The sequence below is a fragment of the Coriobacteriia bacterium genome, from assembly GCA_003149935.1.
GTDB lineage: Bacteria > Actinomycetota > Coriobacteriia > Coriobacteriales > QAMH01 > QAMH01.
On the sequence record QAMH01000008.1, the window covers coordinates 1 to 230686 of the forward strand.

At 58.8% G+C, this 230686-nt stretch carries 165 protein-coding genes, 11 tRNA genes, 1 other RNA gene and 6 pseudogenes (1 of these 183 cut by a window edge); 55 read left to right on the forward strand and 128 right to left on the reverse strand.

The features are described 5' to 3' along the window. The 8 genes from tuf to DBY20_07030 form a co-directional block, all read right to left on the reverse strand. A partial coding sequence (gene tuf, locus DBY20_06995) for an elongation factor Tu (protein PWL78303.1) occupies positions 1-392 on the reverse strand: 392 nt, incomplete at its 3' end. A 110-nt stretch (positions 393-502) separates the two neighbouring features. Further along, positions 503-579: transfer RNA gene (locus DBY20_07000), tRNA-Met, on the reverse strand. Positions 580-844: 265 nt separating this feature from the next. Beyond that, positions 845-919 (reverse strand) — tRNA-Thr (locus DBY20_07005). A gap of 6 nt (positions 920-925) precedes the next feature. Next, positions 926-1010 (reverse strand) — tRNA-Tyr (locus tag DBY20_07010). A 164-nt stretch (positions 1011-1174) separates the two neighbouring features. Continuing rightward, positions 1175-1249: transfer RNA gene (locus DBY20_07015), tRNA-Thr, on the reverse strand. Between the two features lie 113 nt (positions 1250-1362). Continuing rightward, positions 1363-1914, reverse strand: coding sequence for an RNA-binding protein (locus tag DBY20_07020; protein PWL78078.1), 552 nt, complete (start codon positions 1912-1914; stop codon positions 1363-1365). Then, entirely contained in the window at positions 1881-2699 is an 819-nt protein-coding gene (locus tag DBY20_07025) for a 23S rRNA (guanosine(2251)-2'-O)-methyltransferase RlmB (GenBank protein PWL78079.1), read from the reverse strand. Before DBY20_07025 ends, DBY20_07020 begins: the two co-directional genes overlap by 34 nt. Then, positions 2617-4089, reverse strand: a complete 1473-nt coding sequence (locus DBY20_07030) for a cysteine--tRNA ligase (protein PWL78080.1) — start codon at positions 4087-4089, stop codon at positions 2617-2619. Before DBY20_07030 ends, DBY20_07025 begins: the two co-directional genes overlap by 83 nt. A gap of 130 nt (positions 4090-4219) precedes the next feature. Here DBY20_07030 and DBY20_07035 point away from each other — a divergent pair, with 130 nt between their 5' ends. Beyond that, the gene (locus DBY20_07035) at positions 4220-5410 is read left to right on the forward strand and encodes an IS30 family transposase (protein ID PWL78081.1); all 1191 of its coding nucleotides are present in this window, start codon (positions 4220-4222) and stop codon (positions 5408-5410) included. Positions 5411-5465: 55 nt separating this feature from the next. Here the strand turns inward: DBY20_07035 and DBY20_07040 are convergent, their stop codons facing one another. The 7 genes from DBY20_07040 to DBY20_07070 all read right to left on the reverse strand — a co-directional run bounded on the left by DBY20_07040 (position 5466) and on the right by DBY20_07070 (position 14827). After that, positions 5466-5942, reverse strand: a complete 477-nt coding sequence (locus DBY20_07040; protein ID PWL78082.1) for a 2-C-methyl-D-erythritol 2,4-cyclodiphosphate synthase — start codon at positions 5940-5942, stop codon at positions 5466-5468. A gap of 58 nt (positions 5943-6000) precedes the next feature. Continuing rightward, positions 6001-6864, reverse strand: a complete 864-nt coding sequence (gene ispD, locus DBY20_07045; protein PWL78083.1) for a 2-C-methyl-D-erythritol 4-phosphate cytidylyltransferase — start codon at positions 6862-6864, stop codon at positions 6001-6003. Between the two features lie 19 nt (positions 6865-6883). Beyond that, complete coding sequence (locus DBY20_07050; GenBank protein PWL78084.1) at positions 6884-7429, reverse strand: hypothetical protein; 546 nt, start codon at positions 7427-7429, stop codon at positions 6884-6886. 321 nt (positions 7430-7750) lie between these two features. Beyond that, complete coding sequence (locus DBY20_07055; GenBank protein PWL78085.1) at positions 7751-10294, reverse strand: NDP-hexose 4-ketoreductase; 2544 nt, start codon at positions 10292-10294, stop codon at positions 7751-7753. A 510-nt stretch (positions 10295-10804) separates the two neighbouring features. Beyond that, complete coding sequence (locus DBY20_07060) at positions 10805-11140, reverse strand: oxidoreductase (GenBank protein PWL78086.1); 336 nt, start codon at positions 11138-11140, stop codon at positions 10805-10807. Between the two features lie 12 nt (positions 11141-11152). After that, positions 11153-13600, reverse strand: a complete 2448-nt coding sequence (locus DBY20_07065; GenBank protein PWL78087.1) for a dehydrogenase — start codon at positions 13598-13600, stop codon at positions 11153-11155. Between the two features lie 216 nt (positions 13601-13816). Continuing rightward, on the reverse strand, positions 13817-14827 hold the full coding sequence (locus DBY20_07070; GenBank protein ID PWL78088.1) for a hypothetical protein: 1011 nt from the start codon (positions 14825-14827) through the stop codon (positions 13817-13819). A gap of 268 nt (positions 14828-15095) precedes the next feature. Here DBY20_07070 and DBY20_07075 point away from each other — a divergent pair, with 268 nt between their 5' ends. Then, on the forward strand, positions 15096-15983 hold the full coding sequence (locus DBY20_07075; protein ID PWL78089.1) for a hypothetical protein: 888 nt from the start codon (positions 15096-15098) through the stop codon (positions 15981-15983). Positions 15984-16062: 79 nt separating this feature from the next. Here the strand turns inward: DBY20_07075 and DBY20_07080 are convergent, their stop codons facing one another. The 12 genes and pseudogenes from DBY20_07080 to DBY20_07135 form a co-directional block, all read right to left on the reverse strand. Further along, entirely contained in the window at positions 16063-16968 is a 906-nt protein-coding gene (locus DBY20_07080) for a hypothetical protein (GenBank protein PWL78090.1), read from the reverse strand. Between the two features lie 56 nt (positions 16969-17024). After that, on the reverse strand, positions 17025-18212 hold the full coding sequence (locus DBY20_07085; GenBank protein PWL78091.1) for a hypothetical protein: 1188 nt from the start codon (positions 18210-18212) through the stop codon (positions 17025-17027). Between the two features lie 468 nt (positions 18213-18680). After that, on the reverse strand, positions 18681-18920 hold the full coding sequence (locus tag DBY20_07090; protein PWL78092.1) for a glutaredoxin: 240 nt from the start codon (positions 18918-18920) through the stop codon (positions 18681-18683). A 109-nt stretch (positions 18921-19029) separates the two neighbouring features. After that, entirely contained in the window at positions 19030-20520 is a 1491-nt protein-coding gene (gene lysS, locus DBY20_07095) for a lysine--tRNA ligase (GenBank protein ID PWL78093.1), read from the reverse strand. Between the two features lie 2 nt (positions 20521-20522). After that, on the reverse strand, positions 20523-21002 hold the full coding sequence (locus tag DBY20_07100) for a transcription elongation factor GreA (protein PWL78094.1): 480 nt from the start codon (positions 21000-21002) through the stop codon (positions 20523-20525). A 68-nt stretch (positions 21003-21070) separates the two neighbouring features. After that, complete coding sequence (locus tag DBY20_07105) at positions 21071-21376, reverse strand: hypothetical protein (protein PWL78095.1); 306 nt, start codon at positions 21374-21376, stop codon at positions 21071-21073. 120 nt (positions 21377-21496) lie between these two features. Beyond that, a tRNA-Pro gene (locus DBY20_07110) sits at positions 21497-21573 on the reverse strand. A 162-nt stretch (positions 21574-21735) separates the two neighbouring features. Further along, entirely contained in the window at positions 21736-22353 is a 618-nt protein-coding gene (locus tag DBY20_07115; protein ID PWL78096.1) for a hypothetical protein, read from the reverse strand. Between the two features lie 196 nt (positions 22354-22549). Further along, on the reverse strand, positions 22550-22945 hold the full coding sequence (locus DBY20_07120) for a hypothetical protein (protein PWL78304.1): 396 nt from the start codon (positions 22943-22945) through the stop codon (positions 22550-22552). A 975-nt stretch (positions 22946-23920) separates the two neighbouring features. Continuing rightward, a pseudogene (locus tag DBY20_07125) lies at positions 23921-24493 on the reverse strand (hypothetical protein). A 228-nt stretch (positions 24494-24721) separates the two neighbouring features. Further along, positions 24722-25702, reverse strand: a pseudogene (locus DBY20_07130) (hypothetical protein). Between the two features lie 540 nt (positions 25703-26242). Next, on the reverse strand, positions 26243-26692 hold the full coding sequence (locus DBY20_07135; protein ID PWL78097.1) for a hypothetical protein: 450 nt from the start codon (positions 26690-26692) through the stop codon (positions 26243-26245). 34 nt (positions 26693-26726) lie between these two features. Between DBY20_07135 and DBY20_07140 the strand changes: the two genes are divergently transcribed. Then, complete coding sequence (locus DBY20_07140) at positions 26727-26945, forward strand: XRE family transcriptional regulator (protein ID PWL78098.1); 219 nt, start codon at positions 26727-26729, stop codon at positions 26943-26945. Positions 26946-27138: 193 nt separating this feature from the next. Here DBY20_07140 and DBY20_07145 read toward each other — a convergent pair whose 3' ends face one another. The 5 genes from DBY20_07145 to DBY20_07165 form a co-directional block, all read right to left on the reverse strand. Then, entirely contained in the window at positions 27139-27684 is a 546-nt protein-coding gene (locus DBY20_07145) for a hypothetical protein (GenBank protein PWL78099.1), read from the reverse strand. A gap of 164 nt (positions 27685-27848) precedes the next feature. After that, positions 27849-29006 (reverse strand): hydrolase Nlp/P60, encoded by a 1158-nt coding sequence (locus DBY20_07150; GenBank protein PWL78100.1) that lies wholly within the window; start codon positions 29004-29006, stop codon positions 27849-27851. A gap of 154 nt (positions 29007-29160) precedes the next feature. After that, positions 29161-30216 (reverse strand): hydrolase Nlp/P60, encoded by a 1056-nt coding sequence (locus DBY20_07155; GenBank protein PWL78101.1) that lies wholly within the window; start codon positions 30214-30216, stop codon positions 29161-29163. Between the two features lie 369 nt (positions 30217-30585). Continuing rightward, the gene (locus DBY20_07160; GenBank protein ID PWL78102.1) at positions 30586-31488 is read right to left on the reverse strand and encodes a peptidoglycan-binding protein; all 903 of its coding nucleotides are present in this window, start codon (positions 31486-31488) and stop codon (positions 30586-30588) included. A 7-nt stretch (positions 31489-31495) separates the two neighbouring features. After that, positions 31496-32527, reverse strand: coding sequence for a polyprenyl synthetase (locus DBY20_07165; protein PWL78103.1), 1032 nt, complete (start codon positions 32525-32527; stop codon positions 31496-31498). 141 nt (positions 32528-32668) lie between these two features. Here DBY20_07165 and DBY20_07170 point away from each other — a divergent pair. Next, positions 32669-32698 (forward strand): annotated as a pseudogene (locus DBY20_07170) (hypothetical protein). A 330-nt stretch (positions 32699-33028) separates the two neighbouring features. Here the strand turns inward: DBY20_07170 and DBY20_07175 are convergent. The 10 genes from DBY20_07175 to DBY20_07220 form a co-directional block, all read right to left on the reverse strand. Beyond that, positions 33029-33114 (reverse strand) — tRNA-Leu (locus DBY20_07175). 34 nt (positions 33115-33148) lie between these two features. Then, positions 33149-33595: a hypothetical protein gene (locus tag DBY20_07180; protein ID PWL78104.1), complete on the reverse strand. Its 447-nt coding sequence runs from the start codon at positions 33593-33595 to the stop codon at positions 33149-33151. Continuing rightward, positions 33596-34519, reverse strand: coding sequence for an ABC transporter permease (locus DBY20_07185; GenBank protein PWL78105.1), 924 nt, complete (start codon positions 34517-34519; stop codon positions 33596-33598). After that, positions 34512-35285, reverse strand: a complete 774-nt coding sequence (ftsE, locus tag DBY20_07190) for a cell division ATP-binding protein FtsE (GenBank protein ID PWL78305.1) — start codon at positions 35283-35285, stop codon at positions 34512-34514. Before ftsE ends, DBY20_07185 begins: the two co-directional genes overlap by 8 nt. A 536-nt stretch (positions 35286-35821) precedes the next feature. Further along, the gene (locus DBY20_07195; GenBank protein PWL78106.1) at positions 35822-36760 is read right to left on the reverse strand and encodes a transketolase; all 939 of its coding nucleotides are present in this window, start codon (positions 36758-36760) and stop codon (positions 35822-35824) included. Between the two features lie 2 nt (positions 36761-36762). Next, positions 36763-37593, reverse strand: coding sequence for a transketolase (locus DBY20_07200; GenBank protein PWL78107.1), 831 nt, complete (start codon positions 37591-37593; stop codon positions 36763-36765). Between the two features lie 156 nt (positions 37594-37749). Continuing rightward, the gene (locus DBY20_07205; protein PWL78108.1) at positions 37750-38853 is read right to left on the reverse strand and encodes a peptide chain release factor 2; all 1104 of its coding nucleotides are present in this window, start codon (positions 38851-38853) and stop codon (positions 37750-37752) included. Positions 38854-38864: 11 nt separating this feature from the next. After that, positions 38865-41621, reverse strand: coding sequence for a preprotein translocase subunit SecA (locus DBY20_07210; GenBank protein PWL78109.1), 2757 nt, complete (start codon positions 41619-41621; stop codon positions 38865-38867). 145 nt (positions 41622-41766) lie between these two features. Then, positions 41767-44634 (reverse strand): hypothetical protein, encoded by a 2868-nt coding sequence (locus DBY20_07215; GenBank protein PWL78110.1) that lies wholly within the window; start codon positions 44632-44634, stop codon positions 41767-41769. Positions 44635-44830: 196 nt separating this feature from the next. Further along, positions 44831-45460, reverse strand: coding sequence for a hypothetical protein (locus DBY20_07220; protein PWL78111.1), 630 nt, complete (start codon positions 45458-45460; stop codon positions 44831-44833). A gap of 108 nt (positions 45461-45568) precedes the next feature. Between DBY20_07220 and DBY20_07225 the strand changes: the two genes are divergently transcribed. Beyond that, entirely contained in the window at positions 45569-46039 is a 471-nt protein-coding gene (locus DBY20_07225; protein ID PWL78112.1) for a hypothetical protein, read from the forward strand. Between the two features lie 11 nt (positions 46040-46050). On the opposite strand, the gene DBY20_07230 is transcribed toward DBY20_07225, so the two are convergent. The 10 genes from DBY20_07230 to DBY20_07275 all read right to left on the reverse strand — a co-directional run bounded on the left by DBY20_07230 (position 46051) and on the right by DBY20_07275 (position 58445). Next, positions 46051-46689: a hypothetical protein gene (locus tag DBY20_07230; protein PWL78113.1), complete on the reverse strand. Its 639-nt coding sequence runs from the start codon at positions 46687-46689 to the stop codon at positions 46051-46053. Positions 46690-46725: 36 nt separating this feature from the next. Continuing rightward, on the reverse strand, positions 46726-48141 hold the full coding sequence (locus DBY20_07235) for a citrate synthase (protein ID PWL78114.1): 1416 nt from the start codon (positions 48139-48141) through the stop codon (positions 46726-46728). Positions 48142-48259: 118 nt separating this feature from the next. Next, positions 48260-48856: a recombination protein RecR gene (locus DBY20_07240; GenBank protein ID PWL78115.1), complete on the reverse strand. Its 597-nt coding sequence runs from the start codon at positions 48854-48856 to the stop codon at positions 48260-48262. Between the two features lie 6 nt (positions 48857-48862). Beyond that, complete coding sequence (locus DBY20_07245; GenBank protein ID PWL78116.1) at positions 48863-49183, reverse strand: YbaB/EbfC family nucleoid-associated protein; 321 nt, start codon at positions 49181-49183, stop codon at positions 48863-48865. Positions 49184-49192: 9 nt separating this feature from the next. Continuing rightward, the gene (locus tag DBY20_07250; GenBank protein PWL78117.1) at positions 49193-51082 is read right to left on the reverse strand and encodes a DNA polymerase III subunit gamma/tau; all 1890 of its coding nucleotides are present in this window, start codon (positions 51080-51082) and stop codon (positions 49193-49195) included. 123 nt (positions 51083-51205) lie between these two features. Next, positions 51206-52480, reverse strand: coding sequence for a radical SAM protein (locus DBY20_07255; GenBank protein PWL78118.1), 1275 nt, complete (start codon positions 52478-52480; stop codon positions 51206-51208). Positions 52481-52784: 304 nt separating this feature from the next. Next, positions 52785-54188 carry an amidase gene (locus DBY20_07260; protein PWL78306.1) on the reverse strand — a complete coding sequence of 468 codons (1404 nt, stop codon included), beginning with the start codon at positions 54186-54188 and terminating at the stop codon, positions 52785-52787. 132 nt (positions 54189-54320) lie between these two features. Beyond that, entirely contained in the window at positions 54321-55730 is a 1410-nt protein-coding gene (locus tag DBY20_07265) for a hypothetical protein (protein PWL78119.1), read from the reverse strand. A gap of 141 nt (positions 55731-55871) precedes the next feature. Beyond that, on the reverse strand, positions 55872-56201 hold the full coding sequence (locus DBY20_07270; protein ID PWL78120.1) for an oxidoreductase: 330 nt from the start codon (positions 56199-56201) through the stop codon (positions 55872-55874). 3 nt (positions 56202-56204) lie between these two features. After that, positions 56205-58445: a dehydrogenase gene (locus DBY20_07275; GenBank protein ID PWL78121.1), complete on the reverse strand. Its 2241-nt coding sequence runs from the start codon at positions 58443-58445 to the stop codon at positions 56205-56207. A gap of 201 nt (positions 58446-58646) precedes the next feature. Here DBY20_07275 and DBY20_07280 point away from each other — a divergent pair, with 201 nt between their 5' ends. After that, on the forward strand, positions 58647-60134 hold the full coding sequence (locus DBY20_07280; GenBank protein PWL78122.1) for a hypothetical protein: 1488 nt from the start codon (positions 58647-58649) through the stop codon (positions 60132-60134). Between the two features lie 275 nt (positions 60135-60409). Here the strand turns inward: DBY20_07280 and DBY20_07285 are convergent, their stop codons facing one another. The 4 genes from DBY20_07285 to DBY20_07300 all read right to left on the reverse strand — a co-directional run bounded on the left by DBY20_07285 (position 60410) and on the right by DBY20_07300 (position 61937). Continuing rightward, a complete protein-coding gene (locus DBY20_07285) occupies positions 60410-61078 on the reverse strand; it encodes a hypothetical protein (GenBank protein PWL78123.1) in 669 nt (222 codons plus the stop codon). Positions 61079-61103: 25 nt separating this feature from the next. Next, positions 61104-61199: signal recognition particle sRNA small type (ffs, locus tag DBY20_07290), an RNA gene on the reverse strand. Positions 61200-61274: 75 nt separating this feature from the next. After that, positions 61275-61682 carry a hypothetical protein gene (locus tag DBY20_07295; protein ID PWL78124.1) on the reverse strand — a complete coding sequence of 136 codons (408 nt, stop codon included), beginning with the start codon at positions 61680-61682 and terminating at the stop codon, positions 61275-61277. Between the two features lie 57 nt (positions 61683-61739). Next, positions 61740-61937, reverse strand: coding sequence for a hypothetical protein (locus DBY20_07300; protein PWL78125.1), 198 nt, complete (start codon positions 61935-61937; stop codon positions 61740-61742). Between the two features lie 115 nt (positions 61938-62052). Here DBY20_07300 and DBY20_07305 point away from each other — a divergent pair, with 115 nt between their 5' ends. The 16 genes from DBY20_07305 (at position 62053) to DBY20_07380 (ending at position 73489) form a co-directional block, all read left to right on the forward strand. Continuing rightward, entirely contained in the window at positions 62053-63324 is a 1272-nt protein-coding gene (locus DBY20_07305) for a serine--tRNA ligase (GenBank protein PWL78126.1), read from the forward strand. Positions 63325-63342: 18 nt separating this feature from the next. After that, positions 63343-63987, forward strand: a complete 645-nt coding sequence (locus DBY20_07310) for a TrkA family potassium uptake protein (GenBank protein PWL78127.1) — start codon at positions 63343-63345, stop codon at positions 63985-63987. Positions 63988-63991: 4 nt separating this feature from the next. After that, positions 63992-64657: a TrkA family potassium uptake protein gene (locus tag DBY20_07315; protein ID PWL78128.1), complete on the forward strand. Its 666-nt coding sequence runs from the start codon at positions 63992-63994 to the stop codon at positions 64655-64657. Between the two features lie 199 nt (positions 64658-64856). Further along, positions 64857-65516: a Flp pilus assembly protein CpaB gene (gene cpaB, locus DBY20_07320; protein ID PWL78129.1), complete on the forward strand. Its 660-nt coding sequence runs from the start codon at positions 64857-64859 to the stop codon at positions 65514-65516. A 1-nt stretch (position 65517) separates the two neighbouring features. Beyond that, a complete protein-coding gene (locus tag DBY20_07325; protein ID PWL78130.1) occupies positions 65518-66309 on the forward strand; it encodes a hypothetical protein in 792 nt (263 codons plus the stop codon). Then, positions 66306-67637: a CpaF family protein gene (locus DBY20_07330; GenBank protein ID PWL78131.1), complete on the forward strand. Its 1332-nt coding sequence runs from the start codon at positions 66306-66308 to the stop codon at positions 67635-67637. Before DBY20_07325 ends, DBY20_07330 begins: the two co-directional genes overlap by 4 nt. Then, a complete protein-coding gene (locus DBY20_07335) occupies positions 67556-68383 on the forward strand; it encodes a hypothetical protein (protein PWL78307.1) in 828 nt (275 codons plus the stop codon). The genes DBY20_07330 and DBY20_07335 overlap by 82 nt, the downstream gene beginning before the upstream one ends. Continuing rightward, entirely contained in the window at positions 68384-69127 is a 744-nt protein-coding gene (locus DBY20_07340) for a hypothetical protein (GenBank protein ID PWL78132.1), read from the forward strand. It abuts the gene before it with no gap. Positions 69128-69147: 20 nt separating this feature from the next. Continuing rightward, positions 69148-69354, forward strand: a complete 207-nt coding sequence (locus tag DBY20_07345) for a hypothetical protein (protein ID PWL78133.1) — start codon at positions 69148-69150, stop codon at positions 69352-69354. Then, positions 69354-69551: a hypothetical protein gene (locus DBY20_07350; protein ID PWL78134.1), complete on the forward strand. Its 198-nt coding sequence runs from the start codon at positions 69354-69356 to the stop codon at positions 69549-69551. Before DBY20_07345 ends, DBY20_07350 begins: the two co-directional genes overlap by 1 nt. Further along, entirely contained in the window at positions 69535-70008 is a 474-nt protein-coding gene (locus tag DBY20_07355; protein PWL78135.1) for a pilus assembly protein TadE, read from the forward strand. The genes DBY20_07350 and DBY20_07355 overlap by 17 nt, the downstream gene beginning before the upstream one ends. Continuing rightward, a complete protein-coding gene (locus DBY20_07360; protein ID PWL78136.1) occupies positions 70005-72101 on the forward strand; it encodes a hypothetical protein in 2097 nt (698 codons plus the stop codon). The genes DBY20_07355 and DBY20_07360 overlap by 4 nt, the downstream gene beginning before the upstream one ends. After that, positions 72082-72540 carry a hypothetical protein gene (locus DBY20_07365; GenBank protein PWL78137.1) on the forward strand — a complete coding sequence of 153 codons (459 nt, stop codon included), beginning with the start codon at positions 72082-72084 and terminating at the stop codon, positions 72538-72540. The genes DBY20_07360 and DBY20_07365 overlap by 20 nt, the downstream gene beginning before the upstream one ends. Then, positions 72537-72896: a DUF192 domain-containing protein gene (locus tag DBY20_07370; GenBank protein PWL78138.1), complete on the forward strand. Its 360-nt coding sequence runs from the start codon at positions 72537-72539 to the stop codon at positions 72894-72896. The genes DBY20_07365 and DBY20_07370 overlap by 4 nt, the downstream gene beginning before the upstream one ends. A gap of 55 nt (positions 72897-72951) precedes the next feature. Continuing rightward, on the forward strand, positions 72952-73224 hold the full coding sequence (locus DBY20_07375; protein PWL78139.1) for a type II toxin-antitoxin system antitoxin, RelB/DinJ family: 273 nt from the start codon (positions 72952-72954) through the stop codon (positions 73222-73224). Then, positions 73217-73489 (forward strand): Txe/YoeB family addiction module toxin, encoded by a 273-nt coding sequence (locus DBY20_07380; GenBank protein PWL78140.1) that lies wholly within the window; start codon positions 73217-73219, stop codon positions 73487-73489. The genes DBY20_07375 and DBY20_07380 overlap by 8 nt, the downstream gene beginning before the upstream one ends. A 33-nt stretch (positions 73490-73522) precedes the next feature. On the opposite strand, the gene DBY20_07385 is transcribed toward DBY20_07380, so the two are convergent. The 10 genes from DBY20_07385 to DBY20_07430 all read right to left on the reverse strand — a co-directional run bounded on the left by DBY20_07385 (position 73523) and on the right by DBY20_07430 (position 83065). Then, positions 73523-73708, reverse strand: a complete 186-nt coding sequence (locus DBY20_07385; GenBank protein PWL78141.1) for a hypothetical protein — start codon at positions 73706-73708, stop codon at positions 73523-73525. A gap of 7 nt (positions 73709-73715) precedes the next feature. Further along, on the reverse strand, positions 73716-75158 hold the full coding sequence (locus DBY20_07390) for an amidohydrolase (protein PWL78142.1): 1443 nt from the start codon (positions 75156-75158) through the stop codon (positions 73716-73718). Positions 75159-75170: 12 nt separating this feature from the next. Beyond that, a complete protein-coding gene (locus DBY20_07395) occupies positions 75171-75827 on the reverse strand; it encodes a hypothetical protein (GenBank protein ID PWL78143.1) in 657 nt (218 codons plus the stop codon). A gap of 78 nt (positions 75828-75905) precedes the next feature. Continuing rightward, a complete protein-coding gene (locus tag DBY20_07400) occupies positions 75906-76787 on the reverse strand; it encodes a phosphoribosylaminoimidazolesuccinocarboxamide synthase (protein PWL78144.1) in 882 nt (293 codons plus the stop codon). Then, complete coding sequence (locus DBY20_07405) at positions 76780-78141, reverse strand: sensor histidine kinase (GenBank protein ID PWL78145.1); 1362 nt, start codon at positions 78139-78141, stop codon at positions 76780-76782. The genes DBY20_07400 and DBY20_07405 overlap by 8 nt, the downstream gene beginning before the upstream one ends. 6 nt (positions 78142-78147) lie before the next feature. After that, the gene (locus DBY20_07410; GenBank protein ID PWL78146.1) at positions 78148-78993 is read right to left on the reverse strand and encodes a DNA-binding response regulator; all 846 of its coding nucleotides are present in this window, start codon (positions 78991-78993) and stop codon (positions 78148-78150) included. Between the two features lie 99 nt (positions 78994-79092). After that, on the reverse strand, positions 79093-80424 hold the full coding sequence (locus DBY20_07415) for a hypothetical protein (protein PWL78147.1): 1332 nt from the start codon (positions 80422-80424) through the stop codon (positions 79093-79095). Continuing rightward, the gene (locus tag DBY20_07420) at positions 80425-80706 is read right to left on the reverse strand and encodes a TIGR03905 family protein (GenBank protein PWL78148.1); all 282 of its coding nucleotides are present in this window, start codon (positions 80704-80706) and stop codon (positions 80425-80427) included. 7 nt (positions 80707-80713) lie between these two features. After that, positions 80714-82057, reverse strand: coding sequence for an adenylosuccinate lyase (locus tag DBY20_07425; protein ID PWL78149.1), 1344 nt, complete (start codon positions 82055-82057; stop codon positions 80714-80716). Positions 82058-82549: 492 nt separating this feature from the next. After that, positions 82550-83065, reverse strand: a complete 516-nt coding sequence (locus DBY20_07430; protein PWL78150.1) for a hypothetical protein — start codon at positions 83063-83065, stop codon at positions 82550-82552. A gap of 204 nt (positions 83066-83269) precedes the next feature. On the opposite strand from DBY20_07430, the gene DBY20_07435 reads away from it, so the two are divergent. Further along, positions 83270-84259 carry a radical SAM protein gene (locus DBY20_07435; GenBank protein PWL78151.1) on the forward strand — a complete coding sequence of 330 codons (990 nt, stop codon included), beginning with the start codon at positions 83270-83272 and terminating at the stop codon, positions 84257-84259. Positions 84260-84284: 25 nt separating this feature from the next. Here the strand turns inward: DBY20_07435 and DBY20_07440 are convergent, their stop codons facing one another. The 8 genes from DBY20_07440 to DBY20_07475 all read right to left on the reverse strand — a co-directional run bounded on the left by DBY20_07440 (position 84285) and on the right by DBY20_07475 (position 92686). Beyond that, positions 84285-85400, reverse strand: coding sequence for a radical SAM protein (locus tag DBY20_07440; protein ID PWL78152.1), 1116 nt, complete (start codon positions 85398-85400; stop codon positions 84285-84287). 254 nt (positions 85401-85654) lie between these two features. Then, positions 85655-86581, reverse strand: a complete 927-nt coding sequence (locus DBY20_07445; protein ID PWL78153.1) for a hypothetical protein — start codon at positions 86579-86581, stop codon at positions 85655-85657. Next, positions 86582-87490, reverse strand: coding sequence for an ABC transporter ATP-binding protein (locus DBY20_07450; protein PWL78154.1), 909 nt, complete (start codon positions 87488-87490; stop codon positions 86582-86584). It abuts the gene before it with no gap. Positions 87491-87567: 77 nt separating this feature from the next. Continuing rightward, positions 87568-88674 carry a hypothetical protein gene (locus DBY20_07455; protein PWL78155.1) on the reverse strand — a complete coding sequence of 369 codons (1107 nt, stop codon included), beginning with the start codon at positions 88672-88674 and terminating at the stop codon, positions 87568-87570. 250 nt (positions 88675-88924) lie between these two features. After that, complete coding sequence (locus tag DBY20_07460; GenBank protein ID PWL78156.1) at positions 88925-90109, reverse strand: citrate transporter; 1185 nt, start codon at positions 90107-90109, stop codon at positions 88925-88927. A gap of 165 nt (positions 90110-90274) precedes the next feature. After that, the gene (gene cysK / locus DBY20_07465) at positions 90275-91210 is read right to left on the reverse strand and encodes a cysteine synthase A (protein ID PWL78157.1); all 936 of its coding nucleotides are present in this window, start codon (positions 91208-91210) and stop codon (positions 90275-90277) included. A gap of 57 nt (positions 91211-91267) precedes the next feature. Next, positions 91268-91774 carry an MOSC domain-containing protein gene (locus tag DBY20_07470; protein PWL78158.1) on the reverse strand — a complete coding sequence of 169 codons (507 nt, stop codon included), beginning with the start codon at positions 91772-91774 and terminating at the stop codon, positions 91268-91270. Between the two features lie 225 nt (positions 91775-91999). Continuing rightward, entirely contained in the window at positions 92000-92686 is a 687-nt protein-coding gene (locus DBY20_07475; GenBank protein PWL78159.1) for an ABC transporter, read from the reverse strand. 255 nt (positions 92687-92941) lie between these two features. Here DBY20_07475 and DBY20_07480 point away from each other — a divergent pair. Further along, a pseudogene (locus DBY20_07480) lies at positions 92942-93316 on the forward strand (hypothetical protein). Positions 93317-93539: 223 nt separating this feature from the next. Here DBY20_07480 and DBY20_07485 read toward each other — a convergent pair. The 13 genes from DBY20_07485 to DBY20_07545 form a co-directional block, all read right to left on the reverse strand. Further along, positions 93540-95495: a hypothetical protein gene (locus tag DBY20_07485; protein ID PWL78160.1), complete on the reverse strand. Its 1956-nt coding sequence runs from the start codon at positions 95493-95495 to the stop codon at positions 93540-93542. A 143-nt stretch (positions 95496-95638) separates the two neighbouring features. Beyond that, complete coding sequence (locus DBY20_07490; GenBank protein PWL78161.1) at positions 95639-96457, reverse strand: hypothetical protein; 819 nt, start codon at positions 96455-96457, stop codon at positions 95639-95641. Between the two features lie 182 nt (positions 96458-96639). Continuing rightward, positions 96640-98595 carry a hypothetical protein gene (locus tag DBY20_07495; GenBank protein ID PWL78162.1) on the reverse strand — a complete coding sequence of 652 codons (1956 nt, stop codon included), beginning with the start codon at positions 98593-98595 and terminating at the stop codon, positions 96640-96642. Positions 98596-98859: 264 nt separating this feature from the next. Beyond that, positions 98860-99207 carry an oxidoreductase gene (locus DBY20_07500; protein ID PWL78163.1) on the reverse strand — a complete coding sequence of 116 codons (348 nt, stop codon included), beginning with the start codon at positions 99205-99207 and terminating at the stop codon, positions 98860-98862. A gap of 11 nt (positions 99208-99218) precedes the next feature. Next, positions 99219-101543, reverse strand: a complete 2325-nt coding sequence (locus DBY20_07505) for a dehydrogenase (GenBank protein ID PWL78164.1) — start codon at positions 101541-101543, stop codon at positions 99219-99221. A 132-nt stretch (positions 101544-101675) separates the two neighbouring features. Beyond that, positions 101676-104009, reverse strand: a complete 2334-nt coding sequence (locus DBY20_07510; GenBank protein PWL78165.1) for a dehydrogenase — start codon at positions 104007-104009, stop codon at positions 101676-101678. Between the two features lie 301 nt (positions 104010-104310). Next, complete coding sequence (locus tag DBY20_07515; protein PWL78166.1) at positions 104311-104739, reverse strand: peptidylprolyl isomerase; 429 nt, start codon at positions 104737-104739, stop codon at positions 104311-104313. A 273-nt stretch (positions 104740-105012) separates the two neighbouring features. Next, positions 105013-105504, reverse strand: coding sequence for an oxidoreductase (locus DBY20_07520; protein ID PWL78167.1), 492 nt, complete (start codon positions 105502-105504; stop codon positions 105013-105015). 2 nt (positions 105505-105506) lie between these two features. Next, on the reverse strand, positions 105507-107873 hold the full coding sequence (locus tag DBY20_07525) for a dehydrogenase (GenBank protein ID PWL78168.1): 2367 nt from the start codon (positions 107871-107873) through the stop codon (positions 105507-105509). A gap of 113 nt (positions 107874-107986) precedes the next feature. Further along, positions 107987-108307, reverse strand: coding sequence for a hypothetical protein (locus DBY20_07530; GenBank protein ID PWL78169.1), 321 nt, complete (start codon positions 108305-108307; stop codon positions 107987-107989). Further along, positions 108304-109161: a hypothetical protein gene (locus DBY20_07535; protein PWL78170.1), complete on the reverse strand. Its 858-nt coding sequence runs from the start codon at positions 109159-109161 to the stop codon at positions 108304-108306. Before DBY20_07535 ends, DBY20_07530 begins: the two co-directional genes overlap by 4 nt. Before the next feature lie 18 nt (positions 109162-109179). Further along, entirely contained in the window at positions 109180-109527 is a 348-nt protein-coding gene (locus DBY20_07540; GenBank protein PWL78171.1) for an oxidoreductase, read from the reverse strand. Further along, positions 109528-111867, reverse strand: a complete 2340-nt coding sequence (locus DBY20_07545; GenBank protein ID PWL78172.1) for a dehydrogenase — start codon at positions 111865-111867, stop codon at positions 109528-109530. 118 nt (positions 111868-111985) lie between these two features. Here DBY20_07545 and DBY20_07550 point away from each other — a divergent pair. Then, positions 111986-112327, forward strand: a pseudogene (locus DBY20_07550) (hypothetical protein). 218 nt (positions 112328-112545) lie between these two features. Here the strand turns inward: DBY20_07550 and DBY20_07555 are convergent. From DBY20_07555 to DBY20_07565, 3 genes are all read right to left on the reverse strand, one after another. Then, on the reverse strand, positions 112546-113787 hold the full coding sequence (locus tag DBY20_07555) for a hypothetical protein (GenBank protein PWL78173.1): 1242 nt from the start codon (positions 113785-113787) through the stop codon (positions 112546-112548). 423 nt (positions 113788-114210) lie between these two features. After that, positions 114211-115824 (reverse strand): hypothetical protein, encoded by a 1614-nt coding sequence (locus tag DBY20_07560; GenBank protein PWL78174.1) that lies wholly within the window; start codon positions 115822-115824, stop codon positions 114211-114213. Positions 115825-116106: 282 nt separating this feature from the next. Continuing rightward, complete coding sequence (locus tag DBY20_07565; GenBank protein ID PWL78175.1) at positions 116107-117393, reverse strand: hypothetical protein; 1287 nt, start codon at positions 117391-117393, stop codon at positions 116107-116109. Between the two features lie 556 nt (positions 117394-117949). Here DBY20_07565 and DBY20_07570 point away from each other — a divergent pair. Next, positions 117950-118378: a peptidylprolyl isomerase gene (locus tag DBY20_07570; GenBank protein PWL78176.1), complete on the forward strand. Its 429-nt coding sequence runs from the start codon at positions 117950-117952 to the stop codon at positions 118376-118378. 288 nt (positions 118379-118666) lie between these two features. Here the strand turns inward: DBY20_07570 and DBY20_07575 are convergent, their stop codons facing one another. The 9 genes and pseudogenes from DBY20_07575 to DBY20_07615 form a co-directional block, all read right to left on the reverse strand. Next, on the reverse strand, positions 118667-119971 hold the full coding sequence (locus DBY20_07575; protein PWL78177.1) for a trigger factor: 1305 nt from the start codon (positions 119969-119971) through the stop codon (positions 118667-118669). Positions 119972-120238: 267 nt separating this feature from the next. Further along, complete coding sequence (locus tag DBY20_07580; protein ID PWL78308.1) at positions 120239-120472, reverse strand: hypothetical protein; 234 nt, start codon at positions 120470-120472, stop codon at positions 120239-120241. 93 nt (positions 120473-120565) lie between these two features. Further along, a pseudogene (locus DBY20_07585) lies at positions 120566-120673 on the reverse strand (scramblase). A 183-nt stretch (positions 120674-120856) separates the two neighbouring features. Further along, on the reverse strand, positions 120857-121672 hold the full coding sequence (gene larE / locus DBY20_07590; protein PWL78178.1) for an ATP-dependent sacrificial sulfur transferase LarE: 816 nt from the start codon (positions 121670-121672) through the stop codon (positions 120857-120859). Positions 121673-121874: 202 nt separating this feature from the next. Beyond that, a complete protein-coding gene (locus tag DBY20_07595; GenBank protein PWL78179.1) occupies positions 121875-123140 on the reverse strand; it encodes a molybdopterin molybdenumtransferase MoeA in 1266 nt (421 codons plus the stop codon). 93 nt (positions 123141-123233) lie between these two features. Next, on the reverse strand, positions 123234-124031 hold the full coding sequence (locus tag DBY20_07600) for a hypothetical protein (GenBank protein PWL78180.1): 798 nt from the start codon (positions 124029-124031) through the stop codon (positions 123234-123236). A 354-nt stretch (positions 124032-124385) separates the two neighbouring features. Then, a complete protein-coding gene (locus DBY20_07605) occupies positions 124386-125024 on the reverse strand; it encodes a hypothetical protein (protein ID PWL78181.1) in 639 nt (212 codons plus the stop codon). Between the two features lie 203 nt (positions 125025-125227). Beyond that, complete coding sequence (locus DBY20_07610; protein ID PWL78182.1) at positions 125228-170209, reverse strand: hypothetical protein; 44982 nt, start codon at positions 170207-170209, stop codon at positions 125228-125230. A 913-nt stretch (positions 170210-171122) separates the two neighbouring features. Further along, positions 171123-171380, reverse strand: a complete 258-nt coding sequence (locus tag DBY20_07615) for a hypothetical protein (GenBank protein PWL78183.1) — start codon at positions 171378-171380, stop codon at positions 171123-171125. Between the two features lie 464 nt (positions 171381-171844). Here DBY20_07615 and DBY20_07620 point away from each other — a divergent pair, with 464 nt between their 5' ends. Then, positions 171845-172885, forward strand: coding sequence for a hypothetical protein (locus DBY20_07620; GenBank protein PWL78184.1), 1041 nt, complete (start codon positions 171845-171847; stop codon positions 172883-172885). Further along, positions 172875-173792, forward strand: a complete 918-nt coding sequence (locus DBY20_07625) for a hypothetical protein (GenBank protein PWL78185.1) — start codon at positions 172875-172877, stop codon at positions 173790-173792. Before DBY20_07620 ends, DBY20_07625 begins: the two co-directional genes overlap by 11 nt. Before the next feature lie 4 nt (positions 173793-173796). Here DBY20_07625 and DBY20_07630 read toward each other — a convergent pair whose 3' ends face one another. Both DBY20_07630 and DBY20_07635 read right to left on the reverse strand, forming a co-directional pair. Continuing rightward, the gene (locus tag DBY20_07630) at positions 173797-175116 is read right to left on the reverse strand and encodes a coproporphyrinogen III oxidase family protein (GenBank protein ID PWL78186.1); all 1320 of its coding nucleotides are present in this window, start codon (positions 175114-175116) and stop codon (positions 173797-173799) included. A gap of 12 nt (positions 175117-175128) precedes the next feature. Next, positions 175129-175773: a hypothetical protein gene (locus tag DBY20_07635; protein PWL78187.1), complete on the reverse strand. Its 645-nt coding sequence runs from the start codon at positions 175771-175773 to the stop codon at positions 175129-175131. A gap of 79 nt (positions 175774-175852) precedes the next feature. Here DBY20_07635 and DBY20_07640 point away from each other — a divergent pair, with 79 nt between their 5' ends. Next, positions 175853-178762 (forward strand): DNA polymerase III subunit epsilon, encoded by a 2910-nt coding sequence (locus tag DBY20_07640; GenBank protein ID PWL78188.1) that lies wholly within the window; start codon positions 175853-175855, stop codon positions 178760-178762. A 15-nt stretch (positions 178763-178777) separates the two neighbouring features. On the opposite strand, the gene DBY20_07645 is transcribed toward DBY20_07640, so the two are convergent. The 6 genes from DBY20_07645 to DBY20_07670 all read right to left on the reverse strand — a co-directional run bounded on the left by DBY20_07645 (position 178778) and on the right by DBY20_07670 (position 183004). Continuing rightward, positions 178778-179323 (reverse strand): bifunctional nuclease family protein, encoded by a 546-nt coding sequence (locus DBY20_07645; GenBank protein ID PWL78189.1) that lies wholly within the window; start codon positions 179321-179323, stop codon positions 178778-178780. Positions 179324-179557: 234 nt separating this feature from the next. Beyond that, positions 179558-180406 (reverse strand): purine-nucleoside phosphorylase, encoded by an 849-nt coding sequence (locus DBY20_07650; protein PWL78190.1) that lies wholly within the window; start codon positions 180404-180406, stop codon positions 179558-179560. Between the two features lie 66 nt (positions 180407-180472). Next, positions 180473-180548, reverse strand: a tRNA-Glu gene (locus DBY20_07655). Between the two features lie 96 nt (positions 180549-180644). Next, positions 180645-181463 (reverse strand): hypothetical protein, encoded by an 819-nt coding sequence (locus DBY20_07660; GenBank protein ID PWL78191.1) that lies wholly within the window; start codon positions 181461-181463, stop codon positions 180645-180647. Next, positions 181460-182446: a hypothetical protein gene (locus DBY20_07665; protein PWL78192.1), complete on the reverse strand. Its 987-nt coding sequence runs from the start codon at positions 182444-182446 to the stop codon at positions 181460-181462. Before DBY20_07665 ends, DBY20_07660 begins: the two co-directional genes overlap by 4 nt. A gap of 27 nt (positions 182447-182473) precedes the next feature. Next, complete coding sequence (locus DBY20_07670) at positions 182474-183004, reverse strand: hypothetical protein (protein PWL78193.1); 531 nt, start codon at positions 183002-183004, stop codon at positions 182474-182476. A gap of 157 nt (positions 183005-183161) precedes the next feature. Here DBY20_07670 and DBY20_07675 point away from each other — a divergent pair. The 4 genes from DBY20_07675 (at position 183162) to DBY20_07690 (ending at position 186903) form a co-directional block, all read left to right on the forward strand. Next, positions 183162-183254: transfer RNA gene (locus DBY20_07675), tRNA-Ser, on the forward strand. 25 nt (positions 183255-183279) lie between these two features. Next, positions 183280-184530, forward strand: coding sequence for a hypothetical protein (locus tag DBY20_07680; protein PWL78194.1), 1251 nt, complete (start codon positions 183280-183282; stop codon positions 184528-184530). Positions 184531-184607: 77 nt separating this feature from the next. Further along, positions 184608-185996, forward strand: coding sequence for an extradiol ring-cleavage dioxygenase (locus DBY20_07685; protein ID PWL78195.1), 1389 nt, complete (start codon positions 184608-184610; stop codon positions 185994-185996). 187 nt (positions 185997-186183) lie between these two features. After that, positions 186184-186903 carry a radical SAM protein gene (locus tag DBY20_07690; protein PWL78196.1) on the forward strand — a complete coding sequence of 240 codons (720 nt, stop codon included), beginning with the start codon at positions 186184-186186 and terminating at the stop codon, positions 186901-186903. Positions 186904-187272: 369 nt separating this feature from the next. Here DBY20_07690 and DBY20_07695 read toward each other — a convergent pair. Then, positions 187273-187365: transfer RNA gene (locus DBY20_07695), tRNA-Ser, on the reverse strand. A gap of 50 nt (positions 187366-187415) precedes the next feature. Next, entirely contained in the window at positions 187416-188378 is a 963-nt protein-coding gene (locus DBY20_07700) for a D-alanine--D-alanine ligase (GenBank protein ID PWL78197.1), read from the reverse strand. A gap of 84 nt (positions 188379-188462) precedes the next feature. Between DBY20_07700 and rlmN the strand changes: the two genes are divergently transcribed. Continuing rightward, a complete protein-coding gene (rlmN, locus tag DBY20_07705) occupies positions 188463-189509 on the forward strand; it encodes a 23S rRNA (adenine(2503)-C(2))-methyltransferase RlmN (protein ID PWL78198.1) in 1047 nt (348 codons plus the stop codon). A 14-nt stretch (positions 189510-189523) separates the two neighbouring features. Here rlmN and DBY20_07710 read toward each other — a convergent pair whose 3' ends face one another. From DBY20_07710 to DBY20_07745, 8 genes are all read right to left on the reverse strand, one after another. After that, entirely contained in the window at positions 189524-190378 is an 855-nt protein-coding gene (locus tag DBY20_07710; protein ID PWL78199.1) for a chromosome partitioning protein ParB, read from the reverse strand. Positions 190379-190392: 14 nt separating this feature from the next. Beyond that, positions 190393-191208, reverse strand: a complete 816-nt coding sequence (locus tag DBY20_07715) for a chromosome partitioning protein ParA (GenBank protein PWL78200.1) — start codon at positions 191206-191208, stop codon at positions 190393-190395. A gap of 146 nt (positions 191209-191354) precedes the next feature. Then, entirely contained in the window at positions 191355-192026 is a 672-nt protein-coding gene (gene rsmG, locus DBY20_07720) for a 16S rRNA (guanine(527)-N(7))-methyltransferase RsmG (protein ID PWL78201.1), read from the reverse strand. Next, complete coding sequence (locus tag DBY20_07725; protein PWL78202.1) at positions 192023-192598, reverse strand: single-stranded DNA-binding protein; 576 nt, start codon at positions 192596-192598, stop codon at positions 192023-192025. The genes rsmG and DBY20_07725 overlap by 4 nt, the downstream gene beginning before the upstream one ends. Positions 192599-192613: 15 nt before the next feature. Next, positions 192614-193384 carry a hypothetical protein gene (locus DBY20_07730; protein PWL78203.1) on the reverse strand — a complete coding sequence of 257 codons (771 nt, stop codon included), beginning with the start codon at positions 193382-193384 and terminating at the stop codon, positions 192614-192616. A 34-nt stretch (positions 193385-193418) separates the two neighbouring features. Continuing rightward, positions 193419-193667, reverse strand: a complete 249-nt coding sequence (locus tag DBY20_07735) for a membrane protein insertion efficiency factor YidD (protein ID PWL78204.1) — start codon at positions 193665-193667, stop codon at positions 193419-193421. Further along, positions 193654-193992: a ribonuclease P protein component gene (gene rnpA, locus DBY20_07740; protein ID PWL78205.1), complete on the reverse strand. Its 339-nt coding sequence runs from the start codon at positions 193990-193992 to the stop codon at positions 193654-193656. The genes DBY20_07735 and rnpA overlap by 14 nt, the downstream gene beginning before the upstream one ends. Positions 193993-194031: 39 nt before the next feature. Next, positions 194032-194166, reverse strand: coding sequence for a 50S ribosomal protein L34 (locus DBY20_07745; protein PWL78206.1), 135 nt, complete (start codon positions 194164-194166; stop codon positions 194032-194034). Positions 194167-194769: 603 nt separating this feature from the next. Between DBY20_07745 and DBY20_07750 the strand changes: the two genes are divergently transcribed. The 9 genes from DBY20_07750 to DBY20_07790 all read left to right on the forward strand — a co-directional run bounded on the left by DBY20_07750 (position 194770) and on the right by DBY20_07790 (position 205760). Further along, on the forward strand, positions 194770-195549 hold the full coding sequence (locus tag DBY20_07750; GenBank protein ID PWL78207.1) for a histidine kinase: 780 nt from the start codon (positions 194770-194772) through the stop codon (positions 195547-195549). A 10-nt stretch (positions 195550-195559) separates the two neighbouring features. Further along, a complete protein-coding gene (locus DBY20_07755) occupies positions 195560-197053 on the forward strand; it encodes a chromosomal replication initiator protein DnaA (protein PWL78208.1) in 1494 nt (497 codons plus the stop codon). Positions 197054-197246: 193 nt separating this feature from the next. Continuing rightward, positions 197247-198380 carry a DNA polymerase III subunit beta gene (gene dnaN / locus DBY20_07760; protein PWL78209.1) on the forward strand — a complete coding sequence of 378 codons (1134 nt, stop codon included), beginning with the start codon at positions 197247-197249 and terminating at the stop codon, positions 198378-198380. 21 nt (positions 198381-198401) lie between these two features. Beyond that, positions 198402-199568 carry a DNA replication and repair protein RecF gene (locus tag DBY20_07765; protein ID PWL78210.1) on the forward strand — a complete coding sequence of 389 codons (1167 nt, stop codon included), beginning with the start codon at positions 198402-198404 and terminating at the stop codon, positions 199566-199568. 159 nt (positions 199569-199727) lie between these two features. Further along, positions 199728-200324, forward strand: a complete 597-nt coding sequence (locus tag DBY20_07770; GenBank protein PWL78211.1) for a hypothetical protein — start codon at positions 199728-199730, stop codon at positions 200322-200324. 321 nt (positions 200325-200645) lie between these two features. After that, on the forward strand, positions 200646-202583 hold the full coding sequence (gene gyrB / locus DBY20_07775) for a DNA topoisomerase (ATP-hydrolyzing) subunit B (protein PWL78212.1): 1938 nt from the start codon (positions 200646-200648) through the stop codon (positions 202581-202583). Positions 202584-202599: 16 nt separating this feature from the next. Next, positions 202600-205320, forward strand: a complete 2721-nt coding sequence (locus DBY20_07780; GenBank protein PWL78213.1) for a DNA gyrase subunit A — start codon at positions 202600-202602, stop codon at positions 205318-205320. A 166-nt stretch (positions 205321-205486) separates the two neighbouring features. Next, positions 205487-205563, forward strand: a tRNA-Ile gene (locus tag DBY20_07785). A 121-nt stretch (positions 205564-205684) separates the two neighbouring features. After that, positions 205685-205760 (forward strand) — tRNA-Ala (locus DBY20_07790). Positions 205761-205852: 92 nt separating this feature from the next. Here DBY20_07790 and DBY20_07795 read toward each other — a convergent pair. Then, positions 205853-207370, reverse strand: coding sequence for a DUF853 domain-containing protein (locus DBY20_07795; protein ID PWL78214.1), 1518 nt, complete (start codon positions 207368-207370; stop codon positions 205853-205855). 192 nt (positions 207371-207562) lie between these two features. Between DBY20_07795 and DBY20_07800 the strand changes: the two genes are divergently transcribed. Further along, complete coding sequence (locus DBY20_07800) at positions 207563-208081, forward strand: hypothetical protein (GenBank protein ID PWL78215.1); 519 nt, start codon at positions 207563-207565, stop codon at positions 208079-208081. Here the strand turns inward: DBY20_07800 and DBY20_07805 are convergent. After that, positions 208078-208839: a hypothetical protein gene (locus tag DBY20_07805; GenBank protein ID PWL78216.1), complete on the reverse strand. Its 762-nt coding sequence runs from the start codon at positions 208837-208839 to the stop codon at positions 208078-208080. The genes DBY20_07800 and DBY20_07805 overlap by 4 nt on opposite strands. A gap of 214 nt (positions 208840-209053) precedes the next feature. Here DBY20_07805 and DBY20_07810 point away from each other — a divergent pair, with 214 nt between their 5' ends. The 6 genes from DBY20_07810 (at position 209054) to DBY20_07835 (ending at position 216709) form a co-directional block, all read left to right on the forward strand. After that, positions 209054-211255, forward strand: a complete 2202-nt coding sequence (locus DBY20_07810) for a hypothetical protein (protein PWL78217.1) — start codon at positions 209054-209056, stop codon at positions 211253-211255. Continuing rightward, positions 211203-211802 carry a hypothetical protein gene (locus DBY20_07815; GenBank protein ID PWL78218.1) on the forward strand — a complete coding sequence of 200 codons (600 nt, stop codon included), beginning with the start codon at positions 211203-211205 and terminating at the stop codon, positions 211800-211802. Before DBY20_07810 ends, DBY20_07815 begins: the two co-directional genes overlap by 53 nt. Positions 211803-212010: 208 nt before the next feature. Then, a complete protein-coding gene (locus DBY20_07820; GenBank protein ID PWL78219.1) occupies positions 212011-213567 on the forward strand; it encodes a sodium:proton antiporter in 1557 nt (518 codons plus the stop codon). 50 nt (positions 213568-213617) lie between these two features. Further along, positions 213618-215120: a D-alanine--poly(phosphoribitol) ligase gene (locus DBY20_07825; protein PWL78220.1), complete on the forward strand. Its 1503-nt coding sequence runs from the start codon at positions 213618-213620 to the stop codon at positions 215118-215120. Between the two features lie 95 nt (positions 215121-215215). Further along, positions 215216-216400: a diaminopimelate decarboxylase gene (locus DBY20_07830; protein PWL78221.1), complete on the forward strand. Its 1185-nt coding sequence runs from the start codon at positions 215216-215218 to the stop codon at positions 216398-216400. Positions 216401-216463: 63 nt separating this feature from the next. Next, positions 216464-216709 carry an acyl carrier protein gene (locus tag DBY20_07835; GenBank protein PWL78222.1) on the forward strand — a complete coding sequence of 82 codons (246 nt, stop codon included), beginning with the start codon at positions 216464-216466 and terminating at the stop codon, positions 216707-216709. Positions 216710-216733: 24 nt separating this feature from the next. Here the strand turns inward: DBY20_07835 and higA are convergent, their stop codons facing one another. From higA to DBY20_07855, 4 genes are all read right to left on the reverse strand, one after another. Beyond that, on the reverse strand, positions 216734-217063 hold the full coding sequence (gene higA / locus DBY20_07840) for an addiction module antidote protein, HigA family (protein ID PWL78223.1): 330 nt from the start codon (positions 217061-217063) through the stop codon (positions 216734-216736). A 9-nt stretch (positions 217064-217072) separates the two neighbouring features. Beyond that, positions 217073-217354 (reverse strand): plasmid maintenance system killer, encoded by a 282-nt coding sequence (locus tag DBY20_07845; GenBank protein PWL78224.1) that lies wholly within the window; start codon positions 217352-217354, stop codon positions 217073-217075. A gap of 458 nt (positions 217355-217812) precedes the next feature. Beyond that, positions 217813-218322 carry a hypothetical protein gene (locus DBY20_07850; protein ID PWL78225.1) on the reverse strand — a complete coding sequence of 170 codons (510 nt, stop codon included), beginning with the start codon at positions 218320-218322 and terminating at the stop codon, positions 217813-217815. After that, positions 218298-218654 carry a translation repressor RelB gene (locus DBY20_07855; GenBank protein ID PWL78226.1) on the reverse strand — a complete coding sequence of 119 codons (357 nt, stop codon included), beginning with the start codon at positions 218652-218654 and terminating at the stop codon, positions 218298-218300. The genes DBY20_07850 and DBY20_07855 overlap by 25 nt, the downstream gene beginning before the upstream one ends. Positions 218655-219001: 347 nt before the next feature. On the opposite strand from DBY20_07855, the gene DBY20_07860 reads away from it, so the two are divergent. The 5 genes from DBY20_07860 to DBY20_07880 all read left to right on the forward strand — a co-directional run bounded on the left by DBY20_07860 (position 219002) and on the right by DBY20_07880 (position 225254). Continuing rightward, complete coding sequence (locus DBY20_07860; protein PWL78309.1) at positions 219002-219862, forward strand: DNA damage-inducible protein D; 861 nt, start codon at positions 219002-219004, stop codon at positions 219860-219862. A gap of 230 nt (positions 219863-220092) precedes the next feature. Continuing rightward, positions 220093-220692 carry a hypothetical protein gene (locus DBY20_07865; GenBank protein ID PWL78227.1) on the forward strand — a complete coding sequence of 200 codons (600 nt, stop codon included), beginning with the start codon at positions 220093-220095 and terminating at the stop codon, positions 220690-220692. Between the two features lie 116 nt (positions 220693-220808). Further along, positions 220809-224459 carry a hypothetical protein gene (locus tag DBY20_07870; GenBank protein PWL78228.1) on the forward strand — a complete coding sequence of 1217 codons (3651 nt, stop codon included), beginning with the start codon at positions 220809-220811 and terminating at the stop codon, positions 224457-224459. 132 nt (positions 224460-224591) lie between these two features. Continuing rightward, positions 224592-224834, forward strand: a complete 243-nt coding sequence (locus tag DBY20_07875; GenBank protein ID PWL78229.1) for an antitoxin — start codon at positions 224592-224594, stop codon at positions 224832-224834. Between the two features lie 9 nt (positions 224835-224843). Then, on the forward strand, positions 224844-225254 hold the full coding sequence (locus tag DBY20_07880) for a VapC toxin family PIN domain ribonuclease (GenBank protein ID PWL78230.1): 411 nt from the start codon (positions 224844-224846) through the stop codon (positions 225252-225254). Positions 225255-225257: 3 nt separating this feature from the next. On the opposite strand, the gene DBY20_07885 is transcribed toward DBY20_07880, so the two are convergent. The 5 genes from DBY20_07885 to DBY20_07905 all read right to left on the reverse strand — a co-directional run. Continuing rightward, complete coding sequence (locus tag DBY20_07885) at positions 225258-226220, reverse strand: hypothetical protein (GenBank protein ID PWL78231.1); 963 nt, start codon at positions 226218-226220, stop codon at positions 225258-225260. A 15-nt stretch (positions 226221-226235) separates the two neighbouring features. Continuing rightward, a complete protein-coding gene (locus DBY20_07890) occupies positions 226236-227597 on the reverse strand; it encodes a hypothetical protein (GenBank protein PWL78232.1) in 1362 nt (453 codons plus the stop codon). Positions 227598-227756: 159 nt separating this feature from the next. Further along, positions 227757-229037 (reverse strand): hypothetical protein, encoded by a 1281-nt coding sequence (locus DBY20_07895; protein ID PWL78233.1) that lies wholly within the window; start codon positions 229035-229037, stop codon positions 227757-227759. Then, on the reverse strand, positions 228764-230488 hold the full coding sequence (locus DBY20_07900) for a hypothetical protein (protein ID PWL78234.1): 1725 nt from the start codon (positions 230486-230488) through the stop codon (positions 228764-228766). The genes DBY20_07895 and DBY20_07900 overlap by 274 nt, the downstream gene beginning before the upstream one ends. Positions 230489-230521: 33 nt before the next feature. Continuing rightward, positions 230522-230686 carry the 3' end of a hypothetical protein gene (locus tag DBY20_07905; protein PWL78235.1) on the reverse strand. 783 nt of this gene lie beyond the right edge of the window, so 165 of the gene's 948 nt are visible here — the last part of the coding sequence; its start codon lies off the right edge, out of view; it ends in the stop codon at positions 230522-230524.

The window sequence follows — 230686 nt, forward strand, 5'->3', positions numbered from 1 at the left end:
CGGGCGAGCAGGATGTGCTCGCGGGTCTGGGCCATCGGGCCGTCGGTGGCGGCGATAACGAGAATCGCGCCGTCCATCTGAGCAGCGCCGGTGATCATGTTCTTGACGTAGTCAGCATGGCCCGGGCAGTCAACGTGAGCGTAGTGACGCTTGTCGGTCTCGTACTCGATGTGAGCGATGGAAATCGTGATGCCGCGCTCGCGCTCTTCAGGAGCCTTATCGATGTCCTCGAATGCGGTGAAGTCGGCGGTAGCGGTGCCGTGCGAACCATCATTGTCGGAAAGCGTCTTGGAAATAGCCGCGGTCAGCGTGGTCTTGCCATGGTCGACGTGACCAATGGTGCCGATGTTTACATGCGGCTTGGAACGGTCAAACTTTTCCTTTTCAGCCATCATATCCTCCTGTTTGCTGAATTGCATGCGCGCATCCGTTCCTTGGAGTGCGCGTCATTACCAAAACTATCATTTTATACGTGCAAAGCCTCATTGTGAGGCGAAAAACCTGGTAGCGGCGATTGGATTCGAACCAATGGCAACACGGGTATGAACCGTGCGCTCTGACCAACTGAGCTACGCCGCCGTTTTAACTTCGCATAGCACGTCGTCTGCGGCGTCAGTGCTGTCGTCGCTTCCTCAGTCACGGCACCAAGGCCGCTCCTTCGGAATCGCTCCGCACTTCCTTGCATCCAACGCACTCTGCTCGTTCAAACCTTTCAAGCGCAGTATGCGCACCTAAAAGGCTCAAAACACAATGCATCGTTATCGACGCACTCTGCCCGTTCAAACCTTTCAAGCGCAGTATGCGCACCTAAAAGGCCCAAACGTTGCTCTAAGCGTTAAGTAAATGGAGCCTGTGATCGGATTTGAACCGATGGCCTCTTCCTTACCAAGGAAGTGCTCTACCCCTGAGCTACACAGGCAAAAGGTGGTGGGCGCGCATGGATTCGAACCATGGTAGGCAAAGCCAACGGGTTTACAGCCCGTCCCGATTAACCGCTCCGGCACACGCCCATCTTTGTGACTCACTAATCTGTATACGCTTTTCAAGCTGCGTGCGATGCGGGTCTAGCCGCATAGCGCACGAGATGATACCGCGCACACCAGATGTTGTCAACGAAAAAGCCGCTATACCACGCGTCCGGGTGTAGCTATGCCTTTCGCTGCATAAATGCGGCTGGTGCCAGCGGCAGGAATCGAACCCGCAACCCTCGGTTTACAAAACCGCTGCGCTACCGTTGCGCCACGCTGGCAAAACCGCGTCCGGCAGTGTATCACACTTGCTGGGCGACAGGGGGGACGGGGGTTATGTCACGCGAACCCAGCGTGACATAACCCCCGTCCCCCCTGTCGCCCAGCAAGTGTCTCATTCCCCCGCTCCACGCACGATTGCCTCGAGCTTGGCGCGCGTCTTGGCATCGAGCCTATCGGCTATAGTGCGTTTTTCGTTTGCCGCCAGGCGGGCAAGGGCGCGTCGCTCGTCCTCGACATCGACGCTGTCTGCGGTAAATGCAAGGGACGAAAGGCTCGCTACACCGCCTCCGAAAACGGTCGCCTGAATCGTGAAATCCGACGAAACAACCACAACTTCGAAACCGTTTTCGCGAGCATCGTGCGCGAGTCGCTCGATAACGCTATCGGCACTCACGCCCGCAGGCGAGAAAACGACGTCGATACCCGCCTTTCGCGTAGGGATGCCCGTCGAGTCGGGATTACCTGCCGCATCGAAAACGACCGTGCAGCGCTCATAGTGCTCCTGAGCAAGTTGAGCTGCATCGTTAATGAGACGCTCGCGAGCCTTGTTCCAGCCCTCCCCGCTTTCGTAATCGATGCCGAGATGTGCATAGCGTTCGTTGTTGCGAATGACGTTATAGCCGTCGACGATCAGAACTTGGCGGCGTTGCATTGCCTCATCCATTCGTATGCGAGGGCCGTGGTAGCCTGCGCGACGTTGAGCGACTCGACATGGCCCGCCTGCGGCAGGCAAACGAGCATGTCGCAGGTCTCGCGCGTGAGGCGAGCCAGCCCCGCATCCTCGGAGCCCATGACAAGCACGATGCGCCCCGAAAGCGGCGCATCCCAAAGCAAAGTCTTGGCATGCTCGCTTGCTCCGATAACCCAGAAGCCCTCCTCCTTGAGGCGCTCAAGGCTCTTGACCAGATTTGCCTCCTGCGCAATGGGCACATGCGCGACCGCACCAGCCGAGGTCTTGTACGTCGCCGTGGTCACACGTGCGCAGCGGCGGTTGGGAATGAGCACGCCCGCCGCGCCAACCACGTCGGCCGTGCGCACGATGGCGCCGAAATTGCCGGCATCCGTTATGTGGTCACAGGCAATGATGAGCGCGTCAGCGGCATCCCCCGCCAACTCGACGAGCTGCCTGAGGCTCGCATACTCGTATGGCTTGACCTGAGCGACGATGCCCTGATGAGCGCCATGCGATGAATAGGCGTCGAGCTCCTTACTCGTCGCGCGTTCGATGCGAATGCCATCCGCCTGCGCACGGGCGAGCAACTTGGAAGCGCGCTTGTCGCGAAAGGCCGCGTCGTTCGCGTAGATAACCTGCACGGGAACATGCGCGTCAAGGGCCTCCGCGAGTGCATGACGTCCCTCGAGATGCTCATTCTCCATAGCTGACTCGCGCTCCGTTGGCGGTGTCCTCGATGGTGAAGCCAAGCGCGGCAAGGCCGTCACGTACGGCATCGGCGAGCGCCCAGTTCTTCTCGGCGCGTGCCTGCGCACGAGCCTCGAGCAGCATATCGGCTGCCGCATGCGGGTCAGTTCCCGCGTAACCGCAGGTCTCGGCCGCCAGTTCGCAGACCTCCGCCGGCCACTCGTCGGCCTCGTCGCTCGGCATCGCGATGCCAAGGACGCCCATGAGGTCTTCGATGGCATCTGCGCTCAGAAGCGCCGCCTCGCGAGCGGTCGCATCCATATGGTCGTGCTGCTCGAGGAAGCGATTGCACTCGTTGGCAAACGTGAAGACCGCGGCCAGACCACCGGCAGTGTTGAAGTCATCGTCCATGGCCTCGACGAAATCGGCCTTCATGGCCTCGCGCGCCTCATCGAAACTCGCGCAGTCAACTTGATCGCCCTCGGCGGCGTTCTCGGCCGCCCAGCGCAGATTGCGCACCGTCGTGCACAGATGGCTGTACGACGTGTCCGCCTCGGCAAGGCGTGCATCGGAAAAATCGAGCGGCGAACGATAATGCGTCTGGAGCATGAGCAGGCGCAGCGCATTGGGATTGCAGGTGTCGAGCACGTCCTTGAGCAGCAGGAAGTTTCCCAGGCTCTTCGACATCTTCTCGGAGTTGATGCGCAACATGCCCGAATGCATCCAGTAGCGCACGAAGTTCTCGTCGTATGCCGCCTCGGTCTGTGCTTTCTCGTTCTCGTGATGCGGAAAGACGAGGTCGGAGCCGCCACCGTGGATATCAAGCGGCACGCCGAGATACTTCTGCGACATGGCCGAGCATTCCAGATGCCAGCCCGGGCGCCCCTCGCCCCAGGGAGAGGTCCAGTGCGGCTCCCCCGGCTTGGCGGCCTTCCAGAGCGCGAAGTCGAGCGGATCACGCTTGCGCTCGTCCACGTCAACGCGGGCGCCGCTCTGCAAGTCGTCGATGTTGCGACCGGAAAGCTCACCGTATTTGGAGAACGAGCGCACCGAGAAGTACACATCGCCATCGACCTCGTAGGCATGGCCACGGTCGATGAGACGCTGGACGAGCTCGATCATCTCGGGAATCTCCTGCGTGGCGCGCGGGCGCACATCCGGATCATCGATGCCAAAGGTGTGCATGTTATCGATGAACGCATCGGTATAGAACGCGGCGATTTCCTCGGGCGTCTTGCCCTCCTCCTGCGCACGCTTGATGATCTTGTCGTCGACATCGGTGATGTTCTGGACGAAGGCGACCTCGTAGCCGCGATACTTCAGGTACTTGCGCACCACGTCGAAGATGAGGAAGGTACGCGCATTGCCGATATGGATGTAGTTGTAGACCGTGGGGCCACACGCGTACATCGCCACCTTGCCCGGCTCGTGCGTCACGAGCTCCTCTTTGCGGCGAGTTGCGGTGTTGTAGATTTGCATGGTCACTCCTCGGTGCGGTCTTGCGTACGTCCGAATATCTTAACAGGAATGCTCATGCGGTGGCGGGGAGGTGACAGGGGGACGGGGCGGATTCTAGCGGTCATTGCACGCATGGAAAGGATGTGGTGCAATGGCTAAATACTCTATCGATGATTGGACGGCGGTCAAAGAGAGGCTTCGCGCGGGTGATTCGATCAGGGAGTGCGCAAGGCGGACCGGAATCGGACGTGGTGCCGTTTTCAAGTGGAGCCGAATGGACCGCCCTCCGGATCGGATGGTGCTTACAATGGACGCCGCGAGCTGCCCGACCCCGAGCGCAAGAACATCGCCCAAGCAGCGCCTGACATACGAGGACCGCTGCTTTATCGCGGCCCTTCTCGATGTCGGGCGCACCAACCAAGAGATTGCCGATAAAATGAACATCAGCAGGACGACCGTCGCTCGCGAGCTTTCCCGGGTGCAAGGACCCTACGATCCGAGGCACGCCCAGCTTGATGCGAGGAAGAAGGCGAAAAGGCCAAAACCCCGCAAGCTCGATGCCCGAGGCCCCCTCAGGGCCTATGTGCTGCAGATGCTTGCCAGCAGATGGTCGCCCGAGCAGGTCTCCAAGCGGATCGAAGAAGACTTCCCGGATGACGAGGAGATGCGCATAAGCCACGAGACGATATACCAGTCCCTTTATGTGCAAGGCTACGGGACGCTGCGCCATGAGCTCGGCGTCGAGTACGCCTTGCGCACCAAGCGCCGCGGTCGCAAACCGGCATCCAAGCTCCCCGCAAAGAACAGGCCCTGGCTTAAGGATGCGCATATATCCAAGAGGCCCCCGGAGGCGGGTGACCGCTCCATCCCCGGGCATTGGGAAGGGGACCTGATCATTGGAAGCGACCTGTCGAGCTGCCTCATAACCCTCGTGGAGAGAAGGTCGCGCTTCCTTTTGATGTCGAGGCTGACCTGCCATGACGCGGACACGGTCGCAGAGCGCATGGCGCAGATGGCCGAGGGGATCCCCGAGGAGCTCAGGCGCACGCTCACCTGGGATCAGGGGTCGGAGATGGCATGCGTGGACAGGTTCAAGCTCTCCTCTGGCTTCGAGGTGTATTTCTGCGATCCGCACTCTCCTTGGCAGCGGCCCACCAATGAGAATGTGAACGGGCTGATCAGGGAGTTCTTCCCCAAAGAGACTGACTTCACGGAGGTGTCGGACGAAGAGGTGGGCAAGGTGCGGTGGCTGCTCAACAACCGTCCGAGGAAGGTCCTGGGCTGGAAGTTCCCTTCCGAGGCTATGCAGGAAGTGTTGGCGGAAGGTGCAATGATCGCCTGAACCCGCCCCGTCCCCCTGTCACCTCCAAGACAAAAATGCCCCGGCGAGTTTTGTCTCATTCGCGTGAGAGGAGGCAGACTGCCTGCGCAGATGCGCCCTCACCGCGGCCCTCGTAACCCAGATGCTCGGTCGTGGTGGCCTTCACGCCCACGCTCTCGACGGGGATGTGCAGGGCAGCTGCGATGTTCGCACGCATCTGCTCGCGATACGGAGACATCTTGGGCTCCTGGAGCATGACGACCGAATCGATGTCCTCGATTGCATAGCCCTGTTCCCGTGCAAGCACACCCACATGTTCGAGCAGCTTGATGGAATCGGCATCCTTGTAGGCAGGGTCGGTGTCGGGAAAGAGCTTGCCGATATCGCCCGCGCGCATCGCCCCGACGATCGCATCCATGATGGCGTGTACGAGCACATCGGCATCCGAATGGCCGTCAAGTCCCTTATCGTATGGGATCTCGACGCCACCCAAAATGAGCTTGCGCCCATCGGCAAAGGCGTGCACGTCATAGCCTAGCCCGATTCGGTTCATGCGACGTCCCTTCCGGCAAGAGTCAAGATTGCGTGCCTATCATACACGGCAGCGTGCCTCATTCCTCACGCTGCGCGACGCGAGCGGAAAGGGCAGCAACGACCGGGCCGACATCCTCGGGAACCGTGAGCTTGATATTGTCACGCGGGCCATTGAACATGGCGACACGGCCGCCGATACGCTCGACGAGCGATGAGTCGTCCGTACCCAAAAAGCCGTCGAACATGGCTGTCTGGTAGGCGCGCCTGAAAATATCCGCACGGAAAAGCTGGGGAGTTTGCGCCACCCAGAACATGCTGCGGTCGGGTGTGGCGGAAATCAGACGGTCATTTACGATCTTGAGCGTGTCAACAGACGGATGACCCACCACGATACCATCAATATCAAGGTTGCCCTTGAGATGATTGATGGCGTGCGAGATGATTTCCGGCGTGATAAGCGGACGAGCGCCATCGTGCACGGCGATAATCTCATAGTCCTTCGTAAGCGACTCGAAGCCGTTCATCGCCGACTCCTGACGCTCCTCGCCGGAAGACGCGAATTCGATGGGCGTCACAAATGGATATGGGTCAATGGCCTTGCGGCAGTACTCCGCCTGACGCTCTTCAGGGCACACGATGACGATGACGCCGACATCGGGAACGGCATCGAAGGCCTCGGCCGACCAGGTAAGCACTGGCTTACCGAGCACTTCGAACAGCTGCTTGCCACCGGGATTGCGAAAGCGCTCGCCCTCACCACCAGCAACGATGATGGCTGCTGTCGAGGGATTCTTGGAGACATGGCCTGCAAGCAAGCTGCTCGCGTTTTCGAGCGTGTTGATCTGATGTACGTACAGGTCTACCTCGGCTGGCGTGAGGGCCGCCGAGACGGAAATCGGATCGATACCCACCTCGACCAGGTCTTTCGTGTCGTCAGCCATGACCCCTCCTCGCACGATATTATGCGTCTGGTGACTCGGCACCCTGAAGCGCGATGAGTCGGTTTATCTCGTGATCGATAGATTCGCGGGCGTTTTGCAGGGCCAGTATCATGCTCTCGAGCTGCGAGAACGACTTGAGCGGTCTGCCCAGCGTCTTGCTCTCACCGCCGAAGTAGAGGTCGATGACGTTTCGGCGTTGCGAGACGGTAATGGCGACAGTGTCGGTCTGAGCGCACATGCGCATGGCCGTGCGATGCCGCATGCCCGTTTCTTTGGTTTCATACTCCATCGTGGGAGACAGGTGCACGTTGGCGCGAACGATGCGACGCGCGTGGGCGTCGAGCAGAATCGCGCCGTCCATCTTCGAGAGCTCGAAGAGGCGATTGGGGGTGAAAGCGACGTCGATTTCGAAGCCACCATCGCTCAACGCGAGAACGGCGGCAAGATCGCCGATGCAGATGAGGGCGCCATTATCGGCGGAGAGAATCATATCGAGCGCGATGCGCAGGTCAGTACCAGGGGCGACCATCTCCATGACGTCGTCCATGCTCTGAATGACACCCATGAAGCTCCCTCCCCCTACTGCTGATGGTAGTTCAATCATAACACGCTATAAAAGAGACCCCCGGTATCAATTCGAATGGGGGGATGTGCCAAGGGGTCAGACCCCTTGGCACACGTTCAACCAAAGACGAGACAGCGCCCCTCGTGTCATTTCGACTGGAGCGGCTGCAAGCCGCGGAATGGAGAGATCTCGGAGAGATTTCTCGACTTCGCTGCCTTCGGCAGCTTCGCTCGAAATGACAGAAGGCGGCACCTCGTTCGCTTCGCTCGAAATGACAGAAGGGATGGCTGGATGCCACCCCTTCCTGACAATTGGCCATGCTTAATCGGCTGCTTCTGCGCTGCCCTGTGCCGGTGGAAGCGAACTTCCCGGCCCCGCACTTTCGAGCGCAAGCGTCTTGCGCTGCTTGAGCTTGGGTATCTCGCCCTCGCCCGGTGCGAAGACGAGCTCGTCTCCCACGTAATCGACAAGGATGATCGAGCCCTCACCCCACTTGCCCTCGAGCACCTCCTCGGAGAGCGGGTCCTCGATAAGGCGCTGGATGGCACGACGCAGCGGACGCGCACCAAAGGCGGTATCGGTGCCTTTCTCGGCGATGTACTTCTTGGCAGCCTCGGTGAGCTCGATGCTCATGCCCTGGACAATCAGGCGCTGGCGTAGGTCGTCAACCATGAGGTCAATGATTTGCTCGATGTCCTCGCTCGTGAGCGACTGGAACACGATCGTCTCGTCGATACGGTTGAGGAACTCGGGACGGAAGAGCTTCTTGAGCTCTGCCATGACCGAATCGTGAATCTCCTTATCGGACAGGCCGCCCGAGTTCGTGGTCGAGAAACCAAGCGGGTTCTCACGCGTAATCTCACGGGCACCAACGTTGCTCGTCATGATGATGATCGTATTGCGGAAGTCGACCTTGCGGCCCTGCCCGTCGGTGAGATGGCCCTCCTCGAGAATCTGGAGCAGCACGTTGAAGACGTCCGGGTGCGCTTTCTCGATCTCATCGAAAAGCACGACCGAATACGGCTTCTGACGCACGGCCTTGGTGAGCTGACCACCCTCGTCGTAACCCACGTAACCCGGGGGCGATCCGATCAGGCGACTGACCGTGTGCTTCTCCATGTACTCCGACATGTCGAAGTTGAGCAGCGCGTCCTCGGTGCCAAAGAGGAACTCGGCAAGCGCCTTGGAAAGCTCGGTCTTGCCCACGCCCGAAGGGCCGAGGAAGATGAAGGAACCCATGGGACGACGCGGGTCCTTGAGACCGGCGCGGCTACGGCGAATCGACTTCGAGAGCGCCGTGACCGCCTCGTTCTGTCCGATGACGCGCTCGTGCAGCGCATCTTCCATGCGGAGCAGGCGTGCGGTCTCGGCCTCGGTGAGACTCGAGACGGGAACGCCCGTCGCGAGCGAGACGACATCGGCAATCTGATCGGTATCGACGGTGGCGACGTTAAGCGCCGCCTCCTCGCGCCACTTCTCCTCGAGCTCGGCGCGTTCGCGGATGAGTCCCTTCTCCTTGTCGCGCAGGTGGGCGGCAGCTTCGAAGTTCTGGTGCCTGACCTCCTCTTCCTTTTGCGCGCGAAGCTTCTTGAGCTTGTCGGAAACCTTGGCGACGTCCTCGGGAATCGACATGTTGGAGATGCGCATGCGCGCACCCGCCTCGTCGATGAGGTCAATCGCCTTGTCCGGCAGGAAGCGATCCTGCACGTAGCGATTCGAGAGCGTTACGGCCGCTTCGATGGCGGCATCCGTGAAGTGGACGCGATGATGCGCTTCGTAGTGATCCTTGAGGCCGTTGAGGATGTCGATGGATTGCTCGATCGTGGGCTCCTCGACTGTGACCGTCTGAAAACGGCGGGCCAGCGCGGAGTCCTTCTCGACATGCTTACGGTACTCATCGGTCGTCGTCGCACCGATGACCTGGATCTCGCCGCGTGACAGCGGCGGCTTGAGGATGGCGGCGGCATCGATGGAGCCCTCGGCGCTACCAGCGCCGATGAGCGTGTGCATCTCGTCGATGAACAGGATGATGTTACCATCGTCCTTCACTTCCTTGACGACGCTCTTGAGGCGATCCTCGAACTCGCCGCGGTACTTGGAGCCGGCGACGAGTGCCGAGACGTCGAGCGTCACGAGACGCTTGTTGCGCAGCACGTCGGGCGCCTGTCCATCTGCGATGAGCTGGGCCAGGCCCTCGGCGACGGCCGTCTTGCCGACGCCAGGCTCGCCGATGAGCAGCGGGTTGTTCTTCGTACGACGCGAGAGGATCTGCTCGACGCGATCGATCTCGCGCTCACGGCCGATGACCGGGTCGAGCCCATCTTGCGAGGCGAGCTTGGTGAGGTCGGTGCCGAATTCCTCAAGCGCGGAGCCCTGGTTCGAGCGCCCGGGCTGCTGCGCGCCCATCGGTGCATACGGCACAGGAGTGGGTGCGCTGTTGATGAGCTCGGAAACCGCCTCGCGGACTTGATTGCCCTCGATGCCGATATTCGCAAGGACCTGCATGGCGACGCCATTGCCCTCGCGGATGATGCCAAGCAGCAGGTGCTCGGTCGAGATGTAGTTCTGGCCGAGCTGCAAAGTCTCGCGCAGCGCGCCCTCGAGCACGCGCTTGGCCCGCGGCGTGAACGGGATATGACCCGCTGCCGCAGGAGAATCCTGCTCGGTGATCTCCTTGATCTGGCTGATGACCTCGTCGTACGTGACGTTAAGTTGATGCAGGGCACGGGCTGCGATGCCCTCGCCTTCGCGAATCAGACCGAGAAGCAAATGCTCGGTGCCCACATAGGACTGCTCCAGCTCGCGTGCTTCCTCCTGTGCGAGGACAAGAACGCGGCGGGCCTTATCAGTGAATTTCTCAAACATACGCGGAAAGCCTCCTCGAAAAGAGAGCGGTGGTCTTCCCAGTATAGACATGTGGTCAAGAATAGCGATGACAAGACGATGACGGCTTCACTACGCCCCCGCGACGCCGATAGACGTTCGGCCCGCCGCTTCTAGCGGCTGCGGCAGAGATCCTTCGCTGGGATCGCTTCGCGATCCGCGCTCAGGATGACGTGGGAGGGGGCGCTTTACGGCGAGCGCTCGTCGATGACGTGGGTTAAATGTGCTCTTACACAACGTCAACAACAAAATCCTTGTCGTCCGACCCAGAGAATTCCTCTCGTGTTTTCTTAATGCCAACACCCTTGTCGGCAACTCCCGGAGGTGCCACCCCTTTCGGCTTCATGCCACACATTTCCTCGGCAATCCTTCGCCCACACCGCCCGCAAAACGAGCAGAACGCTCCACAGCTGGCCACCGTGAAAAGCCTCCTTAAAAAAGCTCGGGCCGGAGAGACCCGACCCGAGCAACGATGCCCCAGACATATGAACATCAGGGAATGAAGATAGTCGCCTGATGCCCCTTCTCAACCAGCTTCTTCGCACATTCCTCAACAGTGCCATACTCCAAGACTTTGGCTTGGCATGTCTGGACGCAAGAGGGAAGAAGGCCTCTCTCGGTGCGTTGTTCGCAAAGATTGCAAAGCTCTGTCGGATAGGCTATGTAATTCCAGTTCCATTTGCCGTCGGGGTTTTTGCGCGGGCGATCCTCAAGCACTTTGATTCCAAATCCGTCTACCGGCAATCCAAGCTCATTCCGACAGGCCAACTCACAGCTGTGGCAACCTGTGCAGTACTCGAAATCTAAGTACAGTGCATGCTGAGTCATTTCCCAACCTCCTTAGTGCTCTACGAGCTCTTTCTCATAGTCAATGGGGTCCTGCACGGGTCCGTCAACCGGCCTCCATGTCTCCTGAACTTCGAACTCAGCCTCACGGCTTCTCTCAAGAACGACGCGCTCCGGCTCGTTCGGGCCACCAAGCTCATGAACCTTCTTTATGTTGCAGATCATAGATTTGAAGGTATTGCCAAACCCTGTTTTTGCATTAACGCTATTCGGCATAAGCATGTTGATATTAGACTTCCAGTTGCCATAGAGATTCGGCTCGGAGCCTTCTTCTTCGGGATACCAAAAGCCATGCATACAGTGCACTACGCCTGGCTTGATCGTAGCAAGCACGCGGGCTTTCTGGCGAACAGCACCATATGGAGAACTGATTTCAACCCAGTCGCCTTCTTCGATGCCAAGCCTCTTGGCATCTTCTTCGTTCACATCGACCTCAGGCCAAGGAGTGATCTGACGCAGGGAAGGCACCTGTTTATGCTCCGAATGGAAGTAATTCTGCACCCGGGCGCCGGTAGTGAGCACAAAAGGATAATCGTTCTTCATAGTCTCGGGCATAGTGGTCGGTCCATAGGCTGCAGGCTCGTAATACGGGAGCGGATCCTCGCCAAACTTCTCATACATATAAGAATAGAGCTCCACACGTCCGGTCTGAGTAGGGAAGCCGACTTGTCCATCAGGGCGCAGTTTGCCCTCTTTATACTTGTAATATGGCTCGTTTGACATCGTTACCACGTTGTCACGGAGCTGATCCCAAGGAAGCCAGCTACGGAACACATGGAAGTTGTTGTAGGCCTCGTCGTCCTCGAAACGATTCCAGAACTCCGGGTAGGTCTTCTTGCCGACTTCGATCATAATCTCGACATCGGATTTGCACTCGCCTACTTGGACGCATTTGTTCTGCGCTCCATAGAAGGAAGCATTCAGACCGTAGTGGGTGACTACCATGCCATCATGCTCGATCGTCGATGCCACGGGGAGAATGACGTCGCAACATGCCATGATGGTGGGATTCATGAACAGGTCGACGGCGAAGTTGAAATCGAGCTTCTTCAGGGACTTCCACCAACGTTGCGGTTCGGCACCAATGGCCGTGCCTATAGGATTGGAGGAAACAAATCCTGCCATATGCATTTTATACGGGTTGTCTGTCTCAAGGCATTTCAAGAACTCATCAGGCTGCACCGTCCAGAGAACCTGTCCAACGCATGGGTACTTGTCGACGCCAATACGCTTTGTAAACCAAGTTTCAGGCGTCATTATGCCATGCTTGAGAGCCAGCTCAAGTGTGGAGTCCGTGGCATCATCAACCTTGTCGTCAGCAGAAATAGAACCTCCTTCACGCACCACGTTGCCTTGGTCATCGCCCATGCCGAGCGTAGTTCCACCCGGAGCATCCAGGAAACCGGTTATCGCCATGAGCGCCACGAGGCACATGCCGAGCTGCGCACCATTAGTGGATTCATCGGTTGCCAAGCCCCAAGCGACACTGGACGGCTTCGCGTTGCCGTACATGCGGGCAGCTCGCCAAATCTGCTCCTCTGGAACGCCGCAAATCTCGGCGGCACGGGATGGCGGCATCTCCTGCACGCGCTCGACCAGTTCGTCGTAGCCATAAGTCCACTTCTCGATGAAATCGTGATCCACAAGGTCGTCATGGGCAAGGACATAAATGAAGGCCATGGCGAGCGCAGTGTCGGTACCCGGGAGGACCTGGAGGATTTCCTCAGCGCGCGTGCCAAGCCAAGTAACGCGGGGATCGACGCAGATGATCTTCGTGCCAAACATGCGCATCATCTCGATTATCGCGTGCCCGTACAAGCCATCGGGGTTGGAGCGCAGCGGCTCCTTGCCCCAAAGGAGAATGACCTCTGGCGGCACGAATCGAGGATCGTCATAGCGATCTGGGAATTTAGCAGCGTAATCGATCTCGGGATAACCGCCGCCCATCATGAATGCTGTATTGGTCATACGGGGCCCATAACAGGACCATCCGGCCTGAGCATATACGGAGTTGGGCGTTCCGAATACGAGGTTTGCCCATTGCGGGTACCAATTATTGGCCTCACGTCCCGTACCGCCGAAAACGGCGATCGTCTCGGCGCCATACTTGGCTGTGATCTCCTTTGCCGCATTCGCGACCAGGTCGGTGGCCTCGTCCCAAGAGCATCGCTCCCATTTGTCTTGGCCGCGGTCCTCCTTGGCGCGCCTCATCGGATAAATGATGCGATCGGGGTGATAAATATACTCAGTCAACGCCAAGCAGCGCGGGCATAAAGACCCCTTGGTAATGGGATGGTCGGGGTCGCCCTCGATCTTCGTCACCCTGCCGTCCTTCACATGGACCTGCAGACCGCATCCGGTCGGATGGCATCCCGGAGGCGACCAAGCGCATGTTCTGAAAATCGTCTCTTCGTTTTCCTGTCGTTTCCATGGTTCTGTCATGTTCCTCTCCTCTCAATCGGCAAGAAGTTCCTGACCGCACGGGAGGCCGCCATAGCAGTGCAGGGCATGGGCCAGCTATCCGTACGATTAGAATTCTGTTGCCTAAGAGGCCCTTCAGGAAGATGTGCCATTTCTCAAAGTGACAAATACAATTTGCCGCCTTGAACGCAAGTCAATCACATAGAGGAATACCATGGAGAAACGGAAGTCGACACGCTAGGCGTCAGCATCATCAACTGCCGTGCGCATTGCCGAAACATAGTTGCTGTCGCTCTCAAAAGTGGATCGAACACCTTTGACAAACTTGGAGATAGCAGCGAATTTTCTAACATCCATCCGGAACAAAGCATAGAAATGCCAGTCAAGGCGCGGGTCTTCGACCGGGATTGCACAAATGTCTTTTGGTGGATCTATGGCGAACTTCTTCGAAACAAGGCCCATCACATCATAGCGTCGCACCATGTGCACCATAGACGAAGTAGAAGTGATGACATTCACTTCGCCCTTCTCGAATCCCAGATCCTTCATCTGGGAGAAAAGCGGCTTATATTGGAAGGGTGGTTTCGACATCAAGAGGAGTTCTTGCCCTTTGAAATCTACCATGGATAACTGATCCCTTTGCGCAAGTGGCGAGCAGGTATTCACCACCGCATACGAGCGTGAGCTTGCTATCTCGCGCACATCGCATTCAGGGAATTCACGCTTCATGCACATGACGATAGCAAGATCGACGCGCTCGGCAAGCACAAGTTCATAGCATTTCTCGCAATCGCACTCGCGGATGCGCAGCTTGTCAGAATACGAATGAATGAATTCATCTGTAGACGAGGGAATGCCAGCGAACAAATTAGCGCTCACAGCCAAAGTCAACATATCGTCCGGCATCACGCTTTGCGCAAACATCACGTCGAAATTTTCGACTTGTTCAACAATTTCACGCGCAGCGCTAGCGGCCTCCTCGCCGTCTGGCGTAAGAACCATCTCATTTCCTCTGCGCTCGAACAAAACGGTGCCGAGCTTATTCTCTAGAACCTTTATGGAATGCGCAATGTTTTGCCGACTGGTGAAACATTTTTTTGCGGCTTTTGCAAAGCTGGCGCTCTCAGAGGCGGCCACAAGATGTTTCAGATGTTGTATCTCCACAGCAGAAGACCCTCCCACATCCACAGTCGTCCAAAGCCTGCACGGGCTGGGCAACAAGCCCGCGTAATCGACCCGCATCTTCATTGTAAACACTGTCACAACATGAAAGGATGATTATGGTTGCGCAAGGGCAAATACAATTTGTCACATAAGGATTTTATCGTCTCGTATTTTATGTAGGGCTGTCCATATCTATCAAATACACTGGCGAGCAGCATGTGAAAAGCATGGATATCATCTGCACGCTCCATCCTCGATGGACCACACGATAAGTACGTGCCGCATGAAAGGAACAAAGAGTACGGTAGTCTTATAACCGAACCCATATTGAATAGGGGGGGGTGGCAAATCCATGGAGACCCAACAATTAGAGTTTGTCCTTGCCGCGATGAAGGCTGACAGTTTCGCACAGGCCGCGCGTAAGTGCTATACAAGCCGACAGAACATTTCCCATGCGGTAAAGGCCACAGAACGAGAATTCGGAGTGGTGCTTTTCAAGCGTGAGAACAAGAAACTGGTGCTCACGGAGGATGGAAAAATATTCTCGGCCAAGGCACAGCGAGTGCTCGACACAGTCAGGGAAATGCATCAGATTGCTGCCCACAACGGCTCGCAGACATTCGAGGCGCTCAATGTGGCAGTTTCGACGACCCTGTTCAGTGCGCTTCCTTCGGGCACTGCTGAGATGCTGCTCAATTGGCCGGGCGGTGTGCGGTTCGAAGAAATGGATTACGAGGACTGCATCGGCTGCGCGAGCGACGAATCAGTCGATGGGGCCCTGGTAATAAGCATGAACCGCGACTATCCCGGATGCGATTCGTTTCACATCGCGACGATGCCGGTATATGCATGGATAGGAAAAAAATCTCCGCTTGCGCAACGGCAGACGATAGCGTTGGAGGAGCTGGAAGGTCGGCGGCTGCTACTCGTGTCCAAGGGGGATTCCCAATATCGGCAGATGTTCCTCGTACTCCGCAACAGAGGGATACATGACGTGAGCTACAACGTGATTACAGGCATCGAGCTCGCCCACGAACTCGTGAAACACACGGACAGCATCGGCGTCGTATCAGAGGTATTCGCAATGAACGCCCCAAGCGACACCGTCGTCATCCCGTTCGACGGCTCGTTTCCAGCATGGCAGATCCAATTGCTGTATCAAGCGTCCGCAAAGACATCACGACGGGTCCTGGCGCTTGCCCATTTCGCCAAGGAGCGGCTGGACGACAAAATACAATGAAATGCAACGAAGGCCAGCCGCCGTGCTATTGTATGGCAGGCGGCTGGCAATCCGGTCAACGACGGCTTCAGCTGATGGCCTAGTCCGCCTGATGCGGGTCAACGTTATAGTAGGGAGCAAACGTGCTAGGAGCAACAAGGTCGCCGTACAAGTTGGGCCTTCGATCCCTAAGCAGGTCCACGGTGCCCATCGACGCTGTTCTGGCTGCGGCTATCTCCTGCTGTGCGTCGAGCTCTGCAACTATCATCTCCTCGTCGTATCCGGCGCATGCTATAACACTTCCCGCCGTTGCGCCCAAGATCATGCTGTGACCCTCTAGGTACTGTCCGCAAAGCGTGGCACAGACGACGGGAACCATGTTCTCAGCCGCGCGCGCCTTCTGAAACGTCATATACTCGATATGACCGCTTGCGTCGTCGGTGCCGGTGATGTTCGGCCACCCGGTCATCGAGACCAACAGCTCAGCGCCTTTACTTGCCAGGATCCTTGCCACCTCCGGGAAACACATGTCGTAGCAGATATAGAGTCCGATCTTCCCTAGCTTGGTATCGAACACGGGGAACTCCGTTCCTGGGAAGTGGTAGAAGTTCTCGGTCAAGACGAGGTGTGTCTTGCGGTACTTACCCACATAGCCCTCCGGGCCCACAAGCACAGAGGCGTTGTGACAGACGCAATCGCGCTCGGGGTCGCGCTCCGCCATGCCCCAGCAGATGTACATGTCATGTTTACGTGCCAAATCCACGAACATCTGGGTCGACTCGCCCTCGGGCACGAGTTCCGAATTGTCGCATATCGTCTGTTTGTCTTCCGCACTGGCAACCGCGAACCCCCTTTCCCCGATGCCCGTAAGGCTCTCCTCGGGAAAAACGATCAGGTCACAGCCCTGCTCGGCTGCCTGCGTGATGAAGTCAATCATCTTCTCCTGGTTAGCTGGCTTGTCACCGGACGTCTCGAAGTTGACTACCGCGATCTTTGCCTTGCTCATTTCATACCCCTTTCGGTTTTCTTCATGCAGATGCTGCCTTAAGAATCACTGTTGCATCAATTTTTGGACTTCTTGGAGATGGCGATGTAAGCGAGGATGAACACGAGTCCGATGGTCATAACCGCCGCCAAGACATAGCCACCAGTCTCCCAGAGCCCGGTTCCAGCTATGGCGTAGAGCACGATCGGGCATCCGATAAAGATGCCGATACTGTAGAAAAGCGTCATGAGCGCGATGCCATAACTGATCTGCATTGGGTTGTCGACGTCGCGTGGAACCAGATAGTTGCAGGCGGTGTACATCAGACCCGGGAAAGCTGCGATAACAAGGGTATGGACTATGAATAGGGACGGTGTCAGCCTCGTCATGAACGCGCACGCCACGATCACGCAGACGGCCGATACGGCCAAAAGGATCGGTGTCCCCTTGGGCCCAAGACGGTCCACTATGAAGCCGCCCAGTATGCAGAACGGGATGCTGAAAAGGTTGTTAAGGCTACTGTAGAAAGTCGCTCCCGCCGCGTCGACATCATAGACAGTCATAAAAAGCGAAGGATAGTTGTTCAAGAAGAAGTACAGTACGAAGCCCAAGGTGAGGGCCAAGAAGCATATCATCATCACACGCTTGTTCTTCAGGATGGGTACAAGCGAAGGCTTGGAAATCTCTCCGCTTCCGGCATCCGACACGGGAGCTTCCCCAACCACAAAGAGGAAGACAGCGGTCATTACCGCAGAGACAATAGCCGTCACCCACCAGGCGCTTGCCAGGCCATACGCCGTGGTAAGGGGAATCATGCAGTTCAAGGCCACGATGGACCCGATCGATATAAACGTCATGAATATTCCCACGAACAGCCCGGTGTTCTTGTTGGGGAACCATATGTTCACGAACACGACGCCCGCGATTGCGACGAAGGCGAAGGCGCAGCCCTCCAATACCCTGCTCGCGAGCAGGACAACATAGCTGTCGATGCCGAGAGCTCCGATCACGTTGCCGCAAATCATTATCACCATGACGATGGTCCAGATCTTCTTGGGGCCGTACTTCGCGATCAATCCTCCGGCTGGTATGGCGAGAACGATGCCGGCGACGGTGAATACGGACATGAGCCAAGATACCTGCTCGTAGGCAATTCCCAAATGCACCGTTATAGGTCCGAGAATCGGAACGATCTTGAATTGGCTCAGCGCCAATGTGGCCGCGCAGAAATACATGACGAAGAACATCAGATAGCGGTTTTTCATACCTGGTTCTCCTTTCTCGAAATATATCGTTTTGAGAGGAGTGGGCTCCGCGCGGTTCCGGAACGCGCTAATGGTTTACGTTTAGCTCCTTTTGCTTCTCTTCACATGAAGGCAAATGCTCGACGCGATACCCTCCCCCGTATCAACATCGAGTATATGGAAGATGAACCCAAGCGAAGTCCCTGATGATTTGCGCACGGCGCAAACACTTTCTGCTGCTGGATTCCCAACCGGAGTATCTATGTTGTCGATTGATTCAAGGATGTGCAGCCCAGCACCCCTCGTGGGCTACGGCGAGATCCTTCGCTGGGATCGCTTCGAGATCCGCGCTCAGGATGACGTGGGGAGGGGACGCTTTACGGCGAGCGCTCGGAATGACGTGAAACGGGATCAAAAAGCCTGCTGCATGTCATACTGAGCGCTTGGTCGCTAAAAGCGACCAAGCGAAGTATCCCGCCACAAAGCGAGCTATGAGATCATGTCTTCCAGATACTGGACGATGTCATCGGACTCGAGCATCGGCTTGTCGTCGACCACGAGGCAGGGCACCTGCGTCGTGCCATTCATGTCGAGAAGCGCCTGGCTGTTCTCCGGCTCGGTCGAATCGAGGATTTTCATCTCGATGCCGTTTTCTTCCATGAAAAGCATGACCTTGCTGCAGAACGGGCATCCGGGCTTGATGTATAGAACCATATTGTCGAATCTCATACTAGACTCCTTGGAAATGAATGAAGTATCTCAAACCAATATGTTACTTCAGAGCGCGGCCTTTAGATAGAACTTCTGCAAACGCCTGATCCGTTCAAGCAACCGCCTCTCACGCCTCATCCCTCATGTGCGGGAACAGCAGCACGTCGCGAATGGTGGGCGCATCGGTGAGCAGCATGGTGAGCCTATCGATGCCGATGCCGATGCCACCGGCAGGAGGCATGCCGTACTCGAGCGCGCGAATGTAATCCGCGTCAAAGCCCATGGCCTCGTCGTCGCCCATATCCTTTGCCTTGACCTGCTCCATGAAGCGCTCGGCCTGGTCGACCGGATCGTTGAGCTCGGTGAAGGCATTGGCGTACTCATGCCCTAAGATGAACAGCTCGAAGCGCTGGGTGAGTTCAGGATTGTCCGGATGCTTCTTCGCGAGCGGGGAGATCTCGAGCGGATGATCGATGACGAAGGTGGGCTGGATGATCTTCTCCTCGGCAACTGCCTCGAAGATCTCGGCGATGAGCTTGCCCTTGCCCCAGGCAGCCTCGGCATGGCCACCGTTCTTCTCCAAGATGGCCACGAGCTCTTCGCGCGTGCGGCCGAAGGAGACATCCTCGCCCGCATACTCGCTGGCAAGCTCCATCATGGTCGCCCGGCGCCAATCACCAGACAAGTCGATGGGCGTGCCCTGATACTCGATGTGCAGCGTGCCGCAGGCAGCCTCGGCTGCGGCCTTGAAGCAGCCCTCGGCCAAATCCATCATGGACTCGAGATCGCCGAAGGCCTCATAGGCCTCCATCGTGGTGAACTCGGGATTATGGTAAGGATCCATGCCCTCGTTGCGGAAGATGCGTCCCAGCTCGAACACCTTGGGAAAACCGCCGACAAGCAGACGCTTCAAGGGAAGCTCCGTGGCGATGCGCAGATAGTAGTCGCGATCAAGCGCGTTGAAGTGCGTGATGAAGGGCTTTGCGTTCGCGCCGCCGATAATCGGACTCAAAAACGGCGTCTCGACCTCGTAGTACCCTTCGTCTTCCATGAAGCGGCGGATGGCGGAGATGATGCGCGAGCGCTTCTTGAACGTCTCGCGGACCTCAGGATTCACGACCAAATCGACGTAGCGCTGGCGATAGCGCGTCTCCTTGTCCTGCAGACCGTGGAACTTCTCGGGAAGCGGGCGCAGACTCTTGGACATGAGCTCGAACGAGGAGACGGCCACGGAGAGCTGACCACGACGCGTGCGCATCATGGTGCCGTGCACGGCAATCCAATCGCCCACGTCCAGGTCTTTCAGCTCCTCGAAGGCATCTTCGCCCAAGGTGTTGATGCGGCAAAAGAGCTGGATGGTGCCCGTGTGGTCCATGAGCTCGAGAAAGGCGACCTTGCCCTGCGCGCGTTTGGCCATGACGCGGCCAGCGATGGCGACCTCGTCTTCAGTGTCTTGGCCGTCTTCGAGATGAGCATACTGCTCGTCAAGCTGCTCGACCGTATGCGAGCTTGCAAAGGCGTGGCCATACGGATCACGGCCCGCATCGATGAGCGCCTGGCGCTTGTTACGACGAACCTCTACCGGATCGTCGATGATCTCCTCTGATGCGTCGGACATGATTAGTGGCCGACCTTCGTGAGCGTGAACTTCATCTTGCGGCCGGTCGGGCCCTCGTACTCGATGACATCGCCCTTCTTGTGGCCGAGCACGGCAGCACCCACGGGGGACTCGTTCGAAATCTTGCCCTGGGCACTATCGGCTTCGGCGCCACCGACGATGGTGAAGACGCGCTCCTTGCCGTTATCGTCGGTCAGCGTGACCGTCGAGCCAATGACGACACGGTTGCCCTTTTTGGGCGCGTCTACGACCTGTGCGTTTGCGAGAACGTCATTGATCTCGGCGATGCGCTGCTCAAGAATGGCCTGCTCGTTCTTGGCATCATCGTACTCGGAGTTCTCGGAGATATCGCCGAACTCACGCGCAATGCGAATACGCTCGCCGACCTCGTCGCGCTTCTCGGTTTCGAGGTAGTGAAGCTCTTCCTCGAGCTTTGCCTTGCCGTCCGCAGTCAGGACTACATCATTTGCGTTGTTCGCCATGGGATGGTATCTCCGTTCGTCTCTATCTCGTGTCCGCGCAAATGCGCGGATTGGTGGTTAGGTGGGTGTTACTCAGCCTTGCTTGCAGGAGCTTTCTCCGGCTCAGTCGCCTCTTCTACGACAGCATCCTCGACAGTCTCGACCTGAGGCGTCTCCTTGGCAGGGGCGTCTTCGACGACCTCGGCCGTATCCTGTACGTCAGCAGCGGTATCATCCTTCTTCTTGCCGTCCATACCGTCGCGCAGACTCTTGAACGTCTTGCCAATGGCATTTCCCAACTTGGGCAGATTCTTGGGACCAAAGATAAGCAGGACCACAATCAGAATGATGATCAGCTCAGGAACGCCAATGCCTCCCAGAAAGGGAATCCTCATCATATCCTCCAAAGCTTGCGTGTATGCATCGCTCGAATAGCGAGTGCAAGACTATCACGTATCGCACTATAATAAAACAAAGGGGCTTCTGGCGAATGCAGAAACCCCCTTCTGGCAATCTGGTCGGGATGACTGGATTTGAACCAGCGACCTCTCACTCCCGAAGCGAGCGCTCTACCAAGCTGAGCCACATCCCGAATGCGCGGTGATTGATTCTAGCAGATTATGAGGGGCGTGCGATGATTTTTTGCGAGGGAGCAAAACTGGTCACAGACCGGACACTTAACCGGCACTCACGCCGTGCCAGCCGACACCCTCGTCACGCAATCTGCCGCGCTGGGAGCGGAAAGCGATGGCGCTTATGCCGTCAACGCATCGATGGGAATGACCTTGACGCCGTCCTCACGCGTGTGAGCCACGGCTCCCACCCCCACAACCACGGCCTTGACCGAAGGCCCACGCTCACCACGCTTGACCATCTTCGCTTCAAGCCTATTGAGATTCGCCGCTGCTGCGTCTTCTTGATCAGCGCCAAGCTTGACCTCAAAAGCGCCCCATCTTCCGTCTCGGGCTTGTACGATGAGGTCGACTTCAAGATTCGTGTCATCGTTGTAATGCATTACTTTCGCATCCATCGCCCGCGCATACACGATGAGTTCATGCGCTACAAGCGATTCAAAAAGAAAGCCCATTGTCTTCAGGTCACCCATCAGGGATTCAGGCGTTGCACCCAATGCGGCTACCGCCAGAGACGGGTCTGCGAGATGATGCTTGCTGGCAGAGCGGATTCTCACCGGCGAGCGCAAGACCGGGCTCCACGCTGGTATATCGCACACGAAGAACATCCGACGCAAGACGGAGACATATTCGCCCAAGGTCCTCTCCGAAAGCGGTACCCCATCGTTAAGCTCGGCCGTATCGGCAAGAAGCGTGCGCTTAGATGCCAGAGTGGACTCGTTGCGAGCAAGTGACGCGATGAGGAGCCTGACTTTGTGCGGGTCATGCCTAACTTCGTTTACCCAAACGTATCAAGGTGAAGTCGCAGAGACTGATCGCTCACTCTCTCGATATAATGGAATGCCTTGTCCATGACTATGCCTCCACCTCGACATACTTTGTTTTTCGAATATTTCATCAGTGTTTTTTCGAATATTACGTCATGGTTTTTTCGAATTACCTCACGCCGTGCCAGCCGATGCCCTCGTCGCGCCAACCGAGGCCCAACAGGGTGACGAACTCGCCCCAGTCGGTGGTGTAGTGGTGGTTGTTGGCGAAGGCGTTAGGGTTGTAGGCGCGGTAGAGCGGCACGGACTTATCGGGATCGGAGAACCAGCCGCCCTCCTCGAGCGTCCATCCGGCGGCCACAAGTGCATCGCGCTCGACTTCGGAAGACGTGTAATGATGCTCGCCGGCGAAGGAGTTGTAGAGGCGGTAGACCTTGACGCCCTCGGTCGGTGCCGTCCAGCCGATTCCCTCGTCGTTCCAGCCGGCCGCTATGACCGCGTCGCGTTCGACCGTGCTTGCCGTGTAGAAGTGCTCGCCGGAGTTGGGGTTGTACAGGTGGTACATCTCCTGGGTGACCACAGGCTCGGGCTCGGCAGCGCCGGGGTCATCGGGTTTGGGATCGGTGCCCGGGTCGTCGGGCTTGGGGTCCGCTGGGATAGGTTCATCAGGCTTGGGATCGACCGGCGTAGGGTCAACTGATTCGGCAGACGTGCTCTGGTACGTGACGGTCTTGGTGCCCGAATACACGCCCAGACCCGTCACGTCTATCGTGATGAGGCCGCTTTTCGGATCATATCGGGAAGCCATCGAATAGTGCCTTCCCTCGGACAAGATGACGCCACCGTAGGAAACGGAGACGACCGGTTTCTGCGATTCACTTACCCCCGTCACCTGGATATTAGCGCTCGAAATGGGAATGTTGAGCGCTTGGGGGTTATCAACGTTGTCCGTAAACGCTTTGATGCGCGCGGTGCTGCCCGGTTCGTCCCCGGCTTGCTGAGCGCTTCCCGACAGGTCATACCAGGCAGCGGCCTGCGGAAACAGCGAGAAGCTCTGTCCTTTCGAGCATTCGTTCTTGAAACTTGCGAAGCCAACATTGGCGCTCGTATCGACCGCGTAGTTTACGGTCGAGCCGTCCGCATGGGAAAGGGTGGCGACTACCGAATACCTCGTTCCCTGGGTGAGCGGAACGCTGCTCGGCAGCTCGATGGTGTGGACCCCCTCATAGGTGAGCCGCCCCTGCGCTGGCGTTGCAAGAGCCGGCGAACCGCTCGTGGGGTCGGTTGGGTCGGTCGAGTTCACGTATATTTGAATGGAGTAATCGACATTGACATCGTAGAAGGAAAGCGAGACCGCCTTGAGCACCTCGCCGCCCTGCGCATTGGCCTTCGCCGTGAACATGTTTGCGATACTGCCCCCAGAGGGCAAATGGTTGTAGAACGGTGCTGACGACCCATCGTATTGGTAGTTGTTGTCGTAATTGTCGGCCTTTGCCATGTCGTAGACATACACTCTTGATCCGGGCCTGTTGATGCAGGTGTCCTCGTAGGAGACCCAGAAGTAGCCATCCTCGCCAAAGTCCGTCCCCCAGCTGTTCTTGCACAGCCAGGCACCGTTTGATGAGGGTCTTGTCGTGGCGCAGTCAAACCCGGGGAGGAGGGGGTCCGCGCTCACGGTGTCATCGACCTCGAAAAGGTCCATGGACAGGAAGGCCACCCTGTTCGCAGCACCGCTGCAACGCAGGTAATACGTCTGGCCCGCCTTGAGGGACACGGTGTTACCCGCAGCGACCCACGTCCGCTGCAGTAGCCCATTGCCATCGATGGTCGGGCAATACAGCGTCACCTCGAAAGACTCGTCCCACGGATCGGGACCTAGCGTATAGGAGCCGCTCTTTGTCGGTGTGAACGAAAGCCACTTGTAACCGCTTGCATCGGGAGCGGGCATGGCAACCTTTTGGCCGTTTGGAATTTGCGTCACGGAATCGGGCAAAGAGGCATCGGCAGACGCGGGAGAGATGCGCACCGTACAATCCGTCGTGCTACCGTATTCTCTCGCGAGCCTGACGTAATATGTCGTGCCCTTTTCGAGAAAGCAAGTCGGGCTGCTCATCCCGCTGGCCGCTTTGTTCACCCAAATCGGATTTCCACTTTGGCCATCCAGCTTGTACACGGTTTCAGTGAAGCCCCCTGGACCATCCTCCGATGCGGTGCAGAAAATAGTGTGGAACCCGGATACGGCAGGCTCGAACTTCGCCCAGGCGGCACCCTGGGAATCGAATACCACGTCCTTAGACTCATCGGCCGAAATCAAAGGCGCCGAAGTGGCCACCGTGCCATCCCACCCGTCATCGAGCCCGAAGTTATCGACGCTGTAATCGTCATTCCAGCCAACGATGGCAATGTCATGGTTGGTGTCCTGGGACTTGTAATTGTAAAGGGCGCTATGCTTGGAGTTGAAGCACTGCGAGTATTGGTCCAAGTTGACCAGGGTTGCCGCCGCACCATACTTCATGATTGCCCGCTTGACATCGTTTCTGTCCTCCATGGCAATCATGTAACCGTTTTCCAGATGATAGGAGTCCGTGTAGGCAAGGGAGCTATCGAGTGCCGTGTCGGCGAGGAACTTCTCCACGGCAGCCTTTCGCTGCGCCGGAGACAATGTCCAGTCATTCAGATCGGCCGATTCATAACGATCGAGCAGGTCATTGATAGACGCAGCGCTTTCATCAGCCGCGCCAATCCATGAGGAAAGGGTGTAAAGGGCGGTCTCGTCGTTTCCGCCCGAGGCCAGATATGGATCGCTCGAATTCTCGAACACTTCCGAGTACGCGGCGTTTGCTGCCGTGACCGAATCTCCCTTGGTACCTCCGAGAGGGTCAGATTGCCGATGGTAGGTGAAGTACGCAAGATGGCGCTCGGAAAGGTCGACCGAACTCGCGAGCCCCTCGCTTAGAATCGAGGACTCGACAGCCGCAGTTGTCGAATACGCCCAGCAAATACCAAGCTCACCTTGGTTGCCAATGGGGGTGACCCTCCCCTTTTCGACCGAACTATACCTGCGCGAAACGTCTTCCTGGGCGATGAGGCCATCGTAGTTCGCGTCATAGATACTGTAGATGGGGGTCTGCTCGGACACCGCGCCCGTGCCGGCAGAGGTGCCGCTTGCGCTGATGACTTCCGGCATCTTGAACAGCCGCATGATTGGATTCGCGCCCTGGGCAGCAGGCTCGCTCTTGGCAAACGCCATTGCAGGACACAGGGCCATGACCAGCGCAGCGCAAAGTAGGCAATGGGCCGATTTCTTCAGAAGCGCACGCATCGTTCCTCCTGCACATTAGGCGGTTGCATGACTCCACATAACGGGAGAGTGGGCCATCTGTCAAGAAACAGACCACGAAGTGCCGACAGGAGAAGGTAGCATAGACCCATTCGGCTTGCGCCGTTGCCGAATTGATGCTGCATAGACCCACGTAATGGGTCTATGCGGATGGATTTCGCCAAGATATGCCCAAAGGGGACGGTGCAGACCCATTTTCGGGTCTGCACTGTAGATTCCGGACAATCGAGTCTCTACCTCACACCATACCAGCCGAAGTCCTCGCACTGCCAGCCGATGGAGACAAAGTGGTCGCGGTCGGCACCGCTGGCAGTGTAGTGGTGCTTACCACCAAAACCAACGACATGAAGATCGGTAACATTTTCCTTGCGACTCGCATCGATTTCTCCTCCGCCTAAGAGCGTGCAAACCCTCTGAAGCAGCGAAGAGAATCGTCGTGCTCTCCACAGAACACCAGCGAACAGACCCGCAGGATTGGTTTAGCGGAGGGGTCGAGGGGGAGAGATTTCTCGACTTTGCGGCCTAGCGGCCGCTTCGCTCGAAATGACAATAGAGAGGCAGCTGTCTGCGCACTTCCTTCGCATAGCGCTTGCTCATCGGCACCTTCGCACCTGAGGTCAACACGACCTCCGTCGGAGTGATACTCGCCACGCGCTCCGCGTTCACTAGATAACTGTTGTGACAGCGCAGAAAGCTCTCGGGAAGTCTCGCAATCACATCGCGCATCGTCGAGTACATCTGGTGGACGCCGCTATCTGCATGTATGAAGACCTTGCGCTTGATGCTCTCGACGTAGTCAATGGTGTCGACGGGCACGATATGCACCTCGCGCGCGAACTTAACTATGAGTTTAGTGGGTATAGGCACTTCATCGGGATTACCCGCATGTTGAATGCGCTGCGCGGCGCTTGCATCGAGTGCTGGCCTCTTTCGCGACATTGTTGATTTGTCGCGAATTGTTTCTGATTTCATACATTCAAAATATCACAATCAATAGCATGCGCTTATGCAGAAGTCTGATATAAGGAACAAAATCGGTTTCCGAATCAAAGAACTTCGTAAGCAGCATGGACTTACGCAAGATAAGTTCGCCCTCATGACTGGAATCAACCGCAGCTATCTTGCAGATATCGAAAAGGGAAACAGGAATTTCGGTTTTGACACGCTCGTGAAAATCGTGCGTGGCTTTGGCATCACGTTCTCGGAATTCTTCAAGGGAATCTAGAGCATCCGCAGGTGCCCTCTACCCGTTGCCCTCTGCACATGCGCCGCAAACGTGCATCTTCGACATGGCGGGTTTGCTCGTTGGCGTAGGAAGGCCACATGAGCAGAGGAGAGATTTCTCGACTTCGCGGCCTAACGGCCGCTTCGCTCGAAATGACAATGGGGAGGGCGGCCGCTTCGCTCGAAATCGCAAGTTACGGACGAACGATCTTGCCACGCACCGCTTCGACGCGAACGCGCTCGCCAGACTGCGGCGCATGAATCATTTGGCCATCGCCAATGTAGAGGCCGCAGTGGCCAGGGCTGCACGCCACGACATCACCAGGGCGCGGATCGCTTACCGCAGACATCCCCCAGAAGGAATACGACGTGTAGGCGTGACCATACCTGCCGGTAAGCGCATAGCTCACCAGACCCGAGCAGTCGAAACCGCTGGGACTTGAGCTGCCGGACCTATACGGCACGCCCAGGCAAGCCTCGGCGCGGCGAACGGACTCGGGCTTCGCGGCCTCGATAGCCGCTGCCTCAGCGGCGGCGATTTCGGCGGCGGTCTCGTCAATCTGCTCACGGCAGGTCGTGATCAGCTCGAGCTGAGCGGGCTCATCGGCATAGGCTTGCTCGGGACCATCGGAGAAAGACGGCTGTTGCAGGGGAAGGGCAAACGCTGCAGGACAGATAGCGAGTACGAGTAGAGAAGACAGCGCAATGCCAAGGACCGACTTACGGTTATGTAAATGCATGAGAAAAAAGATTCCTAGCGCCCGCAATACATATGGTGCTCAATTTGTAGACAGTAATTGCAGCAGGCAAGGAGGCATACTACCCCAAAATCCGGAGCCTCCATAAACTGTGCACATTTCGCGCATATAGACCCATGTGAGCGGCATCGTCCCCGCTAGAGAGGCTAGAATCGCAGTGCTGCGGTCCATCCTCCTCGGCAGCTCTCGACGACGCCCCAACGCGTGCCCATGGCTTCGATGCAGCTAATGCCACCCGTGGAAATCCCCACGTGACCAGGCTTGTAGAGCACGTCGCCGGGCCGTGCCTCGCTTGGACTGAAGCGTGCCGAAGCAACCGCGTAGAGCGATTCGGTGTAGGACGGAAGCGACATGCCGATTTGGCGATAACACCACGCGACAAAGCCCGAGCAATCGAAGGCGTCGGGGCCTTTCGCGCCCCATACGTACGGATATCCCAGCTTCGAGTACGCGTAATCGAGCACGCTGCCGTTCGTGGGTAAGTCTGGTGCAGACCCCGAGCCGGAAGACACCTCCGTGATGGAGCTGGATGCGCCCGAGTTGCTCGAGGAGCCCCCTCCCCCACCACCGCCTGAGTCATCTGAACCGCTCGGCTCGGAAGGCGCAGCAGGCATCGCGGGAACCACCTGCACCGCGCTCGGTACGAACTCCTGCGGTGCACGCGCACTCGCCTGCGCCTCGGCCGCTTCCTGCTCGGCGAGTATCTGGCGATATTCCGCGCTCAGGTTGTTATAAATCCTGTCGTATTCGTTCTGCTTGGCGAGCACCTGGCTCATGTACGCCTCGGCAGAGGAGAGCTGTTCGGCAGCACGTTGCTGCTGCGCGACAAGCTCGCCCTGCGCAGACTCGAGTGTCGCCTTCGTGACCTTGGTACTGGCCACGAGATCAGCGTCCTCGGCATTAAGGGCGTTGAGGGTGTCCCATACGGTCGCGAAATCCTCGAAGGTGGTCACACCCAAAAGCACGTCGAGATACGAGGTCGATCCCGAACGGTACATGGCCGTGGCGCGCACGTCGAGGCGATTCTGCAGCGAGCCGATGCGCTCCGACATCTCGGTGATGGTGGCCTGTGCTTCCTCGACCCGTGCCGTCGCGTCGTCATAGGCATCCATGGCCTGATGGTAACGGTCGCCGGCAGCGGAAACGTCCTCTGCCATGGCCTCGAGCTGGGCCTTGACGGTATGGACTTCCGCCTGCTTCTGCGCGGCGGACGTGCCGAGTGCTTGCGTGGGATTAACGGTGCATAACGCGCCCAGAGCGATGAACGAGCCGATGAATGCCCTGCGATTGAGAATAGTAGACATAGCGCGTCCCCCAATGCAACGTTAGAAGTACATATTGGGTTCTCTGCGCAGGCTATGGTACCACCGTCGCGAGCACACGCTAGCAAGGACGGGTCAATGTCACAGACTCATCACAAAAGGTCGCGAAGTTTGGAGGAACGGTGAACGAACGGCGCTACGGGCGCACGATCTTGCCACGCACGCTGGAAATGCGCACGGTGGCTCCCGTATGCGGTGCCTCGATCATCTGGCCGTTGCCGATGTAGAGGCCGCAGTGGCCCGCATGGCATGCAACGACATCGCCCGGCTGCGGATCGCTCACCTCGGGCATGGACCAGAAATCCTGCGAGACGTAGGCGTGACCGAAGCTGCCCGTCAGGGCCCAGCTTACGAGACCAGAGCAATCGAAGGCACTCGGGCTGCTCGCACCGTAGACATACGGAAGACCGATGGCCGAGTAGGCGCGCTCGACCGCGCTGGAACCACCGAGGTTGGCGCTCGGACGCGAGGAGCTGCTACCCTTGCTCGAGCTTCCACCACCGCTGCTCGAGCTGCTGGAAACCGAGGGGAAGTATGCCGCGCTTGCGGCGGCCGCGGCCTGCTCCTGAGCTGCCTGCTCCTGAGCGAGAAGCTCCTGGTACTCGGAGCTCAGACCGTTGTAAATCGACTGGTACTGAGCGGTCTTGGACTCGATTTCGCTCTTGTAGGACTCGGCAATCTCGAGCTGGCGCTGGGCCTCGGCCTGCTTGGCATCGAGATCCGCCTTGGCAGCATCGAGCTCGGCCTTGGCCTGCTTGCTGCTCACGACAAGATCGGCATCTTCCGCATTGAGCGTGTTGAGCGTGTCCCACACGGTTGCGAAGTCGTCGAAGGAGCCCACGCCCATGAGCACGTCGAGATAGGTCATGGAGCCAGAACGATACATCGACGTGGCGCGCGTCTCGATGCGCGTCTGCAGTGCGTTGATCTTCGCCTGGGCATCGTTGATGCGCTGCTGGCAATCCTCTGCCTCGGCAACAGCCTGGTCGTGATTGCGGTTGGCAAGGTTGTAATCATCGACTGCGAGGGAAAGCTCCTCATTGAGCGCATTGAGCTGCGCGGAGACACTCTGAACCTCGGCCTGCTTCTGCGCGGCCGTCACAGCACCGGCACTCACGGGGAAAAGCGTCAGGGCAAGTGCCGCAGACAGCACGAAAGCCAGGGCCGCCTTACGCTTCATGGAAATATGCATAATTAAAAATCCTAACTGCCCGCTTGTATTCGCGTTTCAAAGTGGGCGGTTTGCCTCACTCGTTGGACGTCTATGGTAACACCCGCACGTGCTCCTGTCTAAAAACGCCGATGCGCACCACAATATCTTGATATGACGAGGGCTTGAAGCACTACGGGGTTGTTGGTGAGATTTCTCGACTCCGCTGCCTTCGGCAGCTCCGCTCGAAATGACAATGGGGGCTGCTTCGCGCCTTCGCTCGAAAGGACAATGGGGGGCGCTTGCCCTTTTTGTCATCTCGACTGGAGCGGCCGATAGGCCGCGTAACGGAGAGATCTCGCTCGAAATGGCAATGGGGGGCGCCCCGCGCCTTCGCTCGAAATGGCGGGGCTACGAAAACGAAGCGCAGAAGGCGTCGAGCAGAAGGACGGCGAGATGCTGCTCCCAGCGCTCGCCCGTCACGGTACCCGTTGCATCCGAATAGCCGTGATCGGGTACCTCGATGATGACACGGCGCGGCGTCGCCTTCGCCGAAGACAAGGCAATGCTGATGCGGCGGGGGAACATGAAATCGTCGGAGAACTCGATGAGCGGAATGCCATCTTGGCCGTCAACTTCGACGGAAGTCACGCCCACCATGAGCATGTTGGAGGGCGGAAACGCCTCGAGTGTATCGGCGCTCATGACGTGCGCGCCCTCGAAGGTCGCACGGGCGAGGTTGGCGATACGCGAGGCAACGCCACGGCCGGTTTCGTCCAGCCCGTAGAAACACGCCTCCATCTTCTCGAGCGCCTCGGCCGCACGCGCAAAGCCCATCTGCGCGCCCTCGGCACTCGTCGGCTCCTTGCCCTCCCAAGCGTGGCGCAGGCGCTCGATCGCATCGAAAGTGGTGTTGCCCGCGATGCCGTCGTCCGTGATTCCGACGCTGAGCTGGAAATCGCGCAGGGCGCGCTCGGTATGCGCGCCAAAGATGCCGTCGGACTTGCCGACGACGAAGCCAAGCACCTCGAGGATCGTTTGCAGCGAGCGCACGTCGGCCCCGTGAAAATGGGGCATGCGCAGGTAGAGCATGCGGTCGCCGAGCGCGAAGCTCGCATCCACCAGGGCCGCCCATGCCTGCTGATCGACGAAATCGCCCGGCGGCAGCCCCTCGGACTGCCTGAACATCTTGACCGCATCGCAGGTGCGTTGGAGATACGCACCGTCGACGGCAAGTTCGTAGCCCATGACGCGCAAACGTCGCTGCACGTCTTCCACGGCGGCACCGTGATCGTTGCGGCCAATCGTCCTCATGAGCGCCTCAGTTCAATCGGCTTACGAAAAAGTCGCCCATCGAAACAAGCAGCTTGCGTACGGGACTGACGGGCAGAACGTCCTTGAGCTCGTCCTGATGATCGTGCGCGAGCTTGATGGCGTGCTCTCGCGCAAAGTCAATCGAGCCTGCCTCCTGCATGATCTGCACGGCATGCTCGAGACGAGCGGGATCCGTCTCCTTCGAGGAGAGGATGTCGATGAGTTCGTCGTGCACGGCGCCATCCGTATGCTCGAGCGCATGCACGACGACGAGCGTACGCTTGCCCTCGGTGATGTCGCCACGGAAATCCTTGCGCGTGGCCTCCTCGGTGCCGACGAGGTTGAGCAGGTCGTCCTGAATCTGGAATGCCAGGCCCGTCGACATGCCGTAGGCGCGCAGGGTCTCGATCTGCAGCTCGCTGCCGCCACCGATGATGGCGCCGACGGCAAGCGGCACGCCGCCCGAGTAGAACGCGGTCTTATGGGCGGCCATGGTCAGATAGTCCTCGACCGTGATGTCGAAACGCTCGTCACGCGCCCAGCCAATATCGAGCGCCTGGCCCTCGATCGTGCGCGTCGTCATATCGACGAGCTCTTTGAGCACGCGTAACTTGACGGCATCGGAGAGCGAATCATCGACGAGCACCGTACCCGTAACAAGCGAAAGTGCAAGATCGCCCGCGTTGATGGCGAGACCCTCGCCAATCTGATGATGCAGGCATGGCTTGCCGCGTCTGAGCTGGGACTCGTCGGCGATATCGTCGTGAATGAGCGCAGCGGTATGGAAATGCTCGATGGCCGCACCGGCGGCACGCGCCATGTCATCGTCACCACCGACTGCCTTGCATGCGAGCATGCAGATGAGCGGGCGATGCCGCTTGCCCGCATTGTTCGAGAACTCGGAAAGCGGCCCGTAGAGATAGCGCCACATGTCGGGATGCGTGCCCTCGCCAAAGAACTCCGCCATGTAGCTATCGAAGGCCGCCGTCCTCTCGTTCAGGAATTTCTCGAAGATATGATTGACCATGGTGTTGCGCATGCCTCCGCCGTGACGAGAAGACGCTTACTGCCGCTCCTCTTGGCTAGGCCTTGATGTTCTTGCGGTAGCGCATGAAGCTCTCGCTCTGCGCCTTCTTGACATCGAGACCGTAGTTCTTGTCGTGTAGCTCTTCTTCCTCGACGCGACGATCGAACTTGCGCTTGCCATTGACGATGACGCGTTCGATCTCCGGATCGGCGCCCTCTTCGGTAGCGGGGGCAAAGACGATGTTGACGGGAACCCTGATGGCACCGTGAGCGGTGAGGTAGCCGTCCTCATCCTCGGTGACCATCCACTCGATATGACCGGGACGGTCAAGAACGAGCGGGTTGTCCTTCATGTGCTCCTCGAGATCGAGCGATGCAAGTGCCGCGACGCGGTATTCCGGTAGCCTGTGAGCCGTCGAAGAATTTCCAAACAGTGCCATAGTTCCCCCTTGTCCGTACTTACCCTCTCCTGAAGACCATTGTATATCTTTGTGCGGCGCAAATGAACGCGATTTGGTAGGGGCGCAGGGATTCGAACCCTGATGACCAAAGGCCGGTGGATTTTAAGTCCACTGCGTCTGCCAGTTCCGCCACGCCCCCACATGCGAGCACCTAATGCTATCACTGCATGGGCTTACTCGTGAACAAAGAATATCGTATCAAGAATGCTGTAGTACCAGGTTTGCGGAGCGGTGATGCTTTTCTCATCGAGATGGTCCGGCAGCCTCGAAGCGTTATCGACCGTACCCTGCTCGTTCGTGACCACGGCAGAGCTTTCCCCTTCCCTGACCCATCCCAGGTCAGAGCGAGCTTGGTTCTCGATACCCTCCTCGGTTTGCAGGGCGTCGTTCTCGGCTTGGACGGCCTCGTTACGCTCGGTCACGGCATCGAGCTGCGCCTGGAGACGCTGCTCGGTACGCATCGTCTTGTAATAGTCGCGCCCGACGGGATAGAGCACGACGAGAGCAAAGACGACGATGCAGGCGACGATGGCAAGCACGCGCCATGAGCGCTCGCGCTTGCGCACCCGGGGAGCATCTGCGCGCTGCGAAGGTTTACGCTTTTCGCTGCGCTTTGGCATCTATACCTTGAGGTAGCGGCGCATGGCGATGGCCGAGCCCAGCATGCCGATGAGCACGCCGGCAATGATGAGCACGATGTAAATCGCGGAGTATACGCCCGGATCGACCGTGAGCGGCAGGAAGCTCACCATGTTCTCGAGCGCGGGGAACACCGTCACGCGCACGAGCGAGAGCACGATGATGGCGAACACGGCGCCGACGAGCGCCTGCAGGGCGCCTTCCATCACAAACGGCCCGCGAATGAAGCCATTGGTCGCGCCGACGAGCCGCATGATCGAAATCTCGCGCCTGCGGGCAAGAATCGCGAGGCGAATCGTGTTGTTGAGAAAGACCAGCGAGATGAACACGAGCAGGACGACCGCGACGATACATGCGTAGCGGATGACGTTGGTGACGGCGAAGAGGCGCTCGACCGTGCCCTGACCGTACTTGATGGAGTCGGACGGATCGCTGGGATTATCGGCAATCGCCGTGAAGGTCTCGCTGCCGAGAATCGCGTTCACCGTGTCTTGGACCTTGTGCGTATCGCGCAAGGTGATGACGTAGGTACGCGGCAGCGGGTTGCCGTCGAGCTGATTCACGATATCGGGGTTGTTGGCGGTCTGACGCTGGAAGTCCTCGAGAACCTGGTCCTTGTTGCGGAATTCCACCGAGGCGATGTTACCGGCATCGTTCTCGAGCGTCTTGAGATAGCTGTCGAGACTCGATATCTGCTCGTCGGTCGCCTCATCGGAAATGTAGAGACGCACGTTGACCTCATCCTCGAACGAGGTGGCGAGGTTGCCGATCATCATCGAGATGATGATGGTCACGCCGATCATGAGGAGTGACAGGAAAATGGTGACGATACCGCCAATCGTCGTGCCGAGATTGCGGCGCGAGCTGACGATGGACTCTTTGAGGAAGTAGATGATCTTAGACATCGTAACCGTACACTCCCTTCTTCTGATCGCGGACGAGGGTGCCGTTCTCGAGTGCGAGCACGCGCCGACGCATCTGATCGACCATCTCGCGGTCATGCGTGGCGACGAGAATGGTCGTGCCCGTGCGGTTGATGCGCTCGAGCAGACGCATGATGCCCAACGAGGTCTGCGGATCGAGGTTACCAGTCGGCTCGTCGCAAATGAGGATCGGCGGGCGGTTGACGATTGAGCGGGCGATGGAAACACGCTGCTGCTCGCCACCGGAAAGCTGGTCGGGCAGCTTGTCCATCTTGTCCTCGAGGCCGACGAGACGCAGGACCTCGGGTACCTGCGTGCGAATGACGTGACGTGATTTGCCGATTACCTCGAGTGCGAAGGCAACGTTCTCGAATGCCGTCTTGTTGGGCAGGAGCTTGAAGTCCTGGAACACGCAGCCGACGCTACGACGCAGGTACGGGATGCGCCAGTTCTTGATGGTGCGCAAGTTCTCGCCAGCGACGACGAGCTCGCCATTCGTGGGCACAATCTCGCGGTTGAGCATGCGAATGAAAGTCGACTTGCCCGAACCGGAATGACCAACGAGGAAGAGGAACTCACCCGAGCGGATATCAAGCGTGATATTGGCGAGCGCAGGCCTGTTGGGCTGCGCGGGGTACACCTTCGTGACGTTGCGCATCGAGATGACAACGGGGCCGAGGTTTTGCTTCGCGTTCTCGTCGAGCGCAAGGTCGGCGTAGGAGCCAACGGCTTCGGTAGCCGCGGGCATGCTGGAGGTCGATAGCGGGTTTGCCTGACCCGTTTGCGCCGGGCGCTGACGACCCGTCGCACCTGCAACGTTACGACGGACGTCGACATTGCTCTCCGCGTCGATACGCGGAAGACGTGCGTCGATCTGTCTGGTTCTATATGCATCGTTTGCCGCGGCTTGCTCATCTGCCTGGGGCATACGAGCCGCTTGACCGCGGGATTTTGACGAACGGCCGCCCGCTGCATGGGCGCCGCGCGACGATTTGCCGAATAGTGCCACGTTTCAACTCCGATCTCATTCAGCTTAGTCGGTTACGTATTCTATCCCACTGCCGCGCAAGTCAAATGGAAATATCGCGAACATCACAAAGCGTTCACGTATGGGAGGGGCGGGCCCCTGTCATCTCGACTGAAGCGGCCGCCGGCGCGGCCCCTGTCATCTCGACCGGAGGTGCCGTTAGGCACCGGAGTGGAGAGATCTCTCGTCGGGAGATTTCTCGACTTCGCTTCGCTCCGCTCGAAATGACAAGGGGGGGCTTCGTGTCGAATCTCTTGCTACTTGCGGGCGATGGCAGCGCGGGCCTTGGTAACAATGCCGGCGGCATCCAGGCCGTACTCCGCGAGCAACTCGTCAGGCTCACCGCTCGTGCCGAACATGTCACGCACGCCGACGCGCTCGAGGGGCACGGGGTAGTTCTCGCCGATGATATCGGCGACCGCCGAACCCAGACCGCCAACCGTGGAATGCTCCTCGCAGGTCACAACGCAGCCGGTCTTCTCGATACTCGCCAGCAACGTGGGCTTGTCGAAGGGCTTGACGCTGAACACGTCGATGACCTCGGCCGATATACCATCTTTCGCGAGCTCATCAGCGGCGAGGAGCGCCTGCGCGACCTCGATGCCACCCGCAACGAGCGTGACGTCCGTACCCTCACGCAGCACGTACGACTTGCCAAGCTCGAGCACGGTGCCCTCTTCGTATACGGTGGGGACCTTGGCGCGACCAAGGCGGATGTAGAAGGGACCGGGCGTGGTTGCCGCGATGCGGACGGCTTGCTTGGCAGCCCAGTAGTCAGCCGGAATGAGCACGTTCATGCCCGGCAGACCACGCATGAGGCTCACGTCCTCGAGCATTTGGTGGCTGCCGCCGTCCGGACCCACGGAGATACCCGCATGCGTCGGGGCGACCTTGACGTTGAGGCCCGCGTAGCAAACGGTATTGCGGATTTGATCGTAGCAGCGGCCCGTACCGAAGGCGGCAAAGCTACCGGTAAAGACGGTCTTGCCAACAAGCGAGAGACCCGAGGCGACGCCAATCATGTTCTGCTCGGCAATACCCACGTTAACGAGACGCTTGGGATCGAGGTCCTGGAGCTTCTTGGTGGTGGTGGAGCCGGATAGGTCGGCCTCGACGGCCATGATGTCATAACCTTCTTTGACGAGCTCGACGAGCGTTTCGCCATAGCCCTCACGGGTCGCGATAGTCTGTGCCATGGCTACTCCTTCCCCTCAAGCTCGGCAAGCGCATCACGGGCCTGCTCTTCGTTGGGAGCCTTGCCGTGCCAGCCTGCCTGGTTTTCCATGAACGAGACGCCCTTGCCCTTGACGGTATGGGCAACGATGCAGACGGGCGACCCTTCGAGAAGCGTCGCCGTCTTGAGTGCGGTGATGACGGCGCTAACGTCGTGGCCGTCGACTTCAATCGTCTGCCAGCCAAAGGACTGGAACTTCGAGCTGATGCCATCGAGACCGGCGACATCGCGTACGTCACCGTCAATTTGCAGGTTGTTGTTGTCGACAATGGCGACGAGGTTATCGAGCTCGTAATGCGCGGCGAACATGGCCGCTTCCCAGACCTGGCCCTCCTCGATTTCGCCGTCGCCGAGCAGGGTGAAGACACGGCGCTTGGGGCCACCCTCGTTCTGGCGGTCGATACGCATTCCAAGCGCGACGCCCGCGGCAATCGAAAGGCCCTGGCCGAGCGATCCGGTCGAGACCTCGACGCCGGGAAGTTTCTTGGAGTCGGGATGGCCTTGCAGACGGCTGTGCAGCTTGCGCAGCGTGAGCAGCTCGTCGTCGGGGACGAGGCCAAGCTCGGCAAGCGCGGCGTAGAGCACTGGCGCGGCATGGCCCTTCGAGAGGATGAAGTAATCGCGCTCAGGGTGCTGCGGGTCATCCTCGGAGTAGTTCATCACGCCGCCGAAGTAGAGCGACGCAACGATATCCGTGGCCGAAAGCGACCCACCAGGGTGACCGCTACCGGCCTCTTTAAGCATCTTGATGATGTTTTTGCGCATGTTGTTCGCACGCGCCTCGATCTCTTCCACAGACTCTTGGATCACGGATGCGCCCTCTCTTGATTGAGTGGTTTTTCAAGTCAGTTCATCATACTAGCTACGCGTTGAAAGTCGTCGAGAAATATCCTCGAGCTTAGTGAGATTTCTCCATTACGCTGCCTGCGGCAGCTCCAGTCGATACGTCGCCTAGCTCGCTTCGCTGACGCGCCATTGGTGGTAGCCAACGACGAACTCGTCGATGTCGCCGTCGAAGACCGCGTCCACGTTGCCCGTCTCAACACCGCTACGCAGATCCTTGACCATTTGGTATGGGTAGAGCACGTAATTGCGGATCTGATTGCCGAAGGAGATCTCGTGCTTGGGGCCGCGCAGCTCGTCGAGCGCGTTGGCGCGCTTCTCCTGCTCGAGCTCGTAGAGCTTGGAGCGCAAAATGCCCATGGCCGTGGCCTTGTTCTGGAGCTGGGAGCGCTCGTTTTGACAGGTGACGACGATGCCCGTGGGCAGATGCGTGATGCGCACGGCGGAGTCGGTCGTGTTGACGCCCTGGCCACCGTGGCCCGAGGAGTGGTAGACGTCGATGCGCAAGTCCCCTTCGTCGATTTCGACCTCAATGTCATCGGGCAAAACAGGCAAAACCTCGACACCACCGAAGGTGGTCTGACGACGCTTCTTGGCATCCGTCGGGCTAATGCGTACGAGACGGTGCACGCCCTGCTCGCTCTTGAGCATGCCGTAGGCGTTATGCCCACTCACGGTGAAGGTCGCACGGTCGAGGCCGATAGCCTCGCCGGCAGGGGCGTCGTTGACGGTGACCTTCCAGTTCTTGCGCTCGGCGTAACGCGTGTACATGCGGAAGAGCATCTCGGTCCAGTCCTGGGCCTCAAGTCCGCCTTGGCCCGGATTGATCGTCACGATGCAGTCACCGGAGTCGAGCTCGTCGTCGAACCACGAGGACAACTCGAGCGCGTCGGCATTGGACGTAAGCGTTCTGATGGACTCGATGACCTCGCCCTCAAGCTCGTCGTCACCCTCCATCGCAAGCTCGTTTGCCGTCTCGGCATCCTCGAGAAGCGAGACGGCGTTGTCGTACTCGGCGATTTCGTCACGCAGCGCCGCGGCCTTGCTCATGATTGACTGGGCGTGCTCCTGGTCATCCCAGAAACCCGCCTGTGCCGATTGGCCTTCAAGGCCGGCGAGTTGCTCGCGCTTGTCGTCGATGTGCAGGTACGAGCCCATCTTCTCGATACGCTCGCGCAGTGCCGCGAGCTCCTGTGCGTGATTGTCTGCCATGCCCCGCTACCCTATTGATTGGCGCCGTGGCACTTCTTGTACTTCTTGCCGCTGCCGCAGGGACACGGATCATTGCGACCGACGTTTGCGTACGGATCGTCCTTGTCCTTCACGACCGTGCGCGGCGCAGGCTGTGCATTGCCCATGCTCGCCGATGCCGTGGTCTGCGATGCAACTCCCGCGGAGCCAGCAACCCTGCGCGTCGCATCGGGGATGTTCTCATCGGGCGCCGAGTATGAGACGCTGTTGAGCGTCTCCTGGTCTTCGGCTTGCTCGGGTTGCTCGAGGTTGACGTTGATCTGCAGGCGCAGAATCGTGCGGATGAAGTCCTCGTAGATGGCCGCAACGAGCGCACTGAACGCGGAGTATGCCTCCTCCTTGTATTCGACGAGGGGGTCGCGCTGGCCAACGGCGCGCAAGCCGATGCCGGCACGCAGGTAATCCATCTCGGAAAGATGCGACATCCAACGCGTATCGATGACGCGCAGCATGACCTGGTTTTGCACCTGATCGAAGACATCTTCCGGAATCTGGCCCTTCTTGTCCTCGTAGATGCCGAGCACCTTCTCGGAGACGACGTCGATCATGCGCGTGGTGTCTTCCTGATGGTCAAGCTCGTCAAGGTCGAATTCGATACCCGTGAGCTCCTTGAACCAGTTGTTGAGGCCCTCCATGTCCCAGTCCTCGTAGACATCGTGGCTGGGGCAGTACTCGTACACGGCATCTTCGACCGCGCCCACGATGAGCTCGGGCACGCGCTCGGCATAGCTCTTGCCGTCAAGAATGTCATTGCGCTCGGCGTAGATGGTCTTGCGCTGCTTGTCCATGACGTCGTCATATTCGAGGACGTGCTTACGGGAGGAGAAGTGCATGGCCTCGACCTGACGCTGAGCGCTTTCGATGCCCTTGGTGACCATCTTGGCCTGAATGGGCATGTCATCGTCAATCTCGGTGCGTTGCATGAGCCCGCTGATGCGATCCATGCGGTCACCGCCGAACAGGCGCATGAGGTCATCCTCGAGCGAGAGGTAGAACTGCGATGAGCCTGGATCGCCCTGACGGCCGGAACGACCACGCAGCTGGTTGTCGATGCGTCGCGACTCATGGCGCTCGGTGCCGATAACGGCAAGGCCACCTGCATCGCGCACGATACGGGCCTCCTCGGCGCAAATCTCCTTGGCCTCGGCGAGCGCCGCCTCCCACTGCTCGTCCGTGATTTCGTCCTCCTCGACACCGCGCTGGGCGAGGATGTCACGTGCGAGATACTCGGGATTGCCGCCGAGCAAGATGTCCGTACCACGACCGGCCATGTTGGTGGCGATGGTGACGGCGCCGGCACGTCCGGCCTGTGCGACGATGTTGGCCTCTTGCTCGTGGAACTTCGCGTTGAGGACCGAGTGCTTGATGCCGCGCTTGGAGAGCAGCGACGAGAGGCGCTCGGAGCTCTCGATGGAGATGGTGCCGACCAGACAGGGCTGCTGATGCGCGTGGCGCTCCGCGACGTCGTCTGCAACGGCGTTGAACTTGGCATCGACCGTACGATAGACAAGATCGGGCAGCTCTTCGCGGATGACCGGCCTGTTGGAGGGAATCACCTCGACGGGAAGCTTGTAGATGTCACGGAACTCGGCGTCCTCGGTCTTGGCCGTACCGGTCATGCCCGAGAGCTTGTCGTACAGACGGAAGTAGTTCTGCAACGTGATGGTGGCCATGGTCTGGTTCTCGGCACGCACGAGCACGCCCTCTTTGGCCTCGATCGCCTGGTGCAGGCCTTCCGAATAGCGACGGCCTTCCATGATGCGGCCCGTGAACTCGTCGACGATCTTGACCTCGCCGTTTTGGACGATGTAGTCCTTGTCGCGATGGAAAAGGAACTGCGCCTTGAGTGCCTGGTGCAGATGGTTGGAAAGCTGACCGGAGATATCCGAGTAGATGTCCTCGATGCCAAGCAACGACTCGACATGTTGGAGACCCTCGTCCGTCGTGGAAATGGTGCGTTTTGCCTCGTCCATCTCGAAGTCGACGTTCTTGACGAGGTGCTTGACCGCGTTTGCGAACTTGCGGTAGGTGTCCGTTGACTGCGAGCCGGCTCCCGAAATGATGAGCGGCGTGCGCGCCTCGTCGATAAGGATGGAATCGACCTCGTCGACGATGGCGAAGGCGTGGCCGCGCTGCACACGCGAGTCGGGATTGACGACCATGTTGTCGCGCAGGTAATCGAAACCGAACTCGGCGTTGGTGCCATACGTGACGTCTGCATCGTAGGCAGCCTTGCGAGCCTCGGTCTTGGTGCCGTTCTGGATGAGGCCGACTTCCATGCCCAGGAACTCGTAAACCTGCCCCATCCACTCGCTATCGCGCTTGGCCAGGTAGTCATTGACGGTGACGATGTGCACGCCCTCCCCTGGGATGGCGTTGAGGTAGCCGGCAAGCGTCGAGACGAGCGTCTTGCCTTCGCCGGTCTTCATCTCGGCGATCTGACCCTCGTTGAGGACCATGCCACCGATGAGCTGCACGTCGAAGTGGCGCAGACCCAGCGTGCGCACCGATGCCTCGCGCACGACGGCGAATGCCTCGGGCAGCAAGTCCTCAAGCGACTCGCCATCTGCGTAGCGCTCACGAAACTCGATGGTCTTCTCGCGCAGCTCCTCATCGCTGAGCTGGGAGATTTCGTCTTCGAGATAATTGATTTCGCCGACTCTATTGCGAAATGCCTTGATTTCCTTGCCCTCGCCAGCCGAGAGCAGCTTAGAGAATATGTTTGCCATGATTCATGCCTTTATTTTTCTGAAACGATATTGGCGTCCGTACTACTTTAGCACAGGTCAGTAGTGCCCCTTCCTGACGAGTGGGGAACAAACGCATGCCCATAGAAGCCACACATCACACACGCGCAGTCTCCATCCTAAAAGGTCAGGGTGCTTTTTGGACAAGCGCTGCCTCCAGGCGCAAGAGCTCGGGATCGGTGGTCACGAGCGCGTTGTAGAGCTCGCGCGTCTCGATGGATGGATCAAGACCAAGCGTTTCCTGCAGGTAATCACGGCATGAGAGATAGGTCTTGATCGCCGGGCAACGCTGGCCCGAGGCAATCTGCGCCTTCATGAGCGCACGGTACACGTCTTCGCGCGTCTGCTCTTCCTCCATCGCCTTGCGCGCGAACCACAGAGCGATGCGCGTATCGCGTACCCGCAAGGCGCAGTCCGTCGCCGCGACCATGGCATCGACATAGAGCGCACGGTAACGATCGCGCTGGGCGTTGATGGCTCGCACGCTACGCTCGCTGGGCACGAGACCTCCCCGGTAGAGGGCTTCGATCTTTGCATAGGTGTCGAGCAGGTAGTTCGCGTCGTGATCCGAGACGAGCAGGTGCCGCGCGAGCTGCTCGAACTCCGCGATATCGGAGTGCACGTAGCGCGGATCGATGCGGCAGAACTCGCCATTGCGTTCGAGGTAAGGCGCCTCCCCCACGATCGAGATGCAGTTACCCCAGACGGTGTAGAAGTTATCGAGCGCATGCGTGCGCGGCAGACCGGGCCATATCTGCTTGAGGAGGTCGTCACGCGGCACGTCACGGCCGTGGTTGAGGACGAGCAGGGAGAAGAGCGCGCGGGCCTTCTTGCGCCACTTGCCCTCGCTCAGATAGCGCTCGCCAATGGTCACCTCGAAGCCACCAAGCAAGCGCACGTACATCTCATCACCGGTCTTGTTGACAACGTTGGGTTTGGGGACGGACTTTCCGGCATTTTGCGCAGAGAGCCCCTGAAGCTTCCACGGTATCGATGCGGACTCCCGACCGCAGCAAGTGGCAAGCATCTCGAGCATGTGGGCAGCACCGTCGAGAACCTTGGCGTCGCGACGGTCCACGACGGGACCAACCAGCCCAAAGTACCCCGACCGCCACATGTCGCAGACGAGCATCGCCTCGGTGAAGCTCGTCACGCCGCGCCTACGCATTCTGAGCACCGCGTCACAACCGAGGTCCTGGACCAGATGTCGCAGGTCGGGACTATCGACATGCGCGAGCACGTGCAAGGCGACACCGAACGCACGCGAGTTTCCGAGCATGTCGACATGCTCGGTGAACAGCGCTCCGAGCTGTCGAGCACGCTGCCTGCCTGGTGCACGGCGTCCCTTGCCATACCGCGGATCGCTCTCGGGATCATCGAGGCAAAACGCGCGAGCAAGCTCGGCATTCGTACAGGAGTCGAGCACGCTCGTGATAAAGGAGAGCTCATCAGGCGCCTTGATCTTCGGCGAAAGCTCGTAATGCGTGGTGTCGATAATCGCATTCTCGTCGAATTGGGCAAGCGCGATGCGAGCCGCGACACTCGCGGCATCTGGTTTATCGGCCGATTTCTGCATGGCGAGAACGTGTTGCGCGATATGGCATGCCTCGCGCGCATCTCCCGACAAGCCGGATACCCACGCGTGAATCACCTGCAGTATGGAGCTGTTTGCATACGTTGCCTCGGGGCAACGGTCAAGTAGCGTCGAGACAAGATGTATCTCGCCCGCATCGAGAAAGTCCCAGCCCCGCTCGACAAGCCACGCAGCGCAGCGTTCGTCGTTGCAGAAAGCATCGATGATGATGGATCCACGTCGCAAATCACCGCGTTTGAACAGCGCCCCGAGCACGCGCTCGGACAGCGAATGGTTGCCTTCGAGCACGACGGCTTCGAGCTTGTTGGCGAGAATCGCGTGTCTGAGATCGGCCAGCTCGAAATCCGCGACCTCGAACACGCCGGATACCGTATCGATGCCGAAAACGGGATAGTCACGCGCAAGCAGCGCGATGTCCTCGCTCCTGAGCGTAATCCCGATGCCGTCGAGATCACGCATGGTGCCTGTCTTGAACAGGAGCATGGCAAACATGCCGCGCACGAGATCGAGCGGGAGACGCTCGGAGAACAGCCCCTTGAGGCACTCCTGCTGGGACAGCATGTTTGCGCCCCAGATAACCGAAGCCGCACGTCCAAACAGCAGTTTACCGGCATCGATCCAACGCTTCTTGCCGAATGCGCGACTGCCGCCATCCTGCTCGGTCACCTGCCGCGGAGCGCACTCTTGCTCGGTTGCGAGCAGTTCGACCGCGTGTATGGAAAGGCAATCGGCCTGCAGAGCGCTCAGAACATCGCAAGAGGGCAGCGTCGTTGCGATGACCTCGATGCCCGCGTAGAGAGCCGCATCAACGTGCCGAGAGAGGGCATGGGCGCGTTCTTCGTGTAGCCAGGGTATGTTATCGAGAATGACGAGGCTTGCGCAGACATCGCCTTGCCTCACGATCATGTTCTCGTCTCTGTCGAGCGCGAGCAAAAAATCAGGGCTTGCGGCATCAATCCAGGTAACGGAGGTGTCAGGGAAGAGGCGCTGCGCATACTCGCGCGCAAGCTCCGTCTTCCCGAAGCCGTGCGGCGCCATGATGAGGCGCAACGCATTGCGGTCTTGCAGCATCGCCGAAATGAGGGCATCGCGTTTGACGTGCGTCCCCAGAAGCGTCGAGGCCTGCAATTCTGCCGGATAATCGAGCGAGAGATCCTCCCCTGCCTCTTCGGATGTCTCGAAATCAAACGTAAGCTCCTCGGCCATAGCGCATTCCCCCTCAGAACAGTGCTTCGCATACGAGGGTGATGGTGCGCGACAGCGCCGAATCGGGCACGCAGATGACCGCGATTGCACAGATAAGCAGCAGTATTCCGCAGCTTGACAGCAGGCATGACACGGCAAGCAACATGCGCGGCTGACGCGACGTACGCTCGCTTTGCCCCTCGGGAGCCTCTTCATGCGAAAACCGGGAGAGGCGTGCCATGACGGCTTGGGCGCTTTCGTGTGAAGGCGCAGGCGGAACCTCGATGCTCATCATTACTCCTCGCTATTGCTCTTGCGAGGAAGCAGGGTACTCGCCCTCGTTGTCACGTCTCTACAAAATCATCTCGACAAGATATGGCTTTTCTCAAACCATGATTTCGATCGGCCGTCCCTACTCCACGACAGCGCTGATTTCGATATGCAAGTTCAAAAGCCGGGCGCCCTTGACATCGATGAGCACGTCGCGGCTTATCTTCTTGAATGCGTCCTTCTCCGGCACATCACGTTCGATCAGCTCGCTGGACGCATCGTCGCCAAGGTCCAGCTGCAGGCCAGCGCGCTTCGCTGTCTGCCAGCGACCCGATTCGGCAAGATGCAATACATCGGCGCGCGTGTTGTCGCGCTCGATGAGCCTGCTCAGCTCAATGCTGACGTCAACGCCGGTTTTTCCGTAAATGATGTTGTGGATTCCACAATACAGAACAAGGAAGGCAAGGAACGGATCACCTGCCTGGCGGTGCGTGCAGACGACGATAAGCCTGAGCCGCTCCGGATGGGGCTCCTCCTGAAAGAATCTCTCGAGCCCGACGGCCATGTCATCGGCATCTATAAAGTGCGCTTCGTCGATGATCGCAAGCGTGCCACCTGCCACAATCGTGTTGTGGAGCACGTCTTCGAGTGCGCCTTCCTGGTGCGGGTTAAAGCGCAGGTCAACATCATCCCCAAGCACTGCCGTGAAGTATCCGCTCCGCTCGTGTGTCGTCAGAACGACCACGTCGTTCGATGTGCGCCTCTTCTCCATCTGCCCCATCCCCCTCATGATGACGCAAACCTGCCCGTTGTACGCCTCCTTGCCTTATAATCCGCTCTGCGCATAACCGTGTGATGCCACTATGAGACAGGAATGTAGATGACTGGTAGACCGCAACGAGAGAAACCCAAGGAGACGATCCGGGCCGCCGTAAGCGAGGACATCTACGCTTCTGTGTTACCACTGCTCAAGAACGATACGTTGACTTTCGCGAGCGTAAGCCAGCTTGTCGAGACCATTATCTTTCTATCCGAGCACATCTACGTGGCAGAACCCGATGATAGCTTCGTCATCGGTTTGGTGCGGCTGCGAGCGGACAGGGTTATCGACCAGATCAGGAACCCTCGGCTCATGGCCTCGCGCTACATACACGTCACCCTTGACGTGGACGCGGTGGGCTTTCTCGATTTGCTTGTGCGCAAGTACCCCATGCTCTTCAGGAATCGCAGCGAGGTCATAGAGCTTCTGCTCCTCAACATCGGCGAGGAGTGCGGCACGTCAAATGGCACGCGGTATTATGCCAGCAGATTGGCAGAGGTGCTCAGCCTGCATCCCGTACACAAGCGATAGAAGGTCGCGAGCTACTTCTCGTTCTCGAGACGCTTCTTGTGAGCGGCGACGATCTGCTCCGAGCGCATGCGCAGCGTGCCCGATGCGTTCTCGGAATCGAACTTCATGCGCTGGGCGAGCGCGGAGCTCGTGGCAAGCGAGATGTTGCCCTCGGCAAAGGCGACGAGCTGCATGAGCATGTCGGTGAACTCGGGGTTGCCGTGATAGCACTGGATGGCCTCGTCGATCTGCGTCCAGACCTCTTCGGAATTGTCGACCGACGCGCTGCCGTAGCCGCAGAAGAAGTGGAACGCGGCCTCGCGCACGAAGCCGTTCGTCTCGTCATACAGCGAGTCCTCCGCCGCGACGAGCACGTCCTCGTCATAGCGCTGGCCGGCCTTGCCCATCTGGTCAAGCGCATGCAGAACTTCCCAGCGCGTCTGTGCTTCGGGCTTGGTCAGGCCACTGGCGATGTCATCGGCATAGGGAAGCAGAACGCTTGCGTCCTTGTCGGCGACGAGCGCGACGGTCGAGGCGGCCTTCTGACGACGAATCCTGCTTGAACCGGCTATCTCCTGCGCGAGCGCATCGACAAGACTCTCGTCGGTAAGCGCCTGCTCGGCCAGCTCCTCGCGCTCCTCTGCCGTACCAATCTTCAGTTCCTCTGCCATACGAGCACGCCCTTTCGCTTCTCGTTGTTTGTCTGCCTAGTCGTTGTAGAACGTCTGCACCTGATCGATCTCTTCGACGACTTCTTCTTGCACTGCCTGCTCGCGCTCGTCCATGGAAATGTACGAACGCGTGCTGTTGATTGCCTTGTACGCGGGGCGAATGATGCGCTTGCCCTCGACGATTTCCTCGAAACGGTGCGCTGCCCAGCCAGCCATGCGGGCCGTGGCGAACAGCGGCGTGTACAGCTCCTCGGGAATGCCGAGCATCGTGTACACGAGGCCCGAGTACATGTCGATGTTGGCGCAAATCGCCTTGCGCGAACCACGCGCTTCCTCGAAGAGCTCGGGGGTGAGACGCTCGATGGTCTCGATGAGCTCGAATTCCTGCTGGTACTCCGTGCCAGCCGCGAGATCGCGCGCGTACTTCTTGCAGATGACCGCACGCGGATCGCTCAACGTATAGACAGCATGGCCCATGCCATAGACGAGGCCGCTATTGTCGAAGGCTTCCTTCTTGAGGACGCGCCGCAGGTAATCGGCAACCTGGCCCTCGTCGCTGATGTCACGCACCTGCTCCATGAGATCACGGCGTTGCTCGCTGACCTTGATGTTTGCACCGCCATGACGCGGTCCTTTGAGCGAGCAGATGCCACCGGCGTATGCCGAGTACGCATCGGTGCCGCTCGAAGTGAGCACGCGCGTGGTGAAGGTCGAGTTATTGCCGCCGCCGTGCTCGGCATGCAGCATGAGCATGATGTCGAGCATGCGCGCTTCCTCGGCCGTGTACTGCATGTCGTGACGCAGCATGTAGAGGAAGGTCTCTGCAGTCGAAAGACCCGGCTTGGGCGGATTGATGTACATGGGGCTGCCAGGAACGGTGCGTTGGCGACTCGCCAGGTAGGACAGGGCAGCGATGCGCGGCAGACGGCTCAGGAGCTGAACGGCAACCTCGATCTCGTGGCGCTTGTTGATGGCATCGATCTCGTCTGCGCCATCGGCGGCGTAGAGCATGAGCACGCTGCGCGCCATCATGTTCATGACGTTCTCGGACGGGTAGTTCATGATGAGGTTGTTGACGAAACCATCCGGCAAATTGCGATAGCCATCGATGGCGGCATTGAAGCGCTCGAGCTCGGCACGCTTGGGCAGATCGCCCGCTATCAGGAGATACGCGAGCTCCTCATAACCCGAGCGGCCCTCGGTGGCAGCGGCATCGACAAGGTCCTCGATGTCATAACCGCGCAGGGTCAGACGTCCCTCATCGGGCACGCGCACGCCCTCGTCCGTGAGATAGCCATGCACGTTGGATATCGACGTGATGCCAGCCACGACACCCGTGCCATCGGCATTGCGCAGACCGCGCTTGACGTTGAAGTGGCTATAGTAGCTTTGGTCATAACCGCTATAGGCGCCGAAGTGCTGAAAGACCTCGGATTCCTTTGAATCTGACACGTGTTGCTCTTTCGCTTAGCATGCGCATGCGTGCTGCGCAGGGATTTGCAATGTAAGCGGCTATTATACTCCAGCATGATGCAGTGCCCGGTAACGGGAACGTGACATGTGGGCGAACCTACAGCTCGCGGCGGGATTCGATGGCGCGGCCAAGGGTGACCTCGTCGGCGTATTCGAGCTCTCCTCCCACGGGAAGGCCGCTTGCCAAGCGCGTCACGCGAATGCCCAGCGGCTTGATGATGCGGGCCAGGTAGCTCGCCGTAGTCTCGCCCTCGACATCGGGGTTCGTGGCGACGAGCACTTCCTCGACAGCCTCGGAGCCCAAGCGCGCCATAAGGTCGGCAATGTGCAAGTCCTCGGGCATCGAGCCTTCCATGGGATTGATGACGCCGCCAAGCACGTGATAAAGGCCCTGATAGATTCCCGTACGCTCGATGGCCTCGACGTCGCGCGGCTCGGCAACGACGCAGATGGTCGCAGCCTCGCGCTGCGGGTCCGAGCAAATCGCGCAGAGCTCGCCCTCGGCGAAGTTATGGCAACGCGGGCAAAGATGAATGGCCTTCTTGACGTCGACGATAGCCTCGGCAATGCCAAGCGCAACCTCATCGTCGCTAGTCAAGAGCCAGTTGAGTATGCGCTGCGCGGACTTGGGGCCAATGCCCGGCATGCGCTCGATCTCCTCGAGCGCATGTTGAATGGAAGCTTCCTTCTTCATGTGCGGCTAGAAAAGCCCGGGGATGTTCATACCGCCCGTGACGGCGCTCATGCGCTCCTCGACCATCGCCTGAGCATCGGCGATGCCCTCGTTGACAGCGGCGACGATCATGTCCTGCAGCATCTCGACGTCCTCCGGGTCGAGCGCCTCAGGGTCGATCTCGATGCTCTTGATACGCAGGTCGCCATACACGGTCGCAGTGACCATGCCACCGCCAGCCGTTGCCTCGACCGTCTCGCGTGCAGCCTCCTCCTGCACGGCCTGGATCTTGGCCTGCATCTTCTGAGCCTGCTTGAGCATCGCCTGCGGGTTCATTCCTTTAGCCATTGTGGCTCCTTATTCCTCGTCGTTTATCTCTTGTACTTTAACACCTGCTCCGAATGCGGAGAGGGCGTCGGCAAAATCGGCTGGCATCTCATCGACAGGAGTTGCCTGCTGCTCAGCCACCAGACTTTCGAAATATCCATCGTCTATCGGCGGGACATCATCGGCAATGCTCACGGGAGGCTCGCTCGTCAGCGGCGCCGGTTGGGCAGATAAGCCCGAGAACGACCCGATCTGGCAGCTGAAGTGCACCTCATGGCCAAGCACCTCGGCAAAGGCCTTGTTGATGATGGCCTTGGCATCGGGGCCGTTCACGATGCGCATCTGGAAGTCAGAGCCCGTAGGGAAGAGTAGCTGGTACTGCCCATCCTCCGTGGATAGCGAAACGCCCGAAAGCAACGCGCCCGTGGCCGCGTCTTCGCGCTTGACCACGGAAAGCAAGGCGGCAAGTAGGCGTTCGGGTGACATGTCGGCCGCAGGGGAGATTTCTCGACTGCGCTCGCTGTCGCTCGCTTCGCTCGAAATGACAGAGGGGGACGTGTCGGCCGGGATGGTGGAGGGTGCCGTCTCGTCCATGGCGACCGGGGATGGCTCCGACCCTTCCCATGGAGGGAGGTCATCGCTCACGGGACTGTCATTTCGACCGGAGTCGCCGTAAGGCGACGGAGTGGAGAAATCTCCCATGCCACTGTCCGCGACGGGCTCTAGTTGAGATTTCTCGGCTGCGTTCGAAATGACAGGTGCTGCCGCCATCGATGGCCTGAGCTCAAGAGCCTCGATGCGCTCGGCAAGGGCCTCGAGGGTGAGCTCGCTATCGGGCCGGGTAAGACGCGTCATCGCGATTTCGACGCTCAAACGCGCATCCGACGAGTTTCGCAGCTCGGCGACGAGCGCACCGCATATGTCAAGCGCGCGGGCAAGGCGGTCAACGCCGCCGAACTCGGTCGCCTGCTGCCTGTAGCGCTCGAGCTGTGCGGCCGTGCAGGCGACGATGCCATTCTCGCCTCCCGTGATGGCAGTCACGTAAAGGTTGCGCAGATGCGCCGCGAGATCACGGGCGAACTGCGAGAGATCGACACCGCGTCCCACGAGGTCGTTGACCCAGACGAAGCACGACGGCGTGTCGCGTCGCGCGATATATCCTGTTATCTCGAAGAGCGCCGCAATGTCGATTTGGCCGAACATGCGCGTGGCCTCGTCAAGCGTGATCTTGCCTTCGGTATAGACGCCGACCTGCTCGAGCGCCGTGGTGGCATCGCGCATGCCGCCGGCGGACTTCGCGGCGATGAACTCGAGCGCCTCGGGCTCGTATTCGAAGCCCTCACCCTTGCTGATGCGTTCGAGATAGCCCACGATCTCCTCGACGGAGAAGCGGCGGAAGTCGAAGCGCTGGCAGCGGGACTGGATGGTTTCGGGGACCTTATGCGGATCGGTCGTGCACAACACGAAGACGACGTGCTCGGGCGGCTCTTCGAGCGTCTTGAGCAGCGCGTTGAACGCCGCCGTCGACAGCATATGCACCTCGTCGATGATGTAGACCTTGAAACGGCCGCGCGTCGGGGCAAACCCCACGCGTCCGATGATCTCCTCGCGCACGTTGTCGACACCCGTGCGACTTGCGGCATCGAGCTCGAAGACATCGGGGTGCGTACCCTGGGCAATCTCGAGGCACTGCGGGCAGGTGCCATCGGGCTGTCCGTTTTGGGCCGACTCGCACAAAAGCGCCTTGGCGAGCAGGCGTGCCGACGTGGTCTTGCCTGTTCCGCGCGGCCCGCAGAACAGGTACGCATGGGCGACTGCGCCCTCCGAGATGGCGTTGATGAGCGTCTTTTCGACATGCTCCTGCCCGACGACGTCGGCAAACACCTCGGGACGATACTTGCGGTACAGCGAAAGAGCCATGAATCCTGCCTTCGTTCAACGATAAGCTTGCGGAGATTCTAACCCCGCGGCGCCTCAGTTTAGCATTCTGTCATGGCTTTCCGACGAGCGATCCGGACTCGGATGCAAAGCGTCATCGACATGCTATGCAAGCTTACGCACGTTCAGTTCCCGAACCATCCGAGAGCCATCTTCGCGTTCTTCGAGAATGGCAGCGCTCTCCCCCACCACGACATGCGGTAACGCCTGCCGAATATCATCGAGCAGCGCACGCGGAAATGCGATAGCAGGGCAATCGGGATCATAGCCGTAAACCACATGCCCGACAGAATCAAGCCACGCCCTGATCTCTTCCGCATCGGCACCATAGGCCTTTGCGCACTTCAGGAAGCCGTCTTCATCGAAATCGTACCAAGGATAGATCTGTCGAAGGTAAGCATCGGTGTAAAACCCCTTGTTCTGGAAATGAACTTGTGCCGTGTTTCTGTTGTCGGTGCTGCAATAGTGCACGCCAAGGCGCAATCCCTCATCTGCGGCAAAGCGCAGGAGCTCAAGCGCCTCTTTTTCGCTTCCCGCAACGGGGATACCTCCCGCATACCAGTAATCATGCGGGTACTTGCGCGACCGGTGGCGCAACTTGAACCCTCGACGTCTAAATTCTTCAGCATTGTGCAAGGGAAAGCAAAACTCAAGTAAGTTCATACCGCGAACGCCCATCGCATCGGCTTGCATCATGAGCGCCTTCATTTCATCGAGCGTTCCCGGCATCACCGGCATCTCTATGACGACGTCATCGATAAGCGAAACCGCCCGCTCGATATTGGCAAGTACAAGATTACGAGTGTCCGCTACGTCATCTGGTTTAACGCTAAACCTGATTTCATTGAGCCCGCATTCCTTCAGTTCCTCAAGCGTCGCTTTGTCAGCGAGTTCGCCGTTGGTATAGAGGCGTAAGTGCACATCGGGATAGAGACGGCGAGCAAGGCCAAGGAAGGACAGTGCCTGCTCTTTGTTTAAAAGGGGCTCACCGCCCGTTATGGCAAGACAATCGTAATGCGCACCTGCCCTGTGCGCCTGCTTGAGTTCAAGTTCTATATCGCGTTTTTGGATTTTAAAGCGATCCTTGTGGGGCTGGTTTTCGTTGAAGCAGAAGTAACAGTTCCTGGTGCACCGCAAGTCAACGAACACGGATCCCGTGTTCTTGCCCGTCCGACAAGCTAGGCATGCGCGCGAAATCCATTGTCTCCAGACTGACGCTCCTCCGTTTTCGCAATGGCACAGACAGGCATCGTTAAAGTGCTCACGCACGAGGCGCGGCGAGGACTCCCCTTGTTCGAAGGGCACGCCGTATTTTTCCATATCGCGCTCGAAGCGATTCTCATCCGCGTCAAACGCGCTGATACGTTCCCAAATATCCATAACGCCTCCCGCCGTCAGGCCCCATCGCTCTCACGCTATATCGCATCACGCGAATTGCCCTCGCCGGGCGCGAGCAATGAGCCGCATTTGCGACACACCGTAGCGCTTGGACCATTGAGCTCGCCGCATTTAGTGCAATAGCCCGGCACGTCGTCTAGCGCAAGCTGATTCTTCGGTGCCTCCCCACGACACCTTCCGCAATTGCAGCAGGCATATCCACACATTGTCACTCCGCTCTCGAGAAAGGCGAAGAGGCCCGCATAGCCAGATGCAGACCCCAACGCCAATTCGAACCCCCGATAGTCTACAGGGGACGTTTCTCCAATCTCTCTTCGTAGCTGTTAATCCATGGCTGGATCTTCTCGAAGGCAGAGCCCATCGACAAAACCCCCATGTCGTTGTAACGCTGACCTATAACCTGCATGCCGACGGGCGACCCGTCCTGCGCGAAGCCCGCGGGAATCGACATCGCGGGATGGCCCGTAAAGTTACAGAAATACGTAAGGCACCACCCGATGAGCGGCTCCACTCTCTGCCCATTGACCTCACGCACGAGCGTGTCCCTGTCGGGGTCGTTCGCAGGCGGATTGCAAGCGTTGGTAGGTGAAACGATGAAGTCAAACTGCTCGAAAGCGTCTTGCATCGCATCGAACACCTCAGTCCTTATGGTGTCGTTTCTAATGAGATCCTTATATCCACGCGCATACGAATCCATCGTCCAGTACATGAGCTCGTGGCTCAGATCCTCCGGATAGTCGCGGATGAGGTCGATACCCTGCTCCTTCCACGCCATTATCGATTCGCTATTGACGATTGACACGAGCTGGCACCATGCCTCGGCAAGCTCGATATGCGAGCGCCCCTTGAGTGAGAAATCGAGCGGCTCGACGATGGCGCCGGCCTCCTCGAAGCGCTTCGCCGCTTTCTCGACAATGGCCGCAACCTCGGGATCAACAGGATAGATGCCGAAGTCCGATGTGAAGCCAATGCGCTTGCCTTCGATGGATACGTCGAGCGCTTCGGTGAAGTCGATGTGCCCCCAGTCGATGCTGAAGGGATCGCGGGGATCGTAATACGTCATCTCCGTAAGCGCGCGAGCGGCATCCTCGATCGTGCGCGTCTGCGCGCCGTCAAAACAAAAGGGATGACTCGTTCCAAAGCCATCGGGACGGGGCGAATTCGACACGAGCCCAAGAGATGGCTTGTATCCCACGATGCCACACCAGGCAGCGGGAATGCGTATGGAGCCTCCACCATCGGTACCTTCGGCAATGGGCAAGAGCCCATCGGCGACTGCCGCAGATGAGCCGCCGGATGAGCCGCCAGAGTTGAAACCAACCTTGAACGGCGTGCTGGTGGCACCATAGAGCTTGTTATCGCACGTCCCGCGAAACGCGAGAGAAGGCGAGTTGGTCTTTCCGACGAAGATAGCCCCCGCATCGATCATCGACTTGGTGTAGGTCGAATGACAAACGTCTATGATGTCCTTGACGGCGGGGATTCCGCCGCAGCTTCCCTTCCAGCCAGGAAGCACCGGCGTGAAATCTTTGGCCGCGGTCGGAATGCCAAAAAACGCACCCTGGGCCTCCCCGGCCATGAGCTTTTGCTCGGCCTCCTTCGCCTTGAGACGCGCGCCCTCGAAATCCACATCGACTAGCGCGTTGATGCTTCTGTTGCGCCTTTCGATACGATCGATGAAATAATCCATGACCTCAACTGGAGACAGGTCCTTGGCCATAATCTTGCGATGGATATCAGACGCGCTCATGAAGCTGATGTCTTCCACTTTGCTCACTCCTTTCGAATTCATGCTATGCGATTACCGATCACGCGCTCCCCATCAAGCGAGACCCATGAGGGTGCAGACGGCCGGAATAATCACGGCAACAAGAATGATGGCGGCAACACTTGGAATCCAGCCCGCCTTGAACTGGTCGAGCGGCGAGAAGTACTTCCGGTCACTCGAATAGGCGACGTATACGCATAGGTCGAGCGGCAGCAGAAATGCGGCACACGAGAAGACAGCGCACAAGAAGATCGCGGCCGTAACGTTTCCGCCGAGGCTTGCGACCAGGGTGCAAATCGGAATCGTGATAAGGCCCGCGACCGCAGCGCCTGCCGGTAGGATGTTATGGAATATGCAGGCAAAGGTGGCCGCGATGAGCAGGACGATGATTACCGGAAGACCGCTCATGGGGCCGAAAATGGCTCCGACCAGCCAAGCCATCGAACCCGTAGCCATCATGCCGGCAACGACACAGCCCACGGCCCAGTTAAGCATCACGACCTGCCAAGGACTTTCGTCGCAATACTGCTTGAACGAAACGCATTTGAAAGGCGGAAGGAAGAGCAGGCCGAGGGCAACGAGGCCGACGACGACAATGTCAAAAGCGGGAACCCACGAACTTGCAAACCACAGGATCATGGAGGCGAGGATGACGAGCATTCCCCAGATTTCGTTCTTGGTAAAGCCGGGGAGAGCCTGATGCTCCTCCTTGATGCGAACGAGCGCATCCTCGCTGATCGGCTCGGGCTTGAAGACCTTGACGAGCACGATCCAGGTAATCGGCAGCAGCACGATGTTCGCGATGACGCCCAAAATCATCCAGTTGGCAAACGTGATGGTGACACCCGTAGCCTGCTCGGCGAATCCCATGGCGAGAACGTTTACGACACTTCCAACCGGCGTGAGGTAACCGCCGATATAGGAAGCAAACACGATGCCGAGAATAAGGGACTTTGCCAGAGGCGACTTGCCACCCCAGGGCGTCTTGTTCTCGTCAAGAATCTTATAGGCAAAGGGCAACATCATCAGGACGAGCACGAGATCATCGATGACCGCCGACAGAAGCGCCGTCGCAAGCATGAGCCCAGCGAGTATCTTTTTCGAATCGTTCTTGGCCCAGCTAAGCACGCGAGCGATAATGCGCAGGGATATCGACGAATACTGCACGAACAACGCAAACGCAAAGCATGACAGGCAGAGCACCATCGCGACACTCACGCCTCCTGCCCACGTTTCCCCTGGCGTGAGAATCCCCAGGATGGGAACCGCAGCCGCGAACAGCCATGCCGTGATTAAGATAGGGATCGCTTCGGTAATCCATAGCAAAATTGCCGCGAGCAAAAGGCCGATGAGCATCTTTCCGGCAAATGACAGGCCTTCCGGATTTGGAATGAAGATCGTTATCACCACAATGGCTATCGCTATCGCGACAACGCAAATTTTGAACGATGTCTTTTCTCTCATCACATATCACTCCCCAAGTGATTAGTTGATTTATTGGAGCTGCCCCACCGAGAGGGAGGGACAAAACTGACGGGGCAGCTCCTCTGGAATGAGCGGCGACCGAACCCCAGACATGCCGATCAGCCGCGAAAGGCACGGATGCTAGAGCGCGAACAGGACCTTCTTCGAGCCGGCTTCGATGTTCTGGGCAAGCTCGTCGATGGTGCCGTACTCCATGCACTTGGCCTGGCAGTGCTGCACGCACGTCGGCAGCTTTCCCATGGCGACGCGCTCTGCGCAACCAGCGCATTGCGAGGTGAGCGCGGGCAGATACGACAGCTGCCATTTGCCGTCGCCGTACTCCCACGGCCCGATTTCCTGCACGAGGATTCCGGTCTGGCCAATTGGAAGGCCGTTGTGCATCTGGCATGCCATCTCGCAGGAATGGCATCCCGAACACCATTCGGTGTCGATCATGATTCCGTACGCCATCTTCTATTCACCTTCCTCGACCTTGTAGAGCTTGCAAATGGACGTCTTGTAGTTGGCGCCAAAGCCGCTCTTGCCACATGACATCGGGACCAGATTGTTGATGTTGACGTCAAAGACGTCGTAGAGGTTCTCGGGGTCTGCCTCGGGGAACCACCATCCGTGATCACACGACACGACACGCGGATCGACTATCGGCGTAATCTTGATGGTTCGCTTTGCCCGGCCGAGTGGGTTTTCCACCCAGACCCACTCTCCTTCAGTAAAGCCGTATTCAGCCGCAACGTCAGGATGCACCTCGATATAGGGCCACGGGTTCATGCGGCGCAGGCGCTCGATCTGACGATGCTCCGAGTGGAACGAGCTCCAGCGTCTGGCGCCCGTGGTGAGCACGAACGGATACTCGTTCATGAGCTCGGGGGTGGATAGCGGCGAGGGGTCCGGCTCGTCGTAATACGGCATGGGATCGAGGCCGCAACGGTTGTAGAAAGTGGACCAGAGCTCGATGCGACCCGTCGCCGTGTTGAAGCCGGGTTGCCCGTCAAAGCGGAGCTTGCCGGTCTCGTAGCGACGGTACTCGAAGGGCAGGTAGAGCGGTGCCTTTTCACGCAGCTCCTCGAAACTCATGCCCGTGCTCTCGATCATCGAGGAGAGCATGTCGGGCACGTTGTCCCAGGGCCACGCCTCGGGATTCAGGCGCTTTCCGATCAGGAGGTTGATCTCCGCATCGGATTTGGCCTCTCCGATCTGCGTGACCTTGTTGATGACCTCGCCACGTTGCAAGCCGTCACCAAGACGTAGGCCGTCCTTTTCCGGATAGGTGCATGCTGGGAGCACGACATCGGCCGCCGCCATGGCCGTCGGTGTCATGAAGAGGTCGACAACGACATTGAAGTCAAGGCGAAGCAGACCCTCGAGCACCCGCTTGGGACTTGCCGCCATGCAGGCGATGGCATTGTTGGTCTGCAGCCACGCAGCGTGCATCTTGTAGGGTTTGTCAGTCAACAGCGTCTCGAGGAGCGAGTCGTTGGACGCGACCTGGAACCCAAGCTTGAGCAGCGGGTAGTCATCAAGACCGATGCGCTTTGCCTTCTGCTCCTCGCTCAAGAGCTCGCCTCCCCAACCACCGGAATACGCGATGAGCTCGACGGGGAAGATGTTGCTGCCGGGAACGTCCACGTTACCCGTGATCTGGAACAGGCCGACAATGGCCTGACCCGCGGGCAGGGCTTCCTTCACCATGTCGACGGCCAGGCCCCACTGCATTGCGCAGGGCTTGCTCGTGGCAAGCAGGCGCGCGGCGCGGACAATCTGGTCTTCGGGAACCCAGGTAATCTCAGCCACCTTGGAGGGCGGGTATTCCTGCACGCGCTCCTTGAGCTCATCGAATCCGTAGGTCCATCGATCGACGAAATCGTGATCGTAGAGGTCCTCGTTGATGATGACGTTCATCATGCCAAGCGCGAGCGCGGCGTCGGTACCGGGACGTAAGCGTAGATGCTCCTCCGCCTTGAGCGAAAGCCAGGTGACGCGGGGGTCGACCATCATGATCTTCATGCCGCGCTTCATGAGGTCGATGACCCAATGCCCGAAGAAGCCATCCGAATTTGCACGCAGAGGATAGTTTCCCCAGATGACCATCATCTGGGGCATTTGCCAGTTGGGATTGTCATAGCGATCCGGGAACTGCTGGGCGCAGTCAGCCACCGTGTAACTACCGCAAGTCGCTGCCATGCCAGCCACGCGGGGGAGATAGCACGCATTGCCGGATAGGGCGAAGCAGCAGTAGTTGGGCGAACCGTATGACCACGCGATGCGCGTAATCCAACTCGAGATGTCACGACCGGTTCCCTGCCCGAAAAGCACCGTCTCGGCACCGTACTTGTCTCGAATCTCGATGAGGCGCTCCGAGACGTAATCAATCGCCTCGTCCCAGCTCATGCGCTCCCATCTATCCTTTCCGCGGTCCTCCTTCGCGCGCTTCATGGGATAGAGCAGGCGGTCCTTGTGGTTGGTCACCTCGGGAAGGTCCAGACAGCGTATGCACAGGCGACCATCGTTGTAGGGATTCTCGGGATCTCCCTCGACACGGGCGAGCTTGCCGTCGGCATCGGTGTAGAGCAAGACGCCGCAGCCCAAATGGCAACCCGGTCCCGTCCATGCGCTACCACGTGTAACGGTATACTCCCCTTCCTGGTACTGCCATGGCTTCTCATGCGGAACTTCCATGTATCCTTTGTCTTCCATATTCGTATCCTCTCCTCTTGTCCAGCCTTGCTAAGCCAGATACGATGGATGAGACCCGTTCCACTGCGCCGGCGTTAGAATTCGTGGGGCGGGCTCGGCTGGCATGCACCATAGAGCCGGGGTCTCCCGTGGGGAATCGGCTAAAATCATGCTTGCTCGAAAAGACCCTGGAAAAAGGGTGAAACCACTTGGAAGAGCACTATGGAAAAAAGTACTAAACCTTCGTATGAGCAGGGAGAACAGGGCAACGTCCCCATCCTGTTCTACATCAGCTTCGGGTTCTCGTTCTTCTGGATGCTCTTGCTAGTCGGACTGCTCAATAACTCCGTCGCGCAGGCTCTTGGCGCTCCCGCTCCCACTCTCATGCCAACACCGGCGGCGCTTTGTCTCGGACTCGTCGTCGCGAATCTGGCCACATCGTTCAAATGCGACTATTTCTCCACCAAAATCGGAAATGGCATCCTGAACGCGATGTCCGTCATAGGGCCGCTGGTGCCGAGCGGCGTCCTCGTTTACGCCATCATCGCGCAAGCGCAGCTCCCGATGCCGGTCAATGACATCGCCTGGGGCATCATGGGGCTTGGGATAGGATGCCTTCTCGCAATCTGGTCAGAGATACTCGAGGGATTCACGAAGAAGTTCTCGTCAAGGGTCGCCGCCGTGTCCGTAATCATCGGCGCGATACTCTATTTCATGGTGTCGAATATCGAGCTTCCGCTTAGCATCTGCGCGGTCTGCCTGGCAGCGCCAGCAAGTCTGACGCTACAGTACTTCTTGCGCGGGGAAGTTCCGCCGATAGAGTTCGTGTCCCGTGCCGAATCCTTGAAGCGGCATAAGCTCACCTGGCCGATTGACGTTCTCAACTGCCTATACGGAGCCGTCTTTGGCCTGGCGTTGTGCATGCTCTCGCAGTCTCTGGACGATGTGTTCACGTTTGCGGGAATCGCTCTGGCTGCAACCATCGGTGGCCTCATTATGATTTTCGTGTTTAGCAAGAACAGGGAAAAGATGATGCACGGATCGGTGCAGAGAAAGATCTTTCCCGCCCTCGTGATCGGACTGCTCCCGATGCCCTTCGTGGACGGAGGCCTGCAGACCCTGTGCCTGCTCGTCATCCTCGTGAGTTTTGTATGCCTCGTAATCGTCGATTTGGACGCTCTTTATCTGCTCACCAAGAAATACCATGTCGGCGCGCTCTATCTTATAGGCCGTGGGCAAAGCCCCATCTTTCTCGGCGTCGGCCTGGGCTACCTGCTCGCCTTTATCTCGATGTCAAGCGGAGCATTTGATAGCGGCCAACTTTCGCTCATATCTCTTGTCCTGGTCATCGCCTTGTCCTTGTCCGTATCGTTCATCGACTTTGACAAGGACCACCTCGAGGACGAACGGGAACCTCAGGGAACGACGCCCGCGATAACCGAGGATGCCTTGGGGCGCATGCCGTGGGAAGCAAAATGCGCGGTCATAACGGAAAAGTACGACCTTTCCACCCGGGAAGCCGAAGTGTTTACCCTGCTTGCCCGTGGCCGTGGAACGACATACATCCAGGAAAAGCTCTTCATTTCTCCCCACACCGTGAAAACGCATGTCTACAAGATATATCGCAAGCTTGGCATCAACTCACGCGAAGAGCTCATCACGCTCGTGGAGGAAGAGCCCCTTGACGGAGGCGCTCACAGCGAGGAGTAGGTCTCCGCAATCTCTGATCTTCCAAGGCGCGCGGCTCATCTCAGAAACGGCGCCCTGGCAAGACGTCTGCCCGGAGACGTTGCTTCAGCAGGGGCGGGAATGGGAAGTTTTGCGGGTTATGGCGGCCCGTAACGGCCATAGGTCGCAAAACGTAACGGGAACGGGAAGTTCTGCGGGTTGTGGCGCGCGTCATGGCAGTCGCCGACGACCGTCCGTAGCCTATATATGTGACGTTTGGGCACGCGCGTCGCGCATAGCGTTACTCGACGTCCGCGCTATTCCGCAGCTTCCTTCTTCTTCCCGGCGCTCATCTTGGCCTTGATGAGGCCGGCAACGGTGGGGATAAACGAGATGACCACGATGCCAATGATGACAAGCTCGAAATGGTCCTGGACAAAGGGCACGCCGCCGAAGAAGTAGCCCAGCAGCGTGAACAGGCACACCCAGGTGACACCGCCGAGTACGTTGAACAGCGTGAAACGCCCGAAGTGCATCTCGCCCATGCCTGCCAGAAACGGCGCAAAAGTGCGGATGATCGGGAAAAAGCGCGTAAGGAATACGGCAATCGAACCATACTTGTCGAGCATGGCCTGCGTCTTTTCGATGCGCTCGGGCGTGAGCGCCTTGACGCGACCACTTGCCACGATAGCCTGACCCACCTTGCGGCCAATCCAGTAGTTGGAGGTGTTGCCCAGGATGGCGGCAATCGTCATGAGAATGATGAGCACGAAGATGTTGAGGCCACCACCATCGGCCGCGAAAATGCCCGCGCAGAAGAGCAGCGAGTCGCCCGGCAGAAACGGCGTGACGACCAGGCCCGTCTCGACGAAGATGATGAGGAACAACGGCGTGTAAACCCACACGGGACCCAGCTCGATGATCCACTGCGCGATGAATCCACGCGGATCACGTAGTAGGTCGATGAAAAACTGTATTACTTCCATTGCTCCCTAACTCACACAACAAGTGCGCCGTATGGACTTGGGCGCCCACCAGAGGCCCCTTATGGCTGCTTCCTCCCGGACCTGACCAGGTTCGGGACATGATGCCGCCCAAGCCCATGCGACGCACTCGCAAGCGTTGGAACATTGTAGCGCTTGATGGCAATGGAGATGCGTAAAATACATGTAAAGTGGCTGCCTACTCGACAGCAGCGTCACCCTCGGCCACCGCGCCATTGGCCGATGGCTCGGCATCGCCATTGTTCGAAACCTTATCGAACACGGTGGTCTTCGTACCACCCGCTCCATCGCTCTCGTCGAGCGTGAGCTGCTGGTCGTTGTTGCCGAAGCTGTACTTTGCCTCGCCTGTTGCATCGCCTGACTTGTAGGTGATGGTCTTGGAGCCAGGGTCGATCGTGTAATCAAAGGTGTTGCCGACAAGCTTGAACTTATCCCCCGAGAAGACGACCGTGACCTCTGTGTCCTTGATCTTCCACTCGCCCACGAGCTCGTTGGCATCTGACGACCCGCATGCCGCAAACGCGAACAGGCAGGTACAGGACATGATCGCCGCGATAAAGCATGCGATAAGGCGTTTTTTAATCATGTCGTGCTCCTTTGCTTGGATCGTCACGTACGAATCGGGCTAAGTGTACCCGTAGACTTAGTCTTCGTCCTCGTCATCGTCAAAGGACAGAAAATCGTCATCTGACTTTGACGCGGGCTTATGCCGCTCGGGGAAAAGCAACTTGGTTCGACGCTCGAGAATGATGGCAATCAGCAGAAAGAGGAGCAGGCCAACGCCAATGATGAGGAGAACGCCCCCCGTCAAACCAAAGTATGCGAAGTATTCGTCGAACATGCTCTCTCCCAGCTAAAAGTCACGGGTCGCATGGTACCGCAAAACGCGCCGTGAGAGGTATACTTGCTCGCAACACATTTCGAACGGCACAACGCGCGCACGCACAGGAGGAACAATGCTCGACATTCGCTTCATTCGCGAGAACCCCGACGCCATCGAAGAGGCTCTGAAGAATCGCCATGCAAAATGGGATTACGACGAGTTCCGTCGCCTCGATGAAGAACGCCGCGAAATCATCCAGAAGGTCGAGTCCCTCAAAGCCGAGCGCAACACCGTCTCCAAGCAGATTGGCGCCATGCTCAAGGAGGGCAACGCCGAAGAGGCCGAAAACGCCAAGATTCGCATGCGCGACGTCGGTGACGAGATCAACAATCTTGATGGCGCCCTCGTGGCTATCGAGGAAGAGCTCAACGGCCTCACCTATTCCATTCCCAACATTCCCGGCCCCAACACGCCCATCGGCGATGACGAGGACGATAATCCCGAGGTACGCCGCTGGGGCACGCCGCGCGAGTTCGACTTCGAGGCCAAGGCGCATTGGGACCTCGGCCCTGAGCTCGGCATCATCGACTTCGAGCGTGGCGTGAAGCTCGCCCACGCGCGCTTCTACGCACTGCATGGTGCCGGTGCCCGCCTCGAGCGCTCGCTCATCAACTTCATGCTCAACGAGCACATCAAGTGGGGGTCGACCGAGTGGTGGGTTCCCGCGCTCGCAAACAAGGAGACCCTCACCGGCACGGGCCAGTTGCCCAAGTTCGAGGAAGACCTCTTCAAGACGACCGAGGGGCTCTACCTCATCCCCACGGCCGAGGTCATGCTCACCAACCTGCATGCCAACGAGGTGCTCGACGGCGCGGAACTGCCCATCCGCTACTGCGCATACACGCCATGCTTCCGCGAGGAGGCGGGCAGCGCCGGTCGTGACACGCGCGGCATCATTCGCGTGCACCAGTTCGACAAGGTCGAGATGGTACGCTTCGCCAAGCCGGACGAATCCGACGCCGAGCTCGAGAACATGACCTCCTGCGCGGAGAAAATCCTGCAGGAGCTGGGCCTTCCCTATCGCGTCATCAGCCTTTGCACGGGTGACCTCGGCTTCTCGGCCCGCCAGACTTACGACCTCGAGGTGTGGTTGCCGAGTTACGGCGCGTACAAGGAGATTTCGAGCTGCAGCAATTGCGGTGATTTCCAGGCACGTCGTGCCAACATCAAGTACGTCGACGAGGACGGCAGGAAGCGCTTTGCCCACACGCTCAACGGCAGCGGCTTGGCCGTCGGGCGCACGATGGCTGCCATCATCGAGAACTACCAGAACGCCGACGGCACCATCACGGTTCCCGAAGCGCTGCGTCCGTACATGGGCTGTGACGTGATCACCGCGCAGTAAACGGAGGGGGCACGCGTCATGAACATCATCGTCGTGGGCTGCGGTCGCGTCGGAAGCCATCTTGCGACCCTGTTGTCCGAAGATGGCCACAACGTTTCGGTCATCGACCGCAACGCCGACTCGTTCAAGAACCTCGGGCGCGACTTCAACGGCCGCATCGTGCGCGGTATCGGCTTCGACGAGAGCGCCCTCATGGACGCCGGCATCGACGAAGCTGACGTCATTGCCGCCGTCACGAGCAACGATAATGCCAATCTCATGATCGCGGAGGTTGCACGACGCATCTATGAGGTCCCGCATGTCATCACGCGTCTCTACGAGGCGCGTCGCGAGAAGACCTATGCGCAGCTTGGCATTGACTTCGCCTGCGGAACAACACTCGTAGCCGAGGAGATCTTCTCGAAAATCCAGTCGGGTCATGGTCATCACATCGACACCTTCGGCAGTTACGAGCTAGCACGCTTCGCCTTCAACCTCGAGGATGACACTACCATGTCATGCAGTGAGCTTGAAAAGGACTACGATGCGCGCGTCGTCGCCGTCGAGCATGACGACGAGACCATCCTCCCCTCGCAGGATACGATTCTGCATGATGGCGACGTGGCCATCGTTTGCGTCGCCCGCGAGGACTTCGGCCGTCTTTCGCGCTTTATCAGGAGCTGATCGCATGTTCATCGTCATTAGCGGTGGGTCAACCACGGCAGAGTACCTCATCTCGATGATGCTTGAGCAAAACCACCGCATCACCCTCATCGAAGAGGACCGCGAAACCATCGATCACCTTGCCGACACCCTGCCGCCCGAGGTGCTCATCATCGAAGGCGACGGCACCGATTCGGCCGTGCAGCTCGACGCCGGTGTCGATGACGCCGACCTCTTCGTCGCGCTCATGGGCCATGACGAGACGAATCTCGTGGCTTGCGAGATCGCCATGACCGCGTTCAACGTGCCGCGCTGCATCGCGAACGTCAACAACCCCAAGAACGGCCGTATCTTCCACGAGGTGGGCATCGAGCCCGTTTCGTCGACCGAGCTCATTGCGCGCATGGTCGAGGAGGAGGCCATCGTCGGCGATATGCGCATGGTGTTCTCGCTGCGCGAGGGTGACATCGTGATGGTCGAGACGAAGCTGCCCGCCAAGATGCGCCACAAGGGCGGCGTGCGCGTGGCCGACATCCCCTTCTCGCACGATACGCAGCTCATCGCCGTCATTCGCGATGACGAGTTCGTGATGATCACGGGCGATACGGTGCTGTATCCGGGCGAGACCATCATCGCCGCAACCAAGAGCGATGCCGAGGAAGAGTTCCGTAACATCATCAGACATCTATAGAGCGAGGAGATTTCTCGACTCCGCTTCGCCCCGCTCGAAATGACAGGGCGTCCGCTACCTCGGGGTTTCGGAAGTTGCTCTGGAATCAGTCCGGGATTGCTCCTGATTTAGTCCGAAAACGTACAGATTGTCGGGGTGGTTGGCTCGGTGCCATCCGTCGCATAGTCATGTCTCCAAAACCGAAGGCTTCGGAGGAGAGATGACCAAGCAACGAAAACAGGCGCTCATCGCAGGAGCATGTGGCATTATCGCCGCACTCTGCGTATTTGCCTATACGGCAACGATTCAGTCCGAGGCGTCCATGGCACGTGCGTCGGCGATTCGCAGCTACGGCGGGGAGCGTGCCGAAGTCCTCGTGGCGAACAAGACGATTCCCATCGGCGGCACCATCGACGAGTCCAACACGAGCGTGCAGGAATGGCTGGTCGATTTTCTGCCCCAGGGGCAAGCGGCACAGAGCTACGAGGAGCTTCAGGGCCTCGTCGCGCAGACGGAGATTCGCGTGAACGAGCCCGTGCTGCTCGAGCGTGTCGGTGATGGCTCATCGCGCATCACCGTGCCAGACGGCCTGGCAGCTGCAAGCGTCGCATCCGATGACGTGCTCGCAGTAGGTGGTGCGATACGCGCCGGTTCGGTTGTGGACGTCTACGTTGAAGCCTCGTCAGGAGAGATCACGATGCTCGGCGAGCATATCCTCGTCCTTGAAACGAGCACGCTCGAAGACAGCAAAGAGAAGCAAATCTCCTGGGTCACGCTCGCCGTCAGACCCTCGAGCGTGAGCGACCTCCTCGCAGCGGCCTCGAAGGGAACCATCCACTTCGTCCTCCCTGGCAATAGCGCGGCAAACCAGGAGGACTGACATGAGGGACATGGTATCCAGCACATATTCCGCGCAGGGCACACGACGTGCTCCGCTCATCACGCTCATATCGGCGAGCGGCGGGGTTGGCAAGAGCACGATTGCACTCATCATCGGCCACCTGGCAGCAGCACGTGGCATCAAGACCGCTATCGTCGAGGGTGACCTGCAATTCGGCGACATGGGCTTCTGGCTCGGGCTCGATGTCAAGCTCTCCTCGCTCGCACAGGGCGAGGGCTGTATCCCCGTGCCCATCTCGGCACAACTCGACCTTTTCAAAGCACCCGCCTTGCCCGAGGTCGCCGAAGAGATATCGGATGCGGTGGCCCGCGTCGTCGAAAACGCCCGGGCAAACTATGATCTCATCATCGCCGATACCGGGCAGTTCTGGTCGGGGCTCACGGGCGAACTCCTGTGCAATTCCGAGCTCGTACTGCTCGTCATGGACCAGCGCAGGGCATCGGCGTACGGCGCCATCAAGGCACTCGAGCTCTGTCAGCGTCTCGGCATCCCCCTCGCACGCATCGCACACATCTTCAACCGCGCCTCGGGAATCCCCCGCAGCGAGATAAAGCGCATCGAAGACTCGCTCGGCTGCGACGAGCTCTTCAGGCTCGCGGACGGCAAGGCATCGGTCGAAGCCCTCGTTGGCGCGAGGCGTATCGAGGAGCTCGTCGAAGACGCAGCGGCGCCCGTGCCCGATGTCGAACAGCTTCTCGCCAAGCTTCTCCCCCGCGTTGGCGTCGAGTTCTCACCTGCCGAGCACAGAAAGACGAGGCGATTCTTCGCATGAGACTCGGCGATTACATACGGCAAAGCCCGCAAACTGCGGCAGATGGGGCACCGGGCGCAGTCTCCGAGAAGACTCATGCGCACCTACGCGAGCTGCTGTACCGCGAAGTCCCGAGCGAGCGCATCGCGCAGCTCCTAAACCAGGGACGCGAGCATGCGCGACAGGAGCTCGCCGTCTGCATCGAGCAGATTCTAAGCGCACATGATTTCGCACCCATGGGCGATGTCGATCGTGCCGTCCTCATCGAGCGCACGCTCGACATGGTGCTCGGCCTGGGCCCCATCGAAAAGATGCTCAAAGATGACTCAATCACCGAGATCATGGTCAACGGGCCCCACTCCGTCTTCTTCGAGCGCGACGGCATCGTATGCAAGAGCAACGAGCACTACGATTCCGAAGAGCAGCTGCGTCTCGTCATCGACCGCATCGTCTCACCACTCGGCAGACGCGTCGACGAGCAGTGCCCTCTCGTGAACGCCCGCCTTCCAGAGGGACATCGCGTCAACGTCGTCATCCCTCCCCTTTCGATGAGCGGAAGCACGCTCACTATTCGCAAGTTCCGCAAGCGCTCCTTCACGCTTGACGAGCTGGTCGGGTTGGATGCGCTCACATCAGAGATGGCGCAGCTGCTTGCCTGGGCCATACGCGCGCGCAAGAACATTGCCGTCTCGGGCGGTACAGGTGGCGGCAAAACAACGCTGCTCAACGCGCTTTCACGCCTCATCCCCCACGAGGAGCGCGTCATCACGATCGAAGACAGCGCCGAGCTCAGGTTCGACCAGCATCCACACGTCGTCCGGCTCGAAGCGCGGCTTGCCAACGCCGAGGGCCGGGGCATGGTCACCATACGCGACCTCGTCACCAATGCACTGCGCATGCGCCCCGACCGCATCATCGTTGGCGAGTGTCGTGGTGCCGAAGCACTCGATATGCTGCAAGCCATGAATACGGGGCATGACGGATCGCTCACGACCCTGCATGCCAACTCGCCTGCCGAAGTCATCCCGCGTCTCGTGATGATGGTCCGCTATGGTATGGACCTCCCCATCGAAATCATCGAGGAGCAGGTCGCATCGGCACTCGACCTCATCGTGCAACAGGACCGTCTCTCGGGCGGTAAACGCCGCATCACGCAAATTGCCATGCGCGGCAAAGACACCGGTTCCGCGCGCAAAAGCCAGCGTTTCACGCCAATCGTGCACTGGGACCGACGCATGCAGCGCTACGACTGGAGCGGTTTGCCTGCATGGATCGAGGAGCTTCCCTTCATGAACGTTGCGAGCGAAGAGGAGGTGGCACAATGGGTGCAATCAGTGCAATGCTGCTAATCGCAAGCATGATCGCGGCCTTCCTCTGCGTCCGGAAAGCCGTGCCTTTGCTCGCGCATCTGCGGCGTGCCCTGCCACTCGCGCACGTTGACAGGCGGCTTGTGCTCGAGGATGCCAAAAGCCGCATTGCCTCGACCAGACTGCTGGCTCCCATCCTGGGAAAGGCCCGTGAAAAGAAGCGTGCCGAAGGGCTGCAGAAGGGCATGCCCGAGCTTTTGCGCCTGCTCTGCATCGCGCTCGACTCAGGATCATCGCTCGTCATGGCGCTACGCTACGCGGCGGACAACTGCGATGAGCCCCTCGCCGGCGAACTCAAGCGCACGGTTTGGGATCTCGAATCTGGCCAGGGTTTCGACGAGGCACTCGAGAAGTTGCGCGCCCGAACAGGCGGCTCGGAGTTCGCGTACCTGGCCGTCGCCATGGAGATTCAGCACCAGTCCGGCGGCAGCCTCACGACTATACTCAAAAACGTCTCGACACTGCTCCAGCAAGCCGCAGAACTCAAGGAAGATCTGCGCACCAAGACCGCGCAAGGACGCCTCTCGAGTCGCATCGTCGCTCTCATGCCCTTTGCGCTGCTCGGCATTCTCTCGGTCTTCTCGCCTGGATATCTGACGGGCTTTCTCGCATCCCCGCTCGGCATATGCCTTTTCGCGCTTGCGATGTTACTCGAAGCGACGGGCATACTCCTCGTGCGACGTGCGCTTGCCATCGACTTCACGGTCGACCTCGAGGAGATGGTATAGATGCTTGCCATCCTGCTTCGCCTTTCTGCATGCCTGCTCGCCTGCGCGTGCGCATGCCTCTGCGTGCGGCTTGCCTGGACGCGCATCAAGCTTGTGGCACAACCGCAGCGGGCCGTGAGCATCGAAGACATTCTGCGTGATCCCACCTTGAGCTTTCTGGTGTTTTGCGGCGCGGGCATCGTCATCTCCTACGCCACGTCTCTTTGGCTGCTCGTACCCTGCATCGCCCTCGCCTATGTGCTCTCGCGTCGCGCCCCGACCATGCTCGACGCACGACGGACACGCGAGTTACGCAGCGCCTGCGACGAGCAAGTCGACGTGATGGCAGACATTGTCGCCATGGGCGTGCGTGCCGGCCTGTCCTTCGATGCGGCGCTCGACTTGTACTGCACCAAATTCGATAACGCACTCGCTCGCCACTTACGCGAGACACGGCTCGAATGGAAGAGCGGGTTGGCCTCACGCAAGGAAGCCCTGGCCGCGCTCTCGTCCCGCATCGGATCAAAAGCACTCAAGCGCTTCTCCGAGACGTCCTTGCAGGCCATCCACCACGGATCCCCGCTCGCCGACATGCTGGGACGCTTCTCCGCCGATGTTCGACAGCGCAGACGTGCCGCCATTGAGCGTCAGATTGCAAAGGCGCCGGTCAAGCTTCTCATCCCAACGGGAATATGCATTCTGCCCGCCATGCTCATTTTGGTCATGGGGCCGGTGCTTCTCCAATTTGTCCAGACAGGTTTCTAGAAGAGAACAAGGAGAACGTCATGCAAAAGATCAAAAACCGCGCGTTGGGTGCCTATATCAGGGCAACGGCAAGAATCAGGGCGTTGCCCGAGAAAGGCCAGGGCACAACCGAGTACGCGATCCTAGTCGGTGTGCTTGCCGTCATCGCCATGATTGCAATCGCGGCGTTTCGTGACCGCATCGGCGAGCTCTGGGATGCAATCTCGAGCGGAATCAACGGTCTGTAATGCGCAAACGACTGCATGAGAGCGGACAGGCGTCAGTCGAATACCTCATCGTCGGACTTACGTTCATTGCGCTCATGGGTGCGCTCGCGGCCCTCTGGCGCTTCATCGCGACGGGTGGCTTGAGCTCTCTCATTCAGGCAAACGCTTCGCATGCGCTTGGATGCGTAGAAGGGATTTTTGATGCGCTCTTGTTCTGAATCGGGGCAGTCAACCGTCGAGGCGGCCGTGTTGCTACCCGTCCTCTTCGTCGTGTTCGGCCTGCTGCTGCAACCAGCTATCCTGCTCTACAACCGTTGCATCATGAACGCTGCGGCTGCAGAGGGCTGCCGCCTCGTCGCAACGGGTTCGGGCGATGACGCAAGCACGCGCGCCTATATCGAGCATCGACTTGAGGCGATACCAAAAGTCCCGATCTTCCACGCCGATGAGAGCTGGAATATCACCTGGTCATGCTCGGGTGATGGAACGGCGCAGACCAGCATCGAGAACCGTGTGCAGCCGCTTCCGCTCTTTGGAATCCTCGCTGGACTCACAAACGCTGTCGATGAGAACGGTGCCGTTATTCAACACGTGGAGCTTTCCTGCTCGCCTACCCCCGGCTGGGTTGGCGAGCAGGGGTACGACCCTTCGGATTGGATCGGAAAATGGGAATGAGCAAGCATCTGTCCTTCACGCGCAGAGAGGGTGGATTTACCACGCCCGCCGCTGCCATTGCGCTCCTCGTTGTCTGCGCCTTGGTATTCACCTGCGCGAGAGGCATAAGTGTCGGTGCGCAGTCAGGGCAAATACAATATGTCGCCGATGCGGGAGCACTCGCGGCAGACAACGTTGTTGCCGAGTTCGTGACCGCTGCCCAAGTTGTCGATGCCGCCGCCCTTTCGCTTTCGCTGCTTGGTCTTACGGTCTATGCCGCCTCGGCTGTCGCCGCATTCATCCCCGGCGGTCAGGGCGCTGCGACTGAAATTGCAAGCATGGGATCGAAGGTGCTTCAAGCACGAGACAAGTTTGCCGAGTCGGCAGCCAGGGGACTAGACGCTGCGCAAAAGGCACTCCCTGCCGTCTGCGCCGTACGCGCCGCCCAAGCCGTGCAGGCCAACGCAGACGCAAGTGGCATCCCTTATGCAGGCATCGCCATCACATCTCCCTCGCAAGGGATTGACGTCTCAATTCCAGGCGACGAGAAGGTCAAGGAGGCTGCGGCCGAGATCGAATCGAAAGAACCCGCGATTCAAGAGGCAAGCTCACGGCAGAAGGAAGCCCAAGAGCGCGAGGATGCCGCCAAGGAGCGCGCGTGGCGAGCCGATTGCGGCAATGACGGTATGAGCATGTACGAACGCGCTGGCAAGCTCTCGGATATTTCGGAGGCGCGCAATCCCTACATCTCATCACCTGACCGTTGGACCTTTTCGGTAGGACTTGAGCGGGCAAGGGCATACTACATCGCGCGCTATGCTGCCGAACCGGGACAGGCCGCATCGGGCTCACCTGAGGCAATTGCCGAATCAGTCGCCCGCAAGCAGTTTTACGCCTATGCCCAGCACGAAGTGGGGCGAGGATACGTCGAGCTCGGGGGAGGCGGAGCTGAGATACCACATCTCGTGCAGCTCGCCAGAAACACGGAGCAGATCAAGGGAACCGTTCTCTACACGAGTGCAATCTATCCCGTCTCCGTCAATGGCGACAAGCGTTATTTGCACGGATACGCCAGATGCCCGACCTGCACCGAGGGAACTCGCTCGGGACAGGCCTCGGTGAGTGCAATCGATGCCGGTACTGTCGAACGCTGCCCGACGTGCAAGTTTTCCGCAACCACCTTGGGACGCGTCCCAAGCGCCTCGACTTCCATAAGCAACGGGTTTGAATATCACTACCGAGAGTTTGTGGAAGCTTCACGCGACTACGCCCAGGCACTTTCCGATGGCGCAGAGGCAAAGCAAGCGCTTGATGAGGCGAAGGAGTCAATTGGCGAGCGGCTTTCGGAGGCGCTCGATTCCCTTGCAGTCAAACGATACGACCCCCAGCCGCCCGGACGATACGGCTGCATCTGCGTAGTGCTTGCGCCATCCGTGCAAGCAAGCGCGATTCCCTTCGTCAGTGACGAGTCGGAATTGCCCGCACGCATCGCAATCTCTGGCGCGACACTTGCCCCCGATGCGGCAAGCGACCAAGGCAGTGTCATCTCTGGCGTCGCCGAGGGTCTCATCCCCCAGGAAAGTCTCGCCTCCGGGCCGGCCAAGCTAGTCTTTGGGGCGTGGTCAAGCGTGCTGCTGGCGTATTCGAACACGACGGAGGGGATCAAGGGCGGCTTTCGCAAGGTCCTCGGGGTCATACCCCTCATTGGCACCACGCTCTCGGATAGTGCGGTCTCGGCCTTTGAGAATGCGCTCAGCTCGGCAAGCCTCGAGCCAGCGAATCTCGATACGTACAAACCGGTGCTTGTTAATACGGCCCACATACTCGAACGGGATCCGAGTGGTGCCGCACAGGTTCTCGCGCGCATGAAGGACATGGCGCAAATATACGGAGCGATTAGCACGGGCGACATGAACGCCCTCGTCAATGACATCAAAGCCGTCCCCGAAGTCGCAGAACTTCTTGACGAGCACGGGCTCGAGCTTGCAGAGATTCCACTTGCCGACATAGGCCTCGGCACCAGCGATGGCAAGCTATATCTGCCCGTTCCCAACGATATCGATGCGCGAGTCAGGGAGGCAGTTGGCAGCTTCCTTGGAACGCTGGGAGGTTGACGACATGTTTCAGGCACGCGAAGACAGAAGTCGCGAACATGGGCAGATGGCGGTCGAACTTGCCGTTGTCATGCCCGTCATACTCATCGTGCTGGTCATCGCCATCGATATGCTCGTCTTCGCGGATGAGTGCGCACGTTTCGATCACATCGCTCCCCAACGCGTTCTTGCCCAAGCAGCGAGTGCTCCCATGGACGGATACGAGCTCGATACGCGTACCGCGGCCATACACGCTGCACTCGAAAGCGATTTTGCCAAAGAGGGCTCCTCGGTAAAGGTGAGCTACGAGGATGCCGGAGCGGCGTTGGCAAGCATGTCGGTCTATCGTTGCACGTTTCGATTCGCGCCGTGGCCGCTCTCCATCGCGGGCGCGCCCTCGCTGCTCGAACACGAGTGCAGCATCGCCGTCGACCCTTACACGCCCGGGGAGCTCCTATGACAAGCCTGGGCGACATGCGCATCGTCATCGCCACCAGCATCTTCGCGCGTGCCCGCGGGTTGCTCGGCACGCGTGCAGAATGGGGCGACGGCAACCGCATGCTCATACTTGTGCCCTGCAAGAGCGTGCACACCATTGGCATGCGCTACGCCCTCGACATCGCCTTCGTTGACCGGAACGGTATCGTGCTACGCTCCGAGCGCAATGTAAGGCCGGGACGAGTGCTCTCATGCCACCAGGCGGCGTTCGTGCTGGAGCGACCACATCAAGACGAAGCATGGGCGGAGGCAGAGCAGAGGCTCCTGGTTTCGTTTTGCAGAGATTTCATCAATGATCAGGCTACGCAATATGGATAATTGCCATCAATCATATTATCCTGTTCATACATTGTATGAATGGAGTGTGATTCTAATGGCAATGACAACACTGAGCGTGCGCATGGATGAGGATGTTAAGAAAGGACTTGAGATGTTTTGCTCAGATGTCGGCATGAACACATCAACTGCAATCAACCTGTTCGCCAAGGCAGTCCTGCGCGAACATCGTCTGCCGTTTGAAATCGTCTCCTATAACATGGATCCTTTTTACAGCAGCGCAAACCAAGAGAGGCTGCTCAAAGCAAAGGAGCGCATGGAAAAGGGCCACGGCAAAGTTCATGAGCTGATGGAGTCAGATGATGAATAAGTCCTGGGACGATGATGCCTGGGAAGACTACCTTTATTGGCAAGAACAAGATAAAAAAGCCCTCAAACGCATCAACGCGCTCTTACGCGATATTGATCGAAACGGATATGAGGGCATCGGGAAGCCTGAACCTCTGAAAGGCGATTTGTCCGGTTGGTGGAGCAGACGAATCGATAAAGCCAATCGTATCGTGTACCGGATACATAATGGCAAGATCGAGATTATCCAATGCGGCGGTCACTACAGAGACAGACAGCAGAATTAGCAAGCCGGCTTCCTGTCCCCTTACCCGGCGGCACTAGAACAGCATCGTGAACGCAGGGAAGCAGAACGAAATAATCAGCAACACCGAGAGAATGGTAATGCCGATGGTCTTGAGCAGGCGCGTACGCCGGTCGCGTTGCTCGCGACGGTACTGAGCTGCCAACTCCTGCTCGAGCTTTTGCTGCTTGTTCTTCTGATACGACTTGTTCTTGTTCGACATGACGACCCTATCTGTTGTAGCGGTCCTGCTTGTCCTGCGGCGCGTGCTCGATGAGAGACCTGCGCAGCGCATCGTCGCTGACTTCCTCGCGAATGCGTACGCGCAAGGCGCGCGCTCGATCGATAATCGCATCGCGGTCGCAACCCGACACATGGACGAAGTTGTCGTAGAGAACGCGACCGGCGACCATGGTCATCTTGACGTTGTCCTGGTTGGCCGTGTAGATGACGGCGCTCTCCGGGTCGGTCGTGGGGTTCTGATGCGAGTTGTGCAAGTCGATGGCGATGATGTCGGCCTGCTTGCCTGCCTCAAGCGACCCAACCTTGTCATCGATGCCCAGGGCTTCCGCCGAGCCGATGGTCGCCATGCGCAGGGCGTTCTTGGCAGATGCCTGCACGAAGCGCTCGGAACTCGTCGCGCGCGTGATCATGAGGCCGATGCGCATCTCGTCAATCATGTCGGTCGTATCGACAGCAGCCGGAGAATCCGTACCCAAGCCGATGGTAAGACCGGCAGCCCAGAACTTCTCGAGCGGCATCGACCCCATGCCAAGCTTGGCGTTGATGCGCGGACAATAGCCGATGCGCACCTGCTTGTCGCGAAGGATGCCGATATCACGGTCATCGACATGGACGCAGTGAATCGCAAGAATGCCGGGCACGTCGAGGATGCCCCAGTTGCTCACGTAGCTCACCGGCGAGGTGCCCGCCGGTAGCCAGGGCGGATATGCAGCGGCGAGCTTGCCCTGCTCATGCTCACTCACATGGACGCCAAACGGCGAGGAGCCGTAACGGATGAAGTCCGCCTCCTCCTGGCTTCCCGCAAGATGCATGGCAACGGGGATGTTCTTTTCAATCGCGACATCGGCGATAGCCTGGAAGACGCTCGGGTGGCAACCGTACACGGGGCCGGGGGCAAGACCGAAGTCGAGAAGATCACTTCCGCACTCGTCCTTCCAGCGTTCGATCTTCTCGAGACCCTCATGCACGACGCTCTCGGCGTGCTCTTTCTGCGTGGTCAGCACCTCGTAGTACACACGGGCGCGCAGACCCATCTCCTGGGCGGGGATGCGCGTGACACCCGATGCGGAGATGTCCGCTATCGTCGTGATACCGCTGGCGACGGCTTCGAGCGCGCCAACGCGCGCCGAATCAATCCAGTCCTCCTCGGTGAAGAAGGGCTCGGTATGCAGCACGTGACGCTTCCAGTCGGCATAGGGCAGGTCGCCGAACATGCCGCGCAGTGCCGTGTAGCCAAGGTGCGTGTGCAAGTCGACGAAGCCGGGCATGAGGGCAGAGAGCCCGAAATCACGAACCTCCTCCATGGGGTACTTGTCCTTGAGCTGGGATGCAGGCCCCAGGTCAAGAATCTTGTCATCACGCACGAGAACGGCGCCGTCCTCGATGTACGGGGAGGTGATGGGAATGACATATTTCGCGGTGAGCAGCATCGCGTCTCCTGTTTACTGGTCGCTCGGACTATCTTCGGCGGACTCCTGCGGCTTCTTCTTGCCCCAAGGCATCTTGCTCTTGCGCTCCGCACGTCGCTGCTGGTCACGCTCAATAGATGCGGCGATGGCATCATCGAGTTCGCGACGCTCGGTTTTGGTGAGGTTGCGGGCCTTTGCCTCCTGCGCCTTCTGAATCTTGCGAATCTTGCGCAGGTCGATGTAGAACGCAATGACGAGGGCGACTATCGCGAAGATGAAGCCAATGGTGGAAATCCAGCTTGCGGTCTCCTGGAAGTCCTCGCCCAGCACGCCACTGCTGATAAGCATGTTGGGGAGCCAGGTGAGGATGATGACAACGAAGGCAGCGCCCATGGCAATCCACCAGACGCGACGCCAGAACTTGTACTCGGGCAAATCGCGCATCATCGAGACCATGGCGCGCTCGCGACGGCGCTGTTGCTCGATCGGGTCGTTCGCCTTTGCCTCGACCGGCTGGTTCTTCCTCGCCTTGGCTTCCTGTTTTGCACGCTTGGCCTTGGCCTCCTTGGATGGAGCGTATACCGACGCACCGGCCTTGGACTTGAGCTTCGCGGAGCTTGCCGATTTCTTTGACTTGCCCTTGGGGCCATCGCCCTGATTGCGTGCGTTTTGGAAATTACGCTGCGTCATTCGTCAATCGCCTTTCGAATGCCTGTAGTGTGTAAATGCCTATGATACAACGGGCGGCGCATGCGCGTGGAGCGCATGCTACAGATTCGCGGGAACGAAACGCTCGCCCGTGATGAGCTCGTAAGCCTGGATGTACTTGTTCGAGGTTGCCTCGATGATATCGGCCGGCAGTTGCGGCGGCTCGCCCGTGCGGTCCCAGTTGGCATCGAGCCAATCACGCACGAACTGCTTGTCGAAACTTGCCTGGCTCTTTCCCGGCTCATAGGCATCTTGCGGCCAGAAGCGCGAGGAGTCCGGCGTAAGCACCTCATCAGCCAAGGTGAGCGTGCCATCGATCGTGCCGAATTCGAACTTGGTATCGGCGATGATGATGCCATGCTTGGCGGCGTAATCAGCTGCCTTCTTGTAGACAGCAAGCGATGCGTCGCGCAGAGCGCTCGCGTCCTTCTCGCCAAGCATCTCGACCGTGCGCTCATAGCTCACGTTCTCGTCATGATCGCCAATCTCGGCCTTGGTTGACGGCGTGTAGATGGGCTCGGGCAGCTTGCTTGCCTCGATGAGGCCCTCCGGCAGCTCGATACCGCAAACGGTACCCTGCTTGCGATACTCCTTGAGGCCGCTGCCAGCGAGGTAACCACGCACGATGCACTCGACGGGGAACATCTCGGCCTTGCGCACGAGCATGAAGCGGCCGTTCAGCCACTCGGCATAGGGTTTGAATTTCTCGGGCAGATCGGCCACGTCCGCGGAAATCAGATGGTTGGGAATGATGTCCGCGAGCAAGTCGAACCAGAAGAGCGAAAGGCGCGTGAGAACCTCGCCCTTGTAGGGAATCTCGTCTTTGAGGATGTAGTCGAACGCCGAGATGCGGTCGGTTGCGACGATGAGGAGCTTGTCGCCCAGGTCGTACAGATCGCGGACCTTGCCCTGCGAGTCGGGACGCATTGCCATTTCACTCATGAGTATCATCTTCCTTGTTTCTCGTATGTACTTCTTGTTGCCGTACTTCTTGTTGCCGTACTTCTTGTTGCCGTACTTCTTGCTGTCTTGTGGCGGGCAACGGCACGCGCAACCCAAAGAGCTTGAGTTCTTGCGTCGCACTCAAGCCGGCACCTGCCTCGCGCGCCTTACGACGTGCCTTGACCTGGCGTTCCTCAATCTTGCGAAGCTTCTCCTGCTCCTTGCGCGCGGCACGCTCCTGGCGCCTGCGCGAAGTGTTCCTGCGCGCCGACGGCATGGGCTTGGCGTGGTCTTCGGGCGCCAGCGGAATGCGCATCACGAAGGTGCTGCCCTCGCCGAGCGTGGAGGAAACGGAGACGTCGCCGAAGTGTTGGTCGACGACTTCCTTGACAAGCGCAAGGCCAATACCCAAGCCCCCATCGACGCTCTGACGTGCGACGTCGGCACGCCAGAAGCGCGAGAAGACCTTCTTCATATCCTCTTGGGAAATGCCAACACCCGTATCACGCACGGAGATCTTGGCGTATCCGTTCTCACGCGTGAGCTCGATGCTAACCATGCCGTTCTCAGGGGTATAGCGCACCGCATTGGAGAGCAGGTTGGCGACGGCCTGCGAGATGAGATCCTGGTCACCGATAATCATGACGTTGGGGTCGACATCGGTGAAGAACATGATGCCGGAGCTTTCGAGAAGCGCTTCATGCGTCGTCGAAAGGCCGTTCACCACGCTGCTGAGGTTGACGAGATTGCGCTTGACCTCGGCCGTGCCGTTCTCGAGACGGTTAAGGTGCAAAAGCGCCTCGACCAGACGACCCAGACGACGCGTCTCGAACGAGATGGTGTTGAGATGCTCCTCGTCTGCTTCGAAGACGCCATCCTGGATGGCTTCGACCGTGGCTTGGATGGCCATGAGTGGCGTGCGTAGCTCATGGGCTACGTCGCCGATGAGCTGACGCTCGAGGTCGCGGTCACGCTCGATGGCGTCTGCCATCTCATCGAAGCGTTGGCCGAGTTGACCGAGCTGGTCATCACCACCAAGCCCCGTACGAGCGGAGAGGTTGCCTTCCTTGATTGCCGAGGCGGTGTCTGCAATGCGGCCAACGGGACGTGCGATGCCAATGGCGAAGTAGAGACCAAGAATGATGGAGAGCACGAGGGCGATGGCCCCGGAAATGAGCACGGCAGCGAAGATTTCCTCGTCACTTGGCGCGCCGGCGTAACCAACGTTCCAGACGATCGCGATAGCGGCAGCCGTGATGAGCACCGTCATGGCAGCCGTGAGCAAAAACGCTCCCATGACGTAGATTGCAAACGAGAGAGGTTTCTTCTCGCGGGTCTTGCGCTTGTTCTTCATGGACGCCTAGGCCTCTTGACCAGCCGATTCGCCGTCTCGGGGCACCTCGAAGCGATAGCCGACGCCGTGCACGGTGTAAATCCAACGCGGGTTGCGCGGGTCATCGCCGATCTTGGCGCGGAGGTTCTTCACGTGGCTGTCGATGGTGCGCTCGTAACCCTCGAAGTCGTAGCCGAGCACCTTCTCGACGAGCTCCATGCGCGAATAGACGCGGCCCGGATAGCGCGACAGCGTCGTGAGCAGCTTGAACTCGCTGGCGGTGAGGTCGATCTCCTCATCGTTGACAAGAACCTTGTGACCGTTGAGGTCGATGGTCAGGCCACCGAAGTCGAGCACCTCGCGTTGCGGCTCGGAATCGATGTGAGCGCGGCGCAGCAGAGCACGAACGCGCGCAACGAGCTCGCGCGGCGAGAAGGGCTTGATGAGGTAGTCGTCTGCGCCAAGCTCGAGACCGACGATGCGATCCTCGACCTCGCCCTTGGCGGTGAGCATGATAATGGGGACGTCAGATGTGTCGCGAATGATGCGGCAGACCTTCTCACCCGGAAGCTTGGGGAGCATGAGGTCCAGGATGACGAGGTCGAACTGATGCAGGGAAAACGCATCAACGGCCTCCTGGCCATCTGCAGCCGGCGTCACCCAGTAACCGGCACGTTCAAGATAGGCAGCAACGGCGTCGCGAATGGCTTTCTCGTCCTCGACGAGCAAGATGCGACGGGCTTCAGAACCGGTGTCCACGATGAGGCTCCTTTCGGTTTTCTTCCATCTACGCAGTGTACCATTGCGCACCGCCTGCGTCAGCGCTGGTGGCAAGAAGGGGACAGACCCTTCGTTTCCAAGAGATCTCTCCATTTCGCAGCCTGACGGCTGCTTCAGTCGAGATGACAAACAGGGGTCTGTCCCCTTATCACCACTCGCAAACAAGGGTCTGTCCCCTTGTTGCCACCGGGCCTATCGTTCGACGGGTTCCGTGGGGGCCGTGCTCGGCTGTGTCGTGGGATCGGCTGGATCCGGTGCAGGCGGAGCAGGCGTCTGGCCAGCGGGGATGGGCGTAATCGAGCGCAAGACAACCTGCGTCGCCCTTTCGGTGCCCTCGTACTTGTTGACGGTCGCGTAATTGTAGACGCGAGACACCTCGCCCGTGCACACCGAATAGTCGCCGTAATCCGTACAGCCATCAGGCGCGTTGACGACGAAGTACTTCTGCTCTTGCGTATCGATGAACACCGTGCGCGAGCTCGACTTCGCGAACAGCCAGCCATTGCAGATGCCCGGCGGCGTGAGTGACTGTCGCGCCAGGCGCAACCATGTATTCCCCGCTATCGGATAATACGTACCGACGTTTGCGATGCCTCCGCCGTAATCGTAGGACGCGGGAATCGTGAACGCGAAGGCGTTGTTCATGTAGATGGCATTTGACGGGCGAAACGAGTGCGGCATTACCTGGGACGCAACCACCGACCCAGAGCCTGCTGCAATCGCCGTGAGCTCGTAGTACACGCCGCTCGACGCCTTGGCCCTCGGCATGGCCGTGAGCACTTGCCCGCTTACGGAGAGACCTCCGTTGAATCGGCCTTCCGAAGTGATCATGTCCGACGAACGCGAGCCACCCGTGGCAACGCGCAGGTACGAGTTTTCCGTCGTGCGCGGACCACCCTCGGCAGGCTGCACGATCCAGTACGCCGCCGTGCCGATGACGGCTATCTCGGGCGTATCGAATTCGACATTGCCCTCGTCGAGCTTGACGGGCTGGCCAGTTAACCTGCCATCGGAAATCGTGGCACAGTACACCATCCAGTCCGAGGTAAGGTAATTGCTTTCGACCCAGACGAGCAGCTCTTTGGATGCGCGCACGGCAAAGATGCTGTAGCCCATGTCATGATTGACGGCACGATCAAGCGCCGGCGTCATGGCACCGGTACCCAGATTGACGAGCGAGCAGGTCGACAGAGGCGAAGCCGTCTCGCCCGTAAGCAGCGCTGCCGCCGTCACGTCCTCGGATGCATAGAGCATCGTCCCCTTGGGGTACTGCGCAAGGTCCTTGATCTCGAAGTATCCCGTTGTGTCCTCGATTTCGGCAAAGGCATCGAGCGTGACAACGTCGTTAGTCGACACGTCGAGCGTGCTTGGCGTACCACTATCCGAATTACCCCCGCAACCCGTCAACACCGCGGGCGCACCGAGCACCGTCGCGCAGGCAAGCGCGCCGCCGCCCAGGCGCAAGAACGCACGTCGTGACAGCTGCGGATTCTTGTTTGCGAGCGCGTCCCCGTCGTGACTCATCTACGCCTGCCGTTGCTCGATGGCCCAGGTGAGGGCACGGGAGAGTTGATCGGGACAGGATGTCGCCTTGCCACCACATTGCGTGCCCGCGCAACGCTCGATGACCCAATCGGCGGGCATCCCCTCGATGAGCGAGCCGATGCCCTTGAGGTTGCCGTTGCAACCGCCGATGAACTCGACGTTGCGCACCTTGGAGTCATCGTCGAGGTCGAATTTGATGGCACGCGAGCACGTGCCGTGCGTACGATAGAGAAACTCCGGCTCCTGCGCTTGATTTTCCATAACTCTCCTAAAACTCCAGGCTCTTGAGCTTGTCGAAGATGACGTCCTTGTGACCCAGGAAGCTTTCCGGATCGAAGATGGCGTCGAGCTGCGCTTCCGTGAGCGGACAATCCGGATCGGCCTCAAGGTTCTCGCGGAAAGTCGGGCCGTCGATGGCTTGCTGGATATCGTCCCACACCTTCATGGCATTGCGCTGCACGATAACGTAGGCATCCTCGCGGGTCATACCCGTGTCGACGAGAGCGAGGATGACCTTCGAGCTGAAGATGAGACCACGCGTGCGCCACAGGTTGTGCAGGCTCTTGTTCACGTAGACGTTGAGGCCATCGAGCATCCACTGCATCTTCGAGAACATGTAGTCGAGTGCGGTAAAGCTGTCGGCGAGGACGACGCGCTCGGCACCGGAGTGCGATATATCGCGCTCGTACCAAAGTGCCACGTCGTCGAAGGCAACCTGAGCGTTTGCCTTGACCACACGGGCCAGGCCGCAGACGCGCTCGGCCGTGATGGGGTTGCGTTTGTGCGGCATCGCGCTTGAGCCCTTCTGGCCCTTGGTGAAGGGTTCCTCAGCCTCGATGACATCGGACTGTTGCAGCAGACGAATCTGCATGGCGATGGATTCGAGCGTGGAGGCGGTTACGGCAAGTGCGGACATGACCTGCGCATGACGATCACGCGCGATGACCTGCGTGGAAAGCGGGTCGGGCGTGAGGCCGAGCTTCTCGCAGACGTACTGCTCGACGAAGGGATCGATGTTGGAATAGGTGCCCACCGCTCCGCTGATGGCGCCGGTGGCTGCAACCTCACGGGCCTGCTGCAGGCGCGTCTCGGCGCGCTTGAGGGCCCAGGCCCAGCTGCCGAACTTCATGCCGAAGGTCATGGGCTCGGCATGGATGCCGTGTGTGCGGCCCACGCAGATGGCGTCCTCGAACTCGAACGCGCGACGCTTGCAGGTCTCGCCCAGGCGCTTCACGTCGGCGATGATGATGTCGAGAGCCTGCGTGACCTGGTAGCTCAACGCAGTATCGCCAAGGTCGGAGCTCGTCATGCCGTAGTGCACCCAGCGACTTGGCTTGGGCTCGCCTTCGGGCACATCGGCATCGATGTAATTCGCCATGACGGTCGTGAAGGCGATGACGTCATGGTTGGTGACCTTCTCGATCTCGTCGATCTCGGGCACGGTGAAATCGGCATGCGCGCGAATCCACGCGGCCTCCTCGGCGGTGATGCCGCACTGCCCCAGCTCGGCCTGCGCTTCGCAAGCGAGGACCTCGATCTCCTTCCAAACGTCGAACTTATTCTCGAGAGACCAGATGTGTCCCATTTCGGGCAGCGTATAGCGCTCGATCATCCCATGATTCCTTTCGCGTGGCTTGTTGGTGCGCTCTATTGTATTGGTCTTTTGCCGCTTTGTGCGAAAGAGCATCAAAACGTCAACTCGGCGAAGAGGCAGCCGGGGACGAACGTCGGAAGCACCATGCCCAAAAGTCGGCGCCCCTGACCGCCCCGCGCCAAACATGCGGGCCCGCTGACCGCATATTGCCCGAAAACTCCGCGTCCTGACCGCCCCGCGCGGTCACCGAGGGGCGATTTTTGGCGCAGAGACCGGAAAACTGGGCATGCGGGGGACAGACCCTTGGGAAATTTGGGCATGCGGACCCTTCGGCATGCGGGGGACAGACCCTTGTTTGTCATCTCGACTGGAGCAGCCGTCAGGCTGCGAAATGGAGAGATCTCTCAAGATTTCTCGACTCCGCTTCGCTCGAAATGACAAAAGGGGTGCGGCCTTTTCTCGATGCCCTCGTAGAATTGCCCGAGATTATCGGTAAGGCCGCTTGTCGCGTTATGCGCGGTTTGCCAGCGCGTTTTGTGCTGCCTGCGCGGCGGCGCCCATCACGAAGGTACAGGGGACGTCGAGGGGGATGTCCTCGTGGATGATCTCCTTGCAGATGATGGACGAGCGGTCTTCACCCAGCAAGGTGACAAGTTGATCCATGAAGTCCTGATGCAACGCGTTTACGGCTTCGTTCGTTTCCTTCGTCGACCAATGGTCCAGGTCAGGATCGCTCGAGAAGTAGCTGATGATCAAATCGGCAGCCAGCAGCGCACCGCACACTCGCTTGTTCGCGGCAATGCCCACGCTCAGGCCCTCGGACAACCGGTACAGGTCCTCCTCGTCCATGCCGAGCTCGTCCGCAAACGAGCACAGCACCGCCTGGGCGCAGTTGTGCGTGCGCGCCTTGTGGTACGTGATGGTCTTGCGCGCCTTGCTGTCCTCGTCGAAGGCCTGCGCCGCCTCCTCCCACACGTCGGTTTTGGGCTCGTAGAGCGCGGGCTTGTCCGAACCGGTCATCGTCATTCACTCCTCTTGCGACGCACGCTCCCGGACGCCCCGAAAGACAAAGCCATCGAGCTATAAGGTGAACGCGTCTATTATAAGATATATACATATAATAGATGAGCCAGATGGAACAGGAAGCGTCTTTGGGCGAACGGCATTCGCCCGGCGCGCGACCACGCGTCCAGACGCATGTGTATAATGCCCCTGACCAAGGAGGATAACGTGGACAGTCACATATCGCACATCATCAATCGCGCGCTCGACGGAGCGCTCATCACGCGCGACGAAGTCGTTGACCTGCTCAGCGTGGAGCATGGAACCATCGAGGCGGCCGCCATCCAAATCGCTGGAAGACGGCTGACAAAAGAACTCTGCGACGGCGAAGCCGAGATACACGGCCATATCGGCCTGGACGCCACCCCCTGCCCCAACGACTGCAAGTTCTGCAGCTTTGCCGCATCGGCCCGCATCTTCAGGGGACGAAACGAGTTTACGACAGAGGAAGTCGTCGCTAACGCCCGCGACTTTGCGCAAGCGGGCATCAACGCCATCTACCTCGTCACCACCGAAACCTACGACAAGGAGAAGTTCCTCGAGATGGGAGCCGCGGTCAAGCGCGAAATCGGCGATATCTCGCTCGTGGCAAACGTGCCCGATTTCGATTACGACTACGCCGTCGAGCTCAAGAAAACCGGCTTTACCGGCTGCTACCACGTGATACGCTTTGGCGAGGGCGTCTACACGCGTTGCTCGGTCGAGAACCGTCACAAGACCATGCGCGCGGCAAAGGAGGCGGGTCTGGCGCTCGGCAACTGCATCGACCCCATCGGCCCAGAACATACCCCCGACGAAATCGCCGACCTCGTCATGATCGCACGCGAGTACGAGGTGGCATTTAGCGGGGCGATGCGTCGTAACACCATCCCGAATTCGGTGTTTTCGGAATACGGCAACATCCCCTACACACGCCTTGCCGATTACGTGGGTGCCGTGGCCCTTGCCACGGGTACCGGTATTCCCGGCAACTGCACCCATGAACCGAGTCCCCTCACCGTACAGGGAGGCGCCAACATCATCTGGGCCGAACGCGGATCATCGCCACGTGACGTGAGCATGGAGAACACGCGTGGTCTCGACGTGGGACAATGCCGCGACATATACAAGGAAACGGAATGGCCCGTACACGAGGGACCATCCCGTTTCTACAGCTGATAGGTTTGCGGAGAACGCCGCGCAGCTAAGATCGTCTTCCGCAGCAGCAGCCGGCACCGGCGTTTTCGGTCGGGTCGGGCATGATGTAATCGGAAGGGTCGCCCACCTTCCACCACTGCTTACCGTCAACGGGAAAGCGTGGGTCGGGGTTTTCGGGGCGGCAGACGAAGCCAGCCTCCTCGATGAGCGCCTTGGCCTCCTCGACGGTGAAGCCCCGCCACACATCCTCGTTGAACGTGGTGTCACGCGGATTGGCGCCGCGCTCCACGGTGAAGTTGCTGCCACCGGCATAGAGCGCGGCGGGCGTCGCTGGATGCATGCCGCAGCTATGCACCTTGGTACCCACGCACAGGCGCAGCGTGGCCAGCAGGTGCAGCATGCGCTCCTCGCTGATCGGCTCCATTCCCTCGAACGGCGTGCCCGGCACGTTGACACGTGCCATCACGCTCATGGCATAGGGATGATGAGCCAGGTTCTCGAGGATGCGATCGGCAATCTCCTCGTTCGTGTGCTCGATGCCGAGCGGCTCGATGCAGGTAAGCCAGCGCAGCGGCGAGTTGCTGATTGCATCGACGGTCTTCCAGCGCAGGTCCACGTCAAACGGCGTGTCGATGCCCTCGCGCATGCGAATGACATGGTACGCGCTCGTAGCGCCGGCCTGATAGGCCGCCTCGGCCATGGCGGGACTCATCTCGCCCACGTTGAGGTTGATGAGGTAGCTTCCCGGCACTTGCTCGCGGATGTCGGCCAGCCACTCGGACAGCACGTTCAGGTCGTAGAACTCGGTCGAGCGCAAGGTGATGGTGGTGACGCCCGCCTCGACGTAAGCGCGCACGAGCTCGATAATCTCCTCCTTGGAGTAGATGACGTCCTCCTCGATAAGGCCCCACTCGGTGCCGAAGGAGCAGAACTTGCAGTTCATGTCACAGCTGCACAGATCGACGCCGATGGCCCCGGAAATGGAGGCACTGTTGCCCGTGGCGATGTGCGCAAGGGCTGCGGCGCGTTCTTTGAGGTAGGCGACTTCTTCGGAGCTGGGGTCGAGCTCCAGCAGGCCGATGATGACGTCGCGCGGCTGCGAGGCGCCGCGGACGCCTTCGTCGTAGACTTTGTCGATGAGCTCTTTGACCTTATCGTTCATGTCGATCCCTTCGTTCTTTGCTTCTAACGGTATGCCCGTACGCAATTGTGCGCAAGGGTCTGTCCCCTTATTGCCCGAGCGCCACGTGCGGAGATTTCTCGACTCGCTTCGCTCGCTCGAAATGACAATTGGGGGTCTGTCCCCTTATTGCCACCTGCGGCGATTGGGGGTCTGTCCCCTTATTGCCACCTGCGGCGATTAGGGGTCTGTCCCCCAGGAACCAAGGGGTCTGTCCCCCGGGAACCGCCAGCCTCCTAATGCCAGGTGGTGAACCGCTTCTGCAGCCAGCCCGAGAAGTAGTTGAGCACCGTGACCGTCATGCCGCAGGTGATGATGCCGGCGTAGATGTTGGCGTAGTTCGCGAACACGTTGGCATTGGAGATCCAGTACCCGATGCCGGATTTGGCGCCGAAGCTCTCGGCATACATGAGCATGAGGAATCCCGTGGTGAGCGACACGCGCAGTCCCTTGAGGATGTCGGGAATGATATACGGGATGATGACCTTCATGATCATCGTGGTCGTATTGACCATGAGCACGCGGGTGTTGTCCACGATCGCCGCCGGCAGCGAGCCCACGCGCAAGATCATGCTCAGGAACTGCGGCCAGAACACGCCGATGAGGATGACCATGATGGCCGCCCAGCGATACGTCGGCATGATGATGACGAGAAACGGCGTGAACACGACCGACGGAATCGGCGCAAACACGTTGGCAATGGGATAGAAGATCGCGCGCAGGCGCGGAATCCATCCGCAGATGATGCCCAGGATGACGCCCAGGACCGTACCCAGGATATAACCGCTGAGCAGGAGCTCCAACGAGGACACCACGTTCATGGCAAGCTCCCCGCTATATTCCACGAAGACGTTGAACACGTTTTCGGGCGAGGGAATGAGCACGTTGTGCGCGATGCCCAGCTTGGGTCCGACCAGCTCCCAGGCGATGAATATCACCCATACGATCAAGATGATGTCGGACGACCCTTCGGGCATGGGGTCTTTGCGGCGTCCCAGAACCAGGGCGAGCAGGTAGAGGAACTCAATACAGCAGATTGCGATGATCTCGCCGGTCACGGGCGCGACGTTGGTGCGCGTGTTGGGCATGAGGAAGATGATCCCCAACAAGGCGAGCAGCAGCACGTGGGAGATGACCAGGTGCGTCTTGATCTTTCTCGGCATCTATATCACATCCTCGTAAACGCGCTCGCGGTCGGCCTGGTCGAGCTTGGTCTCCTCGGCGGCGTAGAAGAGCTCCATGAGATACGCGCGACGTTCCTTGTACACGTCACTCTCGAAGAAGGCCTCAGGATCGCGCGGCCGTGGGATGTCCAGCGTGAACTCGTCGATGAAGCGCCCGCCGCTCATGAACACGACGCGGTCGGCCAAAAGCAACGCCTCCTCGACGTCATGGGTGACGAAGATGGCCGTCTTGCGCGACGCGTCCGACATCCACAGCCCCTCCATAAGGCCCTGCAACTCACGTCGGGTCTTGATGTCGAGGGCGCCAAAAGGCTCGTCGAACAGCAGGATTTCGGTATCCATGGCAAGCGCGCGGGCAATGGCCACGCGCTGCTGCATGCCACCGGAAAGCTGGTAGGGGTAGAGGTCGGCCGCCTTTGTCATGTTGACTTTGGCAAGGTACTCGTCGGCGATTTCGGCTATGCGCGCCTTCGTGAGGTCGCGCCCGAGCTCGACTGCAGCCTGGTGAATGCCGAACTCGACGTTTTGCTTCGCCTTCATCCAAGGAAAGATCGCGTAGTTCTGGAAAACGACGGAGCGATTCATGCCAGGGCCGTCGAGTGGCTCGTCGCCGATGAAGATCTTGCCGCCCAGGGGCTTTTGCAATCCGGCGAGGATGCGCAGCGTGGTTGACTTGCCACAGCCCGAATGCCCGACCAGGCACAGGAACTCGCCGTCCTTGACGTGCAGGTTCAGATGCTTGAGGACGAGATCTTCCTCGGGTATGTCCTCGACGCTCACGTGACGGTGCTTGCGCGTCTTGAACTTGTCCACCTCGTCGGGATAGGCGTAGGACACGTCAATCATTTCGAGCGAGCTCATCGTCACCTCCATCTTCTTGGTTCGCATGCGTATGGGAAGGACGGCCCCGCACGAGGCAGGGCCGTCCTTGGGAGGCCATCCTTATGGTCAGGCCGCGATCAATCCTAGCTGTTGTAGATATCGAAGTCGGCGGCGAGCTTCTGGTAGGTCTGGTTGTCGGGATACTGCGAAACCAGGCGGTCGAGCGCGCGCTTGTAAACCTCGCTCGTGGCGTACTGATCCATGGCGTTGGGGTCGCCCTCGATTTCGCCGATGCTCAGCATGGCCTTGTAGTACTGGACGATCTCGTTGGTGTGGGGATCGGGCGAGAGATCCATCATGTTGCGATACTCGTCGGTGCCATAGAGGGCCGCCTCGACGTAATCGGGCGACTGGGCGGAGTAGTCGACCATGCGCTTGATGACGTCTTCCTTGTTGTTGAGGTAATAGTCATAGCCGCGGATGAGGGCGACTTCGAAGTCGACGAGCGACTGGAACTTGTTGTGGTAGGCATCGTCCGAGCAGTTCTGACGGCAGCAGGGGTAATCGCCGGTGATGTCGGCGGGGACGGCCGGCACCTTGATGTCGTCCATGGTGGTGGAGTAGGTGTAGCCCTGCGCGTTATTGCAGATGAACAGGTCGCACTGGCCAGAGCGCAGACCCTCGAGGGCGGTTGTGGCGTTATCGACGTACTCGAACTCGACATCCTTGCCCAGCTCGAGGCCGTTGTCCTGGAGATACGCCTTCAGGTAAATCTGACCGCTCTCCTCACGGGAGCAGGCAATCTTGAGACCGCGGAAGTCCTCGGCGGTCTTGAGCTCGCGATCGAAGGCGGTCGTGGAAATGAACTCGGAACCATTGAGGATGGTGCCGCCAAACACGTAGATCGGCGTACCCTGCGAGACATAGGAGCATGCCGGCACGATGCCGAACAAGTCGATGTCGAGCTTGTTCACGGACATGGAGGCCATGGCGTCTGCCAGGGCGACGGTCTGGAACTCGACGTCGCAGCCCTCCTCCTCGAAGTAGCCGAGCTGGTCGGCCAGGATGGCCGGAGCGATCTTGATGAGCTTGCCGGTGACGGCACACACCAGATGCTCGCCATCGCCCTTTTCCATGAAGTCGGTGTTCTCCTGGCTACCGGAGTTGCTGCAGCCGACGAGGGCCAGTGCCAGCAACGCGCTCATGGCGAGGGCGGCTACCAGCGCTCCGATCTTCTTGCCCATTTTCATGTGGACTTCCTTTCATGAGTAATGACACAGCGCAAGGGACTATAGCATATATTGGATTGATGCAACTAGCTAAATGCGAATTGTTTCTATTAGGGTGATGCTGATGGTGGACGACTGACGGTAATCGGCGTGTTGTACTAACATGGGCGAGAGCACGAGGGTCGGTGAGTGAGGGTCTGTCCCCTTGTTACCAGCTTGCCGTATTAGCCCGGGGTTCAGGGGTCTGTCCCCTTGTTACCAGCTTGCCGTATTAGCCCAGCACAATCTGACAGATGACGAGTAGCGCGACAAAGAACACGCCGTTCACGATGCCGAAGAGGCGGAGGAAGGACGCCGTGTCCGGCGCATCCGGCTCGCGCAGGCGCGGGATCATCGTGCGTGCGATGGCAAAGTGGCGAATCGCGATGAGGCTCGCGAGCGATCCCACGAAGGTGCCCGCTCCCCCGATGTTCACGCCGATGAGCAACGGTTGCCACGCGTCGGTAAAGTGCGAGAGCAGCACCGCGGCCGGCACGTTGCTGATGACCTGGCTGGTCAAAGCGGACGTGAGCAAGCCCCACTGTCCCATGAGCGGTTGGAGCACTTCCTCCAGCACCGGGATGTGCGCCATGTTTCCCGCGAAGACGAAGAAGCAAAGGAACGTGGCGAGTAACGGATAGTCGACCTTGAGCAGTGCATCGCGATCGAAGATGAGAAGCGTCACGATGACGATGATGACAGCAATGCCGAAGGGAATCACGCGAAAGACCGCGAGCAGCGCGATGACGAAGAGCGGCACGTAGACGGCGAGCCGCCGTCGGTCGAGCATGACGGCCGAGGTCGCGGGGGCCACGGCATCCTTGTTCGGCATGGCTTGTTGCAGCTGCGTCGTTGCGCCATCGCCCCCGGCAGCGCCTCTCCTCGTCATGAGCCAGGTTGCGAAGATGATGCCCACCACGGACAGGGCGAACGGCAGGGCCATCGTCCTGAGAAATTCGCCTAGCTCGACGTGATAGTAGGAGTAGAGGTAGATGTTCTGCGGGTTTCCGAACGGCGTCACCATGCCGCAGAGGTTGGCCGCGATCGCTTGCAACGCGAAGACGGCGGGCACGAGGCGCGGCTGGCCGAACTCGACGAGCGCGGCGACCGAGAGCGGCAGCATGATGACGAGCGCCACGTCGTTGGTGAACGCCATGGAGAACACGGCCGTGACGAGCACAAGGGTCATCGCGAGCGTGCGCGGACTCGCAAAACGCGCGATGGCGGCGCGGGCGGCCCAGTCGAAGACGCCTGCGTTTCGCAGGGCGCTCGCGACGGCCAGCACGCAGAACAGGCAGCCGATGGTCTTCCAATCGAAGTAGCCGAGGTACGCCTCATCAGGCGGAACGAAGAACATGGAGACGAGAGCGACGAAGGCAGCGGTGCCAAGCATCCAGTGCCTGCGCAGCAGCTGCATCAACCGGTATCGCAGGCGCACGAAGCCCTCCCCCCTTCGAGATTTCCGGGCGCCATTATAAGCGAGGCAACTAGAATCCCGTGTTTTCAGGTCCTAATTCCCAGTATTTTTAGTTTTTAATTCTCACTTTTTTCAATTTCGAAGTATCGCCTTGCCGCGACCTGCCTATTCGGCGAAATCGAACATGGCGGAGCTGAGGTAGCGCTCGCCGGTATCGGGCAGAATCACCACGATGTTCTTGCCGGCGTTTTCGGGGCGCTGCGCGAGCTTTGTCGCAGCGGCCACAGCGGCACCCGATGAGATGCCGACGAGCAGCCCGTCATGTGCGGCAAGCTCACGACCCGTCTCGAAGGCCTCTTCATTGGTGATGGCGATGACCTCGTCGTACACATCCGTATCGAGCGTCTCGGGCACGAAGCCGGCACCGATGCCCTGGATGCCGTGCGGGCCCGCGCAACTCCCGGAGAGCACGGGGGACCCCGCCGGCTCAACGGCCACGACCCGCACGTTCGGGTTCTGCTCCTTCAGATACGCACCCGTGCCGCTGATCGTACCGCCGGTACCGACACCCGCGACGAGAATGTCGACTTCGCCGTCCGTGGCCTCCCAGATCTCGGGGCCCGTCGTGCGATAGTGAATGGCCGGGTTGGCGGGATTGGTGAACTGCGACGGAATGAACGAGTTCGGAATCTCCTCGGCAAGCTGCTCGGCCTTGGCGATGGCGCCCTTCATCCCGTCCGCACCGGGCGTGAGCACAAGCTCGGCCCCGTAAGAGCGCATGAGTTTGCGGCGCTCGACGGACATGGTGTCGGGCATGGTGATGATGATGCGGTTACCGCGGGCGGCGGCGATGGCGGCAAGGCCGATACCGGTGTTGCCGCTCGTGGGCTCGATGATGACCGTATCAGCGTCGAGCAGACCGTTTGCCTCGGCTTCGTCGAGCATCGCCTTGGCAATGCGATCCTTGATCGAACCAGCCGGCTCGAAATACTCCACCTTGCCAATGAGCTTGGCATCCAGCCCATGGTTGTTCTCGTAGTTGGTGAGCTCGACAAGCGGCGTGTTGCCGATGAGCTCAAAAACGTTTTTGTATACGCGCATGGGATACTCCTCCCCTATTCGTGATTACCGATATCTATACGTGCATTCTAGTACCAATTAGGCGACCGCCGATGAGGTCTTGGGGCGCGATGCGTGGATATCGTAGGGGTCGTACGAAGAGGCAGCGGGTACCTCGCCAATGATGTCGAAGGCGTCGCCCGCACAGACGCGACCGCCTTTGATTACCCGGCAAAACACGCCTTCGCGGGGCATGATGCAATCCCCCATCTTGTGGTAGATCGCGCAGTGCTTGTGACACTGCTTGCCGATCTGCGTGAGCTCGAGGACGCCATCGCCGCATTGGAAGCGCGTGCCGACTGGAAGGCTCTTGAGGTCGTAGCCCTCGACGATGATGTTCTCGCCGAACGAGCCGTTCTGCACATCGGCGCCGAGTTCCTTGAAGGCCTCGATGCGCTCGTAGCCGAGCAGGCTCACCTGACGATGCCATGAGCCGGCATGTGCGTCGTCCTCGATTCCCCAGTCGGGAATGAGGTCTACGTATTGCTGCTCGGATTTCTGGATGCCCTTGACGGCGCTGGTGCAAACGGCTTTGACGGTGCCCATGTTGCACGCTCCTTTACGAGAGACGATGCATCGTGCGCCACCTCGATGCACCCGGTGCAACCAATGGGTGTTCCCTGGGCCGCTGCACGACGGCCTTCGGGCAAATCATGGCGTGAGGTGAGTATAGCGCTTTATTCGCAGAAGGGAATAGAGAATATGCAAGCGGCAATGAGGAGTCTGCTCCGAAATGCCGCAGAGGACAAGTGATTAGGCTGGAGATGCCAGTTAGCGATGTAGCTTCTTACGCATCTGCTTGAGGTGATTGGCCTTGAAGGAGCGGTGACCACCAAAGAGCTTGATATAGGTATTGGTCTCCTCATGGTCGGCATAGCGCTGGGCAGCGAGCTCCATCGAGCAGAAGTAGTCAGCGGCCTGGGCAAGACGGCGTTCTTGGTACCGCAGGCGCTTGTAGTCGGCGGTGTTGGTCGATAGCGTCTCGTCAAATGCACGGTGAATGGCGGCACCGACAGCGGCTTGACCACCATCGTAATAAATCGCAACCGTTGCGTACAGCTGGAACTCGGAGTAATGATCTCGAATGAACGACGATAAATCGCGCTGCATGCGCTCGGACAAAGCTTTCGCAGTCTTGAATTCGGGACGACGATAGATGAACGTCCTGTACGTTACTGGCAACTTGCGAATAAACCCTTCGAATCTAGCAAACAATTTCTTGCGGGTTTCGAATTCGAGGCCCGCATATCCGCCGCGCCTATGCTGAAGATCATATGCATGAAACGGAACATCAGGCAGCGACGACTCGCACAGGTTCGTCTCATAGTTTGTGATGAGGCTGTCGATGGAATCTTGCTGGTCATGAAGCACAACCGTGAGGAGGTAGTACTTGGTGTCAGACTGGGACTTATTTTCCTGGCCACACTCATCAAAAAACGCACTCAGAGTACCCGACACTCCCACCCTCCTGATAAAGAAAATGCGCGGGGACATCCCCGCGCGCTTGGCTGCCCTCGCGTCAAGCGCGAGATGCTAGAACAACTATACCACGGCTGAGATGACATCGATACGAGCCCGTTCGATTGTGAGCGAAATGCCAATTTGGCACCTCGGGTCTTGCTCGCGAACACGGCCCGACGCAGCGGAGCGTTTCTTTACTCCGCGCGCGCAGTCATGCTGTAATGACCTGGACATCCGACAAAGAGAATCACCATGCCGATAGGTAAATCCATCAAGCAGCACCGCGAGGCCCACGGAATGATCAAGCGGTAGCTCGCCAAGCGTCTCTACATCACCAGCCAGGCCATCTCGCACTGGGAGACCGGCGAGACCACGCCGGATATCGACATAACGAAGCTTATCGTCGCGACGCTTGACATGCCCGTAACCGAGCTGCTCGACATGCCGCTCGAGGGAACGTTCTGCCAATGCTGCAGGATGTATTCCGACAATCGAGAGTCACAATCGGGGGTCTGTCCCCATCTTCCATCCCCATCTTCCCATACGCGAATGGCCGCCTGCTTGCGCAAAAAGCCGCCATCTCTAGGATTTGCGGGGGCCGGGTGCGCGTATCTGCCGCTTCTCTAGGATTTGCCGCGCCGCCTGCCTAGGCTTGCGCCGTTTTTGCGCGCGCGACGTCGCCCGACCCTAGAGGTGGCCGCTTTTTGCGCGCGGGCGCCACGGGGACGGACCCGAGGGCCTGTCCCCGCCATTCCAGAAGGGGTCTGCCCCCTTATCGCCACCTGCACCAGCAGGGGTCTGTCCCCTTTTTGCCACATGCGGCGATGCGGAAGGGTCTGTCCCCTTGTTGTCAGAGTTCTACCGCCACATCGAAGGCGCTCATGTTCGCCGAGAAGATGTTGCCCGTCTTGCGCGCATCACCCACGACTGTGACCTGCGGCATCATCTCCACAAACTGCTGCACGAGCTCCTTATTCGGACGCAAGCCGCATGCCATGACGACCGTGTCGGCTGGAATCTCGAAATCCTCGCCACCACGTGTGTACACGACGGACCCTTCGCGAATCTCCTTCACCATGGCCTCGTCAACGAGCTGTACGCCATAACGATCGCGCAGTTCGATGAGACCGCTGCGTAGCTCGTTCATGACCTCGCGCCAGAGCTTGTCCTCGGGCAGCGCATCGATGGCCGTGACCTCATGACCTTCGTAGGTGAGCTGGATGCCGCATTCGAGCGCGGAAAAGCCGCCACCCACGATGACGACGCGCTTGCCAATGGGTGCCAGGCCCAGGTCGGCCTCGGTCACCGTGATGACGTTGTCTCCGTTGGCGCCGGGGATGGGTGGGCAGATGTGCTCGCCACCAATGGCGACAATGACCTCATCGGGATTCTCCGCCATGACAAGCTCCGGCGTTGCTTCCACACCCAGCCGGATGTCCGCGCCGCTCTCGAGCGTTGCACGCTTGTCCCAGGCGAGATAGCGCTTGTGGTACGGCTCCTTGCAGAAAAGGACCGATGCTTCCTTGAGACGGCCTCCAAGCTCTTCATCACGCTCAAAGAGTACGACGTCGTGGCCGCGTTTGACGGCGGTTTGCGTCGCCATCATCCCCGCCGGACCACCGCCGATGACGACCACTTTCTTTTTGGTAAGCGCCGGCCGTATTTCGCGATAGTAGAGCTCGCGACCAAGCTGCGGGTTGACCGAGCAGCGTACGCCGCCGCCCACGGCGGGACGCGACGCGCACTCGATGCAGCGCAGGCACGGGCGAATAGTGTCTTCCTCGCCACGATACGCCTTGTTCACCAGGTCCATATCGGCAAGGATGTTGCGCGCGAAGGCGACGATGTCGGCCTTGCCCTCGGCCAGAATCTGCTCGGCAGTCTCGATGTTGGGGATGTTACCGACGCAAGTCACGGGGATGTCGAGCTGCTCGTGGACGATGGCCGTGCGCGGGATGTTGAGGCACAGCTCCTGCGGGTAACCCGGCATCATGTACTTGACGTAGACCGGGTCGAAAATCCAGCCGCCCGAGAGATTCGCATCATCGATATAGGGTTCGGCCGCCTTGAGGAAGGTGATGACGTCCTCAAGCGTGGTGCCGCCCTCGACGTATTCGTTTTGGCTGATACGGAAGTCGATGGCCATATCATCGCCCACGGCCTCGCGCACGGCCTTGACGAGCTTGAGCGGGAAGCGCATGCGGTTCTCGAAGGATCCGCCGTACTCGTCCGTACGCTGGTTGGTGAGTGGCGAGAAGAACGCGCTCACGAAGTTGCCATGCGCGCCGTGGATGAGCACCATGTCGAAACCCGCGTCACGCAGACGCACGGCCGCCTTGCAGAAGAGGTCGATGACCTCGTTCATCTGCTCCTCGGTAGCCTCCTCGAACAGCTCGGGGTCCATATCGGGCGTGAGCCACGGCACCCAGGCCTTGCGACCGGCAAGCGCATTGGGTTGCGCGATACGCCCCGCATGCAGGATCTCGCACGAAATCGCCGCGCCGTAGCGATGCACCTCCTCGACAAGGCGATGCAGGCCGGGAATGTCCTCGTCCTTGCAGACGGAGAGGCTGCCGAAGAAGTCACGTGCACGGCCTTGGTCGACGGGCGATGCGCCGATCGTGACCATGCCGACGCCACTGCGAGCCTGGGCGCCGAGAAACTGCACGAGCGCCTCGGTAACCTGACCATCGACAACACCTGCATGACCCGAGACGACCGGCGAAAAAACCAGACGATTCTTCAGCTCGAAATTGCGAATCTTAATCGGCGTGAAGATGTGAGGGAAATTATTGAAACTCGGCATATATGTACTCCTCAATTCTACGACGATGGCGCGAGGGGGACAGACCCTTGCAACTCACACGCACTGGGGAGGTGAGGGAAACGGGGGTCTGTCCCCTTCTTGCCACCTGCGGCGATGCGAGAGGGTCTGTCCCCTTATTGCCACTAGAACGTCAGGCCGACGCACATGGTGCCGCCATCGTGATTGGCGACGACACCCGTGATCTGCGCGGCGGCAGGCGATGCCAGGAAGACCGCCAACGCACCAATCTCGAGCGGTTCGCCAAAGCGATGCATCGGCATCGTCACGTCGATGAACTCCGTAATCGACGGCGGAAGACCCGCATCGAGGTCAGAATGCGTGGGACCGGGCGCAATCGAGTTGACGCGAATGCCGTAGTCGCCCATGACGATCGCCAGGTGACGCGTGAGGTGATCGAGGGCGGCCTTCGAAGCGTTGTATGAAGGCATGGGATGTGCGCGCGGGTCGCCGATGGCCTGACCGCCAATCGACGAGATGTTGATGATTTCGCCACCACGGCCCTCGTCCATCATCCATTGGCCAAAGACCTGGATCATGGCCGCGACGCCATCGAGGTTGACGTTCATGACGCGCTTGAACTCCTCGAGACGCGCATCGTCGAAGACGCCGTGCTTGCCGTCGATACCGGCATTGTTCACCAACGTGTCGATATGGTCGAACTCGCTGGCGACGACCTCTTTGGCCCTCAGTACCGAATCGAAGTCTCCCACGTCGCACTTCACGGCGATGGCGCGCGACCCGAGCAGGCGGAGCTGCTCTGCGGCCTCGTTGCCGGAAGCCTCGTTTCGACACAGGATGGCGACGTTGGCGCCGCACTCAGCGAACGCCTGCGCGATGCCGCGTCCCAGACCGCGGTTGCCGCCGGTGATGACAACGTTCTGGCCGGCAACGGAAAACGCGTTCTTCATGCTGGTGATAGGTTCGATGATAATCTTGTCCATGATCGTTCCTCTCCGGGGTCTGTCCCTTTTTTGCCGAGATTTCTCGACTCCGCTTCGCTTCGCTCGAAATGACAAGGGAGGGTCTGTCCCCTACTTGCCATGCCCGACAATGGAGGGTCTGTCCCCTACTTGCCAACTGCGATGATGCAGGAGGGTCTGTCCCCTTGTTGTCATCTGCGCGCTTACACCTCGAGTGCTGCGTCAAAGCCGCTGTGATTCGCCTTCTTGATAGTGCCGATGTCCGCACAGTCACCCACAACGTACGTCTCGGGAATGAGCTCGCGGAACTGGTCGGGCGCGACGGGGCGTATTCCCATGGCGTTGACCACGTAATCGGCGGGAATGACCTCGCGACGCCAATCCCTGTCCTGCACGTGTACGCCATCATCGTCGATGGCCTCGACGTTACGGTCATCGAGAATGCGGACCTTGTATTCCTCAAGCAGCGCCATCAACATGCCGCGCGTGATGTGAATCATGCCGGCGGCAAACCTGTCGAGCGGAACGCGATCGACGAGCGTGACCTCGCAGCCCTCCATGGCAAGCGCCAGCGCGGACTCGCAGCCACTCGCGCCACCACCACAGACGACGACTTTGCCGCTCACCTTTTTGCGTCCGGAATCGACATCGCGCACGCCATACACGTTGTCGCGGTCGAGACCGGGAACGGGCGGATTGACCGGCACGGAGCCCAGCGCGACGATGAGCGCATCGGGCTTCTCGGCCATGATGAGCTCGGGGGTCGCCTCGGTGTTGAGACGCACGTCAGCACCACATTCCATCGTCTGCTTGACGTCCCACTCCGTATATTTCAGCAAATCGCTCTTGAACGGTAGCTTGTTGATGTCGTTGAGCGCACCGCCCAGCGATGCGGACTTCTCGAACAGCACGACCTCGTGACCGCGTCTGATCGCGGTTTGCGCCGCCATCATGCCAGCCGGACCGCCGCCGATGATGACGACCTTCTTGCTCTTGGCCGCCGGCACAATCTCCCAGTAACGATAACCGCGTCCAAGCTGCGGGTTAATGGCACACGACATGTGGTTGCCGCCGCCTGCCGCACACGAATGGCAACGCAGGCAGGGGCGCACCGTCTCGGGCTCGCCGCGATACGACTTCTTGAGAATCTCGGTGTCGGCCAGCAGGGCACGCGCGATGTAGCACGCATCGGCAGCCCCACTCGCAATGATGTCCTCGGCCTCGTCGATATTGGTGATGCAGCCGACGACGGAGACGGGAATGGTGATTTCCTTGCATTCCTTGACCTTGCGCGACAGCTCCCTATTGAGGCAATGCGGCTGGTAGTAGGGCGGCATCGTGAAGAACTGCGCACGCCAATCGACGATGAGGCCGGCCGAGATGTTGACCATGTCGAGGTATTCCTGCGCGAGCTTGAGGAATTCGATGACTTCTTCGACCTCCATGCCGCCATCGACCATCTCGTCGCCGCTGATGCGCATGTCAAGGATGAAGTCGTCACCGACGGCTTCGCGTACGGCCTTGAGCAGCATCAACGGGAAACGGCAACGGTTCTCGAAACTGCCGCCGAAGTTGTCGTTTCGGTGATTGGTGAGCGGCGAAAGGAACGCCGCAATCAGGTTGCCATGTGCGGCGTGAATGTTTACGCCGTCGAACTGGGCCTTCTTGAGGCGCACCGTGCAATCGACATAGTCCGCGATGATGTTCTCCATGTCGCGGAACTCCATCTCCTTGAGATACGGGTACTGCCCCGGAATGGGCAGCGGCGTGGGCGCAAGCCCGTACTCGCTCTGGATGAGCTCGGGATGCACGCCGCGGCCGGCATGGACGAGTTCGACGGAAATTTTGGCCCCGTGGCGATGCGCAACCTCGGACAGCAGCACCAAGCCATTGATGCGCGTATCCTCGGTGACGTTCAGCTCGGCAGGATAATCGGGGGCAGTGTCCCAGTTGACCGGCGTCGCTCCCAGCGTGATGAGCGCCGCGCCCGTCCTGGCCTGCTCCTCGACAAAGTCAATGTAACCTTGCGTCGGCTCGCCATTTGCGGTCGTGTAATCAGAAACCATGGGCGAAAAGATAATGCGGTTCTTGAGTACCTGCCTACCTACCCTGAGCGGCGTAAACACGTACTCGTAATCGTTAAAAGACGCCATATCCATCCCTTCGGTTGCTCTCCTATAATGACAACGCCGGGGGTCTGTCCCCTTGTTGCCGTAGCTCCTTTTGTCATTTCGACCGGAGGCGCGAAGCGCCGGAGTGGAGAAATCTTCCCCGTCGCTGCTAGCGGAGCGTAAACCGAGATTTCTCGACTACGCTCACTTCGTTCGCTTCGCTCGAAATGACAACGCCGGGGGTCTGTCCCCTTGTTGCCACCTGCGGCGATGCAATGGGGCCGGGTACAAGACCCGGCCCCACGCACGATGCTATTTGCAGATATACGGTCCGGGGACGAACATAACCTGATTGGGTTTCTTGTCCATCTCCTTCACCAACTCGTCGATTGGGCCGAACTTCATGACAGCCGCAAGGCAGTGATGCACGCAGCTCGGGAGCTTGCCCTTCTGCACGCGCTCGGCACACAGGTCGCACAACGTCGTGGGCGTGGGAATCTTGTTCCAGTTCATGGTCTTCGCATCGACCTCCCAGGGGCCCTCGTCAAGGACGCGAATACCCCAGGTGCCAGCCTCGAACCCATGCTCCTTCTGGCACGCGACCTCGCAGGACTGGCAGCCCGTGCAGAACTCGTAGTCAATCAGCAGTCCGTTTCTCATGGTTTCCCCTCCTATTTGTTCAGCTTCTCGACTTTGCAGAGCAGGCACTTGAACGGCGCGCCAAAACCGAGCTTGCCCACGAACTTATGCGGTACGAGCTCGTTGATATTGCAGCGCCACACGCCGAACAGATGCGGCTCCTCTCCGTCCTCTTCGGGGAACCACCAACCGTGCTGAGCATGCACGACGCCTTCCTTCACGATGGGCGTGACCTTGGCCTTGAGCTCGCATTTGCCGAACTCGTTCTCGACGTTGACCCACTCGCCATCGATGATGCCGAGCTTCTCCGCATCCTTGGGATTGATCTCGAGCAACGGATCGGGATTGATCTCGCGCAGCAGCGGAATCTGCTTTCCCTCGGAATGGAAGTACGCGTAGGTGCGGGCGCCGGTCGTGAGCACGAAGGGATACTCCTCCATGAGCTCGGGCGTCGACACCGGAGAGCGCTGCGGCTCCTCGTAGTATGGCAGCGGATCCTCGTTGAACTGCTTGTACATGGTCGAGTAGAGCTCGACGCGACCGGTCGGCGTGTTGAAGCCGGGCTTGCCGTCGGGACGCAGCTTGCCCGTCTCGTACTTCTTGTAGCTCACGTTGCGCTGGACGACGACCTTCTCGCGCAGTTCCTCGTAGCTCATGCCGAGGTTACCGAGGCGGAACTCGGCACGGAAATCCTCGAAATCCTTGAATCGCTCGTAGGTGCCGGGGTTGAGGCGGCAGCCAAGCTCGTACTGGATCTCAAGGTCACCCTTGGTCTCGCCAACCTTGACGGCGTCGACGACGGCACCGAGCATGTTGGGCGATGCGCCGTAGTGCGTGCCGACCATGGACTGGCGCTCGGCGTAGGTCGCGAGCGGCAGGATGACGTCGGCACAGCACTGGACGGTCGGGGTGATCCAGCAATCGGCCGCGAAGACGAAGTCGAGCTTGACCATGGCGTCATGCCAGCGCTTGGGCTGGGCGGCGCAGGTGCCGGCAAGCAGGTTGGTCGACGCGATGAAGCCGCCGTGGATCTCGTAGGGCTCGCCCGTCTCCATGGCCTCGAGCGTGAGGTCGGCGTGCGAGTTGAGAACCATGCCGACATAGGCAGGATACTCGTACAGGCCGATGATCTTGTTCTGCAGCTCCGGACCGAGCTCCTTCCAACCGAAGCCGAGGTCGCCGAGCGAGTCGCTCACATCACCGAGCAGCTGGCCACCGGGAATGTCGAGATTGCCGGTGATGGCCTCGAGTGCGATGATCGTGTGACCTGACTGAGTGCCGTTGGCCTTCTGGTCGGTGGCAAGTCCCCACAGGATTGCGGCATTGTCGGCGCAGGCGTACATGCGGGTTGCACCGTAGATGTCGTCAACGTCGAGGTCGCAGATCTCGGCCGCCTTCTCGGGAGTCATGGTCTTCACGCGCTCGGCGAGCTGCTCGAAGCCGTAGCAGTATTTGTCGACGAAGTCGTGATCGTAGAGGTCCTCGGAGATGATGATGTTGAGCATCGCCATGCCAAGAGCCGTGTCGGTACCAGGGCGCAGCTGCAGGTGATAGACCGCACGCGTGGAGAGCCAATTGGAGCGCGGATCGATCGAGATGAGCTTGCTGCCGCGCTTCATGACGTCGATGACGGCGTGGCCGAAGAAACCGTCGCCGTTGGAGGGAAGCGGCTCCTTGCCCCAAGTGATCATGACCTCGGGAATCTTGTACATCGGATCGTCATAGCGTCCGGGCAAGCCGCCGGCGTAGTCCATCTCGGGGTAGGTCACGCCAGCAACATAGGTGCCAGCGGCAACGCGCGGGATGTAGCAGGCGTAACCGGACTGCGTGTAGCAGGCATTGGGCGTACCGATCATGGCCGCGCCGTAAGGGCCGCACATTGGGCCGCCCTCGCGACCGGTGCCACCGAAGACGACGATGGACTCGGGGCCGTACTTCTCCTTGAGACCCTGGATGTTCTCCTCGATGATGTCGTAGGCCTCGTCCCAGGTGATGCGCTCCCACTTGTCCTTGCCGCGATCCTCCTTGGCGCGTTTCATCGGGTAGATGACGCGGTCCGGATGATAGGTGAAGTCGGTGAGGGTCAGGCAGCGCATGCAGAGGCGCCCCTGTGTGATGGGCTGGTTCTCGTCGCCCTCGACCTTTTCGAGGATGCCGTCCTTGTTCACGTAGAGCTTAACGCCGCATCCAACCGGATGGCAGCCCGGCGCCGACCAGGCGCAGGCGCGCGTGACGGTATAGCCGTCCTCCTCGTAACGCCAGGGCTTGCCCAGGTCGTTTTTGAAGTCTTCGATACCGCTATCGATTTTTGCTGTCGTGGTCACGTTTCCTTCCCTTCCTCTCTGTTTCTTTGACATGTAGGGGTCTGTCCCCTTCTTCCCACCTGCGGTGGCGTTTGGGGTCTGTCCCCTTCTTCCCACCTGCGGTGGCGCTTGGGGGTCTGTCCCCCTATTGCCGCTTCGCTCGAAATGACAGGTCTATCCCCCTCCCTATTCCGGCACGACGAGCTGGCTATAGCGATTCCAGATAGCCTGCATGTCGGTGTCGTAGCTTTCCTCGATGGGCTCGACCTTGCAGATCAGGCACTTATACGGCGCACCAAAACCGAGCTCGCCCACGTAGAAGTGAGGCATGAGCAAGTTGATGTTGGAGCGCCACACGTCGTAGAGATGCGGCTCCTCGCCATCCTCCTCGGGGAACCAGAAGCCGTGTTGCGCCATGACGAGACCCGGATACACCGTCTGAGTGACCTTGGCCTTGAGCACGCACGAGCCAAAGGGATTGCTCACGCGCACCCACTGGCCGTCTGCGATTCCAAGCTCGAGGGCATCTTGCGGATTGATCTCGATGAGCGGATCGGGGTTGATCTCACGCAGGTACGGAATCTGCTTGCCCTCGGAATGGAAGTAGCAATACGTACGAGCGCCCGTGGTAAGGACGAAGGGGTACTCCTCCATCTTCTCCGGAGTGGAGACCGGCGAAAGCTGCGGCTCCTCGTAGAAGGGCAGCGGATCGACCCCAAACTGCCTGAACATCGTCGAGTAGAGCTCGACGCGCCCGGTCGGCGTGTTGAAGCCGGGCATGCCGTCGGGGCGCAGCTTGCCCGTCTCGTACTTGCGATAGGACAGCGTCTCGGTCTTCTGGTGTACGACCTCCTCGCGCAGCTCCTCGAACGTCGTCTTGCCGTTGAGACGGTAATACTCGAGGAACTCGTAGAAGTTCTTGAAGCGCTCGAAGTTGACGGGCATGCAGCGACGACCTATCTCGTACATGATCTCGGCATCGCCCTTGCCCTCGCCCACCGTGATGGACTTGTTGATGGCGCCCATCGTGATGGGAGATGCGCCGTAATGGCTGTAGACCACGCTGTCGTGCTCGACGGTCGAGGACAGCGGCAGAAACAGCTCGCAAGTCGCCTGGATCGTCGGCGTGAGCCACACGTCGATGCCGAAGCACCACTCGAGGTTCTGGTACGCATCATGCCAGCGCTGGGGCTGAGCGCAATCCGTGCCAGCCAGGCCGTTGCAGTCCTCGAAGCCCGCCATCTTGAACTGGTAGGGCTCGCCCGTCTCGAGCGTGTCGAGCACCATGTCGCAGTGCGCGTTGAGGACGAAGCTCACCATCGCCGGATAGCGCTTGAGGCCCAAGATCTTGCCCTGGAGCTCGAGGCCGAGCTCGTTCCAGCCGAAGCCGAGCTCGAGGCCGTCGTTGACGTCGCCGACGAGCTGGCCGCCGGGCACGTCGATGTTTCCGGTAATGGCCTCGAGGGCGAGTATGCAATGGCCCGCCTGCATGCCGTTTGACTTCATATCGATGGCAAGGCCCCAGGCGATCTGCGCGGGCTTGGCCGCGGCGTAGACGCGAGCGGCCTCGGCGATGAGGCCAGCATCGACACCGGTGATCTCCGCCGCCCTCTCGACGGGCATCTCCTTGACGCGCTCGGCGAGCTGTTCGAAGCCGTAGCACCACTTCTCGACGAAGTCGTGGTCGTAGAGGTCCTCGGAGATGATGACGTTGAGCATGGCCATGCCGAGGGCGGCGTCGGTGCCGGGGCGCAGGCGCAGGTGCCAATCCGCTCTTGTCGAGACCCAGTTGACGCGTGGGTCGATGCTCATGAGCTTGGAGCCGCGGCGCATCATGTCGATGGCGGCGTGGCCGAAGAGCCCGTCGCCGTTAGTGGGCAGCGGATCCTTGCCCCAGAACACGATGAGCTTCGGCAGCGTGAAGGCCGGATCATCGTAACGGCCGGGCAGGCCACCGGCGTAGTCCATCTCGGGGTATGCCACGCCGGTAACGTAGGTCGTGCCCGCAACGCGCGGGATGTAACATGAGTATCCGCTCAGGGGCTGCGAGGCGTTCGGCGTGCCGAGTGCAGCTTGAGCGTACGCGGGAAGCATGGGGCCACCCTCGCGGCCCGTGCCGCCTTGCATGAGGATGGACTCAGCCCCGTAGTTTTCCTTGTAGTAAGCGACCTTCTCGGCAATCGTGTCGAAGGCTTCATCCCAGGTGATGCGCTCCCACTTGTTCTTGCCGCGGTCCTCGCGGGCGCGCTTCATCGGGTAGAGCACGCGGTCGGGATTGTAGACGTAGTCGCGCATGGTCAGGCAGCGCACACACAGACGACCGCCTGTGACCGGGTGGTTCTCGTCACCTTCGATGCGTACGAGCTCGCCGTTTGAGTTCACGTAAGTCTTGATTCCGCAGCCGACGGGGTGACATCCCGGAGGAGACCACGCACAACCGCGGGTGACGGTGAGGCCGTCCTCCTCGAAGCGCCACGGCTTGCCGAGGTCGGCCGTGCCCTGACCTTTAAACAGTTTCATGAGGTGATCCTTCCTCGAAAGGGTCTGTCCCCTTGTTGCCATCGGCGTCGTTTGACAACGAGGGGTCTGTCCCCTTGTTGCCAACGGCGTCGGGACGCAGGCTGTTGGCACTCGCCATCATGCCGCCTGTCGGCACGAAGGCCTGATCGCCGCAGCTGTCGCAAATGCCGGTCGCCGCATCGATAGTGCCGCCACATTTCAGACAGGGAATGCTTGGCGGGGGTGTGTACAACGGGCTGCTGGGATCAAACTTTCCACAGCGCCCACAGTTCGTGCATGGATAGCACATCGCGTCCGCTCCCTATTGAAGGTCGACAAGCTCAACCCAATACTCGAGCGTCTTGCCCGCGTAGGGATGGTTCATGTCAATCTTCACCGTGTCCTCGGTCGCGTCCACCACCATGGCGGGGCGCTTGGCCAGTCCATCGGCGCTCTCCCACATGATCATCGTGTCTTTCTTGATTTCGTACCCATGCGGAATGATTGAGCGGGGATACCACTTGATTTGCTTGGGGTCAGCATCTCCATAGCCTTCTTCGGGAGGGATGATGAGAGTGGCGCTCTCGCCGACTTCCATCGTGCGAAGGGCGTCATCGATGCCCTTGACCACGCGGCCCGCACCAATGCGCACGGCAAGCGGCTCATCCAGGTGCTTGTCGACGTGGCGTTCGCCGAGGATGCCCCCCTCATAACGAATGTAGGCAACCTTGCCGACTCGGTTCTCTTCCATGTGCTCCCCTTCCAGACAATCGAGGGTCTGTCCCCTTCTCTCCAAGATTTCTCGACTTCGCTGCGCTACGCCCGAAATGACAACCGGGGGTCCAATCGGGGGAGGGTCTATCCCCCTATCACCACCTGGCGTATAAGGGTCTGTCCCCTTCTTCCCAGCAGCCCCCAAGGGGGCGACCCGATAATTCGGGCGCCCCCTCGAAACCGCAGGCGTATCGAACTGGGACAAACGACCTGTCCATTTGTCCCAGTCCGTTGCGATTCGGATCGTCGTCTAGACGGCGTCCTCCTCGTACTCGCCAACCTTGGCGTCTGCGCGGTGGGCACCGAAGGTCGAAGCACCAGTGCCGGTGACCTCCATGGCCGCTGCCTTGTGCGCATCGGTCGCGTTCTCCTGATGGACGAACTCGCCCTTGGCCTCGCGCGGCATGAACTGCGGAACGATGAGCATCTGCTTGGGCTTTTCCTCAAGCTTCTTCGACAGCTCCTCGACTGTGCCGTAATAGAGGATGTTGGCGAGGCAGTGATGCACGCAGATGGGCTCACGGCCACGCTCGGTGCGATCCTTGCACAGGTCGCACAGATCCGTCGGCAGGGGGAAGTAGTTGAAGTTGATGTTGTCATCATCGATGTACCACGGGCCATCGGCATGAACGGCAATGCCCGTCTTGCCTACCGGGTAGCCATGCTCTTCCTTGCAGGAGACCTGGCACGAACCGCAATTCGTGCAGTACTCGTAATCAATAAGAAGTCCGTAGGTTGCCATATTTACACCAGCTTTCCGAATTTTTCCCAGATGAGATTCATGTCGGTGTCATACGACTCGCTCACGGGCTCGACATTACAGATCAGGCACTTGTTGGGAGCGCCGAATCCCAGCTTGCCCATGCGGCCGTTGGGGCACAGGTTGTTGATCTGCGAGCGGAAGGTGCCGTAGAGGTTCGGCTCGCTGCCTTCCTCCTCGGGGAACCACCAGCCGTGCTGTCCATGCACGGTCTTCTCGTCCACGGCCTCGGAAACCTTGGCCTTCATGAGAGCCTCGCCAAACATGTTCCAGACGCGCACCCACTGGCCATCGGCGATGCCCTTCTCCTGCGCCGTCTTGGGATTGATCTCGAGCAGCGGATCGGGATTGAGCTCGCGCGTGTAGGGAATCTGGCGATTCTCGGAGTGGAAGAACGCCGTGGTGCGCGCGCCGGTCGTGAGGATGAGGGGATACTCGTCCTTAAGCTCCGGCTTGCTGACCGGGCTGAACTCCGGCTCGATGTAGTACGGCAGCGGATCCTCGCCAAACTGGTTGTACGCGGTCGACCACAGCTCGACGCGACCAGTCGGGGTGGCAAAGCCAACCTGGCCGTCCTGGCGCAGCAGGCCCTTCTCGTACTTGTAGTACTCGATGGGCACCTGGGCGACGACGCACTTGGAAACCTCGTCGAAGGTCTCGCCATGGTTCTCGACACCCAGACGGAAGGCCTCGACGAGCTCGTGCTCGTTGGCCCACTTGGAGAAGCGCTCCGGATGCAGGTACTTGCCCAGACGATAGGCGAGTTCCATGTCGGAGGGCAGGCCACCGCAGTCGACGGCCTTGTGCATGAAGCCAGCGGTAACCGTGCAGGGCGCATAGTGCGTGAAGACGGTACCCTCGCGCTCGGCGATGGTGGCGATGGGCAGGAAGATGTCGCAAGTCGCCTGGATGGAGGCGTTCATGAACAGGTCGATGCCGATGCAGAACTCGAGGGACTTGCACAGGGCGTCATGCCAGCGCTTGGGCTCCATCGAGGTATTCGACAGCGGGTTGGAAGCCATGTAGAAGCCCATGCGGATGGGATACGGCTTGTCGGTCTCGAGTGCCTCGAGCATGAGGTCGACCTGCGAGTTGAGGATCATGTTGCAGTACGCGGGGTACTGGTCCATGCCGATCATCTTCTGGAAGAGCTCGTCGGGGATGCATTCCTTGTAGCCGAAGCCGAGCTCGTTGTGGCCGGCATCGGCACCGGGGACGAGCTGGCCGCCCGGGCGGTCGAAGTTGCCGGTGATGGCCTGCAGCGCGATGATGCACTGGCTGTTCTGCATACCGTCGGTCTTCTGGTCGACGGCGAGGCCCCACATGATGGCGGCCGGCTTGGCCTTCGCGTACATGCGCGCGGCTGCGTAGATCTTCTCGACGGGAACCTGGCAGATCTCGGCGGCCTTCTCGGGAGGCATCGTGGCGACGCGCTCGGCGAGCTGCTCGAAGCCGTAGCACCAGTACTCGACGAACTCGTGATCGTAGAGGTCTTCCTTGATGATGATGTCGAGCATGGCCATGGCCAGGGCCGTGTCCGTGCCGGCACGCAGCTGGATGAAGATGTCAGCGCGAGCGGACAGCCAGTTGACGCGCGGATCGATCTGGATGAGGCGGGTGCCGCGACGCATGGCATCGACGACCGCATGGCCGAAGAAGCCGTCGGGGTTGGACTCGAGCGGAGCCTTGCCCCACATGACCAGAACCTCGGTCAGGGTGTAGCGCTCGTCATCCCAGCGATCGGGCAGGGCGCCGGCGTAGTCCCACTCGGAGTAGGTGGAACCGGTGATGTAGGCCGCCGCCGCAAGACGCGGGGTGTAACAAGCGTAACCGGACTGCATGTAGCAGTAGTTGGGAGTGCCGAACACCATGGTGGGATACAGCGACATGGTGCCGCCCTCGCGGCCGGTACCGGACATGCCGATGATGGACTCGGGACCGTACTGGTCGACGATGCGCTCGTAGTTCTCCTTGATGATGGCGAACGCCTCGTCCCAGGAGCACTCCTCCCAGGCATCCGCGTTGCCGCGCTGGGAGCGGTCACGCTTCATCGGGGTGAGGATGCGGGCAGGGCTGTAGACGTAATCCTTCAGCGTGATGCACCTCGGGCACAGACGACCCTGGGTGACGGGATGGTTCTCGTCGCCCTCGACGTGCTCGAGCCTGCCGTCCTCGTTGACGTAGAGCTTGAGACCGCAGCCTACCGGATGGCATCCCGGAGGCGACCACGGGCAGGTACGAGTCACGGTGTAGTCGCCGTCCTCGTAGCGCCAGGGCTTGCCGATGTCATTGACGTCGGCAAGAGAATCCAGCTTCACTACTGGAGCGGCCTTGTAATCACTTAACTCCATTGCTTCACTCTCCTTCTCCTTCTTAACGGCACGGCCTTTCCTCCTGGCCGCACCGCAATAACCAAAATCGCGTATGCGATGCGTGCGATGCGGGGTCTGTCCCCTTCCTCCCATCAGCTGTCGAGTACGGAGTCCTCGATGAGACGAACGTTGAACTCCGCGGTACCCGAGTAGGTGTTGGGATTGATGATCACGTGCCACTGCGCTTCGCGCGGCAGCTTGAAACGATATGGCGATGAGGTAAGCCGGCCCGAAAAGGCGCTGCAATCCTCATCCGTCTTGTACAGCTCGTAATTCTCGTGATCCATGATCTTGACTGCGACGGATCGGGTGATGGTGATGACGATGCTCTGGCCAGGACCGGCAACGCCGAGGTCGTACTCGACCTCGCGCATGTTCCAGTCACGACCGTCCGGACCGTGATCCTGCGTCATTGCGCATCCTCCTCCCCGCTCGCGCACTGCGTGCGCAGATACTCCGCATCAAGCTCGAGCCAGCCTTGCGTCATCTCGAGCAAACCGAGGTAGAAGTCCGTCTCGGCAAACTGCTCCACCGCGTTCCTGAAGCTCTCCACCCACGAAAGCAAGTGGTTCTCCAGAAACTCGAGCTCCTTCTCTTGCGTCCCGCGCACGACCGAATGCTCGTCATCGCGCAGGGCGACAAGCTCGCTGTTGGCCATGTACTGCATGAACTCGAGCTCGCATGCGATGTGGTCCTCGGCAATGAGGCGATCGCGCGTGGGGCTGAACATGCAGGAACGGAACACGTCGGAAACCTCGGCGCAGTGGTCTCCCCCGAGCGATTTGGCGCCCGTACGATAAATTGACTCGTACGGATAGGCGGCGTTTCTGCCAGCCTCGTCCGCCTTCTCGGGATCAACGCCGTAGCCGAGGAACGCCAGGCAATAGTCGATGGCAAGAGCCGACTTGGCACGATCAAGATCATCGACGGCATCCAGGTACGAACGCAGGCGCGCATAGCCCGAATCGAAGAGCGCGTTGCCCGTCGACTCGACGGCCGGGCTGTCGATGAGATCGCCAACAAGCTCGCGATCGAGCTCGCTTCTGAACAGGCGCGACAGCATCGCGTAGTTGTCGCATCTGTCTTCGGTTTGCTGCATCAGAGCCTGCTGATCCATCGAAATCCCGTCCTCACTCGCCTTGCGGTGACAATCAAGGGTCTGCCCCCTTGTTGCCACCTGCGGTGATCCGAAGGGGTCTGTCCCCCTATCGCCACCTGCGGTGCTCGAAGGTCTGTCCCCCGAGCACCACCGTCGCACCTCGTGCATCGAGATGCCGTCTACCTGCTAGTACTGGTAGGGCTTGGGCACGAAGAGCACCTGGTTGGGCTTCTCCTCGAGCTCCTTGGCCAGATCCTCGACCGTGCCCCACTGCATGACACCTGCGAGGCAGTGATGCACGCAGAAGGGCTGCTGGCCCTTGTCCGTGCGCTCGACGCAGAGGTCGCACAGGCGGGTCGGGGTCGGAATCTTGTTCCAGTTGAACTTGCCATCCGAGCACTCCCAGGGGCCATCATCGAGAACGCGAATGCCCCACTGCCCCACGGGGATGTTGTGAATCTCCTTGCACGCGACCTCGCAAGACTGGCAGCCCGTGCAGAACTCGTAATCGATAAGCAGACCGTAGGCCGTCATCTAGATCACCAACTTTCCGAAGTGGTCCCAAACCTCCATCATGTCGGTGTCGTAGTTCTCCGACACCGGCTTCACGCTGCAGATGAGGCACTTGAACGGCGCGCCGAATCCGAGCTTGCCAACCATGAAGTGAGGGATGAGCTCGTTGATGTTGGAACGCCACACCTCGTACAGGCTGGGCTCCTCGGGATCCTTCTCCGGGAACCAGAAGCCATGCTGCGCATGCACGACGCCAGGCTTCACGATCTGGGAGACCTTCGCCTTCAGGACGCACTTGCCAAACGGGCTGGCAACCTCGACCCACTGGCCGTCGGCGATGCCGTACTTGAGCGCATCCTCGGGGTTGATCTCGATCAGCGGATCGGGATTCATCTCGCGCAGGTACGGAATCTGCTTGCCCTCGGAATGGAAGTAGCAGTACGTGCGAGCGCCCGTCGTGAGGACGAAGGGATACTCCTCCATCTTCTCGGGCGTGGACACAGGCGAGAGCTGCGGCTCCTCGTAATACGGCAGCGGATCCTCGCCGAACTGCCTGAACATCGTCGAGTAGAGCTCGACGCGGCCGGTCGGCGTGTTGAAGCCGGGCATACCATCGGGACGCAGGCGACCGGACTCGTACTTGTAGTAGCCGCACATCTCGGTCTTCTGGTGGACGACCTCCTCGCGCAGCTGCTCGAAGGACTTCTTGTACGCGAGACGGTAGTCAGCCAGGAAGTCGTAGTAGTCCTTGTACTTCTCGAAGTTGATGGGCATGCAGCGCAGGCCGAGCTCGTAGAAGATCTCGCAGTCGCCCTTGCAGTCGCCCACCGTGATGGACTTGTTGACGGCACCGGCCATGATCGGCGATGCGCCATAGTGCGTGTACACGACGGTGTCATGCTCGACGGTCGAGGACAGCGGGAGGAAGATCTCGCAGGTTGCCTGGATCGTCGGGGTCATCCACACGTCGATGCCGAAGCACCACTCGAGGTTCTTGACCATCGCATCATGCCAACGCTTGGGCTGGGCGGCGCAAGTGCCGGCAAGGAAGTTCGTGTCCTCGAAGACGCCCATCTTGAACGGGTAGTACTTGGCATCGTCGCCCGCCTCGAGCGCATCAAGCACCATGTCGCACTGCGCGTTGAGGACGAGGCCGACATATGCCGGATACTCCTTGATACCGAGAATCTTGCTCTGGAGCTCGGGACCGAGGTTGTTCCAGCCGAAGCCGAGCTCGAGGCCGTCGTTGACGTCGCCGATGAGCTGGCCACCGGGCACGTCGATGTTTCCGGTGATGGCCTCGAGAGCCATGATGCAGTGACCGGCCTGAACGCCGTTGGACTTCTGGTCGATGGCCAGGCCCCAGGCGATCTGCGCGGGCTTGGCCGCGGCGTAGACGCGGGCGGCCTCGCGAATCTGGTTCGCATCGAGACCGCAGATCTCAGCTGCCTTCTCGGCGGGCATCTCCTTGACGCGCTCGGCGAGCTGCTCGAAGCCGTAGCACCACTTCTCGACGAAGTCGTGGTCGTAGAGGTCCTCCTCGATGATGACGTTGAGCATGGCCATGCCGAGGGCGGCGTCGGTGCCGGGACGCAGGCGCAGGTGCCAGTCGGCACGCGTGGAGACCCAGTTGACGCGTGGGTCGATGCTCATGAGCTTGGAGCCGCGGCGCATCATGTCGATGGCGGCGTGGCCGAAGAGGCCGTCACCGTTGGACGGAAGGGGCTCCTTGCCCCAGAACACGATGAGCTCGGGAAGCTTGAACATCGGATCGTCATAGCGGCCGAGCAGACCACCGGCGTAGTCCATTTCGGGATAGGTCGCGCCCATGACGTAGGTCGTGCCCGCGACACGCGGGATGTAGCAGGAATAGCCGGACTGCGTGTAGCAGGCGTTGGGAGTACCCAGGCATGCATGCGCATACGCGGGAAGCATGGGGCCACCCTCGCGACCGGTACCACCCATGACCAGGATGGACTCGGCACCATACTTGTCCTTGAAGTACTTCACCTTCTCGGCGATGGTGTCATATGCCTCGTCCCAGGTGATGCGCTCCCACTTGTTCTTGCCGCGGTCCTCGCGGGCGCGCTTCATGGGGTACAGGACGCGATCCGGATTGTAGACGTAGTCGCGGATGGTCAGGCAGCGGACACAGAGACGGCCGTTGGTGATGGGGTGGTTCTCATCGCCCTCGACGCGCACGAGCTCACCATTGGAGTTCACGTAGGTCTTGATGCCGCATCCGGTCGGATGGCATCCCGGAGGAGACCAAGCGCAACCGCGGGTGACGGTGAGGCCGTCTTCTTCGAAGCGCCATGGCTTGCCAAGATCGGCAGTGCCCTGACCTTTGAAAATCTTCATGCTCTTTCCTTTCCTCTTCTCTCTCAACCAGCATTGCCACTTCGTACCTGTGATTCGGTCATCGACCGATGACGCCTGTGCCGACAAAAGCCGGCATGCGTCTACCTAGGACGACTGGCCCGGGGCGGCAGGAGCACCGGGGGCAGCAGGTGCGCCGGGGGCTCCGGGTGCACCGGAGGCAGCGGGCGCACCGGGAGCGCCGGGGGCTCCGGGAGCTCCAGGTGCGGCGGCGTCTTCGGGATCGCCGGGAACGAAATACGGGTTATCACCCTCGGACTCGAAACTTGCGGGCCTGAAACACATACGCGCCTCTCCTTTCAAAAGAGACGGGACGTCCTTCCGCGGAAGAACCGCTGTGCGAGGAAGCCGTCCCATTGAGCCAAGTAGCTCATGTCAACTCGAGAAATTCGCTCTCGAAACATTCCGATGTCGCTGGGGAATTGCGACGGGTACAAACTAAGGCTCAGGTGCGTGAGTTGAGAATCGTACACAGGTGCGGAAATCGTGGACCCCCTTGCGAAATACCCTCGTACTTCGCGTCTGATATTGCGTTCACAGACGCTTGTGACCAGGGGTTTGCACGATTCAATTCGAGCTTTCTTTCGCGATGCTCGAAGGGCAAAGAACGCACGAAAGGATGCGCCGTCTCGAAAGACGACGCATCTCGCGTGCTTGAAACTACTGAAGCTTGAGCTTCTTCTGGACGCCAAAGGCGAAGTAGATGATGAGGCAGATGATGTACAGGGGCACCATGCCGATGAGCGAGCCCATGCTCCAACCCCACATGACGATGGCGTTGCCGATGATGAGCGCGCCAATGGTCATGCCGATGTTCTGCGTAAACGCCATGAATGCGTTTGCCGCGGGGATATCGGCGTCCTCGACGGTGTTGGGCGTGAACTGCCACAGGATGGACGGGACAGCGCCGCCGACGATACCGGCAAGGATGGACAGCGGGTAGTACAGCATCGGGTCTTTAAGCTGGAAGACCAGGGCGGTGTAGATGACGGCGACGATCAGGCCAACGAGCAGGACCCAGCGATGGTTGTTCCACTTCTGGGTAATCCAGCCGGAAATGGGGGGCGTGAGAGCACCCATCAAGCCGAACAACGAGAAGATGGCGTTTGCCAGAACGAGTGACGCATCGAGCTGCGTGGTGAGGTACTGGACGATGAAGCCGTTGATCGCCATGAAGGCGGCTTCGTCGAACAGGAAGATGAGGGCCAGCGCCCACAGCATCGGGCTCTTGAGGGCACGCGTGATGCTCGCCTTCTTGGTGCCCGTGGGATCCTCCGCGTTTTCGACCTGGTCGAGATCGAGCGGCCTGCGGTAGAACAGGATGAACAAGACGCCGACGACAAGATCATAGACGGCGGTGCCCCACCAGATGCCCGCCATGTCGACGCCCATGGACTCGTTGAGCCAGCCGAAGAGAAGCGGGCAGACGCACATGCAGACGGCAACCCACATCGACCAGATGGACAGCGGAAGCGAACGCTTCCTCGGCGAGAACCACGGGCCGATTGACGAAGCGCCCACGACGCCCATGATGCCGAACGACGCGCCCTCGACGACGCGGCTTATGACGAACACCGTCATGTTGGTTCCGGCCGTCGCACCCATGATGGAGCCGACGACGCCGCAGCCGACGGCGATGGCGACGGACCCCTTCATGCCGAGCTTGTTCACGAGGCCCGTGGTGGGGAACGCCATGATGAAGCCCATGATGTAGAAGGACGCGACGATCAGGCCGAAGGTTGCCTCGTTGATCTGGAAGTTCATGCAGACAATTGGTGCGAGCGAAATCGCCTTGGCCATGTTGGAGCCCGGAACGAAGCCCACCAACATGGTGAACAGCACGACTACCCAACCATAGCTGCCGTCTATGCACTTTGACTTATCAAGTGATGTTTCTGACATAACTCCTCCTCTTTCCTCGATAACACATTCCCTCCCCAGCTGGCGTCATTTTTGAAGCGCCAGCGCCCCGAGCCGCACAACTCGGGTGTGGGGCGCGTGCGTATAAACGCACGTGTCCTTGGGGTTTATTGTCCGAGGATTATTTGAGGTCGAGAATTGGTCGCAAATGTGGAAATTTTGTGATTGGTCTCCAAATGCCCCGTTCAGGATATGGAACCTCAGGTATGAGGGCTGGCGCATGATGGTTTTGAGGAGCGAGTGCGCCAAGGGGCGATGGTGATAGGGGGACAGACCCTGTTGTGTGACAATAGGGGGACAGACCCTGTTGGGGCATGTGAGGACGTGGGGGGTCGGTCCGTGCGATCCGTAGGGGTCTGTCCCCCCATTGCCACGCGGCCGTTCGGCGCCAAAGGGTCTGTCCCCTTATTGCCGAGCAGCGTCTTCCTGTTCAGCGGAATCATCGGGCATCGCAAAATCCATGAACTCGATATCCTCGACAAAGTCGAGCAACTCCTGGCGCGAGTGGATGCCGAACTTGCGATAGATGTTATAGATGTGCGTCTTGGCCGTAGACTGCGAAATGTAGAAGGTGTCCATGATGTACTTGGCATCACGACCCCTCAGCAGGATGGGCAGAATCTCTCGTTCGCGCGGCGAGAGGTGATACTGCTCACACACAGCATCGACCTTTTGATGCCACTGCGCCTTGCGACGTCCATTGCGCTCGATATGGGCGCTTACCTCCTCGTCAACATCCTCCTCGATAAAGGAGGCAAAGGGGTAAATCTGGTAGTTGACCTTGATCTGCAACCATGCGCAAAGCGCAGCCGCCACGATACAAAGAACAAGCAGGCCATATTCGGGACCAAGCATCTGGGCAATCCAAGGAAATAGCGCGAATATCGCCGCGCCCACGGCGATGCCGCAGAAAAACACCGAGCACTCCTTGCTGATGAGCCACATGGCGGCGATGAGATTAAAGCGCACGGTTTCGATAATCGCGTCAAGAATGGTGATCGTCTCAAGGATGACGTAGCAGCTATAGCAGGTCAGAAGCACAAGCCTGATCTCGCCAGAGACGAGAGCCAGCGGCAAAAGCATCACAAGGGAGGCAAGCCCCATGGTCTTGCGCAGCGCATCTTTCGTATCCCGCTCGTTTATCTGGCGCATAAGCAGCGAACCAACACCAGCAAGCGTAAAGGCAAGACCGAGCGCCACATTCGACACCTGTAGGGTAAAGGGCAGTGGGATGAAGAGCAGGAACGCGCCAATCATGAAACCGACGAGAAACAGCGTGTGGACGTTTCCCTTGACTTTGATACTGCGAGCCTTGGAATCGGCGGCGCTGATGAACTCGCCGAAATCGTAGCTTCGCCGTATGAAAAGCAACGCAACCACTATGGTGACGAGCACCAAGGCCGACAAAATGACGGCATCATAGGGAACGGGCACATTGACGATGATCATCATCAGAATACCCGGATACAGAAACGCCGTATCGACAACGAGCATGAGCGCCTTGCGGGCAAGCGCCGCAAGAAAACGTCCGTAAAGTATAAGAGTGTCGGCCAGGCCGAGCACGGCAGCAACCGCTGTGACGTATTGAAGCCCCAGGAACATCCCGATAATGGATGTGAGAAAGCAGAGCGCATGGAGACACACATATACCACTCGGGGCAGATGCGCGGAAATGGTATCCGTCCTGAGCTGCACGGCCTTGAAGAATAGAGCGGCAACGAGTGCCGATATAACGAGCATGAGGGCCGCATCGAAAAAGGAGCCAACATGCGAGACGGCCCCGACAAGCAATAGAATCGCATTGCCAATTGACAGGCTGAAACCCAGGATGCCGTCGATAAGGACGGCTTCGAAATCAGCCTCGTTTCCGCCGATAGGCTTGCGCTCGGTAGTTGGACCAGTCTCCTGATCCGTTGTCGCTTCGCTCATGGCACGCCCCCTTGACTCGCATAGCACGACGCACATGCTACGAGTGCCCCCCCCCCGAGAGAGTGGCGTTCGATGGTGGATATGGCCCATGCATGATGAGTTGACTCCCTACAACCGCGGGGAGACATAACATGCATGATGCGCGGACATAAACCCAACTTGCAGGATAAATATATCGTCTGCAGGCATGCGGCACCATCGTATAAAAAGTATGACGCATGTGATATGCGGAATGAAAGCGCAGGTAGCAAGGGTTCGAGAGGACGATGCGGAAGGGTCTGTCCCCTTATTGCCACGCAACGAAACACGAGGCGTCATTACAGAAGGGTCTGTCCCCTTATTCCCGGAGTGCGAGGGTCTGTCCCCTTCTTATCAACGAAGCTTGCAGATGGCGATAAGGGCCGTTCCCGCAAATCCAAGGAACATGAGCACTATGCCAGCAAACCACCACTCGGTCAGCTGTGGACCGAGCAGCATCTGCACGAAGAATGTGCCGAGAAACTGGCCAACGCCCTGAAAGGTCACAAGAACGCCCATGCCCACAGACGCAAGCTCCGGGCTCGGTAGCAACTTCGTAAACCCCGAAAGGTACTGACCGATGCCACCCATCCCAAGCAGGCCCATCGCAAAGACGCCCACCCAGAGTAGCGGACCTGTTTGCGTGTAAAGCAAAAAGGTGCAGGGACCCATGACGAACATGGCAATGATGAGCAGTGGTTTGTTGCGCCCGATTCTGTCAGAGATCACTCCAAAGAGCGGCGAGGATATGATCGAGAGCAGCATGGGGGCCGTGCTGATGATGCCCGAGAGCGTTGGGTCGAACCCCTGCATCTGCAGAATTGTCGGCACAAACGCGAGAATCGCGAGCATGCAGATGTTGTAAACAACGAACGCGCCAAAGAACAGGAACATGTCCTTCGAGAAGATATCACGATAGCGAGGCTTCACTGGCACGATGGGGACAGACCCTGGCATACCAGTTTCTTGCGATTCGCGGGAATCGGGGGACAGACCCTCGACTGCCGCAGAACCGGCTCGCGGTTTGCGAATAAAGATCAGTACGAGAACAGCTGCAACAGCGCTGACCACGGCAAATGCAATCCAGAGACCATCGAAACCCCACATGCCAAAAACGGTCGGCGTGAGCACGGCGGCGACAGTTGATCCCAGACATCCCCAGATGCCCCAGATTCCCATTGAGGTGCCAACTTTGTCGGGGCTCACATTCTGCTGAACGATAATCGGCCCGCAAGTTGTGAGAATCGTGAGAGCGGCACCTTCAACCGCACGCGAGGCAATAAGCATCGGACTCGTTTCGGAAAAGAGGCCAATAAGCGAACCGAGAACGGCGATGCCGCACGCGATGACGAGCATGCGTCTTGCGCCGAAGCGCTGCGCGAGCGCGCCAGCCGGCAACGCAACAAAGATACTCACGAGCGTGAAAATCGACATGAGCCAGGAGGCAGTCGCCGCGTCCATCCTGAAAATCCCCATGAGGTTTGTCATGATGGTGGGAACCTTGTACTGAATCATCGCCACTGATATCCCCGAGATGAGCAAAATGATGCCCACGAGCACGGGATTCTGGTATCTGCGGATACCTTGTGGCTCGCCGTTGTTTGTGACGGTACCAGTATTACCATCAATGTTCTGGTTCACGAATCTCCTCCTGCATATTCATCTGGCAATTGGGGGACAGACCCTTCCTCGCCAGAACTGGCAATTGGGGGACAGACCCTCTATTTGCTCGCTATTTGCTCGCTATTGGTACACACCCTATCGCCTTGACTTACGACAGGCCATCGAGCGGGGAGTTTGATAGTCCATGCCTAATCTCATACCTTTCATACGATATGCATGCGGCAAGCTGGGAACTACTATCTGATGGACGCCAGAATTTCATACGAGTTGCCCTCGCATGGGTTATGAGGGCGTAACCGCCGAGGTCTGGCAACCTTGCATTCGACGAAGAGGAGAGGAAACCATGGCTGACGAGAAGATTACCGAAGAGACTGTAGAGGTCGACGAGATCGAAGCTCCCGTGAGCGCGATCTGCAACAACGCCGAAGAGCTCGCTGCTGATCTTGTTGACGACGACAGTGAGATCAAACCCGTCGAGGGATTTTTCCTCACCTCTCAGCGTTGGCACTAATCGGCCAGCTCGGGTGAGCAGCGGAGGCGCCCTCGGCACCTCCCACATGACGAAAGGACTGGCATGGCACACAAAGGACAGACTGCGCGTTTTCTGTATCGGGGCAGTTTTCCCAATGGCGAGGTTTTCGACGATTGCGAAGGCACCCCCCCCCACGAGATAATCCTCGGCAGGCGGCAGGTCATGAAAGCCCTTGAAGACGCCTTGCTCGAGATGGAACCGGGCGAAGAACGCACTGTCGAGCTCGCGGCAGCTGACGCTTATGGCGAGTACGACGAGAGCGCCGTGCAGCACTTCCCCACCTACAAAGTTCCCAACGGCGAGAACCTGCCTGTCGGCGAGTACATTGGGTGGACTTCCCCGCGCAATATCGAGCCGATTCCGGCCAAGGTGGTAAGCGTTGAAAATCAAGTCGCTACTATCGACTTCAATCACCCCCTCGCTGGCAAGGACATTGTGTACTGGGTCAAGCTCCTCGAACTTGAGGATTAGACCCTCCATCCCCCTTCCAGTCCTCTGCCGAGCACGAAGGCATCGAAGACGACCTCCCCTGCCCACCGGTCTCTTCGATGCCTTTTTGCGTGCGCGATAGCGCCGCAGCCATTTAAGAATCGATCAATTGGGGTCCAATTAAGGGTCTGTCCCCTTTTTTCCATCTCGCTGACAAAAGAGGGTCTGTCCCCTTCTTCCCTTGCCGTCCCCCTCTTGCTCCCGCGGCAAAAGAAAACGCCGAGGGAAACATTCCCTCGGCGTCGAGTCAGACTAAATATCGCAGTTGAGCTATGCCTGCGGTGCCTCCTGAACGGTAACTTTTGCGTGATCGGCAACCCATTTGTTCGCCTTGAGACGCTCGGCGGACTCACGCAAGGCGAAGTTCTTTCCCTCGTTTTCTATCTGCTGCCGAACCTGCTTGGGGTTGGCGTTGGGTGCCATCATGTGGCACGCCTCGTCGATATCATCCTCGGACAATCCAAGGTTCTCATGGCGGAAGACCGCATCAAGCGCATATCCCTGAACGACCATCTCGCGCGTTTGTAGCATGAGCATCATGTTTATCTGCTGGTCGCCGCCGTTTTGGCTCACGTAATCCTCCCAGGACATGCCCTGCTGCTGCAAGCCAATGCGGATGTTCCTCATGAGGTTGTCACGCGCGTTTTCGTACACCTCGTCGGCAATCTTACCCTCGAAACGCTCACCCAGCACGCTGGCGGCCACCTGGCGTTTATACGCTTCGTACTGCTCGCGATCACGGCGCTCGATGTTGCCGCGAATCTCGGTGCGCAGGTCATCCAGACTCTTGTACATGGGGAGATTCGTGCTGAGCCACGCATCGTCGATGGTGGGAACAACGGGCTTCTGGATTTCCTTAAGCGTGACTTCGCAATCAAACTTTTGCGTGAACTCGTTGTAATCCTCATCGACGCTCGGGCCCTCGAAGACGAACTTGCGCGTTTCGCCCGGCTCCATGCCAAAGATGTGCGCGTCGAAATCGGCAGGCATGTAGCCTTCGCCCGCAACGTACGTGCGCCCATCGGTGGTAAGGCCGGTGAGCTCCTTGCCGTCTTCGTAGCACTTTATCGCCACGAGGCATGCGTCGCCTTTCTCAAGCGGCTTGGGGTCGGCAGTGGTGTATGTGGTGTTGCGCTCGGCAAGCTGCTGGATCTGCGCATCAACCTCGGCCTCGTTGATGGTGAATTCGGGAAGAGTGATCTCAACGGGGTCGTAGGAGGTGAGCTCATAGTCGGGCTTGGGAGTCACTTCCATGGTGAATGAGAATTCCTGGTTACGCTTGAGAGCCGTGCTCGGCGTGGGATGGGGAGGAAACGCGGGGGCGATACCGCTTTGGTCAATTGCGAAGGGCGCGAGCGCCTCAACGGCATTAGCCTCGATAATGGAATCGAGATTCTTGATGCCCATCTTTTCCTCGGCGATTTGCGCGAGGGTTTTGTCTGGCGTGGGGTTTATCCCCATGGAGTTGGCAAAGTCGAGCTCCGCGAGAGCAAACGCCTTGTTGACGTCATCGGCACTTGCTGTGACCTCGAGAATGGTCTTGCCATCGGCTTTCTTGATCTTGCTGATCTTCATGAGGTAAACCCACTTCCGCTCCTATCCCGTGCGATGCTGCGCGCGGGATTCGTTGGCCATAATATGGCGTACGCACACACTATATGCCGAACTGAATAGAACGTGCGGGGAATGCGGGGTCTGTCCCCATTTTGTTACGCAGCGGGATTACATGCGCTGGGAGATGAAGGGGCAGGGAGGCGAGGGCGGAAATCGAGGGTCGGAAATCGAGGGTCTGTCCCCTTCTTCCCGCCCCCTTCTCCTCATTTCTTCTTGCGTCAATACGAACTAGGCGTCCTTCTTGGAGACGAGCAGCAAAATGCCTCCCACAAGGCTCACAAAGATCAGTGTACATACGCCAAATGCCACGGTATTCGGCCTTTTGCCTTTGTAGATTCCCCAAGCGCACACGGTCATGGGAATCATCCAAGCAAGAGGGATAAACATCCATCCGGCTGTCACAGTTGAGATGATGCAGAAGACGAAAGCGATGAGCCGCAATGTGGAATCCTGCGATGACATGTCATACGTGACCTGACAATTGTCAACAATCTGCGCTTGATACGCTATCTCCTCAGAGGGTGAGGCATCTTGCCCGACCGATGCTTGGGAGCTTGCGGGGCTGTCAGCATAATCGTTGGTCCACTGGCTTCCATCCCAATACCGAAGCCTTGATTGATCGCCCGAAGGATCCGGATACCATCCGGCGCGTGATTCGCTCATGAATTCTCCTTATATACTGTAGTAGTGGTTGTGATAGCAAGTATAGGGCATTGACTACGAGGGGCGACAGCCAATGGCAAGAACGGCAACAAGAACCCCGGCAAGGAACGGTAATGCAGAAAATCGAGGGAAATCGAGGGTCTGTCCCCTCTTTGTCGTCCCCTCTTTGTCGTCCCCTTTTTGTCATTCGCTCATCGCATTCATGCTGCCTGTCCTATATCCATCGAGGTCAAGTGTCACATGCTTAAACCCTAGCGCTTTGAGTTTTTGGGTTACATCCTCACGAACATCCGGCTCGACAAGACGCGCTAAATCACTTGGCAGCACCTCGATACGTGCAATCTCCCCGTGAAAACGCACACGGACCTGCCGAAATCCCCTATCAAGCAGACATTGCTCCGCCTCATCAACTGCGGCCAAACGCTCATCACTAATGAAATCCCCAAATGCAAAGCGTGAAGCAAGACATGCGAATGACTGCTTGTTCCAGGTAGGAAGGCCCTTCTCGCGTGAAAGAACGCGTATCTCGTCCTTCGAGAGACCAACCTCCTTCAGAGGACTTATCGCCCCCTGCTCGGCTATCGCCCGAGCCCCAGGACGATAATCATCCTCATCGTCGATATTTGATCCTTCGATAACTGTCTCGATTCCGCGCGCATTTGCCGTTTGAACAACGGCGCGCAGCAGGCCCGTCTTGCAGAGATAGCAGCGATTGGACGGATTCTGCCGGAACGCATCATCCTCAAGCTCATTTGTGTTGACGACTAGCTGCAAAATACTTCGGTCCCTGCAAAATGCAGAAGCTTCGTCGAGCTCTCGTTGCGGAAAAAGACGCGATTGAGCCGTAATTGCGACTGCCCTTTCGCCGAGCGCTTCGCGTGCGGCGTGCAGGAGCAGAGAAGAATCCACGCCACCGGAGAACGCAACCGCAATGCTCTCGAATGATTGCAGATGGTCGAGTAGATCGCTGTATTTTTCATCAGGAGTTTGGGCGGGCATCTGGCTCCTCATAATGATGCTGGCGAAACGATTATACCTGGGGGGAGCTTGTGTGAAGATCCGTGCGAGAGGGTCCGTCCCCTCTTTTCCGCTTACGTGCGAAAATCGATACAGCAGGGTCTGTCCCCCAATTACCATTTACACGCAAAAGGAAGCCGCTTCGCGATAGAAGCGGCTTTTGCTGGCGATGTTCCACACGAAACTAGATGACTACGCCTTCATCTATGTCCAGGTGAAGGCACTTGACGGGTGTTCCAACCTCGAATGTTCCCGTACCCTGCGGGAGCTCTATGAGCACGGTGCTGCGATTCATCTCCGACAAGAGGGCAGATGACTGCTTCTCTTCCTGACATGCAAGCAACTCGCCGTTCTCCCCAACTTCAAGATGACCGCGCTGGTAGAAAGCGCGAGCTTCCTTCTTGCGCGTCGGTTGCGCAAGAACGGCGTCGCTAACGGGACGATCAAGCTCTGCGTAGCCTTGCATGGCGCGTAGTGCCGGTCGGCCGAAAAGCTGAAAACCCACTGCGGCAGCTGCGGGATTGCCCGAGAGAACTTCGACAAGCGTATCGCCTACACAACCAAATGCTTGTGCTTTACCCGGTCGCAAACTCACACAATCAAAAACGACCTCCCCCAGATCGCGAACGGTTTCGATGGCGTAGTCAAAATCGCCGTTGCTCGCGCCACCGCTCGAAACGACAAAATCGCATTCATCGATTGCTTGCTCGAACAAAGCGCGGATGGCGGCCTCGTCATCCCTGACAATCGGATACAGATTCACCTCGCAGCCAAGCTCGAGCGCATATGCGCCCAACACGTATGCGTTCGCATCGCGAATCTTGCCTGGCTCGGGCTTTACCGAAGGAGCGACGAGTTCCGTGCCGATGCTAATAACGCCAACCTTGGGGCGAGCGTATACGGGAACGACTGTGTTCCCGGTGCTCGCGAGCAGGCCTATGGTTGCGGCGCGAATCACCTCGCCTTTGCGGACAACAACATCGCCCGCTTTGGCCTCCTCGCCCGCTTTGCGCACATTCGTCTTGGTTACAGGAGCGACTATGCGTACGCGCTCGCCCACTCCACCGTCACCGGTGAAGGTCGTGTCCTCAATCTTGACCACCGCATCGGCGCCCTGCGGCATAATGCCGCCCGTCATGATGCGAATTGCCTCTCCGGGTTTGAGGATGATCTCACTCACGACGCCTGCACCGACCCAGTCCACAATCTCAAGCTCGACAGGGACTTCTTCGCTCGCGTCCTTGAGAGACGATGCGACTACGGCAAATCCGTCCATTGCTGTATTATCGAAAGGCGCAACGTCGATATCACTTATGAGATCAGCGGCAGCGACTCGCCCAACAGCAGCAAACAAATCGACCTCTTCGACTGGCGTTCTAAAACGAGCGTTACCCGCGAGCTCAATCGTCCTTTGACGCGCCTCATCGACACTTATCATATCCTGGCTCATTTGATTATCCTCTCGAAAGGTGAATCATTATGTTTATTCGACAGGGTACCAAATCTTCCAGAAAGCTGGACGAACAATCCCGGGCTTGGTCGCTCACGGACTGGTTGCCGCTTCGACGGTGCAAAGGGGCGGGGGCTGCGCACCCCACTTCTTGAATGCACGGTGCATGGTCGTTGAGGCAATTCTTAGGATCCTGGCGAGCTGCGCTATGGTCATCCCCGCATCGAGACAGGTTGCAAGTGCAAAGGGGCACTTTTGAACTTTGAGCATGGCCGCCGAAGCACCAGTGAGATAATCGCACCTTCGGCGAATTATTTTTCGAGCGGCTTCATCTGACAAGCGCCTGGGGAACGGCTCGAGGTGACGTACGCTTGCTTCTTGTTGGGCGAAATCGCGCCATTCGTCCGCGCTCATGAAACTGCATAGGAGCTCATTATCGACAAGATCGTCCGATTTCCCCAGGTAGTTATAGCTGCTCCACGGATAATCGGTCAAACGAACGCAGAGTCGAGCCTTGACGGGGTTGCGCCAGACGTATCGGATTGCCGACAAAAGATGCGCCTCTGTCTCAATTGCCTCGCTGCGAAAACGACCTTGAAATATCTGACCAGCACATTTATGCCGCTTGTGATAATAAGCCGAGAAACGCGCGCCGACGCTCTGGAAAAGAGAAGGCGGGATAGGGCCATTGCACTTGATAACGATGTGAAAATGAGTGGTCATCACACAGTATGCGAGAACCTTGAAACTGCAGATTTGCTGGGCGAGCCGCAAGCACTCCAAGAAAAACGCATGATCACAGCCCTCATTGAAAACGCGGGCCTTGCCAACGCCACGATTTGTGATGTGGTAATACCCGGTTGATGAATGTTTGCGCGGTCGCCGTGGCATGCTTCACCTCCTTTCTAGTCGGTCTTATCCACAACGAGAACGATAAATCATGTGTATCCGAGCAAACCACCCCGAGAATCTGAACGATTCCGGACTTTAAGGAGAGCAAACCCGGAGTGATTTCCGAGAAGAATCGGTCAGGAGATGGTGAAAGGATGGGAGGATGGGGACAGACCTTCAGTTGGCAGCAATCCACGAGTGGCGAAAAGGGGACAGACCCCTGATAGGCCTGGCGAAAGGGGGACAGATCCCTGATGGGCCTCCCAGTGAGCAAGCTGTCAACCCTTCGGCTGGAGCACCATAAAAAAGAAGCCCCTGACCGGGGCTTCTAAATCGTAACCAACGGCAATCCTTCTACACCTTCGGATACTGCGAATAAGAATGTCCGCGTCTGCTCTGCTCGTAACGACTCACAAAAAGCGCAATGATGACCACAAGGGCGACAACGAGAAACGCAATCACAAAAAGCGCGTTCTTCGTGTATAAACCCGTAATCGCTGCACAAAGGATAGACATGATAATGATGACGACCGGGACAGCCATCCTCGTCTTGTCTCGTGCAATATTGGCACGCAAAATCGCATCCTGACGGCGCGATTCGTCATCACGACGAGCACGAATGTCACGATCGGTCCACTCCATGATCTTGCGCTGGACCTCGGGAGGATACGAATTGAAAACGTCTGGATGGGGCAAGCTCACGCATCCATCTTCGAACTCAAACGGCTCACTGGTGAGAGCGTCATCACAATCGTCGAGAGTGTCGTCCTCGGTCTCGTGTCTGAAAAGATCCGAATAGTTCCCCAGCGTTCTGTCAACGCCGACTACCGGACCTTGGACAAAGCTGTTTGCATCACTCTCGCTCGGATCATCGACATCAAAAACGAAATCGGGAAGATCGTCTGGTTTAACGCGGTCATTCTTGCGTTTGCTGTTGGATTTTGACGACTGATTGCCTGCTTGCTCGCGATTCTTGATGAACGCGTTGTACATTGGTTCGTTATTCATGCGTTTGGTACCTTTCGAAGGTCAATCTGTTCAGGCAATTATAGCATCGCTTGATGGCGGCACAGGGCGGGGAAGAATGCGTGGCAACCGAGGGTCTGGCAACCGAGGGTCTGTCCCCTAATTGCCATCTGCGGATTGTCAGACGCCTTGGCAACCGAGGGTCTGTCCCCTGGTTGCCAGGACGTAACTCACTTCTCGTTCGCGGACTTGCGGCGACGGAACAGTAATGCCAGCATTAGAAGCGAGAGCAAGGCAATCGCAGCTTCAAGTGCCATGCCAGATACAGCATCATCGCCGGTCCTGGGCACGCCGTATGCGGCAAGCTGCGCCTGATAACGCGCTCGTTTCTCGGCCTCTTCCTCAGCATAGTTACCGAAGACCGGCGCAAAGACCACGTCACCATCCATCATCACCGAGAAGATTGCATCGGCACCCTCGATGTAGGTTGTTACCCCATCGCGTATCACGTTCCAACCCTTGATGTAGTAATCAGGATTGAGTTCAATCAGCACGTTATCGGGCGAAAGCGTGAAACCGGGTTCAATGCCGTCCGAATTAATCGTGATTTTGCCGCCTGGGTACTCACCTTCGGTGACAAAGTGGCCGAAATCGTCAACCTCGGGCTCGAATCCCTCGAGACCAGCCACGTGACGCTCGATATCCCAGATCGCATACAGCTTGATGGCGGTGTTACCGTTACCAACCATCGCCGCGAGCAGGTACATCGCCGCCGTAGGATCGTCGATGGTGCCGCCCCTCACAAGACCAAGCACGCCGTTCTCGAGCAAAGCCTCCATGAGCTGGCCGGCGGCGAAGTCGGGAACGACCGCATCCGGCGAGAACGCCCAACCCAGCAGCTTGGCGTTGCGGCGCTCGAAGGCCACGTCGTCGAGACGCGTGCCAGTCGAAGCGTACTCATAGCGCTGGTCGGACGCGGTGCCAGTCGCGACGTCATCGTTCTTGTCGAAGCTGATGATGTAGGTGATAGGCGCCCACAGGGCCATGAGCCTGATGCTCGAGCCGGGCATCGTGAAGATGTAGCCCGGTGCATACTGCCTGCCGTTGCCATCCACAAAGCCGATGAGGATGTAGCCGTTGCGCAGAAGCTGATCGGCAGTCGGGAGCATAATCTGCGCATCAGTGCCGTACTTCACCGTGATGGGGAGGCGGCGCGGATCGTCCAGGGCGACGTTACCGCCAGCGGCGTAGAGCGCCTTGGTGGCAGCGGCGATCTGCTCGGCGATGAGCTCTTCGAGCGTCTTGCGCGGCGCATCGGGGTCTGTCCCCTCATTGCCAGCTGACAATGCGGGGTCTGTCCCCTCCTTGCCACCGGGGCTAATCCAGAGGCCGTTGGAGGGATCGATGGTGAGGGTCGCCTCGTCGAAGACATAGTAGAGGACCAGCACCGTCGAGCCATCGCCGGCGATTACCGCGCGCGCCTGGGTCGTAAAGGTCCGTCCCCCAATTGTCACGCTCTGGCCGTGGGGCAGGTAGGTGTAGCCAAGGACCGGGATGTTGTCGAGATGACGATAGGTCACACTCGCATCAACGCCGTCCGCCCACGCAATCTCGCCGGTGAAGCCGACGTAGACGAGGCGCTGGCTCTCGGCCCACTTCTCGTCATAGACGAGAAGGTTGCCATTCGCATCATGCGGCACCGTTCCATCGGCCTTGAGCGGCACGAGCGTGCCGTCACCGGTAATCACCCAGCGCTCGACGTAGTACTTCGTGTTGTTGTTGGCGACGTAGTAGAAGCGCAGATGCGTGCTGCCATCACCAGCGAGGTTGTCGGACTCGATGCCACGGGCAAGCAGCGTGCCGAGAATATCGATGGCAGGCTGATACACGTACTTGAAGACGGGCAAGCCATCGGCATCGAACAGCAGGTTGCCGTTCTCGTCCGTATCCTGAACGGCATTGCCGTCCTTGTCGCGCACGAGCACGATCGCACCCTCGTATTCCTTCACGTAGGTATAGCCGTCGATAGCCTCGTGACCGTCCTCGAGCTTGGTCGAATACACGTTTTCGTCGGTGATGCCCACGAGGTCCTGCCTGCTGTCCTCGATCTCGTGCGCCACGCCGTACTGGTCAACCCACCAGTGGCTGACCGTGTACTTCGTGTCGTTACGCGCACGCCAGATCGCATGCAGCGTCATGGAGCGCGTCGGGATGATGAAGGAGCCATCGGGCAGCACGAAGATGTGGTCGAGGTACTTGTAGGTCGGATTGTCGCCCTCGACCTCGATCGCCCTGTTCTCGGCACTGTCCGCACGCTCGCCGTACATGCTCATGAGGAAGGCGCGCAGCACATCGGTGTACTGGCCAGTATTCGGATCGACGCTCGCGAGATGGTCGGCGATGGGCCACGACGCGCTACCCTTGATGACCGAGCCGTCGGGCAGGTCGGACCAGCCGACGAACTCGTAGCCGGGGCGGTAGAGCTGGTCGGCGCCCGGCAGGCGAATCGTGGTCTCGGTCGCGTACGGATCGCGCGACCACTCGCCAGAGCCATCGATCATGGTCGGCGTGGACTCGCCAGTGGAAACCCAGGTGCCCGCACCGGGGTTCAGGATGAGTTTGATGCCATCATCGCCCTCGTCGTAGATGGCCTTGTAGTAGCGGTAGAGGATGAGGCCCTCGTGGACGTTGCCCTTGATGTGCGAGCTATAGGGCACGCCGTTGATGACGATATGCTCTACGTACTCATAACCCTCGAAGCGGCTGTCGTTGAGACCGTTCCTGTCGAGGTTATCGGCGACCACCTCGGCGTTGTTCTTGCGCATGAACTCCTGGTAGATGAGATTCTTCACCGTGCCATCACCCGTGACGCGCACATGGTAGACCTGATATTCGATATTGTCCTTGGAGTTGTAGTACAGCGTGAGGAGCATCTTGCCGTCAGCCGTGATGACCGCACGGGCAACCGTGTCGACGCCGCCACCGATGGAGTCGAACGCCGGGTCACCCGGAACGAGGTAACGGTAACCGGGAATCTCGATATTGTCACCGTTGCGGTAGCTGACGCCGGAGACGTCGAGATCGGCCCAAGCCACCTCGTCGGTGATGCCGTAGTGGACGACGTAGTTATCGCGAATCCACTGCGGGTCGTCCTTGTGGTTGATCGTCGCATCGCCAATCATGTCGACGGTGCCATCCTGCTTGAACGGGAAGAAGTCGCCATCACCGTCGACACCCCAACGCGTCACGTAGTACGGCGTGTTGTCGTTGGCGCGCCACACCGCGCGCAGCATGACCTTGGCGTTGGTGGGCATGATGTAGATGACCTTATCGGCGTCGATGAAGGTGAACGTGAAGGTCGCCGGGTCGTAGCCGGAAATCACGGCAGTCCACTCGGCACCGCCATTGGCGATGTAGCCGGTCTTGCCGGCAGCCAGCGTGAGGTAGGACTGCTGCGAGGCTGCGCCCTTGGCGGTGTCCTTGCCGGCAGCCATGAGACCGTTCTTGTCGATGGCCCAGCCCACGAGCGTGTAGCCCGGACGCTTCACGTCTGCATTGGTGGGCAGCGTGAAGCTGGACTCGGTGGAGTGTTGCTTGCCGGAGTACTGCGACTCCTTGCCCGGCTCCCAGGTGCCGTCGCCGACGTTGAGGTCGAGCACGCGATCCTTGAGCGGGAAGTAGTAGACGACGAGGTGCATGGTGCCGTCGCCCGCGATACGCCACTCGCTCTTGACCGTTGCGCCGGTCACGCCAGAGCCGTCCTTCTTGGGGACGCTGTCGCTCTTGCCGTTGGCGATGGTGTAGTAGCCGGCCAGAGCACCGTAGGCGTTGGTGTTCCAGGGCTTGGGACCGGCCGTGGCACCGGCAGTCGCGAGCTCGTCGGTGACGCCGGTGAAGCGCAGCGGATCGACAGCGGCGAGGTCATTGCCGGCAGCGTCAATCGGCACGAGGACGCCGTCGCCGGTGATCTTGTAGCGGTCGACGTAGAAGACGGTGTCGGACTTGGCACGCCAGGTAGCGTAGAGCGTGATGCTCGCATCGGTCGGGGCGAGATAGAGGGTCTGTCCCCCTATCACCACCGCGGTGAATGCGGCGCCCTTGTCGGAGGTGCGCTTGGTGTTGGCCTTGGCCGCATCAGCCGCTGCCTGCGAGGCGAGGCCCGTGGAGGTGCCGACATTGACGGTGGTGGCCGTGGCGGTGCCATCGACCTTCACGCTGTAGGTCGGGACATTGGACCAGCCGGCCAGCTCATAGCCCGTGCGATCGGCGGCGGAGGACAGCTCGACGGTCTGGTCGGTGTAGACCTGCATCGTCGCGGGAGCGCCCGTGCTCGTGCCGCTACCGAAGTTGAAGGTGATGGTATTGAGCAGCGGCTTGAAGTACAGCACGAGCACCGTCTTGCCGTCGCCGGTGATGATGGCGCGAGCGTCGGTCACGAAGCTCGTGACGCCGTCCTTGGCGGTGATGGCGGTGCCGTCGGCGGCGAAGGCGTAGCCGGCGAAGCTGAGCGCGGAGTCATCGTTGCGGTAGCTCTTGCCGGCCTCGGCGGCATCGGCCCAGGCCTCCTCATCGGTGATGCCGACATGCTTCACGACATGGCCCGCGTCGGCGGTCGCGCTCGTCACGAGCCTACCGTTGGCATCTCGCACGAGCTTGCCGTCGGAGGTGACCGCGTAGCGCGTGCCATCGCCGGAGACGACCCAGCGCTCGACAAGGTACTCGGTGTCGTCATTTGCGCGCCAGGTGGCATACAGCGTCACGTCACCCGTCGGCATGTAATAGAGGGTCTGTCCCCCATTTACCACGGCGGTGAAGACCTTGCCGGTGATGGCGTCGCGACCCGTGAGGGCGCTTACAGCCGTGAAGGCGTTCTGCGACTTGATGCCCTTGAGGTTCGAAATGATCGTGGCGGCATCGACGCTGGTCACGTACTGACTGTTCGTCCAGCCCTTGAGCGTGTAGCCGCTACGCGTGACCTCCGTGGTGGGCAGCGTGTAGCTCTGGTCGGCGTAGAGCTTGACCGGCGTGGGCGTGGCGCTCAAGTTGGGGATGCTCGCATCGCCGATGTAGTACGTGATGGTGAACTGCTCGGGCGCGAAGTACAGCACGAGCTTGGTGGAGCCGTCGCCGGCGATGATCGCGCGCGACTGGGTCGTAAGGGTCTGTCCCCCAATTGCCACAACGCCGTTCTTGGCGGTAATCGTGTTGCCGTTCGTGACGTAGACGTAACCCGTGATGCTCAGTCCGGACTCGTTGGTGCGATAGACGATGGAGCCGTCGATGGCATCGGCCCAAGCCTCTTCGTCGGTCGTGCCGATGTACTCGATACGATGGGTGGCATCGGCAGTCGTGCTGCTGACGAGCATGCCGTTGGCGTCGCGCTCGAGCGTGCCGTCGGCCTTGAGAGCATAACGGACACCATCGCCGGAGACAGCCCAGCGCTCGACCGTGTACCTCGTGTTGTTATTCGCATACCAGACGGCATAGAGGGTCTGTCCCCTTGTTGGCATCTTGTAGCCCGGGGTGACGAAGACGTAGGTCTTGCCGTCGGCGGTCGTGGCGACGGTGATCCAGTTGGCGCCACCATTGGCTGTGTCGTTGCCGGTGATGGCGGCCAGCTGACCTGCCTTCACCTGCGAGGCGAGGCCCTTGATGTGGTCACCCAGACCGGCATCGGGGTTGGTGGTCGACCAGCCCACGAGCGTGTAGCCCGGGCGGCTGATGTTGGCATTGGTCGGCAGGTTGAAGTTCGACTCGGTGAGATGCTCGGGGTTCCAGGTGAAACCGGAGTTCCACGTGCCACCGCTCGTCTCGAGCTGCAGCTGGAGCTTCTGCGCGAAGTAGTTGAGCGTGATGCGCATGGTGCCGTCGGGCGCGATGGCCTTCGTGGCGGTGCTGGGCTTCGGCGTCGTGCCATCGTAGCCGTAGCCGGTGAAGTCGCCGTTGTAGCGTGCGTCACCCGCCGTCGTGTTGAACGGCAGCGCCGTGTACTCCTTGTCGGTCATGCCGCGGAAGGTCTCGGTGATGGTGGTCTTGGCGGTGGTGTTGCCCTCCCAGCGCACGTGATCGACGGAGTAGACCGTGTCATCGTTGGCGCGCCAGATGGCGTAAAGGGTCTGTCCCCTACTTCCCATCGTGAAGATCTTGAGGAGGTCCTCGAAGGTGTTCTCGACGTAAGCGTAGGTGTAACCCGCAAGCGAGGTGCCCGTCTTGTCGGCCCTGATGAGCGTCGTAACGCGAATCCAGCTCGGGTCGGCGCCAGAACCGATGAGCGCATCCCAGAAGTCCTGCGAGGCCTGGCCCTTGGCAGTCGCCGTAGCCGGATTGGTCGACCAGCCCATGAGCGTGTAGCCCGGGCGGCTCGCAGCCAGGTAACCGAACATCACGTGTTGCGACTCGGTGTCGTAGCTGATGGTCTTGACGCTGCCGCTGTTGGTGCCGCTCGTGTTGATCCACGTGCCCATGTTGCCGAGGTCAAGCTTGAGGTCGAAGCTCTTCGGGAGGTACCAGAGCGTGAACCTCGCCGTGCCGTCGGGGCTAATGTTGCCATACGCGCTGGTCGAAACCGTCTGGGCGATGTTGCTGGTGCCGGTGTAGGTCTCGCTCGCGCCGGCAGCCAGGAAGCGATAGCCCTCGGGAACGGCGATGTTGAGATAGGTGATGCCGTCCTTGTACTCGGTCTTGGCGGCGTCGAAGCGCACCTCGGTATCGGCATAACCCTGGTAGGTCACCGTATCGAGCTCGACCTTGTCACCATGGCCGGTGAGCTTCCAGCGGTTGACCGTGTAGTCGATGAGTTTGGGCGTCCACACGGCGCGCAGGGTGATGTCGCCGGTCGGCGTGAGGTAGATGAAGTTGGTGCCATCCTTGAAGTAGACCTTGAGGTAGGTGCCCTTGCCGGTGTTCTGGCCCTCGAGCCAGGTGACGATCTGCTGGGCCGTGTAACCCATCGCGTCATTTATGAGGTCTGTCCCCTTCTTGTCGGCGATGGTCCAGCCGAGGAAGTCGTAGCCCGGGCGCGTGGGCGCGGGAACGTCGGCCAGGTCGAAGCTGTCGTCGGTGTAGTGCTTCTGCGTGATGAAGTTGGTGTTCTCGGTCGCATCGAGCGTACCGTCGGTGATGGTGCCGAGCGAGCCGGTCTCGAAGCGAATGGTGTTCTCGTTGGCGCGGTAGAACAGATAGAAGACCGTCTTGCCGTCAGCGTTGATGGTCTTCACGGCGTAGGTCGTGCCCGTGGCCCCCTCGATCGTGAAGCTCGCGTTGTTGAGCAGATAGGTGTAGCCGGCAATGGTGCGCATGTAGCCACCGATGGTGTCGAGGTCGAAGACGAAGTCGGACTTGCCGTTGTTGTAGGTGACGCGCCAGGCGGCGTTGGTGGTGTCGGAGGCGTCGGCGCTCGTGTTGGGCGTGCCGGTGATGAGGGCACCGTTGCTATCGCGACGCACGGTGCCGTCGGGATTGAGCGGCGAGAAGGTGCCGTCACCGGTGATGAGCCAATGCTCGACGTAGTAGACGATGTCGCTGCGCGGCGTCCAGACCGCGTAGAGCGTCTTGTCGGTAACGGGCATGAGGTAGCTCGCGCCGTTGAGGTAGTAGAGCGGGCGACCGGAGGGGTCTGTCCCCAACGTGCCGAGCCAGGCAATGACGGCCTCGGCCTCGGCGCCCAGGGCGTCGGCGATGCTCTTGACCGTGACGGCCGTGGGATCATCCGCCGAGACGATGTTGCCGTCAGCATCAACGCCGTAGCTGGCGATCGTCGTCCAGCCCTTGAGCACGTAGCCCGGTCGGCTCACGGTGAGCTTCTCGCCATCAGCGGCGTTGGGCAGCTTGAAGGTGTGGTCGGCACGATGGGTGACGTCGGCTGAAATTCCGGGGTCTGTCCCCCCATTGCCACCAGCGGAGATGGTGCCGTGGGAACCCGGATCGTAGGTGAGGGTCAGGTTCTTGGCGACGTAGTAGAGCTTGAGGACGAGCGTGCCGTCAGGTGCAACGTAGATACCGCTGGCGAGCATGCCGTCCGTCCACGGGCCCTTGCCGTTGATGGCGGAGATGCTGCCCAGCGCGTACTCGTAACCCGCGATGGTCCAGGGATTGTAGGTCGTGTACGTACCCGCGACCGCATCGGCGGGGACGGACCCCATGACGTAGATGTGCGAGTCGGAGAGCACCGTGCCGTCGGTGTACTCGACGCGGATGCCGGTCGGGCTGCTCACGAGCACGCCATCGGCGCCGCGCACGAGGTTGCCGCTCGCGTCGATCGCGTAGAGCGTGCCGTCGCCGGAAATGGCCCAGTGCTCGACCGTGTACTTCACGACGAGCGGCTTGTAGTAGATGTAGACCCTGGTCACACCCTTGTTGGTGCCGTCGAAGGCGCCGCCCCACTCGATGAGCACGTTGGCGGCCGTCGTGACCGTCTTGGTCGTGCCGTCGGCGGCGGTGTAGGTGTAGGACTGCAGGTCGGCGATGGCCTCGTAGCCAACATAGCTATTGGCGGTAATCTGGGCGGTCAGGCCCGTCGTGCCGCGGACGATCTCGCCCACGCCATCGGCAACCTTGGTGGAGCCGATGTAGTACTCGAGCGTGCCGTCGCCGCGCACCTTCACGTGATAGACGGTATAGGCAGTCTCGAGGCCCTGCCACAGCGGCCTGAGAACGACCTCGCCGATGGGCATGGTGTACGTGATCGTCGGACCGAGCTCGTCAAAGCGCATCGCATGCTCGAAATCGTTGCCGACCATCCAGCCCACGAGCGTGTAACCCTCGCGGGTCAGCTCGGTGGCCGTGGGAAGCGTGATCGTGGCGTCGGCGCCGAAGTGGCGATACCAGGTGTCGGTCTTGCTGGCGAGCGTGCCCTCCTGCGTCTGGGCGTTGTTGAAGAGGGTGTCGGACCAGGTGCCCTGCGAGGGCTCGAGCGCGAGCGTGAAGTTGCCCGGCGTGTAGAAGAGCTTGAGCACGAGGCTGCCGTTGCCGGAGATGACGCCGGTGGTGATGGTGCCAGCGTAGGTTCCGTCATAAGTGTAGGCAAAGATCGTGGAGCCGTCGAGCGCGGTGGTCGGGTACACGTTATTGACGTTATCGATGGTGTAGTACCAACCGTTCTTGAAGTACTGGCCCGTGTGGCCGTCCATGTCGCTCTCGGATGCGGTGACGTTGACGTTGGCATCGGTGAGGCCCTTGTACGGGATGCGCGCGGCAGCCTCGGCCGCGGCGATCTGCTCCGGCGTCAGGTTGCTGCCGTTGATGATGACGAGCTGGTCGCCGACCTTGACATCGTTACCGTTTACATCGACGAGGATGATGTTGCCGTCACCGTCGACACGGTAGCGATTCACGCCGTAGTCGACCTCGACGGCCCTGAAGATGAACACGAGCTTGGTAGTGCCGTCCGCATTGACGATGGCGTGCGCGATCGTGTTGGTGGGCATGCCGCTGAAGCTCAGGGCCTCCTCGGTGGAAAGAATCCAGCGATAGCCGGCAAGGCCGAATTCGGTGGTGAGCGAGCCGTCGTAGGTCTCGCCGCTCGTGCCGCTCTGGGCCGGACGCTGCGCGAGCGTATCGGTGTCCTCGTCGGCCACGCCGTTGTTGTAGGTCTTGGTGCCGACGAGCTCCATGGTGCCGTCGCCCTTGACCTTGTAGATATCAGCCGTGTACTCGGTGGTGCCCGTGGGAGTCCAGACGGCGTACAGCGTCATCGACAGAACGCCGATCTTGAAGGACGCGCCCTGGCTGTAGAAGGTCTTGCCCATGTGGTTGGCGATGTCGGCATTGAGGGTCTGTCCCCAATGCGCCGCAAAATCAGGGTCTGTCCCCAACGTGCCAAGCCAGGCGGCGAGGCGCTGGGCCTCGTAGCCCTTGGCGTCGCTGATGGCCTTGGCGCCGGCAGCGTCGGCACCCACGAGTGCGAAGCTGGCGGCATCGGTACCCGTGTAGTGGCTTGCCACGGTCCAACCGACGAGCGTGTAGCCGTCGCGCTCCACGATCGAGCCCTCGTTGGCGTCGATCGGCAGCGTGAACGTGGATTCGGAGCTGTGGTTCTTCTGGAAGGTGACCGTCGTTGCCTCGCTACCGGTGTTGTAGACGAGGTTGAGCGTATCGGCCACGTAGAAGAGCTTGAGGAGCAGGCTACCATCGGCAAGGATGGTGCCCTGGGCGATGGTCTTGTAAGTCACACCGTTGATGACCTGCTCGAAGGTCTCGTCGTAGGTGTAGCCGATGAAGTTGGGATTCTCGGCAGCCGAGAGGTTGAGGTGCGCGTAGGTGAAGCCGGCCGAGGCGCTGATACCAGCAGGACGGTCAACGGAAAGCGTCGAGGAGGTCTTGCCCCAACCCTTCACCTTGTTGGTGGCGGTGCCGGTGCTCGTGCCGTCAATCCAGACGGGGACACTGCTTCCGGCGATGAACTCGGCGTAATCCTTGCCGGCAGCGGCCTCGAAGCCGTTGAAGGGCAGGACCTTGCCATCACCGGTGTAGCGATAGAACTCGACGGTGTAGAGCACATCGATGGGGATGTAGAACTGGATGATCTTCGTCGAGCCGTCACCGGCGATAACGGCGGTCGGGATGGCCGCATTGGGCCAATCTCCCGCACCCGAGATCGTCGAGGGGACGAAGGAGTTGTCGAGCGTGTAACCCAGCGGGTCGGAAGAGGCGGGCGTGACGGAGGTGTCGGTCGTGCCCGTCAGGGTCTTCACGTCAACCTTGGTGAGCAGCTTGCCGTCGGCGCTGGCAATCCAGCGCTCGACCGTGTACGTGGTGTTGGTGTTGGCCGTGTAGTAGAGCTTGAGCACGAGGCTGCCATTGCCGGCGATGACACCCTGGGCGATGGTCACGTAGGACTGGCCGGGATAGGCAGTCTGGCCGTTTGCCACGAAGGTGTAGCCGGGATAGGTCTGCGCGGTGCCCGTGACCGTCTCGCCGGTGATGCCGGTGAGGTTCTCGGTGAGCTCGATCTTCTCGGTGATGGTCGTGCCGTCGTTCACGAGCTTGATGTGCTCGACCGTGTAGGCCGTGTTGGTGTTGGCCTGCCACACGGCGATGAGCACGGCGCCGTTGGGCGGCAGCACGAAGGAGGTGCCGCAGGCGAAGTACTGCCTACCGCCATTGGGGTCGGTTCCGCCGGCACTGGGATTGGCGGCGAGGGCCGCATTGAGGCTCTCGAGCCAGGCGACGATGTCGCGCGAGCGCTGACCCGTCGCATCGGCGATGTTGTAGCGGCTGCCAGCGGTGATCTGGCCGTTGATGATGTCATAGGTCGTGATCGTCGTCCAACCGGCAAGCGTGTAGCCGTCACGGTTCGCGAAGCTGCGGCTCGGGACGGTGAGCGTCTTCTCGGTCGGGATGGTGTTGTCGACGCCCTGCGTCTTATCGGCATTCCAGGTGGCGCCGTAGAAGCTTTCGGTGCCGTTCCAGGTACCCTTGCCCGTATTGAGCGTGATGCTCTGGGCCGTGGGCTCGTAGTAGAGCTTCAGGACGAGAGTGCCGTCGGCAAGGACAGTGCCCGTGAGGATCTCGGAAAGGGTCTGTCCCCCAATTGCCGCGCTGAAGCCGGACTTGTAGGCGTAGCCGGTGAAGCTGGCGTTGTAGCGCGGGTCACCCGTCGTCGTGTTGTACGAGATGGCGGTGTACGGATCATCGGTGATGCCGTGGAGGGTCTCGGTGATGACCTCCTTGAGGGTGTTGTCACCAGTGACACGATAATGCTCGACGGTGTAGACGCTATCGCTGCGTGCCTTCCAGACCGCGTAGAGCGTGACGTTGACGGCGCCGATGGTGTAGTTGCAATCGCCGCTCGCGAGGATGAGCGTGATGTCACTGCCGTTATAGCTGAAGAGCAGGTTGCCGTTGGCATCGACGTGCGTCGGGTCGGCACCGGCCAGGGCGGCCAGCAGCGCATCGGCGAGCGTGATCGAGGCGGTGCCCTTCGTGTCCTTGCCATCGGGGATGGAAGCCCAGCCCACGAAGTCGTAGCCCGGACGCTCGACAAGCGTGGAGAGCTTGACCGTGCGGTCGGCCTTGTACTTGTCGGCATTGTGCTCCTGGCCGGACCAGGCGCCAAAGCTGCCGAGGTCGAGGTTGAGCGTGACGTCCTGTGCCTCATAGAAGATCTTGAGGATCGTGGAGCCATCGGAGGCGATGTCGGTCTTGTAGAGCGACCTCTGGCCCCTCAGGTTGAAGTCGTCCTTGCGCAGATAACCATCGAAGGTGACGGCAAGGTCGGCGCTGCTTACCTCGACCGGGCCATCGACCAGACCCTGATGCGTCTCCTCCTTGGCAAGCACGAAGGTCTCGTTGCCCGTGAACTTTAACCACTGGACCTTGTAGTCGATCATCTGCGCCTCGTAGTAGAGCTTGAGAACCGTGGTGCCGTCAGCGTTGATGTTGAGGGAGGCGATGGCGTTGTAGACCTTGCCGTCCTTGTCGGTGACCGTGTCGGCCAGCTGGTAGAACGTGATGCCGAAGCGGTTCACGTCATCGGCCGGGACACCGTCGATGATGCCCGTGGAGACCAGGCCCGCCTTGGCAAGCGTATCGGTCATGCCCACGTACTCGATGGTGCTGTCGAGGACCACGGTGCCGTCACCGCGATGCTTGTAGTACTCGACCGTGTACTTGGTGTCGTTGCGGGGCAGCCACACCGGATAGAGCGTGGTGGCGCCGCGCGGCATCGTGAAGGTCGTGGTGAAGAACTTGCCGCCCAGCGATGCCAGCCACGTCTGCAGGTCGATGGCCGTCTGGCCACCGGCAACGCCGACGCGGCTGTCACCGTCGACGCCTTCGGCAAAGGAACCGGCATCGGTGCCCGTGTAGAAGCCAACCGTGGTCCAACCGGCCAGGGTGTAGCCGGGACGGCGCAGGTTGGTGCCCGTGGGAAGCGTCACGGTCTCATTGGGCATGTACATGGCAGACGGATCGACGTCGTTGTGCCAGCTGCCCACGATGCTGCCATCGGCACCCGTGCCGGGGTCGAAGGTGAGCTGCGAGCGAACCGCGTAGTAGTAGAGCGTGAGCACGAGGCTGTTGTCGGCAGCAATGGAGCCCTGGGCCACGGTCGTGACCTTGGTCTCGGCGGCGTCACCCAGGCGGGTCATGTTGCCATGGGGCAGGAATTCGAAGCCGGGAATGGCAACGTTGTCGTTGGCATTGGTGTTGGGGCTGGACGCGACCTCCTCAGGGGTGGCGGCAGCATTTGCCATGGCATCGGCCTTGCCGTTGGCATGCAGAATGAGATACGGCGTGGCAAAGGCCGGCAGGTGGTAGATGACCCCATCCACGGTGGAGACGATGCAGCCATTGCCATCGATGGAGTTGATGCCGAAGGTCGTGTCAATGGCACCGGCCGCATCCATGGGCAGGACCGCACCGTTGGCGGCGATGGACCAGTAGCGATATTGGACCGTATGGATGGTCACGTCTTCGTAGACGTCCTCCATCACCATCTGGCCATCCTTGTAGATGATGTTGCCGTTCTCGTCGCGGGCGGGCTGCTGGACGGCGTCGCCGTTCTCATCGAGAACCTGACGATGCTCGACGGTCGTGATGACGTACTGGGTGCCGTCCGCGTTGAGCCATGCAACCGGGTTGCCGTCGGCATCGCGCTGGACGAGCCTACCGTCCTCGGTGGGTTCGAGCGCGATGGCGAAGTTGAGGTTGCCGTTCTCGTCAACGGCGACGAGCTTGCCGTCACCGGTGGCAGCCCAGCGAATGACGCGATACTCGGTGCTGTTGGTGGGCTCGTAGTAGAGCCTGAGGTGCAGCGCACCGGTGGTGTCTCCCGCCCTGTTGCCGGACCAGCCCTTAACGACACCGGAAGTATCGCTCGTGTAGGGAGTGCCACCAACCTCGATCGAGGCAACGTAACGATAGCCCGTCGGGACGTTGTGTTCCCTCTGGTCATCGGTCACCGTGACGGTTTCGCCGGTGGTGGCCGTGAAGACCGTGGAGTCGTAGAACTCGATGGTGCCGTCACCGCGCACCTTGTAGTAGTCGATGAAGTAATCGGCATCGCCCGGCGTCCAGACGGCGTAGAGCGTCTGAGCTGCGTTGCCGGTGACGAAGCTGGCGCCGGGAGCATATGTGGTGCCAAGGCCGTCGGCCTGGGTATTCCATCCGCCAAAGACATAGCCAAAGCGGTAGAGCGTGGTCGCATCAGGCAGCGTCACCGTCGTACCGGTGCGCGGGGCGGGCTTGGGCGACTGGTCGGCAATGACCCAGCCGGCGTTGCCCTTGGCCTCGTCGCCGGCGGCGTTGACGTCGTAGATGAGGTCGTTTTGCTGCGCATCGAAGACGAGCGTGAGCTTGAGCGCACCGCCTGCACCGATGATGCCGGTCGGCGTCGAGGTATACGTCTTGCCATCGATGACGACACTGAAGGTGGCGTTATAGGCATAGCCGGTGATGGCATCGGCCGCGATCTTGGCAAGGCAGTCGTTGTAGTAGACGAGTGCCGTGTCGGTACCAGGCTGGTCAACGTAGATACGCGTGTTCGCATAGCCCTTGAACAGCAGCACATTGGTGGCGACGCCATCCGGATCGGCGGCGATGGTCTCGTCGTAGACGTCCGTACCGCCGACGCTCGTCGCGTTGGCCTTGAAGGCGTTGATGGGCTCGATGAGACCGGTACCCGTGTAGCGCAGGAACTCGACCGTGTACTCGGTGTCGGCGGTGACATCGAAGTAGAGCTGGATGGTGGCAAGGCCATCGGGCGTGACGAGGGCCGATTCGATGCTGGCAGGAGCCGTGCTACCCGGAGCACGGTAGAACTGACCGGTGATGACCTTGTCGGCATCGGTAGCCGTTGCGGTGGTATGCGTCGGCGCGGTGCGATTCACCGAATCGATGAGGGTAATCGAACCATCGCGGGCCACGCTGTAGCGGTTGACGAAGTAGTTGGTGAGCGTCGGCGTCCACACGGCGTAGAGATTCACGTCGCGGGCCGGCATCTTGAAGAGGTCGCCTGCGGCGTAGTAGTTGCCGGCGGCCAGCGTGCCGAGCCAGGTGATGACATCGAGGGCCTCCTGGCCGCGGGCGTTCACGATTTCCTTGACGTCGAGGCCATCGGTGCCCGCCGTGACGATGGTGCCGTCGGCACGCACGGAATACGTCTCGACGGTGGTCCAACCAAGCAGCTCATAGCCCGTGCGCGTGACGACGGCGAGCGTCTCGTTCTTGGGCAGGTTGAGTTCGTAGCCAAACTGCGTGGCCGGCGAGGAGTCGCCCGCACCAACCCACTTGCCCGCATCCGGATCGGTGGGATCGCCGGTGACGTAGGTGAGCTCGTAGGTGTTGGGCTCGAAGTAGATGACGAGCTCGAGAGTCTGGTTGCCGATCACGCCGGAAGCGATGGTCAGGTAGGTCTGTCCGTTGACGGTGAAGCTCACGCCATCACCCAGGTAGCTATAGCCGGCAGGCGGGTTGGAAGCGTAGGCATGGTAGATGTAACCGGCGGTGGCGCTGGCACCCGTGGCATCGACGACGACGTTGGATCCGACGGCACCGGCATGCTTGTAGCCCTCGAGCAGCGCGTCGCCAGCGGCAAGCTCGTTGCCCGCGACATCGACCTGGATGGCGTTGCCCATGCCATCGACCTTGTAGATCTTCACGACGTAGTTACCGGACACGGGGACGAAGACGTGGACGAGAACCATCTTGCCGTCGCCGCTGATGATGTCGGTAAGACGCTCGTTGATCACGTAGTTGGGGTCGCCGTCCCACAGGCCGGTGATGTAGTGGGTGGTGGGAACCTGATAGCCATCGGGAGCAACCGGGACGGTCGTGACGGACTCGCCGGTAGTACCCGTGCCCGTGAGGTTAGGCAGCTTGGTGATGGTGCCATCGGCGTTGAGCTGGTAGCGCTCGATGGTATAGGGCGTGTCGGTATTGGCAACCCAGACGGCGTAGAGCGTGATGTCGTCAGTGCCGATGGCGATGGTGGCACCGGGAGCGTGAACGACGGCACCGCCGTTTTCGGTGGCCCAGCCCGTGAAGGTGTAGCCGGGGTTGCGCAGGTGGTTAGTGGTGGGCAGCGTGGTCTCGGTCTCGCTGCGCAGCAGCGTCGAGCCAAACGCCGAGTAGCCCGGCGCCCAGTTGCCCGCACCGGCTCCCGTATCGGGAACGAGCGTGAGCGTGTGGTAGTCGGCTTCGTAGTAGAGGTTGAGGACGAGCGTGCCGTTGCCAAGCACCACACCGGTATCGACGCTGGGATACATCTCGCGATGCGCACTCGGCAGAATGTACGTGTAGCCGGGGATGGAAGGTGCCACAGCCGTGACCCTCACACCCGTGAAGTCATAGAAGGTCTGGCTCGGCGCCGCGGGGGCCTTGTACGACAGGGGGTCGCTCTGGCCGAGGGCAGAACCCGGAATCTTCCAGTAATTGACGACGTACTGAACCTGGATGGCCTGGAAGACGTGGACGAGAACCAGCTTGCCGTCACCGGTGACGATGCCGGAGAGCTTGGTGGTGAACGTCGTCGGCAGGCCGGCCATGGTGCCGGAAGCGCCCGTACCATCGGGAACGAGCTGGTAGCCAGCGGGCACGTTGGGCGTCGTGCTGACCAGGTCATCGGTGTAGCCGGTATAGTTCTCGCTGGTGAGCTGGGTGAACACGCCGTTACCGTCAAGCTGGTAGCGATAGACGACATAGGGCGTATCGGAGTTGGCAGTGTAGTAGAGCTTGAGGACGAGCGCCGGGTCGACCATGACGACACCGGTGGCGACCTCGCCGCTATGACCCGGTGCGTAGGTGTAGCCAGCCCACAGCGCGTTGGTGGTCGTGTCGATGGGCACGGCGTTGACGATGGTACCCGCGTAGTCCGAACCGGTATCGGTCTTGACGAGGGTTACGTTCCCGTAACGATCGACCTTGTAATGCTGAATCGTGTAGTCGATGGGCAGCGCGACGAAGATTGCCTTGTAGGTGGTCGCGACAAAGACGCCGTCAGCGCTGCGCGGCGGGACAAGGTGCGCGGGTGCCTTGTTGGTCGCATCGTACATGACGACGTTGCCATCGGCATCTTCCCAGTGATCGAAGGCGTAGCCGGGGTTGGCGGTGGCAAGCGAACCTGCCGGGGTGCCCGTGGCAGGCCTCGTGTTCTCGGTGGAGATGGAGACGGTGCCACCCGTGCCCGCCACGTAGTTGATGGTGATCTCGGGAAGCTCGATGAAGATCGCCGTAAAGGCGTAGACGGTCTTCTCGACCCAACCCCCATCGGGCACGGACGGGATGAAGAGCGAGGAGTCGCCGGGCTTGGTCTGGTTATCGGGATCATCGCCAATCTGCCAGTGGCTGAACTGGTATCCAGGTGCCGCGACGGGAGTGGAGCCCATGGGGCTGGGAATCGGGCTCACGGTAATGTCGATCTGCTCGCTGCCAAGCGTGACGGAACCGCCGGTACCCGCGTTGTAGATGATGGTCGGGTTGGTGAGCGCGTTGTTGGTGTAGAAGAGCTTGAGCGCGAGGCTGCCGTCAGCGGCGATGGTGCCCGTGAGCGTGGAGGCCGAGGCGCTGAAGCTGTGGCCGGCAAAGACGGGGATGATCGTAATGCCGGAAGGCAGCGTGATGACGCCATCGGCGGGAACACCGGAGATGGCACCGCCGTCGCTCGTGTCACCGGTGATCGTGAGCACGAGGTCGGTGGAACCGGTCGCATTGATGGTAGCGCTCGCATCCTTGCTGAAGACGCCGTTGGCGTCCTGCAGCCAGTACTCGATGACGAACGGCGTGTCGGTCTTGGGGATGACGCGCACGGTGTAGGTAGCGGCGGCGTACATGCCATCGGCACCGCGGCTCGGCGTGAAGCTGTCACCGCTTGCCACCTTGTTGCCAGCCGCGTCGTACCAGCCCTCAATCACGTAGCCAGCGGAGACATGGGCGACATTGGTCTTGGGATTGCCGGAAACGGGCGGCACGGCCTCGGTCGCGAAGTCGACCCAGACGACGTTACTGTTGGAGACGGTGTAGTCAATGGTGACGCTCTCGAGCTCGGCAAAGACCGCGTAGTAGGTATGGGCCTCGTAGCGACCGCTTGCAAGATCGCGACCGACGAGCAGCGAGGCGCTGGTGGAAACCTCGTTGCCGTTCTCGTCCACCCAGCGCACGAAGCGATAGCCATCAAAGGCGTTGGCGGTGAGGGTGAACGGACCAGCGTAGAGCATGTTGGAGAGGTTGGCCGGATCGAGCGCGTCGCCGGTAACGGCGGAAAGCGACTGGGTGCCCTTGATGTTGACGAGCTTATCGTAGGTGGAATCGGCAAAGGCCGGCACGTAGGTGCCGCGCGGATCATGAACCGTCTGCTCGACCCACACGATGCCATTGCCAGCGCCGGCAGGGCCGGTGATGTGACCAAAGTAATTGGTGCCATCGGACTTGACCTCGTAGGAGACCTCGACGTAGTCCTGCTTCCAGTGGGCAAACAGGGTCGTCGGAGCCGTGGGCATCTTGATGGTGGCACCCGGCGCGTAGAGGATCGAGCCGCCAGCCGACAGCGACCAGCCGTCAAGGATCCAGCCGATGAGCTCGATGTCGGTCGTGCCAGGCAGGACGACATCGGTCTTGGCGATCTGCGTGATGATGCCGGACATGCCGTTGGTGAAGGCGCCGCCATTGGGATTGAGCGTGAGCGTCTGGTCCTTGCCGACCCACAGGGCGGTGAAGGTCACACCGCCAGCGGTGACGAGCACCTCGGTCGGGATGACGTAATCGGGATAAACCTTGCCATCGCTTCCACGCCAGCCGTTGAACAGCCAGTTGGAATCGTCATCGGCGCCGGGCTGCTTGCCCAAGCCGGGAACGTCGACGAGCAGGCCGTCATTGCCGGTTGCAAAGGTGGGTACCGAGCTTCCGATCCTGATGTCATCGAAGAAGGCGCCCGTATCGCCCGTGGTGGTCGTGGCCGTCCAGTTGCCATGGTCGCCGGGCAGGTAGCTCACGAACGAGAGCTGCTCGAAGACGGCGTATGCGGTGACGGTACCCGCCACGATGAGCTTGGACAGGCCAAAGTTGGCATCGCCATCATCCACGGTGACGCTGCCGTTGACCGTGGTGCCGTCATCCTTGACGGCAGTCCAATCCCAGCCAGCCAGGCGATAGCCCTTGTTGACGACAAGTCCGATGGCCGAGGCGACGCCCTGGCCGTAGGTCTCGGTCGCGGTGTAGACCACGTGGGTCATGGTGCCGGAGGTAATCGTCTTGGCGACGAAGTCCTTGTCGCCGGTGGTGCCGGCAGAGAGCGTGCCGGGAGCGCCATCGCGCAGATCGACGGTGACCGTGTAGGTCTTGGGTGCCCACTGGGCAAAGAGCTGGAGAGTCGGCTTGGGGACGGTGGTGACCCAGGAAGCGCCATTGATATCGGCGATACCGGTAACCGCACCGTCGGCATAGGCCGTGCCCGTACCATCGGCCTTGGTGTTCCACCCGGTAAAGGTGTAGCCGTTCACCACGTAGGCGTTATCGGTAAGCGCGATCTGCGAGTTAAACAGGAAGCCCTGCTTGGGAGGCATGGTGCCCGTGGCCGGGTCGGTGGGATCGGGCTCGTTGGCGTTGAAGGTGACGTAGTAGTCCGCCTCGGCCCACAGGGCCACGACGTTGATGTCGTAGACCTTGGGGTCGTCCGGATCGCGGCCGGGCAGTTCGACGGTCAGGTCGGCGACCTTGGAGAGGTCGACCTGGAGGACGTCACGCGTCTGAAGGATGACGCCGCTTGCCCCGCGCTCGAACCACTGGATGCGCCAGCCGGCAAAGTACCAGCTCGTGCCATCGCCATCCACCGCACCTTCGGGCAGGGCGCCGATGCTGTTGGCATAGGCGGGGAACTTGCCCAAGGGCGCGACGTGCGTGAAGATCGTCTCGTTCTCGACCGCCGGGTCGGGGAAGGCGCCGTCTGCCGCATGCTCGCCAGGCAGGTAGTTGACGATGATGGCTTCCTTCCAGCGGGCAAGGAAGGTGGTGGGGCCAAGGATCTGGAAGGTGGCCGGGGCATCAACGCTCAGGCCGGTCTGGGTGATGGTCTCGTTGTTGCCAGTCACGTAGGTGACATCCCAACCGACCAGGTACCAGCCCCTGCCGGGAGCCGTGACGACCTTATCGTACTCGGCGTACTTGCCGTACCAGACCGCCTGGCTATCCTCGCCATCGACGACACCCCTCGTGCCGTTCTCGCTCGCGAAGACGACGTTGACGCGCTCTTCCTCCCACTGGGCGTAGAAGTGAACGACGGCGCCCTCGAGGGTGGCGAGGTTGGAGATGTAGCCCTGGGAACTCGTCTGGGTGAAGAGGTTAGTGCCCTCGACGGTCCAGCCAATCCAGTGGTTGCCGGCGCGAGTGAAGCGGTTGGCCAGCGAGACCTGCTCGCCGTACTTCACGGTCACGGTCTGCGGAGTGGAGTCATCACCCGTGTAGTAGGCGTCCCACACATTGCCGTGGAACGAGACGGTGTAAGTGATGGGCGTCCAATGCGCGTAGAGGACGAAGTCACGCGGCTCCTCGTCGCCGCAGAGCTGCTCGAGGGTGACCTCGGTGCCAAAGGCGTACTGCACCGCCGCGTCATCGCGATGCGCGGCATCGCACCAGCCGTCGAAGACGTAGCCAAGACGCCACATCTCGACGGTGTCGGCTGCAGTGGCCAGCATGAAGGGCTCGTCAACCTTGTGCAGCGCCCCGTTGGGAGGCGAGGTGACCGAGCCGCGCACGTCGTTGTTGCGGTCGTAGGTGATGGTGTAGCCCACGACGCGCCACTGCGCGTAGAGCCTGACGACGGCATCCTGGACGGTGGCGAGGTTGACGACCGTGGCACCGTCGGCATAGGCCGTGCCCGTACCATCGGCTGCAGTGTTCCATCCGTCAAAGACGTAGGCTTCCCTCGTGAACTTCACGCCGACGATGGCAAGCGCCGCGGGAACCTCGTAGGAAGCGGTCATGTCCTGCATGCCCGGCGAAGAGGGGTCGGCACCGTTGCCCTCGAAGGCGATGGTGTAGGTGATGGGCGCAAAGCGCGCATACCAGGTGGTGCCCGTGAACCAGACATCATCGGCGTCCTTGATGGGCGCGAAGGCGGCATCGCGGCCATGGGGCGCGAGATTGCCGCGAGCGTCATACCAGCCCTCGAAGACGTAGCCAGGAGCAGCCGTCGCGGTCGAGCCCATGGGTTTGCCGTCACCAGCGTTGACGACCTCGAAGTCACGGCTGACCGAGCCGCTGCCGGTGCCCACCGCATAGTGGAGCTCGGCACGCTCGGGGGTGAACCAAGCGTAGAGCGTCACGCGCGTGATGGTGTCATCGGCACCAAGAAGCTTGGCGATAGCCGCAAAGGCAAGGCCTCGACCAAGCTGATCCTCGCGCCAGTTTTCCTCGTCGATGGTGGCATCCGTGTGCCAGCCGAGGAAGACGTAGCCGACGCGGGTAGCCGGTGCCGGGACGACGTCAGTGGAATCCCAGGTCACGTCTGTGCGCGTGCGGATGTAGGTGCCGTCGCCGGTCTCGTAGGCAACGGTGTAGAGACGCGCGGTCCAGCGCGCGTGGAGCGTCATGTTGACATCCGGAGCCGTGATGGTGGCTCCCGGAGCGTAGAGCACCGTACCGCCCGGAGTGAGCGCCCAGCCATCGAAGCGCCAGCCATCGCGCGTGACGTCTGCCAGGCCCGGCAGGGTGATGTGCTCGACATCTTCCAGCGGCGAGGTGTTCTTGGTGACCGTGTAGCTGGTGACCGGCGTCTCGCTCGTCCACAGGCCACCCTCGAGCTGGAGGTCAACCGTGGCGCTGCGCTTCCAGTGCGCGGTGAACGAGAACGGACCGGTGATGGTCACGGGGCGTCCGCTCTCGTAGCTCACGACCATGTCGGCGACGATCCTGTACCTGTTGCCATCGGGGCCAATCCAGTAAGCGAACTCCCAGGTGACGCCATCGGCAGCCGTCTCGCCTAGAGGACTGCCATCGGCAGCGAAGAGCGACGGAATCTTGTTGCCGCCGACAGCGGCGGTGAAGCCGAAGTGCGGCGCCTGATCGCCGTGGTTGAGGCCCTCGTAGAGGGTACCCTCGGCGCCGTAATCCCAGGAGCCGTGCTCGCCCGGCAGGTAGGAGACGGCGATGATGCTTGCCCACTGAGCCGTGAAGACCGTGGTACCGCGGATGGGGATCTGCGCGGGATCGGGAGTCTCGCCGGTGATGAAGGTGGTGTCATCGAAGGTCATGGTGTAGGTCCACACGCGCAGCTGCCAGCCACCGGCCGTGTTGGGCCTGGTGTGCACGAGCTTCATATCGACGGTGCCGCCCGTGGCAACCTGGCGCGGCGTGTAGGTGACGGTGCCGCGGTTGGGCTCGGAGGAGACGAAGCTCACCGCATAGACGCGCGGCGCCCAAGTGGCGTAGAGCACGAAGTCGCTGCCAGCTTGCGTGGAGAGGTTCACGATGGTGGCCATGTCGGCGTACTTGTTGCCCGAAGCATCACGCCAGCCGTCAAAGACGTAGCCATTGAGGGCGTAGGCGTTCTTGGGCAGCGCGCGCGGCACATCATAGGTGAACACGGAGGCGGGCATCGTGCCCATGGCGTCGGAAGCGCCGGGGGCAAAGCTCACCGTGTAGGTGATGGGCGACCAGTGCGCGTAGAGCGTGGTATCACCCGTGGGCATCGTGAATGTCGCCGACGGATTCCAACGCACCGTGCCTCCTGCGGTCTCGGCCCAGCCATCGAGCACGTAGCCCGGACGGACAAAGGCGTTGGCGGCGGCGAGGTGCTGAGTGGTACCGGCGTAGAGGCTGTAGATGATGGTGTTGCCGTCATAGTCGTAGGTGCCGTCGGCAACAGCGGCATTGGCCGTGCCGCCATTGGCCGAAAGCGTGAGCTTGAAGGCGTGGACGGTCCAGTAGGCGTAGAGGATGACCGTGCCACCCTCGGCACCGGCGAGGTTCTTGACCGTGGCACCGTCGGCGATGAGCTGACCGGAGCCATCGGCGCCGGTGGTCCAACCGGCAAAGTCATAGCCAACGCGCGTGATGCCGCCCTGCTCTGCGGTGGGCAGCGTGCGGGAGGTGTCATAGGTGAAGATCATGTCATCAAGCGAACCCGTGCCACCATTGACGTCGAAGACGACGGTAAAGTCCTGCGCGGTGAACACCGCGTAGTACTTGGTGGGAGTCTCCCAGATGGCGTAGATGCCCTTGGTGGGATCGTAGATGCCCTTGGTGGGAACGAAGGTGGCGTCCCAGCTTACCGTGTTGCCCCACTCGTCAATCCAGCGCACGAAGGTGTAGCCGGTGAGCACGTAGGCCGACGACCCGACGGGGGTGCCGCTCACGGCCGGCAGGTGCTCCTCGCGCACGCTCACGTAACCGCCCTTTGTCGGCGTACGCTCGCCCGTCGTGGCATCGACGGTGACAGCCGTGTAGGTGATCGAACCGGGTACTTCCTCCCAGCGAGCGTAGATGGTGCCAACGCTGCCGGCAGCCGAAGAGCTCACGAGCGAGGCGAAGATGGTGTTCTCGTCAATTTCGGTATCGGCCTCGGAGGTGCCGTTGTACCAACCGCGGAAGCGGTAGCCCGGCTTGGTCGGGTCGGCGATGCCGTCAAGCAGGTTGGTGTCGGTGAAGTGCACGCCGGTGAGCGCCGCGATGGCCGAACCACCCTGGGTATCGAAGGCCAGCGTGTAGGTGTTGGCCTCCCAGATCGCGTACAACGTGGTGTTCTCGATGAACATCTGGATGACCTGGCCCGGCGCGTAGATGGCGGCACCGTCCTTGGTCATGCCCCAACCGGTGAAGACATAACCATCGCGCACGACCGCATCGGCCTCGGGAAGCTTGGCATCGGCACCGGTGAGGTAACGCGTGGCGCTCATGGAGGTGGCACCCGCCGCCGTGACGGTACCGCCGTTGGCGTCGAAGGAGAGCACCTGGCCCGAGAGCCTGAAGATGGCCGTGAGGCTCATGGTACAGGTCACGGTGGTGGGCAGCTCGTCCTTGCCGTCGACGGTGGTATAGGTGACGCCACCGATGGTCCACTCCCAGCCGACGAACTTCCAGCCGGGGCTCGTCTTGGGAAGACCGAAGTTACGGGCATTGGAGTTGATGTCATCGAGAAGGTCGGCATCGACTTCGGCGCCATTGGCAAACAGCGGGAAGGGCGAATCCTTGGCCACGCCAATCCAGTAGGTCTTACCGGAGATATCGGGGAAGACACCGTGATCGCCCTGGTAGTAGCGGATGTTGAAGACCTGGTCATTCTTCCACTGGGCCGTGAAGGTGGTGATACCCAGGATGGTGACCTCGGTGGGGCTCTTGGCGATACCTGTGATGGTGCCACCATCGGGCAGCTGAATCACGTAGGTCCAGTGCGAGAACTCATAGGGAGCGGTGGGCGTGACAGCGGGAACCTGCGCGCCAGTCAGATGCTGCCCGTAGTAGACCTGGACGGGAGCGCCGGAGGAGACGTTACCGTGAGAGGCATCCGAGGTGTTGAAGTTCACGTTGTAGAGGCGGGCCGACCACACCGCGAACAACGTGAAGGTACGGCCGTCATCGACGAGGTTGAAGACCGTCGCCTCATCGTCGTATTCCGCCGCCGCGGCATTGGGCGTGGTGGCCCAGCCCTTGAAGTCGTAGCCGGGGCGCGCGAGGACGTTGGCGGGGAGCTTGCCCGAGACGCCATAGGTGAGCTGCAGGTCGTCCATCGATCCGGTGGCGTCATCGGCGCCGGGGCGGAAGCTCACCAGGTACTTGAGCGGCTCCCACTGCGCAAACAGGGTGACCGTCGCGTCCTGAATGGGATCGACACCATCGACGAGCTTGTTGATAGCAGCGCCCAGCAGGAGCTCGGCATCCAGGAACGTGTCACCCGATCCATCAGCCGCGGTGTTCCATCCCACGAACTTGTAACCGGGACGCGTCATGGCGGGCGTACCCGTCTGTGAGTTGCCGGCGACGGTGGGCAGACGCAGCTGCGTGCCATAGGTCGCCGTTATGGAGCCGGGCGCGTCCTTGCCCGTATCAGCGTTGACGTCAAAGGCGATGTTGAAGGTATTGGGCCTGAAGGTCGCGATGAAGGAGAGCGTGGCGGGCCAACAGGCCACACCGTCGGCGCGCATCGGGGTGAAGCGGGCGTCGGTGGAAACGACCTTGCCCGTCGAGGCATCGATCCACTCGACGAACTGGTAACCGCGCAGGGCTGCGGCTGCGGCAGTGGCGGCACCGCTCACGCGCATAATCGAGAGCGTCCAGCCAAGCTGCGTGCGCGTCCAGCTGGCAACCACCTTGCCCTGGCTGTCGACGAGCTCGATGAGGTTATCGGTCGCGACGTCGCCACGCCAGGACACGTCGGTCATGCCATCGGGAATGGTGTCGGTAACGGGCTCGACGCCACCGGCCACGGGTGCGGCGGTGAAGACGATGGTCGTCTGGAGCTCGGCCCACTGGGCGTAGAGCGTGATGATGCTTCCGTTGCTGCCCTCGAAGTCGTTGACGCGTGCACCGGGTCCGTACTGGGTGCCGGTGCCATCGGCCTTGGTGTTCCAACCAGTGAAGCGGTAGCCATCGCGGAAGATGCCGTCGAGGGTGCCGCCGACGGCGAGCTGCAGGTAGACGCCATAGGTGGCGCGATCATCGGCAAGGGCGCCAAAGCCGCCGTTCTCGTAGTACTTGACCGTGTAAGTGTTGGGAGCGAAGTGCGCGGTGAAGGTGGCCGGATGGAAGGTGCCGTTGTCGTTGATGACGCCGAAGATGGTGTCGGCATCGAGAACATCGCGGCGAGCCAGGGAACTATCGATGGAGTTGGTCCAGCGGTCAAAGTGGTAGCCGGGAGCAGGCGTGGCGATGGCACCCTTGATGTCGAGGCGACCGGTCGCGTCGATGTCAAGGTCGACGATTTCGGATGCGGTCTTGCCATCATCGGAGGTGGTGGTCGAGGAAACGGTGCCGTTACCGTCGGCCTCGTAGGTAATCTCGATCTTACCGGGCTTCCACATCGCGTAGAGCGTGGGAACCTTCGTATTGTCATCGATGTCACGGGCAATGGTGTGGAACGGCGTCTCGGACGTGGCCTCGGCACGGTCGCCTGCATCGTTGAAGACGTAGTACCAGCCGAGGAACTCATAGCCGTCGCGGACGGGAGTGATGGCCGGAAGCAGATCCGTGTCGGTCCACAGGATATCGGTCCTGTCCTCGACAGCAGGCGATCCACCACCGAGGTTGTAGTTCAGGACGAAGCCGCCATGGGGTTCCCAGATGGCGTAGAGCGTCTGGAAGGCACGGTAGGTGACCTTGCCGTAATCGTCCACGACCTCCCTGACGTCGACATCAATGCCCATGTCGGGGACGTCATCCCAGCGCAGACGATAGATGTCACCGGCATTGTAGCGGGTGCCCGGCAAATCAAGGCTGGGTTGCGTGTACCAGCCCGCGATATCGTAGCCGAGCATGTAGTAGTGGTCGGTATCGCTCAGGCCCTCGTTGTAATCGGGAATAACGACGTCGTCGCCTGCGTCGCCGTTGATGTCGGCAGCGCCGCCATGGGCGTCATTGGCCACGAACTGAAGGGTGCTGTAACGGATGGGTGCCCACTGGGCGTAGAGGTCGGTGTACTCATGGCCAAAGACCGGATGGGTCGCGGTGGGCATAATCTTCTCGCCCGCCTTGAACTCATGGCCGGGGTTGTTCTTGGTGGGAGATGCCAGCGTGTTCCACCAGATGAGGCGGTAGTTCTCGAGCTGGAATCCGTCGGTGGTGGACCCATCGCCGCTCTGGTCGGACGGATTTGGAATCGCCCACTCGAAGTCATAGGGCACGAAGGCGTCAGCCATGTTGCCCGTGATGTTCAAGCCGCTGGGCAGCGACTCCTTGTTGTTGTGGAAGCGGACGATGGTGCCCGGGTACCAGTGCCAACGGATGACGCCCCAGGTGTTGGAGTTGCCTTCGAAGGACGTGCTGTTCTTGCCGTACAGCGTGACGATACCAGGATCGTTGTCATTGCCGAGGGTCACGTAGTAATCGCCGATCTTGAAATCGCGGAAGGCATGGTGGCCGTCAAGCTCCTCGATGCGCCAGCGGGCGGCCACGTTATCCACGTCGGTGGCATTCATGCGCCTTTTGACGATGTCCTCGATGCCCGTGTTGGTGATGATGTTGCCCATGCCAAGGGTGAGCTCCACGAGGCTATTTGCCTCGCCAAACATATTGGTGCGATTTGCTGACTCGCTCATCTGCCAGGGAGATGCGGTCTGAACGTTTGCGACCGATCCGCCGGAGATGTTCACGGAAACGACCGGCGACTTGTAGAAGAGCTTCTCGAAGCTTGTCGTGTTGGCGTCAACAAGCAGGTTGCTCAGGTCAACGTCCACGAGGCCAGTGTAGTACCCATCGGAGTTCTCGAACCAGGAGGCAAGCGACGTCGGATGCAGGCGCGATCCGGTCTGCATGCTCGTGGCCACATGGACGATGGAACCAGCACCGAGCACTTCCTTCCAGGGCATGTAGGGACCGGTTTCGGTCACGTCGATGCTCTTGGTGGTGGAGGTCTCGACGTTATCGACGCCAAGCAGCAGCGTGCCAGCCGGATAGGTGGTGCCCTTGTATTCGGTCTCGCCGACGAAGTAGCGCCACCAGGCGGCGTCGTTGCTGGGGAAGCGGCCGCCGACGTGCTCGGTCTGCCAGATGTAGGTCTGCTTGCCGATGTTGTTGGTCGAGTCATTACCGACGCCGCCGAAGCCTTCCGGATAGCGGTTTACGAGGTTGGAGGTGGTGCCCCACCAGTCGGGATCATCGGCGGTGACGTTAATCCAGGCACCGAGAACACCCTGGTGGGCCTTGAGGCCGGAGTTGGTGAGGTAGTTATATTGGTTGAGGGTGAGCTTCTCGAGCGTCGTGTTGCCCACGAACATGCCAGCAGTACTCGTGCAATCCCTGAAGTCCAGACCAGTCGCATCGAATTCCTTGAGGCTCGAGAAGCCGCCGGTAATGTGCTCGAAGCTCCAGTCAAAGGCCCAGGCATTCTCATAGTTTGCAGTCTCGCTATCCGTCATCCAAGTGAAGAGCTGCGTTGCGCCTCGCCACCAGCGCGGTGCGGCGGTCCAGCTATTGCTTGGTCTGTCGAGGGCGAGGCCCGTATCCGAAGTCGGGATGATGACGGAACGGTTCCAGCCGGACGTCGAGAAGTTGCGGATGTAGAACGTGTTTCCGTAGTAATCGAGGTAGGCGCCAGTACCGACATTGCGCAGACGATAATACTTGCCCAGGCTGTTCTGCCCAGCGAGTTCGATATCCCAGAAGACGTAAGGGGAATTGCCGTTCGTCGTAAGGCCCGCGCCCCAGTTGGGAATATACGTACCCGAAGAGTGATTCTGGGCTTTGATGCGATAGCGGCCACCATCGACAAGATCGTATGCATAGGCATCACCCGAGCCAAACCATCCCACCATCGAGGTCGGAGCAAGTTGGCCACAGGTGATGACTGTCTCGATCTTGGTTGTATCGATGATGCCCTTCCACGGATGGTTATAGGCATCACAGGTCACGGTTTGCTTGCCATTGACGCTACCCAGGTAGAGCGTGTTCGCCTCGGAATCGTAGGCCCACCAGGCATCGGCATTGCCGACGAAGTGACCGCCCTTGCCCGGCGTCCATATGAACTCGACGCGCGTGCCGTAGGTGCTGCCATGACCGGCGGTGTCAAAGCGCGTCGCGAGGCCAGCACTCGTCTCGAACCAGGTGTGGTCAAAGAGCGTGTTGCCCTCGGAGGCATCGGTGCGCCACATGCCGGAATCCGGGTCACGGCCGGTGATGCTGTCAAATCCCGTACCCTGCAGCGCGGAGTTGGCACCCACGACGATCTTCTTGAGGGAGGTGCAACCCTTGAACATGTTCGCATATCCGGTGAGGATGGGAATGTCGTTGCCCTCGTTGTCCGTTCCGGAAGAGCCAAAGGTCGTCTCGCGCATATCCCAGCCGGCGATGTCCACTTCCTCGAGCTTGGAGTCGCCTTCGAAGAGGCTCTCGAAGCTCAGGGTGTTCTTGGTATCCATGCCGGTACCGTCAAAGGTGACGAGGCTCGTGTAGCCGGCAAACCAGCTCGCGAGGTTGACGGGGTTGATCTTGGTGCCGGTGGCATCGTCGATGACGGTGACAACATGCAGCACCGAGCTGCGCGCGACGGAAGGCAGCCACGGCAGCCAGGGCTCCTGGCCAGGCGTGATGGTAACCCTATTGCTGACAGTGCCGTTGTTATCAAGATCGGCGACACCCATGATGAGCGTGCCAGGCTGGTAGGTCACGCCGTTGTAGACGGTCTCCTCGGCAAAGTAGCGCCACCAGAAGTCAGGGTTCTGGTCCGCGCTGTTATGGAGTTCCCAGGTGTAGGTGATGACGCCGGCAGGCTTGCTGCCGTTCTTCATGTACTTGGCCAGCAGGTCGGCGTTGGTGCCGCGGAAGTTCGCATCGGCGGAGCTCAGCCACTGACCGGCAAAGTCCACGTGAGATGCGATGGTCTCGAATCCCGTACCCTCAAGAATGGTGGTGGGACTCAGGATGAGTTCGTTGAGAGCGATGTCGCCACGCTCGTGGTCGGTAACCGACGGAAGCGGGTTGACATCGAGGAGGTTCTGGATGTTGAGACCCGGTTTGGTGAGATCCCATTTGGAGAGGTCGAGCGACTGGAGTTTGTAGTCGCCCTGGAACATCCCGGAAATGTCGGTAGCACCCGAGATGTCAAATTGTTCGGCCTCGATGTTAGTCAGAGCAACGTAGTTCTGGAACCACTTCGAGGGGTTCATGACCCTGATAACGATGTCGTCGCCATCGACGAACACCTTCTCGATCATGGAGGTGATGTCTTTGCCCTTGGGCATATCTGGCGGTGCGAGGCTGCCCCACGGAAGCTGGTTGAAAAGCTCCTGGACCTCGTTGGACTCGTTAGGCTTCTCGAGGCCCAGTGTCAGGGTGTGCTCGGACATATCGTAGCGCCACCAGACGTTGTTGTTGCTGTCAAAACGGCCCTGGATGATGGCGTAGAAGTAGTAGTCATCATTGGCGTGCATGTTTCCGCCGGCCGGATAGTGCGCGGCAAGAATGGCGGAGCCGTCATACCAGGTCCTGTCCTCGTTGAACCAGGTGCCCTTCTCCTGGCCGTGATCGACCAAATTGGCAAGCCCAGTGCCCTCGAGAACCGTGGTGGGACCTGTCTTGATGTGGTAGAGCGAGCGGCATCCGGCAAGCATGTCAGTCACGTTCTTGCCAACCATCTGCCACGTGGACAGGTCAAGATCCCTGAGAGAGGTGCAGTTGCGGAACATCTCGGCAAAGGTGGTGACGGAGCTCGTATCCCACTTCCCTATCGGCATCTGGTCAACGATACTCGAGGCACCCTTGAACATGGCCGAAAGGTCGGTGACCTTGGAGACGTCCCAGTCAGCTAGCGGCGTGAGGTCGGTAATGGAGGCACAGCCCTCGAACATGGAGGCCATGGTCGTTGCCTGGGAAACGTTCCAGACGGCAAGACGATTCAGGCTCTCCTGGTTGAGAGCGGCGTTGCCCGAGAACATGCCCGAGAAGTCCGTAACTTTGTCGGTATGCCAGCTATCGGTACCCACGAGGTTTGCCAACAGTACGTCGCCCTTGAACATATCCTTGAGCGATGTGGCGTTGTTGACGTCCATGTTGGTGGCATCGAAGTCGGTGAGTTTGACGTAGTCGGCAAACCACGCCTCGGGGAAGGTGACGTTGAGACCGCCCAGGCTGGATGCCGTCACCGTGTTGACGGTGGTCAGCTCGGACTTGACCGTGGGGCGCGCCGCAAGCCAAGGAAGGTCGGCCGCGACGAAGTTCACCGAGTTGGAGCGGTCGGTACCCAAGGTAAGCGTCTCGAAGCTGCCGTTATCGTCCTCGTCGGTGAGCTTCCACCAGCTCACGTCGTTAGGCTCGAAGCGGCCGCCAAGAACATCGCCATTCCAGATGTACGTGAGCGTATCGTCAAAAACCTCGTCAGATGCCGAGCGTGGCCAGAGCGGATAGCGCATGCTCAGGCGCTCGGAGCAATCGAACCAGGTTCCATCGGCAAGCTCCCACATGCCCTGGGTGCGTGCGCGACTCGCGAGCGTGTCGTCAAGACCGCTTCCGACGAGCGCGACATCGCCGGCCACGGTAAGCGAGGCGATGGAGCTGCAGCCAGAGAGCATGTTCTTGAGCGCATCGGTCGACTGGGCCGAAATCATGTGCCATCCGGAGATGTCGAGAGCGCCGAGACTCGAGCAGTTCTCGAACATGGAGGCGAAGTTGGTTACCTGGACGACACTCCACTTTTGCATGCCGCTGATATTGACGAGGCTGGTGCAGTCCTTGAACATCTTGCTCAAGTCGGTAGCCGAGCCAACGTCCATGCCACTGGCCTCGATATCATGCAGCGCGGTGTAGCCCTCGAACCAGGAGCTGGGATTCTGCACGACCAACGGGCGGTTGACGTCAAAGGTCCAGGTCTTGAGCGAGGTTATGGTGGTCTTTGCACGGGCGGCGGAAATCGCGGGATCGGAATTGTAGACCAGCAGCCAGGGAAGCTCCGCGGCAAGCGTCTCGACGTTGGGGTTCCTGAGGGACTCGTCGGACTCGTTGATGCCGATGGTCAGGGTCTCGAAGCTACCGTTGCCGTCCTCGTCGGTAAGTCTCCACCACTTGGAGCCGTCGGGCGTGAAACGACCACCACGGACGCTGGAGTTCCAGCGATAGGTGATCTTGTCGGTAAACGAGCTACGGCGCGGATAGCGTCCCGCCAGGCGATCCGAGCAGTCGTACCAGGAGCCATCGGGAATCTCCCAGACACCGTCCCAGCGAGCACGGCCGGCAAGGGTATCGCCCAATCCGCTGCCCATGAGGACCGAGTTGCCGGAAGCGATGATGGTGTTGATGGCCGTGCATCCGGCAATCATGTCCTTCATGCCCAGATATTCGCCATCGGAAACGGTGGCGAGCTGCATGTTCCAACCGGAGACATCGAGCGTGGTGAGAGCCGTGCAGCCCTTGAACATCGAAGTGAAGTCGGTGACGTGGCCCGTGTTCCAGCTCGTGAGGGCGCTATTGTCCTGGAGGGCAATGCAGTTTTGGAACATGCCGGTCATGAATCGCGCGTTCGAGGTATTCCAGGTACCAATGCGAGCCAGGTTGGAGAGGCTCTTGCAATCCTTGAACATGTAGGCGAAGTTCTCGACCTTTGCGGTGTTCCAGGCGGCAGTACCCTGCACCGTGGAGAGCCTAATGTCACCCTCGAAGAAGCCCTCGAGGCTCTTAGTATTGGAGGGGTCGAGACCCGTGCCGTCAAAAGAGGTAACAAGCCAGTAGGCTGGATTCTTGCAAACCATGAAATCATTGATGGTGAGCGTCGTGCTACCACCATCGCTTACCGTATCGATGTAGAGCACGAGATATACCGTACGGGCAGACGGGACGGTAAACTCAACGATCTTCTCCACAGGGGTGCTCGTCGCGCTGAGCCACGTGTAGGCGTTTGGAGAGACAAGATTTGCCGTATGGATAGCATGCGCGTGTGCAAGATCCAGATTGTTCGTAACTTCGAAGAAGGTGCCATATGAGGGCATCGTGTAGTTGAAATAGGTGTAGTAGGTGCCTGCATCTAAGCTCACCGGCACATACATGAAAGACCATCCGCTGATGCCATGGATAGTAATGGCGTTGCCGTTCACGCTAAAGCTGCTTGCAGAACCGCTCCAGCTTCCGAAACCGGGGACGGCAGCATTGCTGTGGTCGATTTTGGAACTAGCAAACCAATAGGAAGCATCCTCGGGGAGCTGCAGCTGACCATGGGACGTGATGTTCGTGACAAAACCAACGGTCTCGATATCGAGCCAAGGCAACTCATCGTAATGCTCGGTCACGGCGACCGCGCCGATGCCATCGGTACCCAGGTCGAGCGTACGCGTGGCTTTGATGTACTTCCACCAGGCTTGCTCGTTGCTCGGGAAACGACCGCCCAGGAAGCTGCCGTCCCAGGTATAGATGCGGTCGGCACCGCGCGTGTTGCCGCCAAACGGATACAGAGTGGTCAGGTGCGTGGAGCGGTCGAACCACAGGCCGTCGGCGCGTACCCAGGTGCCATCGTACTTGGTACGACCTGCAAGCGTGTCGTCGAGGCCGGCACCTTCGAGCACGCTCGTGTTGCTGAGCATGAGCTGGTTGATAGCGGTGCAGCCGGAGAGCAGGCCGGCAACCGTGGTGGCCTTGGTCATGTCCCATCCGGCAAGGTTGAGCGAGACGAGCGCCGTATCTCCGGCAAACACCCTGGAGAAGTCGGTGACGGAGCTCGTATCCCAGTATGCAACCGCATCGTTGTTCTTCAGGTTCGTGCAACCTGCGAACATGTTTGCAAACGTGGTCGCCGACGAGGTGTTCCACTCATCGACACCCGTAATGGTGGTGAGCGCCCGGTCATTCTGGAACATGCCCGAAAGGTCGGTCGCACCCGTCACGTTCATGTCCGTGCCATCGAAGCTCGTAAGGCCCGTATGGTTGGCAAACCAGTTGGCGGGGTTTTGCAGGATGGTAGAGCCGTTGGTATTGACGGACAAGACGTTTGCCAGGCCGGGAATGTCCTTCCAGGGGAGCTGGTCGGCAGTCTCGGTAATGGTCTTGTTTGAACCACCGTCAGAGCCGATGGTCAAAAGCTTGCTTGCCTTGACGTAGGTCCACCAGGTGTTCTGGTTGGCAAATCGGCCACCAAGCGTCGTGCCGTCCCAATTGTAGACAAGTGCATTGCCGAGGGTATTTCCGCTCGTGCCATAGCGGGCCTTCATATCCGTGCAATCGCCAAACCATGTGTAGTTGGGCAGGTACCAGCGGCCATCGGAATCTGTACGGGTACTAATGGCGTCAAGTCCGGCACCAGCCAACACGGACTTGGGACCAAGCGTCATCTTGGAAAGCGAGGTGGCACCGGCAAGCATGTTGGCGAGACTGGGAGCACCGCTCACGACATCCCATCCGGAGAAATCAACGGTTGTGAGATGGTTATCGTTTTGGAACATCGATGCCAGCGTCGTGGCAGAGGCAAAATCCCAGCCCTTGATTGCCGATGCGTCGACAAGACCCGTTCCCACAACCTGGCCCTTGTCGTTAAGGGCCTGGGCAAACATGTACGAGAAATCCTGCACGTTCGAGACATTCCAACGTGCGATGCCAGCCAAGGAGGCAAGCGAATCGCAATCGTAGAACATTCGCGAAAGCGTTGTTGCGTTTGCGAGGTTCCAGTTGGTGATGCCGACGAGGTCGGTCAGCGCCGTGCAACCCGCAAACATCTTGGAGAAGTCAGTGGCCAATCCGGGGTTCATCGAACCGCCCTCGAAGCGCTGGATGAAGTTGTAGCTCTCGAACCACGAGGCAGGATTGAGCGGTGCGGCATCGTTGCGGAACACGACGGCCTTCATGTTGTCATGGAACAGCTTGTACTGGTAGAGGCGCCAGGGAAGCTCGGTTGCCAGCTCGGGAATCGTAAGGTCCGTGGCACCGGCATCGATACCGATGGTGAGCGTGCCCGTGGGCTTGTCAAAGGTCCACCAGGCGCTCGGATTCTTGATGAAGTGGCCGCCGGGGCTGTCCTCCTGCCAATCGTAGGTGAGGGTACCGGCAAGCTGGCTTCCCAGGGTGTAGCGCTCGGCCAGGCGCTGGGTGCCGTCATACCACACGCCACCGCGCAGCTGCCAACGTCCGTCGTAGGCGTTGCGATCGGTGAGGGTGTCGTCAAAGCCCGTGTAGGTGGTCGTGCTGCCATTGGTCACGGCAAGAACGTTGTGCTCGCCAAAGACAACCGTCACGAGGTTCTTGCATCCCGTGAACATATTTGCAAGGTTGGTGGCAGCCTCCATGTTCCACGTGGAAATATTGAGGGTCTGCATATCCGCGCAATTCTGGAACATACCCGAGAAGTTCTGGACGGTGCTGACGTTCCAGGGCGTGAGCTCGACATCCGTGAGCTTGGTGTTGGCAAACATACCCGAGACGTTGATGGCGCTTGAAGTATCCCAAACGCGAATGTCATTCAGGGACGTAAGGCCAACGGCACCGTTGAACATGTTGGAGAAGTCAGTGACGTTGCTGACGTTCCAATTGCGCAGGAACGAAAGCTCGGTCAGCGAAGACGTGTTCCAGAAAGCGCCGGACATATCCGTGATATTGGTGGTGTTGAGCCAGTACTCGATGCCGGAAAGCGTCGTAAGCTTAACGTCGCCACGGAAGAGGTCCTTGATGGAATGCAGCGTATCGCCCCAGGCGTCAATACCGGCGACCGTCTCGAGCGACGTGCAACCCATGAACAAGCCCTCGATCGAATGATCAGTCGCCATGGACAGGTCAAGGCCGGCACCGTCAAAGTCGATGAGAGCCGTGTAGTCCTTGAACCACTTGGAGGGATTGATGAGCTTGATGCCACCGGTGATGACGATGCTCTTGATGTCCTTGCCAGTGAAGATCGAAGCCCACGGCAGCTCGTCCCACCTGTCCTCGATTTCGTAGTTATAGGTGCCGTCCTCCTCGGCCTCGATATCCGAAGTGCCGATGAGCAGCGTATGCGAGGTCTTGTCGTAGCGCCACCAAGCGTTCTCGATGCCAGCGCCGTACTGGAAGCGGCCGCCAGGCATGGTGTCCCACGTGTAGAGGTAGACAACCTGGTACTTGGGACCACCGGGCGGATAGATGGCGGCGAGGTTACTGGAGCTGTCGTACCAACGCCCGTCCTCGCGTAGCCACTTGCCATCGGCCACGCCATGATCGGCAAGGCTGTTGGTGATGCCCGTATTGGTGAGGACGGACTTGAGGCCAAGGCGCAACTTGGCGATGCTCTTGTTGTTGAGGAACATGCCCGTGATCGAAGGCGCGGTCATCATGTCCCAACCGGAGACATCGACGGCGAGCAGTGCCGTGTCACCATTGAACATGTTTTCAAGCGTTGCGTTTGCGACCACCCAGGTGGCGATGCCTTCGGCATTCACCAGGTCGAGGCAGGAGGCGAACATCGAGGAGAAGTCCGTAACCTTGGAGACGTTCCAGCAATCACGCTCCACGCCATCAATGGTGGCCGTATGCGGCTTGAGACGATCGAGGGAAACGATCTTGGTGTTGTAGAACATGCGAACCATGTTCGTGGCAGCAGAAGTGTCCCAATCCATGACCTGCGTGAGGTTGGCGAGCGCCTGGTTATGGGCAAAGGCGCCCGAGAAGTTTGTCACGGAGGATGTGTTCCAACCCGAGATGCCGCTGAGGGGCAATGCGGTATTGCCCTCGAAGATCGATGCGATGGACGTGATGGCCGAAACATCCCAGTTTTCGAGGCCGGTAAGCGTGGTGAGCTTGGCGCTCGCAGTCGTCTTGAAGAACATCTTCTCGAGACTCGTGGCCGTATGCGAAATCCTCAGCTCGCTCGCGTCGATATTGGCAAGCTCGAGGTAATCGGCAAACCAACTTGCGGGGTTTTGCAGGGTGAGGCCATCAGTCGTCGTGACCTGGGTGCATATGGCCCTGATGTCGAGGTTGGGCCAGGTGAGCCAGGGCTGCTGAGCTGCGGTCTCGGTAACGATCTTGTCCTTGTAGTTGTCGCGCGGGCCGTGCAGGTCGAGCACCTTGGTATCGCGATGGTATTCCCACCACGCCTTGAGGTTTGAGTTGAAGCGGCCGCCCACCTCGTTGAGCTTCCACTGATAGGTACCCGCCATCTCTGCAGGGCCAATACCCGGGCGCTCTCGATTGGATTTGTTGATCTCGTCCCAGCTGCCAATCCAATAGGGATCAGGCGCAGGGTTCTTCCAGATGCCAGTCATGGTGAGCACGACGGTGGCATTCCAACCGGAGCTCGTGTAGCTACCATCACTGTGGAAGCGCACGTACATATACTGCGCGGTGGTTGTATAGGTCCAGACGCTGTCCGTACCACCTGACCAGCGGCTTAGATAATACTTGCCGTTGGAATCCCATACGGAAACCCAGTCGTAACCACGCTCGGTGTGGATACCGTTATTGAAGGTCACGGAAATGGAGCTCGTCTTACCGTTGCCATAGGTCCAGGTGTGATCGTAGCTATTATAGTAGCCGGGGTTACCGAACTTTTGGTCACCCTCGCGCTGCTGACCGTTCGAAGCAAGCTGATAGGTCAGGGTGCGGGTAGGCTGATCGATGCCGTTGCCATCGTTGCAATAGGCATCGTAGCCAGGACCAAAGGTGACCTCATCCAGATACTCGTCACGATAGAACATCTGGACGACGGTATCCGTGGCGTCGATGGTCCAGTTGCCCATGTCAACCTTGAGCAGCTTGCGCATGCCGCGGAACATGTAGTTGAAGTTGGTTGCGGAGCTCGTGTCCCAACTGCCTGTACCGGTGACGTACTGCAGCTGGTTGACCCCATCGAACATGCATTCGAAGGTAGTGACCTTGGAAACGTCCCAGTTTGCCATGGACGGCAACGTAACGAGCACGCTGCAGTTCTGGAACATGCTCGACACGTTCGCGAGAACGGGAGTGTTCCACGTGGCGGTTCCAGCGATGGTGGTGAGTGCCGTGTTGTTTCGGAATGTCGAGGCGAAGCTCGTGACATCTTTGGTATCGAGTCCAGCACCGTCAAAGTTGGTGAGGCCCGTATGGCCATCAAACCAGCCGCCGAGAGACTTGGGGGCGAGGCCACCCGTGGTGTGAACCGTCAAGATTGAGGTGGTGTAGTTGGCAACGATGGGAGTGCCATCTGCTGCGGGTTGCCTCCAGGGCAAGTTTGCTGCAGTCGAGTCCGCGATGTTGATGGACTTGTCTGCATCCGCGCCGCCGTCTGCTCCCATGTGCAATGCCTTCGTGGCCTTGACGTAGTACCACCAGGCGTTTTGGTTGCTCGGGAAACGGCCGCCCAGGCGCGTATCATCCCATATATACGTGATCGTGCCAGTAGGTGGTGCGCGGCCTTGATCGCTTCCAGAATAGCGATCGGAGAGTCGCGTGGTGCAATCGAACCAGATTTCGTCACCTTCGTCGTTGGTATAGACCCACATGCCGTCATTTGCGTCGAGGCCGGGCAGACTGTTGGTAAAGCCAGCATCACCCAAGCGCACGCCCTCGCCCAGGATGAGTTTGCGCAGGCCCTTGCAGTTTTGCAGCAGGTTGGCATGGGTGCCGTTTTCCATCACCCAGCTATGGATGTCAAGCTCGGTAATCTTGCCAAGACCGGCAAAGGCGTTATCAAAGCTGGTCACGTTGGTGGTGTTCCACTCCCCCATGCCGGTGACGCTCGTCATGTTGATGGCACCGTTATAGAGGTTGCGCAGCGAGATGAGCTTCTCGGTCGTGGCAGAGTCGGTGGGCCACGTGACGTTCACGAGCGCGGTGCAGCCATCGAAGGTGCTCTCCATGGACGTGACCAGCGAAAGGTCCAGGCCACGGCCATCAAACTTAGTGAGCTGCGTGTAGCCCTTGAACCAGCTCTCGAGCGTATGCGGTGCGATGGTGCCGAGCTCCGGCGAAGAGACAAAGGAGGTCACGCGCGTGTCGGGGTCGTTGTTCGGATCGGTGATGAGCGAGCGCCAGGGCATGGTCACGGAACCATCGGCAGCCTCGTATTCGGTAACCTCGACGGAAAGCGTGGGGTCATCAACGCCAACGGAAAGCTGTCCCTTGTTGTACTCCCACCAGACGTTCGTGTTCTCGAAACGGCCGCGCATATAGCCTTCGAGGAACTTGTAGGTGACGGTGTAGTAGTTGTTGTGGGTCTCGGGATAACGGGCTGCAAGGTCTCCCGTGTTACCGATGAGCGAATCGGCGAGGTTCTCGTACTCGTGCTCCTCGTCAACGAGCTCGGCCCAGGTACCATTCTTGGGAAGGTGGTCGGCGAGCGTGTTGTCGAAGCCCGAGTCCTTGGCCGGGCCGTTGAGCACGACACCGTTGGAAACCTTGAGGTAGATAAGGTCCTGAAGGTTCTTGAACATGTTGGTGAAGACTGCATCGGACGGCATGTACCAGTGCGAATCGTCAACCGCCAGATGCAGGCGAGAGAGCCTGATGTCGTTTGCGAACATGCCCTCGAAGGTGCGTGCCGCATTGACCGTCCATCCGGCAATTGCCGTAAGGGTGGTGAGGGAGCGCAGCTCGGAGAAGGAATAGGCGAAGTCCGTAACCCTGCTCACACCCCAGTCGGTGATGTTGTTAATGGTCGTGAGGTTAACGTCGTTATAGAAGAGCCTGTGCAAGCTCGTGCAATAGGCGGGGTTGAGGCCCGTGCCGTCAAAGGTCTTGAGGTTTGAGAGCCCCGCAAACCATCCGGTCATGTTGAGCGGAGCGATGCTGTTTTGGGTGGCAACGGAGGTGATCTTGGTCTTGCCGTTGATGGGCGCAAGCCACGGCAAGGTCAAATCGCTCGTTGGGGCCAGGGTGCCATCCGCCAGCATGTACTGCATCGTGCCGTCATATTCGGAAACGGTCTTATCGGGGGCGTTTTGCTCGACGCCAATGGTAAGCACGCCGTTGACGAAGGTCCACCAGGCGTAGAGGTTGCTCGGGAAGCGCCCGCGCACACCAGAGGCCCACGTATAGGTGTGGGTGGTGGAGATGATCTGCATCAAAGTCTTGGTCACGCCCGACTCAGCACCAAAGTTGAAGGTCGCGCTCTTATCGGCACCATAGCGGGCGATGAGCTGCTGGGTGCAATCAAACCAGGGGGTATCGGCGCTGTTGGAATCCATGGTCCAGTGGCCGGCGGTGGTCACGCGGGAGGAAAGCGGAGTGACTCCATCGGCTCCATTGCCAAAGCCCGTCCCCTCAAGCACGGCAACCCTGTCGAGGGTAATCGAGCTGATAGCGGGCAGATTGGCGAGCATGAGGTCGTGAGGCGTGGAGGCAGTCCAGTTCCAGCCGGTGAGGTTGAGCGTGGCAAGGGCCGTGTCTCCGGCAAAGGTGCTGGAAAGCGTGCCGGTGGGAGACATGAGGACCTGCGAGATGTCCATACCAGAGGCATTGATATTGGTGACATCGGTATAACCGGCAAACCAGAACGCGAGGTTCATGGGCGCGAGCCTGCCGTTGATGATGATGGAGGTGACGTAGCGGCCGGTCCACGTGTTATTGCCGCCAGTGGTATGAGCGCGAATGATGCCCGCCTTGTGCCAGGGCAGCTCGCGCGAGGTTGCCGAGGTCTCGAACTCCGTCACGATCTTGTTGCTGCCGCTATCGGTGCCAAGCGTGAGGGTATGGCTGTTTGCATCGTAACTCCACCAGGCATTGTCGTTGCTGGGGAAGCGGCCACGCAGGGCACTCGACCAGGTATAGGTGATGTCATCGGTTATTCCGTTGCCGACGCCATCCTTAGCTGCGGGATAGCGGCGGGCGACGTCACCCGTGGAGCCAAACCAGGGGGAACCAGCGGAAGTGTAGGCCCAGGAGCCGTTGGTCGGGAGGTGGGCAGCGAGCGTATCGTCAAAGCCAGTACCCTCGAAGATAATCTGCGGACCAACCGTAATCGACGTAAGCGCGTTGAGGCCAACGAGCATTTCGGCACGCGTGGCCGTGTCCTTCATGTTCCAACCAGAGATATCAAGCGAGGTAAGGGCGCTGTTGTTCTTGAACGCGGTATCGTACTTAGTAATGCTGGCGGTGTCCCACTCATCGATGCCTGTGATGGTCCTGAGTTTGGCGTCGCCTTCGAAGAGTCCTTCGATGCTTATAGTATTAGTGGTGATGAAGCCAACGCCGTTGAAATCCACGAGATTGGGGTAGTTGGCAAACCAGAAATTAAGGTTGGCCGGCGCGACCCTCTTGTCGGTGCTGGTCACGACGCGCGTAACCACGTCCTTGGAGCCGATGGCCGCAAGCCAGGGCAGCACCTTGGAGGCAGCACCGGTCTCGGTCTCGGTGACGACAAGGTTGCCGGCCTGATTGTCCGACCCGATGGTGAGCACGCCATCCGCAAAAGTCCACCACGTATTGTCGTTGTCGAAACGACCTGCCATGACGCCCGCTTTCCAGATGTAGCCCATCTTTCCAGCGGCAGCGCCCTCGGCGTTCTTTCCGGCGGGATAGCGCTTTGCGAAGTTCGAAGTCGAGCCGAACCAGGTCGAGCTGCTGGCACCGTTAGGAGTTCCCTCCCAGGATCCCTGGGTAACCTTGAGACCCTGCAGGTCGCTGTTAAAGCTCGTCCCCTCGAGGATGACTCCTGCACCCACCGTAAAGACACCTTGTCCAAAAGCAGCGATGGTGCCGAGTTTGCCGCAAGAAGCGAACATGTCGGTTCTGGTGGAGGCCGCATCCATGGACCAGCCGGAGATATCAAGCGTCACCAGATTGGCGCACCCGGCAAACATGTTGGCGAAATCGGTGACTCCCGTGACGTTCCAGGAGGCGCCGTCGACAAACATGAGCAGGGAGCTTGCGTTCTTGAACATTCCATTAGTATTAGTGAGCGCCGCGGTATTCCATCCGGAAACACCGGAAAGCTGCGTGAGACTGGCAGCGCCTTCGAACATGGAGACGAAGCTCTCGATATGAGAGACATCCCAGTTCTCGAGACCCGTTACGGTGCTGAGGCGCTCGGTGCTGTAGAAGAGCTGGTACAGCGAGGTGTTGCCAGCGAGGTCAAGACCGGCACCATCGAAGCTCGTCAGACGATGGTAGTTCTTGAACCAGGCCGCAAAGTCGATCGGGTTGAAGTTCTTGCCGGGGTTGCCATCAGCCTCAACGGTGACCATGTTGATGAGAACGGCGTAATTCTCGCCAATGGCCTTGAGCCAGGGAACGCTTGCCGCGTTCTCGGTCACGCTGCGGTTGATGACCGCCGGGTTGGGATTGGGGCCCGTCCCCTTGTACTCGTCGGTACCCAAGGTGAGTGCTCCAGCAGTGCGGTCGAACTTCCACCAGGCATTGTCGTTGCTGTCGAAGCGGCCGCGCAGGTTGTTGCTCGACCAGGTGTAGGTCATTGCACCGGGAACGATGGAGTTACCAGCGTAGCGGTTCTTGAGGTTCTCCGTCGTGCCAAACCAGATACCATCGGAGCAATCCCAGCTGCCAGCGGAGGCGATACGGGTCTTCATGAGCTCGGCATCGTCAAGACCGGTGCCCTCGAGAATCACAGTCTGGCAGATCTTGAAGGTCGCGATGGCTTCGAGATAGGCAAACATATTAGTGCGAACTGCGTTCTGCGGCATGTTCCACCCGGAGATGTCGAGAGTTACGACGAAGTTGTCACCCTCGAACATGCCCTCGAAGGTCTGGGCAGCCGTGACGTTCCAACGAGCCAGGGCGTCGATGGTGACGAGGTCCTTCGTGTTGCGGAACATGTGCGCGAAGTTCGTAACGTGAGAGGTGTCCCAGTCACCAATGGTGGGCTGCACGGTCATGAGGTTGCAGCCATCGAAAAGGCCCTCAAGCGAGGTGATGGTACTGGTGTTCCATGCAGCAACACCCGAAAGCGAGTTGAGTGCGTTGCAGTCCTTGAAGAGGTTGGCGAGCGAATGGGTCTCGGAGAGGTCGACGCCGGCGCCGTTGAAGCTAACCAACGATGCGTATCCGGCAAACCATCCATCGGTTACGGTGCCGTTGCCACCAAGGTTCTGGGGCTTGACCCGAGTGGGATTGCTCGCATCTCCCGTTGCGCGGAAGACAACATAGTTGACCTGATCCTTGCGGATGACACCATTCCAAGGAAGGTTGGATGCATCCTGCGTCACTATAGTATTAGTGGCCCCTGGGTCCGCACCAATCGTAATGGTACCGTTCGTATAAATCCAGTAGACATTGTCGTTTCCGTCGAAACGACCGGAGCGCATGGACGGATCCCAAATATATGTGAAGGAACCTGTAGCATCTCCCTCAATCGAAGAGGAGACGGGATAGCGCGCAGCGAGGTTTTCACTGGAACCAAACCAGGCACTGTCTTCAGTGGCCCAAGAACCATTTGCCGTTCCGTGCTCGATGAGGGTTTCTATACCGGAACCTGTAAGAATCACGTCGCCACTCAAGAGGAGACGGCGGAGCGACGAATTACCGGAGAACATGTTGTCGCGAGGAGCAGTCGGCTGCATGACCCAACCCGTGAGGTTCATGCTCGTGACTCCAGCATCCATAAAGAGGAACGCGAAGCTCGTCGCAAACTCGACGTTCATTCCCGTGCCATCGAAATTGGTCATCGAGACGTAGCTCTTGAACCAGTTCTCGAAATTCACGGGAGCGATTCCATTGCGCGCAACAACGGAACGAACGGCAAACGATCCGGTGGGGACCGCTCCCGTGGTGAGCCAGGGAACATTTGTCGCCGACTCGGTCACCTTCTTGTCGGCGGCTCCGATTGCGTTGCCGCGCGAGTCAACAGAGTCGACACCAATGGTAAGAATGCCATCGGAAGTTCCGCTGAACATCCACCAAGCGTTGTCATTCTCGAAGCGACCACCAATCTGATTCGGATGCCACGTATATATTAGTGCGCCCGAAGCACTCGAGGGGCGTTGGGCAGCTGTCTTGGTGGCGGAATAACGAGTGGCAAGATTACCCGTCGTGCCAAACCAGACGCCATCCGAGCAATCCCAGGTTCCGGCCTTTGGCTCGCGCTTCGAGAACGAATCGGTAAGTCCGGTACCTGTGAGAATTACGGTCTCCGTTACGGTGAGGGTGGTAAGCGTCGTGCAGTTCGTGAACATGTTGTCACGAGGAGCGCTTGCGACCGCATCCATGTTCCAGCCGGAGATGTCGATTGAGGAGAGGAAGGTGTCGCCACGGAAAAGCGAATCGAACGAAGTGCAGTGGGAGACGTCGATTCCCGTGCCGTCGAAACTGATGAGATTTGCGTAGTTTGCAAACCAGGATGCGAGAGTGGTCGGCGCGATGTTTCCGAGAGTCGTGATTGCCTTGATGGCAGCAGCCCCAACCGAAGGGAGCCAGGGAAGCTGCTCGGCCGCTTCGTCAACGGACTTGTCAACGGCACCTGTTGCATCGATGGTCAACGTGCTCGAGGTCTTGTCGAAGGACCACAGCACATTCGCGTTGGATGCAAAGCCAGACTCATAATAGAAATTGTAAGCATGAATTCCGGAAGGCGCGCCGGATCCGGAGTAGCGACTCACGAGATTGGCAGTCGTTCCGGACCATGCATCCGACTTCCACGTACCGGCATTGTCGCCACGGCTTGCCGTGTTACCCAAACCGGTACCATTAAGATTCACGTTCGGATTGAGGGTTATCTTCTCAATCGCTCCCATGTTCGAAAGCATGTTGGTTTTGGTAGCTGACCCGACAGTCCAATTCGTAAAATCGAGTTCCTTCAGATTTGAGCAACCTACAAACATATTCATGAAGGTTGTTGCCTTGGAAGTGTTCCACGATCCAATACCCTGAACAGTTTCAAGATTTGTGCAACCATTAAACATATTTGCGAAGGTAGTCACATTTGACGTATTCAATGAATCCGCTTGGAATGAGACAAGTGATGTGTATCCGCTAAACCAATTGGATAGGTTTCTGGGCGCAATGGGGCCCGTGATTATGACCTGGAATATGTCGGTCGTTGTAAACGAGCTCTTCCAGGGAAGCGAAGACCCGTACTCGGTGACGGTCATATCGCCGTTATCGAGCACGGGGTGGATGTTGAGCGTCATGGTTCGCGTGTCAACGGTCCACGAAATATTCGAGTTGCTGGCAAAGAATCCGCTGTTGTCTGCCTGGGGGCTAATAGACGAACTCGCCGCCAGAAGCGGTGAGTCCAAAGCATCCTGCATGATCTGATCAACGCCGTCTAGGCCCGATGATGATTCGTCCGGCTTGAACAAATCGCGTACTGGGCCGTAGACCTCCCCTGACGTTTCCGTCGGCGCCGCATTTTCTGCTGGTGCCGTTTGTTCAGGGGCAGATTCCGTGCGAGCACTCTCAGCGGGAAGGGCGACTGCCTCGGCGGCTGCCTTGGGGGCAGCTGCAGGAGTAGTCACCGCCGCGGATCCGGCCGAAGCCGGCATGGGGATTGCGGCTGCCGCGGATCGCGGAGCAGCCACGGGTTCGGCAGCGCTGGAAGAAGCCGCCGCGGGCTGCGGTGCCGCAGCCGGAGCCATGACGACGACGGAGCCATTGGAGCCGGCACCCGCCGAAGCGATGTTCTCGGAGTTGTAGGAATTCTCGTCAGCGAGAGCAGGAGTGGCGAACGACGTAAGTACTAATATCGCGCCCGCGAAAAAAACGAGGCAAAGCGTGACGAGGGCGCGAAGAGCCCTTCGCTGCATGTCGCTGCGAGGCAGGTCCATGTATGTCCGCTTTGTGCTCAATACAACTCCTGAACGGGGGTTATGAAAAACACATCGAGGTGGAACGGAAGGGAAACAAGGGGTAGAACGGCTAAGGACGTTTGAGAAGGATGATTTGGATTGAAAAAACGCGGTAGACGTGGTGTTTTGGGATTCGAACTGTACTTCCCTCAAGTAAAAAACGCCTGCGTAACCAGCCGTTTTGCCCAGTATCGTTTGCGAACGGTAGGTTATTTCGGGCGGATGACAGTGATTTTGACCACCGTGTCCATTCTTTCTCGACACGTCTCCACAATTTCTTGAGAAATGAGTCTGCTAGATGTCGAAGTCCATTATTTCCCGAAATGATATCTGAGCATTCGTTCGATGTGTCGTTTCGAGACGAATTTTCGACTCGGAGTCATTTTCGTGAAATTATTCCGTATTACACATAAAGTTTTATCTTTAAAACTGATGAAGATTCTAATGGCTGATCCCTGTGGAAAACTCCGCGTTTCGATGTGAGATTTTTATCTATATTTTTGATAAATCTTTATCATAGTTTAAGATAACTCAACGGGCACGTTCTGCATGCGGTTTTCTCCAGATTCTTTATCTGTTCTCAGTATAATTTTATAGGCTTCGATTTCTCGGACTGATATACACAAAATGTCTCTGATTTCATACATTTTTGAGACGCTTCTTGAGCAGTTTCTCGACTCTCCCCTCCCCTGCGCTCTTTCTGCACTCGCCCCCTCTTAATCGCTCCGCGCGATAATTCCGCGCCACCTTCCGCGCCTAGGCGCGGAACCCTCGATTTAGATTTCTCGACTCCGGCGCTTCGCGCCTCCGCTCGAAATGACAGAGGGGACGCATCCCCTCGCTCGAAATGACCATCAGGGGTCTGTCCCCTTATCACCAAGGGTCCGTCCCCTTATAACCACAAAACATCACTGAACAGGTCATATGCATATTTGTTCATATAACATTTGCTCATTTGTGATATATGAATGGTTGGGTTTTCCTGTGCAAGGAGGGCTTTTCCGAAGACCGTGGCATCCGCCCCCAGACCCTTGTTTACGAGGCGCATCTTCAGGGCAATGCGCCTGTGCCCTAACGCCTCCCCGCACCCTCTCATTCGCTGTCGAGCACGTTGCAAATCGAGGCGCGGACACTGCGCGGAGGCCCTCATCTGCCGTCTCGATTTTTGGGGTTCCGCGCTTTGTTCCGCGCCCCCAAAACAAGTCTTCCGCGCTTTGCCTTGCACCCTGATTCTGAGGACTCCGGACTGACTCCGATCTTTGTCTGGTCACTCCTCTGGATTTGAGGATGTTAGCTCCAATTTGAGACCTGAATCAGTCTGTTTTTGATCCAAAATCGCTCTTGTTTCGCTCGTCAAAGTCTTGCTTTTACTGGTACCTGTTTTTACGTCAAACAAAGATCGATTTTAAATGCGAAAAGAGGGTTTTCCACAACGCCTTTCAGACCCCGATTTCTCCCCAAATAGAACCCCATTTCTCTTGTTTTTCGCCCTTCTTTTTCCTTCTGAAAGGGCTCCCAAAATATGCTCGGATCCGTTCATATGAAGCCAAAACCATCTCTCGTAGGCCATGCAGCGGTATCATGTGAGCTACACAAACCCGCACTTTCCGGGACATGTGCATGGCATATTTCGACAAAACCGCAGGTGAAAAGCCTATGACACAAATCAGCGAGGCAGAGCGCATTGTCAGGCTCATGCTCTTAATACGCGAAAACGGTCCGATAGACCTTGCTGGCATACGGCGCGCCCTTCCCTACGAATACGGCAAAGCAGCCGGTAGCGAGGATTCCACACGTCGTCGCTTCGAGCGTGACAAGAAGACGTTGCAAGACAGCGGCGTCTTCCTTACCGTTGACGACCGGCAGCGATACGTGCTTGATGCCGCTAGAACGCTTGCCGCACCCCTCGTCCTCACAAAACCGCAGGTCAGCCTTATGCGTTTACTTTGCGGAGCCTTGCTGGACGACGAGGACTACCCATTCAAGGAGGAGCTTCGTATGGTGCTCGTCAAGCTTGGTGACGAGCTTGAAATCCCCGACATGCTTCCCCAACTCGCCGACGGGAGCGGAAGCACTCTACCACGCAGTCCACAGGGATTTGCCAAGGTCAAGAAGGCCATCACGACGCGCAAGCGCCTCAGTTTCGCATACACGAACACTGCGGGGACACAATCGCAGCGCACGGTCGAACCCCTGGGGTGCTTCTTTCTAAAAGGTTCCTGCTACGTTGCCGCATATGACCCCAGCATTGACTCTGACCGGCTGTTTCGCCTCGATCGCATGAGCAAGTTGCGCGTCAACGGCACTAATCCCAAGTCCCCTGACTTCGAGGAACGCTCCTTTGACGCCACCGACTTCTATGGCCTGCCCTTCCAGTTCGGGGACGATCAATTTATGGCTCGCATTCGCGTCGAGGAGCCTGCGCTGCAGACGTTTTCCCAGCTCACAATGGGTATTGGCACGCTCGAGCAGAACAGTGACGATCATGCCATGTGGACAGTGAGCTGCCGCAATGCGCATGCCTTGGCCCAATGGTGCATCGAGAATGGCCCCGGTTTGCATATCGAGGAGCCGGAATCCGCACGTCAAGCGTACATCGACGGCCTCAGAGCCTACCTAAGCGCCGCCCGCAAGGAGGTGCACCATGAAGGATAAACAGTTGCTCCTTGCGATCATGGCCCAGCTCGAACGCGAGAAAATCGTGTCGATTCCCCAGCTTGCGCTGCTTCTCGGCGTTGACGAGCAGCGCATTTACGATGCGCTCGAGACCCTCGTCTTCGCCTATGACGCAGCGTCAATACGCCTTGACCTGCACGATTCGTACGCAACGCTACAGACCTACGGCACCGATCGCCTCCTGCGATTGACCGCGCCCGAGGCCGACGCCCTCGTCGATGCGCTCACGGCTGCGGGGTTTTCGCCCGATGATGAGCTTGTGACCGCGCTCCTGCGCACCAAAACCGTGCTGGGAGGCCCTGAGAGCGCTTCTAAGCCCCGTTTGAGGGTCGTGACGGAGTCCGCATACCCGGATGTTGCTCAAACGCTTGCAGCGGCCTGTGAGGACCTCGAACGCCACATCCTTGAGATTAGCTACCGCGGCACGGATGATGAAACGCCGCTGACCAGGCGCGTTGAGCCCCTGCGCATCTTCTCGGAGGACAGCCATCGCTACTTGCAGGCATATTGCCGCACGTCAGAAGGCTGGCGCTCGTTCAGAATTGACCGCATCTCGCATGCGCAAGCACTCGACGAGTGCTTTTCTCCCCGCTCAGACGCTCCTCACCCCTCCATCGCCCTCGATGCGAACTCACGCGCGCAGCTGCTGCTCAGCGCAGATTGCCCGCTACCCGCTTGGCGCAACATCAAGGTCACGGGCACGAACGCCGACGGTTCGCGCACGGTAAGGATTCCCTGGACAGGCAGCTCATGGCTACCCAAACACGTCGTCGCGCTCATGGGCAAGGCACTCGTGCTCGAACCGCAGGCGCTTGTTGACGTCTGCAAGGAGTATGCGGAAAACCTCCTTCAAGCGGGAAGTATGCACGATCTTTCAGATGAATGAACGCCTATTTGATGGGCACGCCGGCGCCGAAGAGCAGTTCGCGCTCCTCGCCCGGCAGGCAGGCACGCGCATCATCGCGCACACCGTTTACGCCGATGAAGAACTGCCTCATCATCGCAACCATCATGTAGCGGCCCTTTGAGGTCAGTGTGATCTGCTCATCGTCATCGATGTCGATGGCACCGCTCGCCTTGAAGAACGCATATTCCGCAGGTAAACCAGCTGCGACACTGCAACCAAAGTCCCGCTCCCACGCCTTCTTGTCGAGACGCAGGCCGAAGAGCTGCATCATGAAGCGGTAGCGCATGTGGTCGCGCTTGCTGAAGGTCGTCATGCGCGAAACAGACAGTCTGCCGGCCTCGATACGCTCGTCGTACTCCCTGATACTGAACGTGTTCACGAACAGTTTGCTGTCGAGGAAGCTCATGCCGCCACTGCCAAGAGCGGGGTATTCCTCGTAATCGATGATGTACTCGTCAATCATGGAGCTTGCGGCATCGTTGAAGGTCCAGGCATCGCCAAAGGTGAAAGCGGGATTATCGCCCCCGGTCAGAGCTTCGCAAATGATATCGTAAAACGCTTTTTCACGGGCGTAGTCCACTTTGCCCACGGTCGCTGCCAGCGACTTTTCGACGGCCGGAGAGGCCATCAGAGGGTAGAACGTAGCCTGGTTTGTATGCGATTCGAGGATGGCTGCGACATCATTTATGAGCATTTCCTCGTTCTGGGCCGGAAAGTTGAAGATCATATCGACATTCAGCGATTTGAACACATTTGCATCTGCAACATCGATGATTCTGTTGAGGATTTGCTCCGCACTTCCGTACTTGTCATACCTGTCCATTTGTTTAAGTAAGCCATCGTCGAAACTTTGGACGCCCACGGACAGCCTCTGCACAACCCCATCGAGCTTTTCAATGTACTCGGGAAGCAAATGATTGGGATTCGTCTCGCTCGACACGTCGGTAATCGAGAACATCTCGCGCGCCTTGTTGATCGTCGCGACCAACTCGTCGATGAGAATCGTCGGCGTGCCACCCCCGACGTACAGCGAGTCGAAGTCATAGCCGAGGCGGGCGACCATGTCCATCTCGGTGCGCAGGTTCGCGAAGTACTTCCGCGCCTTCTCCTCTTCGAACGGGAACCTGTTAAAAGAGCAGTAGGGGCACAGGCGCTCGCAGAATGGGATGTGCATGTAGAGCATGTAGCGCTTGCCCGGCTTAGGTGCCGGCAGGATCTGGTGCGCCGCATCGAGCGGTTTAAGGTTCAGGTAATGGCCGTTCATTGTGCGCACGGCCTGTGAGAGCACGCGTTCGGTAAGCACGGGTCACCTCGCCTAACGTAGAAAGATGAAGCTGACAATCGAAAAGATGATAAGAAAGACGACGATGAAGAGCCCAACGTAACAACCCTTGTTGCCTTCGGCGGCAGCATAGGCCATATTCTCGGTCATCGTGCGCCTGGTCTTGTAGTATGCCCTCCCCTTCTCGAGCTTGGGCAGTTTCTGCAACTTGATTTCGTTGCTCTGACCGGCACATTCGATGACATGTTCGACCTCCTTGGGCGAAAGGTCGATGATAGGACGCTCGCCTTTGGCCATGTGTTTGACGAGCGTGTTGATAAACGGATCGATGGCGGCGGCGACATCGGGCTGGTAGCAAATGATCGCAACATCAACCTGGGTGATGTCGCTGACCTTGTCGATAATGACCGCACTCGCAAAGGCCCGGCACATCCAACCTTCGTCGAGAAGCTTGCTCACCCTGTTAAAGACCTTATCCGGCAGAAAACCCATCGCCACGTCACCACGGCTCAACAGAATACGCGGCACTTCCTTGCCCTTCTCGGTAACATGAATCTCCTTGGTCACCGTGAGTTCAGCAGCAATGACAACGGCATTTGGGTTTACGATAACGCACGAATCACCACTTGCCTCGTCAAGGCGACAGTATGTTGCGTAGTAGATTTCGGGTTCAGACATGCTCGTCCTCCAGTCGACTGCTGGCAAGTATACCGATTTGACCGCGTGTTTTGTCTCTACAACATGATAGGCTTTGAACATGGTTGTTTCACGTGAAATACGACTAAACGAATTTCTCATTGCAGGCACGGATGACGATGTCTCCAACATGTACCGTGAGCTTCCCGAGCGAGCTCGTGAGCTGCAGTTCGGGCTCGTCGAGGATGAGGTCGTCGTGCTCGATACCGAGACCACGGGACTCAACCCCTCCAGTTGCTCGCTGCTCGAAATCGCCGCCATCCGCATGCGCGGGGGCGAGACCGTCGACTCGTTCCAGACCTTCGTAGACCCGGGACGCGCCATTCCAGCCGAAATTACCGAGCTCACGGGCATCACCCAGGCAGACATCGCCGGTGCTCCCACCCCGCGCGAAGCCGTCGAGGCGCTCGCCAAGTTTGCGGGTGACTGCAACCTCATCGCACATAATGCCAGCTTCGACCAGGGCTTCATCATGCGCCAGGCCAATCCTGGCGAGCTTCCAGGGCAATGGATTGATACGCTCTCGCTGTCGCAAATCGTCTTGCCGCGCCTCAAATCGCATCGGCTTCTCGACCTTGCCGCCGCATTCGGCCTGTCGACGCCCACCCATCGCGCGATGGACGACACCGTTGCCCTCGGCGCCCTGTGGCGCATACTCCTCGCAGGCATCCAGGCGATGACCCCTGGCCTTGCGGCCCGCATCGCGGAGCTTTCACCGCAGACCGACTGGCCGTTGCGCCCCTACTTCGCGCAGGCCGCCCTCGAGCATCCTGGCGTTGACTTCTCACTACGACGCAACCGCACCGAGCGCACGCAGGGCACGTCTCTGCCCCCGCGCCCCGATGCCGACGACATCCCGCTCTCGTTCTGCGACGAAAGTCGTATCGATGAGGCCTTCTCCCCCACCGGCGCTCTGGGTTCGATGTATCCCGATTACGAGGAGCGTCAGGAACAGCTCGGCATGGCACACGAGGTTGCCGCGTGTCTGCGCGAGGGTGACATTCGCGTCATCGAGGCAGGCACGGGCGTTGGAAAGTCGATGGCCTACCTGGTACCTGTCGCTTTTGCCGCCCACGAGAACAAGGTCACCATGGGCGTCGCGACAAAGACCAACGCGCTCATGGACCAGCTCGTCTACCACGAACTGCCGCGCCTCAACAGCGTGCTCGGACAAGACCTCTCCTATATCGCGCTCAAGGGCTACGACCATTACCTCTGCCTGCGCAAGCTCGAGCACATGGCACGCGCAGACCAAGGCGACAACTGTGACGTCATTAACATGATCGCCACACTCCTCAACTTCACGGCGCAAACGAGCCACGGTGACCTCGACGCACTAAATATTAGTTGGGTTCGCTTGCCACGCGGCGATATCCAGGCAAACGCCAACGACTGCCTCAAGAAACGCTGCCCGTATTTCCCGCGACGCTGCTTCCTTCACGGGGCGCGTCGCGCTGCCACCAGCGCCGACATCGTCATCACCAACCATGCGCTGTTGTTCCGTGACATGCAGACCGACAATGGCATCCTGCCTCCTATCAGGCACTGGGTCATCGACGAGGCACATGGTGTCGAGGGCGAGGCGCGCCGCCAGCTCTCGAGTTCGATCACCTCGCGTGAGCTCGACACCATGCTCGGTCATCTCTCCAACCCGAAGAACGGCGTCACGGCACGCGTGCGCAAACGTGCCGACAAGCTTGAGGGCGGCGATATGCTCTACGGCGTAACGGCCGACATCGAAAACCGTATCGGCCAGATTCAGCTGGTGGCTGTTGAGTTTTTCGCGGCACTTGCCGAGCTCCCCTCCCCCAACGCGCGTGACAGGGGCAGCTACAACATTGTCACGGTTTGGATTAGTGGCGAGATGCGGCAGGGGCACGCCTGGCGCGAGCTCTGCGTGCCAGGTACCAAGCTCGCCGATCTGCTTTGGGGTCTCAACGGGCGTCTTGCCGACCTCATCTCCATGCTCGAGCAGTTCGAGGGCGAGTTTGTCAATCAGCTCGCCGAGCTCTTGGGTGTTACGGGCAGCGTAAAGGACGCCGTCGATGCTCTGCGCCTCATCCTCGACGGCACAGACGAGCGCTACGTCACATCGCTGCAAATCGACCGTAACCCCCGCTACCCCATGCAAGGCCTCGAGGCCATGCGCCTCGACATCGGCGAGTCCCTAGCCACCGACCTCTACCCGCAAACCCGCAGCCTCGTCTTCACCTCGGCCACCCTCGCCACTGCCGAGCGCGAGCCCTTTGCGCACTTCCTGCGTGCGACGGGGCTCGATCGCGTGACAGACAAACCCGTCTACACGAGCATCTTCGCATCGGGGTACGACTACGACCATAACATGTCCGTGCTGCTGCCAAGCGACATGACCGAGCCCAACGCGCCGGATTACCACGAGGCCTTCGCGCAACTGCTCTATGAGGTCCATGTTGCAATGGGCGGCTCGGTGCTCACGCTCTTCACCAATCGCCGCGAGATGGAGAGCTTCTATCGTGAACTCAAGCCCCGTCTCGCCAACGAGGGCATCGATCTCATCGCGCAGACGCGTGGCACGAGTACGAAGTCATTGCGCGACAGGTTCCTGTCAGACAGGAGCCTGTCTATGTTCGCGCTCAAATCCTTCTGGGAGGGCTTTGACGCTCCGGGCGATACCCTGCGTTGCGTCATCATCGCGCGCCTTCCCTTCAGCCGTCCCGACGACCCCATTGCTCGTGAACGCGAAGCGCGTGATGGTCGCGCGGCCTGGGGACGCTATTCGCTGCCCGAGGCCGTAATGAACCTCAAGCAGGCAGCTGGCCGTCTCATCCGCAACTCGACAGACAGCGGCTGGCTTGTGCTCGCAGACGCCCGTCTGCAGACCAAGAACTACGCGAAGTCCTTCCTGCGTGCCATGCCGACGCAGGATATCCGAACCCTTACTATTAGTGAGATTGCGCGTCTCATGGAGACGCAGGAACCAGGCAGCATCTAAAACTGCTGGTAGGGGCTAGTCCTTGCCGCCGCTGTGCGTGACGAAGTCCTCGGGGTTGATGTGCTCGATGAACTTGTCGAACTCCTCGAGCTCGATTTGCTCGTCCTGGCCAGGCGTAAGCGCGCGCGGGCAAGCGGCAGAGCGCATGACGTCTTCCTCGACGAACAACGGCGCGTTTGCGCGAGCGGCCAGGGCAATTGCGTCGCTCGGGCGTGCATCGACGCGCGTGAACATCCCGTTTGCGCAACGCAAATATATGGTGGCGTAGAAGGTCGTCCCCTCGACGCGGTCGATGACGACACGGCTGATGTTGCCACCGAGCGAGCCGACCAGGTCGATGGTGAGTGCGTGCGTAATGGGCCTTTCCGTCGCATTGCCCTCAAGAGCTGCGGCGATGGCCGTTGCCTCCATGGTGCCGATCCAAATGGGAAGCACAAGATCCTCGGGGATGTCTTCGCGATGCTCCGCAACACGCAGCGTGATGATGGAAGGCATGGGAAGGAGGCCGATTACCAGCGATTCGACATTTACGAGTACCATTGCGCACCTCCCTTCGGGCATAACCTCATTATAGACAACTTACCGCAGTAACCATAACCGTTCGCCCGACCCTCCACAAGAAACTTGGACGGCGCGTGGTCGTTTCGTTTCCACGCCGTCATCTCGACCGAAGCGGCCATCAGGCGCGCCCCGTTGTCATCTCGACCGGAGCGGCCGTCAGGCCGCGAAGTGGAGAGATCTCGTGGTGAGATTTCTCGACTCCGCTACGCTACGCTCGAAATGACAAGGAGGCATTCACACAAGCGTGCCAGGCACGCTGTCTCCCGCGCATGCAATAAGGAGTCGCGAAAGCTTCTCGACCGCTGCCTCAGCCGCAACATACACGTCATCGATGCTTACCGGCTCGTCAAGCACACCCGCAGCGGCATTCGAGATCATCGAAATGCCCAGCACCTCCATGCCGCACGCGCGTGCGGCAATTACCTCGAACACCGTCGACATGCCCACGGCATCGGCTCCCAGGGTACGAAACGCCCGAATCTCGGCTGGCGTCTCGAAAGACGGCCCCAAGGTCGCGATGTACACGCCACTCTTCAGCTCGATTTCACAGGATGCTGCAGCTCTTTGCGCACGCTCGCGCAAGGCGGGTGAATACGCCTGGGTCATATCATAGAAGCGGGGGAAGAGCTCGGGCTCATCCGGTGCGGCAAGGGGGTTGGCCCCCAAAAGGTTGATGTGATCCTCGATAAGCATGAGGTCGCCTACGTCAAAGCCGGTGTTAATGCCACCGGCAGCGTTCGTCACCACAAGCTCCGTGACACCCAGCGCGTGCATAAGAACGATGGGAAACGCAATCTGCTGGGGCGAGTTTCCCTCGTAGGCATGCAATCTTCCCTGCATGCATATGACCGGACGGCCGGCAATCGAGCCGATCACGAAGCGGCCCGCATGCGACGGTGCCGTTGACGACACCATGTGCGGAATCTCGGCATAATCAACGTAAACGGCATCCTCAATGGCTTCGACCAGCTCGCCCAAACCGCTCCCGAGAACGAGGCCAAGAGCCCCATCCTCGACAGGTGCGTGTGCGCGAACAAACGCGACGGCCTCGTCTACGTTAGCCTTCGTGATGATGTGCTCCATGACGTCTCCTTCTCGTCTTAAAAACAAAAGGGCCCGCTCAACAACGTGGCGGACCCGTACATGCGATGGCGCCCCCAGCGGGATTCGAACCCGCGATCTTCGGCTTGAAGGGCCGACGTCCTAACCGCTAGACGATGGGGACAGAACAGTTCGGTCATTATGCCATAAAACCGCCGATTGGCAAGCGAGATTGGTGTGCCAGACCCCTGACCTGCCCCGGCGACTTTTGTCTCATTCGCTACTTATCCCACGCGAGAAACGCCCACGAGGTCACGCGCTGGTGGTCGTACTCCCAGCATGTCTCACCATCGGGCGTATGCTGCTCGTGCAGATGCTGCCTCGAGTAGCTGACCAGGCGCTCACGCTCCTCATCCGTCAATTTCATGAGCGCGGCGTTCTTCTCGATGGCCGCATCAAAGCTCTCGAATTGGTCTGTGCGCGCACTATCTATATATGACAGGTCCGGGCGTATGCCCATGCTCCAGAGTATGTTGAAGGCAAAGACGCAATCGGGGTAACGCGGCAGCTCACGCCCCGCAGCCTCGAGCAGCACGTGGTCGACGCGCGGTGAAAGACCCGTCGTGAGCGTGACGCACACGCGTCTGCGGGCCCGGGCATCGAGCTTGGCGAGTGATGCTTGCATGTCGGCCGTTGCAATCGAACGCGACGCGAGCGCAACATCGCAAACGGGAACCCCGGCACTGTTCCAATCGTCATCCCAGGCCAGCAGCATGGGGTGTATGTGCTCGGCTATGCCCTCCGCAAATGCCGCCTCCATGAGGGCGTCGAGCATGCCCTGCGAGAAATCGCAGGCGTAGACCTCGTGCCCCGCGCGTGCGAGCGGCAGCGCAAACGTTCCCGATCCGCAACCCATATCGAGCACGGTCTCGCCGTCCCTGATGGCAGCACGCTCGAGGAAGGCCGCCGCATAGGGGCTCGTGCCGCAAGTTTTGGCGAAATCCTTCGCCCGTTCGTTCCACATCTCCGCGTTATCGGGGTTGTTCCGGCGCTGCTGTTCTTCTTTCCAAGCAGCAGCCCAGTCAATGTCGATCGTCATGCCTGCTCCTGGTTCTCCGCCTCATCGGCCACAACCTCGTCACCTGCGGTCGCGCCCTCGACGCGCTCAGCCACCTCGGCCTCCGTCTCCGCGTTCTGCGCAGCAGCGTCCTCGGGGGCTTCGTCAGCCGGGAGCTCGGGCTTCTCCTTGCGCTTCTTCTTCGCCGCGGCCTTCGCCTCGCGCTTGGCCTGTTTCTCGGCAGCCATATCGACCTCGAAGGGCATGGGTGCCGAAGGGGATCGCCAGGTTTCCGGCTTGAACTGCTCCATCCAATAACCGAGGGAGCGCATGTAGAGCGCCGAGATGAACGCGCTCACGAGCGCACCGGCAACCCACACGATGAGCGCCACCACGATCGTGACCACGCCAAGCAGCGCGAGCGGGACGAGGTCGGTGCCGAGCACCGTCGTCGTGGCCACCGAGGCGATGACGTTGATGAAGGGGATGGTCGGCAACAGCACGATGAAGAGCGCCGCGGCGAGCAGCGGAATCACCAGCAGGATGACGCAAAACGCCTGACCAAATCCTCCTGGGTCCCGTTGAAACATTCTGAAGACTCGTTTGATTTGCAAGCCGGGGAGCACGCGCTCGTAGATGATGCTGCGGAAGGCGCCCGCCGCGGCAAGGGCCGCAACGAATACCGCGAAGACCTCCACGAGAAACTGCAGGATGGTGCCGACAGCCGGAATGAAACCCAACAGGAACCCGGCAATCACGACGGGTGCGACCCAAATGAACATGACCCAAAGCGCGAGAAATCCGTACCGCGCGCAGCGACCCAAATCCCCCAGCTTTCGAGACAGAGGCGTGTGCATGCCCCAGGCAGCTTCCTTCGCCCAATCAAACAGGTACCCGAACATGATGATCTGTCCGATGATGGGCACGCAATTCATGAGGCCGAGCACGAGCGTCGCCTTCCACCAATCATCGTCGGCGGCCAGATCGCCCCATGCTCGGTCCATGTATGTGTTGATCGTCTTCATCGATACGCCTGCTGCCCGTCGCGACGGCTACTCCTTGGAGCCGCCGCCCAGCAGGGTCTGGATGCGCTGCTGGATCTCTTCCATCTCGTCGCCTTCCTTGGCGAGCACCTCGGCGCGGGCCTTGGCCGCGCGCACGGCGGCGAGGTCATAGAAGGTGTCGACATCATCCACGTAAGCGGGCGTTTCCTCGAAGACGAGAGCATCGCCCTCCTGCTTGTACAGACGCGCGATGACGTAGGCCTTCTCCATCTCGGTTGTGGCGCATTCGACGATGATCGCGTCAAGTTGGCCGTCGTCGGTCATGAGGAAGCCGTCGTAGCAGAAGGCGTAGTGCGTCGAGAAGGCGCTCGACGACTTGACGTTGGCCTCCGCAGCGTCGCGGCAGCTCGTCACGTCATCACCGGGGAAGTTCTCCTCGAACATCTGGTCCCCGTCAACGATAACCGTGAACGGGGTGAGCTCCTCGCCCTCCTCGAGCTTTGCCTGCGCGGTATCGAGGCAATAGAACGTGATGCGCTCGAGAATATCGTCCATCTCGAGGTTTTCTTGATCTGACATCGTTTCTCCTTGTGTGAGCGCCCCAGACGGGCACCTCAGTCGTTTCCATTCATCGAAAGTATACTTTTTGGTGCGATGCGAGCCAACCTCGCAAATTTCGGGCAGCCCCGGGTGTCTTGCGCTATAATCACCCCCGCACCCACACGGGGCCCCATGCGGAGGGGTGGCAGAGTGGTTGAATGCGGCGGTCTCGAAAACCGTTTACCCGGTAACCCCGGGTACGAGGGTTCGAATCCCTCCTCCTCCGCCAGATTTTCTCGCAGATAGAAGCCGCCATGAACAACCCGATGGACACCGAACCAAATGAGACCGTCGAGGCAAGATGGCGTCTTCGGGCGTTTCGGGCCTGGGCCATCGTCGGCATCTGCATCATCATCGGCATTCTGCTCTACATCGCCGGCATCATCTGGCAAGCCGTAGCCGTCATCATCGTGACGGCGCTGCTCGTCTTTCTGCTGCATGGCTTCGTCAACAGGCTCCAGAGGCACGGCATTCCCCGTTGGGGTGGCACCACCATCGCGTTCCTGCTCATCATCGCCATCATCGTGGCCTGCTTCATGGTGCTCATCCCCGCCATCGTCCAACAGCTCACCTCGTTCACCCAGCAGCTCCCCGGGTATCTCTCGCAAATCCAGGACTTCGTCACCAAGGCAAGTTCCTCGACGCAATTCTTCGACGGCGAGAGCATCAACTCGCTGCTCACGCAGGCGGCATCCTTCATCCGCCAACAGGCGGGCGCGCTGGCCAGCGGCCTGGCAAACGGCGTCATGGGCGGCATCGTGAGCGTCGGTAACGTCATTCTCATCACCTTCATCTCGTTCATCTGCTCGTTCTGGATTTTGCTTGACCTCCCCGTGCTCACGCGCGAGGTGCGCGGCCTCGTGGACGAGAAATACCAGGACGACATTGACGTCGTGACCCACGCCTTTGGCACCGCCGTTTACGGGTGGGCCAAGTCGACCCTGCTCTGCGCGCTCATCACGGGCGTCGCAAGCTGGCTCTGCTTCCTCATTCTCGGTATCCCCTACTCCGTGGTCCTGGGCTTCCTGTGCGGCATCCTGTACTTCGTGCCCTATATCGGCCCCATGGTCTCGTGCGCGATCGTGGCAATCATCGCGCTCTTCGTCTCGCCGCTTGTGTGCCTCATCTCGATCGTGGTTAACATGGTCATCAACAACGTCATCGGCAACATCATCTCGCCCAAGCTCATGAAGAGCTCGGTCAACGTCTACCCCGCGCTCATTCTCGTGGCGATTCTCGTGGGCAGCGCTTTGGGTGGCATTCCCGGCATGCTGCTCTCGATTCCCGTCATTGGTGCCCTGCAGGGTATCTTCATCGCGTATTACGAGCTCATCACCGGCAAGAAGATCGCGACGGAAGACGGCGTGCTCTTCCAGCTACCCAAGCCCAAGAAGAACCGCAAGACCCCCAAGCTCATCAAGGACATCAAGAACGACCTGCAGCGCGAAAAGAAGCAGGGTGCTGACGAAAGCGCTCCCAAGCAGGATGACGAGGAGCAGAAGTAACCCCTCGTCCACGGTCTGCTGCGCCTCCCCTATCCGCGTGCTAGGATAATCACACCAACACGCGCGAGGAGGTTCCCATGGCACTCCAGGCAGCATTCATCGTCCCGCATCCCCCGCTCATCATCCCCGCCGTTGGGCGCGGCAAGGAGACGGGCATCCAGGCAACCATCGATGCATACGACGAGGTGGCGCAACAGATAGCCGCGCTCAAACCGCAAACCATCGTCGTGACCTCGCCGCATGCGACGGCATACCGTGATTATTTCCACATCTCGCCCGGCAGCAGCGCCCAAGGCGACATGCGCCGTTTCGATGCCCGCGACACGGAGCTTTCCTGCAGGTATGACACCGAGCTCGCAAATCGCATTTCGACGCTTGCCGCCGCCGAGCACTTCCCCGCCGGCACCGAGGGCGAACGAGACCCCTCCATCGACCACGCGACCTACATCCCCCTCTACTTCATCGACAAGTTCTACCAGGATTACGAGGTGGTACGCATCGGTCTATCGGGCTATGGGCCGATGGAACATTACCATCTCGGCCAGCTCATCACGCAGGCAGCAGACCAGCTCGATCGTCGCGTGGTGCTCGTCGCAAGTGGCGATCTCTCGCACAAGCTCACGTACGACGGCCCCTATGGCTTCGCACCCGAAGGCCCCGTCTTCGACGAGCAGATCACCGAGGCGATGGCCCAAGGCGATTTCATGCGCATCCTGAGCTTCGATGAAGGCTTCTGCGACAAGGCTGCCGAGTGCGGTCTGCGCTCGTTCCAAATCATGGAGGGTGCCCTCGACGGAAAGAGCGTCGATGCGCGCCTGCTCTCCTACGAAGGGCCCTTCGGCGTGGGTTATGCCGTTGCGTCTTTCATCGTGACGGGAGATGACGATACGCGTCGTTTTGGCGCGCGTTACGAGGACGAACAGCGCATGAAGGTGCAGCAGGCGCGTGCGCACGAAGACCCGTATGTCACGCTGGCCCGCGCAAGCGTCGAGCATTTCGTGCGCGAGGGTACGCCGCTTCCCCGCCCCGAAGACTTGCCCGAGGAGATGCTCACGCAGCGTGCGGGTGTCTTCGTGTCGCTGCACGAACACGGCCGCCTGCGCGGGTGCATCGGCACCATCGGCCCCGTAACGCCGTGCATCGCCGACGAGATCATCCGCAACGGTATCTCAGCATGCAGCGAGGACCCGCGCTTCGATCCAGTACGCTCCAATGAGCTCGACCAGCTCGAGATCAGCGTCGACGTGCTTGGCGAACCGCAAGACATTGCGTCAACCGACGAGCTCGATCCGCAACGCTACGGCGTCATCGTGAGCAATGGTGGACGCCGTGGCCTGCTGCTTCCCATGCTCGACGGTGTGGATACGGTTGCCGAGCAAGTCGAAATCGCCATGCGTAAGGGCGGCATCGGCCCACACGAACCCGGTACGACGTTCCAGCGCTTCGAGGTCGTCCGCCACGAATAAGGCAGGCGTGCCTGGCACATTCCGACATTCCGACAGGATGACATCCCTTCTGTCATTTCGACCGGAGGCGCACAGCGCCGAAGTGGAGAAATCTCACCCGCTACGTCAAGCAGAACGCAAAACCGGGATTTCTCGACTCCGCTTCGCTTCGCTCGAAATGACGACCTCTTCGTTTTAAGGAGACATCATGAAGGTCACAGCACTCGCGCTCGACCCTATCGAGAAGAAACCGCTGGCCCGCTATAAACCCGGTTCGATGATTCTGTCGGTCGGCAGTGTGGGCTGTACGATGCATTGCCCTTGGTGCCAGAACCACCAGATTGCCCAGCCACAGGACCCACAACTCGTTCCCACACGAGAGATAAGCAGCGAGGATCTCGTGGCGCAGGCACGGGCACTTGTGAGTGAGGGAAACATCGGCCTAGCCTACACCTATAACGAGCCGCTCATGCGTTGGCGCGAGGTTCTTGCATGCGCCCAGGCCATACACGATGCTAGGCTCGACAACGTCGTGGTCACGAATGGTCTCATCGCACCCGATAAGCTCGCGCAGCTTCTACCCTACATCGATGCCTTCAACATCGATCTCAAGGGCTTTGACCAGTCCGTTTATGACATCACGGGAGGCAAACTCGATACGGTCAAGAACACAATCGAGCAAGCACATGAGGGCGCACATGTTGAGGTAACGACACTCATCATCCCTGGTGTCAACGATGACATGGAACTTCTGGACGAGCAGGCGGCCTGGCTTGCCAGTATCGACAAGGGCATGCCGCTGCACCTCACGCGCTTCTTTCCCCAGTATCGCTATGCCAACCGCCCTGCAACGCCCCTGGAGACGCTCTACAGGACCCAGGAGGTCGCCAGCAGGCACTTGGACGACGTGCTACTGGGAAACGTCTGAGAATGGTTCTACGGGGCGCATGGCGGAGGGACCGCTTCCGTCGCCCCTCCTGTCATTTCGAGCAAAGCGAACGTGATGAAGCCCCGTTGTCATTTCGAGCGGAGCGAACGAAGTGAGCGCAGTCGAGAAATCTCTCGCGGTGAGATTCCTCCACTCCGGGGCCTACGGCCACTCCGGTCGGAATGACAGAGGTGGGCGGCCCTAGCGGCCACTCCGGTCGGAATGACGGAAGGCGCGAAGCGGCATCCCGTTGTCATTTCGAGCGGAGCGAAGCGGAGTCGAGAAATCTCACCGACAAAGCACGGCTAACGAACAGCCGCAACACAAAAGGGGCCGCGATTGTCATTGCGACCCCTTCTCGATTCATGCTGGCGGAGGGATAGGGATTTGAACCCTAGGTACCGCTCTAAACGGCACACACGATTTCCAATCGTGCTCCTTAAGCCACTCGGACATCCCTCCGTGCTGTAGCTTGTGCGTCAGTGACGACGCGGTTTGCTAGTATAGCAAACTCATGCGTGCTCTTCGAGGGCAAGTTCGATAAGTATGCGGCATAGCGCCCCGAAGGAAATTCCCACCGTCCCCGCCGTGTCGGGCAACAGCGAGGTTGACGTCATGCCCGGCAGCGTGTTGGTCTCGATGACCCAGCACTCCCCCGTCTCGTCCACCATGATGTCCGTGCGCGAAACACCTTTGCAGCCCAAAACCTCATGAGCACGCAAGGCAGCAGCCTGACAAGCCGCCGTCGTACGGTCGTCGAGGCGCGCGGGGATGATGTGCTTGGAGCCACCCGCGGCATACTTCGCCGTGAAATCATAGGAGGTGCTGTCACCCTGGGGAACGATCTCGATGACGGGAAGCGCCTCGGGTTGTGCGTTGCCGAGCACCGCCACCGTGGTCTCGGTACCGGGAATAAAGCTCTCGACAACCACTTCGCCATCGAATTCGAGGGCGTTGTGGATGGCTTCCGTAAGCTCTATCTCTCCCTCGACGATATAGGTGCCGATAGACGAACCGCCGCGCGCGGCCTTCACCACGACCTTTTCTCCAAGCTTCTCGATGATTTTCCCAGCATCAGGAGTGTCACCAGAGCGAACGATGACCCACGGAGCCGTCTTCAGACCTATCGAATCGTACATGATCTTGGAGCGCCCCTTATCCATGGCCAAGGCGCTTGCGAGAACGCCCGAACCCGTATAAGGCACTTCCAGGAGCTCACAGACGCCCTGGATACAACCGTCTTCGCCGCCCTTCCCATGAAGCGCTAAAAAGACCACGGTCGGTTGCGCGTCAATGATTTGCTGAAGGGCATCGCTCTGCGCAGGGTCGATCTCTACGACATCGAAACCCTCCTCACGCAGGGCTGCAGCACATGCGGCCCCCGACTTGAGAGATATCTCACGTTCGTCGCTCTTCCCTCCCTTGAGGAGAACGACCTTCGTCACTGCGGGATCACACGGCTTGGTGGTAATCATGCTGAGCCTCTCATGGTGCATCGAAGCGATATGGTGAGCAAAATGGTATCGTAATGGCTGTCACTGCGTCTAGACGAGGTTTTCATGGAAGCAAAACGCGACATCAAATCACTCAGCCACCACGAACTCGAAGAGCTCATGGAAGAGCTCGGTCAGCCCCGCTATCGCGTCAAGCAGCTCGAAGAGTGGTTATACGTGCGAAGATGCTCATTTATCTCTGACATGGATAATATACCCAAGAACCTTCGCGCACAGCTTGATGAACGCTTCTTCATCGGCTCTCTCAAGCTCGTTACGCGTCAGATCTCCCAAGACGGTACGAGAAAGTACCTCTTCGAGATTCCCAACAGCGCACGGGTGGAAACCGTGGGGATTCCCTCTTCCGATGGCGAGCGCCTCACGGTCTGCTTCTCCTCGCAAGCTGGCTGTCCCATGGGGTGTAGTTTTTGCGCGACAGGACGCTCTGGCTTTACTTGCAATCTCACGAGCGGTGAGATGTACGACCAGGTCATGTATGTTGCCAAGGACTTTGACATGCGCGTGACCAACGTAGTCTGCATGGGCCAAGGCGAGCCCTTCCTTAACTACGATGCCGTTCTTGAGGCCCTGCGCCGCATGAACGCAAAAGTTGGTTTGGGTATCGGAGCGCGTCATATCACCGTATCAACCTGCGGTCTGCTTGATGGCGTGCGGCGCTTCTCCCAAGAGCCCGAGCAGTTCACCCTTGCCATTTCCCTGCATGCAGCCATTCAGGAAACACGCAATGCCCTTATGCCCGGTGTCGCAAACGTCTCTCTTGAGGAACTCCGCCAGGCAATCAAGGATTATGGCGAAACCACCAAACGTCGTCCTTCACTCGAGTACGCTCCTATCGACGGTGTAAACGATAGCGATGAACATATTGCTGCTCTCATCGACTTCTGCAAGGGCATGCTATGTCACGTTAACGTTATTCCGCTAAACCCAATAACCCCAGGTCAAGAGCTTGATGGCATGCTTATGCCGTCAAAACGAACCGGGCATATTGCACATGAATTAAGCGCTCATGGCATCGAGAATTCCGTAAGAAAGTCCCGTGGAAAAGACATTGACGGAGCCTGTGGTCAGCTCCGTCAACGTGTTGAAGAATGATATGTCTTCGGTGTTTATCGAATCAGATTGAAGATCCTCTGCAAATCATCTTCGTCTTTAAACTCAATCTCAATCTTGTTCTTACCCCGCGAGGACTTAATGCGCACCTGCGTATCAAGCTCATGACGCAGCTCTTTCGCAACAAGCTTATATGTACGTGGTAGCGGAGCACGTTTTGCGCGCTCGCTCGTACCAGAAGCAACAAGACGAGCGATATTCTCAGCATCTCGCACGGTCAAATGCTCGGCAATGATCTTATCTGCGAGGTTCGTGCGCTTCTCCTCCTCAGGAATGGAGAGAATAGCGCGTGCATGACCGGCGGTAAGAGCACCATCGTATACGTAATCCTGGATTTGCTGCGGTAAATCGAGCAGTCGAAGTGAGTTTGCGACGGCAGAGCGCGATTTTGATACCGCAGCGGCAAGTTCTGCTTGCGTCAGGCCACCTCGTGCCATTAAATCCTTATATCCACGCGCTTCTTCTATTGCGTTCAAGTCGGAGCGCTGAAGATTCTCGACAAGGGCAATTCTAAGTGCCTGCTCATCGTCCATCTCGATAATACGCACGGGAACAGACTCAAGACCGGCTATTTTACTTGCCTGCCAACGTCTTTCACCTGCAACAATCTGATACATACCATCTTTAGGACGTACGATAATTGCTTGCAAAAGGCCCTCTTTGCGAATAGAATCCGCAAGATTTGCAAGCTCCTCTTCGTCAAAAACCTTACGAGGCTGATCGGGATTCGGTTGAATCTGTGTTATTAGAAGCTCTTCCTGCGTACTTTCGTTTCCACTTCCAGATTCTATTGATGCATCTGCAATGAGTGCGCTTAGACCTTTGCCAAGTCCACCTTTTTTCGTAGCCATGAGCGTCCTCCGTATCAGCTGAGTTTCTTGTAACGCTTAACAACTTCTTTTGCCAAATCTCTGTATGCTTCGGCACCTTTACCACTCGAATCATATTCGGTAATGGGCTCACCGTAGCTCGGTGCCTCTGAAATGCGAACTGTGCGAGGAATACGTGTCTTAAAGACTTTATCCCCAAACACATTTTCGACCTCGTTTGCAACGTCCTTTGAAAGGGTTGTTCTCTTGTCATACATCGTAATAACAACACCAAAGACATCAAGCTTCGGATTAATGCGTTTTTTGACCATATTCATTGAATCAATGATTTTTGACAAACCTTCGAGTGCATAGAACTCGCACTGAATAGGAATAATAAGTTGGTTTGCAGCTGCAAGCGCATTTATCGTTAACAACCCCAAAGATGGAGGACAATCAACAAGAATGAAATCAAAGTCATCCTTAATCTCTTTAAGCGCATCATTTAAACGAAACTCACGTGCAATCTCATCGACGAGCTTCGTCTCTGCACCAGCCAGATCAATCGTTGCAGGAAGCAGCCACATGTTTTTGGTGTCAATTTCACTAACTGCATCTTCGGTTGAAACATTATCATCCACAAGACAGTTATATGTGCTCAACTCGCATTGAGTCTTATCATAGCCAACACCCGTTGTGGCATTACCCTGTGCATCAAGATCAACAAGGAGTACCTTGTAGTTCTTCTCTCCCAGTGCTGCACCAAGATTTACCGCGGTTGTCGATTTACCAACGCCGCCCTTTTGATTAATGACAGCTAGAATCAACGGTTCCTTTGATTCATCTTTTCTTTTTGCTTCTTTGAAATTCACGTCGTCCCTCTCTGTAGATCTTCAATCAATGTTTGAAGGAAACTGACCTTGCACCTAATATACACTACTTCCTCCCTATGTTTCACGTGAAACAGATTGAATCACATCACGTTCATGTTTCACGTGAAACATGAGAGGAGTTTAGTTCAGCCAAGAGGCTTTTTTTGAGCTATGCCATTCCTTCGTGGCAACTTGATATAAGCTGCTCCTGTTTTCTTATATACATATATGTTTCTCTCATATATCTCACTAATATATATGTTTCTCTTCGAAACAAGTTCAAGTCCAAGCTTATCTGCAACTTCTTTGAGTTGCTCAGGGGTTTGTTCCTCTTCCTTTCCACGAAGAGCTATAAGCTCTCCTCCTGGAACCAGAAGAGGTGTTGCAAGCTCCATTACAACAGGCAGGGAAGATACAGCGCGTGCAATCACTGTCGTAAAATGCTCCCCTACCTCACGAGCTAAGTCTTCACTCCTTAATCCCCGTGCTTTGATTTGACCACTTAAGTCAAGCTCCTCGATCATCTCCTGCACGGCCCTTGCTTTTTTCTGTACTGAATCGATAAGAACACCTGTTCGCCCTGATGCAATTGCCAGAGGGACACCGGGAAATCCTCCTCCTGTACCGATATCGAGGAAATCTCCCTCTTGTCGAGAAAATTCATCGAGACAAGAAAGGGAATCTTCTATATGGAGAAGCATTCCCTTTTCTTCAGTATCAATCCTCGTCAGATTGAGTTCTTTATTCTTTTCTATGACTAATGTGAGATACGACTGTATCTGTTGTTGTTTTCCTATATCAAGCGTATCAAAAATCATGCGGGGGCTACAACAACATGCCTGTTCGGCTCTTCCCCGACAGAGTAGGTCTCAACGCGCTCATCATCACGAAGAGCCATGTGCACAAGACGACGCTCATAAGGATTCATGGGACGCAGACTTACTTCCCTGTCCTGGCGATCAGCACGTGAGGCAGCGGAATACGCGAGGGATTCAATCTTCTGGCGCTGTCGATGCTTGTAGCTCTCTATGTCAATGGTAATGGGATATCTATATCCAAGCTTGCGGTTGGTTATATTGGAAACAAGCGTTTGGATGGCATCGAGCGTATGACCTCTCCTGCCAATGAGAATGGCAAGATCGCCGCCAACGACATCAAGGATGATTTCCTGCTCATCACCCTCATATTCGTTAATCTCGGCTCCCTCGGCATCAAAGTGAGCGAGAATCGTACGCAAAACCTCTATTGCGGTATCTGCAACCTCATCAAGGTCCTCTTCGCTACGAACCTCGTCTTCTTCAGTGATTTGCTCATCGACATTGTCTTCAACGTCAATGTCGATACCCTCTTCAGCCTCGAGTTCTTCTTCGATCTCAAATTCCTCGCTCATGGTGCATCCTCTACTTTAGTGTTTCTTAGTAGGGCGCTTTTTCTTTTCACGACGCTCTACATTAACTTTAATAGGCTTTGCAGGAGCTGCTTCTTCCTTTTCTGCAGCTTCTTTCTTGAGAACACGCTGTGTAATAAGCTGCTGTGCGAGTGCAAATCCAGAGGAAAGTGCCCAATACAGCATAACGCCAGCAGGCGAAATAAAAGCCATCCAGGTAAACATGATACCCATGATACCCATCATCATGGTCATTTGACTTCTGTTCTGAGGGTTTTGCTTCATCTGCAAAATCATGGGCGTAACAGACAAGCCAATGAACAAAACCATCATGATGATGTACGGAATGGAGTAGACAATGTCTTGATTAAAAGCATCAGGTACCGTTTGGGTTAGATTCGGCAGGATGTTGTAAAAACTAACGGAAAGTTCTCCGCCGGCATACTGCCCAATCTTATCGCGCAGAACTTGGAACAGAATAATGAAGATAGGCATCTGAATGAGCATCGGCAAGCAACCGGCAAGAGGATTAAAGCCCGTCTCCTGGTAGAGCTTTTGCATTTCCTGCTGAATCTTGACCTGATCGCCAGCATACAGCTTTTGAATCTCCTGCATTCTTGGCTGTACCTGTTGCATTTGAAAACTGGACTTGAGTTGCTTCCTCTGGATAGGAAAGAGAAGCAGACGAATGATGAGAGTTACGATGATAATCGCAAGACCCCAGTCACCCACAAGCTTAGCGAGCTCGTAGAGCGCGGCTGCACAGCCGTTAAGAATTCCATCCCACATAAATACTAACCTCTCGACGGATAGTAATCACAAATCACGGTACCGGATCATATCCACCTGGATGCCAAGGGTGACAGCGGCAAATTCTTTTAATCGCCATCCATGATCCCCTGATAAAACCATAGCGTTGAAGTGCAATCATAGCGTATTCGGAGCAGGTAGGCACGTACCGGCAGGAAGGAGGAAACATCGGAGAGATATATTTCCGGTAAAAACTCACCAAGGCGAGTGCCACACGTCGCGGAATCATACGTAAACAATGTATGACTTTACCTGCGCTCATCCATGACTCCTAGTTTGAGAAGACCCTTTCTTGCCTGCTCAACTATCTCTTCGTGCCTCTTGTATGCGACAGGCTTTCTCGCAAGGAACGCGACATCAAACCCTTTCCACGGAGCACCCAGACTACGTGCTACCTCACGCATAACGCGCTTGCAACGGCTTCTGAAGGGAGCGGGACCTAGCTTTTTGCCAGCAATAAAAGCACATCTGCCAATAGTCCCTACTTCGTTCTCACAAACAAGAATTGTCATAGAAGACGAAGTAGAGCGCCTCCCCTGTGAGAAGAGACGCTCCACATCCTCTTTACTCTTGATCGTGCCCTTCATGGGGTGTCAGTCCTCAAAATGAAGCTGACGAAGCCGGTACTAGACCGTCAGGCACTTACGACCCTTTGCACGGCGTGCCTTGAGAACGTTACGACCACCACGTGTGGCCATACGAGAGCGAAAACCATGACATTTTGCGCGTTTACGTTTATTGGGCTGATAGGTACGCTTCATTACAATTCCTCCTAAGGGAAACTCCCTTATACTTCTCGATAAGCTTCAAAATTGTAATATGGCTAAGAATGGCGAGTCAAGAAATTTTTACGATTCAATTCAATCACTATAAATCACCGTGAACAGGCGCTTTGACTTATTCCCAAGTTATTCACATTCTCTGTACGTGTCTTTGTTGAAACTGTGGATAACTAGCTAATTTCTACACACTTATATGGTGTTTTCCCCACCCCTTGGGCCTTTTTCCTCTCTTTTCTCTTTTTTACCTATCTTTTTCCAGAGATACACATCTTCTTTCCTCAACGAGATAAAGGTTTTCCACATCGAAGAACATCTGTACGTGTAAAACTAATCTTTTCTTTTTCTCTGTACTGCGTTTTTCAACTTGACATCAGTTTTCTATTCGTTTTTCACCGTTCCTTTTTCCAGTTTTCCCTGATTTATCAACATAGGTGGAAAATAATGTGTATAACTATGAAAACACCTGATAAACTATGTGAAAAGTTTTTCATTTCATGTGGTAAAGATTTGGTTTCGTGCGGTTATTTGCTACCCTAACCTCTTGTCAATGGTGGTTTTGTTTGTGGATAACTGCCGGTTTCCATAAATGATGAAAAGGAACAGCTAGACGTGGGAAACCTCGAAACTGACATCCCTGCGCTCACTCCTACGCGCATCGCGATATACGATGATCTTCTCGCGGCACCCCGCGTCATTGATATAGAGCCAACGGACATCTCCCAATACATAGAGGAGATTGCATCCAAAACATATGAGCTGGCTCAACAGAAGGGCAGCTCCATCCCCTATACCGTCATCAAGGAAGTCTGCGAGAACTTCATCCACGCTCAGTTCCGCGACCCATGTATCTCGATTCTCGATAACGGAAACACAATCAAGTTCACCGATCAGGGTCCGGGTATTGCCGATAAACAGCGTGCTCAGCTTCCCGGTTTTACCTCGGCAACGACCGAGATGCGCAAATACATACGTGGAGTCGGTTCAGGTTTGCCAACGGTAAAGGACTACCTGCGTTTCTCGAACGGTCGTCTCATCATAGAAGACAACATCAAAGAGGGCACGGTCGTCACGATTCAAATCGACAAGAGCGCTCCGCAGGCAACTCCCGTTGTGTATCGCGAGATGCCAAGCCAGGAGAAAAACGCAGAGCATAACCTTTCAGAACGAGAATACAATATTCTCATCCTGGCCCAGGAAATGGGCCTCATCGGACCAACGGAAGTCGAGCAGAACCTCGATATAAGCCTCTCGACAGGGCACCGCGCTCTCAACAAGCTCGAGAAGATGGGGCTCCTTCAGAAGACCGAGGGTGGAAAGAAGAGAATGCTGACCGATCAAGGCCTGGCATTCCTGAGCAGATAGGGTTTTTGAGATGGACAAAGACGAAATCTGGAGCAAGACACTCGCCCTCCTTCTCGAAAATACAGACGAGGAGGATCCAAAGACCGTCTTTCTGAACCTCCTCACTCCCGTCGGAGTCTTTGGGGACCAATTCGTTTTGCTTGCAGAGAGCACGCCCGTAGAATCATGGGTAAGGAAAAACTACCTTGGAGAGATGCAAGAAAAGCTTCTTCAGGTCACCGGCACCCCAATAAGCATCGGGTTGGGTGTTAACACGCAAAAGGAAACACCCCAGCAACAGGCTACAAATACGCAGGTCACGGCAACACAGGAACCAATGCAGCAAACAGAGCCTGACTGGATGAACCATTTCGTTGATCCGTCGAGCATTTCGAACCAAGCTTCATCCTCGACCATGCCCGCAGCCGAGGAGGCAGGACGCGTAGGGGGAGAATACGCTTCGTCTCCCACAAGCGGAGAAGAGGCACTCTTCTCAAAGTGCACCTTCGACACCTTCGTCGTGGGCAAATCAAACGAGTTTGCCCGTGGTGCTGCCCTCGCCGTCGCAGAGCAACCGGGAATCGCATACAACCCGCTCTTCATCTACGGGAACTCGGGCTTGGGAAAGACCCATTTGCTCGTCGCAATCGCAAACTACGCGATGCAAAACTTCCCGCGTATGGCCACGCGATACGTATCGGCTAACAAGTTCCTCAACGACTATGTCGAGGCAACGCAGCGTAATCAATGGGGGACCTTCAACAGCAAATATCACCAGGTAGACATCTTGCTTGTCGATGACGTCCAATACCTCGAGGGTAAGGACGAAACCATTAACCAGCTGTTCAACATCTTCAACGAGATGACCAATCGCAACAAGCAAATCGTGCTCTCTGCAGATCGCGCCCCAAAAGACATCGACATGGACGATCGCATGCGTTCGCGCTTCATCTCGGGTCTGCTCGCAGACATCAAACCACCAGACTACGAGACGCGCCTGGCCATCTTGAAAAACTACCTATCACGCGTGAACCAACACACGAGCTTCTACGGAAATATCCCCGATGACGTGCTCGGATATCTTGCAGAGGTTGCGACTTCAAACATCAGAGAGATAGAAGGCGCCATCACGCGTCTCGTGAGCAACATGACTTTGCTGAAGAAGAACAGCATCAGTATCGAGGAAGCTCAGGAACTGCTCCAGGATTTCTTCCCGACCATACAGGACAAGAAAATCGACATCGCACTCATCCAAAGCGAGGTGGAGCGCTTCTTTAAGGTTTCGCACGAGGACATGATTTCGTCGAAGCGCTACAAGGGCATCACGACCCCACGCCATATCGCAATTTACCTCTCCCGTTACATGACGGAAGAGTCCCTCGAGTCAATCGGAAAGAAGTTCGGGGGACGTGACCACACGACGGTCATGCACAGCGTAAACAAGATAGAGCGGGACCAGAAAGACAATCGGATACTGTTTGACCAGCTCGAACAGCTGACTTTGATCATCCAGGAGCGTTGCTAACGTGGATAACCCCGTAGAAAACCAGTGAATAGAAGGTTGAGGAACTCTTGATAAGTTTTACCCGCTAAAATATCTGTTGATAACGCAATCGGTTTTCGACAAGAAACGTCAATCGGAAAAGAGGGGTTGAACTGGTAGAAAAGAAGTTTTCCACTAATTCACCTGTCTTATTATGATTATTAGATATATATAAATAAGAACTAATAATAATAGGGGAGAGAGAAACGTGAAATTCAGAATCTCAAAGGACGACCTTCTGAACGCCATCAACACCGTATCAAAGGGCATGTCGTCGCGGTCAACGCTTCCCATCCTCTCGGGCATCCTGCTCGAGACAACCGATCAGGGCAAACTCGTCTTCCAGACGACCGATCTCGAAATCTCGATCAAGCACGCCACCAGTGCAAACATCGAGGAGCCCGGCCGTTGCGTCATCCCCGGCAAGCTGCTTGCAGATATCGTCAAGAGCCTCCCCGACGCATCTATCGAAGTCAGCACCCAAGACGAGCAGGCACATATCACCTGCCTTGACTCGTCCTTCACGCTCTCCGCGCTCAATCCTGCGGACTTCCCCTATTTCCCGCAGGTCAATCCCTCGACAACCATCGTGCTTCCTCCCGCGGAGCTTGCTGATGCCGTTCGCTGTGTTGGCAAGGCAGTCTCGCGTGATGAGTCTCGCATTATCCTCACCGGTATCTTCTTCGCCGTCAAAGATGGTATCGTGACGCTCGCCGCAACGGACTCGTATCGCCTTGCCGTTGCAGAGATTCCCGTTCCCAACTCCGATGTCAACGACTTCTCCGCCATCATCCCCGGTAAGACCTTCGATGAAGTCTGCCGTCTGGCCCTCTCGAGCGATTCCGTCTCGGTTGGATTCTCCGAAAACCAGGTTCTCATCACCTTCGGCGAGACGATCTTCGTGAGCCGAAAGATCGAGGGCACCTATCCCAATTACAAGCAGCTCATTCCCGCCGATCACGAGGTATCGATTCAGGCGGATTCACAAGCGCTCATCACCGCCATCAAGCGTGTCGCAATCCTCGCGCAATCCCACACCCCCATCAGGTTCCAATTCTCTGCCGAGGGTCAAAACGTCACCATTTCCGCCAACACCGCAGATGTCGGTGGAGCATCCGAGGTCGTCGGTGCCGAGGTAGACGGCCCAAGCATGGAGATCGCCTTCAACCACCAGTACATCCTCGACGGACTCAACATGATCAAGGGTGACGTGCTTATCGAGCTGCAATCCTCCCTCAAGCCCGGCATCCTCAAGAGTGTCGACAAGGAAGACTTCCTGTACCTCGCCATGCCCGTTCGCCTGAACTAACGTCAGGTCTTCACTCACACGATGGCGCTCAAGATTACAAGCATCACCCTCGACAACATACGAGGGTATAAGCACCTGTCCCTTGATGATCTGGGCAACCTCGTCATCATCGTGGGGCCTAATGCGGTTGGAAAAACAAATGTCATCGAGGCGATACAGCTTCTCACTTCTGCATCATCCTTTCGCAAGCCCTCGTGGACGGAGCTCGTTTCCTGGGATAATCAACAAGGATACGCCCTCATTCACCTAGAGGAAGACAAGCGCCACCTCGAGCATCGCCTTGTCGTATCCGAAAACGACCATCTCTATGAAGTCAACGGAAAGAAGAAGACACCCGCGGCAATTCGCGGGTCCCTTCCCTGCGTGTTGTTCATTCCCGATGACCTTCAGCTCATCAAGGCATCCTCTACTCGCCGCCGTGATGCCATCGACGCCCTTGCCGTGCAGCTTTCCAAAAACTACTCCTCGCTCAAGAGCGACTATCAGCAAGCACTCAAACAGCGAAACCTCCTCTTGAAAGAGGGTATACACGAAGGGTCGCTCTTCGATTCCTGGGACGAGTCCTTCTCTGTTCACGGCGCACGTCTCTGCCTTGCCCGCTGGCGGCTTTTCGATCGCCTCTTTGATCGCATGACCACAATCTATGGCGATGTTGTTCCCCAAGAGCGCCTTGCAGCTCGTTACATCCCTTCATGGAAACGCTTCGATAGCGAACAACGCCAGATTGGCGACATCGACCAGTACGAACCCGGGGACGACTCATCATCTCTCACCATCGAGGAGCTCCAGAGAGAGCTCCTCGAACAATCTCATTTTCTGGCAGATGCAGAGCTTCGTCGCGGGATATCGCTTGTGGGCCCTCACAAGGACGAGATGGCCTTCTTCATCAACGAGAGAAATGCCCGTCTTTTTGCTTCTCAAGGGCAACAGCGCACCATCGTTCTCGTGATGAAACTCGCTTGTGTTGAGCTTGTCAACGAGCTTATGGGAACTGAACCCGTCCTTCTTCTTGACGATGTCATGTCCGAACTCGACGAGAAACATCGCAACGCTCTCACGGCTTTCATTGAGAAAAACGTCCAAACCTTCATTACCACGACAAATCTCGACTATTTTTCCCCTGACATTCTCAGTCATGCCACCATCGTGCGCGTGCCTATTGAGGGCACGCGCCACGATTACAAGTAAGAGAGCGGCCGGGGATGCGGGTGACAGTGGGGACGGGGGTTCTGTCACGCCCATGGGCGTGACAGAACCCCCGTCCCCACTGTCACTTCCGAGAAATCTTCACCGATGCAGCGCCCCCTGATGCGTTATAGTGAACCAAGCACCTAAACGAACATAAACATGGCATGGGGGTGTGTGATGACGGGGTATGACATCGGTTCGGAGATAGAGGGAGTCGTTCGTTCCCTCCAGCGTAACAACCCCGACCTTTCCGCGACTGCGCGCGTAAAACGCGCCTGGAACCTATCCGTCGACAAGCGCATTGCCGAGCATGTCACGGCTGTTTTCGTCGTACCCAACACCGCTGCGAGCGAGATCATCGTATACGTCGACAGTTCCATTTGGGCGACGGAGCTCAACATGCAGTCAGAACTCCTGCGCCTCAATCTCAACATAGAACTCAACAAGGATGCCGATGAGCCTTCCAATGTCATGAGAAAGGCCGAGCAAGTCGAGAAGCTCACCTTCAAGGTATCGAAGGAGCAGTATGCCGCCCGCGATCGCCGTCTCACGACACTCCAACTCCTCGAAGCCGAGGATGAGGATTACCGCAAGGCCCAGCCTGTTGCGCTCGACGAAGAAGAACTCTCGGGCCTTGAGGAAGCACTCTCCCATATCGAGAATGACCAGCTCCGCGATACCGCCTATGCTGCCGCCAAGGCAAATCTCGAATGGCAAAAGGGCGTCGACAGCTTCAGGAACCAACGCCCGGCATAAAAGGCAGTGACAGGGGGACGGGGGTTCTGTCACGCTGAAGTTCAGCGTGACAGAACCCCCGTCCCCCTGTCACTGCCCTCGTCCGGTCATCATGATTCCCTATATCTTCCACTTCCCACGATAAAGCAATTTAAGCCCTAATAAGCCTTTGTAACCTCTTATGTGGTAGTACCCCCATACATGGAGCCGAAAAGCCCTCAAAACACAAAATATTGTGTTTTAGAGTGAAATCGCCTGATAAATGCACTAGAATGTGCCGAGCATTCATGACAATGGTGGAAGCGTACCGTATGGTGCGCTTCCTGTAGTGTTAGGAGAATGATGGCTGAGCAAGAAACCAGCTACGGCGCACAAGACATCCAGATTCTCGAAGGTCTGGAGCATGTCCGCAAGCGTCCCGGCATGTACATCGGCTCGACGGGTCCCAAGGGTCTGCATCACCTCGTCTACGAGGTTGTCGATAACTCCGTCGATGAGGCACTTGCCGGTTTTTGCAATCAGATTGACGTAACTCTCAACGAGGACGGATCCTGCACCGTCGTCGATGATGGCCGCGGCATTCCCGTCGAGGAGCATCCCAAGCGCAAGAACATGTCGACGCTCGAGGTCGTCCTCACCATCCTCAACGCCGGCGGCAAGTTCGGCGGCAGCGGCTATAAGGTTTCCGGTGGTCTGCACGGCGTCGGTGTCTCCGTCGTCAACGCTCTGTCCTCCAAGGTCGTCGCGCAGGTCAAGCGTGACGGGGCCATCTGGGAGATGGAGTTTTCGCGCGGCAAGACCGTTCAGAAGATCATCGAGGTCGGCAAGACCGATAAAACCGGCACGACCATCACCTTCTGGCCCGATCCGAAGATTTTCCAGACCGTCGAGTTCGATTACGAGACGCTGCGCATCCACTTCCGCCAGACGGCCTTCCTCAACAAGGGCCTCAAGATCGTCTTCTGCGATGCCCGCGGCGAAGAGCCCAAAACCGAGGTCTTCCAGTACAAGGGCGGCATTATCGACTTCGTCAAGTACATGAACGAAGGAAAGACCGCCCTCAACGACAAGCCCGTGTATTTCGAGGCGGAAAGCGAGGCCGGTGAGGTCGAGATCTCCATGCAATGGACCGAGACCTACTCCGAGAACGTTCGCTCGTTTGCCAACAACATCGACACCACCGATGGTGGTACGCATCTCGAAGGCTTCCGCACGGCACTAACCAAGACCATCAACGAATATGCGCGCAAGAAGAACCTTCTCAAGGAGAAGGACGAGAATCTTTCCGGCGAGGATTGCCGCGAAGGCCTTTCCGCCGTCATCTCCGTGCGCCTGCACGAGCCGCAGTTCGAAGGCCAGACCAAGGCCAAGCTCGGTAATCCCGAGGTGCGCGGTCTTGTCATCGGCGCCGTCAACAAGGGTCTCGCCGAATATCTCGACGAAAACCCCAAACCGGCGAAGATGATCGTGCAAAAGGCCATCCAGGCTGGCAAGGCCCGCGCCGCCGCCCGCAAGGCTCGCGACCTCACGCGTCGCAAGGGTGCTCTCGAAGGTGCCGGACTCCCCGGCAAGCTCGCAGACTGCTCCGTGCGCGACCCAGCGCTCACCGAGCTCTACATCGTCGAGGGTGACTCCGCAGGTGGCTCGGCCAAGCAAGCGCGCGAGCGCAGCTACCAGGCCATTTTGCCCCTGCGCGGCAAGATTCTCAACGTCGAGCGCGTGCAGGAGCATCGTGCGTTGTCCTCGGACACCATCAACTCGCTCATCACGGCCATCGGTACGGGATACGGCGAGGGCTTCGATGCCGACAAGGCGCGCTACCATCGCATCATCATCATGACCGATGCCGACGTCGATGGTGCACATATCGCCATCCTGCTGCTCACCTTCTTCTTCCGCTTCATGCCCGAGCTCATCAAGCGTGGTTACATCTACATCGCATGCCCGCCGCTCTATGGTCTCAAGAAGAAGAACTCGCGCACCGGCAAGGTTATCCAGTATCTCTACAACGACGAGGCACTCAAGGAGTGCATGAACAACCTCGATAATCCCGAGAAATACGATGTCCAGCGTTATAAGGGTCTCGGCGAGATGGACCCCGAGCAGCTCTGGGAGACCACCATGGATCCCGAGCGCCGTACGCTGCGACAGGTTGAAATTTCCGATATGACCGAGGTTGACCGCGTTGTCAACGAACTTATGGGAAACGACGTCGAATGCCGCCGCACCTTCATCACGGAGCATGCGGCCGATATCGACGAGCGCTTCCTCGACATCTAAGGAGGGATGAAATCACATGGTAGACGATCTGTTTGGCACCAACGGCGCCGACGATAACCAGGAATCCCTCATGGGAGACGAGGAGTTCGCCGAGGTCGTGGAGGCAACCGTCGAGGATGTCGCCGAAAACGGCGAGGAAAGCCTCGAAGCAAAGATTAATCACGGCATCGGAACGCTCGATATAAACGTCGGCAAGGTCTCCGAGACCGACTTCGCGCGCGAGATGCGCACGTCGTTCCTCGAGTACTCGATGTCGGTCATCGTTGCACGCGCGCTTCCCGACGTGCGCGACGGTCTCAAACCCGTCCATCGCCGCATCCTCTATGCAATGAGCGAGAGCGGTATCACGCCCAACAAGCCTCACGTCAAGTGCGCCCGCCCCGTCGGTGACTGCATGGGTAAATATCACCCGCACGGCGATGTGGCTATCTACGATACGCTCGTGCGTCTGGCCCAGGACTTCTCGATGCGTGTGCCGCTCATCGACGGGCATGGCAACTTCGGTTCCATCGATGGCGACTCTGCCGCAGCCATGCGTTATACCGAGGCGCGCCTGAACAAGCCCGCCATGGAGCTGCTCGCCGACCTCGAGAAGGAGACCGTTGACTGGCAGCCCAACTACGACGAGTCGATGCAAGAGCCCAAGGTGCTCCCTGCACGTTTCCCGAACCTGCTCGTCAACGGTTCTGCCGGCATCGCCGTCGGCATGGCGACGAACATTCCGCCGCATAACCTCGGCGAGGCCATCGACGCGACCATCGCCGTCATGGAAAACCCCGACATCTCGCTCGACGAGCTGCTGCAGATCATGCCCGGCCCAGACTTCCCGACCGGTGCAACCATCATGGGTCGAGCTGGTATCCGCGAGGCGTACGAGACCGGCCATGGCTCGATTACCATCCGCGCCAAGGCCCACGTCGAGAAGAGCACCTCGGGTCGCAACCGCATCGTCGTGACCGAGATTCCGTACCAGGTCAACAAGGCCAAGCTCATCGAGAAGATCGCCGACTTGGTCAAGCAGAAGACGGTCACGGAGATTTCCGGACTCAACGACGAGTCGGACCGCAAGGGCATGCGCATCGTCATCGACCTCAAGCGCGGCGAAGAGCCGCAGGTTGTGCTCAACAAGCTCTACAAGCACACGCAGCTGCAAACGGGCTTTGGTATCAACAACCTCGCGCTGGTCAACGGCGTGCCGCATATCCTGAGCCTCAAGGACATGCTCTACAACTACATCGACCACCAGGTCGATGTTATCCAGCGCCGCACACGCTACGAGCTGCGCAAGGCCGAGGAGCGCGCCCACATCCTCGAGGGTCTCGTCATCGCCCTCGACAACATCGACGAGGTCATCTCCATCATTCGCTCCTCGCGCGATGACGCCGAGGCCCGCGCCAAGTTGATTGAGCGCTTTGGCCTCTCCGAGGTGCAATCCAACCACATCCTCGAGATGCGCCTGCGCCGCCTGACCGGCCTCGAGCGCGAGAAGATCGAGACCGAGCTCGCCGAGCTGCGCGAGAAGATCGCCTACTACAAGCGCGTCCTGGGTGACGAGAACCTCGTCAAGGAAATCATCCGCGACGAGATGCTCGAGATCAAGCGCCGCTATGGCGACAAGCGCCGTACCGAGATCGCCGACGAGGCGCGTGACCTCGATATCGAGGATCTCATCGCCGACGAGGACATGGTCGTCACCATCACCCGCAGCGGCTACATCAAACGCCTGCCGGTGGCCACGTACCGCCAGCAGAAGCGCGGCGGCAAGGGCATGAGTGGCGTGAAGCTCAAGGAGAATGACTTCGTCGAGCAGCTCTTCATCGCCTCGACGCATGATTACATGCTCTTCTTCACGAGCAAGGGCAAGGTATATCGCCAGAAGGTGCACCAGATTCCGCTTGGCAGCCGCCAGGCCAAGGGCACGCCTGTCGTCAATCTGCTTCCCATCGAGGACGACGAGAAGGTCGCGACCGTCATCAACACGCGTGACTTCCCCGCCGACGAGTATCTGCTCTTCGCGACCGCACACGGCATGGTCAAGAAGACGGCCTTCGACGCGTACAAGAACGTGCGCTCCAACGGCCTCATCGCCATCAACCTGCGCGATGCCGACGAGCTCATCGCCGTGCGCCGCGTGGCTCCCGGCATGAAGGTCATGATGGTGAGCAGCGCCGGCAAGGCCATACGCTTCGACGAGTCCGAGGCGCGCCCGATGGGTCGCGACACGACGGGCGTTCACGGCATCCGCATCGACGTCAAGGGTGGCGACCGCGTGCTTGGCATGGAGATCGCGCCTGATGATAGCGACCTCTTCGTCATCACCGAGCGCGGTTACGGCAAGCGCACCAAGGTCACCGAATACACCGAGCACCATCGCGGTGGTGGCGGTATGTCGACGATCAAGATGACCGACAAGAAGGGCAAAATTGCCGCGATGAAGATCATCAACGAGAAGCACGAGATGATGATCGTATCCGAGGAGGGCGTCGTGATCCGCGTGAAGGCGGGCGACATCTCCGAGCTTTCGCGTGCCACTCAGGGCGTCAAGGTCATGAACGTTGATGATTCCGACCGCGTCGTGGCAGTTGCACGCGTGGCCGGCGGCAAGAAAAAGAAGAAGGAAATCATCGAGGGCCAGACCGAGCTTCTCACCGAGGAAATCTCCGGCCAGATGAAGACCGAAGTTCCCGCCGACGTGGAAGACGACAACGACGAAGACGAGATCGATACCACCGACTAGTAGCCGCAAGTGACTAGGATATGAGACAGCGTGCCAGGCACGCTGTCTCATATGAGCCGCTCGTGTCGTTTGTGGGGCACTTCCGCGGAAACGAGGAGAACTTTCTCGAATATTCGCTTCCCAAGGAACTAAGATTGTGGCAGTATACATGCTCGCGTATTTGCGCGGGCCTTTAGCTCAGTTGGCTAGAGCGCACGACTGATAATCGTGAGGTCACAAGTTCGAATCTTGTAAGGCCCACCATTCTAGGTAATAAACGCCCCGGCGTGGGCCGAGTCGCCGCCGGGGCGTTTATTGATACTAGGACGCAATGCACACGAGTCACGAGTCAAAGGGCCACACCTAATGTCTCGTTCTCGCCTTCGGGGGTATAGCTCAGCTGGGAGAGCGCGGGCTTTGCAAGCCTGAGGCCAGGGGTTCGAGCCCCCTTACCTCCACCAATACAGACGATGCGGGCACCTGTACGGTGCCCGTTTTGTATCGTTACTTATTCCAGATGCGGTTACAAATCCCGGCATAAGGTCCAAGAATCCTATTTTTTCAATGCACCAAAGATTCCGCGAATGATTTGTCGCGATGCCTCACGCCCAATCTGCCCGAGGACGGAGCTAACCTGCTTCACGGCCTGCTCCTGAACCTTTTGTGCCTTGTGTTCCTCGGCTGCCGCCGCCTTCTCGGCTTCTTTTGCCTTTTGCTTCTCGAACTCCGCCCGCTCCTTTTCCAGCGCCTCGCGCTCGGCTGCAAGATCATCGGCAACATCCTGCTCGAGCTCCTGTTTGTTTATGAGCTCGTAAGCGGACTCGCGGTCAATAGCCTGCCCGTACTTGTCCATGAGCGTCTTCTGGTCGGAAAGCACCTGCTCGACCACGGCATCGTCAGCGGCTGCCATGCGACATTGCGGAGGCAAGATCTTCGCGTATTCGACGACGCTCGGCTTGCCATCGGCATCGAGGAACGATACGAGCGCTTCTCCGGTGCCAAGCTCGAGGATCTTCTCCTTTGCGTCGAACGCGGGATTCTCGCGAAACGCCTGTGCCGCAGCCTTTACGGCCTTCTGCTCGGCGGGCGTGTAGGCACGCAAGCCATGTTGGATGCGGTTCGAGAGTTGCGCGAGTACCTCGTCGGGAATATCGGAAGGAGATTGCGTGATGAAGTACACGCCTACGCCCTTGGAGCGGATGAGCTTCACGACCTGCACGATCTTGCCCAGTAGCTCCTTGGGCATGCCGTTAAAGAGCAAATGTGCCTCGTCGAAGAAGAAGACAAACTTCGGCTTGTCCGCATTACCCACCTCGGGCAGAGTCTCGAAGAGCTCGCTCAACATCCAAAGCAGGAACATCGCGTAAATCTGCGGGCTGTTGATAAGTTGGGTGGCATTTAAAACGTTGACGTAACCCTGACCGTTCTCGTCAGTCGAGAACCAATCGTCAAGCTCAAGGTCGGGCTCACCAAAGAAGACGTCGCCTCCCTGGTCCTCGATGGCAATGAGCGCGCGCAGGATTGCGCCGACCGACTGTGACGAGACCTTGCCGTAGGTCGATTCGATTTCCTTGGCGTGTTCCGAAACGTAATTGAGCATCGCGCGCAGGTCCTTGAGATCGATGAGCAGCATCTGCTGGTCATCGGCAACGCGGAAGACGATATTGAGCACGCCCTCTTGCACCTCGGTCAGCTCGAGCAAGCGCGCGAGCATAACGGGACCCATGTCGGACACGGTGATGCGCACCGGGATTCCTCGGCCGTCGTGCATATCCCACAGACGCGTGGGGCACCCCTCGAGCTTCCAGTTCTCGATGCCGAACTTCTCGACGCGCTTCGCGACGTTCTCGGTATCGTCACCCGCTTGCGCGATGCCGCTTACGTCCCCCTTCACGTCGGCCATGAAAACGGGTACGCCAGCCTTCGAGAAACCCTCGGCGAGCACCTTGAGGGTGACGGTCTTGCCCGTACCCGATGCGCCGGCGATGAGACCATGGCGATTTGCCTGGTCGAGAAGCAGATTGCAGGCAGTTTCTCCCTGTCCAACCCAGATGTGATTCTCTTCAAGCATGGTGTCTCCTGAGGTCGGTTGTTGATTCGTGTGATGACATCGATTTTATCATGCATGACGTGCGGCGTTTTATGCGTAAAGGCGCCCACTATTGGTCTGAGTGTCATATTTGGTACACGTGTTTATCTCGACTTACCTTATACTGTTGGCTTACGTGCAGTACAGCACATGATTTAAGGAAAGAGGTGCCTTGTGCGCAAAGGCAACATCATAACCATTGCGGTTCTCGCCATCTTGTCCCTCGTGTTTTTGTGGCTTTGGAACGCACTCGGCTTCTCGTTCACCGATCCGGTCGATCTTGCCATTACCATCGTCTGGTGGGTTGTCATCATCGCTGTCGTCGTCGCGATTGTCGTGACCGAAAGACGCCGTCGCGAGCGCATCCGCACGGTCTTCGTTGCCGATGGGGTTCTCTACAACTGCGAAAGCGGCGTAATTCGCCTCAACAACGCAGCCGATGCCAAGAACTACGTCAAGGCAATCAGGCACGCGCTCAATAATCTCGACTATGGCGCGGAGGCAAAGCTCAGTCAGAACCAGCCGCGTTTGCACTTCAAGTACATCGTGCGCTCCAAGCGCTTTTCCGATGGTGGCAGGATGTGGGCAGGAGAGCTTGTCAACGTGAGAAACCCACAGGAAAACAGGGATTTTTCCGGTGCCGAGCAGCTCGCCAAGCTCATTGGCGCAGGCATGGAAAAGGATGCCCGCTAGCGCAGTAGTCTCCAGTACCCCGCCTTTGCCGACCCCACGCGGTCGATAATTCCCAGCTCGCGTAGCTTTCTGAACGATCGCCGTACTGTGCTTTCGCTCACACCAAGCAGCTCTGCAATGCGTGGTGCGGTGGCGCGTCCGTTGGCGCGCAGTGCGCGGAGCACGAATTCGTCTGTCGAGGTGAGGTCGAGGTTGTTCGCCGCAGCGATGGAGCGTTGCGAAAAGGGAGCGCCACGCAGCTCGTCCCCCGTTGCAAGCCCGTCGAATATGGAGTTGGCGTTTTGCGTGAGTGGTTGAGGGTCGGTGGGTTTCTCGCTGGTGTCCTCGAGAGTGCGGGCCTCCGCGGTCTGCTCCTGCTCAGATGCGATACGGCGAAGGTCTGCCACGTCTTCGGGACGTACGACCATGTTCTCTTCCACCGCAGCGTCGTAATACCAGCATGCCCCACGATACTTGATGGGATGGTCGGGGTTTCCCGCCGGAACGACGACCTCGAGGCAGAAGACGGCACCGTCGAGCACGGGCTCGGTCACGCAGACGATACCGAGCTCCTTTTGGGTGATGCGAGGGATTTGCTCGAACGGCTTGCGCATGCGCGTCAGGCCCTTCGCGCAGTCCTTGCCCGCAGAATCGACGAGCAGCACGCCGCCACCCGCGTTGGCGATTCCGCAGATAAGGGCGATGTGTCCCTGCTCCCACGAATCCCGTTGTACGCGCAATGTGTCTGCAGAATCGGGCATACCGGCACCTCCCATCATCGAAAACGGCTTTTCGAGGCTACCATTTGGTTGGATGAAACAGCCGTTCAGCGCACCTACAAGGTCATTACCATATCATTATACTATCAATACCCTGTCAAAACGAAGGCGTCAGTTGACTTTATCTATATAGTTGCGGGTATCGCGCGTCACATTGACGCACAGGAATCACCCACACATTGCTTTGGTTGATGGCAGCGGATAAGGGGCAAGCATGAACAACTTGGAACGCATGATGGATGTGAAGAGGAGCATGGCGGCAAAAGTGATCGCGGCGTTTATGTCCGTGGCACTTGCGCTTACGATGACCAACGTCTCGCTCTTCGCAGGTTACGCATGGGCTGACGATGAGCCCGAGCAGGCGGCGGAGAACACCGCCGGAAATGTTCCCGAGGAGGAGACGCCCGCACCTGAGACGCCTGCCGAGGAAACCCCCGCTGTTGCCGAGGAAGATGCCGAGGATGAGGCAGAGCCCGTTGTCGAGGAGCCTGTCGAAACTCCTGCTGCCGAGGAGGAGCCCGTCATCACCGAGCCGCAGAGCAATGCCTCTGTGCTTATGGTTGCCGAAGAGACGATCGTCCATGAGGCGCTTGCACTTGCGCCGCTGGACAATCCTGATATCAAGGACGATAAGCCCAGTGCTACCAAAACCATAGCCTTGACAATCCATTGCAACAAGAAAGAAAAACTGAAATGTCCGACCAATGAATGGAACATCAATCACGTTGCGGGAACATACACCGAGTGGAAGCCCTACGGCGCTGCCCTCGAGGTGATAGATGATGAAAACGCATACGTTACCGCGGGAAAAGTCACCGAAGCAACCGTTACTCATGATTGCATCGGGGATCACGGCCTTTGGTGGCGCCACAGAGTAACGTTTGAGATTACTGTCACGCACGATCTCGTTGATGTCGAGGCCAAAGAGCCCACCTGTACCGAACCTGGCAACGAAAAAGGCCAAATGTGCACCACGTGTGGCTGGACAGATGTTAAGACCATCCCCGCCACTGGTCATACCGAGGTCATCGATGAGGCCGTTGCCCCCACCTGCACCGAGACCGGACAGACCGAGGGAAAGCACTGCTCGGTCTGCGGCAAAGTCACTGTCGCTCCGTCGCTTCTTCCCTCCCTCGGTCATAAAACTGATGGCAAGGTCGAGCACAAGGATGCCACCTGCACCGAGACCGGCGTCGTCGGTGGTACCTACTGCACCAGATGCAACTATGGCAAAGACGCTGCCGAGGCCGTTATCGACGCTAAAGGTCACAACACCGACGGTGTGGTCGAGCACGTGGAAGCTACCTGCACCGAGACTGGTGTCGCCGGCGGCGTCTACTGCACGGCCTGCGGCGAGGGCAAGGAGGCTGCCGAAGCTATCCTTCCTGCTAAGGGCCACACCGAGGCCATCGATGCCGCCATCGCTCCCACCTGCACCGAGGCCGGCCTGACCGAGGGCAAGCACTGCAGCACATGCGGTACCATCCTCATCGCTCAGCAGACCATTGACGCCCTTGGCCATGAACTTGAGGTTACGGACCGAGTTTCCTCATCTTGCGTTAATCACGGTTATATCACCAAGGAGTGCACGCGCTGTGATCACATCGAGTTCGAGGAACTTCCCCTTGACGAGAACGCTCACAAGATCTTTGGCGTGACGGGCTATGCTCCCACCTGCACCGTTGCTGGCTTAACCGATAAAAGCTATTGCATAAGCTGCGGAAAAGTTTTCATCGAGCAGCAGGAAATCCCCGCCCTCGGTCATGACTGGGACGAAGGCATCGTAACCACTGAACCCACCTGCATCGAGGATGGTGTCATGACCTTCACTTGCAAGCGCGATGGCTGCGATGCCACCAAGACCGAAGCCATCTCCGCCAATGGTCACAACACCGATGGCATGATTGAGCACGTGGATGCCACCTGCACTGCCGACGGCGTCGTGGGCGGAACCTTCTGCACGGCTTGCGGCGAGGGCGAAGAGGCTGCCAGGACCATCATCGAGGCCACCGGCCATGCCTATGGCGAGTGGACCGTCGTGACCCCGGCGACGATCGACGCCGAGGGTCTTGAGCAGCGCGTTTGCGCCAATGACCCTGCGCACATCGAGACGAGGACCATCGACATCCTTCCCGCCACGACCATCACCTGGTACGACGAGGACGGCACGACTGTGCTTTCCACCATGCGCTACATCCAGGGTACCATCGAGCCTAGCTTCGCCGGTGAGGCTCCCGTCAAGGCAGAAGACGCCGACTACACCTACAGCTTCAACGGCTGGGAGAACGTGACGAGGACTGACTCCGTCATCGCCTACAGGGCTACGTACACCGCCACGGCCAAGCCGCAGCCCCCCCGTCCCCGTGGATCCCGAGGATCCCACCCCCGTCGATCCGGTAGACCCGACGCCGATTGACCCCACTCCGGTGGACCCCGTCGACCCCACGCCGGTTGACCCGATGCCGACCCCTGATGATCCGATCCCCGTCGACCCCACGCCGACTCCGGATCCTGCCCCGACGCCCACTCCTGGCGGTGACGGCACGGGCACCGACGCCGGTGCGGGCACTGGCACCGGTACGGGCACTGCAACCACACCCACGGCTCCTGCCACGACCGTGATTCCCGATGACGCGACGCCGCTTGCTGCTGCTCCCGCCGCCGCGCCCGCAGCTGCTGCCCCCGCCGCCGAGACCATCGCCGACGACGCCAACCCCTTGGCTGCCGCGCCCGGCGAGGAGACCATCGACGACGAGGGCAATCCGCTCGCGTCCTTCGAGCTGGCTCCGCAGTGCTGGGTGCACTGGCTGATGCTCATCGGCATCATCGTCACCGCCTTCTATGGCATTGGCGTTGTCATCAACCGCCGCAAGGACATCCAGGTTGTTGACGAGGTCGAGGCAGAGGTGATGGGCCAGCGCCCGGCGCAGCGCAGAGACGCCCGTCGTTCGCAGGAGGCCTAGGCCAATAACCAGCGCGACATATCTATCACAAAGGATGCGGTTCCAACCAGGGCCGCATCCTTTTGCCTGAGCATCCTGCCTCTTTTCCGCGTGGCTTAACGCCCTGCTTGCCCCGTTCAGGGCGCTCGAATCGACAAACAGGCCGCACATACTGTGAAGATGCCTATAATGTGCAGGAATATCGCAACCGACACGCATTGGGGAGAACATGGAGTTTGTCGGAACCTTCTGGGCGCTCGTGCCGCCCATCGTCGCCATTGTCCTGGCGCTTATCACCAAGGAAACCTACACGTCGTTGTTCGTCGGCATCGTCGTGGGTGCGCTTCTGCTCGCGGGGTTCGACCCGATCAACACCGTCAACTACATCATTGTCGGTGAGATTGGCGAGGGAGAAGACGCCATGGCGGTTGGCTTCCTCAACGCCATCAGCGACCCATGGAACGCGGGCATCTTCGTCTTCCTCGTGATGCTTGGCATCATGGTCGCGCTCGTCAACAAGGCGGGTGGATCGGCGGCATTCGGTGCCTGGGCGGCCAAGCACATCAAGACGCGCGTCGGTGCACAACTTGCTACCTTCGCCCTCGGCGTGCTCATCTTCATCGACGATTACTTCAACTGCCTCACGGTCGGCGCGGTCATGCGTCCCGTGACCGACGAGCAGAAGATCTCGCGCGCCAAGCTGTCCTACATCATTGACGCTACCGCTGCGCCCATCTGCATGATTGCCCCCATCTCGTCCTGGGCAGCCGCAGTTTCCGCCACGGCAGCTGACCTGGATTCGGGTATCACGGGCATTCAGCTCTTCATCCAGGCGATTCCCTACAACTTCTACTCGCTGCTCACCATCGTCTTCGTCATCGTCATCGTTGTCATGGGCTTTGATTACGGCCCCATGGCACGCGCTGAGATTGAGGCATACCGCGATGGCATGCTGGGCTCGCTCGGCAACGAGGAAAAGCTCGACAATCCTCGTGCCAAGCTCATCGACATGCTCATCCCCATTCTCGTCCTCATCGTATGCTGCATAGTCGGCATGATGTTCGTGGGTGGTTTCTGGGATCCCGAGGCCGAGGGCTTTGGCGACCTTGCCCTGGCGTTTGGCAATACCGACGCGTCCGTCGGCTTGCCCTGGGGCTCCATCATCGCGCTCGTCTTCACCTTCATCTATCTGCTGTGCCGTCGCGTCATCACCTTTGGTGATGCGGCCGTCTGCATTGTCGACGGCTTCAAGGCGATGGTGCCGGCTCTGCTCATCCTCACCTTTGCGCTCACCCTCAAGCTCGCGACGAGCGCGCTCGGTGCCGATGTCTTTGTCGCCGGGCTCATGGAGGGTGCCGCTGCCGGGCTGTATAGCATGCTCCCCGCGATCATCTTCCTCGTTGCCCTGGGTCTTGCGTTTGCCACGGGCACGAGCTGGGGTACCTTCGGCATCCTCATTCCGATCGTGCTGCCCATTTTCACTGGTCAGCCCGAGCTGCTCACCATCGGCATTTCGGCGTGCCTTGCCGGCGCGGTTTGCGGCGATCACTGCTCGCCCATTTCCGACACCACCATCATGGCGTCCGCTGGTGCAAACGTGAACCATATCGTGCACGTTCAGACCCAGCTGCCCTACGTGCTCACGGTGGCGGCCATCTCGTTTGTCTGCTTCACCATCGCCGGCTTCGTGCAGAACTGGATCATCTGCCTTGCCGTTGGCATCGTGCTCGTGGTGGGTGTGCTCTTCGTGCTGCGCAAGACCATCGGCAAGCGCGTGACAAAATGAGACAAGGGGACAGGTACATCTGTCTCATTTTTAGGTCAGAGGAACAGGTTATGACTAACGTACTCGAGTGGCTTGAGAAACGGGCGCAGGAAATGCCCGACAAGGTCGCGTTTGCCGACGAACGCGACGAGGTGAGCTTCCTCGACCTCATGCGACGCGCCCGTTCCGTTGGCTCCTATCTTGCCGGCATCGTCGACGAGCGTAGCCCCATCGCCTGCTACATGGAGAAGAGCACCCAGACGCTCGCTGCCATGTTCGGCGCTGTCTACGCTCGTTGCTGCTATTCGATTATTGACGTACGCCAGCCGGCATCGCGCGCCCGCGCCATCGTCGACAAGCTCGCTACTCCCGTCGTGCTTGCGGATGCGAAGAACTTCGATGCCGCGTGGGAGGCTTTCGATGGCTACCTGGTGATATGCCTCGAGGACATTGTCGATACGCGTGCCGATAGCACCCTGCTTGCCAAGCGCCGTGCCGCCTCGCTCGACACAGATCCGCTGTATATCAACTTCACGTCGGGCTCCACGGGCACCCCCAAGGGAGTCGCCGTGAGCCATCGCTCCGTCATCGACTTCATCCCGTCGTTTACCTCGATTTTCGACATCACGAAAGACGACGTGCTAGCAAACCAGGCACCCTTTGACTTTGACGTGTCGGTCAAGGATATCTACGGCGGTCTCGCCACGGGCGCGACCGTGCAGATGATCCCGCGCGAGTACTTTAGCGTCCCCGTGAACCTCATGGACCTCCTCGTCGAGCGCGAGGTCACCGTCTGTACCTGGGCCGTGAGCGCCATGTGCTTCGTCTCCATGATGGGCGGTTTCGAGTATCGCGTGCCTACGACGATTCGTGCGGTCATCTTCAGCGGCGAGGTCATGCCGCCCAAGCAGCTCGCTGTTTGGCGCGAGGCGCTGCCCGACGCCATGTTCGTGAATGTGTATGGCCCCACCGAGGTAACCTGTAATTGCACCTACCACATCATCGTGCGCGACTACGCAAAGGACGAGGTCATTCCCATGGGCAGGCCCTTCCCCAACGAACGCGTCTTCCTTCTTGACGACGATGATCAGCTCGTTGAGGAGCCTGGCGTTGAGGGCGAGCTTTGCGTTGCCGGTACCTGCCTGGCGCTCGGCTACTATAACGATCCCGAGAAGACTGCCGAAGTCTTCGTGCAGAATCCCCTCACGCAGGCATTCCCCGAGACGATGTACCGCACGGGCGATGTGGCCATGCTCGATGAGGCAGGGCGATTCGTGTACCGGGGTCGCAAGGATCATCAAATCAAGCACCTGGGCCAGCGCATCGAGCTTGGCGAAATCGATGCCGTGGCACACGCGGTCGAGGGCGTGAAGCGCGCGTGCACGGTCTACGAACCGCGCAAGAAGCGCATCCTCATGTTCTATGCCGGCTCCTGCGACAAGGAAACCCTTGCCGATGCGCTCAAGACGTCTCTGCCGCAATACATGGTGCCCAACAAGATTCGGCAGCTGGATGGCATGCCCCTCACTAAGAACGGCAAGATCGACCGCCAGGCGCTCCTCGATATAAAATGAGACACATTGGACAGGTACATCTGTCTCATTCATGAATGAGACAGATGTACCTGTCCAATGTGTCTCATTCACTCGCTTTGAACGGAGGACGTGACATGAACAATAGCGAGCTTCTCGAGATTGCCGAGGAATACGGTACGCCGACCTTCGTCTTCGATGTGCGCGAGTTCTGGCAGCGCCTCGACAAGATCGCCGACATCTTTGGCGAGGACGTACGCTTTTGCTTCGCGATGAAGGCCAACCCCTTCCTCGCGGCTGCCGCGGCCGATCATGGCGAGCGGCTCGAGGTGTGCAGTCCCGGTGAGCTTGCCATCTGCGAGGACGTTGGCATCTCCGCAAACCAGATCGTGTACTCGGGCGTGAACAAGCAGGCCAGCGACATCGCCCATGCGATTGCGTATCGCGTCGGCGTGCTCACGGCCGAGTCGAAGCTCCACGTCGAGCTCATCGAGCAGTGCGCGGCACAAGCTCAGATCACGGTGGACGTGTTGTTGCGTCTCAATGCCGGAAGCCAGTTCGGCATGTCGAAGGATGACTTGCTCGAGGTCATCGACCAGCGCGAGAGCTATCCGCATCTCAACATCGTGGGACTGCACTACTTCGTGGGCACGCAGCGCAAGAAGCTCAAGCACCAGATTCGCGAGCTCGAGAAGCTGCGTGCGCTGATTGCGGAGCTGGAAGGCGAGCACGGCTTCGAGGTGAAGCGTCTCGAATATGGCCCCGGTCTGGCCGTGCCGTACTTTGCAGACGATGACTTCACGGACGACCTCGCACCGGCCCGCGAGCTGGCCCCGTACATCCAGGAGCTCGGCCGCGACGTGGAGGTCACGGTCGAGATGGGCCGCTTCTTCTCCGCATCGTGCGGCACCTACCTCACCCGCGTCGCCGATCTCAAGGAAAACGACGGCACGAACTACTGTATCCTCGATGGTGGCATCAATCACCTCACGTATGCCGGACAGGTCATGGGCCTCAAGGTGCCCGTGACCGTCAACCTCTCCGCGCTGGCCGATGCCATGCGCGAGCGCGATGAGCGCACCTGGACGCTCTGTGGCAGCCTCTGCACCGTCAACGATGTGCTCGTGCGCGAGGTCGAGCTCGATTCGCTCGAGATGGGTGATGTGCTCGCGTTTGCCAATGCCGGTGCGTACTCTGTGACCGAGGGAGCCCACCTGTTCTTAAGCCGCACGATGCCGCGTGTGGTCTTGCGCTATGATGGCGGATGCGAGCTTGCCCGCGACTTCATCGAGACGAGCACGCTCAACACGCCACGAAAATGAGACACATGTGCCTGGCACGCTGTCTCATATCGTAGACATTTGACCCAATATGAGGAGTATCTAATGGACGACATCACGCTTGAGGCTATCATCGACTTGCTTAAGGACGTTGAGGAAAACGTCGATTACGAGAACTGCACCGCGCTTGTCGACGAGCGCTTCCTCGACTCCTTCGACATCCTCGCGATCATCAACGCCATCGATGACGAGTTCGACATCGCCGTCCCGGCCAAGGAAGTCGTCCCGGCAAACTTCAACAGCGCCCAGGGCATCTACGAGATGGTGCTGCGCCTGGCGGAAGAGGAGTAGCGGGCTCTATCTGCAAGAATTGCCCTAGGCGATGCCCATCGCACAATCTACCGCGATGGGCTCTATCGCCTCGATGTCATCGCGATGCTCCTCGAGCGATTTCCACATGTCGACCTTGGCCTGCATGTTCATCCAGAACTGCGGGGTCGTGCCGAAGAGGCGCCCCAGGCGCAGGCACATGTCAGGGCTCAGTGCGCGTTTCTCGCGCACGATGTCGTTGATGGTTTGGCGGGTGACCCCGATGCGCTGGGCTAGGCTCGCGACTGTGAGCCCGAGCTCGGGCATGTACTCCTCGCGCAGGAACTCGCCAGGATGGATTGGCTCGCGCGAAACCACGATCATCTCGTCATCCATGAACCCTCCTCAGTGATAGTCGCAAATCTCGACGTCATACACGCCGTCGTCAGCGAAGCGAAAGCAAACGCGCCATTGGTCGTTGATGGAGACAGCATGCTGACCGGCACGGTTGCCCGCGAGCGCGTGCAGCCTGTTTCCTGGGGGCAGACGCAGGTCGAGAAGCGTCATCGCGTTGTCGATGAGCTCGAGCTTCCTGAGCGCGCGCCGCAAGATGTCCGGCGGGAGCTCCTTGCTCTGGCCCGTTTCAAACAGAAGGCGCGTGTCGCTGCTGGCGAAACTCCGTATCATGCAGTCTCCAATCCTTTTGGAGTGTAACATGTAACGTGACACGTTACAATGCGAAAGGGACAAAGCCCCTCATCATCCCAACTCGACGAGTGCAGCGTTCCAGGTTGTCATTTCGAGCGGAGGCGCGAAGCACCCCCCCTGTCATTTCGAGCGAAGGCGCGAAGCGCCGCAGTCGAGAAATCTCATCCCCTCATCATGTAGCTCGCCGCACTTTTCCAAAATCGTGTAAATTCCGGAATGCATTCCGGATTTCTCACAATTAGGGGCTCGCTCCTCAGCTTGCTGCCAAGAGTTGATGGGTAGGCAATGTACAGGGCTACTACTGCCAAGAACTGTGGGTTGGTGGCCACTCGGCGCCCGATTCTGTGACCACATGTTCACAAATCTTGGCAAAACGAGGGATTTCGCAGCCATAACCCCACAATGCTTGGCACCTGTGAGCGTTTCGTCTGCGCCTATCACCTTTGCAGGAACGCGATCATGTCCGCGCAGGTGAACGCCGGGCACGCGCTCTTTCCCAGCAGCGTCGTGTCATTGGTGACGAAGTAATCGGCCTTGCTCGTCTCGACCGCCGCGAGGATGAGGTTGTCCTCGAAGTCACCGTGCAGGTCGTGCATATGCTCGGCAAGCCAGATTTGCGGCTCGCCGATGGGTACCGCCACAGCTATGGCGGTCATGTTACGAAGACATCCCCAGGCTGTGGCCTGTATGGCTTGCGCACGGGCCTGGGTGAGCTGACCCTCGCGCTGACGAATCGCCTGCTTATGTTCGGCACAAAACAGGTAGTAGAAATCCTTTATCGAGGTGGATGCGTATGCGATGGTGAAATCGGCTTTCTCCAACAAGTCCATGAGAGTCTGGGCATCCGGATGGTTGGGTCGAGCGGCGTCGTAACAGTCGAGCCATATGTTGGTGTCAAGTAGTGCAACGGGGCTGTCGGTACTCATAGTAGTCCTCTGCTTTCCCATCGCTCTCGATACGCGAGCTCCTTGAGCTCGTCGTATGGCAGAGGATCTATCTCACCTGGTGTTATCCCCATCTCTTTATAGAAATCCGCCACGATTTTCTGCCCTTCGGCGATAAGCTCTAGCCTTCGCTGAACTTCCTCGCTCAGCGGCTTGTCTTCTTCGAGGAACTTCAGGTCATGTTCGAGTTTCAGGGGGTTGTTCTTGTTGCGCGCGGCATAGGACCACACTGCGCGCACCATTTGGGCGGGTGAGATTCCTATACTCTCGAGAGCGGCGTTGCCCTCAAGGCGAAGCTGCTCGTCGATGCGTACGTTCATCTGCGTCATGGCCATGACCGCCACCTCCTTCGAGAGAAGTATAGCATGAAGGCAAGAGTGCTATACGAATGATGATTTCCTGTCATCCTGGCGAAAGGCCGAGATTTCTCGACTTCGGCGCTACGCGCCTCCGCTCGGAATGACATTGATGACCTGTCATCCCGAGCGAAGCGAACGAAGCAGCCCCCCGTTGTCATCCCGAGCGAAGCTGCCGAAGGCAGCGCAGTCGAGAAATCTCCTCCGCCATGTCCGATTTTGGTCGGTAAAAATTCGGTGATTCGACCGAAAACGTTCGGCGTTTTTGTTAGATTCGCCTGCAATTATGGGGGAGCAAGATTATGCCGCTGAAGCTTGGAGGATCGATGGATAGCAAAGAAATAGAGAAGCGCAGGTTGGCGCTCGATGACCACATGCATGTCACGGAAGATGGCGTGGAATTCTGGTACGCACGAGAGGTGATGGGGGTCTTCGGCTATGCGCAATGGCGCAGGTTCGAGGAGACGATAAAGCGTGCCATGATATCGCTTGAGTCCAGCAAAACACCTGTTCGCGACCATTTTGCCGACGTTGGCAAAATGGTCCCTCTTGGGAGTGGCGCGGAGCGATCGGTAAAAGATTACATGCTCACGCGCTATGCCTGCTACCTCATCGCGCAAAACGGCGACCCGCGCAAGGAGGAGATCGCATTTGCCCAGAGCTACTTCGCCCTCCAAACACGCAAGCAAGAGCTCATCGAGCAGCGCATGTTGGAGCTGCGCAGGCTCACGGAGAGAGATGCCCTTACAGAGTCCGAGAAGGTGCTTGCCGCCATAGCCTTCGAGCGAGGTGTCGACCAGCGGGGGTTTGCGACCATCAAATCAAAAGGGGACGAGGTCCTGTTCGGCGGAAACAACACGAAGGCCATGAAGAAGCGCCTCGGCGTGCCCGAGAAGAAGCCCCTTGCCGACGTCCTTCCCGACGTGACCATGGCGGCCAAGAACCTTGCGAACTCAATGACGTCATATAACACCGAGGCAAATGATCTATACGGAACAAGGCAAATCGGCGACGAGCACCTCCAGAACAACAGGAGCGTGCGCGGCACTCTCGTGGCACGCGGCATCAAGCCGGAGAATCTGCCGCCGGAGGAGGACGCGAAGAAGCTGAAGCGTAGGGTGGAGGCAGACGAGCGAAAGCTCAAGCAAGGCGCGTCAGGGTTCGGGTCGGCGTCGCAAGACCTGTAGGCACAGACCCCTTCTGTCATTTCGAGCAAGCAAACGACATGCCCCCGCCTGTCATTTCGAACGAAGTCGTCAGAGGAGGCGGAGTCGAGAAATCTCTCGACAATCCATCTGCAAGCATCTGTGACCTGACCAAACCGCTTGCCGCTATTTCGCCATGTTGCGCAACAAAATCTCGAAATACGCCTGTAGGGTGGAGACGTCTTGCTGAAGCACTCTGAACAAACGGAAAGATGAGCATGTTTGGTCAAACCGAGGAAAACGGATATGTACTTGTCGAACACAAACCGGAATGGGTTGGAGATAATCAGGAAGATATCGGCCCCGAGACTCTAAAAAAGCTAGTCGACTTCTATATCACACATCCCCCTTTTGCAAAAAGCAGCTGTCAAGAACGACTGATTGATTATTACGGATGGGACAATCCCTGGAATCCCCCCACATCTCTCGGCGAAAGGCTAACGCGAGTTTGCGACAACGAAAATCCAATCTATAAAGCCGATAAACAAGAGGAAATGCAAGACAAGCTAGAGAAAGCAGGACTTCTGCGCTGCGTAGATTTACCGGAGCAAGAGACTGCCTGTATGTGGGATTCTAAGCGTAACCAAATGCTCAGTCTTTTCTACCACATCCGTAATTCGCTATGTCATGGAAGATATGTCGTGCTCATCCGCGGCGGTGATCTTTGGATTGCGGCAGAGGACATGGCGCCGCGAAAACAAAATGGCGAGAAGGAAAAAAGGTTAACTGCGCGGATGGTGCTGCGCGTTGATACGCTCTTGAAATGGGTTGATATCATTACTGCTGGTCCCGAGGAAATTAATCGGTCTTGATCAGACCAGAAACGCTCGCCGCTCTCTCCGCATAACAAAGCCAGCCCAATGGATGCAAGGCATATCCCAGCGTTACTTATGTTTGATTAGGGCCGGACTGTTGGAAAGGGGTCACTATGAATAGATTTCTTTCGCTGTTTTTTTCATTTGTGTTAACCGCCTCTCTTGTTCCTGCCGCTGCATTTGCGGAAGCTGACGAGCAAGCGCAGGCGGTTACGACAGCTGATACTGCGCAGCCAAATTCAGAAATCGTCGAAACCGGCACCTGGGGAACATGCCCTTGGGAGCTCACCGCCGATGGCACGATGACAATATATCCTGGCGAGGGGGATTACGGGCAACCATGGCATGATTCAGACGGGTCAGTTAGGGCTGTGGTTTTCCAACAAAGAGGTTCTGAAAAAATAAAAGTCCCCAATAGATCTGTGATGTTTATGGACTGCACCTCGCTCGTGTCCCTTGATCTCTCCGGTCTGGACACGTCGGAAGTAACCAGCATGCGCGGGATGTTCTTCGGCTGCTCCTCGCTCTCGGCTCTCGATCTTTCCTGTCTCGACACCTCGCGGGTGACCAGTATGGAGATAATGTTCAACGGCTGCTCCTCGCTCGCCTCTCTTGATATCTCTGGCTTCGACACGTCGAAGGTAACTAACATGGAGGAAATGTTTCGAAATTGTTCCTCGCTTGTCTCTCTTGATATCTCCGGTTTCGACACGTCGAAGGTGACCAGCATGCGCGGCATGTTCTCCGACTGCTCGTCCCTCTCCTCTCTCGATCTTTCCGGCCTCGACACGTCGAACGTGACGGACATGTACGAGATGTTCAGCAGATGCTCGTCCCTCTCCTCTCTCGATCTCACGTCGCTGGACACCACGAACGTGACGAGCATGGGCGGCATGTTCTCCGGCTGCTCGTCCCTCTCCTCTCTCGATCTCACGTCGCTGGACACCTCGAGAGTGACTGGTGACATGGACTACATGTTTGCTAACTGTTCCTCGATTATCACGCTTAACCTTTCGAGCTTTCGTACCTCGAATATATACAGCATGAGAGGCATGTTCTCCGGCTGCTCTTCATTAACCTATCTCGACGTTTCGGGGTTCGATACTGCAAAAGCATCTTGGCTAGACACGGCCTTTGACGGATGCACTGCGCTTGCCAGTGTTTCCGTCGGCGAAAAAACGGAAATGCATTTACCGAACTATCCAGTAAACAGACATACCGATTGGTATTCATCAAAAAGAAATAAATGGATGAGTCGTGCAGAAATCTTGGGGCTATCTCACCCTATTGCTGACACGTATACAAAGTACGACCCCTCGTCTGTTGCATATGGTTTCTGGGGAACCTGTCCCTGGGAAATCACAACGGGAGGGACTCTAACATTATATCCAGGTACAGGCGCAAATACGGATGAGGGAATACCCTGGCAAACACATGTATCAGATATTACCAAGGTCATTTTCGCCTCAGAAAAGGATAGCAGGGTTATTGCGCCAGAAATGATGACTGGCCTTCTGGCAAATCACAACAAGCTCCAAGAAGTTAATCTTACCGGGCTTGATACATCAAACACAAAAAGCATCAGCCAGTTTTTTCAAAACTGCTCTTCCTTGATATCTCTTGATCTTTCAGGAATCAATACCTTGAATACGACAGATATGAATGGCATGTTCGAGGGATGCACCGCACTTTCCTCACTCAGCCTTTCGGGATTGGACACGTCGCAAGTATCTAATATGAGCTCCATGTTCTCTGGTTGTTCTTCTCTCACCTCTCTCGACTTTTCGGGATTTGATACTGGCAGTCTTACTGATGTGTCTTTGATGTTTGATGGTTGTACCGCGCTTTCCCATGTTGTTCTTGGTAAAAAATGCGAAGGAGGAGTTCTCAATTTGCCCTCTTACAGGGTAAACGGGCATACAGATTGGTATTCATATAAGACCGGTACATGGATGGACGCCTCGGTCATCCAATACGAGCGCATCGGTATTGCTGACGAGTACTACAAAGATGAAGCAAAATCCCCCGACCCTCATGAGGTCTGGCTTCATGGGGAAGATGATTATGGGCCTGTACGCATCAATGAAGATGAGGTCTACTGCTTTCTCTTCACTATCTCTACCCCGTCATATGTAGGGATTGCCTTTGAGCAAGACCTGGACTATGGCAGCGGTAATTCATTCTCAGCTTCTCTTGGGAAAAGGGGCGAGAATCCAAATTTCACATGGGACATTTCCGCAAGCAAAAACCATGCGTTTGGCAACTTTGCGTTAGAAGAGGGAACATATTGTTTTAGGTCGGCTGCGCACCGCGGCGCAAAAGCCAAGCTTGGTTGTGTGATAACAAATGTGGGCAAGGGCGTTATGGCAGAAACCGAAAACAACGACACGCTCGAGGCAGCGACGCCCATGAAACTAAATACGCTGTATTTTGCGACATCCTACAATCCTGCTAGCAAAATCCAAGATGATGTGGACTGCTACAAGTTCACGCTCGACGAGCTTTCCAATGTTGCCATTGGCTTGACTACGAACAAGGGGAGTGTCGATTGTTCGGTCTATTCCGAAGATGGGTCGCGGTTGGATTCAACATCCGTCTTGTCGTCATCAGAGCAAATTGAACTTAACAAGGTGCCTCCTGGGACATACTATTTGAAGATTGACGATAAGCAGAATTGGACAAGGGGCTACTATGTCAGCGCGTCCTCAATGCCTGTTCCAGAGGTTTCGAAAGTTGAAGTAAACCAGCAAACTCTGACATATGATGGAAAAATCCAAAAGCCAGCTATATCCATATATGCAGGTGAAGATATCCTTGCCGAAGGCGTTTCTGCTTCTACATCAAACTACAAGATTGAGTATCCAGACAGTATTAATGCCGGAACTTACACAGTTAAGGTAAGCGGGATTGGTAGGAACTCTGGAGTTGCTGAAGCACAATACACTATCAACCCCGCCTCCATCACCGACGTCTCACTCTCCGCGACGCGCTACACCCACGACGGCATCGCCAAGAAGCCCTCTGTCACCGTGAAGTGCGGTGGCAAGGCCCTTTCCGCGGGCACGGACTACGACGTCGCCTGGCCATCCGACGTCACGAACGCGGGCGAGAAGATTGTCACCGTGACGGGCAAGGGCAACTACGCCGGCACGCTGAAGGCGAGCTACGAGATTGTCGCCGCCCCCAAGCCCACGCCGGACCCGGAGCCCGCGCCCAAGCCCGATCCCACCCCCACGCCGACCCCCAAGCCGGATTCGACTCCGACCCCCACACCGGAGCCGACCCCAACGCCGACCCCAACGCCAGACCCGGAGCCGACGCCGACCCCTGACCCGCAACCCGATCCCGAGCCGGTGGCCACCGAGACCATGTTCCGCCTGTACAACCCCAACTCCGGCGAGCACTTCTACAGCTCGTCGACCGTCGAGCGCGACCACCTGGTCTCGCTGGGGTGGCAGGACGAGGGCACGGGCTGGATCGCCCCGGCGTCCGGCGAGGCGGTCTACCGCCTGTACAACCCCTACGCCGGCGAGCACCACTACACGCTGTCCGCCGCCGAGCGCGACATGCTGGTCTCGGTGGGGTGGAACGACGAGGGCATCGGCTGGTACTCCGACCCGGACAAGAGCGTGCCCCTGTACCGCGTCTACAACCCCAACGAGTACGCCAACAACCACCACTACACCACCAGTGCCGCCGAGCGCGACTTCCTGCTAGGCCTGGGCTGGCAGGACGAGGGCGTTAGCTGGCACGGAGTGGGCTAGCAAGCGTCAAAATCAACGCATGTAGCAAGGGGCACGCCGAAAGGTGTGCCCTTGCTACATCCTCACCCTATACAATCATTCCTTCACAAGATATACTTGTCATATATACTTGTCCTATCGAAAGGCATCACAATGGCTCAGCTATCGCTTTACATGGATGAGGTAACCATGGCCGGCTTGCGCGAAGACGCCACCAAGCGGGGCATATCAATTTCTGCATACGCGCGCGAGGTACTCGAGACGCGCAACGCACGAGATGCCGCCGGATGGGAAAACGGCTGGCCGCCGGGTTTCTTCGATCTATATGGCAGCTGCCCGGATTTTCCCGAGATTGAAGATCTTGAGTCCACCCCCGTTGAGCCCCTCTTTGTCTGAGGACGAGTCATGTATATCATCGACAGCAATATTCTTATTGACTTTCTCCGGGGTAAAAACAAATATGCACTGCAAATGCTCAGGACGAGCGATGCTGGCATATTCAAGATTCCGTCTATCGTCAAGGCGGAGCTTCTCCTGGGTGTCGAGAAATCGAGTGACCCAGGCAACAATCGTCTCAAGGTCGAGTTGCTCCTGCTGCCCTTCGAGACGCTTCCTTTCGATGACCGATGCGCGCTCCACTATGCGCGGCTACGCGCTTACCTCGAGGGCAAAGGAATAGGCATCGGGGCAAATGATTACATAATCGCAGCTTGCGCCATGGCATACGGGGCAACTGTGGTCACCAACGACACGACAGAGTTCGAGCGGGTGCCCGGCCTATCTATTGAGCAGTGGACCGAGGTGCCTCTCGACTAGCCCCTACCTCACGCCCGCGATCACCACGTACCGCGTGTTCTTCCCGAACACGAGCTCGTCGCCGGGCTTGAGCGCCACGGGAGTGCTCTTCCACCCCTCGCGCTCGTCGGCTGGCGGCTCCACGATCGTCTCAGAGCGGTCCGCGCCGCTCACCAACACGGTGCCGTTTCTCGACCCAACGCCTTCGACGTACCACGCGTCTGCGTCGTCATGCCAGATGCGTGCATGATGGCGAGAGGCGTCGGCAGCCACATTGCTCAGGCCCTTTCCCGTCGCAAAGGCGCCCACCTCGATTTCGCTTGCCTCGGCGGGGTCGAGCCAATGGGGTGACCCCACCACGTAGCCGTCCATCACGCGCAAAAGGCCCAGAAGCACGGGCCTCTCTGCAAGCCCGTGGCTCCTCTCGCCGCTCACCTCCCTGGAACGCGGCGTGACGAGGGGCGTTGTGACGGGGCTTCCGTGAATCTCCTCGGCAAAGTCGAGCGCACCGGTCGTCGCCTCGGCCACGCTGGCGCTCAACGCGGCCGTTACGAAGAGCACCATGGCGATCTCCACGCGTTCTTCCATCCTGAACTCATCTTCCCTGTTCAGTCGCGCGAGCATGTTGAGGTAGGGCGCGGGGTTTTGCCCGCAATGGGTCAGCGCATCCACCATCTCATGTCCCGCAGGTCCCGCTATCATCGCCATGATTTCCCGGTTGTTCATGTGCTTCTTGAGTCTCGAGACAATGCGCATGGCGCACTTTTCCGAGCTGATGAAGTAGTCTCTCTTCACGGATTCCACGGGTGCGTGGACGAGGTAGCGCGAAATCCACGTGCGGTCGTTCGCCCTGCTTATGGGACTCGTTCCACCTGGCAGAGGCCTTTCGGAGAGAATGAGCGCCGCAAGGTCCTTGTAGCTGATGTGACCGCACCTCTTCAGGATGGAGAAGAGCGCACCCAACGGTGTTGATATGGTTCGTGCCATGAAGAGCTCCTCTTGTTAGCTTCGGTTCTTCCGGCGAGCGAGCGTGATAATTGCCGATGCAACTGCGAGAGCTAGGGTGGCACCCGCGGCTACGACGGCTCCCCAATGACCGCTTCCCCCGGTCTCAGCATCCTGTTTCTGGTACTTCGCTTCGGCATCCACGCAGGGGGTGACCGGACATCCCCAAAAGCCGTTTCTGATGTTCGCGCCGTAGGAATCGACAAAGCGCGAAAGCGCCTTCTCGACATCTCCTGCGGTTGGCCGGAGTGCCTGCACAGGATTAAGGCAGGCAAGGAGCAGGGATTCGAGCTGATCATCCACTGTGCTCAGGATTTTTGCCAGCTCTCTGTCCGGTGGCCTTCTTCCGCAGCGCGCAACCGCCTCTTTGACGAGGCGCGCGGTCTGCGTTTCGTGACCGAGCGTCGCCACGATATTGCCCGATGCTTTATGCACGCTCGTCAATCTTCGTGGTCGCCGTTCGGTTTTCTGCAGATAGTAGGAACGGCCCCGCCCCTGCCTTTCGAAATTGAAGGGTGCGTGACCATCCAGCAGCAAGAAAAGCACGCTTGCGGCGGCATAGACGTCCACGGCGGGGTTCCTGCGCAGGGTGTCGATGTTGGCGATATCTTCGGTGAGCATCTCGGGAGGTGCGAAATCAGGCGTTGCTCCCCGCAGCACACCATATTTCTGCGTGATGGACGCACGCTGGCCAGGGAGTATCGCCGACCCGAAGTCCACGAGCTTCAGGTCAAAATGCCCCATGTCAACTTGCTCCTCGAGCGTATGTACCGACGTGTCGATCATGATATTGGAAGTCGAGATGTCGCGATGCACGACGCTGTTCTCGATGATGTCCATGCGGGCGAGGAGCGCGAAGAGGTCGCGCCCCAGCTGCGCTGCCGTCAACGGCGAGAGCCTTCCCTCGTCATCTACGAAAAGGTGTCTGAGTGCCGACTGTAGCGTCTCTCCTTCAATCCACTCCATGATGATGGCATCCTTGCCGTCCAGGCGCCCCAGCCCATAGAGCCGCGGAAACCCTCGCACGCCCGAGAGCGTGCGCAACGTCTGGTATTCCCGCATGAACGCCTCACGAGCGACGACATGGTCCGCCTCGTCGGCTGCCGTATCTGCAGGCGAGTCATCCATGACCTTTACGGCAACGGGACTACCCCAGATGTCCTCGCCATAGAGAAGCCTGCCAATGCCCCCGCGCCGACAGCGCCTTCTGTCGATGAAGAGAGAGGAAAAGCGCCGTGCATGATTCTCTTGCTCAGCAGAAGGTAGGATGTCGGGCGTGGAGAAATCATCTAGGTGAACGACCTGCAGCCCGGCTGTACCGTGCCTGTCGTTCATTTCCGGACATGAGGGGTTTTCCATGGCGCGTGGTGTTGTTTTCTACTAAGAAGCGGCGGGTAGAGGGTGGCAAAAACCGAGCGGCTCCAGCCCGCCCGGTAGAAATTGCGCAAATATCATATAGTGCAAATTCCAGATTTTGTTGCACAACAAACACAAGGTCAGCCGAGGGTCACGGCCTTCCTACCTCACACCCGCAATCACCACATACCGCGTGTTCTTCCCGAACACGAGCTCGTCACCGGGCTTGAGCGCCACGGGAGTGCTCTCCCACCCCTCGCGCTCGTCAGTCGGCGGCTCCACCACGACCTCGGAGCGGTCCGCGCCGCTCACCAGCACGGTGCCGTTTCTCGACCCCGCGCCCTCGACGTACCACGCGCCCGCATCGTCATGCCAGATGCGCGCGTGCACTCCGGAGACATCGTTTTCCACGTCGGTGATGGCACCCGCACCCGTCGCGAAGGCGCCCACCTCGATCTGCTCCGCGCTCTCGGCATCAAGCCAAAACGGCGCGCCCTTCACGTAGCCATCTACCACACGCAGCAGCCCGAGGGTCGTGTCCTCGTCGGCAAGCTGGCGCATCTGCGCGTTGTCGGCATCCTCGGAGCGCGGTGTGATAAGTGGCGTTGCCATCGCCGCACCGTGAATCTCGTCTGCGAACTCGAGTGCGTATGCCGTCGCTCGCGCGATATCAGCGCTCAATGCCGCCGCTACGAAGAGCACCATGGCGATTTCCACACGCTCCTCGGCCCTGAACTCGCCATCCTTGTCGAGGCGCGCGAGCATGTTGAGGTACGGCGCGGGGTCCTGTCCGGCGTTCTTGAGTGCGTTGACCATTTCCTGACCGGGAGCTCCTGCAATCAGCTCCATGATCTCGCGGTTGCTCATCGCGCTGCCCGCACGTTTCTTAAGCCGCGAGATGAGGCGCATCGCGCACTTTTCGTAGCTGACGAAGTAATCGTCGCGCACGGCATCTGCCGGCGCATGCACGAGGTAGCGCGAGATCCAGGTCCGGTCGTTCACGCGGCTGATGGGGCTCACGCCGCCCTTCACCGGCTCTTCCGAGAGGATGAGCGATGCCACTTCCTTATAGCTCATGTCGCCGTACCTCTTCAGGATGGAGAACATGGCTCCCAGCGGGGCCGTTGCGTTCTTTGCCATGGGTCGTTCCCTTCTGCCTCTCCGCACGTTTACGCCGCGCGAGGCTGCGCCCTTTCGATGGGCGTCGTGCGTGCTCTGGCCATGATGATGTCGAAGGACAGCGCAAACCACGAGAGCGCTGCCGCGGCGGCAAGCGCCCCGATAATCAGCCAAAACGGCGCAGCTGCGGCAAACGAGGTGGACAGCGTGAACGCGAGCACGGCCAACGTGCCGAGCACGACACCGCCGCCTGTCCATGCAAGCGATGATGGCCTGTTCCGTGTCGCGAGGCGTGCGATGCAGCCGCAAAGCGCGGGAAGCCATAGCAGCGCGCCGATGGCCCAGCCGTTGAGTGGGCCGCTCCAGTGGATTGGCCCGAACGAGACGATCACCTTGCTCGCGTCCACGAGTACCGCGGTCACGAGGCTCGTCACGAGAAGCAGTACGATTGCACCTACGCCTACGCCGATGCTCCAGCGCTGCGATCTTTTCGCATTTGCTGCGCGCGCGCGACGCTCGAAGGCGCTATCGGTACACGAGCTCAAGGGTTGTTCCGCGAGGGCGTTCTCGACATTGCGTCCGTACGAATCGACGAAGTGCGCAAGGGAATCCTGCACCTCGCTTGCAAGTGGCCGGTATTCCTGGATGGGGTCGAGACAGGCGAAGATCACCTCGTTGAGTTGTCCATCCACTGCGGACAATGCGCTGACAAGCTTCTTGTCCGAGGGTTGCTGGCCGGTCTTCTTCATCGCTTCCTGGACGAGCGTTGCCGTCTGTGGCTCGCGCTCGAGCGTTGCGTCGATTCGGCCCGATGCCGCATGAGCGCCCTTCAAGCTGCGCGGCAGCTGCTCGGTCTTGCGCAGGTAGTACGAGCGCTCCGCCTCTTCGTCCTTGCCCAAGTCAAAGGGCGGGTGCCCGCTCAGCAACAGGTAGAGCACGCTTGCCGCGGCATAGACATCCACTGCTGGGTTCTTGCGCATGGTCGAGACGTTGGCGACGTCTTCCGTCAGCATTTCCGGAGGGGCAAAGTCCGGCGTCGCGCCACGTGGGGCTCCGTAGCGCTGCGTGAGCGATGAGGAGCGTGTGGGAAGCACCGCTGAGCCAAAGTCCACGAGCCTGAGGTCAAAACGCCCCTCTCCTGCTTGCTCTTCGAGCGTGCGCGCCGACGTGTCGATCATGATGTTCGAAGTCGAGATATCGCGATGGACTATGCCGTCTTCGATAATCTCCATGCGTGCGAGCAGGGAGAACAGGTCGCGTCCCAGTTGCGCCACGGTCAGGGGAGAGAGTCTACCGGAGTCGTCGATGGAGAGATGGCGGATTGCCGTGGCAAGCGTTTCGCCTTCGACCCACTCCATGATGATGGCGTCCTTGCCGTTCAAGCGGCCTGACCCGTACAGGCGCGGGAAGCCCCGCACCCCCGAGAGCGTGCGCAGGGTCTCATATTCGCGCCTGAACGCTTCGGTGGCAATGTCGCGGGTGGGAGAAGATGGCGCATCGTCGGATGGCGCGGGCGTTGCTGTCTGCGTGGCCTCGGCGTTCATGGTCTTCACAGCGATCGGCTTGCCCCAGGTGTCCTCGCCGTAGAGGACCTGCCCCAAGCCACCCTCCCTGCAACGACTCTCATCGATGAAGATCGTGGCAAAGCGGCGCAGGTAGGCTTCCTGTTCGTCTTCCTGCAAGGTGGTGGGCGCGGAGAAGCCCTCGATGCGAACGAGACGCAGGCCGGTTGCGGCGTGCTCGTTGTTTGTGTCGGGATGTGGTTGATATTGCATGGCGTGTCAGGTGGTTTCTACGTGATGATACAGCTAGGACTGGCAGAGGATTTGGCGGGCACTTTCAAGTTCCTTGAGCGTGTATACGGTCTGGCCCTCCAGGCGCAGTCCGATGATGTGCCCCTCGGCTATGCCCGTGAAGCATTCGGAGTGAGTGCCGGGGTCGGGACAGGCACGTGCCGCATCGAGGAAGTCGAT

Excerpts from the sequence above, each read along its gene's own strand:
- DBY20_07230 (PWL78113.1), bottom strand. The coding sequence starts at position 46,689 with ATGGCAGAGGAACTGAAGATTGGTACGGCAGAGGAGCGCGAGGAGCTG.
- DBY20_07180 (PWL78104.1), bottom strand. The coding sequence starts at position 33,595 with ATGCCAAAGCGCAGCGAAAAGCGTAAACCTTCGCAGCGCGCAGATGCT.
- DBY20_07640 (PWL78188.1), top strand. The coding sequence starts at position 175,853 with ATGGTTGTTTCACGTGAAATACGACTAAACGAATTTCTCATTGCAGGC.
- DBY20_07850 (PWL78225.1), bottom strand. The coding sequence starts at position 218,322 with ATGGGAAAGCAGAGGACTACTATGAGTACCGACAGCCCCGTTGCACTA.
- DBY20_07865 (PWL78227.1), top strand. The coding sequence starts at position 220,093 with ATGAGCATGTTTGGTCAAACCGAGGAAAACGGATATGTACTTGTCGAA.
- DBY20_07895 (PWL78233.1), bottom strand. The coding sequence starts at position 229,037 with ATGGCTTCCCGCGCTTTGCGGCTGCATCGCACGCCTCGCGACACGGAA.
- DBY20_07050 (PWL78084.1), bottom strand. The coding sequence starts at position 7,429 with ATGGGTGTCATTCAGAGCATGGACGACGTCATGGAGATGGTCGCCCCT.
- DBY20_07710 (PWL78199.1), bottom strand. The coding sequence starts at position 190,378 with ATGGCTACGAAAAAAGGTGGACTTGGCAAAGGTCTAAGCGCACTCATT.
- DBY20_07325 (PWL78130.1), top strand. The coding sequence starts at position 65,518 with ATGAGGGACATGGTATCCAGCACATATTCCGCGCAGGGCACACGACGT.
- larE (PWL78178.1), bottom strand. The coding sequence starts at position 121,672 with ATGCCCGCCCAAACTCCTGATGAAAAATACAGCGATCTACTCGACCAT.
- DBY20_07330 (PWL78131.1), top strand. The coding sequence starts at position 66,306 with ATGAGACTCGGCGATTACATACGGCAAAGCCCGCAAACTGCGGCAGAT.
- DBY20_07495 (PWL78162.1), bottom strand. The coding sequence starts at position 98,595 with ATGGATATGGCGTCTTTTAACGATTACGAGTACGTGTTTACGCCGCTC.
- DBY20_07610 (PWL78182.1), bottom strand. The coding sequence starts at position 170,209 with ATGGACCTGCCTCGCAGCGACATGCAGCGAAGGGCTCTTCGCGCCCTC.
- DBY20_07310 (PWL78127.1), top strand. The coding sequence starts at position 63,343 with ATGAACATCATCGTCGTGGGCTGCGGTCGCGTCGGAAGCCATCTTGCG.
- DBY20_07650 (PWL78190.1), bottom strand. The coding sequence starts at position 180,406 with ATGGAGCACATCATCACGAAGGCTAACGTAGACGAGGCCGTCGCGTTT.
- DBY20_07140 (PWL78098.1), top strand. The coding sequence starts at position 26,727 with ATGCAGAAGTCTGATATAAGGAACAAAATCGGTTTCCGAATCAAAGAA.
- DBY20_07305 (PWL78126.1), top strand. The coding sequence starts at position 62,053 with ATGCTCGACATTCGCTTCATTCGCGAGAACCCCGACGCCATCGAAGAG.
- DBY20_07600 (PWL78180.1), bottom strand. The coding sequence starts at position 124,031 with ATGCCACGGCGACCGCGCAAACATTCATCAACCGGGTATTACCACATC.
- DBY20_07350 (PWL78134.1), top strand. The coding sequence starts at position 69,354 with ATGCGCAAACGACTGCATGAGAGCGGACAGGCGTCAGTCGAATACCTC.
- DBY20_07090 (PWL78092.1), bottom strand. The coding sequence starts at position 18,920 with ATGAGATTCGACAATATGGTTCTATACATCAAGCCCGGATGCCCGTTC.
- DBY20_07040 (PWL78082.1), bottom strand. The coding sequence starts at position 5,942 with ATGAACCGAATCGGGCTAGGCTATGACGTGCACGCCTTTGCCGATGGG.
- DBY20_07880 (PWL78230.1), top strand. The coding sequence starts at position 224,844 with ATGTATATCATCGACAGCAATATTCTTATTGACTTTCTCCGGGGTAAA.
- DBY20_07160 (PWL78102.1), bottom strand. The coding sequence starts at position 31,488 with ATGAGGACGATTGGCCGCAACGATCACGGTGCCGCCGTGGAAGACGTG.
- DBY20_07065 (PWL78087.1), bottom strand. The coding sequence starts at position 13,600 with ATGACAGAACCATGGAAACGACAGGAAAACGAAGAGACGATTTTCAGA.
- DBY20_07795 (PWL78214.1), bottom strand. The coding sequence starts at position 207,370 with ATGCTTGAAGAGAATCACATCTGGGTTGGACAGGGAGAAACTGCCTGC.
- DBY20_07890 (PWL78232.1), bottom strand. The coding sequence starts at position 227,597 with ATGGAAAACCCCTCATGTCCGGAAATGAACGACAGGCACGGTACAGCC.
- DBY20_07345 (PWL78133.1), top strand. The coding sequence starts at position 69,148 with ATGCAAAAGATCAAAAACCGCGCGTTGGGTGCCTATATCAGGGCAACG.
- DBY20_07300 (PWL78125.1), bottom strand. The coding sequence starts at position 61,937 with ATGTTCGACGAATACTTCGCATACTTTGGTTTGACGGGGGGCGTTCTC.
- DBY20_07615 (PWL78183.1), bottom strand. The coding sequence starts at position 171,380 with ATGAGGGCCTCCGCGCAGTGTCCGCGCCTCGATTTGCAACGTGCTCGA.
- DBY20_07360 (PWL78136.1), top strand. The coding sequence starts at position 70,005 with ATGAGCAAGCATCTGTCCTTCACGCGCAGAGAGGGTGGATTTACCACG.
- DBY20_07485 (PWL78160.1), bottom strand. The coding sequence starts at position 95,495 with ATGCCGAGTTTCAATAATTTCCCTCACATCTTCACGCCGATTAAGATT.
- DBY20_07700 (PWL78197.1), bottom strand. The coding sequence starts at position 188,378 with ATGATTACCACCAAGCCGTGTGATCCCGCAGTGACGAAGGTCGTTCTC.
- DBY20_07470 (PWL78158.1), bottom strand. The coding sequence starts at position 91,774 with ATGGGCACCGTCAAAGCCGTTTGCACCAGCGCCGTCAAGGGCATCCAG.
- DBY20_07735 (PWL78204.1), bottom strand. The coding sequence starts at position 193,667 with ATGAGCGCAGGTAAAGTCATACATTGTTTACGTATGATTCCGCGACGT.
- DBY20_07380 (PWL78140.1), top strand. The coding sequence starts at position 73,217 with ATGAATAAGTCCTGGGACGATGATGCCTGGGAAGACTACCTTTATTGG.
- DBY20_07670 (PWL78193.1), bottom strand. The coding sequence starts at position 183,004 with ATGTCAGATCAAGAAAACCTCGAGATGGACGATATTCTCGAGCGCATC.
- higA (PWL78223.1), bottom strand. The coding sequence starts at position 217,063 with ATGGATGACGAGATGATCGTGGTTTCGCGCGAGCCAATCCATCCTGGC.
- DBY20_07020 (PWL78078.1), bottom strand. The coding sequence starts at position 1,914 with ATGGATGAGGCAATGCAACGCCGCCAAGTTCTGATCGTCGACGGCTAT.
- DBY20_07335 (PWL78307.1), top strand. The coding sequence starts at position 67,556 with ATGGATCGAGGAGCTTCCCTTCATGAACGTTGCGAGCGAAGAGGAGGT.
- DBY20_07730 (PWL78203.1), bottom strand. The coding sequence starts at position 193,384 with ATGTGGGATGGAATTCTTAACGGCTGTGCAGCCGCGCTCTACGAGCTC.
- DBY20_07805 (PWL78216.1), bottom strand. The coding sequence starts at position 208,839 with ATGATGGGAGGTGCCGGTATGCCCGATTCTGCAGACACATTGCGCGTA.
- DBY20_07835 (PWL78222.1), top strand. The coding sequence starts at position 216,464 with ATGGACGACATCACGCTTGAGGCTATCATCGACTTGCTTAAGGACGTT.
- DBY20_07080 (PWL78090.1), bottom strand. The coding sequence starts at position 16,968 with ATGAGCAAGGCAAAGATCGCGGTAGTCAACTTCGAGACGTCCGGTGAC.
- DBY20_07210 (PWL78109.1), bottom strand. The coding sequence starts at position 41,621 with ATGGCAAACATATTCTCTAAGCTGCTCTCGGCTGGCGAGGGCAAGGAA.
- DBY20_07605 (PWL78181.1), bottom strand. The coding sequence starts at position 125,024 with ATGTACAACGCGTTCATCAAGAATCGCGAGCAAGCAGGCAATCAGTCG.
- DBY20_07855 (PWL78226.1), bottom strand. The coding sequence starts at position 218,654 with ATGGCCATGACGCAGATGAACGTACGCATCGACGAGCAGCTTCGCCTT.
- DBY20_07405 (PWL78145.1), bottom strand. The coding sequence starts at position 78,141 with ATGAAGAACAAGCGCAAGACCCGCGAGAAGAAACCTCTCTCGTTTGCA.
- DBY20_07820 (PWL78219.1), top strand. The coding sequence starts at position 212,011 with ATGGAGTTTGTCGGAACCTTCTGGGCGCTCGTGCCGCCCATCGTCGCC.
- DBY20_07830 (PWL78221.1), top strand. The coding sequence starts at position 215,216 with ATGAACAATAGCGAGCTTCTCGAGATTGCCGAGGAATACGGTACGCCG.
- DBY20_07530 (PWL78169.1), bottom strand. The coding sequence starts at position 108,307 with ATGACGCAGGATCACGGTCCGGACGGTCGTGACTGGAACATGCGCGAG.
- DBY20_07545 (PWL78172.1), bottom strand. The coding sequence starts at position 111,867 with ATGAAGATTTTCAAAGGTCAGGGCACTGCCGATCTTGGCAAGCCATGG.
- cpaB (PWL78129.1), top strand. The coding sequence starts at position 64,857 with ATGACCAAGCAACGAAAACAGGCGCTCATCGCAGGAGCATGTGGCATT.
- DBY20_07680 (PWL78194.1), top strand. The coding sequence starts at position 183,280 with ATGAACAACCCGATGGACACCGAACCAAATGAGACCGTCGAGGCAAGA.
- DBY20_07510 (PWL78165.1), bottom strand. The coding sequence starts at position 104,009 with ATGAAACTGTTTAAAGGTCAGGGCACGGCCGACCTCGGCAAGCCGTGG.
- DBY20_07755 (PWL78208.1), top strand. The coding sequence starts at position 195,560 with ATGGACAAAGACGAAATCTGGAGCAAGACACTCGCCCTCCTTCTCGAA.
- DBY20_07540 (PWL78171.1), bottom strand. The coding sequence starts at position 109,527 with ATGACGGCCTACGGTCTGCTTATCGATTACGAGTTCTGCACGGGCTGC.
- DBY20_07645 (PWL78189.1), bottom strand. The coding sequence starts at position 179,323 with ATGCCCGAAGGGAGGTGCGCAATGGTACTCGTAAATGTCGAATCGCTG.
- ftsE (PWL78305.1), bottom strand. The coding sequence starts at position 35,285 with ATGCCCGCGGCTACCGAAGCCGTTGGCTCCTACGCCGACCTTGCGCTC.
- DBY20_07500 (PWL78163.1), bottom strand. The coding sequence starts at position 99,207 with ATGAGAAACGGACTGCTGATTGACTACGAGTTCTGCACGGGCTGCCAG.
- DBY20_07245 (PWL78116.1), bottom strand. The coding sequence starts at position 49,183 with ATGGCTAAAGGAATGAACCCGCAGGCGATGCTCAAGCAGGCTCAGAAG.
- DBY20_07055 (PWL78085.1), bottom strand. The coding sequence starts at position 10,294 with ATGTTTGAGAAATTCACTGATAAGGCCCGCCGCGTTCTTGTCCTCGCA.
- DBY20_07085 (PWL78091.1), bottom strand. The coding sequence starts at position 18,212 with ATGAAAAACCGCTATCTGATGTTCTTCGTCATGTATTTCTGCGCGGCC.
- cysK (PWL78157.1), bottom strand. The coding sequence starts at position 91,210 with ATGCGCGTATACAAAAACGTTTTTGAGCTCATCGGCAACACGCCGCTT.
- DBY20_07270 (PWL78120.1), bottom strand. The coding sequence starts at position 56,201 with ATGGCGTACGGAATCATGATCGACACCGAATGGTGTTCGGGATGCCAT.
- DBY20_07660 (PWL78191.1), bottom strand. The coding sequence starts at position 181,463 with ATGACGATCGACATTGACTGGGCTGCTGCTTGGAAAGAAGAACAGCAG.
- DBY20_07155 (PWL78101.1), bottom strand. The coding sequence starts at position 30,216 with ATGCATATTTCCATGAAGCGTAAGGCGGCCCTGGCTTTCGTGCTGTCT.
- DBY20_07060 (PWL78086.1), bottom strand. The coding sequence starts at position 11,140 with ATGACTCAGCATGCACTGTACTTAGATTTCGAGTACTGCACAGGTTGC.
- DBY20_07685 (PWL78195.1), top strand. The coding sequence starts at position 184,608 with ATGGCACTCCAGGCAGCATTCATCGTCCCGCATCCCCCGCTCATCATC.
- DBY20_07220 (PWL78111.1), bottom strand. The coding sequence starts at position 45,460 with ATGGAGAAGAGGCGCACATCGAACGACGTGGTCGTTCTGACGACACAC.
- DBY20_07355 (PWL78135.1), top strand. The coding sequence starts at position 69,535 with ATGCGCTCTTGTTCTGAATCGGGGCAGTCAACCGTCGAGGCGGCCGTG.
- DBY20_07295 (PWL78124.1), bottom strand. The coding sequence starts at position 61,682 with ATGATTAAAAAACGCCTTATCGCATGCTTTATCGCGGCGATCATGTCC.
- DBY20_07165 (PWL78103.1), bottom strand. The coding sequence starts at position 32,527 with ATGCGCAACACCATGGTCAATCATATCTTCGAGAAATTCCTGAACGAG.
- DBY20_07250 (PWL78117.1), bottom strand. The coding sequence starts at position 51,082 with ATGGCTCTTTCGCTGTACCGCAAGTATCGTCCCGAGGTGTTTGCCGAC.
- DBY20_07665 (PWL78192.1), bottom strand. The coding sequence starts at position 182,446 with ATGAAGACGATCAACACATACATGGACCGAGCATGGGGCGATCTGGCC.
- DBY20_07255 (PWL78118.1), bottom strand. The coding sequence starts at position 52,480 with ATGGATATTTGGGAACGTATCAGCGCGTTTGACGCGGATGAGAATCGC.
- DBY20_07595 (PWL78179.1), bottom strand. The coding sequence starts at position 123,140 with ATGAGCCAGGATATGATAAGTGTCGATGAGGCGCGTCAAAGGACGATT.
- rlmN (PWL78198.1), top strand. The coding sequence starts at position 188,463 with ATGGAAGCAAAACGCGACATCAAATCACTCAGCCACCACGAACTCGAA.
- DBY20_07375 (PWL78139.1), top strand. The coding sequence starts at position 72,952 with ATGGCAATGACAACACTGAGCGTGCGCATGGATGAGGATGTTAAGAAA.
- DBY20_07195 (PWL78106.1), bottom strand. The coding sequence starts at position 36,760 with ATGGCACAGACTATCGCGACCCGTGAGGGCTATGGCGAAACGCTCGTC.
- DBY20_07780 (PWL78213.1), top strand. The coding sequence starts at position 202,600 with ATGGTAGACGATCTGTTTGGCACCAACGGCGCCGACGATAACCAGGAA.
- rnpA (PWL78205.1), bottom strand. The coding sequence starts at position 193,992 with ATGAAGGGCACGATCAAGAGTAAAGAGGATGTGGAGCGTCTCTTCTCA.
- DBY20_07070 (PWL78088.1), bottom strand. The coding sequence starts at position 14,827 with ATGAAGATGCGGGTCGATTACGCGGGCTTGTTGCCCAGCCCGTGCAGG.
- DBY20_07810 (PWL78217.1), top strand. The coding sequence starts at position 209,054 with ATGAACAACTTGGAACGCATGATGGATGTGAAGAGGAGCATGGCGGCA.
- DBY20_07100 (PWL78094.1), bottom strand. The coding sequence starts at position 21,002 with ATGGCGAACAACGCAAATGATGTAGTCCTGACTGCGGACGGCAAGGCA.
- DBY20_07215 (PWL78110.1), bottom strand. The coding sequence starts at position 44,634 with ATGAAGAGGCTCCCGAGGGGCAAAGCGAGCGTACGTCGCGTCAGCCGC.
- DBY20_07570 (PWL78176.1), top strand. The coding sequence starts at position 117,950 with ATGGCACACAAAGGACAGACTGCGCGTTTTCTGTATCGGGGCAGTTTT.
- DBY20_07575 (PWL78177.1), bottom strand. The coding sequence starts at position 119,971 with ATGAAGATCAGCAAGATCAAGAAAGCCGATGGCAAGACCATTCTCGAG.
- DBY20_07280 (PWL78122.1), top strand. The coding sequence starts at position 58,647 with ATGGAAAAAAGTACTAAACCTTCGTATGAGCAGGGAGAACAGGGCAAC.
- DBY20_07420 (PWL78148.1), bottom strand. The coding sequence starts at position 80,706 with ATGGAAAATCAAGCGCAGGAGCCGGAGTTTCTCTATCGTACGCACGGC.
- DBY20_07385 (PWL78141.1), bottom strand. The coding sequence starts at position 73,708 with ATGTCGAACAAGAACAAGTCGTATCAGAAGAACAAGCAGCAAAAGCTC.
- DBY20_07535 (PWL78170.1), bottom strand. The coding sequence starts at position 109,161 with ATGCACGAGGTGCGACGGTGGTGCTCGGGGGACAGACCTTCGAGCACC.
- DBY20_07450 (PWL78154.1), bottom strand. The coding sequence starts at position 87,490 with ATGCGAACCAAGAAGATGGAGGTGACGATGAGCTCGCTCGAAATGATT.
- DBY20_07285 (PWL78123.1), bottom strand. The coding sequence starts at position 61,078 with ATGGAAGTAATACAGTTTTTCATCGACCTACTACGTGATCCGCGTGGA.
- DBY20_07620 (PWL78184.1), top strand. The coding sequence starts at position 171,845 with ATGTGCATGGCATATTTCGACAAAACCGCAGGTGAAAAGCCTATGACA.
- DBY20_07525 (PWL78168.1), bottom strand. The coding sequence starts at position 107,873 with ATGGAGTTAAGTGATTACAAGGCCGCTCCAGTAGTGAAGCTGGATTCT.
- DBY20_07145 (PWL78099.1), bottom strand. The coding sequence starts at position 27,684 with ATGCATTTACATAACCGTAAGTCGGTCCTTGGCATTGCGCTGTCTTCT.
- DBY20_07030 (PWL78080.1), bottom strand. The coding sequence starts at position 4,089 with ATGCAAATCTACAACACCGCAACTCGCCGCAAAGAGGAGCTCGTGACG.
- DBY20_07825 (PWL78220.1), top strand. The coding sequence starts at position 213,618 with ATGACTAACGTACTCGAGTGGCTTGAGAAACGGGCGCAGGAAATGCCC.
- DBY20_07505 (PWL78164.1), bottom strand. The coding sequence starts at position 101,543 with ATGTCAAAGAAACAGAGAGGAAGGGAAGGAAACGTGACCACGACAGCA.
- DBY20_07690 (PWL78196.1), top strand. The coding sequence starts at position 186,184 with ATGAAGGTCACAGCACTCGCGCTCGACCCTATCGAGAAGAAACCGCTG.
- DBY20_07410 (PWL78146.1), bottom strand. The coding sequence starts at position 78,993 with ATGGAGAGATCTCTTGGAAACGAAGGGTCTGTCCCCTTCTTGCCACCA.
- DBY20_07315 (PWL78128.1), top strand. The coding sequence starts at position 63,992 with ATGTTCATCGTCATTAGCGGTGGGTCAACCACGGCAGAGTACCTCATC.
- DBY20_07265 (PWL78119.1), bottom strand. The coding sequence starts at position 55,730 with ATGAGAGAAAAGACATCGTTCAAAATTTGCGTTGTCGCGATAGCGATA.
- DBY20_07560 (PWL78174.1), bottom strand. The coding sequence starts at position 115,824 with ATGGGCCATATCCACCATCGAACGCCACTCTCTCGGGGGGGGGGCACT.
- DBY20_07075 (PWL78089.1), top strand. The coding sequence starts at position 15,096 with ATGGAGACCCAACAATTAGAGTTTGTCCTTGCCGCGATGAAGGCTGAC.
- DBY20_07105 (PWL78095.1), bottom strand. The coding sequence starts at position 21,376 with ATGAGGATTCCCTTTCTGGGAGGCATTGGCGTTCCTGAGCTGATCATC.
- DBY20_07440 (PWL78152.1), bottom strand. The coding sequence starts at position 85,400 with ATGAACGATAAGGTCAAAGAGCTCATCGACAAAGTCTACGACGAAGGC.
- DBY20_07425 (PWL78149.1), bottom strand. The coding sequence starts at position 82,057 with ATGATCGAGCGCTATACGCTGCCCGAAATGGGACACATCTGGTCTCTC.
- DBY20_07135 (PWL78097.1), bottom strand. The coding sequence starts at position 26,692 with ATGAAATCAGAAACAATTCGCGACAAATCAACAATGTCGCGAAAGAGG.
- DBY20_07460 (PWL78156.1), bottom strand. The coding sequence starts at position 90,109 with ATGCAGCTGCTGCGCAGGCACTGGATGCTTGGCACCGCTGCCTTCGTC.
- DBY20_07625 (PWL78185.1), top strand. The coding sequence starts at position 172,875 with ATGAAGGATAAACAGTTGCTCCTTGCGATCATGGCCCAGCTCGAACGC.
- DBY20_07765 (PWL78210.1), top strand. The coding sequence starts at position 198,402 with ATGGCGCTCAAGATTACAAGCATCACCCTCGACAACATACGAGGGTAT.
- DBY20_07260 (PWL78306.1), bottom strand. The coding sequence starts at position 54,188 with ATGGATTATTTCATCGATCGTATCGAAAGGCGCAACAGAAGCATCAAC.
- DBY20_07395 (PWL78143.1), bottom strand. The coding sequence starts at position 75,827 with ATGACGCAGCGTAATTTCCAAAACGCACGCAATCAGGGCGATGGCCCC.
- DBY20_07445 (PWL78153.1), bottom strand. The coding sequence starts at position 86,581 with ATGCCGAGAAAGATCAAGACGCACCTGGTCATCTCCCACGTGCTGCTG.
- DBY20_07185 (PWL78105.1), bottom strand. The coding sequence starts at position 34,519 with ATGTCTAAGATCATCTACTTCCTCAAAGAGTCCATCGTCAGCTCGCGC.
- DBY20_07490 (PWL78161.1), bottom strand. The coding sequence starts at position 96,457 with ATGGACAAGATTATCATCGAACCTATCACCAGCATGAAGAACGCGTTT.
- DBY20_07275 (PWL78121.1), bottom strand. The coding sequence starts at position 58,445 with ATGGAAGACAAAGGATACATGGAAGTTCCGCATGAGAAGCCATGGCAG.
- DBY20_07150 (PWL78100.1), bottom strand. The coding sequence starts at position 29,006 with ATGTCTACTATTCTCAATCGCAGGGCATTCATCGGCTCGTTCATCGCT.
- DBY20_07455 (PWL78155.1), bottom strand. The coding sequence starts at position 88,674 with ATGAAAATGGGCAAGAAGATCGGAGCGCTGGTAGCCGCCCTCGCCATG.
- DBY20_07340 (PWL78132.1), top strand. The coding sequence starts at position 68,384 with ATGCTTGCCATCCTGCTTCGCCTTTCTGCATGCCTGCTCGCCTGCGCG.
- DBY20_07240 (PWL78115.1), bottom strand. The coding sequence starts at position 48,856 with ATGAAGAAGGAAGCTTCCATTCAACATGCGCTCGAGGAGATCGAGCGC.
- DBY20_07580 (PWL78308.1), bottom strand. The coding sequence starts at position 120,472 with ATGTCATCGCAGGATTCCACATTGCGGCTCATCGCTTTCGTCTTCTGC.
- DBY20_07520 (PWL78167.1), bottom strand. The coding sequence starts at position 105,504 with ATGGCAACCTACGGACTTCTTATTGATTACGAGTACTGCACGAATTGC.
- DBY20_07515 (PWL78166.1), bottom strand. The coding sequence starts at position 104,739 with ATGGAAGAGAACCGAGTCGGCAAGGTTGCCTACATTCGTTATGAGGGG.
- DBY20_07745 (PWL78206.1), bottom strand. The coding sequence starts at position 194,166 with ATGAAGCGTACCTATCAGCCCAATAAACGTAAACGCGCAAAATGTCAT.
- DBY20_07120 (PWL78304.1), bottom strand. The coding sequence starts at position 22,945 with ATGTACCACCTGTACAACCCCAACTCCGGCGAGCACTTCTACACGGCA.
- DBY20_07430 (PWL78150.1), bottom strand. The coding sequence starts at position 83,065 with ATGACGATGACCGGTTCGGACAAGCCCGCGCTCTACGAGCCCAAAACC.
- gyrB (PWL78212.1), top strand. The coding sequence starts at position 200,646 with ATGGCTGAGCAAGAAACCAGCTACGGCGCACAAGACATCCAGATTCTC.
- DBY20_07025 (PWL78079.1), bottom strand. The coding sequence starts at position 2,699 with ATGCCGTACGTGACGGCCTTGCCGCGCTTGGCTTCACCATCGAGGACA.
- DBY20_07415 (PWL78147.1), bottom strand. The coding sequence starts at position 80,424 with ATGAGTCACGACGGGGACGCGCTCGCAAACAAGAATCCGCAGCTGTCA.
- DBY20_07555 (PWL78173.1), bottom strand. The coding sequence starts at position 113,787 with ATGTCAGAAACATCACTTGATAAGTCAAAGTGCATAGACGGCAGCTAT.
- DBY20_07885 (PWL78231.1), bottom strand. The coding sequence starts at position 226,220 with ATGGCACGAACCATATCAACACCGTTGGGTGCGCTCTTCTCCATCCTG.
- rsmG (PWL78201.1), bottom strand. The coding sequence starts at position 192,026 with ATGATTTTTGATACGCTTGATATAGGAAAACAACAACAGATACAGTCG.
- DBY20_07635 (PWL78187.1), bottom strand. The coding sequence starts at position 175,773 with ATGTCTGAACCCGAAATCTACTACGCAACATACTGTCGCCTTGACGAG.
- DBY20_07870 (PWL78228.1), top strand. The coding sequence starts at position 220,809 with ATGAATAGATTTCTTTCGCTGTTTTTTTCATTTGTGTTAACCGCCTCT.
- DBY20_07370 (PWL78138.1), top strand. The coding sequence starts at position 72,537 with ATGACAAGCCTGGGCGACATGCGCATCGTCATCGCCACCAGCATCTTC.
- DBY20_07900 (PWL78234.1), bottom strand. The coding sequence starts at position 230,488 with ATGCAATATCAACCACATCCCGACACAAACAACGAGCACGCCGCAACC.
- ispD (PWL78083.1), bottom strand. The coding sequence starts at position 6,864 with ATGGCTGACGACACGAAAGACCTGGTCGAGGTGGGTATCGATCCGATT.
- DBY20_07845 (PWL78224.1), bottom strand. The coding sequence starts at position 217,354 with ATGATACGGAGTTTCGCCAGCAGCGACACGCGCCTTCTGTTTGAAACG.
- DBY20_07035 (PWL78081.1), top strand. The coding sequence starts at position 4,220 with ATGGCTAAATACTCTATCGATGATTGGACGGCGGTCAAAGAGAGGCTT.
- DBY20_07205 (PWL78108.1), bottom strand. The coding sequence starts at position 38,853 with ATGGCAGACAATCACGCACAGGAGCTCGCGGCACTGCGCGAGCGTATC.
- DBY20_07875 (PWL78229.1), top strand. The coding sequence starts at position 224,592 with ATGGCTCAGCTATCGCTTTACATGGATGAGGTAACCATGGCCGGCTTG.
- DBY20_07860 (PWL78309.1), top strand. The coding sequence starts at position 219,002 with ATGGATAGCAAAGAAATAGAGAAGCGCAGGTTGGCGCTCGATGACCAC.
- DBY20_07400 (PWL78144.1), bottom strand. The coding sequence starts at position 76,787 with ATGAGTGAAATGGCAATGCGTCCCGACTCGCAGGGCAAGGTCCGCGAT.
- DBY20_07770 (PWL78211.1), top strand. The coding sequence starts at position 199,728 with ATGGCATGGGGGTGTGTGATGACGGGGTATGACATCGGTTCGGAGATA.
- DBY20_07725 (PWL78202.1), bottom strand. The coding sequence starts at position 192,598 with ATGAGCGAGGAATTTGAGATCGAAGAAGAACTCGAGGCTGAAGAGGGT.
- lysS (PWL78093.1), bottom strand. The coding sequence starts at position 20,520 with ATGTCCGACGCATCAGAGGAGATCATCGACGATCCGGTAGAGGTTCGT.
- DBY20_07225 (PWL78112.1), top strand. The coding sequence starts at position 45,569 with ATGACTGGTAGACCGCAACGAGAGAAACCCAAGGAGACGATCCGGGCC.
- DBY20_07390 (PWL78142.1), bottom strand. The coding sequence starts at position 75,158 with ATGCTGCTCACCGCGAAATATGTCATTCCCATCACCTCCCCGTACATC.